Here is a 230,686-nt window from a genome sequence, read left to right as displayed (position 1 = left end):
GGGAATAACCTTTTTTAATCGCCCAAAAGATAGGGTAGATGATGATGGCTGAGATGATAACAGCCCAAAATATCGTGGTTCCCATGCCCATAAAGGCAATGCTCCTTTCAAAAAAACGTTAGCTTATACTATACAGGAAAATGATTATTTTGTATAATAGCTCGATCTGCGATATTACAAGGAATTGATTCTACATAAAGAGGTGTTGAAATGGCAGCAGAAATCATAAATGTATCAACCGAAGAGCAGTTGCAACAGGCGCTGGATATCCGGAAGGATGTTTTCGTGCTTGAACAGAAGGTTCCGATTGACCTGGAGATTGATGATTACGATCGTCTGGACTCCGATGCACATCATGTCCTGATCAAGTCGGAGGGACAGTATGCGGCAACTGGACGTATCACCTATTACAATAAGGACTCCGCCAAAATGCAGCGCATTGCGGTACGTAAGCCATTCCGATCCAAAGGGATAGGGCGTGTGCTGATGATGGCATTGGAAACGCAGGCGCGTGAATTGAAACTGCAGTATTCCGTGCTGGATGCCCAGGTGCAGGCGGAGGCGTTTTATCGCAAGCTGGGGTATGAGACGATTTCGGACGAGCCGTTTGATGATGCTGGCATTCCCCATGTTCGTATGAAAAAGGAACTGTAGGCATCTTCTTAACTATAAGGTGGCTGATGATCCCATCGTCCTAAAAGGAAAGACCTCGAGTATCGACTCGAGGTCTTTTTAGGCATGAATTAAAAGCTTGGCATATTATCCAGGTTGTTGCTGGGATCGCCATCCGCATTGGAACGAAGATGTTCATCTCCGTCACGTCCACGGAATACGTTCACGTTTTTGATTTCTTTATTCTTGGCCATCTGTTGTGCAGTCTTGTAGTCCACGACACTACCGTTATCCAGCTTCAATTCGATGATGTCGCCGTCGCCATTTTTACGGACGCCTACGACTTCTTGTTGTTTATTATCCATATAGATCGCCTCCCGGAATTAGTGTTCCCGGGAACCCTCATAAACTATTCATCTATATTGAACTACAATTCGTATACCCGCTGCTGCTCCACAAATTCCATGATTCCGGTCTTGCCAATGAAAGCTTCGACCTCATCACTGTAATGCATGAGATAGGTGCGTTCCTGAATTTCTTCAGGAAGGCTGAGCAGCTCATCCAGTGTCGTATGAACCTCGCCGGGGCCTTGCAGCTGACATTCATGCAGAATCACTTCACAATCCCGCTCATTCACCAGTTGGTTGAGCAGGATCGGATCGAATACCATGTCAGCACTGTAAAATATCCGATCATTCAGATAAAGCGAATAGCTGTCCTTGCCGGGAATATGCTGCGTATGAATCAGCTCTACCGAGATGCCTGATGAAATATGGGCCTTCACTCCCGGTTTCAGAGGGTGTACGTCAAATACATCATGCAGGGAGGAGATATGTCCCTGTTGATATAATCCGCCTTTGAGTGAATGTTCCCATATCGGTTCCACCAGCGATTCAGCAATGTAAAGCGGGAGTTTGCGGTTGTATTTCATTTTCATCATAAAGGCAAGCTCTTCGAGTCCGCCCACATGGTCGGCATGAATGTGTGTGATAAGCACGGCATCGATATCGTTAAATGTCTTATTCAGCTGATGTAGTGCCATTGGAGCGGTGATGCCGCAGTCGATCATAAGTGTGAAATTCCCGTCATGTACCAGTGCGTTATTGTTATAGTAGTTCTTGGCAAACGCACTGCCGGTGCCAAGCATTTGTAATGTCAGTGTCAATGGATGAAACCTCCTGATGATATGATATGTAGTCCAGTATGCTAATGTATATTTTAACGAATTCCACGTTGATTTACACGGATTATATGATCGAATCGGCCCTGAAATGCAGTATAATTCGCGATAGGCACAGACCTTACTGCATGAGGAAAAAATTTTACCACAAAGTGCAAAATTGTCCGCAACTTGTTTTTTGACATGTAGTATACACATATAACAACAAGATGAGCCAATGGAGGGAAATGAATATATGAAGTGGAAAAAAGTGATGGCATGTATGTTAGTGCTCTCTTTAATGGGTGGCAGCACCCTTTTGTTTGCAGATTCCGTCAATGAGCGAGTCCGTGTCTGGCTAAACGGTCATGAATTGAAGGATGGTGGATATTTAATTGATGGCAAAACCTATGTGCCGGTTCGGGAATTCGACGGGGCTGTGGATTGGAATCCCGCGAATGGACAAGTTCAAGTCATCAAGCCGAACGTGCATATTTTTCTGTTTAAAGGAGATACTGTATTCGGCAACGTGAACAAGGGTAAGCTGAAATTCAATGTTTTTAGCCAGGTGGACAGCTTAAACAACGATATACACTCAGTGAAAGTAGCGATTGAGGATCCTTCGGGCAATATCAAGGATATTCAGTCCCAGGAAGTGAAGGATCGCAAGGATAACTTCTGGTTCCGAACTTATGATTTCACGTACGATTTTAAAACGGCGGGCAAATACTCGGTAGGTTTTTATGTAAAAGTCAAACCGGATGACGGATTTGTGAAAGTTGCAGAGAAAGTGATCACCGCACTTAATTGATGGGCCTTTGGCCGCTTGGCAGAAATTGACCTGGAGAAGCTATCCGTGATACGATACGAAAGTATGATAATTTAACCGAAGTGAGGTTTTTTCAATGAGTGAACACAAACATGAACACGGAGATGCTTGCGGCTGCGGTCATGACCATGACCACGACCACGAACATGAAGAGTTTGTGCTGACATTGACGGATGAAGAAGGAAAAGAAGTAGAGATGGTTCTTGTGGAGACATTTGATGTCGGCGAGAAACTCTACGCGCTTTTGCTTGAACGCGAAAATCCGGAAGCGGACGGCGTCATTCTACGTATGGAAGAAGAGAACGAGGAAATGGTTCTTTACAATATTGAGGACGAAGAAGAATGGAATGAAGTAGAGGCGGTTTACAACGAACTGGTCGCTGCTGCAAACCAGGAATAAGACTCCTAAGCAATAAACCCGGTGCGAACCTCTCGCACCGGGTTTATTGTATTTACAGCTGCCATTTTAGAATATAGGATCCGTTTCCACGATGACTTTAACATTTTGGATACTGCGGTCCTCAGGACCTTTCACCGGAAGGCCTACCTCGACATGATCGATAATGTAATCGATGTTTTCCTGGGAAATCACTTCGCCCGGAAGCAGAATCGGAATGCCTGGCGGGTAGACATAGATGAATTCGGCAATAATGCGTCCTGCCGATTCCTTGAAAGGTACAACCTCTGTATCCCCGTAAAACGCATCGCGAGGGATAAGCGACAACTGCGGAATTTCTGGTGTTTTCACAACCAACTCGTTAATCTCATTCACATGCATGTACTGATTCGAAAGCTCGCGGAGCGCTGTCAGCAAAATATCGATGGCCTCCTGATTGTCTCCCGGTGTAATGAGGCACAGAATATTGTACATATCACTGAGCTCAACTTCAATATTGTAGTGATCCCGCAGCCAGTTCTCGGTTTCATATCCTGTAATGCCGAGATGGCGTACATGGATCGTCAATTTGGTCGGATCATAGGAGTATGTTGCTTCTCCGCCTAATATTTCTTCACCGAAGCTGTACAAACCTTCGATTTTATTGACTTCCTGACGTGCATATTGCGCCAATTCAATCGTCCTTGCTGCCATTTCTCGTCCATGCAGCGCCAGACTGCGGCGTGAAGTATCAAGCGATGCCAGCAGGATGTAGGAGGTGGAGGTTGTGGTCAGCATGCTGATGATCGTCTGTACGCGATAAGGATTGATGTATCCGTTCTTGGTATTCACGTTCAGTACGGAGCTCTGCGTCATCGAGCCGCCGAGTTTGTGCACGCTGGTCGCAGCCATATCGGCCCCGGCTTCCATTGCCGACATCGGAAGATCTTCATGAAAATGGATCAATACGCCGTGCGCCTCATCCACGAGAACGGGTACGTTGTAGCTATGAGCCAAATCCACGATTTCTTTCAGATTGGCGCTTACGCCGAAGTATGTCGGGTTAATGACCAATACGGCTTTGGCGTCAGGGTGACGTTTTAATGCTTTCCGGACCGAGCTGATGGTGATGCCGTGATCGATGCCCACATTGGCATCCTGGGCAGGCGATACGAATACAGGCTTGGCCCCGGTAAAAATGATGGCGGAAAGCACGGATTTATGGACATTGCGCGGTACGATGATTTTATCGCCAGGCGAACATACCGACATGATCATAGTCATGATCGCTCCACTTGTTCCTTGGACACTGAAGTAGGTGTGATCGGCATCGAATGCATCGGCGGCCAGCTTTTGGGCTTCCTCGATGACGCCTGTAGGTTGATGTAAATCATCCAGCGGCGCAATATTGATCAAATCTATAGAAAAGGCGTTATCCCCTATAAATTCCCTGAATTCGGCATCGGTGCCGAGGCCCTTCTTATGTCCCGGAATGTGAAATTGCACGGGGTTTTTGGCCGCATGTTCTTTAAGTGCGGTGAAGAGCGGTGTACGACTGTGGTCCATGGACGTTGTCACAACCTTTCCCTATGTTTATTTTCTTATGATTTGTTGATTTCTGTTTTTATATAAACAAAATTGAGTATAGCAAAATAGGGGGGGAATGCAAGGAGAATGAACGTCTTTTTTTGTTTTGTCCAGCAACGCTTCAAACTTTAGACATATTAAGGAGGAGCAACAAGATCTTCATCGTTCCTTCATTAAAATATCATCCATAAAAAAAACGTCTATCGACGTACTTTCTCAGAAGACAGACCGCGGTTAAAGGAAGTTTTTCTTGCGATTATAGAATTGTTCAGCTTCGCTGAAAATTTATAAATTCTATAATCTTAAAAAAAGAGCTGCACCAGCAGCCCTTTTCATCAACATATCTTGCTCATTAAAACGCCATTTTATAAAGCGGCAGCAGCGACTCAAACGTCTCCTGCACCTTTTGCATCAGCTCGTCCCCTTCAAGCTTGACGGCTTCCTCGCGCGGGATGCGCAGTCCGCACATGACTTCAGCCTTTTTCACCTGCTTCAGCTTCTCAATCAGACGCGTGAAATCCTCCTCGCTCATATCCTGATGAGGGGTGCCGGACGGGTTCATGTGATCCATGGACCAGTAGAAATTTTTGGGCATCGCCTTTGCTGTTTTCTTCAGCTTGGCTTCCAGGTTGCTGGCAAACACGGTCTTATTGGGACTTTCGTAAATAATCGCGAAGATGACAAACAGATGGGTTCCGAACATGCCTACCTCAAAATGAGGCAGTGCTTTGTACCCGCGTTTGCTGGCAGCCCAAGCGACCCAAGTGTCAATGGGAGGATTGACAGTGCGTCTTGCATGCTTGGCGACATGCACAAACATCTCTTCCCCAGCCAAGACGGATACATAGGGGGCGAGCTCAGCCCCTAGCGCCTCCAGCTTGGGTCTTACCCGTTCAATGAGAACCTCCATACGGGCTTCAAGCCCGGGAACGGAGAATACGTCGAAATCTTGATCTGTAAATCCGGTAACCGTCATGGATGTGATGGCCTCCCTGTTGTAGATGATATCGTTACTAAACTCGGTTTTTGGATAACTTATTATACCATAAGGCGAATGGACATCACGCATTACCCAGAAAAGCTTCACCGTATGTTCATGTGGGCTAAAAATAGTCAATAAACCAAGTTACCGTTACATAAGATGGAGTATAAGATATAGATAAGACAACATCAAAAGCAGCCATGGGGGAAAGCTTCACCGCCGTTTAATGATCGGTAGTAAACCGGAGGAGGGAGTGCCGTGAATAAGAGCGAGGAAGTGGAGTATTGCAACCTGGAGCTCCGGTTTGATCGCCGGCATATCCAGGACCTAATCAAGGAATTGATCCAGGAAGGATATTCGCTTTATTGGAGCGAGAATGATACGCAGTTTGTCATTTCAATCCGAACAGGTCGCAAGCTGGTAAAGCTGCGGTTTCAACGAACAGGAAGCGGTTTTAAACTAGTAGGCGATTATATGATCCGTGATCCCAAACTCGCGGAATGGATGGAGAAATTGATCGAAAATACCCGTGGCCATGCTGTCGTGAAACGTTTCAAGGACCGGCAAATATTGATCGAGAATATTTTGTTCGGTGAGGTCATAAGGCTTGTGGAAATATCCGGTTACCGGCAGCGGGTGCTGTTTCAGAAGGGGACGCCGATGACGGAGCAGGAAATGCTGCGGTTGTTTGAATCGGATGTAGGGGAACAGCGATTGCTGCTGTCCAGACTGGAAACCGACGATGAGCTTGAGAAGCTCCATGCGGCGCTGCAAGAGGGAAACGAAGACAAAATTTTGGCCTGCAAGCAAAGACTCCGTGAGCTTTCCTTGGAGCTGATGAGGCTGGAGTGGTAACTACTTCAATCCGGATACAAGTTTAAAGCACGAACAACACTCCGAAACAGAAGGGGTGTTTTCGCGCGTGTTCTGATTTTGTGACAGGGGTTCACTTGTCAAATGAAAAACGTTAATATAAGATTATTGCAAATCATCTCGGATAGGGATGGGTTGTTTAAAAATATATTGGAGCAAAGGATGGAGAACCAGATGTCAAAACAACAAATCGGTGTGATTGGCCTTGCTGTAATGGGAAAAAACCTGGCCCTGAACATCGAAAGCAAAGGCTTCACCGTTTCTGTATATAACCGCTCTCCGCAAAAAACGGAAGACATGCTGAAGGAAACCGAAGGCAAGCAAGTGAAGGGGACATTCTCGATCGAAGAATTCGTGGATTCCCTTGAGACCCCTCGTAAAATCCTGATCATGGTACAAGCGGGACAAGCTACCGATGCTACGATTGAACAGCTGATTCCACATTTGGACAAAGGCGATATCATCATTGATGGCGGTAACGCATATTTCCCTGATACACAGCGCCGCAGCAAAGAACTGGCTGAAAAAGGCTTTAACTTTATCGGTGCTGGGGTTTCCGGCGGCGAAGAAGGCGCATTGAAAGGCCCATCGATCATGCCTGGCGGACAAGAAAGTGCCTACAAGCTGGTTGAGCCTATTTTGACAGCCATTTCCGCTAAAGTTAACGAAGAGCCTTGCTGTACATATATCGGACCAGATGGTGCTGGCCATTATGTAAAAATGGTTCACAACGGTATCGAGTATGGCGATATGCAGCTTATTTGCGAAGCTTACCAATTGCTGAAGGACGTACTTGGCCTTGATGCGAAGGATCTGCACGGAATCTTCACAGAGTGGAACCAAGGTGAACTCGATAGTTACCTGATCGAGATTACGGCTGACATTTTCTCCAAATATGACGAAGAAACCGGCAAGCCGATGGTGGACGTGATTCTGGATACGGCGGGTCAAAAAGGAACAGGTAAATGGACAAGCCAAAGCTCCCTGGATCTGGGTGTGCCGCTGTCCATGATCACCGAATCCGTATTCTCCCGTTTCCTGTCCGCGATGAAAGAAGAGCGTGTGGCAGCAAGCAAAATCCTGAATGGTCCTAAAGCAGCTGCATTTGACGGCGACAAAGCCGAGTTCATTGAAAATGTGCGCAAAGCGCTGTTTGCAAGCAAAATCGTATCCTACGCTCAAGGCTTTGCACAGCTTCGCGTGGCATCCGATGAGTACGGCTGGAACCTGCAATACGGCAACCTCGCTAAAATTTGGCGCGGCGGCTGCATTATCCGTTCCCGTTTCTTGCAGAACATCACGGATGCATATGAGAACAATCCTGAGCTGAAGAACCTGCTGCTGGATCCGTTCTTTACCAATATCATTGAATCCTATCAAGATGCATGGCGTAAGGTTGTTGCTTCCGCAGTATCCTTGGGCATCCCGGTTCCTGGGTTCTCCAGCGCGCTTGCATACTACGATAGCTATCGCACCGCAAACCTGCCAGCGAACCTGCTGCAGGCTCAGCGTGACTACTTTGGAGCTCACACGTTTAAACGTGTGGACAAAGAAGGAACCTTCCACTATAACTGGATGGATTAATTCTGTTTTTATGGCAGCATGAATACCATCCTCCCTGGATGAATTAATCCTGCTCTTTTACGGGAGTGTGAATACCATCCTCGCTGGATGGGTCAATTTCTCTCTCAGAGGTAGGATGAATTCCGTTCGTCGGAGGAGAAGCCGGAGATTCAACCGTGCGGGCTTGAGAAGGGGAGTGCGCCTCCGCCAGCTCAGGGAGTCCGTGCATGGCTTCTAAAAGACAGGTGCGGATGTCGTGGTTCTTCGTATGGATGTGGTTTCCGCTTCCGAGCAAGAGAAGCGCGGCTTCGCAATAACTGTTGTAATTTTGCAGCAAACGTGGCTTTGAAAGATCCAGCAGTGCAGGATCCTTCAGAGCCACTTTTTTTTGGACAAAATGAAGCACCCAGATCACATCTTCGCGGCATAGCGGGTAGGATGGGTCGAGGATCCGGCGGATGCGCTTGGCAGCGGAAGAGAGGCCAGTTGGACGAAAAGACATAATGGATTTCACTCCTTTCTTCTAATCTTGTATTCTTGTAATTAGTATATGACAATAGGGAACCAGATAGACTCGATAAAATTGGAGCATTACTTGGGGTTACTCGCGTAACAGCAACCTAACAGTAATTTAGAGAGTTAGGTCCATTGTCGAAAGATTTGGGGCTGTGGTATGATATGAGCAACCTTTACAGTGAAGCAGCAAATGGGGTGTCAAATTGGATAAGATAGGTAAGAATATTATTCTGATCGGGATGATGGGCACGGGCAAGTCAACCGTAGGGCGTCTTCTGGCAGAAACGCTCGGCTACACCCTGATCGATCTGGATGCGGAAATTGAGAGGATGGAAGGCAGGACGATTTCCGAGATGTTTGAAGCGGATGGAGAGCCGTATTTTCGTGAGGCTGAATCTGTCGAACTGCGCAGGGTATTGCAACGGAAAGGCATTGTTGTAGCGTCCGGCGGAGGGGCTGTGCTTCGTTCCGAGAATTGTGACCAGATGAAACGTGATGGCTGGGTCGTCGCTCTAACAGCGGATGCTGCTAGCATCGTCGAACGGGTACGGGGTGATGCCAATCGGCCGCTGCTTGCGGGTGATGTCGAAGATAGAGTTCGGCGTATCCTGGATGAACGAAAGGACAAATACCTGTTTGCGGATGTCATAGTGGATACGGTTGGCCGATCTGCAGGGGAAGTGGCGACTGACATTTTAACGCATTACCGCGGCTAAGATGGTCAGCGAACGGGTTTGGCGTGATGATTTTGAATCAGTCTCTATGGGTGAATCTGGGGATCGCATTCGGATTGGAATAAGCAAAAAAAGGCGGGGATAACGATCATCCCTCACCTTTCATAGCTGGTTTATTCTTCATCGTCATGCCACTGAAGCATGCCGCCCTTCATATTGATTATATTAGTCAAGCCTTGGTGATTCAAAAATTCGCATACGTGTTGACTGCGTCCGCCGCTGCGGCAGATGAAGACAACCTCTTGATCGCGTGGAATTTCGTCCAGGCGATTCGGGATCTCGCCCATCGGAATATGCTTGGCACCGCTGATCATGCCGGCGGCAACTTCCTCATCCTCGCGGACATCAATCATGTATACATTTTCGCCGTTTTGAAGCCGGCTTCTAAGCTCCGTTGTTTCCATTTGAGGGATCGGTTTCATCATATAGACCTCTTTTCTGATAATAAATGATTAAGATCGCAACGATCTGTATTTCCAGTTCACATGAACTATGATAACCAAGCGGTTCTTTCCCTGTCAATTTATCCTAAGGGAGATTTCAAGGTTGGTTTATCGTAACATAATATATACAAGGAGAGATACATACGATGGATGTAATCGTCAAGCCTACGCCTATACTAAACGGAGAGATTGGAGCGTTATCCTCCAAGAACTATACAACCCGTTACCTGCTGGTGGCTGCACTTGCGGAAGGAACAAGCACGATCTATTACCCAGCTCATAGCGAGGATAGCGATGCGATGAGACGCTGTATCCGGGATCTCGGAGCCGTGATCGAGGAGGACGAGGAGAAGGCGGTTATTACGGGCTTTGGCAAATCGCCCCGGGATGTGAAGGAGCTGAATGTCGGTAATGCCGGTGCTGTATTGCGTTTCCTGATGGGCGTTACGGCATTATCTAAAGAGGTTACTTTCGTCAATACCTATCCGGATTCACTGGGCAAACGTCCTCACGATGATCTCATTGAAACGCTTGGTCAATTGGGTGTGGAAGTGGAGCACAACGAAGGCAAACTGCCGATCACGATTCGTGGCGGTCAGCCTAAGGGCGGAAAGCTCACTGTTTCTGGCGAAGTGAGTTCGCAGTACTTAAGCGCATTGTTGTTCTTAACGCCACTGCTTGCTGAAGACAGCGAAATTACCGTTACCGGAGATTTGAAATCCAAGGTCGTTATCGGTCAGACCCTGGAAGTGCTGGAGCAGGCGGGCATTACCATTCACGCAGCGGACGATTATACATTCTTCCGGGTTCCTGGTGGTCAATCCTATGAAGCCAAGACCTATACGGTTCAAGGTGATTATCCGGGCTCTGCTGCCGTTCTGGCGGCGGCTGCGGTTACGCAGTCGGATGTAACCATACGCAATCTGTCAGAGGACAGCAAGCAGGGAGAGCGGGCCATTATTGACGTCCTCCGGTTGATGGAGGTTCCGCTCACACACGAGAACGGAAATGTCCATGTACAGGGCAATCGTACCCTGATGGCATTGGGATTTGACGGAGATGCAGCGACGGATGCGGTGCTTGCTATGGTAGCGGCAGCTGTGTTTGCGGAAGGGACCTCCCGATTCTACAATGTGGAGAATCTCCGCTATAAGGAATGCGACCGGATTACGGATTATTTGAACGAATTGCGGAAAGCCGGAGCCAACGTTGAGGAACGCCAGGCAGAGATCATCGTTCACGGCCGTCCTGAAGGCGTCGAAGGTGGCGTTGAGATCAATGCCCATTATGATCATAGGGTCATCATGGCCCTGACGGTGGTCGGGCTGCGCGCACATCAGCCGATCCGGATTAAGGATGCGCATCATGTGGCCAAGTCGTACCCGCAATATTTCGATCACATGAAGGCGCTTGGAGCCAACGTGGAATGGGTAAAATAAAGAAATAGCCAAGCAGCTCGTCTATTACGAATGGAGAGGTGGTCATGAATCATGGCATTTGAGAATCCTCCGCGCGAAGAAATCGCGGATATTTTGCGAAACGCAGGCAATATCGCTGTTGTCGGTCTGTCTGATCGGCCGGATCGTACATCCCATATGGTTTCTGCTGCGATGCAAAAGCGCGGGTACCGGATTATCCCGGTTAACCCTGGTGCAACAGAAATACTCGGGGAGAAAAGTTATCCATCCCTGAAGGACATTCCGGAGCCGATCCATATTGTTAATGTATTTAGACGCAGTGAATACTGTGCCGATGTGGCGCGGGAAGCTGCCGAGATTGGCGCCAAGGTGCTCTGGCTGCAGCAGGGAATTATCAGTGAAGAGGCGGCGGCCATCGCGGAGAAGAGCGACATGATCGCCATCATGGACCGCTGCATTAAGGTGGAGGATTCCATCGCTTTGGGCGGGCGTTAAGATTTAAATGGTGAATTGGAAGTATGGGCAAGCCTTATGTTGAAGCAGCCATGGCAGACTGGACACGATCCGTCTTGCCGAGGTATTGCTTGTGAGGCTTGCTTTTCTTTGTGGCATTTGCCCTGATTTCTTTTTGACAAAAACAGGCGCAGCGCTTACCATCAAGGATAGAAAGGAGGGCTCGCCTTGAATTGGTTGGGATCATTACAACAGCTGGGCAGAGCAGTTATGCTCCCTACAATGGCGCTTCCAGCGGCAGCTCTCCTGCTTAGCGTGGGAAGTCTGCCATGGTCGGCGTGGGGCTTCGGAACCTTGGGCGAGATTGCTCAGGCTGCGGGGCACGGCGTGTTTTATTACATGCCGTATTTATTTGCCATTGGTGTCGCGTGGGGACTTTCGAATCAGGGAGGACCCGCAGGGCTTGCCGCTCTGGCTGGCATGTTCATCTATGATCAGGTTATATCCCGTCTGGGAGACGGGAGTGTACAGCCCTCGACTTTGATTGGTATTATTTTTGGGGTAATGTCCGGTTACGTTTACAACCGTTTCAAACATATTAAGCTTCCCGAAGCGATACAGTTTTTTGGAGGCTCCCGATTTGTACTTTTATTCATGGGACTGTTCTCCACGATATTTGCATGGGTCATGCTGGGGATGGCCCCCATTGTACAGCGCGGATTAGATGTTTTTTATGATCTGACCGTACATATGGGGGCGTTCGGATTATTCCTTTACGGAATTTTGTACAGGGTGCTGACGGCATTCGGTCTGCATCACTTGTTAAATAACGTGTATTGGTTTCAGTTGGGATCGTACGAGACGGAAGACGGAACCGTCGTTCAAGGGGATCTGCCCCGATTCTTTGCGGGTGATCCAACAGCAGGCGACTTCATGGCCGGGTTATTCCCGATTATGATGTTTGCTCTGCCGGCGATTGCATTTGCCATTATTCAAGAAGCGCGTGAAGATTTGAAGCCGAAGGTGAAAAAAACGTTTATGCGGTCCGCGCTTGTCTGTTTTTTGACCGGGGTATCGGAGCAGATTGAATTCGCGTTCTTATTTGCGTCTCCTTATCTGTATGTGCTCCACGCCTTGATGGCCGGGTTCGCGATGGTGCTTACCTATGCATTTGATATTCATCACGGGTTCTCGTACTCGGCGGGATTTATCGATTACGTACTCAATTTTCACTTGTCCAAGAATGCCTGGATCATCATACCGATCGGGGCCGTATACGGCATCGTTTACTATTTTCTGTTCCGTTGGGCCATTCGCACCTTCGAAATCCCGACACCGGGACGTGAAGAAGGTTCGGCACTGGAAGGCCGGGCAGGAGACATTCCCTATCAGGCACCGCTTATTTTGGAGGCGCTTGGGGGAAAAGACAACATCGTTCAGGTTCAATCCTGCATGACGCGTCTTCGATTAACCGTATATAATGACCGCCAGATTGATTCGGATGCACTGAAATTGCTCGGTTCAGCTGGTATCATCAAGCTGGGCGGCGGTAACGTTCAGGTGGTGTTCGGGACGTATTCCGAGCTCATCCGCGAAGAGATAAATAAGCTGATGCAGCAGGATTTGCCGCGCGTTCTGTTCAGCGCGCCCGTACAGGGACGCATGCTTCCTATTGACGAAGTGCCGGATGATATTTTTGCCGCCAAGCTTGTCGGTAACGGCGTGGCGTTCATTCCGGAAAAAGGAGAACTTGTATCTCCGGTATACGGCACCGTGATGCATGTCTATCCGACGATGCATGCCATTGGCATTTCAACGCCGGATGGACTCGAGGTATTGATTCATATCGGGATCGATACCTCTCAACTGAAAGGACCGTTTTCAGCTGTGGTAAGCGAAGGGGATACCGTTGAGCCGGGGCAATTGCTGGTCAAGTTCGATCTGGCTTATTTAAAGACACATGCCGCATCACTGGCCACACCTATGGTGATCACGAATCCCGATAAAGTAAGATCTTGGAGCTTTGCTCCATTCAAGTCCGTTAAGAGAGGACAGTCATCTGTCATGTCCGTCGTATTAAATGAGAGTAATGCTGGGGGTAGAGAATCATGATACAAGGCATTGGCGCAGCAACAGGCGTAGCGATTGGTAAGGCTTTCGTACTGCCTCACTGGGAGCTGGACCTTCCAGATTCCGAAATGGATGCTGTCGATTTAGCCAAAGAGTTCGAGCGCTTATATGAAGGCATACGAACCTCCAAGAATGAAATTGAATATATCAAGAACGAATTCAAGGAAATGGTGGGACACGAGGAGTCGCAGATCTTTGATGCGCATCTGGCCATACTGGAGGATCCCGTGTTCATGAACGAAATTCAAGGGATCATCGAGCGCCAGTACAAGGCTGCCGAGGTGGCGGTTAAAGAGGCGATCGATCATTTCGTATCCATGTTCGATTTGCTGGACGACGAGTATATGAAGGAGCGGGCACTGGATATTAAGGATGTTGGCAATCGGCTGCTCAAGCATCTTCTCGGTGCTCCGGAAGTCAAACTTCCGGCTGATACGCAGCCTTATATTTTGGTTGCGAAGGAGCTCTCTCCGTCTCAGCTCGTGCACCTTAACCCTTCCCACGTTCTTGGCATTGTGACGATGACGGGTGGCAAGACCTCTCATTCGGCGATTATGGCCCGCGCTCTTGGCATACCGCTCGTATCCGGGATTGAGAACAAGCTGGATCATCCGATCCAGACCGGACAGCATTTAGTTGTGGATGGAGATGAAGGCTTGCTGTATTTGGAGCCTGACACGCTGATCGTGGAGCGTTATGAAGGGATCCGAGAGCAACAACGGAAAAAGAAAGAGCAGTTGCAGCTCCTGGCAACGGTTGATGCGGTTACGAAGGATGGAACATACTTTAATCTGGCCGCGAATATGAACTCCATAAAAGAAATGGAGATTGCGCTCAAGAACGGCGCGCAGGGAGTTGGATTGTTCCGGACGGAATTCTTATATATGGATCGCCACAACTTTCCTTCGGAAGAAGAGCAGTTTGAAGTGTATAAGCTGGTTGCCGAGAACGCAGGTCAGGCTTCGGTCGTGATCCGTACGCTGGACATTGGCGGCGATAAGCAGCTTGATTATTTCGGGCTGCCGGAAGAAGAGAACCCCTTCTTGGGGTATCGCGCCATTCGTATCAGTCTGGATCGCACAGAGCCGTTCCAGACCCAGCTGTCTGCTATTCTGAGGGCCAGCGCTTTCGGTAACGTCAAAATCATGTATCCGATGATATCCTCGGTAGAGGAAGTCAGGCAGGCTAATGCCGTGCTGCGGCGTGCGATGGCCGATTTGGACCAACGCGGCATAGCGTACGATCCGAACATTAAGGTTGGCATTATGATTGAGGTACCGGCAGCAGTCACCATTTCGGATTTGTTGGCAGAGGAGACCGATTTCTTTAGCATCGGGACCAATGATCTGGTTCAGTATGTGCTGGCGGTGGATCGCATGAATGAGCAGATTGCACACATGTACCATCCGTTTCATCCAGCGGTTTTGCGCATGCTACGGACGACGGTGGAGGCTGCGCATGAGGCAGGCATACCGGTCAGCGTGTGTGGAGAAATGGCAGGGGACGAGCGGGCGATTCCAATATGGCTGGAGCTTGGCGTTAAGGATCTAAGCATGTCTCCGCAATCCTTGCTTCGCGTGAAGCATCGCATCTTGAATACCAATGCGGCAGAAGCGAAGGGGGAGGCAGCGGATTGCTTCAAATTGCGTACCAGCGACGCTGTCGAAGAGCGCCTTAGCGCCTTTGCCGAACGCAGCAGTTATCTGAACGGAAAGAATGGTACGGACAGCACGGCCTCTTAAAAGGCTTCTAGGATAACGTTCCAATTTTTCATGTTTCTTTTTTGAGTGGACAAGCTATATTCATATAAAAAACAGCTGCCTATCTCACCAGGAGCACTTCTTGGTGAAATGAGCGGCTGTTTTTGTGTGGTGCAGGGGAGCTTTAGCCTTGCTGTGCCAGAGCATCGCAAAAGGCTTTGCCGTACGGCGGCAGATCCGGAGGACGGCGGGCGGAAATAATATGGCCATCGGTTACAACCGCTTCATCCTTCCAGATTGCACCGGCATTTTCCATGTCGTCCCGGATTCCCGGTGTGGAAGTCACCGTAATGCCGTCCAGGATTTTGGCAGAGATGAGCACCCATCCGGCGTGGCAGATCTGTCCGATCGGCTTTTTGTCCGCATTCATCTCTTTAACGAGTTGCAGCACTTTATCATAACGGCGCAGCTTGTCCGGCGCCCAGCCGCCCGGAACGAGAATTCCATCATAATCCTCGCTGTTCAGTTCTTCAAAGGAATACTCAGCTTGAGCGGGAACACCATATTTGCCTGTGTAAGTTTTTCCTTTTTCCAATCCGGCGAGATGGACTTCGGCCCCTTCTTCCCGGACTCGGTAAACGGGATACCATAGTTCCAGATCCTCAAATTCTTCGTCTACAAGCGCTATCACTTTTTTTCCAGCCAATCTCATGATCGATTTAGCCCCTTTCTCTGCAGATTTCTTGATATATCCGTAACATGATCGAATAGGTCTCTTAAGACTGTATTCATTGTAACAAATATGGACAGGGGTTTCATAGGAGCGACCAAAGAACAAACATTTGGAAACATATCTGGTAAATAAAGCATTATCACAAAATAGCAGGATTCTCTGGTATGATAGTCGAATAGAACTAGTTCAGGCGACAGATTTGTGACATAGGGCTGTTGGTATTAGATTACGTGATAGGATTTGGGGTGGGCATTTTGTTCAAAACCTGCAACTGCGGACAATGGATGAAGTTGGAATTAAGGAAGCTGATTCATGAAAGAAAGACTCGAATATGTCATGTTCCTGTTTATGCCTGTCAGTCTTGTATGAAGTATGAGCTTCTACCTCTTATTAAACCGGATTTACTTCGCTATCTCGCATCGATTAGCAATGAAACCGGACGAATACGCGTTTCGTTCGCAGATGTTAATGAGTCTGCATACGTACTTCGAGAAGTGTTCCGTACATACGATGATAATTTGTCGGTAGAATGGCAGGCACGCTGCATGGAAGTCTTTGATGAGCGAATTAATATGCTGTTGGATCTATTTCGTTATGCCCAGAGCATGGGCGACGGTGACTGGATGAGACAAATTGAGGGACGTCTTGAGCAATTAAGCACCATCAAATCTCTCATTCCTGAAAATTCGGGCAATTATGCAAGATAATTTTCAGAAAATTTTCGCGGTTGTTGGATTTTTCACGCACTTTTTGTTAGGATAGAGGATAGGAACTTCAATACAATGAAGGGAATGTATATCCTATGGCGACGTTGACGAAAATGACTACTATAGAAGAGTTACGCAACACGCTTGAATCTTCGGAGCAGAGGCCCTTGCTGTTGTTCAAACATAGTACCAGATGCCCAATTAGTGCCGGAGCTTATAAGGAAGTGCAAGCTTACCTTGAGGACCAGCCGAACGAGCGGATTGACTATGTATGGATCGATGTCATTGCCGACCGTCCGGTGTCGAGTCAGGCTGCGGAAACTCTAAGCATACAGCACGAATCGCCACAAGTTATTCTTGTAAAAGAAGGAGCGCCAGTCTGGCATACATCCCATTCCCATATTACGGCTGAAGCGCTGAAAGCTCAATTGGACGGCATCTAATGCCGTGTCGTTGCACAAAGCAGTAATTTGTCGTATCATAAATTCAATTGGTATTGAACGAATGAAAATCTATTGGCAATGGAGAGAAGGAATTTGACGGTAACCATTTACGATGTTGCGCGCGAAGCAGGCGTTTCCATGGCGACGGTATCACGGGTTGTAAACAATAACCCGAACGTTAAGCCTCAGACCCGGAAAAAAGTATACGAAGCGATTGAACGTTTAGGGTATCGTCCGAATGCGGTAGCCAGAGGTCTGGCCAGCAAGAAGACCACAACCGTCGGCGTTGTGATCCCTGATATTTCGAACTCGATCTTTGCGGAGATTGCCCGTGGTATTGAGGATATTGCTAACATGTACCACTATAATATAATTTTGTGTAATGCCGACAAACGTAAGGAAAAAGAAATCCGCGTTATCAACACCTTGCTTGAGAAGCAAGTGGACGGGCTGTTGTTTATGGGTGGAACGGTGACGGACGAGCATATCCAGGCGTTCCAGACATCGGCTGTGCCGATTGTTCTTTGTGCGACAAGTGATGAGAGAGGTTCTTATCCTTCGGTCGACATTGATCATGAACAAGCTGCGTTTGATGCGGTAAGCACACTGATCCGGCACGGGCATCGTGAGATTGCCATGATCAGCGGAACGCTGCAGGATCCGGCGAACGGTTATGCACGCTTCCAAGGCTACAAGAAGGCACTGGAGACAGCTGGCATTGAGTATCAAGAGGATCTGGTGCGGATTGGTAACTATCGCTATGAGTCCGGCGTGGAAGCGATGAAATACTTCCTGGGGCTTAAGAAGAAACCGACGGCTATTTTTGCTGCTACCGATGAGATGGCAATTGGCGCTATTCATAGCATTCAGGATGAAGGCTATAAAGTGCCGGATGATTTCTCTATTATCAGCGTTGATAATATCCGGATGGCATCAATGGTTCGTCCACAGCTGACAACGGTAGCTCAACCGATGTATGATCTGGGAGCTGTAGCTATGCGTTTGCTTACCAAGCTAATGAAGAAGGAGAATGTGGAGAATCCTCGCGTGATTCTGCCGCATGAAACGATTCTTCGGCTTTCGGTTAGTCATGTGAACGAGTAAGAAGTGTGAATAAAAGCTGTTTAGACATCTATTGATTTGAAGAAAGCTCCTGATTTTAAGGGGCTTTTTTCTGGTGGGATTTATATGTGGTCTTGAATTCAGGAGGGATATCGGTATGACAACACAGGTTATCGGCCTAATCGGGGCCATGGACGAAGAAGTGGAGTTGCTGCTCAGTCAACTGGAGAATAAAGAAACAGCAGTCCGTGCAGGGGTTACATATGCTTCAGGAACGATTCATGGCAAGAGAGTCGTTGTATGTAAGAGCGGGGTGGGTAAGGTGAATGCCGCGGTTACCACGCAAATCCTGATTGACACCTATGGCGTTTCCAAAATATTGTTTACCGGCGTAGCGGGTGCGCTGCATCCGGAGCTGAATATTGGCGATATCGTCATCTCTTCCTCCTGCATGCAGCACGATATGGATGTGACTCCGCTCGGCTTTGCGCGCGGTTTGATTCCGTATCAGGAAGTGTCTGATTTTCCTGCGGATCCGTCGTTGATCGAGCTGGCAGAGGAAGCGTGCAAAGAGCAGGCGGTGAATCATTACGTCATCGGGAAGGTTCTGTCCGGCGACCAGTTCATTGCCAGCCGTGAAACGGTACGGACGCTCTACGAGGATCTGAACGGGGCGTGCGCGGAAATGGAAGGTTCTGCTGTTGCCCAGGTGTGTTATATGAACAGCGTGCCATATGTGGTGATCAGATCCATGTCAGATAAGGCTGACGGCTCTGCCCATGTCAACTTCCCTGAGTTTACAGTGAAAGCTTCCAAGCGTTCACACGAAATCGTGAACTACATGCTAGGCAAACTCTAGTAACAAATTTGAGCAAGCAGTCGGTATGCATATTCAGTTATGCGCCCGCAGATAACAAACTCCCCTGTGGCAAATTCTCGGGGAGTTTGTTTTTTGTTTATTTTATTGGGTATCGACTTAATACATAAACCGCTGTCTGAAACGGATACGATCGAATTGTTCTTGTGATGAAAGCGGTACGTGCCGCCCGATTCTGACCATAAGACAGTTGGCAGGATGGGAACAGATTTCCGGATCATCGGTTGCGTACCACTCCATATCCACGATTTTCATTAACCGTTCCATCATTTTGCGGTAATCCCATACGTTAAGGCCGCTTCCTTTAAGATCCCAATGCCAGTAGTACTCGGTCGTAAACACGATGTAACGCTCCATCTGTTCTTCTTCAAATGCAGTCTTGATCATCTGCTGCCCAAGTCCCAGAGAACGGTAGTCTTTTGCTACCTCGATGGCACCAAGTTCAATCAAATCTTCCATATTGCCCTCGGACCAGCGTTCCTGCTCATCCGGGTGATGAAATGTTACATATCCAACGATCATATCTTGGTCTCTCGTGATGATGATTCTGCCTTCGGGCAGGCCTGCAATTTCCACCAATGCCTCATGCTGCTCCGCAGGACGACGAAAAGCCTTGAGATCAGGGTGCATGGTTAGCTCGGATAGTTGCTCGGGAGGTACAGGTCCTTCGATGATCAGGCGGCGGTCTTCAGGGAACAAAACATGAGACAGGTATACCTTGCAGTGTTCCATCCGTTACGCTCCTTTCAATTCCATACCCTACTTATAGCAAAAAAATAAAAAAATGAAAAGCAATGACAGGCAAACAAGAGCTATGATATAATCTTTTCGACATAAAATCTTCACATTTATGTTGTACTTAACGATATGTTTCCTTGCGAATTCTAAGGGTTGATGACTCGATGACTGCGACAACGTGACGACCCACCGCAATGTGTAAAATGTATGTTTCATTCAATCATTTTGTAAGCGCTGTCCACTATGAGGAGACCGATTTGAGAATGAGGAGGATGTTATCATGAATCAAACGCATAGCGAAATATTGCCAAGTGAAGTTTCACATTCCAATATGAAGAGTTACGAGCAGGCACGCTCCGAGTTTTCATGGGACGAAATCGAGAGACATTTTACTTGGTATGAGACGGGCAAAGTAAATATGGCGTATGAAGCTATTGATCGTCATGTAGCAGAGGGGCGAGGAGACAAGGTAGCTCTCCTGTACAGTGACGCCAATCGCGAGGAATCTATTACTTATGCGCAGTTGAAAGAGAAATCCGACAAGTTCGGTAATGTACTCCGCAAATATGGTGTTGGCAAGGGTGATCGGGTATTTATCTTTATGCCGCGCGGACCTGAGCTCTATGCCGGTTTGCTGGGCATTCTGAAGGTAGGCGCCGTGGTCGGCCCATTGTTCGAGGCGTTTATGGAAACGGCGGTAAAGGACCGTCTGGAGGACAGTGGTGCTGTTGCACTGATTACGACACCTGCACTGTTGTCACGTGTGAAGCGAGACGAGTTGCCTGAACTGAAGCATATTTTTGTTGTTGGCGAGATTGAGGAGGAGGACTCGCGGCTAGTAAGCTACCACGAGGAAGTAGAGGCTGCATCAAGTGAGCTGGAGATTGAATGGCTTGAGCGGGAAGATGGATTGATCATGCACTATACATCAGGCTCTACCGGGAAACCGAAGGGCGTGTATCACGTGCAGAATGCCATGATTCAGCATTATTATACGGGCAAGGTTGTTTTGGATTTAAGGGAAGATGATATATATTGGTGCACGGCGGACCCGGGTTGGGTAACCGGTACGTCCTATGGTATTTTTGCACCGTGGTTGAATGGGGTTACCAATGTCATTCGCGGAGGCCGTTTCAGTCCACAGGATTGGTACAGCACGTTGGTGAACAATAAGGTAACGGTATGGTACAGCGCTCCGACCGCTTTCCGCATGTTGATGGGTGCCGGTTCCGACCTTATCGACCAATATGATTTGAGCCATGTACGGCATATTTTATCTGTTGGTGAGCCGCTTAATCCCGAGGTGGTGCGTTGGGGACACAAGGCTTATAAGCAGCGTATCCATGACACATGGTGGATGACAGAGACCGGAGGACAGCTGATCTGTAATTACCCGGGCATGGCGATCAAGCCAGGATCCATGGGGCGTCCGGTGCCGGGCATTACAGCTAAGATTTTGGACGATCAGGGCAGAGAAGTGCCTCCGTACACGATGGGTAATTTGGCCATCAAGACACCTTGGCCGTCCATGATGAGAAAAATTTGGAACAACGAGGCGAAGTATGAAGAATACTTCCGAATTCCGGGCTGGTACATTTCAGGTGATTCGGCATATATGGATGAAGAAGGATACTTCTGGTTCCAGGGCAGAATAGACGATGTGATTAATTCGTCCGGTGAACGAATCGGACCGTTCGAAGTGGAGAGCAAGTTGGTTGAGCATCCCGCTGTCGCTGAAGCAGGCGTGATCGGTAAGCCTGATGTAACCCGTGGCGAGATCATAAAGGCCTTTATCTCCTTACGTGAGGGGTATACACCTACTCAGGAGCTCAAGGATGAAATCTACCGTTTCGTAAAGGAAGGACTTTCCGCTCATGCCGCACCTCGTGAAATTGAGTTTAAGGATAAACTTCCGAAGACGCGCTCTGGTAAGATCATGCGCCGCGTATTGAAAGCGTGGGAACTGGATCTTCCGACAGGCGATTTGTCCACAATTGAAGATTAAACCGTGATCAAGAACAGGGCTGACAATGGAGATGGTGACCACCATTTTCGTTGTCAGTCTTTTTTAGAGAAAGTTTAAACTTCCGAGGTTAACCTTCTTATCTCGCAAGATGCAGTCTGTCCTCATGGAATATACGTAGAAGTACCTGCTTAACCTAAAAAATAAAGCCAGCCCTTCTAACAGATGATCTCTGTAGAGGGGCTGGCTTTTTAGCATACCAATCTATTTTTTCTCAAAATATACGGCCGGTGAAGCTGCAGATTCACCGATTGGATTTACGGCAGTTACTCTAAAGGTACCGCCGATTGGGTTACCCGAGGAGTAGTAGAACTCCGTGCTCTTACTTGAGCCAAGAAGCTGGTAATTGCCATCACTGTTCGGACTGATGTAGATGTTGTAGACCATTACTTCTTCCTCTGGAGCATTGCCGCTCCAGGTGGCCTGGAAGCCCTCAGGGGTAGCCGCAAGGATCGGCTGACCTGGTGCAGACGGTACGGTAGTAGCACCTTCATTCCCAAGTTCCAGGTCGTCATTGGGATCTCCCTCCGTGATGCCGTCACCAGGATTATCGATGTCGTCATCCGGTTTCGTGTCGTTATCGCCTGGAACTTCGAATCCAGGTGCTGTACCGCCCACAATAGCGCTTGGTTCAGATGTTTTGCCGGCTACGTCAACGGCAACAACGTAATAGGAAGTAAACATTCCGTCAGCTCCAAGTCCCGAGAAGACAAGGCTCTCGTCGCCGAGCACCACCTGCCCTTGATGTGTAAACGGACTGCCGTTAACGGATTTAAAGAGCCGGTATCCGACAACATCAGGAGATCCACTGGCATTAAAGCTGATGGAGCCGCTGCCCATCGAATAATGTACGTTTTTCGGTGGGGTAGGGGCTTTGCCGTCATCTGTTCTAGGGTCAACCTTGCTTGGCATCCCTTTCTTCGCGTCCTGCGGAAGATAAGACTCCAGCGATCTCTTTTCACCTTTCATGACCTTCAAGGCGTTCTGCAGTTCTACAATCAGCTCATCAAGGGGCTTCTCACGCTTGATTACGATTTGTTCTCTCAACATATCCAAAGGCGTCGCTTCCTGTGGAATGTAATTTACACCCCGATAGGTGATGTATTTCGCTTTTGCGATACCGTCATCGCTTTCGGTAGGCACAAACTTCACATTAAACAGATCCGTTACGAATCTGTCCGTTAAGGCCGTCGGCAGCTTGCCGCTGTAAGCGGAAACCGTCTTGGACGTTATGCCCTCAGGTTTCTCGAACGTTTTGGTCGGGAACAGCTCCGGTTTCACGTCCGTTACTTCGTTCATGATTCTGGCCCAAATGGCCTGGGCGTGCTTGCGCTGGTCTCCGACGAGCGTATTTTTTTGTTCCTTATATCCGACCCATACGCCAAGCGTAACGTCAGGCGAGTATCCCATGAACCAGACATCCCCGTAGTTCTGGGTGGATCCGGTTTTACCAACAACCGGAACCTCATTAAATTTCTTGTACGTGTCTCGGACCTTGCTGCCTGTTCCGTTCGTGATGACGGTACGAAGCATATCCGTCATGAGATACGCGGTTTGTTCAGAGAATACCTGCTCCGGCTTTACTTCGTGTTTATAGACAATATTGCCTTTGGAATCCACGATTTTCTCAATCATGAAGGCGTCCGTGAATTTGCCTTGGTTGCCGATGGCACTGTATGCATTGGTGAGCTCTTCCACTGTCACCCCGTAATGCAGCCCCCCCAGTACACCGGTGGAAGCATTATAATCGTCTTCCTCCAAGGTAGTGATACCCAGCTTCTTGGAAAACTCCCAAGCCTTTTCGATGCCAACCGTGTTGTTAAACAACTTGAGCGCCACCGTATTGGTTGAATTGTTCAGTGCCTGTCTTGCCGTCATCAATCCCCTATACCCGCTGTACGAGTTTTTAGGAATATGGAACACTTTGCTGTAGTCCTTTAAGATGATCGGTGAATCGTCCACCACGCTGGCAGGCTGAATCGCCCCCGAATCGAGTGCCGGTAAATAGGCGGCAATAGGTTTCATGGCAGATCCAGGTTGTCGTTTCATTTGCGTAGCGTAGTTCATTTGTTCTGTGTTAAAATCCCTGCCCTCAATCATACCGAGAATGGCGCCGGTTTTGTTGTCGATCATCATCGCGGCGGTTTGCTCCATTCCTTTTTCCGCGCTGTCAGGCACGTAGTTGCTGTCATTCTCTGCGATGGAGCGCATGGTCTTGTATAATGTCCGGTCGATGGTGGTGTAAACACGGTAACCGCCGGTGCTGAGCTGAGCTCGGGATGCATCCATCAGATCGGAGTTCGCTTGCGTGCCTTTTGCGTTCTCTTCGGCTTCCTCGCTCAGCTTCATCAGGATATTCGATGCTTGGCGCTCTACTTCCATCATGAGATAAGGATAAGTCACATAGGCCTTCTGCGTGCGAGGAGCAAGCGATTTTTTGATATCGAATGCCTTGGCCTCTTCATACTCAGCTTGCGTTATTTTACCTTCTTCCAGCATGCTTCCCAGTACGCGGTGCTGGCGGTTTATTGCACGGTTGAATGATTTCTCGTCAAATTCCCCCTTGCCGTTAAAGGCAGAGTAGGAGGAAGGTAGCTGCGGAAGACCTGCCAAATATGCAGCTTGAGCCACATTCAGATCATTCAGATTGTTAATGTTAAATATGCCTTTTGCCGCAGCCTTGATCCCGAACAGTTGGTATCCGCTGGAACCGTTACCGTAAGGAACCTTGTTCAAGTAGGCTGTTAAAATTTGGTCTTTACTCAAAAAGCGTTCCATCCGCATGGCCAGCAGCATTTCTTTGACCTTGCGGTTATCGGTTTTGTCGCGACTTAAAAAAGTGAGCCTGGCCAGCTGTTGCGTCAACGTGCTGCCGCCGGTTTGAACCGACTCGTTCAGCACGCGTTCCTTCACGGCGCGAGCGGTACCTTTTATGTCAACACCCTTATGTGTATAAAAACGGTTATCTTCTATGGATACGACGGCATCCTTCACAAGCTGGGGAATATCCTTGAATTCCACAGGTCGTCTGTCTTCTTCGGTTCTAAGCTGCCCGATCGGTGAGCCATCTGCGAAGTAGGCGAAGCCCGTTATAGCATTATCGTTCACCGTATTCTCGATGAGAGCCCTGGATCTTACCGGCTCATTCTCAACAATAGAGGTTACGTAGCCACCTATGGCTCCTCCGGCGAACAAAACGCCCATCAGACCTACCACAAAGAGCCATCCGATGACGGATCCGAGCACCCGCAGAAAGGACCGTTTACGCGGTTTTTTCTGTTTTTCAGGCTCTTGTTTTTTCTCCTCAACCATGAATGTATACTCCTCCTTTTAACGCACCTATTATAGCATAAATCGAAGGTTTTGAATCATGTGTCCCTACATAGCGTGTCCTTTTTTGAGGAAGATTGACTTTTTCGGGAAGCATATGATACAAATAATGCAAAGTTCATATCGTGAAAAGCTTTGAAGGACCCCAGTAGAAGGCGGAGCCTTTCGTTTCCAGAGAGTCGGTGGGTGGTGTAAACCGATAACGAGCCCCTTTGAATTACCGTCCGGAGCTGACCGGGGGAAACAGAGTCGTGCACCTGTACGGCTGTTACAGTAGTCCGGTTCCGGGATGACAACCCGTTATGGCAATGAAGTGAAAATCCGTTCCTGAGGCAACGGATTTTAATTAGGGTGGTAACGCGAGCGCTCCTACTCGTCCCTTGGGATGAGTAGGAGCTTTTTTGCGTTCAAAATTAAAGGGAGGTGTAATGGCGAGGCCAGACGCAGTATCCAGCAGGGGGCCGTAAAATGGAATGGAGAAAAGTGCAGCGACACCCACGGTGAAATCGCTCCTCAAGACGGGGATGTGGTTCAAGTAGGCAAGCGTAAATTTGCCAGATTGAAGTTTTCTTAAGATGATTGAACTTGCGGAGGATTCATTTCGATATTAAAAAAACCTGAAGGCCAAGGCCTTCAGGTTTTTTGGGTTCCGAGTTAATCTTAACGGTTGTAGAATTCGACGATTTGTTTCTCATCGATATCTTGGGAAAGTTCGGAACGTTCTGGAAGACGGATGTATTTCCCTTCCATTGCTGCTTCATCAAACTCAAGGTAAGCTGGAAGATGTACGCGGTTAGCCAAAGCTTCCTTGATGGAAGAGAGGCTGCGGCTTCTTTCACGAAGACCGATTACATCGCCAGTGCTCACAGCGTAAGAAGCGATATCGACTTTCTTGCCGTTCACAGTCACGTGACCGTGAGCTACCAATTGACGAGCACCCGCACGGGAGTTGCTGAAGCCAAGACGGTAAACCAGGTTGTCCAGACGGCTCTCAAGCAGGAACATAAAGTTCTCACCAGCGATACCTTTCATGCCAGTTGCTTTGTTAAACAGGGTCTTAAACTGCTTCTCGCCCAAGCCGTACATGTGACGCAGCTTTTGCTTTTCTTGAAGCTGCATACCGTAGTTGCTAATTTTTCTCCGTTGGTTAGGACCATGCTGACCTGGAGGGAAAGGGCGTTTAGCCAATTCTTTACCTGTACCGCTCAGGGAGATTCCCAGACGACGGCTTAATTTAAATTTAGGACCGGTGTAACGTGCCATGTTATATAGACTCCTTTTTAATTAAAGTTTCATTAGGGCTCTATTTGCGCCGTATTTGTTTGCTCTAGCCGTAATCTTCGGAAGATCTGCCAGGAAAGTTCAGCCGCTGTCCTGTCAGTAACAAATAACGTGAGGGTGACACAACCCGCCCAAATTCATGGAATGCATTGCATTCTTACTCAACAATAAATATTATATGAAGTAATGATATAAAGTCAAGTTCAACCTGCAACTTACTATAACTTGGTTTTTGTCTAATTTTGTCGATAGGACCACAGACCTAAAAATATTGTGAAAAACGCATAAATTTTAATGCAAAAATGGGTAGAAAAGAGTAAGATGATATTGGATTAAGTAGTCTCATTTATCTAGTTACATATCGTAACATCTTTTGGTGTTTATCATGACCCTCCCAATATGTTGAACAGCTGGGTTACCGTTATTAAGTGCGGCAGCCAAATGGATCCTTACATTATGAATCCCGAACGCCAGTCTTGGATAGGCCTTTTATAATGGTGCAAAGGAGCGCCCAATATGTCAGAAGATCAACGGAAAGCGTATGAAAGCTCTCCCGGTTCTGCAGTTATGTTTAATGATGCTGGGCCAATTCCTGGAAATGAGCCTCGTTTTTGGCTTCAGAGCTTGGATATTACACCTCATGATTTCCCTTATATTCAGCCTCTCATATCAGACAGCTATCTGGAGTGGCTAAGAGAAAGCGCAGGCACACAGGCGATGAAGAAATTCAGCTGGGCCCTTCTTTCTCATGAGGGAGCTTGGCTGACAGGGGCGTCCGAAATAACGCAATACCTTAACGCAAGTGAAGATGAGACGTTATCGCTTACTTTAAACTCCAAAGAAGCCGTCCAAGGGATGGGAAAGGGTTCTTTGGAGGGAAGCGTGCTGTGCGCTGTCCCGCTCTTCACTCGCATTCATGGCGATGTATTTGCGGTGATGGTCAGTGTTTCCTCGCTTGAGATGGAGCCGGAACAGTCACTTATGCTGACAGAAACTCATGCGTTATTGTTTCGTTCCTGCTTCTATCGGAAGTTGGAATACGTATTTGCCGATGATCTGGAGAAAGTCCACAACCAAGCTGAGCGTGAGGTGCACAGGCGTTCCATCATGTTTCAGTATGTAAAGCGGATGCATGTGCAGATTAATGTGGACAATGTGCTGGTGGAGGCTATCGACAGTGTTCTGGCACTGTATCCCAAGGCCAAAGTTGAATTGTTTATGTCTCAGGACCATGAGAGCGGACATCCGCTGGTGCGTCCCCTGCTGCTTCATCATTGGCAGAGAGAGGTTTATGTCCGCACATTTATGGAGGGTACCCTCACGATTGATGAACATAAGGAACCCGATTCGATCGTGGAAATCGGGATTCCCATGGGAGGCAAGCAGGGCGTTTATGGCGTGCTCCATGTGGAAGTGGACAAGTCTGAGCTGCCCGATATGGATCTGGAATTGCTCTCTATGATGGCTGATGCTGCAGGCACCGCGTTTGAGAATGCCAAATTGTACGAGCAGTCCAACCTGATGATTCATGAGCTCCGTATGATTAATGAACTGACACAGCGGTTGAACAAAAGCTTGCATTTGGCGGAGATATTTCAATTTGCCAACCATGAGCTGCTAAAGATTCTTGAGGCCGATTACTGCTGCATTTTGATTTATAACGAGGAGCTTGGCGGTCTTGAAGTGGTATCCTGCAACGCCGAATGGCTTGCCAAGGAGGTCTTTGAGAAGGATTATGGTTTGGGCGGCCTAGTCTACCATTCGAAGGAACCGCTCATCCTGTCAGACTATAACGAAGAACGTCCGGCGGAATCCCGGCTAATGGAGAGCACTCATTCCAGCTCGATGATTGCTACTCCGCTTACCGTAAACGGTGAGGTGCGGGGGGGTGTCCTTCTCACCCATGCGAAGCGGCATTATTTTTCGTATGACAGCTATCGGTTGCTTCAAGCTTTGACAAGCCATATTGGTCTGGCTATCGGCAATGCCTTCCTGCATGCGGAAGTGAGAAGAATGGCGAACCGGGATATGCTGACTGAACTGTATGCGAGACATTATCTTGATGAAATGATCCATGAATGTCAGACTCGTGATTTTTGCGGTTCTCTCATTGTTGTGGATATCGATGCATTCAAGCAGGTTAATGATACGTTCGGTCACCAGCGGGGGGACAAAATTCTGAAGCAGGTCAGCAGTATCGTGAAGACAACGATTCGCCATAGCGATATTCCGGCCCGCTGGGGAGGCGAGGAGCTTGCCGTGTATTTGCCGGGACTCGGCATTCAGCAGGCGATGCAGGTCGCCGAACGGATTCGCATAAGGGTATCGGAAGAGACCGACCCGCGCGTAACGGTGTCCTGCGGAATTTCCGAATGGAACTGGACCAATGACAAGATCAGCGTGGAGTCCCTCTTTTATCGAGCGGATATGGCTCTTTACGAAGCGAAGAATGGCGGCCGCAACCGGATTGTCGTGGAGAGGGCCGAGGCTGAAATCGGATTAGATTAAATACCCTGCAGCTATTTAGTGGCTGCAGGGTTTTTTCTGTCTTCTGCATAATGTCATGGACCGCGGATAGCCTAAGAGAAAGATCAATGAGGGGCTGATGATTATGAGAATAAGAAGATCACGGAGCGTCATCGGAATGGTTTTGTTTGTCTTTTGCTTAACCGGATGTGCCTGGCAAGATCAATTGTCTGCCGAAGAGTCGTTCAACCGCGCCCTGTCGGGGCTGTCTGGCGTTGATAATTTCTCTTTTCGGGGAGAAGCGGCGATTCGGAGCGGAGAAAACGGACCGTTTCAGCAAAGTTTGGCATTTGAAGGCAATCTGCAGCATCATACGGATCTGACACTATCCTCAAGGAACAAGGGCACAACCATACGTAATGATAAGGATAAGGTATATGCCGATTCGGTATATCAAGCGGATGGACTTACCGTGTCCCTGAAGCGCAAGGAGGGCAAGTGGAGCACACTCTCATCAGGACATGTCGAGGAAATGTGGATAACCCGCTTGAATCCGTTAGAATTACTGGAATATATCGGGAATTCGGAGAAGACGGTGACCCAGGAGCTGGGGGCGGCAAGAGGAACCAAGGTGCTGCGCATCGAGCTGTCACCCGAGGCGGCAGCCCAAATGGTATATGGATCGCTGGATGAGCAGATGAAGACGCTGGCGGAACGGATCGAACGCAAAGGGGATCCGCTGTACAGTGAAGATCCGAAGGTACGCAAACGACTGAAGGCCGTGTGGGAGCGGGACTATAATGAAATGAAGAGCATGTTGAGCAAGGCGGACACGGTTTCGGTTTCTCATGTAACGATTAACCAAAAAAAACAGCTTCCTACCAAACTGACTATGGAACGAACGTTGTTTTTTGTTGATGAACAAGGCAAAACCCGCACGGAAACGTTGCTGTCCGATGTTACATTTACTGGTTATTGAAGGGATTGCCATGAAATTTTTTTTAACGATGAACGCTGACTTAAGGCTGTTCGCATGCTACAATAATGAATAAATTTACCGCTGTTCAATTCATAACGTAGGGAACAGTCATCATAAGGAGGATATGACATATGCGTGATCCCAGAATTCAAAAATTGGCTCAAAATCTCGTGAACTATTCGGTAGATATGCAGCCGGGCGAAAATGTGCTCATCGAAATGATTGGATCGGAGCGCGATCTGCTGAATGCCATCATTGAGGAGGTTTCGAATCAAGGTGGCCGCCCGTTTGTGCAATTGACAGATCGCACGGTTCAACGTGCCATGCTGAAGAACGCAAATAAGGAGCAGCTTGAGCTGTGGGCTGAGCTGGATCTTGAGCGCATGAAGAAAATGGATTGTTACATCGGTATCCGCGCAGGCGAGAACGTCAACGATATGGCTGACGTGCCTGAGGAAAACATGAAGCTGTATAATGCACTTTATTCGCACCCCGTACATAGCGAAGAGCGCGTCAAGCGTACGAAGTGGGTGGTTCTCCGCTATCCGAACGCCAGCATGGCGCAGCTTGCCAACACCAGCACCGAGGCGTTTGAGGATTTCTACTTCGATGTGTGCAATCTGGATTACTCCAAAATGGACCGCGCCCAGGATCCTTTGGCCGAGCTGATGAGAAAGACCGACAAGGTTCGCATCGTAGGACCGGGAACGGATCTCAGCTTCTCGATCAAAAACATCGGTGCAGAGAAATGCTCCGGTCAGAAGAACATTCCGGATGGCGAGGTATATACAGCGCCTGTTCGTGATTCAGTTAACGGCACAATCTCTTACAATACACCGACTCTCTACAATGGCGTAACCTTCGAGAATATTAAATTCCGCTTTGAAAACGGAAAAATTGTTGAAGCAACCGGCAGCGACACCAAACGTTTGAACGAGATTTTGGATGCGGATGAAGGTGCAAGATATATCGGCGAATTTGCCATCGGCTTCAACCCATACATTTTGACACCGATGAAAGATATTCTGTTTGATGAGAAAATCGCCGGAAGCCTGCATTTTACGCCAGGTCAAGCATATGATGTAACAGACAACGGCAATCGTTCCTCGATTCACTGGGATCTCGTTTTGATCCAGCGTCCGGAGTACGGCGGCGGGGAAATCTACTTTGATGATCGCTTGATTCGCAAGGATGGTATATTTGTTATTCCAGAACTAGCAGCGTTAAATCCGGAAAATCTTAAATAGATTGGAAAAAATGTTGCATAAGAAAACGGATTCAATGTATCATGAAGGTGCAGTGATGAGCTTTATTCAGATCCTAAAGTTACGGAGGGATTCGTATGTCCAATAACAATCAATCTATCGTAGAAATTTCGCAAACCGCTAGCCAGTTCTCATCCTCCATCGTTTTGCAGGCAGAGAACAAGTACATTGATGTTAAGAGCATCTTGGGTCTGTTCACAACGCTTGTCAACAGCCAAAGCTATGAACTGCATGTTCATGGACCTGATGCTGATGCAGCTAAAAAAGCAATGATCGACGTATTCACCAAGCATGGTTTGAATGTATCCGTCGTGGCTGAATAACAGTCGCCCAAAACACCCCTCCATAGAATGGAAGGGTGTTTTTTCGTAGAGAAAGGGTCTATTTTGTTCAGGTCCTTGTATTGAGAAACGATTTCGACTAATATTAAAGATAGTAACTGTGCTGTGATTTTTGACATAGGGGGGAAGATCATGACTTCATCTGATTTACAGGAACAGCTGAATTTAAAAGCGATCAGTCTTCTTCATGAAGATGCAGATAAAATCCTAAAGCTTATTGAAGTACAGATGGAGAATCTGGCGACCCGTTATTGCCCTCTCTATGAGGAAGTGCTGGATACCCAAATGTACGGTTTTTCAAAAGAGGTTGATTTCGCGGTGCGGGCCGGGCTTCTTCCGGAAAGTACGGGAAAGCAGCTGATCAGCAAGCTTGAACGCAATCTGGCGGTCCTGTACGAAGCCATGAATCAATCCAAATAGCCTGTATTCGTACAGGCGCATACATAGAGAAACGCATGTCGCACTCAGGCGGCATGCGTTTTTTTCTTGTGAATTATCGCACACGATGTAGGCAGCTGTGTGGGCTTCCTCTTCCTTACATTACATTTAGACGAGGAAGAACGAGACGCCTAGTATGACGTACACGGCGAGCAGCAGAAGGCCTTCATACCAGTTGGAGGCACCGTCTTGCGTAATGGATCTGGCAATGAATACGGCGACACCGATAGCAACCAGTTCCAGCGTGGTAAACACAATATCCATCGTATCCCCAAGGAAGAAGCTGATGAACACGAGCACGGGAGCAACAAACAAGGCAATCTGCAGGCTGCTGCCAACGGCAATTTCAACGGCTGCGCCGATTTTGTTCTTCATGGCGAGCATAATGGCTGCACTGTGCTCGGCTGCGTTACCGATAATCGCTACAAGGAATGCCCCGATAAACAGTTCGCTAAGGCCATACTCGTGGCTGATAGGCTCAAGCACCCCCACAAGCCATTCACTGACAAACGCAACCATCACCGTAGCGACAACGAGGTACAGTATTGAGCGTTTCTTGGACCAGACGGGACCGTGCTCGTGCGGCAGCGCATCCTGATCGTTATCGTCGCTGACATCCGCCAAATAGTTCTTGTGGGTGATCATCGAAAACCCCAGCCATGCGATGTAGGCTACGATCAGAATTCCCGCCACAATGAGGCTGAGCGTCTTGGTCTCACTCTCCGTAATGGAGTGGGTATTCAGAAAGACAGCAGGGATAAACAGGGCGATAATAGCCAGCGTCATCAGGGATCCGTTCAGACCTGCCAGCGTCACGTTGTATTTTTGGATTTTAAATTTGAGGCCCCCGGCAAACAAGCTGAGTCCGAGGACGAGCAGCAGGTTGCCGATAATGGAGCCGGTGATGCTTGCTTTCACCATATCGTACAAGCCTTCCTTGATCAGCAGGATGGCAATGATCAGCTCCGCCGCGTTACCGAAGGTGGCGTTCAGGAATCCCCCGAGCCGTTGACCGGCGTAATGCGCAACGCTTTCGGTTGCTTTGCCAAGGAAACCGGCGACAAAAATAACTGAGATGGCAGACAGAATGAATTGGAGTGTGAAGTTCCAATTCGCAATATGCCCCAGCGCACTAAGCAAAAAAGTGAAGATGAGCAGCGCGGGGTTCAGCCATTTTTTCATAATCGACACCTACCTTATGATTTATGTATTGATGAGTTCTTGCGAGCGGAAACGACGATTCTCGTATCGCTTTTTACAATATACCCAAATTTTTCGGAAAATTATCCTTCTTTTCAGAAAGGAGCATTTGCTTTTTAGGTCCGTTACCATTTACAATAACGGATAATGAGGTGAAGGAGGAAATGGCATGACGGAACAACTTCAACTGGATAACGGTTTGATTCGAATATCGGATGATGTCGTCTCGAAAATTGCCGGATTAGCTGCCTTGGAAACCCCAGGTATTGCAGCAATGTCCGGTGGATTGTCCGAGGGCTGGGCTAAGCGACTGAGCGGCAAAAATGTGCAAAAGGGTGTTACCGTAGAAGTAGGTCAGCTGGAAGCAGCGATTGACCTGCGGATTATCGTGCTTTATGAGACACCCATACATGAAGTGTGCCGCATGCTTCAACAGAATGTCCGCGAAGCTGTCGAGAGCATGACAGGACTTCGTGTGGTTGAGGTCAATGTGAAGGTCGAAGGCGTAGCTTTTAAAGACGATGAAATCGACGATATTCAGCTTCGAGCTAAATAAGACGTTCTATAGGGGATCCGTTCCCCGCTGATGATGAAAAAAACGAGAAAAAAGACTACCCGATTGCCCGGTAGTCTTTTTTAATTACGGATTTAACCTGCTCCTCTTTCATCGGACGGTTGCTGTCCCTGGATATGCTAAGCACGATTCCCATGCTCAGCATCATAACCAGCAGCGAGGATCCGCCATAACTGATGAATGGGAGGGTAACGCCCGTTATCGGGATGGTATTGGTAACCCCACCGATATTGATGAAGGCCTGTATGGCGATTAGTCCCATGATGCCGACGCCGGTCAAGGTTCCGAACGGATCCGAGCAGCGAAGCGACACAATGATCCCTCGCAGGATAAAGTATAAGTAGAGCAGGAGGAATATCGCAGTTCCGATAAAACCGAATTCTTCGCCGATGACCGAAAAGATAAAGTCATTGTAAGGATTCGGCAGGTAATGCAGCTTCTGCACACTCTCCCCGTAACCTGCTCCAGTGACACCGCCCTGGCCGATGGCGATCAGCGATTGCACCAAATTGTAGCCCGTGTCCGACTCATCGTGGAACGGGTCCATGAAAGCCTCGATCCGGCCCATCTTGTAGTTCTTGGAAGCCTGCTCCTGATCTCCGCTGGAGTTAAAGAGTGCACCGACGCCCAGAGTGAGTACCAGGCCAAGCGCGACAAGCGAGATACATCCCAGGATATGCTTGAGGCTGGCGCCGCCAGCATAGATCAGCAGCCCGCTCGTAGCCACGAGGATGAAGCAGGAACCTAAATCCGGCTGAAGCATGATAAGTCCCGCTACGACCCCTACAATAATGAGTACGGGGAAGAAACCGCCCTTCCATTGACGAATTCGTTCCCCTTTTTTGGTAATCAGCGCTGCCAGATAGACAATGGTCGCAATTTTGGCCAGTTCGGTCGGCTGGATGCCGAATTTCCCCAGGTTAAACCAGCTTGTGGCTCCGTTGGTTGCGGAACCGATGATCACCACAAGAATCAGCAGCATCAAGGTTAGAAAAAACACCGGTATGAATAGCTGCTTGTATTTCTTATAGTTGATGTTCATGGCAACAAACATAACCAACGTGCCGAGGACGGCAAACGCGACTTGCCGCTTCGTAAAATGCAGCGGATCGTTATTGAATTTTTCATTGAAAACGGCCAAGCTGGAGCTGGAACTGAACACCATGATCAGTCCGAATCCCACTAACAGCAAGGTAAGGATCAGCAGTTGAAAATCAGGCGTCCCTCTCTTCGGCTGAGGTTTGGTCGTATTCATAATGTTCGACCTTACGCTTCCAGAAGAGCTTTGAGCTCTTGAAGCTTCTTGGTAGCCACATTCATAACGGGCTGTGGAGCCATGGATTCATACTCAAGTCCGTGCGGGAACGTGGCTCTACCCAGGTATACCGCTTCGATTTTGAGGATGGCGTCCGGTTTTTCGAGCTTGCCTTCAACAGCGCGGGTGTTAATGCGCAGGAAGTATTCAGCCTGATTTTTTTTATCTTCGATTTTCAAGTCATATGTAGCGCGGTAGTATTCCCACTGCCAACGAATGAAGCCTACTTTCTCGGCACATTCATCAAGGTAAGCTAAATCGCTGTGCAATCCGTCCAAGCCTGTATTTTCGAAAATCATGTGGTTGTAACCCCCTTAATAGTCCTTGCAAAGTTCTTTAATATGATAGTATGTTTCAGGAACTTGTGCAAGCCTGTACCGCCCGTCACGCTTCAATTGAGACCTTTTATCCAGATGAGATTTTGATAACGACAGGCATTCTTCTTTTCTGCTAAAATAAATGGAAGTGAAAACGCTGTGAAATGTACGCTTTCCATCCTGGTGGTTATATATTCATAGGACTTCAATTAAACGAAGGGTGGATATGGCCGATGAATCGCGTCGTTTACCGCACGGATTATTATGTAGTGGAAGAGAACGGGCAGCAGGAAATTGTCGTGATCGACCGGATTCCGGAATCGGCAGCGGTTGTGGCCGTTCATCAAGGGTGTCTGCTCCTGGTATGCCAGCACCGGGAAGCGGTTGATAAGATCACCTGGGAGCTTCCCGGCGGAACGGTGAAACCGGGTGAGGAACGGAAGCTTGCCGTGAAGCGGGAGCTTGAGGAAGAGGCAGGCGTGCTGTGCAAGGACCTGTCCTACATGGGCAGTGCTTATCCGATGGCTTCTCTGGCCAACCGGAACGTTCATTTTTATTTCACCGACGATTTGAAGGTGTCCGGCACCCAAGAGTCGAATCAAGATGAGGACGAAGATGTTAGAGCTGTGTGGGTCCCGCTCAGGGATGTATATCGCAAGATCAAGGAAGGCGGCCGAATGGATGCCATGGTTGGGCACGGACTGCTGCTGAGCAAGCTTTACGGATTTCTTGCGATCGATTGAGCCGCATATAGCGGGGGAGGATGATGGAACTTGACGAAGGAAGCATTTTGGGAACAATGGTATCCACGGATGGTGGAGTGGCGTCGTCATTTACATATGCACCCGGAACTTTCGTTCCAGGAGAAAGAAACTTCGACATTTATAGCAACCCGGCTGCAGGAGCTTGGCATGGAGGTCAAGACAGGTGTGGGCGGGCATGGCGTTATAGGAATTATAAAAGGAGATACACCTGGCAAGACCGTTGTGCTGCGTTCTGATATGGATGCGCTGCCGATTGAAGACGGCAAGAGCTGCGAGTACAAATCCCGGGTGCAAGGAGTGATGCACGCTTGCGGGCATGATGGGCATACCTCCATGCTGCTGGGGGCCGCTGCTTATTACAGCACGTATCCGGAAGAAGTCCAGGGCGAAATTCGTTTTATGTTCCAGCCGGCGGAGGAAGTCTGTCCCGGCGGTGCGGTAGAGATGATCAAGGATGGAGCACTTGACGGAGCCGACGTTGTCTATGGTCTCCACTTATGGACGCCGTTTCCGGTAGGGACCGCAGCGAGCGCGCCGGGTCCGCTGATGGCTGCGGCGGATGAGTTTTTCATTGATATTACAGGGCGCGGGGGACATGGCGGTATGCCGCATGTGACAGCCGATGCCCTGGTAGCGGGGGCAGCGCTTGTTATGCAGCTCCAAACCATTGTAAGCCGCACGGTAGATCCACTGCAGCCTGCCGTGGTTACGGTAGGAACGATGCAGGCCGGAACGGCGCAAAACGTAATTGCTTCCTCTTGCCGGATCACGGGAACGGTGCGCACCTTTGACGAACCTACCCGGACATTGATCCGGGAGCGGATCGAACATATGACCCGGACGGTTTCGGAAACCTACGGCACGAAGGCAGCGGTCCGATATCTCGTCGGTTATCCACCCTTGGTGAATGATGAGACCGAAACCGCGCGGTTCTTCCGTACGGCACCGAAAATATTCGAAGCGGATCAGGTCAAGGTCTCGCCCAAACTGATGCCAGCGGAGGATTTTGCCTATTACTTGATGGAAATTCCAGGCTGCTTCATTTTTGTTGGAGCCGGTAACCCGGACAAAGGGGCAATCTATCCGCATCATCACCCGATGTTCGACTTTGATGAAGATGCTATGCGTTATGGGGCGAAGCTGCTGGTCGAGATGGTGTCGAGTTATCAGAACGGGGACTAGACTTTAAGAAAATCGCAATCATCGCGCATGAACGCTCGTCATTTGGAAATCCTATTGATCATAGGGGAAGTTCAGATCCATGGATATGGATGTGGGCTTCTTTTTTTTAACCTCCGCTATATGCGGTCTGTCTTCTGAGAAAGTACGTTGATATACGATTTTCTAACCTGCCATGAAAAATAAAGAGCCAAATGTTACGAGGAGGGATTAGGATGCATAACAAGCCATGCATCGTCCAGCGGGATCGGACCATCTTGCTTGAGACCGCTCATGTGGAGGCTGAGGCCGCACGCGAACAACTGGTCCAGTATGCGGAATTGATCAAAAGTCCTACGTCTTTTCATACATATCGCCTGTCCCCGTTATCCTTATGGAACGCTGCTGCCGGAGGATTGACAGCTGAGGAGATTTGTTCGAGCCTTCAGTCGCTATCACGTTGGGATGTGCCGGCAGCCCTGCTGGAAGAGGTTATCCAGCTCGTTGGGCGTTACGGACAGCTGTCGCTGCTCCCGCATCCCACACAGGATCGTTCATTGCTGCTACACAGCAATAGCGAAGCCCTGATGCAGGAGCTCAGATCCAAGCGTTCCCTGATGGAAATCGGCGTTCGGTTGATTTCGGCAAACGAGGCAGAGGTGCCCTCAGACCGGCGTGGCCTATTAAAGCAGGAGTTGACCCGGCTTGGATATCCTGTGCTGGATCAGGCGGGATATTTGGACGGGCAATATCTGAACATCCTTTGGCGAGGAGAAACAACGGGTACGGAGAGAGGCGGAGGTTTAAGCGGCGGCTCAAACGATCAGCGATTCAAGCTTCGCGACTATCAGCAGAAGGCTGCTGAGTCCTTTTGGGATATCGGCGGAGAAGGGGGGAACGGGGTGCTTGTCCTGCCCTGCGGTGCCGGGAAAACGGTGATTGGCATCGCCGCCATGCGCGATCTGCAGTGCGAGACCCTGATTCTAACCTCCAACACAACGTCTGTAAGGCAGTGGATCGACGAGCTGCTGCAGAAAACCTCACTCTCCGCGGAGGAGATCGGTGAATACTCCGGTCAGCGCAAAGAGGTGAGGCCGGTAACGGTCGCTACCTATCACATCTTGACCCACCGACAGGGCAAGGGCGATGAACAACAGCATATGAAGCTGTTTAATGAACGTCGCTGGGGCTTAATCATCTATGATGAGGTCCATCTCCTCCCCGCCCCGGTATTCCGTGCGACGGCCGATATTCAGGCGACCCGCAGGCTTGGTCTGACCGCCACCTTGGTTCGCGAGGATGGAAGGGAGCATGACGTGTTCTCGCTGATCGGCCCCAAACGATATGAAATGCCGTGGAAAAGGCTGGAGGAGCAGGGCTGGATTGCTTCGGTGGACTGTATGGAGATTAAGGTGCCGCTGCCGGATGAGATAAGAGAAGCCTGCAAGACGGTAGGCAAAAGGGAGCAGTATCGGCTGGCTGCCGAGAACCCCTCCAAGCTTCGTGTGATTCGGCAGCTCGTGGATCTCCACAAGGATGCACAGACGCTGATCATCGGGCAATACCTGGATCAGCTTCACGCCATTGCCGAGGAGCTGCAGGCCCCTCTCATTACGGGGCAAATGACGCAGGATCAGCGCAATGAATGGTATAAGGCTTTCCGGGAAGGATCCGTCCGTGTACTTGTCGTTTCGAAAGTGGCTAACTTCGCGGTTGATCTGCCCGATGCTTCCGTCGCGATCGAGGTTTCGGGCAGTTACGGCTCACGGCAGGAGGAGGCGCAGCGCCTTGGACGCTTGCTGCGGCCGAAGCAGGGGGAGAATCGGGCTTCTTTCTATGCATTGGTGACGGAGGACAGCCGGGAGGAGATGTTTGCGATCCGACGCCAGTTGTTCCTGATTGAGCAGGGGTATGAGTATCACGCGATTCAAGCGAAGCATCCGGCCTCCCTTGACCTCATAGCGATGCGGCATACGCATCGCCTGCCGATTCCTGACGGGAAGGAGGCCTCGTGGAGATGATGGAACAGCAGAACGTGGCGGAAGCCACAAGCTTAGAGCATCTTCTTGCCAAGGAGCGATCGGTCCTTCATCATATTTGGAACCGCTTTGCCGGGCAGAGCTTTGATGACGACAAGCTTCCCTCGCTTCGCGTTCAACGCCTGAGCGGTGTGGAAGTACAGCTCGCCTTCTTATCCTTGAGGCAGCAGCGATGGGTTCAAGCAGTCAAACAGGGCTGGGGCGAGAGGCTGTATTTCATTCCTTTTGATAAACTTCAGATTCTCCAGGAGGCTTTTGGCAATCTCGAGACGGATTCGGTTCCCGCTGCTGCCGTGAAGCTCCAGCAAGAGGGAAGAAGCGGCATAGCAGTTGATATGTTCAATGTGCTTGTCTATATGGCCAAGAACCAGGTGGCTATAACCGCTAAAGGGGTTCTACATAAGAAGTTTATTCAGAAGCTGGGGAGCATCGTGGGATTAACGCCATCCGATGTCGAGGGGCTTACTCTCCAATATGATCACGCTGATGTTTACCCACCGCATGTTGCGATCGTATTGGATCTGCTGTTTTCGTTTGAGCTGGTCGCCTTGGAGCAAAGGGAGCTTAGGCTAAACATGACCGCGTTCCGTCATTGGCTCGCACTCTCACGTGAAGCGATGGACCGATTGGTTCTTTTGCACATGATGGAACGTTATGTTCCGGGTTCGGCCGAGTATCAGCATTTCACATGGCAGATTTGCCACTCATCACGGATCGGCGGGATGTGGTATTATGCTCAGCACATGTTAGCAAAGGGCGAGGAACCACTAAACTGGGATCCTCTTAGGGGAAGGGAGTTGTCCGCGGGGGATGCGGCTTCATGGCTCCGTTTATTGACCGGTTGCGGTTACATCGATCTTGGGATGGATCACGATGGTCAATTCCTGTTCCGGTGGCGTATGGATCCCTGCTCCTTGTTGAGTGGAAGCAGTAAGGATGACACCGGATCTTCGGGGCTGTTTATTCAGCCGGATTTTGATATATTGATTCCGCCTGACGTGCCTTATATGGTCAAGTTTACGGCTGCCCTATGCACGGAGCGCATCTCGGATGACGTAATGACGGTTTATCGACTGACCAGAGATTCGGTAGCTCAGGCGGCGACTGCAGGAATGGGGCCGGAAGCGATCACGGCTTTTTTCACGGAACATGCAGCGGCAGGAATTCCAGAGAACGTGTACACGGCCCTACGTCAGTGGGGCAAGGAGATTGAACGCGCGGGAAGGAATGAGTCTTCTTTATGGTATTCCGTGGCAGCTCCAGAAGATGAAACGGAGATCGGGGCCAGTGATGAAGGAGATAACCGTTCCGCTTTGCCGCGTTATCCAGGCTGCCCTTCTAGCGGATTGATTCGCTCTGCTCGCAGTGAGCTTGTTCTTGAATGGGACGACAGCCTTCCGGATAAAGCGTCAATCGTTCCGGATTTGAACCGGATTCCCATCATGTGGACACGGGATTGGCGTTCTTATCACGGTTCGACGGCCAAGCAAATGATGGAGCAGGCGCTTGAATTGTCAGCCAAATTAGAGATTGCGGTCGATGGAAGCCGGATGGAGTTTATTCCATATCAGCTCGAGCGGCAGCCATGGAAAATTTCGGGAGCATTATATGATCTGGATTCCGATTCCGAAATGACGGGAACCGTGGTGCAGTTAGGCGAAGGGGAATGGAAGGAAATGCGGCTTGTGATTCCGTAAAAGCGTATGAATTCCCCCTTCTTAAGATACGAGCGTTATGCTATGATGAAAGAGTCCACAAAAATAAAGCGTGGGCCAAACTATTAGAAAAGCGGGATGAGTTCATGAGCGTATCGGAAATAAACACGGTCGATATGGCCGAGGTGCTCACCTATGCCTATGAAATAGGCGACATGATTAATGCTTCCGTCGAAGTGGCGGATTATCTATATTGGAAGCAGGCAGTTGAAGGTGATCCTACGATTCAGGCTTTGATCAGAAAGCTTGATTCCAAGAAAGAGCTATTTGAAGAGACTCAGCGGTTCGGTCACTTTCACCCGAATTACCATTCGGCCAAGGATGAAGTAGCCGCAGTGGAGGCGGAGCTTGAGGCTTACGAGCCTGTAGCCCGGTTTAAGCAGGCGGAGAAGAATCTGGACGATCTGCTGCATTCGATGTCGGAGAAGATTGCTTTTTCGGTTTCGGAGAGCATCAAGGTACCTGGCAACGATCCTCTTCCCAAGAAGGGGTGCGGCAGCGGCGGAGCTTGTTCGTGCGGATAATAAGCATAGACTAGAGATAGAGACGAAAGTGAGGCGAGGAGCTTAGGATGTTGGCTGAACGGACCGGTTTTATTATATGGGTCAGCGATGTAAAGGCAGCAAGAAATTTGGAGAAATACGGCAGCGTGCACTATATATCACGCCGCATGCATTATGTTGTCATGTACGTCAATGCTGACCGCGCCGAGGAAACAATGAAGAACATCCGGAGATTGTCCTACGTTCGTAAGATCGAGCGCTCCTTCCGGAATGAGATCAAGACGGAGTACAGCAGCAAAGGGCCGGATAAAGCGAAGTTTTACGGTCCTTAGCATGATGTGCCTGATCAAGACTCTAACGTTAACGCATAAGTTAGCATAAAGAGCGTAAAGCGGCCCCCACGGGGGCCGCTTTTTTTAAGATATTGGAAGGTATAAAATTGAAGCATGGGACTTCCTGATATCGCAAGAGAAATCCACTTTTTTATAAAGTTTTTTTGGATTGATGGCGATAGATTGGCATAAATCGGAATCTTGTTTGATAAAATAGTATAAGTAAGGTACAATTTACATTTTAATCAAGCCATCATTCCAGGCGACGTCAGCGCCTAACGCACAGGATACAACTAGAGATATTTCTAAATTTTCGGTGATTGTTCACAAGAAGCGAGGTTTCAATCTTGTGAATGCCAGTGGAATGATGTAATATGTTGGGTATATATACATAGATACAAAGACCCATTTGGTGGAGAGTGATATTCCATGCGCGACAAAGGGACAGAGCGGTGGAGCACCTATGAGCCGTTTTATATTACGTTAAATGATAAAAAGGTAGCCGACATCATCATTACCAATCATGCGAAGAGCCGTTATACGGACCGGGTTCAGGGTAACGACACCTCCCATGAGGAAATCGGGACTTGGATGTGGGAGTGCCTGAAACAGGACCGGATCGTGCCGTATTACCGCAACGAACAGGATGTCTATCTGATTGACGACGACTTGGTGGTTGTGGCGGAGTTTTCGGAGCTGGAGCATGAACGTGATTTGATTGGCAACCCGCTGCACCGGATGATCATTGTAACTTTTTTGGGACGTATGTCAGAAACCATTGAGCTTCGAGACCTGAAGTCGTATTACTCATGGCTTCGCCATTCACGTCGTATGACACTGATTAAGAATAGCCGGAAACGTAAATAAAGAAATAGAGTCATCATATGGCATGCGAGCGTAAGCGCGGATGTCTTTTTTGTATGCTCCGCTCTGATCCGTTACAATGATAATAACAAAGAGAGGCAGCGAGAGGGGAACCGATGCTATGAACTTTCATCAGCTACATATTTTTTATACGGTAGCAGAGCGTGGGAGTTTTTCCGCTGCTGCCCAGGCGCTTCATATGAGCCAGCCCGCTGTGACGATGCAGGTGCAATCGTTGGAGGAATATTTTGGGACAAAGCTCCTCATTCGTTCCACCAAGCGCATGGAATTGTCCGAGGCCGGGAGGACGCTGCTTCCTTTTGCCCGCAAGAGCCTGGAGCTGTCGCAGGAAACGGACGCAGCGATGGCGGCATTCTCAAATAAGCTCCAGGGAAGACTGCAACTGGGGGCTAGCCTGACTATCGGGGAGTACGTGCTGCCTCGATTGCTGGGGCCCTTCGGCCGGGAGTATCCCGATATATCCATCATGCTTAAAGTGATGAACACCACGCAGATTCTCGAGGAAATCGCTGGCCATCAATTGAATTTTGGGCTGATTGAGGCACCTGTCGAGCATCCGGATATGGTCCTGGATTCGGTTATGGAGGATGAACTGAAACTGATCGTTCCTTCCAGCCATCCTTTAGCGACAAGGGAAGATGCGATATATTTGGAGGAGGTGCTGAAGTATCCGTTTGTCCTTCGTGAGAAGGGGTCTGGCACCCGGAAGGTGATGGAGCATGTGCTGCTTATGCGGGGGTACGATCCCGAGAACATCCGGACGGTAATGGAGCTTGGGAGTACGGGAGCGGTGAAATCGGCGGTAGAGGAAGGACTCGGCATTACGATGCTGTCGACCTCAACGGTCAAGCATGAAACGGCGCTCGGCTTAGTCAAAATGATCGATATTGCGGATGCCTCATTTAAACGGAACTTTTATTCCATTCAGTTGCGGTCAGCGCTTCTGCCGATGTCGGCGATGACGTTTTTGGCCTATTTAAGGGAACGCCAGCGAAACCAGCGATAAAGCACACCCGCACATACAACGAAAGGGGATTGAATATCATGGATACATCGATGGATCGGACAGGCTGCGACCTTCACTCCCACACTCAGGCTTCGGACGGGGTGAACACACCTTCGGAGAACGTGCAGCTTGCCTTCGATCGGGGACTTGGGGCGCTAGCTATAACGGATCATGACACCGTAGCTGGTGTCGAGGAAGCGCTGCAAGCCGGAGAACGGCTGAACATGGTCGTGGTCCCTGGCGTAGAAATCAGCACCATGGCATGCGGGACGGATATTCACGTCCTAGGCTATTACATAGATTACCGGGACCCCGTATTTCTGGAGCGGCTGGCAGAGCTCCGTCGCACGAGGGAGAAGCGTAATGAGAAGATCATGAGCAAGCTAAGAGAGCTTGGCATCGAGCTTACGATGGAGGAAGTGATCGCCAGCTTGGGACGGCCGCTGGAACCCGATGAGAGCATCGGCCGCCCGCATATTGCGGATGCGCTGGTCCTGAAGGGCCTTGCTCTCGATCTCAGGGATGCCTTCGACCGTTATCTCGCACAGGGCGCAGCTGCTTATGTGCCGCAGCCGCGGATTCATCCCAAGGAAGCCTGCGAATGGATACGGGAAGCCGGGGGTGTGCCGGTGCTTGCACACCCTGGACTCTACAGCGATGACGCGTTGGTGAGAACGGTCATTGAAGAGGCTGCATTCAAAGGGATTGAAGTCTATCATTCGGACCATGGGGCAGCGGAGGAGAAACGCTACTTGGCCATGGCCGAAGATTACGGCTTGATCGTGACCGCCGGATCGGATTACCATGGTGAGAGGCAGGGCCAGGTATTCCATGGGGATATCGGCAGCCGCCAGGTATCTATCCAGGTGTTGGACCAACTTCAACAGGCGCAGGCAAGGAGCTGAGAACCCGACAATACTGCCGGTTTCGAGCGGATTAAGTTTGTGCGGCTCCGGCGGATTCGTATAGGAGAATCCTGGCATGAGAATAAGAAAAAACGGGCATCCCGGCTGGTCACACGACCTTTCGGGTTACCCGTTTTTTAGTTAAATTAACGATATATCGATGTCTTAGATTATCTTAGTTACGATTGTTTTTTACCGAACTGGGCATCGCCTTGATCCGCTGCTCGTCTGGCGTGACAAACAGCGTTTTCTGATTGTCATAAATGACAAATCCGGGCTTGGCTCCATTCGGCTTGCGTACATGGCGAATGAGTGTGTAGTCGACGGGAACACTGCTCGATTCTTTCGCCTGACTGTAATAAGCAGCCAGCTGTGCCGCTTCCTGCAGCGTTGCATCCCCGTACTCGCTACTGCGGATAACCACGTGGGAGCCCGGGATATCCTTGGTGTGCAGCCATGTATCGTTAGAGGAAGCGAGACGGTTGGTAACGTACTCGTTTTGTAGGTTGTTTTTGCCTACATAAAGCTCGATGCCTTCGGATGAAGTATAGACATGCAGCGTCGGCTTGTCGTTTTTCTTCTTTTTCTTCGCTTTACGATTGCGGTCTCTTAAGTATCCCTGCTGGATCAGCTCTTCCCGGATTTCATCGATGTCGCTCAAGGAAGCATGCGACAGCTGCTGCAGAAGATTCTCGATATAGTTGATCTCTTCGCGGGTTTTGATTAATTGTTCGTCGATGACCGCGAGGCTGTTCTTGTACTTGTTATATTTTTTGAAATAGCGCTGTGCATTGTCCGACGGAGTCAGGAGCGGATCCAACGGGATGGTGACGGTCGCCTGCTCTTCATCATAGAAGTTAACCAGCTGGGCTTCACGGTCGCCCTTCTTAATCTGATGGAGCGAGGCGAAGAGAAGCTCGCCAAAGATACGATACCGGTCGGCATCCCCGGCTTCTTCCAAGTCCTTATTCAGATTATCCAACTTCTTGATGTTCTTCGTCCGTTCATTCTGCAGGAATCGGAGGAGGTCGCTTACCTTCTGTTTAACTGTATCCCGCTGCGCCTTATCCCCGTAATAATCCTCCATGCATCGGCTGACAGACTCGTAGGTTGTGGTTTCGTCCACCAGCAAGGTCAGCGGAATGACGGAGAACACCGATTTCCCCTTGGCATTGACGCCTGTAACGGGCGTATATTGATGGTTACGAACTTGTTCCATGAGTTCATCAAAAACGCTCCACAGGCTGCCGCAATCTTTTTCCCCCTCAACCCCGCTAGCACTGCTTTCTCCTGCACGGTGGGCAATTTCCTGTGCCGCGAGCGGACTGAGGCCGCTGAACGCGCTGACCAACCATGGAACGGCCTGCTCCTCGTTCATCAGACAAGATTCCCGGAAGGCTTCCTGCAAGGTTTCGAGCGGATTCAGCTTGTGCTGCTCCGGCGGATTCGTATAGGCGAATCCTGGCATGACCACGCGATAGCTGCTGATGGCGGGTGTCACATGGTTGATGCCGTCCAGAATGGTGTCGCTTGCTGGGTCGAGCAGAATGATGTTACTGTGTCTGCCCATCAGTTCGACGATGATTTTCTTGGAGGAGATATCCCCAAGTTCGTCGCGCTGCCGGATCGTAATATGGATAATTCGTTCCATACCGACCTGCTGGATGTCCTCGATGATGCCGCTCTCGCAATGCTTGCGCAGAATCATGCAAAACATAGGGGCTTCGGCCGGATTCAGAAAGGTCTCCTGTGTCAGATGAACCCTGGGATACGTGGGGTTTGCGGATAGCAGCAGCTTGGCGTTTCCCTGCTGGGTGCGTATATGAAACACGATGTCCCGATCGTTCGGTTGATATATTTTATTGATCCGTGCGCCCCGGCATGATTGAAGCTCATGCACGATCGCACGTGTGACAATGCCGTCTAATGCCATCCTTCATTCTCCTATCTGTCTGTTACCCTTCCTATCGTACTTCTCTATGATGCCATATTTCCCTTAAAAACTTAAGGCCCCTTCTGTGATAATTCAGGACCTGTCCGAATACATTTACGTAGAAAGGGTGGAAAAGCTGTCATCCGCCGGAGGAAAACAACCGGGAGGGAAAGGAAGCATGGAACAAAAGCAATGGCATCAGATGGATACGGATGAATTGCAGCAAGCGCTGCATATGCATCCGGAGCAGGGCCTCACGGAAGAGGAAACCGGGGAGAGACGAAAAAAAAGCGGCTATAATGAGCTCTCCGAGGGCGTTAAAATTTCTCCATTTGTTCTGTTTCTGAATCAATTTAAGGATTTCATGACGTTGGTGCTCCTTGGAGCCACCCTGGTATCGGGTCTGCTGGGTGAGTATCTGGATGCCGTAACGATTGTAGCCATCATCCTGATCAACGGGATTCTTGGTTTCGTTCAGGAATTCAAGGCGGAACGCTCGCTTCGGGCCTTAAAGCAGCTGTCCGCACCAATGTCCAGGGTCATTCGGGACGGCAAAGTGGTGCAGGTTGCGGCCAGAGAACTCGTCCCTGGCGATGTCGTGCTCGTCGAGAGCGGAGACCGCATTCCGGCCGATGTTCGCTGGCTTGAGATCAACAGCTGCAGCGTCGAGGAATCGGCCTTGACCGGCGAGTCCCTGCCGGTGAATAAACATGCCGAGCCGATCCGCGATGCGGATGTTCCCCTGGGTGACCGGAAGAACATCGGGTTCATGGGCACGATGGTGGTCCGCGGTACGGCGAAGGGTGTTGTCATCCGAACCGGAATGGATACGGAGATGGGCAAAATCGCCGATTTGATCCAGAACACGGAATCCCAGGAGACGCCGCTGCAGCATCGACTGGAGCAGTTGGGCAAAATCCTGATCGCCGTTTCACTGGGGCTTACGATTCTGGTCGTCGTAGCAGGCATTCTGCATGGACAGCCTGCCGCAGGCATGTTCCTTGCAGGAGTCAGTCTTGCGGTTGCGGCCATCCCGGAAGGGCTTCCGGCCATCGTCACGATTGCGCTCGCCCTCGGCGTGCAGCGCATGATTAAGCGCAAAGCGATTGTACGCAAGCTGCCATCCGTGGAAACGCTGGGCTGTGCATCCGTAATCTGTTCGGACAAAACCGGGACGCTCACGCAAAATAAAATGACCGTAACCCAAGTTTGGCTGGGAGGGCGCTCATTGGAAGTGACCGGGCACGGTTATGACCCGACGGGTCAGATCCTTCATAGAGGCAAACCGGTCGAGCTGCGGTCCGACCAGGGCCTGCGCAGATTATTGCAAATCAGCGGTCTGTGCAACAATGCCGAAATCTATGAGAACGTGCAGGAAGAAACGCGGAACAAGCGGAAGAGCAAGGAAGAGCCGACAGCTGCTGCCTGGGAATTAAAAGGGGACCCGACCGAAGGTGCGCTGTTGACGTTATCGTCCAAAATGGGATTGACAAAGGGAAGCCTGAACTCCATCTACCAGAGAGACAAAGAGTTTCCGTTTGATTCGGAGCGAAAGCTGATGTCCGTCATTGTCAGCCATCAGGGCGGACGCTTGCTCTGCACGAAAGGCGCGCCGGATGTGCTGCTAGATGCATGTGCTTATATTATGTGGGACGGAAATGTTGTTCCGCTTACCGCTACGCTCCGTCAGAAGGTGTTTGCCGCCAATGAAGGTATGGCCTCCGATGCGCTGCGCGTGCTTGGTTTGGCTTATCGGGATTTGCGTTCTTATGACAAGCCGGAAACGGAGCAAGAGGCCGAGAGCCAGCTTATCTTTGTCGGGCTGGCCGGGATGATCGATCCGCCGCGCCGTGAAGTGCGCGATGCGATTGCGACATGCCGCCGCGCGGGCATCAAGACCGTCATGATTACGGGCGACCACCGGACCACGGCGGAAGCGATCGCCGCCCAGCTTGGCATCCTGCCAAGGAACGGCCTGTCGTTATCAGGCCAGGAGTTATCCGGGATGGATGACAAAGAGCTGGATGCGAGGGTGGATCAGACCTTTGTTTACGCCCGCGTATCCCCTGAGCATAAGCTCCGCATTGTAAAGTCGCTTCAACGTAAGGGGCATGTGGTTGCCATGACGGGGGACGGCGTGAATGATGCTCCGGCCATCAAAGCGGCGGATATCGGAATTGCCATGGGGATTACCGGGACAGACGTAACGAAGGAAGCGTCTTCGCTTGTGCTCAGTGATGATAATTTCTCCACAATTGTTTCAGCGATTGAGGAGGGGCGCAGCATCTATGAAAATATTCGCAAATTTATCCGCTATTTGCTGGCTTCTAATGTCGGCGAAATTCTGACGATGTTTTTCGCGATGATGATGGGTCTGCCGCTTCCGCTCGTTCCGATCCAGATTCTGTGGGTCAACCTCGTGACAGACGGACTGCCGGCTATGGCGCTCGGGGTGGATCAGCCGGAGAAGGATCTGATGGAGCACAAGCCGCGCGGAGCCAAGGAAAATATTTTTGCCAGACGTCTTGGTTGGAAAATCATCAGCCGCGGCATATTGATCGGCCTGTGTACACTTGGCGCATTTTGGATTACGCTGCGCATCGCGCCGAATGATCCGGGTCAGTTGGCCAAGGCACAGTCCGTTGCCTTTGCGACACTCGTCATGGCCCAACTGATCCATGTGTTTGACTGCCGCAGCTCGCGTTCGATTTTCCATCGCAATCCGCTTCAGAACAAAGCGCTGGTGCTTGCTGTGCTGTCCTCGGTATTGCTGATGCTTGGCGTCATGTACATCGAGGCGTTTCAGCCGATCTTTAAGACCGTTCCATTGAATTTGAAGGAATGGGCACTGACACTCGTGGCCGCCGGCATTCCTACCTTCCTGATGGGAGCGGGAAGCGTGTGGGGAGGCAGACGAAACCGCAACCGGAACCGCCGCAGCATGATGACGAAGAGTGCAAATATTTCGGCATAAATTGAATGGATAGCCCATCACCTCTGCGATATGCTAAGCACGAGCATAGCAATTGCAGAGGAGATGGGTTTTATGATGGAATTTACGAAAATGCATGGACTTGGCAACGACTTCGTTGTCGTATACGGCGAGCAAGAACTTCCATCCCATGCATCCGAATGGGCCGTGAAGCTGTGCAATCGCTTTTTCGGCATCGGTGCAGACGGACTTGTATATATTTTGCCTTCCACGAAGGCTGACTTCATGATGCGCATAATGAACTCAGATGGTTCCGAAGCGGAACAATGCGGCAACGCCATTCGTTGTGTAGCGAAGTATGTGTATGATCACGGCCATATTGAACGAGAGGAGATTACCATTGAAACCATCGGCGCCGGGGTACAGCAAGTACGCCTTACGGTGCAGGATGGTCAAGTGAGCAGCGTGCGGGTCGATATGGGTGAACCGGTCCTGAATGGACTGAGCGTGCCTACATTGATCGATCTCCATCCGGTGGTGAATCATCCAATTGAAGTGGACGGCCAGGATTTCCGCTTCACCGCGGTGTCCATGGGCAATCCGCACTGCGTCATTTATGTGGACGATGCCATTAACTTCGATCTCGGTGAATGGGGACCTAAGCTTGAGGTACATCCGCTGTTCCCGAGAAAGATTAACGTGGAGTTTGCGACGGTGAATTCACGGGGCCAAGTGGACATGCGGGTATGGGAGCGTGGTGCAGGACCGACCTTGGCCTGCGGCACCGGCGCCTGCGCAACTTTGGTATCCTCGGTACTGAACGGATTGACAGATCGCAGCGCAACGATCTCTCTTAAAGGCGGGGACTTGTTTATCGAGTGGGATGAGTCCGACAATCATGTGTACATGACAGGGCCAGCCGAGGTCGTGTACGCAGGCACGATTGCCTTGTAGAGCATCCGCCAGCCGTTACAATCCCGCCCGCAAAAGTGAAAAAACAGTATGATCTAAAGATTGTCCATTAGGGGTGGACACGTTAGGGAGGCCTTCTGAAGGCTTCCCTTTTGTCTCTTTATCTTTTGAGAGGTTTTATGATACATTAGTTGAAAATAAACGTCGGGTGGAGGAGAAACGCGATGAAACCGAATCTTCGGCAGGCATGGGAGAATCAGGTACTGGTCGGTGACGGCGCGATGGGTACTTATTTATATCAAAAAGGATTTCCTGTAGGCATATCATATGAAGAACTGAATTTAACCTCTCCGGAGGTCATCGGAAACGTTCATCGCCAGTATGCTGAGGCTGGTGCCCAGGTCATTGAGACGAACACGTTCTCTGCCAATTATGACAAGCTGTCCAAATACGGTTTGGAGGCGAAGGTAGGAGAGATTAACCGCGCAGGCGTGAGAATTGCGCGTGAAGCTGCCGGCGATCACGGATATGTAGTGGGTGCGGTAGGCTCCATTCGTGCAGGCAAAAGAAGCAACATTTCCACGAGCGAGCTCAAGCGTTACTTCGAAGAGCAGCTGTCGGTACTCATATCGGAAGGCGTTGACGGCATTCTGCTCGAAACGTTTTATGACGTGGACGAGATTCAATTGGCTTTGGCGCAGGCTCGGATGCTTAGCGATCTGCCGGTGATCTGCCAGTTTGCGGTAGAGGATATTGCCCGTACACTGGACGGCTTCACGATGCCGGATGCTTACCGCATCCTGAGTCAAGAAGGTGCGGACGTGATCGGCTTTAACTGCCGGACGGGTCCAAACGGTATCATGCGCGCACTTGAAACCCTGAACGGCATTATGAATCTTCCGGCTTCGGTCTACCCAAATGCGGGGATCGCTGATTATGTGGATGGGGAATACCTTTATGGTGCGAGTCCCGAGTATTTCGGCAAGACGGCTTTGGAGTTTGCGAAACGTGGTGCCCGGATTGTCGGCGGCTGCTGCGGAACGACACCGGAGCATATCGCCGAAATATCATCGGCGTTGTCCGATTACGTACCCGCTCCGCTTCCTGCCGTCGAAGAGGCTGAAGTCAACCGGATCGTGATTCACGAGACAGCCCAAGAGCAATTTTACGAGCGCATCGGGGAGCCGACGATTGTCGATATCGTGAAGGAACGTCATACCGTTATCGTCGAGCTGGACCCTCCAAGGGATCTGGATATCACCAAGTTCATGAAGGGTGCGGAAGCGTTGAAAAAAGCGGGAGCCGATGCGCTGACCCTTGCAGATAACTCGCTGGCCGTAACCCGTATGAGCAACATGGCGCTCGGCCATCTAGTACAAGCACGCACGGGACTGCGGCCGCTGATCCACATCGCTTGCCGTGACCGAAACCTGATCGGCACGCAGTCGCACATGATGGGCTTTGATGCGCTTGGCATCGACCATGTGCTTGCGGTGACGGGGGATCCGGCACGCTTCGGGGATTTGCCGGATTCCAGCTCGGTGTACGACATGACCTCATTTGAAATCATCCGCATGATCAAACAGCTGAACGACGGCATTGCTTTTTCCGGAAAGCCGCTTAAGCAGAAGGCCAAATTCGTTGTCGGCGCAGCGTTTAATCCCAATGTAAGGCATCTGGACAAAGCGGTTGCCCGCTTGGAGAAGAAGATTGCGTCGGGTGCGGATTATGTGATGACACAGCCTGTGTACGATCCCGAGTTAATGGTTAGGCTGAGGGAAGCGACGGCACATCTGGATATTCCGATCTTTATCGGCATCATGCCGCTGGCAAGCGGACGGAACGCGGAATACCTGCATAATGAGGTACCGGGCATTCAACTGTCGGACGAAGTCCGCAGCCGCATGGCCGGACTTGAAGGTGAAGCGGGCCGGGCGATGGGTGTCAAGATCGGCAAGGAGCTGCTGGATGTTGCAACAGAGCATTTTAACGGCATATACTTAATGACGCCGTTTATGTTCTATGAAATGAGCGTACAATTAATGGAGTATGTCTGGGAGAAATCGGGCCGTCGATTGACCCCCTTGTTTCATTAATAATTATCAATTACAATAGTGTAATGGATGTGATTCCGATGTCATTGAGCATGACCGGATATGGGCAATCCGTTGTCGATTTTCAAGGTTACAGTATCTCTTTCGAAGTGAAGTCAGTCAATCATCGGTATTGTGAAATCGTCTTTCGTATGCCCCGTGAGTGGGCTTGCTTCGAGGATTCACTTCGACGGGCGGTACAGAGCCGAATTGGACGCGGGCGGATTGATGTTTATATTAACAAGGAAAACAACGGCGAGTCCCAGGGTGCTGTGCTGAACCACGCCATGGTTCAGGCGTATTTACAGGCAGCCGAGGATTTGAAGTCATATGGAATCAAGGGAGATCTGGCGGTGCGGGATATTTTGTCGCTGCCAGATGTTCTTGTTAGTCCGAGCGGACTTCCCATGGATGAAGCGCAGCAGAAGTTATGGAATGATGCGCTTCTTCAAGGTCTTAAACAAGCGCTGGAGGGTCTGATTCAGATGCGCAGCAGGGAAGGTTCTTTTCTCGTGAAGGATATCGGGCAGAGGTTAGACCGATTGCAGCTGCTTCACCGAGAGATGACCGAATTTGCTCCTGAAGTTCCGGAAGAGTACCGGAAGCGTCTGCGGCAGCGCATAGAATCTCTTGATGACGGGTCGCTTGCTGTTGATGAACATATATTCGGAATGGAAGTTGCCCTGTTTGCTGAACGTTCTAATGTGGACGAGGAGTTGATTCGACTTCACAGTCATTTGGAACAATGCAGAGAGCTGCTTCATCAGAAAAGCCCTGTAGGCCGTAAACTTGATTTTCTGATTCAAGAAATGAACAGAGAAGTCAATACGATTGGATCGAAAGCCAATCATCTGACTCTGGTAAACCGTGTTGTCGAAATGAAAGCGGAACTGGAGAAGATTCGTGAACAAGCCGCTAATGTGGAATGACCGCAGCTTCATCGGCAAGTAAGAGTCAAATGTATAGGGGGAGCAACCGCACAATGGCAATCAAACTTATTAATATTGGCTTCGGAAACATCGTATCGGCCAATCGGATCATCTCTATCGTGAGTCCTGAATCGGCTCCGATCAAGAGGATCATTCAAGAAGCACGGGACCGTCATATGCTGATTGATGCTACATATGGCCGAAGGACACGAGCTGTTATCATTACGGATAGCGACCACGTGATTTTATCGGCTGTGCAGCCAGAAACGGTGGCTCACCGTCTGTCCAGCAAAGATGACGACAACGACGAATAAGATGAGGAGTACTATGTCTAGAGGATTATTGATTGTATTGTCCGGTCCTTCCGGGGTGGGAAAAGGAACCGTCTGTACGGCACTTCGCAGCCTGGTTCCAGAGCTGGTGTATTCGGTGTCGGCTACGACACGTTCACCGCGGCTCGGCGAGGTACATGGTGTGAACTATTTTTTCAAAAGTCGGGAACAATTCATGGATATGATTGAGAACGACCAGCTTCTCGAATATGCGGAATACGTCGGGAACTATTATGGAACCCCGCGTGATTTTGTGGAAGAAACTTTAGCCTCCGGCAAGGATATTATACTGGAGATCGAAGTGCAGGGTGCGCTGAAGGTCAAGGAGAAGTTTCCAGAAGGTATCTTTGTGTTTCTGATGCCGCCGTCGCTGGATGAACTGAAAGATCGGATCCAGGGACGTGGGACAGAGAGTCAAGCTACCATCGACCACCGCATGTCCGTAGCGGTTGACGAAATCAATTTACTGCAGCATTATGATTATGCGGTAGTGAACGATGAAATCAATCTCGCTTGTGAGAGAATACAATCTATCATTATTGCCGAACATTGTAAGGTGAGAAAGTAACCTGTCTTTTCATAGACGGCGTTAACTTTCAAGTAAAAGAAGAAGAGGTGCTTCGACCGTGTTATATCCATCCATTGATGAAATGATGAATAAAGTAGACAGTAAATATTCTCTTGTGGTTGCGGCTTCCCGCCGTGCACGCCAATTGCGTGAAGGCGGAGTCAGCGAGTTGAAGAATCCGAAATCCCATAAGTTTGTTGGTGTCGCTCTGGAAGAAATCTATGGCGATTACGTGAAAATCGAGCGGGGACAGGACTAAGACCTTTTTTCAATATTTGAATATCATGCGTTAGCGCGCGAAAATGTGACAACCGAAAGGTTGTTATTTTTTTGAGAAGATATGAGAATATAGCCTTTACACTATGGAAAGCGGGGGATTGTCATGTTGAACGGAAAAGTCATTGTGCTTGGCGTTACAGGTGGCATTGCCGCGTATAAAGCAGCGACTTTATGCAGCAGGCTTGTCCAGAGGGGAGCGGATGTGCATGTCATTATGACGGAATCCGCGAAGCAGTTCATTCCGGAATTAACGCTTCAAACGCTGACTAAAAACCCGGTTTATAGCGATACCTTTGATGAACGGGACCCATCGGTCGTCTCGCATATCCATTTGGCTGATTTGGCCGATTTGGTATTGATCGCTCCGGCCACAGCCAATGTCATCGGCAAGATGGCACATGGCCTGGCGGATGACATGCTGACCACAACGCTGCTCGCGACCACGGCTCCTGTCATGATCTCGCCGGCAATGAACGTGCATATGTACACGCACCCGGCCGTCATGGCGAATATGGAGACGCTGGTCTCCCGCGGGGTATCCATGATTGAACCCGGAGAAGGGCTTCTTGCTTGCGGATATGTCGGTAAGGGACGGATGGAAGAGCCCGATACGATTGTTGACGTGGTTGACCGGTTTTTCCGAGATCGTGCCGCACAACCTGTGGCGTTGAATGAGGAAATGGCGAGCAGCTCGACAGGCATATTGCATGGTAAAAAGGTAGTTGTCACGGCCGGCGGCACGATCGAACGCATTGATCCGGTCCGGTATATAACGAATGATTCTTCCGGAAAAATGGGGTTTGCGATTGCGAAAGTGGCCAAGCAGCTGGGAGCGGATGTTCACCTCATTGCCGCTCATACCGATGAAGCTCCGCCAGAGGGAATCAAGACGGAAAAGGTGGAATCGGCTCAAGATATGTACGATGCGGTGCAACGCGTGTTCGATCATAGCGATATCGTGGTCAAGGCAGCAGCGGTTGCCGATTATCGGCCTGCTGAGGTAGCAACATCAAAGATCAAAAAGCGCGGGGAGACGATGACGCTGGATCTTGTCAAGACAACGGACATTCTGGAGAGCCTGGGACGCCAAAAAACCACCCAGTTCTTAATCGGGTTTGCCGCTGAGACCGATACGGTGGAGCAGTTTGCCAGAGAAAAGCTGAAACGCAAAAATTGCGATCTGATCGTTGCTAACGATGTTACACAGGAAGGAGCAGGCTTCCGCACGGATACGAACAGCGTTCATATCTTTGATGCAGAAGGGCTGGTCCTGCAGCTTCCCGTGATGTCCAAGGAGGAAGTGGCCCAGAGGCTGTTAACGCTGGCGGCTGATCGGTTGTCCGGGAGGTCATCCTGATGGAAATGGCACGAGTGATTGTGGACGTGCCGTCCAAGGATACGGACCGGCCTTTTGATTATTTAATCCCTGAGGAGCTCCGCCCATGGGTCGAGGTAGGCAGCCGGGTCGGCGTGCCGTTCGGGCATCGTACGCTTCAGGGGTTTGTGGTCTCTCTGCATCCCCGGCCCGAGATGGATACGGCGAAAATGAAGCCGATTCAGGAAGTGCTCGATGTGATGCCGCCGCTGTCGCCTGAACTGATTGAGCTTGGAGAATGGATGAAGGAGCGGTATGCATGCCGCTATATATCGGTTCTGCAGTCGATGCTGCCAACGGCGCTGAAAGGGAAGGCTGAGCGGTACATTTCCATTGGCGATTCAGACACGTCTCCGACGGATGAAACCGACGGATTATTTGCGCTCCTGCCCGAGAGTGAGTCGGAACAGGAGATCATCCGCTTTGTCAGTCAGAGAGGCGAGGTTTCGCTCCAGCAGTTAACGCGGGCATTTCCGGATGGGGCTGCCACCATCAAAGCACTGATCGGCCGTGGACGGCTGAGTGAATATCAGCAAATCAAGGATAAACTGCAGAAAAAAACGGTGAAAGCGGTAGAGCTTGCCGTATCGAGCGAGGAAGCGCATCTGGCGCTTGCCTCATTTCCGGCCAAGGCCCAGCGCCAGAAGGAAGTGCTCCAGTATATTTTGGAAATGGAAGCATTTCTGCCGATATCGCAGAAGGATCTGCTACAGGCGCTGGGCGTCACCGCAGGCACCGTGAAGGCGCTGGCGGACAAAGGGCTGATTACCCTTGAGGATATCGAAGTGTTCCGTGACCCCTATCGGGGGCGGCATTTTACGCCTAGCACCCCATTAGCGCTCACACCGGAGCAGCAAGCGGTGTACCGCAGCATCGTGCACAAGCTGGATGAACGCAAGCATGGCGTGTTTCTTCTCCACGGGGTAACAGGCAGCGGCAAGACCGAAATCTACCTGCAAACGATTCAGCGATGCCTCGAACAGGAGCGCCAGGCGATTGTGCTGGTGCCTGAAATATCGCTGACACCCCAAATGGTGGAACGATTCAAAGCCCGTTTTGGCGATCGCGTAGCTGTCATGCACAGCCGGCTTTCAGATGGGGAGCGTTACGATGAATGGCGGAAAATAAGGGAAGGCCGGGCGTCCGTTGTCGTGGGCGCACGATCGGCAGTGTTTGCGCCGTTTGACCGTCTGGGCTTGATCATTATGGATGAAGAGCATGAAGGTTCCTATAAGCAGGAAGAGACGCCGAAGTACCATGCCAGGGATGTTGCGATTCACCGTGCCCAGCTGACCGGTGCAGCCGTCATTTTGGGTTCGGCAACGCCTTCGCTGGAGAGTTACCATGCGGCGAGATCGCAAGCTCAGGATGATTTTGCGCCTCATCTGCTGGAGATGCCGAGCCGTGCGCTGGGCAACAAGCTGCCTGAGGTCCAGGTCGTGGATATGCGAGAGGAGCTGCGAGAAGGAAATCGCTCGATGTTTAGCCGCTCCCTGCATGCCGCGATTTCGGCAAGGCTGGAACGCGGGGAACAGACGGTACTGCTGCTGAATCGGCGGGGCTACTCCACGTTTGTCATGTGCCGGAGCTGCGGATATGTGGCAGGCTGTCCGGAATGCGACATATCGCTAACCTATCATCAGAAATCGAATAATTTGCGCTGCCATTATTGCGGTTATGCCGCACAAGCGCCGGAGGTTTGCCCGGATTGCGGAAGTGAACATATACGCTATTTCGGTACGGGAACGCAACGTGTCGAGGAAGAATTGGCCAAGCTGTTTCCCGGCATTCGCGTCATTCGGATGGACGTGGATACCACGACCGAGAAGGGTTCCCATGAGAAGCTGCTGAAGCAGTTTCGGGATAAAAAAGGGGACGTGCTGCTAGGTACCCAGATGGTCGCCAAAGGCCTGGATTTCCCCGATGTCACCTTGGTCGGTGTCATTACAGCCGATTCGGCGCTGAACCTGCCCGATTTCCGGGCGGCAGAGAAGACGTTTCAGTTGCTGACGCAGGTTGCCGGAAGAGCAGGACGCCATCATCTGCCGGGTGAAGTGGTTATCCAATCCTATACACCCGAGCATTATTCGATTATTCATGCAAGCAGCCATGATTATTTATCGTTTGTCAAGGACGAGCTGAAGCACCGCAAAGCGCTCCATTATCCGCCGTATTGCAGGCTGATCCTGGTGACGCTGTCGCATGAACAGCTGCCGCTGCTGGTAAGAATGGCGGAGAATTTTGCCGCGACCATCAAAAGCGAATCCGACCGCCGGGGATGGTTTGGGAGTCTGGACCGATTCGACGCTAGCGCGCTCGATATATTGGGCCCGGTAGCCTCCCCTATTCCGCGGTTGAAAAATAGATACAGATTTCAATGTATGATAAAATGGCGGGGAACGATGGATGCTGTCTCGCTGGTACGTTCGGTTGCCGAGAAGCTTCAGGATTCGGCGCGGGACAGCAAGCTCCAGATCAGTATTGACGTAGATCCGCAAATGTTAATGTAATTCAGCATATAATGATGAAAAGCACAAGGATGGTGTCATAGACATGGCGATTCGTATTATCGTTAAAGAACCGGATGAGGTTCTTCATAAAAAGGCAAAGGAAGTTACCAAAATTACGCCGAATGTTCAGAAGCTCCTGGACGATATGGCCGATACCATGTACGATGCGGAAGGCGTTGGATTAGCTGCGCCGCAGGTCGGCATTCTGAAGCGTCTGATCGTGATCGATGCCGGTGACGAGCACGGTTTGATCAAAATGATCAATCCGGAGATCGTGGAGAGCGAAGGCGAGCAATTCGGACCGGAGGGCTGCCTGAGCATTCCGGGATGGAACGGGGATGTGCGCCGTGCGGAGAAAGTGACGGTTAAGGGGCTTGATCGTGAAGGCAAAGAGCTTATCATTACGGGTACCGGGCTGCTTGCGAGAGCGTTTCAGCATGAAATCGATCATCTGAACGGGGTGCTGTTTACGGAAATCGCTGATCGGGTGTATGAGTATGTTCCGGAACAGCCGAGAAATGAGCTGGAGAATCGATGAATATTGTATTTATGGGCACCCCGGCCTTTGCAGTACCCAGCCTGGAAATGTTGATTGCCAAAGGTTATTCCATAGCTGCCGTTGTTACGCAGCCTGACCGTCCGCAAGGGCGTAAAAAAGTGCTAACCCCAACACCGGTTAAGGAAGCCGCTCTTCGTCACGGCATCCCGGTGCTGCAGCCTCAGCGGCTGCGGAATCCGGAAGCCGTGGCCGAGCTGGCCCGATATAAGCCTGATTTGATCGTCACGGCCGCCTATGGCCAAATCCTGCCGAAATCAGTGCTGGATATGCCGTCACTCGGTTGTCTTAATGTCCACGGCTCGCTGCTCCCCGCTTATCGGGGAGGAGCTCCGATTCAGCGCAGCATCATCAACGGAGAATCCGTAACAGGCATCACCCTGATGTATATGGCTGAGGGGCTCGACACGGGGGACATGATCGCACGGACCGAGGTTCCCATTGAAGATGACGATACGGCCGGAACGATGTTCGAGAAGCTGAGCCAAGCCGGTGCGGAGCTGCTCCTGCGGGAGCTGCCGCGGCTCGTGAAGGGCAAGGTGGAGGCCGAGCCCCAGGATGAAACGAAGGCAACGTATGCTCCGAACCTGACCCGGGATGACGAGAAGATCGACTGGAATCGCACTTCCCGCGAAATTTACAATCAAATTCGCGGTCTGGTTCCTTTCTCCGGTGGATTTACGCTGTGGAACGGGGAAGTGTTCAAAGTATGGGCAGCGGCTAAGCCGGACAGCGCTCAGAAGCCATCTGGCGATGCACAGCCCGGAACCGTGCTGGAGCTGCATGAGAAGGGGATCATCGTGAAAACAGGCGACGGCGCGCTGACGCTGCTTAGGGTTCAGCCCAGCGGCAAGAAGGCAATGGATGCAGCGCAATTCGTGCGCGGGACGAGCTTGACGGCCGGGACGGTGCTGACGTGAGCGGAAACCGCAGCCCGAAGGGGCGTCAGGACTCCCCCAGAGAGCTGGCGATGAATGTATTAACACAGGTTGAGCAGGAGGGGGCGTACAGCAATCTTCTGCTCAACACCGCCTTGCAGAAGTCCTCGCTTGCGAAGAGCGACGCCGGACTTGCTACAGAGCTGATCTATGGCACGATCTCGCGACTGAACACGCTCGATTATTTTTTGGACAAGTTTGTCAATAAAGGGGTACAGAAGCTGCAGCCGTGGGTAAGGGCACTGCTTCGCATCAGTCTGTATCAGGTCGTATATCTGGATCGGATTCCGGATCACGCGGTTGTCAGCGAGGCCGTTAATCTGGCGAAGCGCCGCGGGCATCAAGGGATTTCCGGTATGGTGAACGGGGTGCTTCGGAATATTTTGCGTCAGAAGGAAAGCTTGGCGATCCCTGAGAATATGCCGGCGGCCCAGCGCATTTCTCTGCTGCATTCCCATCCGCAGTGGCTGGTGGAGCGCTGGATATCCCAGTACGGGATCGAGACGACAGAGGCAATCTGTGCCGCGAACAATGAACCGCCGGTTGTCAGCGTTAGGGTGAACACCACGATGATCAGCCGGGAGGACATGCTGGCATTAATGAGCAGCCACGGCCTCGATGCCACCCCTTCGTCGCTTAGCCCCTATGGGATTGTCGTAAAAGGAGCGGGCAATATGGCCTTGACCGATTGGTATCGGGACGGGATGATCTCGATCCAGGATGAAAGCTCCATGCTGGTCGCCGAGGCTGTCAAGCCAGAGGCGGGAATGCGGGTGCTGGATTGCTGTGCAGCCCCGGGCGGGAAAAGTGCCCACATGGGCGAACTGATGAAGGATGAAGGCAGCATTGTTGCCAACGACATCCATGCCCATAAAGGCAAGCTGATATCGGATCAGGCCAGCCGTTTGGGACTGGACAGCATTTCGATCGTGACTGGTGACGCGCTGGATTTGGTTGACCGCTTCGAGCCTGCGTCTTTTGACCGAATTTTGCTGGATGCTCCATGCTCGGGCCTTGGCGTAATCCGTCGCAAGCCTGATCTGAAGTGGGGCAAGTCACAGGAGGACATACATGAAATTGCAGCGCTTCAGCTAAGGCTGCTGGAGTCGGTCTCCACGTTACTTCGTCCCGGAGGACTCTTGGTGTACAGCACGTGTACGATTGAGCCGCTGGAGAATGAAGGCGTTGTATCTGCTTTTCTGGAAGGCCATTCCGAGTTTGACATCCCGAAAGACGGTCTTGGAGCCTTAAGCCGGCTGGGAGAGAAATCGCTTCAGCGTGGAGGCGGGATTCAAATTCTGCCCCAGCACTATCACAGTGACGGCTTTTACATTGCAAGACTCGGCAGACGCCCCTCTTAGGGTGTCCGCCGCCATGACTATAGTCGTATCCCGCCAATGCCGGCGGGTTTTCCTCTTTTACCGTCTCTTTTATTTATGTTAGAATAGGAAGAATGAAAAAAGAGATGCATATGAATGTAATAGGGAGAGTTCGGAAGAATGCTGACTGGACTTCCTCTAAATTAGACAGGTGTGGTGAGAATGAAACCTTTTATATATGATTATTCACTGGAAGAGCTTCAAGCATGGGCTCAAGAGAATGGGGAACCGGCGTTTCGCGGAACCCAGATCTATGACTGGCTGTACGTAAAGCGGGTGAACGACTTTGCGGAAATGACGAATCTGTCCAAGGAGCTTCGGACGAAGCTGGAGCAGGAGTTCAGTTTTGTTACCCTGACGGAAATCACCAAGCTGGAGTCAAAGGACGGAACGGTCAAGTTTCTGTTCGGTCTGCATGATGACCATGCGATCGAGACCGTCATCATGAGGCACAATTACGGCAACAGCATCTGCGTTACAACGCAGGTAGGCTGCCGCATCGGATGTACGTTCTGTGCATCCACACTGGGTGGCTTGAAGCGAAATCTGACCTCTGGCGAGATTGTTGCCCAGGTGGTTCAGGCGCAGAAGATTCTCGATAAAACGGGAGAACGTGTCGGCAGCATCGTGATCATGGGCTCAGGCGAACCGTTTGAGAACTATGAAGCGACCATGAAGTTTCTGCGCACGATGATCCATGAAAAAGGCTTGAATATCGGCCAGCGCCACATTACCGTTTCGACGAGTGGCATTGTGCCTAACATCTATAAATTCACGGAAGAGGATACTCAGATTAATCTGGCCATCTCCATTCATGCACCGAACGATAAGCTGCGCTCCAAGTTAATGCCTGTTAACCGCCGGTTCCCGTTTGATGACGTGATTGAGTCGCTTCGTTATTACCAAGCAAAAACCGGACGGCGCATTACGTTTGAATACGCCTTGATCGGCGGCGTAAACGATCAGGTTGAGCATGCCGAAGAGCTTGCGGATGTCATTAAGGATATGAACTGCTTCGTCAATCTGATTCCGGTTAACCATGTGCCGGAACGGAAATATGTTCGCACATCGCGTAACGATATTTTCAAATTTCAACGTGCGTTAGCAGACAAGGGGGTCAATGTGACCATCCGTCGTGAACAAGGCCATGATATCGCTGCCGCTTGCGGTCAGCTGCGGGCCAAGCATATGGAGTTGGGGTGAGAAGATTTGATCAAGACGGTTCATGTAAGCCATGTGGGACGCGTTCGTCCTGTTAATGAAGATTCGGTATTTGTTAGCACACTGGAGCATGGCTATACCTTGGGTGTGGTTGCTGACGGTATGGGAGGTCACCTTGCGGGTGACACCGCCAGCAGGCTTGCGGTAGATACCGTAGCCGAGGATTTGTCTTCTTTGGAACAGGACATGTCCATGGAAAGTATTCGGGCTGCGCTTGGTGATGCCATATTGCATGCCAATGCCGTTATCTATCGTGAAGCCTCGGCTGATGAGCGGCTTCACAATATGGGCACGACGATTGTAGCGGTGCTGCTGCGAGGTTCCGAAGGTTATATCGGACATATCGGGGATAGCAGGGCTTACAAAGTCGTTCCCGGACAAGTGATTCGACTCACAGATGACCACACATTGGTCAATGAGCTTTTTAAGAGTGGTCAGATTACGGAAGATCAACTGGAAACCCATCCCCGGAAAAATGTATTAAGCCGGGCACTTGGAACGGATGTGGATGTGACGGTTGAGCTAACACCGGTTACGATCGGAGAAGGCGAAGTGCTGCTGCTCTGCAGTGACGGGCTCAGCAACCGGGTCAGCCGCGAGCTGATCGGTCAGATTTCCGGTTCACTTGACCTTCCTCTGGAAGAAAGAGCGGATCGCCTGCTTCAACTGGCACTTCTTGCTGGCGGTGAGGACAACATCACGGTCGCAATGTTTGAACATCAAGAAGAAGTTGTCGGGCAACGTATAAAGGGGTGGGATTCATGATCGGACATGAATTGGCTGGTCGTTATAAAATTATAGAACGCATCGGTGGCGGTGGCATGGCGCTGGTCTACAAGGCTCAGGATATTTTGCTGAACCGGAATGTAGCGATCAAAGTGCTGCGCCAGCAGTTTGTGCACGACGAGGAATTTATTCGCCGTTTCCGGCGTGAGGCACAATCAGCGGCTTCGTTGTCGCATTCCAACGTGGTCAGCATCTATGATGTGGGCCAAGAGGAAGAAGTGCATTACATCGTCATGGAATATATCGAAGGTCAGAATTTGAATGAAATTATAAAAGAACGGGCACCGCTGCAGGTGGAAGAAGCTGTACGGATTGCTATCCAGATCTGCGATGCACTGGGGCACGCCCATCATAACCAGATCATTCACCGGGATATTAAACCGCATAATATTCTGATTGGCCGGAATGGGAGGGTCAAAGTAACCGACTTTGGCATTGCCAGGGCGGTCACGTCGACAACCATTACGCAAACAGGCTCTGTTGTGGGCTCTGTGCATTATTTTTCGCCGGAGCACGCCAAGGGCGTTGTTACTGGCGAGAAATCGGATTTATACTCACTTGGTATTGTGTTATATCAAATGCTCACGGCCCGTCTTCCATTTTTGGGCGAGAGCCCGATTAGTGTAGCTCTGAAACATCTCCAGGAGGAGTTTGATGAGCCTAGAGAAGTGAACCCGCTCATTCCTCAAAGCGTGGAGAACATCATCCTGAAGTCCATGCGCAAAAACCCGGAGGAGCGTTACCAGTCTGCGGAAGAAATGATGGACGATCTCGAGACGTGCTTGATGCCGATGCGACTCAACGAACCGAAGATGGAGTTCGAGGACGATGCCGATTCAACCCTGGTCATGCCGGCGCTCAAAACGATGCAGCGCAGCAGCCAGCATCACCATGACCCGGACGACGACTCGGATGACGAGGAGTTTGAGGAAAAGCCGACCGGTAAACCGAAGAAAAAATGGGTCAAGCCGACCATCATCATCGGTTCGGTGCTCCTGTTCCTCGGCATCATGGTAGGTGTCATCATGTATGTGAACAACATGCTGGAGGTACCTGAGGTTAAAGTGCCCCCAGTTGTAGGCATGACGGAAGAGGAAGCGATCCGCGAGCTTGAGGCTCAAGGTTTGACGGTGGATGAGGAAGTGATCCGGAAATATAAACCGGATGTCGAAGAAGGCATTGTGTTTGCCCAGGACAAGGAACCAGAGACCATGCTGAAGAAGGGTTCACCGGTTCAATTGTCGGTTGGGGATAAGGAGCCGCTTAAAGAAATGCCGGATCTCTCGGGTAAGACGTTTGATCAGGCAGTTGAGATACTGAAAAATATGGGTATTAAGGATAACGCTATTAAGCAGTCCTCTGAAAACAATGATAATGTACCTGTCGGTCAGATCTATGATCAGAGTCCTTCCGCGACCACCCAAATTGATCCTGAACAGGTGGAGGTCCGAGTCACGATCAGTAAAGGTAAGTTAACGGTCAATATGCCGAGCGTGATTGGAATGGATAAAGACAAAGCGGTCGCTACCATCGAATCCTTCGGCCTTACAGTTGGAGCGATAAAGGAGAAATCCAGCTTTGAAGTGAAGAAGGGCGAAGTAATGGAGCAATGGCCTTATGAGCCTAATGCGCAGGTACCGCCTAACTCCAAAATCACGCTGTTCGTCAGCTCCGGCTATCCTTCGGATGCGCTTGAGTATAATTACAGTGTACCGGTCTCACCAAGCATGGAGGGACAAGAAAGCAAAATTCGGGTCGTTTTCACCGATGCGCTGGGAGAAAACCAGGAAGCTGTGAACAAGGTCATTACAACCTCGGAAATGGTACCTGTTAAGCTGCTGCTGGCTCCCGACAAGCATGCAACGGTCATGATCTTCCGTGACGGTCGCCAAGTGGATACGTACAGCGTAAGTTACAGCGATGTCAAGAATGGCACCGTGCCGCAGCCGACCTTTGAACAACCGCCTGTTGAGCCTGATGTGCCGGTGGACACCAATCCGGATGAAGGAACTGGCGAGGACGGTTCGAATGAGGAAGATGATTCTGCTTACAATGGGGACTCCGGCAACCATGAAAAAGGCAAAGGCCCTGGTAAAGGTAAGGATAAAGATTAAAAACGAGTCATGAGAACACTAAATTTCAACAAGAAAGGTGAGGCCTATTATATGCTAGAGGGACTGATCGTGAAGGCACTAAGCGGATATTATTATGTCAAACCAATGCAGGATGGCAACATTATATCCGGGGAGGACCCAGCGGTTCAATGCAGAGCCCGCGGCATTTTCAAAAAGAAAGGTATCTCTCCGCTCGTTGGAGATCACGTGATGTATTCATTGACTGAAAATGGGGAAGGGACCGTGGACGAAATTCTTCCACGGTCTTCCCAATTAATTCGCCCGCCTGTCGCGAACGTCGACCTGGCGGTGCTGTTGTTTTCGGTCAAAGAACCGAATCTGAGCCTGCATCTGCTGGACAAGTTTCTGGTACATATTGAGCATGAGAGCCTTGAGGCATTGATCTGTCTGACGAAGCAGGATCTTGTGGACGCCTCCGACGGTGTACTGGAGCAGGTGAAGCGCCAGTATGAAGAGATTGGTTATGAAGTGCTGATTACCAGCTCTCTGCAAGGGATCGGGACCGAAGAGGTGAAGAAACGCCTGGCCGGTCGAATCAGTGTCTTCTCCGGTCAATCCGGTGTCGGGAAATCGTCCCTGCTGAATGCGTTGATGCCAGGCCTCTCGCTGGAGACGAGTGAAATCAGCCTGCGTCTTGGCCGCGGTCGACATACGACACGCCATGTGGAGCTGATTGAGCTTGATAACGGAGGGTATGTTGCCGATACACCCGGCTTTAGCCAGTTGGATTTTCTGGAGCTGGGTGTCGAGGAGTTATCGACCTGTTTCAGAGAATTTGCTCCTTATGCTGCGGAATGTAAATTCAGAGGCTGCAGTCATCTGCAGGAGCCGGGCTGCCGGGTGATCCAAGCCAAAGAGGATGGAATCATCCTGGCTAGCCGATATGAGCATTATGTGGAGTTTTATACAGAGATGAAAGACAAGAAGCGGAGGTACTGAATGATGATTAAAATTGCGCCATCCATATTGTCAGCGGATTTTGCGAAGCTGGGACAAGAAATTAAGGAAGCCGAGACTGGCGGAGCCGACTGGATTCATGTGGACGTCATGGACGGACACTTTGTACCTAATATTACGCTGGGACCGCCGATCGTCCAAGCCATCAGACCCCATACGAGCCTGCTGCTTGACGTACACTTGATGATTGAACAGCCTGAGCTGTATATTGCGGACTTTGTCAAGGCTGGAGCCGATCTGATCACCGTTCATGCCGAGACCTGCCAACATCTTCATCGAGTCATTCATCTGATCAAAGAGTTTGGCGTGAAGGCCGGCGTCGCGATCAATCCGGCTACGCCAGCCCATGTCCTTCAGGAAGTGCTGCCTGACTTGGATTTGGTGCTGGTGATGACCGTGAACCCGGGGTTTGGCGGACAGGCATTTATCGAGCGGACTGTAAACAAGATCTCACAGCTGCGTGAATGGATTTCAAACTCCGACTACCCGAATATCCATATTGAAGTGGATGGCGGCATTACAGCGGAGACAGCGCCGCTTGTGGTGGAAGCGGGAGCGGATGTCCTGGTTGCGGGCAGCGCCGTATTCGGCAAGCCGGATCGCGCGGCAGCCATTGCAGTAATCCGTGACAGTGTATCATCTTGACCAGAACGTGAGCAACGGGATGCATAGGGCGCGGGGTTCCCGCATAAATATGGTTACATGAGCTGGGTTCTCATGTAGCCTTTTTTGTCTGTGTTCACATCTGTGGGCTTGGTGCATAACATAATCTAGGAAGGCATGAGAATGATGGGGAGGGTGAGACATGAAATTCTATACGTTCAAGCTGCCGAAGTTTTTGGGAGGTTTTGTGAAGGCCATCTTAAATACGTTTCACAAGAGCTGACAGCTTGTCCCGGCGTAACAAAACCTCCGCCTGGGACTGACGCCGCCTAGCCGGTTCTGGGGAAAGAGGCAAGAACACTCCGATAGAGCGCGCATGGAGGACATACCGCATCAGTGTGCGGAGGTTTTTCTTGCGGTATAAGAAAGCCATAATGTGCGGGAGTTCTCCTTCGCTTTCTTATATCAAAAGAAGAGTGTCTAGCGACGTACTTATCGAGGACAGACTGCGTTCGACCGGAAGTTTTTCTTGCGATATAAGAAAGCGGAAGTTTTGCTCTTTCATTTTTCTTATATCTAAATAAAAAAAGCACCTGCTAACTGCTTAGGGTGCTTTTTGTTTAGAAGGAGAATATGTATCTAAACGCAAGAAAAACTTCCTTGTCCCGGATCGCCCACAAATGGTGCCTGGAGATTAAGAAGTTTTTCTTCATATAACACAAGATGATTATACGCGAGTCACTTTACCGGATTTCAAAGCGCGAGTGCTGACGTATACACGTTTTGGCTTGCCATCCACCAAAATGCGAACCTTTTGAACGTTGACACCCCAAGAACGCTTGTTGTGATTGTTAGCGTGAGAAACATGGTTACCACTGCTTGGTTTCTTGCCAGTTACATAACATTTGCGAGCCATTTATTACACCTCCTTGTTCCTAACCCTGCATGAAACAATACTTAAATATAATATCACAGTAAAAATTGCTCCGTCAACTGTCTTAAAAACATTTATTTCTCTTTGCCATTATAGTACAATGTTGATTAGTCCATAATATTTCCGAAGAAATAGTTCGTGGGCTTGTCGGCATGGCTCTCAAAAGGCTTGGGAACCGCCGGAAAGCGTAGAGGACGAGAGGATAGCCCATCATAGATTTATGATCCATTAATCATGGTAAGTCTTTTATTTACTGCTTGGGCATTTCGTCAGCTATAAGCTATGAAATAGATATGAAATTTACAACAAGAAGTGTTATGGGTATCAAGCCAGGAAGGGGAATTCTCATTGAGTAAGCGTTCTTTGAATGGAACAGAATTTACCGCGATGGTCCTAGCCGGAGCGGAGCAGCTGCAGCAGCATGCAGAACACGTCAATTCCCTGAATGTATTCCCGGTGCCGGACGGCGACACGGGGACCAACATGAATTTGACGATGACTGCAGGTGTGGCAGAACTGAAGAGTAAGTACTCGGAGTCCGTCGGGCATAGTGCCGGTGTGCTGTCCAAGGGGCTTCTGATGGGAGCCAGAGGGAACTCGGGGGTTATTCTGTCCCAGCTGTTCCGTGGTTTCAGCCGGTATGCTGCACTTTATACAGAACTAAATTCTCATCAATTCGCCGCAGCACTGCAGACAGGCGTAGAAGCTGCGTATAAAGCTGTCGTGAAGCCTGTTGAAGGTACCATCCTTACCGTAGCTAAAGAAGCAGCCAAGCATGCGGTTTATTTCTCCCGCCGCAACAACGATATCGTGGAATTGATGGAGCAGGTGTTGGCCAAAGCCAAAGAAACACTGTCCCAGACGCCGGATATGCTTCCTGTTCTGAAGCAGGTTGGCGTCGTGGACTCGGGTGGCCAGGGCCTGGTTTACATTTATGAAGGTTTCTTGCAGGCGCTAAGAAAAAACGCTCCGTCCGGTTCGTTTACTGTTGCCGAAGGACAAGCTGAACAGAGCAACACGGCACCGGCCTTTCAAGCAGTCCCTGACTTCTCGGCGGTTCAAGCTCCGGCTTCTGCCCAGTCCAGACTGTCCACAGAGGATATTGAATTTTTATATGACATGGAATTCTTTATTAATCGGCAGCTCGGAGAAGGAACGAACGCAGACTTTGATGAAGATAAGTTCCGGAAAGCGCTTGCAGTGAATGGTGATTCCATCATTGTCATCGCCGATGACGAGACCATCAAAGTTCATGTGCATTCCAAGGCTCCGGGCGAAGTGTTGAATTTGGCGCTAATGTATGGAGAGATCACTCAGATTCATATATTGAATATGCGCGAGCAGCACCGTGATTTGCTGACAACGGGAATGGATATCGCACCGATGCCTGAGTTATTTGCGGATATTCCGGCAGAGACCGTGACACCGGAAGCTCCGGCTGTTCCTCCGGCAGACGAGATCGCACCGTACGGTTTCATTGCGGTATCGTCAGGGGAAGGGATATCCGACATATTCAAAAGCCTGGGCGTTGACGTCGTTCTCTCCGGAGGACAGACGATGAACCCAAGCACCGAGGATTTTGTCAATGCGATTTCTTCGATCTCGGCGCAGCAGATTTACATCCTGCCGAATAACTCCAACATCGTGCTGGCTGCCCAGCAGGCGAGAGAACTTCTCGAGGGCGAGCGCAGCGTAACGGTTATTCCGAGCAAGACGATTCCGCAGGGGATCGCGGCAGCATTTGCTTTCCAGGAAGACGAGAATGCGGATATGAATACCGACAATATGCTGGATGCGATCACTCGTGTGCAATCGGGGCAGGTAACCTATGCCGTTCGGGACACAACGATCGATGATCTCGAGATCAAGGCTGGCCAGTTCATCGGTATTCGCAATTCGAACATCGTTGCAGCAAACGCGGATCTGATTACGACCTCCCAGGATTTGCTGAGTAAAATGCTGGAATCCGGGGATGAAATCGTGACTCTGCTTACCGGCGCGGACGCAACCGAGGAATCGACCAACACACTCACGGAGTGGCTTGGTGAGCAGTATCCTAACGCAGAGGTTGAGGTACACTACGGCGGGCAGCCGATCTATTCCTATCTGTTCTCCGTGGAGTCTTGATATACAACGCTTTGACATTATGCAAGGTACATTTATAGGAGGGGTTCCGGTGAATAAGACCGTTATTGTGACAGACAGCACAGCGGATATTCCGGCAGACCTGGCGAAGCAACACAACATTCATATTGTGCCGCTGAAACTCATGTTCGGGGAAGATTCGTATTTGGACGGAGTCGAAATCACGCCGGGAGAGTTCTACAAAAAGCTGGTTGAGTCGCCACAGCTTCCGACGACCTCTCAGCCTTCACCCGCAGATTTTGCGGCTGCGTATGAGTCCATCTTGGAACAGCACCCAGGCTGCTCCATTGTGTCGATTCACATCTCATCCGGCATGAGCGGGACGTATCAGTCCGCGTTGCTTGCCACCTCTCTCATCGAAGGAGAAGCGAATATAACCGTGTGGGATTCCAAATCGGCCTCCTATGGTTTCGGATTATTCGTGGTCCATGCAGCGAAGCTCGCACAAGAAGGAGCCGCTGTTTCTGATATTATTTCGTCACTCGAAGACCTTCGTTCCAAGCGCCGTCTCTACTTCTTGGTAGACACGCTGGAATATTTGCAGAAGGGCGGACGGATCGGTAAGGCTTCGGCTGTGCTGGGCACGCTGCTTAACATTAAGCCGATCTTGTCCATTGATGGCGAAGGAATCATATTTCCGGTAGACAAGGTCCGTGGTCGCAAGAAAGCGACGGCGAAAATGATTGAACTGTTTCAACAGGATCTAACCGGTGTGAAAAATATTAAAGTGGCTGTGGGTCATACAGCTGACCCTGCTCAGGTTGAGGATTTTTTGCAGCAGCTGTCCGCTGTGTTTACGATTGAGGAAACCGTATATTCCGAGATCGGTCCGGTTGTCGGTACGCACGTTGGACCGGGAACCATTGCAGCATATATATGGCCTGCTTAAGTGAGGTAGATGATATGAGTCTCAAACTCGATCAAATATCCGTCAGACAGATCAACGGCGTGAGCGCCCTGAAAGAGGGGGAGCTTCACGCCTTTGGCGTCTCTACGGTCAAGGATCTTTTGGAGTATTACCCCTTCCGGTATGAGGATTACCGGCTCCGTTCCCTAAGTGAAGTCAAGGACGGGGACAAAATCACCATTCAAGCCAAGATAGCCAGCGTACCGGTACTGCAGCGCTATGGGCGTAAATCCCGTCTCACCTGCAAAATGCTGGCCGAAAACTGGATGTTCACCGCAACCTGGTTTAACCGGCATTTTCTGAAGGACCAGCTTACGGCTGGCCGGGAGATCGTGCTGACAGGCAAGTGGGATCAGCGCAGAATGCAGCTTACGGTGTCCGAATCCGAATTCCCGGATAAGGGAGCCTTCCGCAGCGGGACGCTGCAGCCGGTGTATTCCATCGGCGGTAAGATCACGCAATCGTGGATCCGAAAAACAATGGGACAGGCATTGGAGCAATACGGGGAGATGATCCCTGAGATTTTACCGCAATCCCTGCTTAGGAAATATGATCTGATGCCCCGTAAAGCGGCAATCATGACGATCCATCAGCCTGTCGACTCCCGGGAAGGTCAGGAAGGGCGGCGCCGGATGGTGTATGAAGAGCTCTTCTTGTTTCAGTTGAAAATGCAGGCGTTCCGGGCGCTGAACCGGAGTCGAATGGACGGCGTAGTACATACGGCTGACAATGCAACGATCCGGGAGTTCGTGCGCAGCTTCCCTTTTGAGCTCACGGATGCGCAGAAGAAGGTGGAGCTGGAGATTTTGCATGATATGCGCTCCCCTTACTGCATGAACCGTTTGCTTCAAGGGGATGTCGGCTCGGGAAAAACGATTGTTGCCGCCGTCGCTCTGTTTACAACAGTGCGATCAGGCTTTCAAGGGGCCTTGATGGTGCCGACAGAGATTCTCGCCGAACAGCATATGCGTTCGCTGCAGAAGCTGTTTGAGCCATTTGGCATTACCGTTGGCCTGTTGACAGGCAGTGTCACGGGTAAGAAGCGCAAAGACCTGCTGGCTTCCTTACAGATGGGGTTGACGGACGTTGTCGTGGGCACCCATGCTCTCATTCAGGATGATGTATACTTCCGGGAGCTTGGACTCGTCGTGACGGATGAACAGCACCGTTTTGGCGTGAATCAGCGAAGCGTACTCCGTCGTAAAGGCTATAACCCGGATGTGCTAACGATGACGGCGACGCCGATTCCACGGACGCTGGCCATTACCGCCTTCGGGGATATGGATGTATCCACGCTGTCGGAGCGTCCGAAAGGCCGTATTCCCATTACGACCTATTGGGTCAAACATGAACTCATGGACCGTGTGCTCGGATTTATTTCCCGGGAAGTAAATCAAGGACGTCAGGCATATCTGATTGCTCCTCTGATTGAAGAATCGGACAAGCTGGACGTTCAGAATGCGATTGATCTGCATGTTCAGATGCAGCAGGCCTTTCCTACGTATGCTGTGGGTCTGCTGCATGGCCGTATGACGCCTGCCGAGAAGGATGAGGTTATGCGCCAATTCTACAGCAATGAGGTCCAGCTGCTGATTTCCACGACGGTCGTTGAGGTCGGCGTCGATGTGCCGAATGCCACGTTGATGATCATTATGGACGCCGATCGCTTCGGTCTGTCCCAGCTGCACCAGCTTCGGGGCCGTGTAGGCCGTGGGCAGCATGCATCCTACTGTGTTCTTGTGGCCGATCCGAAATCGGAAGTGGGCCAGGAACGGATGCAGGTGATGACCGAAACCGAGGACGGCTTCGAGGTATCCCGGAGGGATTTGGAGCTTCGGGGCCCGGGCGACTTCTTCGGTACGAAGCAGAGCGGACTGCCGGAGTTCCGGCTGGCCGATATGGTCGCCGACTTCAAAGTAGTGGAAGAGGCCAGGGGCGATGCAGCGGCCCTTGTCAGCGACAGTTCCTTCTGGACGTCTCCTGAATATGAGCCATTGCGCGACTTTCTTCAGCAGGAGAAGATCTTCCAGGGCGATATCATGGACTAATAACATCAATCTGTTAGCACAATGGACAGACCTTCGTCATATACTCAAAAAAGGTAGCAGCATTTATGACTGGAGGTGCTTCAACATTGAGTTATCAGCAGTACGGGATTAGTCCGCAGCTGGTAGAACGAATCAAGCAAAAAATGAAAAACCCGGCAGTCAAGGAAAGAATCAAAGGGCTGACTCAGGGTTTAACCAAGGCAGATCTTCAAAATAGCGCAAAAGTGCATCAAATGATCCGGACGGCCAGCGGCATCTTGAATGAAAAGCTGAGCTCCACGCAGGAGCAGCAAATGGTTCAGTTTGTGCTTGCCCAGCGCATCGATCCGAACAACACCTTCCATTTGATCAAGCTGTGGGGGATGTTTCGATAACAATTGGATGACATCAAGGAATTACTTTGCATAGAAGAAGCCCCTCTCGGGAGTGTTTTCTCCTTATGAGCAGGGGCTTTTGATTTCGCGTATGCAGGGATGAAACGTTCCTGACGGACTTCCGCAAAAGGATTCCCTTGATTTGTGGTCAACGGATTTAGCTGCCTGTAATAGAACGGATGCAATCTTCCGTGTCATTTTTAACGGAATTTACGGTTGTGCTAACCGGAATGGCTTGCATGTCCTCCGCGGGGTAAGGCCTCAGAAGCTCTTTGAGGGATTGCAGGATGGAGGGGCTACCTTCATGGGTATGGGTAGACGTCTGCCGTTCAAGCCATAGCGCTTCGTCTGCGGGCCTCAGAATGACCGGCATCCGGTTATGGATCGGCGCCATGAGTTGATTGGGTTCGGTTGTAATGACGGTGCAGGTGCTAAGCTTATCTCCGCTTGGGGTAATCCAGGTATCATACAGACCTGCCATGCTGAATACTTCGCCGTTCTTCAAACTGATGCGAAAGGGCTGCTTGCCATTGCCGTTTTTTTGCCATTCGTAAAAACCGTCTGCAGGAATTAGGCATCTTTTCCGATAAAAGGGCATCCTATAGGCAGGCTTGTCTTCCAGCGTTTCACTACGCGCATTGATCATTTTGGCTCCGGCCGAGGCATCCTTGGCCCAGGATGGGACAAGCCCCCATTGCAGCTGACCGATCCGATTGGTGCTGCCGTCGTTGATAATAGCCGTGACCATCTGCGTAGGCGCGATGTTGTACCGGGGAATATGAAAGGGAGAGACCGATTCGGGATCGATGAGATACCTGGTCATCAGTTCTTCCCAAGTGACCGTGAGTGTAAAGCGTCCGCACATCGTTTCAAGCCTCCTGTCATTTGCTGTCGCTAAGATTTGAATATAGCGTCTAATTAAGACTTTTATCGAGTTCAGAAATAAATTGCTAGTACATTTGTGTTTGAGTATATCAAATATAACGTAACTAACCAAAAGGGCCTAGCGCATAGCCAGGCCAAGCATCATGAATGGAGGATTTTTTGTGTTTGATTTAAAAGCTAACGGGACCTCGGTTAAGACAGAAGTTGTTGCCGGGGCCACGACGTTTTTCACGATGGCGTATGTGACTGTTGTGAATCCGCTGATTTTGTCGCAAGCGGGTGTGCCTTTTGAGCAGAGCTTCACGGCTACTATTATTGCCGCTGTGATTGGTACACTGCTGATGGGGCTCGTAGCCCGTTATCCGATCGCTGTTGCACCGGGGATGGGCTTGAATGCCTACTTCACCTATTCCGTCGTTCAGGGACATGCCGGACTTGGGTATATTGAAGCTTTCTCAGCCGTTTTTATAGCCGGTATTCTGTTTCTGGTATTATCGATGACTTCCCTGCGGCGCAGGCTGATTGAGATGATCCCGGCCAATTTGAAACATGCGATCACGGTAGGAATCGGCTTGTTTATTGCTTTTATCGGATTGCGGATGAGCGGCATCATTACAGCGCATCCGGACAATCTGGTAGCGCTCGGTGATCTGCACCAGCCATCGGTTGTGCTCGCCTTGGTAGGACTTGCGGTTACGCTTGTGCTGCTGTCGCGCGATGTGAAGGGTGCCTTGTTTATCGGAATGATTATTACCGGAATTATCGCTTATTTTGCCGATATGCTGTCTTTTACGAACGGGATTATGTCGCTTCCCACGCTGCCGGAAGGCATTCTGGTATGGAACCCGATTACCGCTGCCTCGGATGTGATCAGTCATGGACTCTATGCCGTTGTGTTTTCGTTCCTCCTGGTGACACTGTTTGATACCACAGGTACGGTAGTTGGTGTGGCAGAACAGGCAGGGCTTATGAAGGATAACAAGCTGCCTCGTGCGGATCGTGCCATGTTCTCCGATTCGGTGGCAACTGTGGCCGGATCTATGGTCGGTACAAGCCCGACCACCGCTTATGTTGAATCTGCAGCCGGTGTTGGCGCAGGCGGTCGGACAGGATTAACGGCGGTCGTCGTTGCCGCATTGTTTGTGGTTGCTGCCTTCTTCAGCCCGCTGATCGGCGCGGTTTCCGGATTATCCGCCATCACTGCACCTTCGCTCATCGTAGTGGGTTGCCTGATGCTAAGCAACGTTCAGCACATCCGGTGGAATGATTTTGATGAAGCGTTCCCCGCGTTTCTCGTGATCTTGACCATGCCGCTTACGTCCAGCATCGCGACTGGGATCGCGCTCGGTTTTATCTCATATCCGCTGATGAAAATCGTGAAGGGCAAGTGGAAGGCGGTTCACCCGCTGATGTATATTTTTGCTGTGCTGTTCGTACTGCAGCTTGTCTTTGTCCCGCATTGATTCAGGAGCATTAGAAGCATGACAATCCCCTGCCAAGGTCTAAGCAGACCCGGCAGGGGATTTTTCATGCCGATAAACCCTCGTATGAGCTTGAACATTGTTTGTGACGAATCGAGAAAATGCTGCAACGGTTCCTGGTTGTTAATTCTCGACCGGTTAAAGGGCCATGCCTTCTTATGGCCGTGCAGATGCACAGAGCTTAGCGAGTTCGGCTCCATACGTCCGCGTACCTCGTGACGAGGCCGTGCTCGTCAACCTCCAGATCCGCTTGATAGGCCCCATGGTTACTCTCATAACGGTAGGTGTACTCGCCCGTACGCGTGTATTGTTGGGGAAGCGGGGCGATGGTTAGACTCGGGAACTGAATCCAGACTGCCGTCATGGACGCACTCTCCCCAGGCTCCAGCTTCAAGCGCCGGATCGGCAGCGTGTTGGTGGATGGGGTAATCCCGAGATCAATGTCGTTCATTCCGGCAAATGCCGTGAGCTCGGTATCGCCGCTCCACCAGCAGCCGTCGTCATCCCGCTCCAGGTGAAGGGACCGTTCCTCCGTGCCGCTTGTGAGCTTAATCTTTACCATCCGGGTCTGCCAGCTGCTGGTGGTTTCAACCTCATAGGAGCAGTGGAGCTGCCGGCCGTCCAGGCTGGCTACGACCGTTCCGGTGAGCGTAAATCCTTCATGATGCTGATAGAGCCGTCCATGCTCCAGGGAAGGAAGATCGTGCCTGTTCCATAGCAGCGATTGCAGAAGCTGACCAGCGCTTGTGGTCTTTTGTCCGAGGGGCTGCATGTCTGCTTCAGCATGGATATGGTCGTTCAAAGTGAGATCACGTCCTTTGTCAAACAAGAGTATGAATAGATGCTACACCTCTATATTATATAACGAACATATGTTTGTTAACACTTACCGTATCGATCGGCGTATCCTTATATCCTGAACATGGCAAAAGCCGCGAAGGTGTATTCCTGGCAGCGGATATGGCGTTATACCAGGCGAAGGCCGAAGGCCGTAACCGGACGATTGCGGCAGAGATATCGGCGTAATAGTATAAGGCATTGGTATGGCAAAGTTCCCTGTTGGATGAAGCTGCCGATGAGATGACTCCTGAATTCATCCAGGGGTCATCATGTGAATAAGGGTTGAAGGAAGCCCAGCCGACCAATGGGCCGCATCATTGATGCTTGACGTGTCAATGATGGCTTGCTACAATCAACACATCAAAATAATTTGATGGAAAGTTGTGGTGACAACATGAGGGTCTCTATTATACAAGATGACGTATTAAGCCTGTATGAACAGAAATTTAAAGCGTTATCCGATAAGAATCGCTTAAGAATCATCTATGAATTGAACCAGCGAGGGAAAGTGTGTGTATGTGACCTCACCGCCTTGCTGGATCTTCCTCAATCGAAACTGTCTTACCATCTAAAAATGTTGCTGGATGCAAATATTATATTGATGGAACGCATCGGAAAATGGAACTATTATGAGCTTAACGATGAAGAGGTTAAGGGACTGTTATCCGAGAAGCTGTGCTGCGTTTTTTATCCGAATTCAAAAACATAATTTTTTAACTAATGCATCAAGAAAAGTTGATGAATATAAATGTTTCTATTAGGAGGGCTTATGTATGAAAAACATTGAATTTAAGGTGGCTTCAACTTCCTGCTGTACACCCCAAGTGCCGACAATTGCTGAGGATAAAGTGAAGGAAGAGTATGTTCGGTATAACGGCACCCATCCAGTCGCGATTATCGGTGGCGGACCCATTGGCTTGGCAGCAGCAGCTCATTTGGCCGAAAGAGGGCAACAATTCATTCTATTTGAAGCCGGACCTAGTATAGGTCAAAACATCCTGCAATGGGGACATGTACGACTTTTTTCACCATGGCAATATAACATTGACAAAGCAGCTGAGCGTCTTTTACTTAAGCATGGATGGCAGCTACCCGTCCTAAAGGAATTACCTTTTGGTCAAGAGATTGTTCATCAATATTTAGAGCCTTTAGCGAAATTGCCTGAACTGAATCCCTATATTATGTTGAATGCTAGAGTGGTTTCCGTATCGAAAAAGAATGCTGATAAAATGAAATCTCCTAATCGTGCAGCTGCCCCGTTTGTACTTTATGTTGAAAGAAACGGCAATACCGAACGTTTTCAAGCCCGGGCAGTGATTGATGCCTCCGGAACGTGGGCACATTCGAATCCGCTGCATGCTGATGGGATATGGACTCGTGAAGAGCGTGATCTGAAGGATCGTATCTATTACGGCATTCCAGATTTATCTGCAGCAGAACAAAGGCAGAAGTACGCAGGGAAGCGTATCGCAGTAGTAGGAGGCGGTCACTCTGCAATAAACACATTACTGGATTTAGTGAACCTTAAAAAAAGCGATGCAAACACAGAGATTCTCTGGTTGATGAGAAAGGAAAACGTGGAGGAAGCGTACGGCGGGGAAGAGAACGATCAACTCGAGGCTCGTGGAGCCTTGGGAAGCCAGATTCATCAATGGATTGATGCTGAACAAATCCAAGTGGTTACTCCATATATGATCGAGGGGCTCTACCATAAGGATGGGAAAATAAACATCATAGGGACAATTCATGGTGAGGACAAGGAAATGCAAGGAATCGATGAAATAATCGTTAATACTGGAAGCCGGCCTGATTTTTCATTTCTAAGTGAGATCAGACTTAGCATTGATCCTGCAACCGAGAGTGTCGAGGCGCTAGCTCCACTAATTGATCCCAATGTTCACAGTTGCGGTACCGTGAGACCTCATGGCGAGAAAGAACTTCGTCATGTAGAGAAGAACTTTTATCTTGTTGGGATGAAGAGTTATGGCCGGGCTCCTACTTTCCTCATGGCAACAGGGTATGAGCAGGTGAGATCCATTGCCGCATATTTGGATGGCGATATGGAAGCTGCTATAAAAGTTGAATTAGAGCTGCCGGAGACGGGTGTATGTGGTATTAGCAGTGCCCCGAATGCCAACGATTGCTGCATGCCCACTGACTCATCTACTTCGAGATGCAACTAATATATATGAAGGGGGAATGAAAAACGGGTTCTCCCTGATATATCAATGAGTTGAGCTCTATCCACTTGTAATCAGGATCATTTCCCATTAACATATAAGCATTAGGTTTATGGGGATGATATCGCAAGATGTATTTTTTAGTAAAGGGATGAATCTGAATGGAGCATATGAACGAAATGGCCGAGAAACTCAAATTGCTTGGGGATAAAACAAGGCTTACCATGTTAACGCTCCTTAAGGAAAGAGAATGGTGCGTTTGCGAGTTCGTGGAAATTTTCGACATGTCACAGCCCGCAATCAGCCAGCACTTAAGAAAGCTTAAGTCTCAAGGCATCGTAAATGAGGCCAGACGAGGTCAATGGGTTTATTATTCATTGCATGTTGAGGATAAACCGTATCTTCAAGCAGTGTTGAATGAGATGCCAAGCGCTCAAGAAGTATTGTCATCGTTAAATAAGAAAATAAACTGTTCCTGCGATTAACCGGTAACCTGCCAGAAATATGCATAAGGTTCAAGGAGCTGAGAAAATCAATGTTCATTATATAAGAATATAATTATATCTTGATTACGAAGGAAGTTTGACTGTATTCAAGTTCAACACGTCATTGGAGGGTTTGTACATTGGTTTCTGTTGTTTTAGCTAGCATCATTTTTTTAATTACATTGGTCTTTGTCATTTGGCAGCCTAAAAATCTGTCCATTGGATGGTCCGCTTGCGGAGGTGCTGTGCTGGCACTACTCGTTGGCGTCGTCGACTTTCAGGAAGTGTGGGATGTCACCCAAATCGTATGGAATGCTACGCTTGCCTTTGTCGCGATTATTATTATTTCGCTGATCTTGGATAAAATCGGTTTATTCGAATGGGCTGCATTACATATGGCGAATGCCGCTCAAGGCAACGGTATCCGGATGTTTGTATATGTATCCGTACTTGGAGCTGTTGTCTCCGCATTTTTTGCAAATGACGGTGCCGCTCTGATCTTAACGCCGATTGTGCTTGCCATGGTGCGGGCGCTCCATTTCGACGAGAAGAAGGTATTCCCGTTTATCATCGCAAGCGGCTTTATTGCGGACACGACTTCACTCCCGCTTGTGGTCAGCAATCTGGTGAATATCGTCTCGGCCGATTTCTTTGGAATTTCGTTTACCGAATACGCAAGTCGTATGATTGTTCCCAATTTGTTCGCGTTAGTATCCAGTATCCTTGTGTTGTATTTGTTTTTTCGCAAAAGCATCCCGCGTAAGTTTGATGGGACCGAGCTTAAGAAACCGTCAACGGCAATACAAGACCCTGCCATGTTCCGTTTATCCTGGATCGTATTGAGTATGCTGCTGATCGGATACTTTGTGTGTGAATTTGTGGGGATTCCGGTTTCGATCGTGGCGGGAGTTATCGCGATTCTCTTTCTGCTGATGGCGAGAAAAAGTCCGGCAGTGCAAACCAAGGAAGTGCTCAAGGGTGCACCATGGGCGATCGTATTTTTCTCGATTGGCATGTATGTCGTGGTCTATGGCTTGCGTAATGCAGGTCTTACTGATCTTCTGGCTAGCGTCATACAGAGCATAGCGGATCAAGGTCTGTTTGCCGCAACCATGGGTATGGGCTTCATTGCTGCGATCATTTCTTCCATCATGAACAATATGCCGACGGTGATGATTGATGCGTTAGCGATCGATGCGACAAACACTACAGCTGCCATCCGAGAGGCGTTAATCTATGCGAATGTCATTGGTTCAGACTTAGGTCCCAAAATCACACCGATTGGTTCGCTGGCAACCCTGCTATGGCTGCATGTCCTTTCGACCAAAGGGGTGAAGATCAGCTGGGGGACTTACTTTAAGACAGGGATTATATTGACTATCCCGACATTGTTTATAACCCTCTTAGGTTTATATATTTGGTTAACCGTACTGTAATTCAAGCAATAAGGGAGAAAGGGAGAGGACCAATATGACGAAAAAGACGATGTACTTCTTGTGCACAGGCAACTCCTGTCGCAGCCAAATGGCCGAGGGATGGGCCAAAAAACATTTAGGTGATGATTGGCACGTCTACAGTGCCGGCATTGAAGCTCATGGCCTAAACCCGAATGCCGTCAAAGCGATGAATGAGGTTGGTATTGATATATCGAAACAAACTTCCGATATCATTGATCCGGAATTGTTAAATCAATCCGACCTGGTGGTTACCTTGTGCGGCGATGCAGCCGATCGTTGCCCGATGACGCCTCCGCATGTTCGCCGAGCGCATTCAACAATTCGCTGAAACCGGCGAATAATATGATAACATTATGCCGGGGTCCGAACCATAAAAGAATCCTTAAGAAGATATCGAAAACCTGCATCCCAATATACCAAGAACGCCCTTAACCGGGGCGTTCTTTTTTTGTCAACAACGTGAAGCGGATGGTCGGAAACTGAGCTCTAATGGAGGGTCACGGATCATGTGTAATTCTTTATCCTGTGCAATGGGATAGGTCTTGAACCTTGAACCTGTTCCAACATTAAATTCAGACACAAGAGGTGGATGATATTGTTCGTAGTATCCTTAAAGCACCGTTTGCTGGTATGGTCCTCATTTATCGGTATGTTCTTAGTATTGCTGGCTGGGGCGCTTGTAACTAAGACCGGTTCCGGCCTTGGGTGTGGCGATGATTGGCCGCTTTGCAACGGGAAATTCATCCCGGCTTATACACTGGAATCCATGATTGAATATTCGCACCGGATGATAACCGGCGTGGTCGGAATTCTGGTGCTTGCTACTTATATCGTGATCCGGAGACATTACCGGGGCCATAGGGAGGCGAGTTATTATGCTGGCGGTACCTTATTGTTCACTGTGATACAAGCTCTAATGGGGGCCGCGGCTGTCATGTGGCCTCAGCAGCCGGCGGTCATGGCGCTTCATTTTGGAATCTCCTTGTTTGCGGTGGCCAGCAGTATGCTGCTCGTGGTATGGATGCGTGGACTCCATGGAGCACAGGATTATCGTACTAACGTTACGATTCCGCCATCTATCCGCTTCTTGGGCTGGGGAATCTGGCTGTATAGCTGCGGAGTGGTATACCTCGGTGCCTATATCCGGCATACGGAGTCGGAGGCCGGCTGTATGGGCTGGCCGCTATGCAATGGCCAGGTCATACCGTATCTGGGCGGGGCTTCTGGCATTGTCTTTCTTCATCGGGTCGCCGCTGCGGTTTTACTCATATTGCTGATTCTTCTGCTCTTAGCTGTAAAAAATTATGAGACAAGGGTGCGTTCAACAGGTCTGACAACGCTGGTAATCGGTCTTAATCTCGTAGTGCTAGCACAAATTTTAAGCGGGGCGTGGCTGACGCTTGCTATGAACAATCATCATATTTTTATTTTTGCAAGTCTTGTTCACAATGTGTTAGCGACCTTGCTCTTTAGCATGCTCGCGGTTTTTGGGATTCGTACATGGAAGAGTAGATGAGACGTAAAGACGAAAATTCTGAATTTGTATGTGAAATTTGTTACAGAATCTTGAACTTGGCCTGCATATTTAGTGAACGAACGGCTGGTGACACCAACTGCCTTGTCAACTAAAGTAAGTCAGGACAAGTGAGCAGATTGGAGCTGAATGTAATGAAACGACCCAAAACACTTCGAATCATGGGGTTAGCGGTTCTGCTGACCATCATGCTGCTGGCCATGACCGGATGCAGCGAGAACATCATTATTTTGAATCCGAAAGGACCCATTGCCGAGCAGCAGCGTGATTTAATGATCATCTCGACCTTGCTGTGCAGCATTGTCATCGTTCCGGTGTTGATACTGACGGCTATCATCGTGTGGCGGTATCGGGACAAAAAAGGAAGAAAAGCAGCGTATACCCCGGAGTGGGAGCATAGCACGAAGCTGGAACTGATTTGGTGGGGAATTCCCATCTTGATCATATTGACGCTGGCAATTATCACGGTCAAAGCAACGTATGCACTGGAACCGTCGAAGCCCATTGCCTCCAGTGAGAAAGCGCTGACCGTACAGGTAACCTCCTTGAACTGGAAATGGCTGTTTCAGTATCCCGAACAGGGCATAGCCTCGGTCAATGAATTGAAGATTCCGGAGGATGTGCCTGTCCGCTTCGAAATTACGGCCGATTCGCCAATGAACTCGTTCTGGATTCCGCAGCTTGGCGGCCAGATGTACGCTATGTCGGGGATGGCGATGACACTGTATTTGCAAGCCGATGAGGCTGGGGAATATTGGGGGTCCGGCGCGAACTTTACGGGTACGGATTTTGCAAAAATGTATTTTGACGTGGAAGCGACGTCCAAGGAGGAGTTTGACGCATGGGTGGAGGAAGTGAAGGCAGAGTCGCCCAAGCTGACATTGGAGGGATATAAACAGCTGAGGGAGCCGTCCGCATCCGAGGTTCATACGTATTCCGCTTTTCCGGAAGGGTTGTTCGAGATGACGGTGACAAAATATGCCGCTTCCCACAACCATGGTTTGTCATGGAAAAACACGCAAAACTTCAATTTCGAGGACCAGGTGACTAGGTAAGGAGAGAGAACTTCTAATGTGGGAAAAGATAAAAGAATTTTCTTCCGGATTTTTCGTGACGGGCGATCCGTTAATTTATGGCGCGGATGTCACCATCGTTCTAACGTTGATTGCCATTGTAAGCGGCTTGACGTACTTCAAAAAGTGGAAGTGGTTATGGCGGGATTGGCTGACCACCGTCGATCATAAAAAAATCGGCATTATGTACATTTTGTCCGCGTTCCTGATGCTGTTTCGGGGCGGAGTAGACGCGCTTCTCATGAGGGCGCAACTGGCTATGCCGGAGCTTGATTTGTTGCCGCCGGATCATTATAACCAGATCTTCACCACGCATGGGGTGATCATGATTCTGTTCATGGCCATGCCGTTCATGTTCGGTTTGTTTAACATCATGGTGCCGCTGCAGCTCGGAGCTCGAGACGTAGCCTATCCGTTTCTGAATTCGCTCAGCTTCTGGCTGTTCTTCTCAGGGGCGATGCTGTTTAACCTGTCCTTTGTCATTGGTGGCTCGCCCGACGCTGGGTGGCTGGCGTATCCGCCCTATTCGGGTTCCATGTACAATCCCGGTGTAGGGCAGGACTTTTATATATGGGGAATTCAAATCTCGGGGCTCGGCAGCTTGATGACCGGGGTTAACTTCCTGGTGACGATTCTGAAAATGCGGGCGCCGGGCATGAAACTTATGAAAATGCCGATGTTCTCCTGGTCGGTGCTATCCAGTTGCATCGCCATTATATTCTCGTTTCCGATTTTGACGGCAACGCTGGCACTGCTATTCCTGGATCGTTATGCCGGGGCGCATTTCTTCACGCTTGACGGCGGGGGGAACCCGATGATGTATATCAACCTGATCTGGATGTGGGGACATCCTGAGGTGTATATCATTGTCCTGCCGGCCTTCGGCATATTTTCAGAGATCGTCTCTACGTTCTCGAAGAAAAAGCTGTTCGGCTACAAGTCCATGGTGTGGGCGATGATGATCATCAGCGTCCTGTCCTTTCTGGTATGGGCCCACCATTTCTTTACGATGGGGTCGGGGGCGGACGTCAATGCTTTCTTTGCTTTAACAACCATGCTGATCGCAATCCCAACTGGCGTGAAAGTGTTCAACTGGCTGTTCACGATGTTCCGTGGAAAAATTACATTCGAAACGCCGATGTTATGGACGATTGGATTCATTCCATGTTTTATCATAGGGGGGTTGACGGGGGTTCTGTTATCCGTCGCTCCGGCGGATTTTCAGTTCCATAACAGTTACTTCCTGGTCGCGCATTTCCATCAGGTGATCATAGGGGGCGTCGTATTCGGTTACTTTGCCGGGCTGTACTATTGGTGGCCGAAAATGTTTGGCTTCAAGCTGAACGAACGCATCGGGAAGTGGGCATTCTGGTTCTGGAACATCGGTTTCTATTGCTGCTTCATGCCGCAATATGTGCTCGGTCTGATGGGAATGACCCGCCGGGTCGTTTCGTATAGCTGGGACAAAGGCTGGTGGGAGCTGAATCTGGTGTCCACGATCGGTGCTGTGCTCATGGCGATTGCCTTTCTGTTTCAGGTTTGGCAGATCGTGGATGGGTTTAAGCACCAGGCAAAGAACCGGGATGTCACGGGGGATCCGTGGAATGGCCGTACGCTCGAGTGGTCCATTCCTTCGCCGGCACCGGTCTACAACTTTGCCGTATTGCCGAACGTCTCCCGTCAAGACGAATGGTGGGAGCAGAAACAAGCGTCAGGAACACATCGGACCAAGAAGCAGCACCTGGAACCGATTCATATGCCTAGAAATTCCGGTGTTCCGATTGTCATGTCGGCTTTCTGGTTTATAGCAGGGTTTGGCTTCATATTCGATTGGACCGGATTTATCTATACCGGATTGGCCGGCGTGGTAGGCTGTTTACTATATCATTCCTTTAATTATGACACGGATTATTATATTCCGGTTGACGAAATCGAGCGAACTGAAGCTGCCATAAGGAAGGTGAATATCTAATGGCTGAGTCCCAAATATCAGAACCCATAACTCAAACACACTTGCAGGAAGCGCATCAGGGTCATCCGGATATGGAGGAAGTACGAACGTTCGGCTTCTGGATTTATCTCATGACTGACGTTATTATATTCGGCACGTTGTTTGCCACCTACATTGTTCTGCAACGCAACACGGACGGAGGTCCGGGACCTGCAGACCTGTTTCAGATGGGCGGAATTATAGCCAGTACGTTCATATTGCTTGCGAGCAGTTATACTTGCGGCCTTGCGCTGCTGTCGATGCACAAGCATAACGTTAAAGGCCTCATATCCTGGCTGGCGATTACAGCTGGGCTGGGTGCCATATTTATCGGGATGGAGATTGCTGAATTCAATCATCTGGTACATGAAGGTGCGACGATAGGAACCAGCGCATTTTTATCCGCCTTCTTCACGTTGGTGGGAACGCATGGATTGCACGTATTGTTCGGACTGGTCTGGATGATCGCCCTGATCCTTCAGATCGCCAAGCGGGGAATTACCCCCGTGACCAAACGGAAGGTCAATGTGATCAGCTTGTTCTGGCATTTTCTCGATGTGGTATGGATCTTTGTATTTACAGTTGTGTACTTAATGGGGGTGAGTTAATATGGTGCCGTCCAATACGCATCAAGCCCCGGAAGGGCACGGTTCTTTCAAATCGTATACCATCGGGTTCATCTGCTCGATCATTCTGACACTTATTCCTATCATAATTGTCATGAATGACTGGTTGGATGGAACCTGGAACACCGTTGTGTTGATGATTGCGGCCGTGCTGCAGCTCATGGTTCAGCTCTTATTCTTCATGCACTTACGTGAAGAGAATAAGCCGAGGTACAACCTGATCTCGCTGGTTCTGGGCCTGGTCATTTTGCTGGTCATCGTAGCAGGGTCCATGTGGATCATGCTGTACAACATGGTGGCTGTATGAGGAAGCGCACCGTACTGGGAGATTGGATACAGCTCGTCAAACCGCGCATTATCCAGCTAAATCTGGTTGCAGCATTCGGAGGCTACTGGCTGGCTTCTAAATGGGTCATAGACTGGGGCTTGTTATGCTGGATGCTGCTTGGTACAACGCTAACGATGGCATCTTCCTGTATCTTCAATAATATTTGGGATCATAAATTGGACCGCAAAATGGTTCGAACGAACGGCAGGCCTCTTGCCACGGGGCGGATTCAGTTAACCCATGCCTTATGGTGTGCTCTGGTCCTTGGTATCTTAGGAGAATGGATCCTGTTCTTAAACGTGAACCGGATTGCAGGTTGGCTCGGTTTGCTGGGGATGTTCTTTTATATTGTCATATACACGATGTGGCTTAAACGGAAGTCAACCTGGAGTACCGCTGTCGGCGGCGTGTCGGGAGCGGTTCCGCCGGTTATCGGATACTGTGCCAGCACGGGAACGATAGATACCGGAGCTGTTTTGTTATTCTGCTTGCTGTTTTTGTGGCAGCCCGCGCATTTTTGGTCGTTGGCCATTCGGCGGGTGGAGGAGTACAGAGCGGCTGGTTTTCCCTTACTTCCTGTACGAAAAGGGGTCAGGCGCACCAAGCTGCAGATGATTCCTTATGTAACGCTGCTGCTCCCAACCGTCATTTTGCTGTACGTTACCGGTTTTTCCGGTCCCGTATTCCTGATAGTGTCTGTGATCGGTGGCGTTATATGGCTATGGCATACGCTGCGCGGAATGATCGTTTCACTGGATGAACGCTGGGCCAGGACCAATTTTCTGATTTCCGTGAATTATTTGATGATTGTGTTCATTGTTATGATTCTGGACACACCTGCGACTTAATAAAAAGCATTGCAAAAACGAGGTGAGGCTTATGAGGAGATTAGGGTTATTTGTCCTTTTGGCGTGTGTACTTCTATTAGTGTCGTGTTCTCCGGCTCCTGCGTCTGAACCAGAGGTTGAAGCATTGATACAGGTTGATCTGATTTTACCGACCGGCCCGGTGGAGACCTTGCAATCGGTTCCCTTTGAGGCGCGAGTTACGCAAGGTGAGGAACCGGTAGCAGACGCACAAGAGGTGAGTTTTGAATTCCGGCTGGTCGGTCAGGACGAACATGATTTGATTGACGCTAACCATGCTGAAAACGGCAGTTACCGGATCGATAAGACATTTGAAGCGGAAGGGACCTATGAAGTGACTGCGCATGTTACGGCAAGAGGCATGCATGTGATGCCGAAGAAAGAGATCGTTGTAGGAAATCCGGGGAAAAAGTGAACTTAAGGTTGCCATGATCCGGTAGGAAGGGTGGCAGATGGAATTGATCCGAGAATATATATGGATTGTTGTTATGCTGGCTATGCTGACGTTGTCTGCATGCAGCGAACGGACCGAGGATGATTCGGTGCTTCGTGCCAGCATCACCACAACGGAGGATGAAGAGGCGGTTGCGCTGTACAAGAGCCAGTGCCTGTCATGCCATGCCGTCGACTTAAGCGGAAGGGTTGGCCCAAGTCTGAAGGATGTCGGGACGAGGCTATCTGAGGATCAAATCGCGGACATCGTAATGGAGGGTTATCAAGGCATGCCATCATATAAAAAAATTCTGGAGGAGAGCGAGATCAAGTCCATTGCGATGTGGCTTTCGAACATGAAGGAGGAACAGGAGGGAGATACATGAAAAAGATTGTGTTTATAGGCGTAATCATGGTGTTCACGTTGGTGGCAGCCGCATGCGGCAACTCTAAACCAAGTCAGCTGAGCATTCCGATCCAGCCTTTTGAATATATCAACCAGGATGAAGAGCCGATTTCTTTAGCCGATCTGGAAGGCAAGGTATGGATCGCAGACTTTGTGTTCACGCGGTGCATTACGGTATGTCCGACCATGACCGCTAATATGGCCGAGCTGCAGCAGCGGCTGGATAACGCGGGGCTTGAAGCCACGCTGGTATCTTTTTCGGTGGATCCCGAGCGGGATGACCCTGCAGCACTGAAGAGCTATCTGAGTAAATTCGATGCGAATTTCACGAACTGGCATGCGTTAACAGGCTATTCGTTTGAAGAAATTAAAACGTTTGTGCTGCAATCCTTCAAAGCGCCTATCGCCATGGATACTGCAGCGGATCAGGTCATCCATGGGACGTCCTTCTACTTGGTTGATCCATCAGGTACGGTCGTTGCGAAGTATGATGGTAACACAGATCCTCCATATGACAAGATCCTGAAGGACGTCAAATCGCTGCTGAAGTAGCGGCGAATATCGTGAGGTGGAGTGAGATGAACCTTATCGCTCGTTCAACATGGGTCCGAGGGCTGATTCTGGCAATTCTTCTGGCAGCCGCTGCATATGCACTCTTTCAATCCATGAAGAAGGATGGCCAGATTGCAGAGATTGGGCATGCCGCGCCTGGCTTTGAAGCGGTGAATCTTCAGGGTGAGCCGGTCCGGTTCTCCGATTATAAAGGGCAGGCCGTGCTGCTGAACTTCTGGGCGTCCTGGTGCGGTCCCTGCGTGAACGAAATGCCGATTCTGAACGAAGCGTATGCACAGGAGCCAGGTGTTGAAATAATTGCCGTTAATATAGGCGAAAGCCGCGAGAAAGCAGAGGCGTTCGTTCGGAAGCATCAACTGGATATACCGATCGTGTTGGACCAACAGAATAAAATCAAAGGGAAATACGGCATAAGCGGCCTGCCGGTAACTGTGCTGATCGATGACCAAGGCAATATCGTGGATCGCGTAACTGGTGAGCTGCCAAGCCTTGAATTTATCAAGGAGTTGATGGACAAAATTCGGTAGGATGGGATTTGTCGGGTTATGAAAAAAGGTTAGCTTCCGGTAAGCTAACCTTTTTCGTGATTCCAGGGGAGAGGGGCCGTTCCTGTTGTATTGCCCTATTGAATCGTGGTGTGCAGAGCTTCAGCGAACTTGGATATTCCGGATGGGATATCCTCAGCCCTGGCACGAGCATAAGTGAATCTCACATAACCTGAAGCTGAACCGTATACGCTGCCCGGTGCAAAAATCACGCCTTTTTGAATGGAGCTTTCCAGCAGCTTGCTGTCATTCACGTCCGGGACGATTTTGCACCAGAGATGCAGGCCGCCCTCGGGCACATGGAAATGCACCAGGCCTTGCAGTTCCTTCTGAAGGGCCTCGATCAGTAAATCCCGCTTGTATAGCAGGCTTGCTCTCAGCCTGTCCAGGTGCGGAGCAAAATGGGAAGAATTGAGGAACTGTCCGGCCAAGCTTTGGGGCACTACGCTTAATCCGAAATCCATCTGCTGCCTGGCGTCCGCAAGCCGCTCCACCACCGAATTAGGGGCGACCATCCAGCCTACCCGGAGACCGGATGCGGCTATTTTCGAGAAAGACCCGATGTACACCACCGACCCGACAGAATCCACGGATTTCAAAGGGGCAGGCGGAGAACATTGATAGGCCGTTAAACTGAAGGGGTCATCCTCCACGATCGGAAGCCCGAGCTCACTTGCCGTATCCAGCAGTTGGGCCCTTCTCTCATGATCCATAACGGTGCCTGTCGGGTTCTGAAAATTCGGATTAATGAAAATCATCTTGATCCGGTGTTTCTTGTACAGGGAGCGGATGTCTTCCGGTTGTACCCCTCGTTCATCGACCGGGAGCCTGAACAATCGCAGACCTGCGGATTGAAACATCGGCAGTGAATAACAATAGGATGGATCTTCGATGGCAACCGCGTCACCAGGTGACAGCAAGCACTGTGTAATGAGATACAGCGATTGCTGGGATCCCGACGTGATCAGGATGGACGATTCGGTGGTATGAATCCCGCGATATTTTTTGAGATACGTAACCAATGCTTGTCTAAGTGGGCCATATCCTTGTGGATTGTCATAACCGAAATAGGACATATTGGGTTTCTGACTCATCAACGTATTCATTTCTTGGATCGGCGCCAAATCCCCGGCGAGCTCCCCGCTGGCAAAATCAATCAAAGAAGGATCATGCGCCAACGCCTCCCGAATCCGGCGGAGAAAAGGGGGATTAGGCAGGAAATTTCCTCCCTCAGCGTAACGGCGCCAGTTCGGCGTATGTTTTGGCGTGGCGCCCCACTTGGAACTGCTGACCCGCGTACCGCTCCCGGAACGGCTCTCTATGATTCCAAGCGCCCGAAGCTCCGAGTAAGCCAGAACCACGGTGCTTCGATTAACTCCGATTTGCTCCGCCAGTTTTCGCTCGGAGGGGAGTAAGCTGCCTGGTGGAAATTCTCCATACGATATTCTTTGCTCCAGATCATCAGCAATTTGCTGATATAGAGGTTGTGTGCTGTTGCGATCCGGCTTCCACACCTTCCTCATCCTTTCATGAACATATTCAGGCTGTTTCTGTCTGTAATGTTAATCATATCATTATGTATAAATGAAGGGTTTTCATAATTTCATCATTACGATGACAAATATCCTGCAATCCGTTGAACATGGATGGTGTATCTGATTGTAAATTGGATGGGTCAACGTAATCCCTCTTACTGGGATGTGGCTGTAATTCGCTTGCGCTTTCGGTTTCTTGACAAAATTTAAAAAGAGGAATAAAGTATGATTTGACTAATCGTAATTGTTACGATTAAACAAACACAAGAATAGGAGGTGCTGACTATGCGAGTGACGGTAACATTGGCATGCACGGAAACCGGCGACCGTAACTATACAACGACCAAAAATAAAAGGAATCACCCGGAGCGAATGGAATTGCGCAAATATTGTCCACGGTTGAAGCGGGTAACGCTTCATCGGGAAACCCGATAGTGAATGCGGACCGTAAGCCGGATCTATCATCCGGCTTATTTGACTTCAGGTGAAATGGGATTACACTAAAAGTAGCAGAAGTGCAGCCATGTAAATGAGGGGGATGGATGGGATGAACCAGGAACGACATGATTCCAGCGGTGAGCTGCTCCTAAGCACACATACCCCGGAACAGTGGAGACGAAGAAGGCAGGAGCTAAATGAATGGATCAACAGACATAAGGTGCGCAAACAGCCCAAACGGACGCGGGTATTCGGCAATGCCCCTGTCGATGAGCAGTTATACCCGATATTGATTCGGCTGCAGCAGGCGGGATTGAAGACCGAGTTTTCCTGCGCGGGTGTAAGCCCGCTTGATGAACCCGTTGATCATTCCCTGTACGCCTACCTAACTTTTTTCTCGAGCGGTCCTGCGGAGCAGTTCGCTAACATTTTGAAGGGTAACATGAAGCATCGAGCGCTGATTACCTATGAGCCTGCCCGTCACCGCTATGACGTTTCATCGTTCTTTATCGGACATAACCGTTCCTTTTGTATACTTCTCCAGCACAGTGCGGATCAGTTACTGAGAGATTTAGTCCATTAGAAAATGGGGCTTTTACATAAAATAACATTGCTTTGCTGGCTCAGAGTCCCTTGAGCAGCTTAGCTTCGAACAACCCTATTAGGGGAAATAAGGAGTTGTGATCGAATGACGAAACGGAGAATTGCTTGGAATTCAGGTCAATGGACAACCGAACCGGTATCGGTGGCAGAGGAAGGGTTGCATCTGAAGGTTGAGTCCAGAGAAGGCAGTGATTATTGGGAGAAAACCCTGTATGAGTTTCAACGTGACAGCGGTCATTCACTGCTTGCGGCGTGGGATAAGGATACGGCCATAGAGGTCACCTTTGAATTGGATGCCTTTACGGAGCTATATGATCAGGCCGGGCTTATGCTAATGAACGCTCCGGGACAGTGGATCAAAGCTGGGATTGAAATCAATGACGGAATCCCCCAGCTGGCCACGGTGGTCACCCATGAATATTCGGATTGGTCACTCGCCCCCGTGCCGGAGTGGGTTGGCGAGCGTGTCACGATCCGTGCCTCCAGGCTGAATGATGCGGTCATCATTAGGGCGAGAACCGGGAAGCATCCTTGGCGCACCGTTCGCGTGGCGCCCTTTCCCGCCCGAACAGCAAGTCAGGCCGGGCCTTTTGTCTGTTCGCCTACCCGCTCCGGTCTCATCGTGACCTTCACGCGTTGGGTGAGCACGCTGCCGGACAGCGACATTCATGTTGATCCGCAGGTGGAAGAGTAGAGGTAGGGCCAGGACTCCTGAGTTTAACCAACAGCTATAGAGGTAAAGAGACTTCACCCATCATTTCGTGATCGGTGAGGTCTCTTTTTATATGCAGACCGTTCTGTATCAATTGCCACAGCGGCCATGCGGATTGTGGTGGTATATTGAGGCTGGATACACAATAATCTGCCATATATTGATATTGATCACGTCCAGCAAAGGGGATAAAACCATATGCCGAGCAAAGAAAGTTTTGCTATAAAGGAACTGCTGACTGCAGAGGGATTCAATCATAAATGGGAAAATGCCGGAACGATTCGGCAATATATCGAAACGCTGCCTCCATATCCTGCACTTCCAGAGGAACAGGAGGGATTTGAAACCCGCTGTTTTGAAAGTGGATCCGGCTTGAGTATGAATTATTATATATCGCATGGTGCAATGGAACAGGGGGCAGTCGTTTATTTACACGGTGGAGCTTATATCGAAGAGATTCTACCGCCCCATTTCGCTTTTGCCAAACAGTGGACGAAGCGAACCGGATTCACCGTAATTATACCCAATTACCCTACCGTCCCGGCTATTGATGCGAAGAAGCTGACAGGGCTGATGCGCGAATTTTACAAGTACATCTGCGCCGAGGCGGGGAGTGCGGTATTTCTAATGGGCGATTCGGCCGGTAGTGCGCTGGCTCTCGATATGGCCCAATCAGTAAAAGAAACGCCGCTTGCACCAAAAGGGTTAATCCTGCTCTCGCCATGGGTGGATGCAGCTACGGACAATCCCCAGATTGCTGCGCTCGGTATACCGGAGCGTGACGTCTTTCTGCAGCCGGCCGGGCTCGGTGAGGTTGGAAGGATGTATGCAGGAAGTCTTCCTATGGACGACCCGGCGGTCAGTCCGTTGTTTGGCGAGATGGGAAGCCTTTCCCGCACGGTCATTCTCGTCGGAACCGATGATTCTCTGCTGCCGGACGCTCGTCTGCTGCGCGATAAATTGGTCCGAGAAGGTGTTGATTCCGAGTACTGGGAATACGAGAACATGATGCATGTGTGGCCTCTGTTTCCGATGCCTGAAGCCGTAGAGGCACTGGAGCGGCTGCATCAATGGGTGGCGTGCGGTGGTGGAAAGCCATAATGGAGGGTGACAGACCAGCCAATTGGATGGTTACAACTGTCGCGCAATTGGATGGTGTGCATTAGCCGATTGTTCATTATAATAATGAGGCAGAAATGACAAATGAATGATGATTACTGTTGATCCTGATGCCTCAGGTTCTATAATAGAGTGTATATAATGAATAATCGAATGGGGTTGTTTGTGGTTGGTTATGTATATTATTGTCATCGCGCTGGCATTAATTGGTGGAGTTTCCACGCTTCTTGTCGGATTATCTCAGGAGAATAAGAAGGCAAACCCGAACTATGAGCGGAAAACAAAAACCAATCTCACGAAGCTGCTCATCATTTATTTTGTTTCGTTAATTGCGTTTATTGTGATATGGATGATTTTGAGATAACTATACAGGCTGTTTCCTGAACGATCGGGGAGCGGCCTTTTGTTATTCATGATTATCATTGGAACCCAGGTCCATTTGATGTATTCTGGAGACATCAGCTCCACGGAGATCGTCATCATCGCTTACGTCCTGCTGCTGGTTGTGTTCGCTGCAGGATTTGTATATCAATGGCTGAGAAGAAAACCACAGCGTCTCTAATCGAAGGGGAGGTCTTAGGATTACATGGCATTGCGAATTGGAATCATAGGCACAGGCTGGTTTAGCAAAGTACATGCAGATATATTATCCAACATGGACGGAGTACAAGTTGCTGCTTTTGTCGGGACAAGTCAGGAGAAGGCGGCACGAGCGGTGCAGGGCTATGCCTCGGCCAAGGCGTATAGCAACACTGAGCAGATGCTGGATGAAACCAAGCCCGATGCGGTTTATATCTGCGTTCCGCCGTTTGCGCATGGAGAGATCGAATCCCAGCTCGTGCAGAGGGGCATTCCTTTTCTGGTTGAGAAGCCGCTAAGCACTAACCTCGATACGCCAAGGCAGATTCTGCATGGCGTGAAGAAGGCCGGCTTGATTACGTCCGCAGGGTACCATTTCCGTTATACGGATGCAGCCATGAAGGCTGCCGAGATGCTGGAAAGCCGGAAGATCGGGATGGCGCTTGGCTACTGGATGGGAGACATGCCGCAGGTGTACTGGTGGAGACAACAGGAAGGCTCCGGGGGGCAATTTATCGAGCAAACCACTCATATGGTAGACCTGCTTCGCTGCCTGCTTGGTGAAGTGGATGAAGTGTATGCGGCGTTCGCCCATAGAGCCATGAAGGACATTCATGAGGGGGTCACGGTACACGACGTGGGTACCGTGACGCTGAAATTAAAGAGCGGGGCCGTGGCAACGATCTCCAATACCTGCATGCTGCCGGAATCGGATAAGGTAGGCTTGGCCATCTATACGGAGCAGGGAGTCATTGACATTCAACCCGATAAACTCATCGTCAAGGAAAAAGGAAGAATGACGGAAATCCGCAATGCAGCTAATCCTTATCTTCGGGAGAATGAAGCTTTCATCCATGGGCTGCGCACGGGCGATGCTTCCGGAATCTTATCGACCTATGAGGATGCCGTCAAAACCATGGAAGTTACCTATGCGGCTTTGCGGTCAGCCGAATCGGGAGTACCGGTGAAGGTCGGGGAAGGATCGACTAACCGTTCAGATTCATAATGATTGCCTTAGGGATGTCCCATAAGATCTTCAGGTCTTATGGGACATCCCTTTTTTCGTTCAAAAAGCGCTCCGTGCACGGCTCGCTCCTTCGATGGGGCAGTCCGGGCGACAATCCATCAACAAGGGAATTCTCGGAGGAATATAGGTGTTTCCCTAATAGGAACCAAGGAAGAGGCCACTCATAATTAAGTTATACGAAGGACGGCACATTGATTCCCCAATCATTGTCATTCAAGCAGAAGGAGTTGAACTGTCCTATGAAACGAAAGTCGGGGCTGAAGTTCTTCAAGAGGATGGAAAGCTATTCTGACAATTGGTCCGTTCTGGAGGAGAAAAGCAGGGAATGGGAAGATATGTACCGCAAGCGCTGGTCGCATGACAAAGTGGTACGGACGACGCATGGCGTGAACTGCACAGGCTCCTGCAGCTGGAAGGTTTTCGTGAAGAACGGGATCATCACTTGGGAAAACCAACAGATTGATTATCCTTCCTCGGCAAGATCAGCAGTGAATTTCCAGACACGAAAATTCTGATCCTAACCATGTATGATGATGATGATTACCTGTTTCATGTTTTAAAAAACGGTGCCTCAGGTTACGTACTGAAAAATGCGCCGGATGATGAATTAATCTCCGCCATCCGCATGGTGCATAAGGGAGGGACCTATATCCATCCCCAGATGGCTACTTCCCTGGTTCGGGAGTTTATTAAGAAAGATAGCGAGAGCGCGGAGCAGGATCCGTTTAACAGTCTGTCCAAACGGGAGATTGAGATCCTGCCCCTGATCGCCAAGGGTTATGGCAATAAGGAGATTGCGGAAAAACTTTTTGTATCGGTCAAGACGGTGGAAGCGCACAAGGCCAAAATTATGGACAAGCTGAATTTGAAAAGCCGCCCGAAGTTAGTGGAATATGCATTGAAGAAAAAATTGCTGGATTTTTAGTCCTTACGTATATAAAAGGGCGCAATAAAGGGTTGTTGCTTTAAGGAATAGGGAAGTTCCCCGGAGAGATTCAGGGAACTTCCCTATTAGCATTGTGAATAGGTGCACGTACAATAGGAGCTGGGGATCAATTGCCATTCATTACGCTTTAGAAAAGGTGATGGAAATGATCAAAAAGCTGCAGCTTCCGCTGCAAACAATGAATCTGGTGCTTGGCTTTATGGTATGGGTCATCATCTCCGCGCTCTTGCCGTTTATTCGAGAAGATATCTCCATTCCGGCAGACCGGCTCGCTATTCTGACGGCTATTCCGGTGGTGCTGGGTTCGGTCCTCTGGATTCCGCTTGGCTATTACGCCAATGTCGTGGGAGCACGAATTGTTTTTATCGTCAGCTTTATCCTGCTGCTGTTTCCGGTTTATTTTATCAGCTCGGCTTCATCCTTTACGCATTTGGTCATCGGTGGCTTGTTTCTGGGGATCGGAGGGGCCGTGTTCTCGGTCGGTGTGACCTCATTGCCTAAATACTATGCGAAAGAAAAGCTGGGACTCGTAAATGGGATTTACGGGATGGGCAACATTGGCACTGCCATTACCACGTTTGCTGCACCGGTCATCGCGACTCAGATCGGATGGTCCAAAACCGTCCAGCTGTATTTAGTACTGCTGCTGATATTTGCCGTGCTAAATGCACTCTTAGGTGACCGTAAAGATGTGGGTACCTTCAGCGATATTACTTATTATCCGCCTGGCCGTTGTTCGAATGGCTGAAGATATGAATCAGGATGGGTATGAGCTGATGGATTGGAGAGGGAGAGACGCATGAAAAAGACGAGGATTGTCATCCCACGGGAGCATGGTGGCTGGGCTATGGTCAGTGTACCCTATATCATAGGAATGGCGGCAGCCAAGCCGGTTCTGCTGCACCTTCCGCTATTTTTGGCCTGGTTATGTTTATACATGGCGTCCTATCCGTTTCTGCAATCCTTATAGAAGACGTCTCAACGTAAAACTTGGATATCCTGGGGGATCGTTTATGCCCTTATCGCCGTTGTTTTTCTGATTCCGGTGCTTGTCTTCAAGCCGTCGATGCTCTGGTTTGCACCTGTGCTGCTCATCCTGATCATGGTGAATGTTTGGCATGTTCTTCAGAAAGTGGAGCGTGCGCTGTTAAATGATATTTGCGCGATTCTGTTGTTCTGTACCGGAGGTGCCGCTGCTTATATGTTGGAGGGCGGTGGTTTCGATCCGATGCTTGCTGCCGTCATTGTGTATAATTTCCTATATTTCACGGGCACCGTGTTCTTTGTCAAATCGGTATTCCGTGAGCGGAAAAACAGGCGCTGGACGATATACGCAAGAATATATCATGCCGTCATGTTGGTTCTGCCGATCATCTTCGGGAAACCGTGGATGTGTCTGCCATTCGTATTTCCGTTCATTAAGACGTTACTGTATTCCGGAAAAGCAATGAAACCGATGAAGGTCGGAATAATCGAGATTGTGGGTTCCGCCCAGTTTTTATTGCTGTCCATGATCTTGATGTAGTCTGCCGTTTTCATAAAAATCGATTCCATCGTCCATTCTGTTATAATAAGTGAAGGTATACAGAAGGGAACGATGTTCATATGACATATACAGCGCAGCAGGTGGCCGAATGGATGGTGGAGGAAATCCGGTTTACGGGTAATTTGTATCAGACAGAGGCCATCCGCTATGTACGCGAGAACTTCGGGGAAGAGTTTGTTTTCGTTAACGAAAACGGTAATGCCTCACTGTCCAAGGAAGTGAAGAAGGCATTCCGCAAACTGCATGGCGGTCGGATCGCTTGGGATCGTGACGGCTTCATGTGGGCATGGACGTAGGTTTTGCTGTGGAAAAAATAATAAGGGGAAAGGGGGCGGCTTGACGGCCCCCCTGCCTATCATAATGAGAACAGCTGCCTTGAAACCAGGGCAGCTGTTTTCCATCTTGACTTATTTGATTCGGTGAATCGTAAATTGTCCGGTTGAAGCGTGCAGGGCTTTCACAGCCTGCTCCGGGTCCAACTGGCGATGCCGCTCTAGCGCATAACGGAACTCGTAGAAGCCGCCGAGCGTCGCCTTGAAGTTGGTTTCCCAGTAGTTGGTCAATATCCAGGCATACGTGGAAGGACGGCTGTCCGCAGACTGCATGGTGTGGAGCAGCCGGGGGGCGTGCTCCAGCGTTCCCAGCTGTACGAGCGGCGTGTCTGTCATAGACAGGATGAGCGCTTCCCGTTCTTTGGCCGAGTGCCAGAATATTCCCTCTTGGACACTGGTGTAATCCAGGCAGGTTCCGGGAATCTGATCCTTCCATGGCCGGACATGACAGCCGGCTTTTTCTACATATAGCTCGGCTTCAGTGCCCATAGTGAATGGCAAAGCCACGTAAACATTCTCCGGCAGCCAGACGCTGTCCTTGTGGAAGCGGATGGACACCTCGACACGAGGCTGGTTCGCATACATCTTGATGTGTAGGGCATAGTAGCTGAGCCCTTTCACGTCAAAGACCAGCTCCACCAGGGCAAACAGCGGTCCGTTGTCCAGCACGGTGACTCGGGTCAAGCGTCCGGTATCCCGCTGGACGTTCGTGCCCTTCCGGTTGCGTCCCATGCGGCGGCGGGTTGAGCATATTTCGGACGGATTATGCTCATCCTGTGCCGGAGTTACCTCGTACACGGGGGTGAATGGCGCGTGCTCGCGTGCATCGTCCAGCAGGTCTGCCGAGCGTGTCTTATCGATCCATGCCGTAATGCCTTCGTTCATCTCCCATTCGATCCGGAAGGATTCGGATTCGATCGAACGCTTGCCCACAACGATTGGATATGGAGTTATGGGCTGAGTTTGGATGTCGGCAATTCCTTCGCATGCAATCGGTTCGGTGTTGCGCGCAGTCACCATGTTCCCGGAAGCGGAGAGTGCATCCGGTGTTTCGTGCGGATGGATGTACAAGATCCGGGACTCATCCGGTTTAAGTGAGAGCTGCGTGACAAGCGCCCCCGTATGTGCCAATTGGTATGGTAATGGCTGTCCGGTCGACTCGTCGATGAGCTCGAACTTTTCCTTCAGGATCACGTGTTCCCAACCATCCAGCGGGATGGCGACCTGCAGCGTCGCCGCGGCCGGCTCCGTGTTGATCACCTCGTAGCGCAAGGGACGATGAGGGGCAAGCAGTGCGCCCTGACGGGCAACAAGCGTTTTATCCAGCGCCCGGTAAGCCAGCTTGCTGGCTTCGGCCGCATAGGCTTGCTTCCGCACCTCCAGCATTTGCACCTGCGGGTGCCATGGCTCATACACGGAGGAATGATAGCCCCATGTATGCTCCGCGTACATGGTCAGTGCTTGTGAGGCATCCTCGATCTCGGTCAGGCTTGCCGCACCATGGACCGGATCGAGCCGCTTGACCTTGCGAAGGGTGCGCTGGGCATCCCGGTAAATCTGGGTATGCATCGCTGTTGAAGCCACCCCATCGGTCCACCAGTCCGGCCAATCCCCCCGGTGTACCGGAAGAGCGGACAGGTCCTCCTGTTTCAATGCTGCAAAAAATTCGGACAGCGTAGCCATCTTAATGGTGATTTGGTCGCCGTATTGTTCATTCCAATTCGTAATCCACTCCGCGATATCCGCATTCGGGGATGCATTGTCCGTGCCTAAGCCGGAGACCATGACCGGAACGAAGGAATAGGGGTAGGATTCCTGCTCGAGATTCCATAAATACCGGTTAATCCGTAAAGCAGCGATGTCGTTATGACGTTGTTCAGGCTCCATCAGGTTATGCTGAAGCTCGTCTTTGATGATGTATTTACCCAGTGCATCCGGACAGAACCCGAGCTCGTTGCCGAACATATAATGTTCGCCGTTCCAAACAAGCAGCTTGCCGCCACTTGGACTTTCCCACCAGAACGGCGTTTGTTTGCGGCCCAGCGGATACATGCCGTGATGCGTATGGATGCAGGAAAACAGGTGCTCGATGTTATGTTGCAGCAGGCTTTCGGCATACCCCCAGCTGTACCCGTTAATGTCGGCGGTCATGGCGCTGTCGATCCGATGTCCGAAGGTCTCCGCGAACCTTTGCGCCTTGCCGTGATTCCGCAGAAGGAGGTCGAAATCCGGGAGCTCGGTCATATTGAGATAGGTTCCGGACAGTTCGATATCGCCACGTTTCACCGCTTGTTGAAAAGCTTCTTTCTCTGCCGGAGTTGCTGCTTCGAGAAATTTCTCCACGGCCCAGAAGGTCTCGCAGGTCCAGCGGAATGTTTTCCATTCCGGGCGCTCCCCGCGGTGTGCGGCTTCCGTGATGTCTAGTGCCTGGCGGATAAAATCCACATGGTACTGCTCAATTCTTTCTTGGCGCTCGGTGTAGCCGATATCTGTGTGGGAATGATGGATGACATAGATCGTCCAGGGGCGGGCGGGTCGATGACCGCCTTGCGTGGATAGGTTCATAATATTGGTGACCTCCTATAAATTAATTGGGAGCGGAAACATGATGATCCGAATCCCCGAATAACTTCTCAATGCCGTTAAACACAGCCGCCGTTCCATCTGCGAGACTGTGAACCGGAACGGCATGCCTGCCTAAAGCTAGCTGGATTTCCCTTTCCCATAAGGGCAAGCTGTACGAGATTTGTCCGCCTAGCACTAGGCGGCTAGGTTTGAACTCGGATAGATAAGGGAGAAGCATCTCTCCTAGCTTGGTGCCGTATTCCCGGAATACATCCTGAGCTTGCGTGTTACCGCCCTTGGCTGCTTCAGCGAGGTCGGCTACATCGATCCCGTCGGTCAGGAGACCCCGCTTCGAAGCCATGTTCAGAATGCCCCTTCTGCCGAAATAGCTGTCCACGATGTGATCCCGGTAAGGCTCCGCAAACAGCATTCCGCTGCTTGGGATACCGTGTCTACCGGCTACGATTTGACCATTCTCCACAAAGGCAGAGCCAAGGCCTGTACCGAGCGTAAGGCATAGGAGACGCTCCGATGGGAACCGGATGGAGGCCCCAAGCCCGAACATGAAGGCGTCATTCCCGAACCGGATATCGGCCGCAGTCAGACGATTCATTGTGACACCCGGGAAGGATGGCTTGAGTCTCTGAAATTCGAAACGGAGCAGATCCCGAACCGACAGCTTGAACAGGGCTTCATATTTGCCGATGCCTTGAAGAAGCGCGATGCCCTTTGCATAATCGAAGGGCCCCGGAAAAGCAAAGCCGATCCGGATCGAATCGTAATAATCCAATGGCCGGAAGGCCGAAGCGTAATAGGTGATCAAATCATGACAGGCTTGAGCAAAGCTGACGATTGTATCCGCCGCGGCTCCTTGGGATTCTGAAGGCCGGGTTAGGAACGAGCCGGGGATTAGCTGCCCGTTCACGATGAGAGCTCCCTTCAACGCAGTGCCGCCAGCATCGAGCGCGATCGTGATAGGGGCAGGAGAAGGCACGCTTTCTGGATCGGCGCTATCATTGCGGCTCATTGAAACTCCCCGCTTTCGGTTGCCCAGTGAGGCGGAAGAAGCGGAAGATTCCACTCCGGATTGACTCTGGCGGCGATCAAGGTGCACGGGGAGCCGGACAGGTTCTCCAGACGGTATTCTCCCACACATGCCGGGACGATGTAGGATTCCGCATAACCCCATTCAACGGCCGCACCCTCGTCCGCTACTGGTACAAGGCGGACACGTTCACCTTCCACAAGGTTGTACATGACGAATTCTCCTTGTGTGTCTGCATTCCATGTTTCATGCAGGGTCAGCCTGCTAACCTGGAATAGCAGATCATCCCGTTGACCGAGCAGTTCCTCCGCACTACGGCCTTGACGGCTTATGACGGTTGGCTGGGCGATAAGTTCGCTTTCTACCGCTGACGTATTCATGGCGTCATTGATATTGTGGCGTGCATGCTCAGGGTTCATCGGGCGCGGCTTGCCATCTGCGTCCATCCGTAAGTAATCGTAGATCTTGAACGTGAACCACCAGGTGGTTGAGGAGATTTCCAGCACCAGATTATCCCTGCCAGAGCAGTGGACCGTGCCTGGTGGAATGAGGTAAAGATCCCCTGTTTGCGAATCGTACTCGTTAACGTAGTCGGAGAGCTGAAGCGGCTTTTCCTGAAGCTGGGCGTCTTCCACTGCTTCAAGCAGACGTCCGCCGCTAATTCCTTCCTTCAGCCCGAGATACACCTTGGCTCCCGGGGCATTCCGCATGATGTAGTACGACTCTTGCTGCGTCATATGTTCATTGAACCGTGACTCGGCATATTCTTGCAGCGGATGCACCTGCAGTGATAGCTCGCCGCCCTGCATCGTATCCAGATAATCAAACCGGATCGGGAAATAATCGCCGAATAGCCTGACATTACGCGTTCCCATGATCTCTTGAGGCGCTGCCTCCATCAGCAATGTGAACGGAATCTCGAAGGTGATATCCTGCACGCACAGCAGAAGCGTATTCTCGGGAGCGATGGGCTCAAAGCTCCAGGCGCAGTTCGGCCATTCGTCGGGAAGGCCGCATAATTCCTTAAGGTATTGACCACCCCATATTCCCGGGGCAAAAAACGGCTTGACCCGAAACGGCTGCTGACTCGCTTTATGCAGTACGTTTGCCAAGGTTGCTGTCGGCAGCCACACCGGCTCTTCCGGACGATTGAAGTCCATGTAGAACGCTTTATTGTCCGAGCGTTCGGCATGGGTATAATGGGCTAACCAGTCACGACGGTAAGTCTCCCAGACGGGCCATTCGAGAAATAAACAATTCTTGTAAGTCTCAACCTTGTCGTGGGAGATGCCCAAGCCGAAGCTGCCCATATGCCGGGCATGACGCCGCTGCTGGTTTTCGCGGGAGTAATCGGCGTAGAAACGAAGGTCGGGGGTCCGGCCTTCAAGCAGCGAAGCGCCGGGTCCGTGCAGTACGTATATGCCGCGCATCGCGTCAGATTCAAGCGCACTTTTTTTCAAGGCAGACCGTGCGTCCTGTTGAAAATATTGAATGGGACGTACATCGGTTGCTTTATAGCCGAATGCCCGGTTGTCAGTCAGATAAGGAGCCATCTCGGCCCGGAGCTCGGCTTCGGGTTTGACATAATCGGACGTGGAATCGCATGAGAAGGTGATCCCTTCTTGCTCACAGGTTTGCTGAAGCTTTGCCAGAAGTTTATCGAAATCCGCGCCGTGTGTTCCGTCAAGCGTAATGAAGATACTGCTCTTTTCTTGCACTTCATGCTGGGATTTTTGTTTGTAGGTCGATAGGATCAACGAACACCATGAGTCGATCCCGCTCTTCATGAATTGGGGTCCGTTTCGAAAGTCCAAGTGGTTGATCGGGTGTGATTGAAAGGCTGTTGCAGGTTTCATGGATAGATGGATCCTCCCTTCCGGAATGTCTGTTACGACTTCATTGTAGAAGGCAAGGGAGGATCCGTCTTTATAAAAAGAGGAAGTGTTTTTGTACGATCAGGACATCGACGTCTCTAGCCGCTAAAGCTCGGAGTCGTAACGACCTTCCGAAAACTGCGACCGCCGGAAGCGGGCCGGGGTTACACCAAGCTTAGATGTAAACACCCGGGTGAAGTAGTGCACGGACTCGAATCCGCAAGAGATGGCAATCTCTTTGATCTGCCGGTCTGTATTCAGAAGCAGGTGTTTAGCCTGCTGCACACGCTGCTCCTGCACATAATGAACAAAGGATTGATGTCCGTATTTCCGGAACAGTCTTGTCAAATGACGGGTCGTAACGTGAAGATGGCCAGCCACCCGCTCCAGCGAGAGCGGCTCGCCCAGATTATCCTTGATAAACAATTCGGCCTGATGAAACATCGACGCTCCTTCTTCGTTTGCTCCACCATCGGAAGGTTCTTGGTAGAAACCGGGGCCGTGGGCTGCCAGAATCGATAATATGAGTGAAATAGCCATGCTGTTCAGCATATGCGGCGGGTGCTGCTTACCGCCAGAGCCCGACTGAAACACGGATAACAGCGAAAGCCACAAGAGTCCGGGCGCTTGCCCGGCACCTTCCTGAAGCACCGGAATGCCTTGGCTGGCTAACCTTCGGAAAGCAGCCGTATGGAAATCGTTGTTTGCCGATTCATCCAGCTCAAAGGCAACATAACATAAGGCCAAGCCTTCTCTGCTCTTAATTTGGTGCTGGACCCCCGGCCTTGAGAGAAACAGGGTGCCTGGATGAAGATGGAACTCTGTCTCGTTTTCGATATACGATCCACGGCCTGTCAACACGTAACAGGCTTCAAAAAAAGAATGCCTATGCTCCGTATTATCGTAGTGGCGCGGCATAAATCCCCAGTAGTGAATCCGGATGCTTAGTTCCTGCTGATCGATACGGTTCAGGGTTCGGTTTAATATGGAATTGGCCCGTTTAAATAACGGGATGAAAGTTTCGTCATTGATTTGCATGGGAGATGGTGCTCCTTCTGGGAATTGGCAAATATGTCTACCAAGAGTATAGGACTAAATAGTAGTTATGATCACTCTCTATTTTATATCACAGATAAGTTTTATTGAAAAAATGGGTATAGTGATGTAATGCATAGACAGCTACACATGTTCTTCATAAGTAGCTGCTATGCTATGAACATTCAATATAAGAGAGGAGTTCATCATATGTCAGCTAAGAAACGATGGAAGCCGCTTATTCTGGTTGCGTTAGCATCCCTCATCCTCATACTGGGTGCCTGCGGTAATACGAAAAGCGCAAACCCCGATAACAAGGAAAACACGGAGGCCACCGGGAACATGGATAACATGGATCATGGCAGCATGAACCATTCCGGCTCGGGGGAGGTTCCGGAAGGGTTGAAGTCGGCAGAGAATCCAACCTATGCGGTGGGCACCGAAGCGATCATTGAATCCGACCACATGCCCGGAATGAAGGGGGCAAAAGCAACGATTGTCGGGGCGTACGATACGACGGTGTACACGATATCGTATACGCCGACGAGCGGCGGACCCGAAGTAAAGGATCATAAATGGGTGATTCATGAGGAGATGAAGGATGCCGGGAAGGAGCCCCTAAAGCCTGGAACGGAAGCCGTCGTGAATGCGGATCATATGGAGGGAATGAAGGGAGCCACTGCCGTTATCGATTCCGCCGAACAAACGACGGTCTATATGGTGGATTTCACGACGACAACCGGCGAAGAAGTTAAGAACCATAAGTGGGTGACGGAAAGCGAGCTGGCCCCCGTACAATAGAAGTTTTATGAAAAAAAGAAAACAATCGTTCTCTATACATGAGAGCGATTGTTTTTCTATGCATATGGCCGTACGGTTCAGCTTTCTTTGATCTGCTTCAGTGCGTCCGTCACTTCCGGATAGCGAAACTGGAAGCCGTGACGTTGGGCCTTAGCCGGCAGGATACGCTGGCCCTTTAAAAGAATGAGCGACATTTCGCCCAGGATGGCTTGGAGCATGAAAGCAGGCAGGGGGAGCCAGTGCGGACGGTGATAGACCTTGGCGATGCTCCTGCCGAATTCATCGTTCGTGACCGCATGCGGGGAAGCCGCATTCACGACTCCGGATATGTCCTCGTGCAGGATGCAATAATCGATGAGTTCCACGATATCGTCGATATGTATCCAGGAGAGCCATTGCTTGCCGCTGCCGATCTTGCCGCCTACGCCTAGTTTATAGGGCAGCAGCATTTTGGGAAGGGCTCCGCTTTTACCTCCCAGAACAACGCTGATGCGCAGCTTAATTAACCGGTCAACCGGGATGCGGTCGGCCGCTTGCTCCCATTGCAACACAACCTCCGACGGGAAATCCATTACCGTGGCAGGACTTTCCTCATCAAATGTTTCAAACTCGGATGTGCCGTAAATGGCCATCGCCGAAGCTTGAACTACGACCGGAGGTTTATGCTCCAGGCGGTCCATCAGTTCGGCTACGGAGGAGACGGTTCGTTGTCTTAACTGAAGGATTCTCTGCTTGCCTGCTTGCGTCCAGCGCTGACTAAGGGAAGAGCCAGCTAGGTTAACGATGGCATCCAAATCCTCAAACCGCTCGGGATGGGACTTCATCTCATCCCAGGTCAGATAGGATATAGGCCCGTCTTGTTGGCGATGGGGAGGAACTTCCGGCTTCGATCTTGTGACGATGATAACGTCATGTCCATCGCGCTGCCAACGCGAACACAATGCCTGCCCAATGAAACCGGTGCCTCCGCAAATGGCTATTCTCATATGAACCTCCTTATACTTTTAATTTGTCCTGAACATTATACAATCCATTATACAAAAAATGCGGTATGATTCCGTTATATGATTTTTCGGTCATTACTTCATTTTGTTCATGATTTAAATGGTAAGGGGTGCGGGATGGGACTTATAGAAAAACTTCAAACTTTGATCATCATGGGCGCGGTGGCAATCGGGCTGTTATTGGGGCAGTTTCCGGTTGTTTCGGAATATGCAGACTACGGGATCGTTCCTTTTTTGCTGTTGATGTTGTATGGATTGTTCTTGACGATACCGCTGCAGCAGTTAAGAGAGGCGTTCAAGAACATCAAGTTTCTGGGGGCGAGCACCGCCATTAATTTTATCTGGACGCCGCTGCTTGCTTGGGGACTCGGCGCTGTTTTTCTGTCGGATCACCCGGCGCTTTGGATCGGATTCATTATGTTGATGGTGACCCCATGTACCGACTGGTATTTGGTGTTTACCTCGATTGCCAAGGGGAACGTGCCCTTGTCAACATCGGTGCTGCCCATTAATCTGATCCTCCAGGTGCTGCTGCTTCCGCTATATTTGCTCTTGTTCTCCGGTACGATCGAAACGATATCGCTGGAAACATTGATCGAAAGCGTGCTGCTTGTGCTTGTAGTTCCGTTCACTCTTGCACATCTCACCCGTTTCTTGCTGAGAGCGAAGAAAGAGGCGCTGGAGCACAAGGTGCTGCCATTTTTTGGCCGGGCACAGATTGTCTTTCTATGTCTTGCCATTGTCGCGATGTTTGCGTCACAAGGGTCATACTTATTGAATCATATGGACATGATTTATATTCTCATTGTTCCGATCTTGATTTATTTTATAATGAATTACACGCTGGGCAGCGTAGTGGGCAGAATGCTGCGTTTCTCTTACGAGGATTCGGTCAGCCTCCATTTAACAATCATTGCCCGGAACTCCCCGGTAGCTCTCGCGATCGCCGTGACGGCCTTTCCGGAACAGCCCGTGATTGCTCTAGCCTTGGTCATCGGCCCGTTGATCGAACTGCCCGTGCTTGCTGTTGTCTCTCAGCTGCTGCTTCTATCAAGAAGAATGAAAGTGAAGTCGATTAAATAACTGTGCTCAGACCCTATCAGGAAAGTGGCTCGGTGAATCGCAGTATCAGGATAAGCTGCAAAGCTTGAGTGAGAGAGGAACCAGAAAAACAGTTTGCCGCACCCATTGTTATTTGAGCCAGGGGGTGAACAAACTGTTTTTTTATGCAATTGCAAGTCTGTTTCGGATCGTCACGCAAACGCTTGCCTTACGATCCCAACGGCCTGGTCCAGTTCCGCTTTGGTGATGATGAGCGGAGGGGCGAAGCGGATAATGGATTCATGGGTTTCTTTGCAGAGCAAACCGAGATCCTTTAGTGTCTCGCAGTAGGTTCTGGCTGGAACCTTCAGTTCCATGCCGATGAATAGGCCCCTGCCGCGCACCTCCTGAATATCGCGATGCCGGATGGATCGAAGCTGCTGAAGAAAATATTCGCCGAGCTCTTTGGAGCTGCCTTCCAGCCCTTCCTCCAGGAATACATCCATGGAAGCGATGGCCACCGCGCAGCCGAGGGGATTCCCGCCGAAGGTGGAGCCGTGGGACCCCGGCTCGAATACACCGAGAATATCGGCGTCCGCCGCCACGGCAGAGACTGGGAAAACACCGCCGCCCAGCGCTTTTCCGAGGATGTACATATCCGGCATGACATCCTCCCAGTCGCAGGCAAAACGTTTTCCTGTCCTGCCGAAGCCGGTCTGGATTTCGTCCGCAAGCAGAAGAACGCGATGCTGCTTGCACAGCTCCATTGCGCCGCTAAGGTATCCGTCAGGAGGGATAATGATGCCGGATTCTCCCTGGATCGGCTCTACAAGAAAGGCGGCCGTATTCGGTGAGATGGCCTGCTTCAGCGCTTCCAGGTCGCCATAGGGGATGACTTTGAAGCCCGGCGTGAAAGGGCCGAAGTCTTCCCGATATTCGCTGGATGAGGAGAAGGAAGTGACGGTGATGGTGCGGCCGTGGAAATTCCCTTCGCAGACGATGATTTCGGCCTGATTGGCCGGTATGCCTTTCTTCCGGTAAGCATAGCGGCGTGCTGCCTTGAGTGCCGTCTCAACAGCCTCGGCCCCCGTATTCATGGGAAGAATCATGTCTTTGTGGGTGAAAGCAGACAGCTTCTCGTAAAACTCGCCCAGTTGATCATGATGGAATGCGCGCGAAGTCAGTGTCACCTTATCTGCTTGTTCCTTTAAAGCGCCGATTATTCGGGGATGACAATGACCTGCATTCAGCGCCGAGTAGGCACTTAACATATCGATGTACCGCTTGCCGTCCGAATCCGTCACATGGATGCCTGCAGCTTTGGCAATGACAATGGGTAGCGGGTGGTAGTTTCTCGCACCGTACCTGTCGGCTTTCTCGATATGTGGGTTTGAAGGGTCCATAGTGTAACCTCCTTGGGAGTCTTAAGAAACCTAGCCGGCGACTGGCACCGGATACCGCGCCAAAAAAGCCTCTCATAATCAAGTATGAGGACGCGTCACAAGATGCTTTCGCCCAGCATGGAGCCGATTAAGCCGACTAGCAGCCGGGACGTTGTCTGTCCGCGGTCCAGCAGCGGGTTGTTCTCCACGAATTCAGCCGAGGTCAGAATAGCGGATTCCGACAGCATCTCCATGGCCAGATGCGCTTCCCGGTAACTGAGTCCGCCCTGAACCGGCGTTCCCGTTCCAGGTGCGATTTTCGGATCGACACTATCGATATCGAAGGAGAGGTGAACGCCATCCGTGCCCGTTGACGCTATTCGGATAGCCTCCTTCATGACTCGGAACATGCCGATGCGGTCGATGTCCTGCATCGTGAAGCAGGTAATGCCTTCCCGACGGATGAAATCCCGTTCGCCCTGATCGAGGGAACGAGCGCCAATGAGCACTACATGCTCCGGCTTGATCGTTGATTTTACGCCGCCGATCGATGTTAGCCGCGCATCGCCTCTTCCCAAGCTGACAGCCAGCGACATGCCGTGGATATTGCCGCTTGGAGTTGTATCCGGCGTATTGAGATCGGAGTGAGCATCAATCCAGATGACGCCCAGGCTTTGATAGTGCCGGGTAAGCCCGGCTAGAGTGCCGATTGCAATGCTATGGTCACCGCCAAGGACAAGCGGGAAGACGCCCGATTGTGCCAGGGCAGACACATGAGCTGCAAGCTGCTCGTTAATCGTTATGACTTCTTTCAGATGTTTTAATTGAGGATCGTGCGTTTCATCCTTGTGTTCGGGGAGTCCAGCAAGGTCATCGACCTGGTAGGATACACCGAGCATGTCAAGCTTGCGTTTCAAGCCGGCTCCGAAAATCGCATTCGGTCCCTGGCTTGCGCCGCGGCGGGTAGCACCCCGGTCAAACGGCACCGGGACGATGGTTACGGTGGACGGAAGATTTCTCATCATAGGCTCACCTCCACTTTGTATCAGTGTATTCAGGAGCCCGGCTAAGTGATTTGGGCAAACCCCTATACAAGCTGATCCAATATGGAAAGTTGAGGTGAAGCTGCCATCAGAAAAATACCCCTGATGCATGATTCATAGGGCACCGCGGGGGGCCTTATGATCCTGTATCAAGGGTTGCAATTCGTTCATATATGACAGTATATGAGGTCTGTCTTCCGAGAAAGTACGTCGATCGACGTTTATTTCACCGTTTTATTATAGGTTTCGATCTTGGAGCTGATCTCCTGAGCGGCTTTGTCCAGTGCTTCCTGCGCCGTTTTTTGACCGTTCAGCACTTCCTCGATGGCCGTTTCCGTCAGCTGGCGGGCTTCAGGGAACACGCCCATGACAGCGCCTTGCGTTGCCAGGTTGGCCGTCGTTTGATGCAATTGATCCACGGCCGTCTGGAATTGCGGATATTTCTCCAGGTTTTCCTTTACCAGGGTCTCTTCGTAAGCTTTAGTTGTTACCGGGAAGTAACCTGTGTTGACATGCCAGTAGGCTTGCGTTTGCGGCTCGGCCAAATATTTCATGAATTCCCAGGCTGCCTGCTGCTCTTCTTCCGATTTGTTGTTCATCAGCCACAGGCTTGCACCGCCGATAATAACGCCGCCTTCGCCGCCGTCAGCCGGTTTGGGCAGGAACGCCGTACCGACTTCGAATTTGCCTTCCGCTGCGCTGACGATTCCGCGGAGGGAAGCCGTCGAGTCCAGCGTCATGGCAATTTGACCTGCTGCAAATGCTTTTTTGGTGTCGTCCGTTTTACGTCCCAGGTTCAAGAGCACCTTATCGTCCAGCATTTGCTTCCACCATTCCAGCGTCTTCACGGCAGCGCCGCTGTTGACCTGCGAAGCGGTTGCCGGAGAAGTGCGGCCATTGCCGTTGTTCAGCAGCTCAACGCCTTGATTCGCAAGGAATTGTTCCATGAGCCAGCCATAGATGGCGAAGGATGCGCCGGTTTGGCTGCCTTTTGTCAGCGCTTTTGCCGCTTCCGCTACCTCTTCGTAGGTTTTGGGAGGGTTTTCCGGGTCGAGACCCGCCGCTTTAAAAGCGTCCTTGTTGTAATACAGAATCGGGTTGGAGGAGTTAAACGGCATGGAGTACAATTTGTTGTCGAATGTATAGTAATTTTTGATATTCGGTTCCAAGGAGGAAATGTCGTATGCTTCAGCATCCATGAAGTCCTGAACCGGACGGATGGCCTTGGTATCCATCATGAAACGACTGCCGATTTCGTACACCTGGATCATGCTTGGACCGCTCTTTGATCCCAAGGAGGCCTTCAGCTTGTTCAAGCTTTCATCATACGTTCCTTGAAACACGCCCTCAACCTGAATATCCTTGTGGGCCGCATTAAAATCGGAGATCAGCTTGTCCGCGACAGTCCCGAGCTCCCCGCTCATGGAATGCCACCACACAACCTTAACAGGATCTTTGGCTGGCTCGCTGCCGGCAGCAACGGTCGTTTCTCCAGCGGCTGGCGTATTGCTGCAAGCGGCGCTGATCAGCATGAAGCAGGAAAGCAGGAGCAGCGCGAAGGACCTTTTACCAAAACGTTTCATGATCGGTTAATCTCTCCCTTTTTGAAAATAAAGTATGGTTTGATCTATCAGAAATTGCGCGGCCCGTTTCTTATCGATAACCGGCACGCAAGGCTGATTCATTATAGTCCGAATTAATATAGCGATTAGCCCTTCAACGCACCTGCCGTGATGCCGCGGACAAGCGGCTTCAAACCGAGCGCAAGCAGCAGCAGGGAAGGAAGCAGCAGAAGGAGTACGCCGGACAGAATCAAATTCCACGAATTCATTTCTTCGAACTGCAGCATGCCAATCCCGATCTGAACGGTACGCATTTCAACGCGGTTGGTGGTCAAGAGCGGCCATAGGTACATGTTCCAATTGTTCAGGAACGAGTACACGCCCAGCGTGGCAATTCCAGGTACGGATAACGGTACCACCATGCTCAGAAAAATCCGGACATGGCCGCAGCCGTCCACGCGAGCCGCTTCAAACAGCTCCTTCGGCAGCTGCAAAAAGGCTTGTCTGAGCAGGAAGGTTCCGAAGGCGGTTGCCAGGAATGGAACGATAAGCCCCTGGTAGGTATCGAGCCAATTCAAGCTTTTGACCGTCAGATAGTTCGGGATCATGATCACTTCCCACGGGATCATCATGGTGGCGAGAAAGAGGCTGAACAGCAGCGTTTTACCCGGGAACTGGAGGAAGGCAAAGGCGTATGCCGCCAGGCTTGCGGTCACGATCTGACCGACCATGATGGCAATGGAGACGACCAGGCTGTTCCCGATAAAGGTAAGGACAGGGATCGTATCGATCACCTTGGCGAAATTGGACAGATTGATGGCTTCCGGAAGCAGAGGCGGCGGATAAACGGCCGATTCAGCCTCGCTCATAAGCGATGTCGACAAGGTGTATAGAAGCGGAAAGGCAACGACCAGCGAACAGAGAAGCAGCGCGAAGTAGATGAAGCTTTTGGGCATGAGACGCATGTTCATTGGTAATGCACCTTCTTCTCCACGAATTTAAATTGAAAGACGGTCAGCAGCAGAATGATCGCAAACAGGATGAGCGCTTGCGCACTGCCGATGCCGAAGCGGAAGTTGACGAATGCATCCTGATAGATATTGAACACGATGACGTTGGTGCTGTTCATCGGACCGCCCTTGGTCAGGATGTTGATTTGTCCAAACGCTTGGAAGGCGCCAATCACTGACACGACGGATGTGAAGAATAACGTAGGGGAGATCAGCGGCATCGTAATCCGGAAGAAGGTTCTTAACGGACCGGCGCCGTCAATCTTGGTACTGTCATAGATATCCTCGGATACTCCCTGCATGCCGCTCAGCATCAGGATGTAATTAAACCCAAGATTCATCCAGACCGTCATGATGGCAACGGAGATCATGGCCCATTTCGGATCGGTCAGCCATTGGATGGGCTGCGTGCCGAGTTGCGACAGGAAATAATTCAGCATGCCCATAGTCGGATGGTAGAGGATCATCCAGATCATCGAGCCGGTACCGACGGACACGGCCATGGGCAGCGAGAATATAAAACGGAATATTTTCATGCCTTTCAGTTTATTATGCGTCAGGGCTGCGAGCAGTATGGCGGCTGCCATGCCGGTCGGGACCGTCAGTACGATAAACAGCAGTGTGTTGCCGAAACTGGTATAAAACATCTCGGAGGCCAGTATCTCCTTGAAATTATCGAACCCTACGAATTCGGCTACCCGGCCTTGAGGATCGGTCAGGAACAAGCTCAGATAGACGGATTTGAGCAGCGGATAGAACAGAAATAGACCGAAAATGAGCAGCGATGGTGTTAGACATGCATAAGCGAGCATGATTTCCCTGCGTCTTGTTTTCTTGATAGAGATCGGTTTTGCGGCTGTCGAAGGCTCAGCTTCGCTAACCGGCGGCGTCAGAGAATGACCCGGAGAAGGAAGCATAAATTCTTTTTCCATAATCATGTTTACCTCACTTTCCTGCTTGGCCTTACAGGTATTGAGTATAGGAACCGGATGTAAACTCCAGTAAAGGTTTTTGTAAGAATACCGTAATTTATTGCTGGCCATGTTATTGCTGAAGGTGGGTTTGCCAATACCCGGTACAAAAATATTCCAATCCTCAAAAGCTTGCAGGTTAAAAAAAGATGTGATATGTTATATCTGTAACCGGTTACACATGAATGAGGTGATGACGGTAATGGCAACGATCAAGGATGTGGCAAACCGGGCTGGCGTGTCCGTGGCCACGGTTTCACGGGTTTTAAATGGAAACGGTTACGTGCATGAGGACACCAGGTCCAAGGTAGAACAAAGCATTCGCGAGCTGAATTATACGCCGAATGAAGTAGCACGTTCTTTATATAAAAGAAAATCCAAATTGATAGGACTTTTGCTTCCGGATATTATGAACCCTTATTTCCCGCAGCTTGCCCGCGGAGTTGAGGATGAGATGCAGGAAAATGATTATCGGTTGATATTCGGGAACAGCGACGAGAGCAAGAAGAAGGAAATGGAGTACATCCAAACCTTTGTCCAAAATAATGTGGTTGGTGTCATATCATCGACCAATGATCCGGATGCCGACATATATGCAGGGCTCAAGATCCCGGTTGTATTTCTGGATCGAACCTCATCGGATCGACCTTCCGTATTTGCGGATGGTCGGCAGGGAGGTAGGATTGCGGCACAGGAGATGGTTAAGCGAGGCAGTAAAGCTATAACCGTGATTCAAGGCCCGGCGGATGTCCGTCCTGCCCAGGAGCGTTTTGAAGGAGCTGTTGAGGTTCTGGAAAAACAGGCGGCTGCGTATCAAGTGCTGAAGACGACATCGTTTTCTTTAACCGTCGCGGAAGAATTCGCCCAGCAAGTGTTCATTGAGCATCCGGACACGGACGGCGTCATCGCCAGTAACGATATTATGGCATCCGCCGTAGTCAAGGAAGCGCATCGGCTGGGGAAAAGGGTGCCGGAAGACGTACAGATTATAGGATTTGACGATATTCTGCTCAGCCGACTGCTGGCCCCGCCCCTGTCCACGATTCATCAGCCGGCATATGAAATGGGCCGGGAAGCGGCCAGATTGCTTATCGGACTTATTGAAGGGCAGCACATCGAGAGAAGCAGTATCGAATTCTCGGTAGAATTTATTGAGCGGCAGACAACAAGAAAGGTGGAATCATAATGGCGAAGATCGTGGTAATCGGAAGCGCGTCGATGGACTTGGTGGTCACCTCCACCAAGCGCCCCGGCGCTGGAGAGACGGTGCTAGGCGACAGCTTTAAGACGGTACCCGGAGGGAAGGGAGCCAACCAGGCCGTCGCGGCGGCGAGACTGGGTGCAGAGGTAACGATGATTGGCTGTGTAGGTGAAGATTCCTTCGGCGAAACGATTTTGAGCAATTTGCAGGAGAACGGTGTTATTACGGAGTATGTGGAACCGGTTACAGGTATTGAAAGCGGAACCGCACACATCATATTGGCAGAGGGAGACAACAGCATCGTGGTAGTTAAGGCTGCCAACGATCGGATCACCCCGGATTATGTTGATCAGGCAGCGGAGGTTATCCAGGCTGCGGATATCGTGTTGATTCAGCAGGAGATTCCGGAGGAAACGGTGGTGCATGTCAGTGAATTATGCGCAAGATATCAGGTGCCGTTGATGCTGAATCCGGCTCCGGCCCGCCCGGTGCCGAGCGTTGTTATTGAACGGGCGGCTTACATGACGCCGAACGAACATGAAGCGGCTATCCTGTTCGGAGATGAGCCATTAGGCGACGTGCTGCGCCGTTATCCGAACAAACTGATCGTGACGGAAGGCAAGCGGGGAGTTCGTTATTTTGACGGCAATGAAGAGGTTGTGGTTCCCGGCTACAAGGTTGAAGCCGTGGATACAACGGGAGCGGGCGATACATTCAACGGTGCCTTTGCCGTGGCTCTGTCCGAAGGCATGAGCATGGCCGACAGCTTGAGATTTGCGAACCGCGCAGCTTCCTTATCGGTCATGAAGTTCGGAGCGCAGGGAGGAATGCCGTCGCGCCTCGAAGTGGAAGGGAGTCTTTGAATATGAAGAAGAACGGAATGCTGAACAGTCACATCGCGAAAGTGCTGGCAGATCTGGGACACACCGATACCATCGTTGTTGGCGACGTGGGCCTTCCGATTCCTCCCGGAGTTCCCAAGATTGATTTGGCGCTAACGCTGGGGACACCAAGCTTTACCGAGGTGGTAGAGGCGATCGCTGACGATATGGTAATCGAAAAGATCGTCATCGCTGAAGAAATGAAGCTTGATAATAAGGAAACACTGCATTATATACAGGAAAATTTTCAGGATTGCGAGATCGAGGCTTGCTCACACGAGCAGTTCAAGGCACGGACTCGAAACGCTAAGGCGGTTATCCGTACAGGCGAAGCCAAGCCCTATGCGAACTGCATTTTGCAGGCCGGTGTTCATTTCGGTTAAAAAGGAGGAAGCAGCATGAACATTGAGATGACGAATATCCAAAAATCTTTTGGCACGAACCGGGTGCTGGCAGGCGTGGACTTTGATCTCCGGGAAGGAGAGGTCCATGCCCTGATGGGAGAGAACGGCGCAGGTAAATCGACGCTGATGAATATATTAACCGGTCTTCACAGCCGGGATGAAGGCAAGATTGTCATCGACGGTAAGGAAACCTATTTTGCTAATCCGAAGGAAGCGGAAGAGAGAGGCGTTGCCTTCATCCATCAGGAGCTTAACATCTGGCCGGAGATGACGGTTCTGGATAACTTGTTTATCGGCAAGGAGATGACGTCCGGCCTCGGCTTCCTCAATATGAAACAAATGAAGGCGCTTGCGAAGGAACAGTTCAGCAAATTAGCGGTGACGATACCATTATCGCAGGAGGCAGGAGAATGCTCCGTCGGCCAGCAGCAGATGATTGAGATCGCCAAAGCGCTTATGACAAAAGCGAAAGTCATCATTATGGATGAACCGACGGCGGCATTGACCGAAAGGGAAATTGAGAAGCTGTTTGATGTCATCCGTTCATTGAAAAAACAAGGCGTATCCGTCGTTTACATTTCCCACCGGATGGAGGAGATCTTTACGATCTGCGACCGGATTACGGTTATGCGAGATGGTAAATCCGTCGATACCAAATCCATTCCGGACACGGATTTTGATGAAGTCGTCAAAAAGATGGTCGGCCGGGAGTTGACCGAGCGATATCCGGCACGTCATCCATCTCCGGGTAAGCCCGTGCTGGAAGTGAAGAATATTAGCAGTAAAGGCCGGTTCGAGAATGTAAGCTTCACGGTTCGTGCCGGCGAGATTGTTGGCGTATCCGGCCTGATGGGGGCAGGGCGCACCGAGATGATGAGAGCGATCTTCGGATTGGACCCGCTGGATAGCGGCGAAATCTGGGTACGCGAAAAGAAAGTTTCGATCAAGAAGCCGGATGACGCCGTGAAACACGGCATTGGATTCATAACAGAGGACCGCAAGGATGAAGGTTTGGTCCTGGATTTCTCGGTCCGTGAAAATATGGCACTGCCCAATCTGTTCAGCTTCTCTTCCAAAGGGTTCATTTCCGGGAAGAAGGAGCAGGATTTCGTGGACACCTTGACGAAGCGGCTGCAGATCAAGACGCATACAACCGAGACGCTGGCACGCAATCTGTCGGGTGGTAACCAGCAGAAGGTCGTTATTGCCAAGTGGATCGGAATTGGGCCGAGCGTGCTCATCCTGGATGAGCCGACACGCGGCGTGGACGTTGGTGCGAAGCGGGAAATTTATCAGCTGATGAATGAACTGACCGAACGCGGCGTGGCGATTCTGATGGTGTCGTCGGAGCTGCCGGAGGTGCTCGGAATGAGCGATCGGATTCTCGTTGTTCACGAAGGCAGGATTTCCGGTGAATTGGACCGTGAACAAGCCACGCAGGAACATATCATGACTCTAGCTACAGGAGGTCAGTAATATGACAACTATTAACGATGCCAAGGCGGAAAAAGGGTTTAAGGTATCAGGTTTGACGCAAAAGCTCGGTCCGCTGCTCGGACTGATCATTCTAATCGTTATCGTATCCGTCCTGAATCCAAGTTTCTTGGAACCGCTTAACATTCTGAACCTGCTGCGTCAGGTATCGATTAATGCATTGATTGCATTCGGTATGACGTTTGTTATTCTGACAGGCGGTATTGACCTGTCGGTCGGTTCGATTCTCGCGCTCTCCAGCGCATTTGTCGCCAATATGATGGTGGCCGGGTTTGACCCGATCCTATCGATCATCATCGGCGTTGCGCTTGGCGGTGTCATGGGGATGATCAATGGTCTCATGATTACCAAGGGGAAAATGGCGCCGTTTATTGCCACCTTGGCCACCATGACGATATTCCGAGGACTTACGCTCGTCTATACGAACGGTAACCCGATTACGGGTCTTGGCGACAGCCTTGCATTCCAATTGTTCGGTCGCGGATACCTGCTTGGTATTCCGGTGCCTGCTATTACGATGATCATCACGTTTGCCGTGCTGTGGGTCATCCTGCATAAAACGTCATTTGGCCGCAAGACATATGCCATCGGCGGTAACGAAAAAGCATCGCTTGTATCCGGTATTAAAGTACCACGAGTCAAGATCATGATCTATTCCCTGGCAGGGATGCTGTCCGCGCTTGCAGGCGCGATTCTGACCTCCCGTTTGAATTCCGCACAGCCGACTGCAGGGACGTCCTATGAATTGGATGCCATCGCAGCCGTTGTTCTTGGCGGTACAAGTCTGACCGGTGGTCGCGGCCGGATCGTCGGTACGTTAATCGGTGTGCTGATCATTGGCATACTGAATAACGGGCTCAACCTGCTCGGTGTGAACTCTTTCTATCAGATGGTTGTCAAAGGCGTCGTGATTGCGATTGCCGTACTGCTCGACCGTAGAAAATCGGCTTAAGGGGGAGAATGAACGATGAAAAAAACAACTTTGCTGCTCGTATCACTTATGTTGATCTTCATAACAGGCTGTTCTCTGGAGCCTCCGGAATGGGCGAAGCCCAAGGCCGGCGGGGATGTCAAAGACATCAAAATCGGTCTTTCCATCTCGACCTTGAATAACCCGTTCTTTGTATCCCTGAAGGATGGCGTCGTCGCCGAAGCGACCAAACAAGGGATGGAGGTCGTTGTCGTAGACGCACAGAACGACTCGGCCAAGCAGAGCAACGACGTTGATGATCTGATTCAGCAGGGCGTCAATGCACTGCTGATTAACCCAACGGATTCGTCCGCGATTTCCACTGTGGTGCAAACGGCAAATAGCTTGGGTATTCCGGTCATTACACTTGACCGTTCGGCGGATCAGGGCGAAGTCGCTGCGCTGGTTGCCTCCGATAACATCAAAGGCGGTCAGATGGCAGCCGAGTATATCGTGGATCAACTGGGCAAAGATACAAAGGTCATTGAGCTCGAAGGGGTTCCGGGTGCTTCCGCGACCCGCGAACGCGGCAAGGGATTCCATGATATCGCAGATAAGCAGCTGAACGTGGTGGCGAAGCAGGCAGCGGATTTTGACCGGACGAAGGGTCTGACCGTGACGGAAAATCTGCTGCAGGGCAACCCGGACGCCAAAGCGATTTTTGCCCACAATGACGAAATGGCCTTGGGCGCAATCGAAGCGATCCAAAGCTCGGGCAAAGACATTATGGTCATCGGCTTTGACGGTAACGACGATGCGCTGAAGTCCATCGAAGCCGGCAACCTGACGGCTACCGTAGCCCAGCAGCCGGAGCTGATCGGTCAGCTTGCCGTCGGCGCAGCCAAGGACGTGCTCCAGGGCAAAGAGGTGGAAGAGAATATCGCTGCACCTCTGAAACTGGTGGTGAAGGAGTAATCTAGTATGATTTAGAAGCGTTACTTTTTGCGATAGAAGCAGGGTAACGCTTTTTTTGGGGGAAATATATTGATCATTTCTTACAGGATGCGAAGTAACTCACAGCCTTGCGATAATAGCGGGAATACAATATCGTTAAAAGAGGACAGTTATTTCGCATATTATATTATAATGGATGTGTATGCGTTTACTTCTTAGATGTAATAAAGGAGCTATGTAATTATGACGATGGAGAAAAGAAAACATGCGATCGTGATCGTAGGTTATGGCGGAATGGGCAGCTACCATGCCAAGCTGATTAAGGACAATGCATTTCTTGAGGTTACGGGAACCTACGATATTTTGGAAGAACGCCGGGAAGTATCCCAGCAAGACGGGTATCCTGCCTACGAAAGCTATGAGCAGGTACTAAACGATACTGCGGTTGACGTGGTGCTCATTGCTACGCCTAATGACGTGCACAAGGAACTGGCACTTCAGGCGTTTAAAGCCGGCAAACATGTCATCTGCGAGAAGCCGGTAACATTGTCCGTCAGTGACTTCAAAGAGATGGTGGCTGCGGCCGATGCTGCTGGCCGGGTGCTGATGGTTCACCAGAACCGCCGCTGGGATGAGGATTTCCTGACCATTAAACAAATGTACAATGAGAAAACGATAGGTGACCTGTTCCGAATTGAATCCAGGGTGCACGGGGCGAATGGCATACCGGGCGACTGGCGTCATCTGGAAGCCCACGGCGGCGGCATGCTGCTGGACTGGGGCGTGCATCTTCTTGACCAGGTCCTGTTCATGGTGGACAGCCGAATAACCAGCCTGAGCAGCCGCTTGAGCTTTATTCTCGGCGATGAGGTCGATGACGGCTTTGAATCGGTCATCGAATTCGAGAACGGCGTATCCGTACTGATTGAAGTGGGAACGACGAATTTCATTACGCTGCCACGCTGGTACGTCAAAGGAACCGAGGGAACCGGTATTATTGAGGACTGGTCGTTAAACGGCAGAGTCGTTACCCGGAACCAGGATGCGGTGAAAGTGGAGCCTAAACCTATTCAAGCCGGGGTAGGATTGACCAAAACGATGGCCCCTCCTTCCGAAGAAGCTACCATTACGGGAGCTCTGCCGGAGCCATATCGTCAATCCAGCAGCTTCTTCGATAACTTTGCGGCCGTGATCCAAGGCGAAGCAGAACCGATTGTGAAGAACGAGGAAGTGCTGCGTGTCCTGAATCTGATCGAGGCAGTATTTGAATCGGCCAGAACAGGAGAAACGCTGAAGGATTTCGATATCTACCCTGTTTAACACGTAGGCGGGATCAATCCGAGCAGATCGGCTTTTTAACTATTTTATTACCATTAATGTTGACAATTCTTTTAGTGATTGACCATAATCACAGATAAAAAAGAGTGGGATGTTTCTCACTCTTTTTTATGCTTATATAAGCAGATTTCCGTATTCCCCATACATTTCCTTTGCAAGCGCTTACAATTCCGAGTAGGATAGTCATTGAGGTGAATGGGGATGGACAAGAAATGGTTGGCCGCCGCAGCGGTCTTGATGGGCATACTTATATATTTGTTTGTCGGGTTTGCGTACCATTCTGGTAAAATGAGCAGTATCGTGAAGGAGTTGCAAGGGCATCAGGGAAATGGAACGAAGCGTTATCACATCGTGTTGATCGAGCAGGAACGCTATCATCCATATTGGGAGATGGTAGAGAAGGGGGCGGAAGAGGCGGCGGAAGAGTATGGGATCGACATCGAATTTGCCGGAGCCGTCCGCAATAACATGGACGAGCAGCTCAATTTGCTGGAGAAAGCGATCGCCGCCCGTGTGGATGCGATTATTGTGCAAGGGCTGAACGAGGAGAAATTCACGCCGCTTATTAATAAAGCGGTGGGACGCGGCATTCCGGTTGTCACGATTGATACGGATGCGCCAAACAGCCAGCGGCTGGCCTACGTTGGCACGGATAATGTAGCCGCCGGGGAGAGTTTGGGGCATCTTGTTGTGGAAACGACGGGCGGTTCGGGCAAGATTGGTGTCATTATTGGCAGCGACCTTGCTGCGAGCCAATTGCAGCGCCTGGATGGGCTGATGCAAGTGGTGGGGCAGTACAGCGGAATGGAAATCGTTGCGGTGCGCAGCTCCAATATTTCGCATATGGAGGCCATTCAGCAGGCCGCTCAAATGCTGCGCGAGCATCCGGAGATCAATGTTATGGTGGGCACCAGCGCAACGGATGCGCTAGGGATGCTGCAAGCCGCCAAGAGCTTGAGACGTGATGAGCTGACGATTATTGGCTTTGACAATCAGAAGGAGACGCTGAACGCGATTCGCAGCGGGGAGATTAAAGGTACGGTGGCGCAGCAGCCCTATTTAATGGGCGGCACAGCGGTAAAGCTGCTCTATGATCATTTTCAGGGGAAACAACTGCTTCCTGAATACTATACAGAGGTCAAGGTGCTGGACAGGAGCAATGTGCAGGAGGAGGAGAGCCTGTGACTATACGGAAGAAGCTGTTTATTTTTATACCGCTGCTTGTGCTTCTGATGAGCTCGGTTTCTTTCTTCCTGTTCGAGAGCGGCAAAACGGTGCAGGAAAACTATCATCTGATGATGAACCGCATTTTATTATACAAAGAGGTTTCGTATGAGGTTGGCGAGAATATGCGTTCGATGAACCGGTATATTATGCAAATGGATGCAGAGAGCATGCCTGAAGTGATCCAGCATTTGAACGCCGTAAGAGAGCTGCGAACGGAGCTGGACAGTCTCGCCACGATTGGGCCTAGCGATCTGCCGCTGATCAACTACCGCAATATTATCGATACGTTTATCGAGCAGGCCGAGGGGATGATCGCGCAAATCGATGCTCATGATTCGGGCGTGATGGCTGGGGAGTACATCGAAGCGGAGAAAACGGAGCGTTTCATTCGCGAAGAGGCTCAGACGCTCGTTGATCTTGAACTCGAGCAATATAAGCCGATCTACCAGGAGATGATGTTTACGTCGGAGCGATTGAATACGCTCGGAATTTTGCTCGTTACTACCGTGGCGGCGCTTAGTATCCTGGTCGCGATTTGGCTCTCGAAGAGCATTACGGGGCCGATTCGCCGTCTCGTTGCCACCGCCAAGCAAATTTCGAAGGGGCGGATGGATACGAAGGCGCCGGAGAGTGATAGCAATGATGAAATCAGCATTCTGTGCCGGGTTTTTAACGGGATGATTGATAACATTCAGCGGCTGATGGCGGAAAATATGGACAGCTTGGAGAAAGACCGCCTTGTTAAGGAACTGGAGCTGAAGATGCTGCAGAGCCAGATTAATCCGCATTTTTTGTTCAACACGTTAAACTCGATCTCCAAGCTCGCTTATATCGAAGGGGCTGCGAGAACGAGTGATCTCGCCGTATCCGTCTCGCGCCTGCTCCGGTACAATTTGCAGAAGCTTGACCAGGCGGTACATCTGCGTGAAGAGGTGGAGCATGTAACCGAATATATCCATATCCAAAAGGCGAGATTCCGCGATCGGATCGAATTCGTGATGGATGTTGATGAACGGGCGCTGGATTGCATGATTCCGTGTCTGACCTTGCAGCCGATTTTGGAGAATGCATTCGTTCACGGGATTGAGCAGATGGAAGCTGGCGCCATACTGAAGCTGGGGATCAGCTATAAGGATGCCGGGGTGGAGATCGAGATCAGAGACAACGGCGTTGGGATGAGCAAGGAGACGGCGCATATGCTGCTCCAATCGATCCGTGAGGAATCGCCGCGTTATGGCAGCGGAAACGGGAAATCCACCGGACTAGGTACGCATAATGTGTTTAAAAGGCTGCATTTGTTCTTTGATGGTCAAGAGCGAATTGAGATTGACAGTGTGGAGGGAGCGGGAACCGCTGTCGTGTTCACCCTGCCGTTTCATACGGCGGCCTAATGGTGGCTGATCTGTTTAGCAATGCGTTGGCGCACGCTTAATCAACCTGGTTTAGTTGGTTGTTTTATCAAACAAATTGGATTAATGTGGGGGAATACGGATGTACACCTTGCTTATAGCAGACGATGAAGCCCTTGAGCGTGAGGGATTGGAGCTTATGATCCGGCATATGCTGCCGGACACCTTTACGTTTCTTCATGCGGAGAACGGGAGACAGGCCATTCAACTCGCCGAGCAAGCGAGGCCGGATTTTATTTTCATGGATATCAAGATGCCGGGCATTCAAGGGCTGGATGCGGTGCGTGAGATTTTGGCGAAGTACCCGATGACCAGAATCGTGATGATCACGGCTCATGATTATTTCACTTATGCCAAAGAAAGTCTGGCCTTAGGGGTTCGCGATTATTTGCTCAAGCCAGCCAAGCGGGAAGAGGTTCTGGACGTGATCAAGGCGTTGATCGATGAGACGGAGGAAGCCAGGCGGCAGAGGAACGAACGGCTAGACATGCAGGAGAAGCTGTCTCAGCTCATGCCGCTCGCGGAGAATGAGCTGTCCCTCATGCTGATGCTGGAATGCGTGCAGGAGGTAGAAGTATCGCAGCTTGCCAAGCTGCTGCATTTGGAATGGCAGAAGGGATATGCGATGGTGGTATCATTTGCCCGGCATGCAGCTAAAGAGTGGGAAGGATTTCAGCTTGTTAAAAAAGATGTCTTTGAGACCGTCAAACAGTTCGCAAAGCCAAACTTATCCTGTCTCGTCAGTCCTATGGTCGGCCATCAGATGGCGTTGTTCATTCCTTTGCCGCCCGGCCAGCCAGGGTACTCCCAGCGCGTTAACTCCTTGGACTGGGGTGCGCGCATCAAAGATTTGGTAGAGGAACGTTTCGACCTGGCGCTCTCTGTCGGGATCGGTTCGATCCGGGAAGGCTGGGACGGGATGAGCCGGTCATACCGGGAAGCTGTCCGCGTATGCGCGGATGATCATGATATCGTTAGTGTACGGCATTATGACGATATTACTCAGAGCTCGGGGCAGGCGATTATTTCGCTTAATGAAGAGAAGAAGCTGCTGGATGCGCTTTTGCGGCAGGATAAGCTGGAGGCATCGGAACGATTTGCTCTGTTCTGGGAACGGCTGGTGCATAGCGAGCTTCATTATTTTCCGCGTCTGCGGGGAGAGGTTATTGGATTGCTGCTATACTTAAGCCGGGGGGCACAGTCAGGGGAAGGAGCAGAACTGATCGCCTCGCTAGGTGCGCTTGAGGATCGGGAATCTTTGCGGCTAGGCGCGCAAATATGGCTGGATAAGCTCATTGACGGATTGAAGGAAGAAAAAGAGCGCAGCCGTTCTCATGTGCTGCAGCGGGCACTGCTCTATATCGGCCAGAAGTATAAAGAGGATATCTCGATGGAGCAGAGTGCAGAATACGTGAATCTCAGCCCTTATTATTTCAGTAAACTGTTCAAGCTGCACACGGGGGAGAACTTCATTGACTACGTGACCCGACTGCGCATCGAGGAGGCCAAGAGACTTATTGGAGAACACCGCCTCAGCTTGAAGGAGATTTGTTTTGAGGTCGGATATAACGATCCGAATTATTTCAGCCGCGTCTTCAAGAAGACGACGGGCATTACGCCCAGCGAATATCGGCAGCAAATCGAGAAGTCAAGTCCTTGTTAATCGACAAGGACTTTTTTGTTATTTAGAACTATATTGTGCTATGAAAATGCTAACGATGAAATTCATTACATTTGGCCGCATTTCATTGAAGGTGGAGAGCAAAGAAGTGCAGGTAATCACCCGCCCGCTGTTATGGTTCAGATGCTAAGATTTCAATGTAAGCGCAATCAAATATTTATCAAGTGAAGAGGGGCGAAGGAAGAGTGAGAAAATACGGTCATATGTTACGGTTGAGCTTAGCGGCAATTTTGTTGGCATCTTCCCTAGTAGGATGCGGCGTAGTCTCGGACGGCAGCGCCAATAATAACGAGGGAGCAGGGAATACAACCGCAGGCAAAGACGATGGCAATATCGTCATCGGGTTGTCCATGGATACGTTGAAGGAGGAACGCTGGCAGAAGGACCGGGATATATTCTCGGCCAAAGTCAAAGAGCTCGGAGGTGATGTGAAGGTGCTGGCGGCGAACGGGGATGACGCAACGCAGCTCAGCCAGGCGGAGCAGCTTATCTCCCAGGGAGTCGATGTGCTCGTCGTCATCGCGCACAATGCGGAAGCAACCGCGCCGATTGTGGAGAAAGCACATAAAGAAGGCATCAAGGTCATTGCGTATGATCGACTGATCAACAATGCCGAAGTGGACTACTACATTTCTTTTGACAACGTTCGTGTTGGTGAGCTTCAGGCTCAGGCCGTCATCGACCAAGCGCCGAAAGGAAATATCGTCTATATCGGCGGAGCTGATACGGACAACAATGCACATATGTTTAAGACAGGTGCGATGAACATTTTGAATCCACTTGAAGAGAAAGGTGATATTAAAATCGTGTATGACCAGTTCTCTAAAGACTGGAAGCCGGAAGAGGCTTTGAAGAACATGGAAAATGCGCTGACGGCCGTAAAGAACGACGTGCAAGGCGTTGTAGCTGCAAATGACGGCACGGCTGGCGGTGCGATTCAGGCATTGACTGCACAAGGCATGGCTGGCAAAATTCCGGTGTCCGGTCAGGATGCGGATTTGGCCGCTGTCCAGCGGATTGCGGAGGGCACGCAGCAGATGACTGTGTATAAGCCGATAAAATCGATTGCCACGAAGGCGGCCGAAATGGCCGTGGCGGCGGCGAAAGGTGAAGATATTGCTACGGATACTTCCGTAAATAACGGCAAATTCGATGTTCCATCCGTACTGCTTGATCCGATACCGGTCAGCAAGGATCAGCTCTCCATTTTGATCGAGGATGGCTTCCATAAGCTGGAGGATGTCTACAAGAACGTTCCAAAAGATCAATGGCCGCAGCAGTAAGCTAAGTGCATCTGGCAAGGGATGAGATGAGCGATAGACGAAGCTGATGATCGATTTTATGCAGTTTCAGGACTCTCATCCTTGCCAATGAGTCGGCGTTAGAAGGAGATAGAAGCCTATGCACGTGTTAGAAATGGTTAATATCAGCAAGGAATTTCCGGGCGTCAAGGCGTTAGATCAGGTGAACTTCAAGGTGCGAAAAGGTGAGATTCATGCTCTGTGCGGGGAGAACGGTGCCGGTAAATCGACGTTGATGAAGGTGCTGAGCGGTTTGTATCCAGCGGGAACCTATAGTGGCAACATTGTAATCGGCGGAGATAATAAGGAATTTCATAGCATTACGGATGCGGAGAAGGCTGGAATTACGATCATCCATCAGGAGCTGGCGCTCGTGAAGGATATGACGGTAGGCGAGAATATTTTTCTCGGTGCGGAGCCGCAAAAGCATGGGGTAATCAGATGGGATGAGCTGTATCATAACGCCGCCCTTTGGTTGAAAAGGGTAGGACTGCACATCTCTCCTAATACCAAAATCGGCAGTCTTGGCATCGGCCAGCAGCAGCTCGTGGAAATCGCCAAAGCGTTGTCCAAGCATACGCAAATTTTGATATTGGATGAACCGACGGCGGCATTGACCGAAAGTGAAGTAGCTATCCTGATGAATATTTTGAATCAGCTGCGCAGCGAAGGGGTGTCCTGCGTGTACATTTCGCATAAAATGCCGGAAGTGTTCGAGCTTGCCGATTCGATTACGGTACTGCGCGACGGGCAGACGGTAGCGACGCTGGATCGTCACGAAACGGATGATGACCATGTCGTATCGCTGATGGTGGGTCGTGAACTGACGGAACGCTATCCAAGGGCAGAGCACACGCCGGGGGAGACCGTGCTGGAGGTAAGGAATTACAATGTATGGCATCCCGAAAAGCGCAATCAGAAAGTGATCGAGGATGTGAATTTCACACTGCGCAAAGGCGAGATTTTAGGGATTGCCGGGTTAATGGGCGCAGGGCGTACCGAGCTGGTCAGCAGTCTTTTTGGAGCGTATGACGGACGCTCGACGGGCGACGTGTTGATCGAAGGCAAGCCCGTGTTTATTCGCTCGGTCGCCGATGCAATTGAAGCAGGCATCGCTTTGGTCAGCGAGGATCGCAAGCGTCAAGGTCTTGTGATGAACATGGACGTGAAGACAAACACAACGATGGCGACGATGAGCAAAGTGTCGAGCTTTGGAGTCATTAATAAGAATGAAGAGATTAAATGGGGAATGCGTTATGTGCAGGATTTGAAGACGAAAACAGCCTCGCTCGAGACAGCCGTAGGCACCCTATCTGGCGGAAATCAGCAAAAGGTCGTTATCGGCAAGTGGCTGATGTCCGATCCGAAGATTCTGATTATGGATGAGCCGACCCGGGGGATTGACGTTGGAGCGAAGTACGAAATATATCATTTGATGAATCAGCTTGTTGAGCAAGGCGTGGCCATTATTATGATTTCCTCGGAGCTGCCGGAGGTGCTTGGCATGAGTGACCGGATTCTGGTCATGAGCGAAGGGGAATTCGTGCGTGAGTTCGATTGGCGCGAAGCGACGCAAGAAAATATTATGCAAGCCGCAACGGGAGGGAAATAACGATGCAGCTACAAAATGAACTTCAAAAGCAAGAAGCTCCCGCAGCGAAATCGTCACTTTGGGGCAGCCTTTTCGGTAAAATGGACGTACGTGCTTATACGATGGTTGGGGCGCTGGTCCTCATCTGGGCATTATTCGGCATTCTGGATCCTACATTTCTGACCGCACGGAATCTATCTAACTTGTTTACACAAATGTCAGTGACCTCGATTCTGGCCATCGGCATGGTGCTCGTTATTGTCGCGGGTCATATCGACCTTTCGGTCGGTTCGATTGTAGGATTGACGGGCGGCATTGCTGCCATTCTGAGCAACTGGCTGGGAATGCCGCCGATTATCGTCATTGTCGGTACGTTGGCAGCCGGGGCCGTGCTGGGACTGGTGCAGGGCTGGCTTGTCGCTTATAAAATGATTCCCGCTTTTATTGTTACATTGGGCGGGATGATGGTGTTCCGGGGCGTGCTGATGGGGGTTACCGAATCGATGACGATTCCGGTATCCGATCCGGTGCTGGCGATGCTGGGCAACGCTTATTTTGCCAAAGGCTTCGGTATGGTTATCGCTGCTATTGCTATTGGTCTATATGTATGGAGTGCCATAAGAAAACGCCGCTCCCGGCAAAAATATGGCTTTGAAGTATCTCCGCTCGGCGTGGATATCATTAAAGCAGCCGTCATCGCTTTGCTTGTGATCTCATTCGTGCTCATCATGAACAATTATAAGGGTATCCCTTTTCCGATTATTTTTGTAATCGGGCTTGCCGTCATCTTTTACTTTTTATCTACGAAGACGACATTTGGACGTCATATTTACGCGATTGGCGGCAACAAGGAAGCGGCCCGTCTGTCGGGGATTAACATCCATCGGAAGACGATGCTGATTTTTCTGCTCAGCGGCTTGCTCAGCTCGATTGCTGCCATAGTATTAACATCTCGTTTGGCTTCGGCTACGACCACCGCAGGCACGATGACCGAGATGGACGCTATTGCCGCTTGCGTCATTGGCGGCACCTCGCTGATGGGTGGAGCGGGCACCGTCATCGGCGCGCTGATTGGCGCCCTCGTCATGACCTCGCTGGATAACGGCATGTCGTTGATGGGGCTGGAATCATTCTGGCAGTATGTCGTTAAAGGCTCTATCCTGGTCTTCGCTGTCTGGCTGGACATTTCCAACCGCCGCAAGGGCGTGAAGTAAGCTGTACAGAAGCTAATGAACACACGGATCGATCAAGACCTTAGGTACCTCCTTATGAGGCGGTATCTGGGGTCTTTCTACTGTATTCTCTACACGATTATCAAGCTGGGTTTGCGAACGAGGGATCATGGTCGTTAATTTGGCTTTAGTCTGGCAGAATGCACTGCCTGATTGCAGCGATCTCCCTGTTATTTTGCATGATTCATCTGAACGCTCTGTCCCGTCTGCAGAGCCTTCCGGTAGTCACTGGGTGCCCAGCCCGTATCCTGCTTGAACAGCTTCGAGAAGTGGGAATAGTTGGCGTACCCCACCTTAGCCGCAATTTGATACACGGACAATGGAGTCGACTCCAGCAGATGCTTGGCGGCCCTGATGCGGGCCTGAATGATATAAGTACCCAAAGAGATGCCCGTCTCTTTCTTGAACACGCGGGCCAAATAATCCGGGCTCAGATAGACGATTTCCGCCAGGCTCGTTCGCGTCAGCTCATCCCCGTAATGGCAATGAATATATTGCTTGATCACCTCCACCACGGTATGCGAATGGTCCGCGTAGGCATGATATTCTGCTGCCGTGCTGACGAGATATTTCGTATATTTCTCCATGTCCTCGATCGAGTTTAACGATTGCAGGAATAATTGATCGTTGGTTTTGCCGGTATACAGCTTATGAGCCTGGATCTCTTTGCCCTTCAGATAGGAATATACCAGCTGTACGATATCCAAGCGGAATAAACGCAGCACCGAGGTGTTGTAGACGCCATTCTTGGCCAGGTTGTGCAAGTATTTGCGGGTTTCTTCCAGAAACCCAGCCGGATTGTTCCCGCTGAGAAGGACTTCCCAGTCTTGCAGCGGGGGAGGGGTGTACGTGGCTTCTTGCAGGGAATGGTGTTCCAGAAAAACAATCTGATTCCGCTTTTTGATCATATCCTCATTCATTTGCAGCAGCATCCGAATGGACTTGTTGATCTCCTCCAACGCCACCGAAATCGATACGCTGCAGGAAGCATCACTTCGGAGAAATTGATTGGCTTTTTCAATAAATGACGTGCAGATGTTTTCCATGACGCTGGAATCCGGAGGAAGATTCCATTTCAGCATGACCATCCAATTGTAATCCTTATATTCCATAGCGGCTTCAACCGTGAAGAGCGGGTCCTGGAACAATTCGGACAGCACGTTGAGAAATGCATAGTCAAACAGGTCTTTGTCTTCTTTACCCAAACTTTGATCATGCGGAAAAATGGTGATGAGCACAGGAAGAAATAGATCCGACATCTCATAGGAGAGTTTCTGTTCCGTGATATATCCTGCGATGGCGCCCCGGTCTGAAGAAGCTTTCCGTTCCTTTATCAGCTTGCTCCAAAAATGCTCCTGGAGCTTTTTTTGATTTTTTTTCCACAGCTGCCCGTCCTGGATCGCTTCCTGATCGCTTTGCTGTTCCTTTGCTTTATAGACGGCCTTGGAGATGATAAGGCTAAGCTTATCGAATTCAATCGGCTTCAGGAAATAGTCAAAGCTTTGCAGCTCAATGGCTTTCTGCGCATAGTTGAAATCAGCGTAATTCGTCAGAAATATCGTCTGAATGCCGTATTGTTCCTCGCGTATCCAGGCGAGAAGCTCGAGTCCGCTGCCCTGCGGCATTTCGATATCGCAGATGAGGATCTGGACCGAATGCTGCTGCAGTATGTCCCTTGCCTGCGCAACGCTGTAAGCGGTATAGACCTGTTCGATCGAGAGTGTCTTCCAATCAATCTTCTTCTCCAGTGCGGCCACGACAAAATAATCATCATCAACCAGCAGTACGTTCATTGAATTTCTCCTCTCCGTTCCTGCACGGGTTGTGGAAGCGTTAATGTGACGCTAGCGCCGCCCTCTTCCGGGTTCGAAAATTCCACATGCGCCCGGCGATGATAGAGCAGCTCGAGCCGTTGAAGGGTGTTCATAATCCCGATGTGCTTCCCTTCGCTTTGATCGAGCGCTTTGCCGGTTGTCAGCTTATCCAATACTTCTGCGGGAAACCCGGGCCCGGTATCGGATATCCGGATGACCATAGAAGGTTTATCACCCTCCATCCGTAGACTAACGGACAATCGGATTTGCAGCTCATGATCTCGGGATACGGCGTATTTTACCGCGTTTTCGATAAAGGTCTGGAGCACGAGGGGCGGAATGGTGAGACCGGTAAGCTCCTTTTCAACATCGATACGATAAGAAAAGGCATCGCGATAGCGGTGCTTCTGAATCTCCAGGTAAATCCGGACATGCTCGATTTCGTCCTCAAGCCGCACGAGGTTATCGCCGCTTTGAAAGATGTAGCGAAAGTATTTGGACGTGGACAGCGACATATATTCGATTTCCTTAAACATCTGCATTTGCGCCATGCTGTAGATGTTCGTCAAGCAGTTCAGGAAAAAATGGGGGTTGATCTGCAGCTTCATATAATCCAGCTGGATTCTCTGTTTATCCAGCTGCTGCTCATAAATATCGATTTTAAACTTCTTGATCTGTTCGATCAGATGTTTGAATTGGGAGTTGACCTGCTCAAGCTCGATGATCTCGCTGCTCATGAAATCCAGATTTTCGCTATCCTCATGTATGCGCCTTACGTTTTCCGAGAAATTCTGAATCGGCTTTAACACTTTCTTCTTGAAATACAGCATCACCAGGCTGAGCGTACACGTGAGTATAACAAACAGCAGCATAATGAGGAGCTGGGCGATCATGATCGTCTCAAATACGCCGAATTGGATGACCAGTTGCACGTTGAAGGAAGCGTTCGAAAATCCCTCCGTGACCGTAGTCCGCGGCTGTGACAGGCTAAAAGGGGAAGCTTTGGCAGCTTCGACCATGGCTCCCAGCTCGCCGACACTGGCGCTCGAAAGAGCTGCCCCTTGATCATCCACCAGAGACACGTAACCATCCTCACCCAAATCCAGTTGTTGGAGTGGTCGGATCAGATCGTCTGCGGAGATGAGACAGATCAGATACCGGTTGTGGTAAGGAACGATGTTGATGATGTAATTCGTGTCTTGAACAAGGATTGGATTCCAGTTGGAGTAGAACGTTTCGTATACGTTTTTGGAATCCGTGAGGGAGACGATTTGCTCCTTGAGTTCCAGGAACTCTGTATACGACAGGGACATGGGTGCATAGTTCTGAAAAAAATCCTGTTCTTTTAAATAGAAAAAGAAGTTGTATTCTTGGCCGTAGTTTTTTTGAAGCTCATTAAATCGTTTATGCACTCTTTCGCTCGACTCGATGTAGTCCACGTAATCGGTGCCGGGGGTATCCATGATCTTAACGCTCTCATCATTCGCCAGCGTCCAGCCCATATAGTGGTTGATGTAGGAGAAGTCATGATTGATCTGCCTGATATACAGATTCGCTGTATCCTGCAAATATCGGGTCGACTGCTGCTTCACGATGAAGATGGAAGCGAAACTGATCACGAGATCCACCACGAGGGCAAAGATTGAGATAAAGAGCATGATTTTTACATAGTGACGGATGGGATATGGTTTGTTATTCAGTGCTTTAACCATGGGGCTGCCGTGATTCCTTTCAATTCGCCAAATAATGAAAGCGTTTTAATAGTGGTACTGTCATTATAAATGGAAAAGACGAAAAAATCAGGAGCGAACGCTCGGGCATCTTCCATAAAGTCCGGATACCACATCGTAAAGTCCGGATAATAGCATGCTTGTATATGGAAATCGAGGATTTCTTGAAGGGGGACAAGGCGAAGATCCGAATAACGCATGATGAGGTCCAAAAAACGATTCCGGGTGGAAGTATACTTGAGTTGCTTACGCGACATGCTGGATCCACGACGACGCGAACAGAAAGGGGAATCGATTTGAAAGCAGGCCAACTGAATAGAACAACACACCCAACCCTCGGGCGCATCAAAAAGAATTGGGGCCTGTATCTGCTGCTGCTGCCTGCGGTTGTGCTGGTTTTGTTGTTTTCTTACGTACCGATGTACGGGATCTTGATCGCATTCAAGGACTATAGTCCCGCTCTCGGGATTATGGAGAGTCCATGGGCGGGTCTAAAGTATTTTGAGAAGTTTTTTAACTCCTATCAATTCTCGACAACGATCACCAACACGCTTGTGATCAGCTTATACAGCGTTGCGACGTTCCCTATTCCGATCATGCTTGCCTTGATGGTCAATCAAATGCGCCAGAATTGGTTCAAGCGCTTCTTCCAGACCGTAACCTATATGCCGCATTTTATCTCCACGGTCGTGATGGTTGGACTCATGCTGATTCTGTTCTCCCCGGGGTCGGGGCTGATCGGGAATATATTTCGTCTATTCGGTGCGGAAGCGCCGAACCTGATGGGATCGGCCGGCTTGTTCAGCAGCGTGTACGTATGGTCGGACGTGTGGCAGCATACGGGATGGGACAGCATCATCTATATCGCGGCGTTATCTGCGGTGAGCCCCAGCTTGTACGAAGCGGCCACGATGGACGGGGCAAGCCGATGGCAGAAAATCCGGTTTATCGATATCCCGATGCTGATGCCAACGGTTGTGACCCTGCTCATTTTGCGGATCGGCAGCTTGCTTGGTGTCGGCTTCGAGAAGGTTTATCTCATGCAAAACAGTCTCAATATTACCTCCAGCGAGGTCATCTCCACGTATGTGTACAAAATCGGCATGCTGAGCAGCCAATACAGCTTCTCGTCGGCGATCAATCTGTTTAATACGGTCATTAATTTTGTTCTGTTGATTCTGGTTAACCAGATTTCGAAAAAATACAGCGAAAACAGTTTGTGGTAACGCAAGAGAGGAAGGGTTCTATGGGCGTTGTGGAAATAAGAGAGAAGTCGGCGCCAAGACAGAGGAATACCCGATCTTCAGACAGGGTGCTGGAGATCGGCCTGTATGTATTCGCTGTCTTGATGCTGATTGTGTTGATCTACCCGCTATATTTCATCATCATTGCTTCGTTCAGTGAGCCGGCGGCGGTTGCGAATGGACAGGTATGGCTTTGGCCCAAGGATTTTACGCTGGCAGGCTATCAAGAATTGCTGAAGCACTCTAATATATGGATTGGGTACCGAAATACGATTGTGTATACGATTGTAGGTACCGCCATCGGCTTGGTGGTTAACATTTCTGCAGCTTACGCGCTCTCGCGAAAAGACCTCGTGGGCCGCAAATATATATCGCTGCTCTTTATTTTTACGATGTTCTTTAATGGCGGTTTGATTCCGACCTTTATGACGATCCGCGATTTCCATCTGTACGATACGTTTCTTGTCATGGTGCTGCCGTTTTCGGTTGCAGCCTTTAACATCATCGTGGCACGGACTTTTTTCCAGAGCAGTATTCCGGAGGATTTATGGGAGGCGGCCCAGCTGGATGGCTGCGGAAATCTGAGATATTTCGTGACCATCGTGATTCCGCTATCGAAAGCAGTCATCTCGGTCATTGCCTTGTGGACGGCCGTGGGTCATTGGAACTCCTATTTCAATGCCCTGATCTATCTAAAAGATACGAACCTGTACCCACTGCAGCTCATTTTGCGAAATATTCTGGTTACCAACCAGATGCAATCCGCTATGGGTACCGGAGAGGCCGCGGCCATAGCCCTGCGACTCGCCAATATTATGCGTTATGCGGTCATTATCGTCGCAACGGTACCGATTATGTGCATCTACCCGTTCGTGCAGAAGTATTTCAATCAGGGGGTGATGATCGGAGCCGTGAAGTCGTAAAGCCGGATAGATCTATTAAAAATATTAATTGGGGGAATGGTTGAATGGGAACAAATAAGGCAATGAGGAGACATCGTCTGAAGCTGGCTGCCGTCATCATGTTGGCCGGAGTACTGCTGTTAAACCTGGCGGGCTGCAGCGGCGGCAAGAGCAATGATACTAAAACGGATACCGAAGCGGCTTTTAACAAAGAAGGTCTGCCGATTGTCAATGAGCCAATAACGCTGGATGTGCTGACCGTTCGCTGGGGCAACATGGGAGATACGTTCCTCCAGAACCAGTGGCTCAAGGATTTAGAGAAGGAGACCAATGTCAAAATCAATTGGCAAATCATGTCCTCGAATGATTGGGGCGAGCAAAAATCGATCATGCTGGCGAGCGGTACGCTGCCGGATATTATTTTCGGCGATATCGTATTCAGCGATTCCGATATCGTGAACAACCTGTCGTATTTCCGCCCGCTGGATGACTACATCGATCAATACATGCCGAACCTGAAAGCGGCGCTGGAAGAAACGCCCGAGATGAAAAAGATGAGCACATTCCCGGACGGGAAAATCTACTCCTTGCCGGCGCGGCTGCCGTCAAGGCCGAAAGCATCGATCCAGCCGATCATTAACAAAACATGGCTCGACCAGCTCGGACTGGATATTCCGGACAACACAGACGAGCTGTACGAGGTGTTCAAAGCGTTTAAAGAACAGGATCCAAACGGCAATGGCAAGGCCGATGAGATTCCGGTCAGCGGATCGGGGAACATCAGCATCGACCTGCTGAATCCCTTCGGCATCACGGACATTAACGGCAACAGCATGATGGTCATCGATGACGAGCCCGTGTTCTACCCGGTGACGGGGAACTACAAGGAAGCGATCAAGTGGGCGCATAAGCTGTATTCGGAAGGCCTGATCGACCAGGAGATCTTTACGCAGGACAGCACCATGTCCACGGCGAAGCATCAGAATCCAGATGCGGCGCTGATCGGTTTCTCCAACCAATGGGTGCCGGATGCGGTGTTCGGGAAGTGGAAGGATCAATATATTGCGATTCCGTCCATCGCCGGACCTGACGGAAAAAGGTATCAGGGCGGCGAGCCTCAAGGCATGAGCCAGCGGAGAAACGAGTTCCTTATCACCACGTCGAACAAGTATCCGGAAATTTCGGCTCGTTGGGCGGACCAGTTCTACACCAATGAAGCGAGCATCCAGAATTTCTGGGGCGCCATCGGCACGGTGATTCAGAAGAACGACGATGGGACGTTTACGCTCATGAATCCGCCGGAAGGCACGAGTGCGGATGCGTGGTACTGGGAGCAATCCGTAAGGGATTTCGGTCCAAAGTACGTAAGCCCGAGCTTCGAGAAAAACATCATACTGGATGAGACCACGGGCGATGGCTTGAAGCTGGTTATCGACAAGTTGGGCAGCGAATACGTAACGACGCCGTTCCCGAACGTGATGTACAGCGCCGAAGAATTCCAGGAGCTGCCTACGCTGACAACGGATATCGACGGTTATGTCGGCACGACCCGGGCGAAGTGGATATCCGAAGGCAATATCGATGCGGAATGGGACGCTTACGTCAAGCAGCTGAACGATATGGGCCTTGAGCGGCTGGTACAAATCCGCAAGGAAGCCTATCAGCGGTATATCAGCGTCAAATAAGGATTGCCTGCATCCGTCCGGGCTGCCCCGCAGATCAAAATGCTGCGGGGCATTGTGGTTCCGGCGTGGGACGGAAACGATTTTTTGATCTGTATTCATGTGTCTGCTTCAACGGAGAAGGCGGAATTGTTTTGGAGAAGCGAAGCGGTCCCCTGAAAGCTTTCCATCGGAAAGCTCGCAACGAAAGCATATGCTATCCCCGGATTTCAACATCATTAAATTTAATTCCGAAAAAATCCGGGGGTAACAGGGATCGGAAAAACAATCCGGATTCGTAGTGATGAATGGGCAACTATCAAACTACAGGAGGCAACCATGAGGAAACATCAAAGTCACGGTGTGGAATGGAATACCGGCATGAGAAACATAATGAACAGGTAGCCAGCCTATATCCGAACAGCATATTCAATCCTAGTGATAGGTAGATTTATAAACAAGGAGTGTTTCGATGATGAATAAATTTCGAATCGGCTTAATCGGTTTGGGCGGGATGGCGCAGGAGCACATCCGCTGGATGAATGAAGAGAACATCTATCAGTTCGTGGCCGTGAGCGACGTCAATGGGGAAGCCGTGGCCAGAGTAGGCGATCAGCTGGGGATTGAGGACGGCAAGCGCTATGCGGATTTCAAGGATTTAATTGAAGATCCTGACGTCGATGCCGTCATTTCGGTTACGCCCAACAACGTGCACGCCGATATCATCAGCGCATGCTTGCAAGCGGGTAAGCCTTTCTTGGCGGAAAAACCATTTACGCGAGTCTTCGAAGAGGCCATCTCCTTGCTGGAGTTATATGAGAAGTTGCCCGTCCCCGCCATGATCGGGTTTACGTACCGTTATACGCCCGCTTTTCGTTATGCCAGGGAACTGATCCGTACGGGCAAGCTGGGTACGGTCCGTCACTTCTCCATTCAGTACTTGCAGGGGTTTGGCGTGCCGAACCAGCAGGTTCCCTACATGTGGAGATACAACAAAGGCATCACAGGGACGGGGACCCTGGGAGATTTAGGTTCGCATATGATCGATATGGCCCGATTTCTGTTTGGAGAATTTGAAGAAATTACGGCCCAGCTACATACCATCATTCCAGAACGTAGGGACCCGGTAACGGGAGCGATGGCCAAGATCGAAGTTGATGATTTTGCCAGCTTTCAGGCACGGATGACCGATGGCATGATGGGCGTGTTCCAGACATCACGCAATGCGTTCGGTTCAGGCAACCAGCATGAGGTGTCCATTTACGGCGATCATGGCACGGTCCACGCCAGCACATTGGATCCGGAACGGGTGGTATGGATTCGGGAAGAAGAGCCCGGGCAGCTCGCTAGAACGACCATGGAAGTGCCGCAGCATTGCAAGGTCAAGCAGTATGCCGATTTTGCCGCGATATTGCGGGGGACGCCTGCCGATGGAGTCCCCGGGTTTATGGACGGATATCGGAATCAAGAGGTGCTGGATGCGGTCGTTAGAGCAAGCGAGACCAAGGCCGTGGTAGAGCTTCGAAATACGGGCCAACGAATCCAGAGTTTGTCATAACGTCTTGCCCATCCAGATATACAGCGCCATCAAAGTGAACAGAAAAAGACAAAAGTTAACGCTTACAAATAAACCGCGAAGTACAGCGGAGCGGTGGAATTGAAATGGAGTTTTAAGCTCACCCGTACCTTCGATTAGGAATAAGATCAGTACCGTGTGAATGATCGTATGGCCAATGACTTCTTTGTAACCGAATACAAGGCTTGTCATAATAAAAATGCCAGATACCAGCAGAGCGGTGAATCGGCTCATGATGCCTACGATAAATGCCCACGCTAGCCCTATTTCGACAAAAGCGCTGATCATGACGAAATGCTCAATGGTAAATCCGAAGGTAGGAAGTCCGTAGCTGCCCATTACGGTGCAAGCAAGCTCGGGGATGGTCAGCTTTTCCATAGCAAGCCAAGCAAGGGACATGCCCGTGCATATATACATGACGGGAGGAGCCGTTCTTTTTATTGGAGTGCCGCACACAAACAGATAATATACAATACCGAGATAGATTAAATAATCGATGGAATGAAAAATGCCGTAGGTTAATGAAGCTTGTAGATAGAGCAAGAATAGGATGGCACCGCTCACCGGCAATGTGCGTTTATAGAGCAGGCAGGCTGCGGCGGCGGAGAGACCGAGGATAATCCACATGGAATTGGTTTTGAACTCGGGTGCCAGGTATGAGCCGCTCAGAAGCTGCAGCACCAGGCCGATGGCCAGCCCTATGCGCAGAATGACTTCGGAATGGGGCCTTAGTCTGTGCAGCCATTGGTGAATTTTCATGATGGGCCTCATCTTACCCAGGGGATCGTGAAAGGCACAGGTGAGTAATAGGATCAACAATGTAAACGCTAACCAAAACAGGAACGTCAGCGTAACGATACGCGGAAAGGGCAGGGGGACCCATTCAAAGTTGTCCGTAAACCATTTGACATGAATATAGATGTTGCTAATATTGGAGAAATGCATTACCATTCAATCAGTTCCTCCCTTAACCAACTCTAGTCACCTATCCAAGATAATACAATATTAGATAAAAAAGTATATTATTGGATGAATATATCCCCCATTTTGAAAATATTATCCCTTAAGAGCATTCATAGACAGCATTTGACTTTACAGTCATAGCGTCACTAAACAAGAGGGTGTCCCAAAGATCTTAGATCTTGCGGGAGGCCCCCTTCTTGCTGTTAGAAGACGCTCCGTGTACGAATCGTTCCTACCATCGCTGTTGCCCCCACATTTCTTGGAATGGTTCTGAGCAAGGACGAAATGGGGGGCAAAGGCGAGCGCTGACGCTTGTCCGGAATCGATTCGTCCTCTCCGCTACGCCGTGCGGATTGCTTACTTTTTTAGACGCAAAGAAACCGTTCTTTGGTAAAATGGAGGTGCGACCCAAACCATTTACGAAAGGAACGGTTTCTTTTGTACATTCAATTTACCTTGGACCAACTCGATCTGCCAATGGATTTGGATTTCCTTTTACCGCTGAATGCGACTTAATGACAGGCTCAACCCGGCTAGGGAAGCTGTGTTCCGGCAGCATAACGTTCAACGGTTTCATAAGGCAGATGATCGGTAATAAGACGACCGTAATGCGCAATCCGTATGATGCCGTCCTCATCCAACACAAACTCTGCCGGAATCCGATTGAAATTTGAACCTTCTTCCGTTGTCAGCTTGAAACCTGCCGCTTCTGCTTCATCCGTGAATTGATGCACATTCGGTTGTGCTAAGGTGGCTTGTGTCTTGGCTACCGAAGTCTCGACTCCATAGCGAGTGTAGAGCTCCGCATTCGGATCGGCAATAAGAGGAAATGGAGCATTCTGCTGACCGACATGCTGATGAAGTGCCGCTTCCGGTGATTCGAAAACGCAAATGACATCGAGATGATACTGCTGCTGCCACTGAGGATATCGCTGAATAAACTGGTGCACCCTCAGATTGCATAGTGCACAGGCTGCGTTACGGAAAAAAGCGAGAAGTAATTTACGTCCGCGATGGTTTTCTAGTGAAATGATATTTCCATTTTGATCTACGCTTTGGAATAATGGAGCATAATCTCCGGGTTGGAGCACATTGTTCATTTTGGATTTCCTCCTGGGTTAACGTTATATAGGCGTGAGGCCTATTACCAATGTAGCAGGGAGGACTACATTGCTCTGTGACTAGGTCACATAGCAGTTTCTGTTAGACAGCCCCGGTTTATAATTTTCACCCAGCCTCTTCCTGTTTCCAGCCATCCTTTCTTTTGGAAATGGCCCAGCGTACGGGAGACGACCTCTCTTACGGAGCCAATTTCATCAGCAAGCTCTTGGTGGGTTGTGTGCACTAACGGATGTTCTTCCGAGGTGATGCGCAGCAGAGTCCTGGCAAGGCGCTGCTCCAGCGGTAATGACTGTCTCTCCTGCAGCATATTTGCCATCCGCAGTGTTCCATCAAGCAGCCCACCAAATATAGCGCTACGGATGGGTTCATATACCTGCAGCCAACGGAGAAAGCTGCTTTTCAACACATACAATACCTCTACCTCGGACTCGGCAATGAGAGTCCCCGGATAATCCTGCCCGCTAAGCCCGCTAAGCACGAGGAGCGAACAGACTTCACCGGCTGATAGTATGTTTAACACCGATTCGTTGCCATCTTCGTTGATGATTGTGATACGGGCCGATCCGCTGATCAGGAACATTCCATACATCGTGGCATCCTCTCGATGAAAGATTCTCGATTTGGCATCAAAATGTTTTGTGAAAGCTTTAGCATGGATCCATTCTTCTGGCGGTACGACTCTCAAATAAGGAAAGATGTCGGTTATCTGCTTCTCATTCAGTTCAGGTTTCATGGTTGGTTTCCGCCTTTCGGTAATCATGCACGGACATGCGAAACTGCTATTCTATATTGTTAACATTTCGGGCTGACAAAGTTCAAGAGAATTTTCTGGATTTCATGCGGGAAGAACTCCTTTAGCGATGCGATGGTTTTGCTATAATGATGTGAGCAAGCGATTTAAGTCAGGGAAAAGGATGAAGAAGATGAATGAAACGCAATACATAAGGGATACGCCCACGAAGATCAGGAAAAGACAGGGAGCGGTGTTCATGCTGCAGGGCACCGCTTCGGATGTAGGCAAGAGCATCGTAACGACGGCGCTATGCCGCATATTTCTACAGGATGGTTATCGTACGGCTCCATACAAATCGCAAAATATGGCTCTTAATTCCTACGTGACGCTGGATGGCAAAGAGATCGGCAGAGCACAAGGCGTGCAGGCCGAAGCCTGCGGCATTGCCGCAACAACGGACATGAATCCGATCCTGATCAAGCCGATAAAGGACATGTTTTCGCAAATCGTGATCCACGGCGTTCCCCACATGCAGATGAGTGCGATGGATTACAGGACGCAGTTCCTGCCGAAGGCCAAAGAGATTGTGCTGGATGCACTGGATCGTCTACGGGAGAGTTACGATATCGTTGTCATGGAGGGCGCGGGAAGTCCTGCAGAGATCAATCTTAAGGATCGGGACATTGTTAACATGAATTTGGCAGGATGGGCGGATTCACCGGTTATTCTGGTTGCGGATATCGATCGCGGCGGCGTGTTCGCTTCCATTGTAGGTACGCTTGAACTGCTCGAGCCCCATGAGATGGCCAGGGTCAAAGGGTTTATCATTAACAAGTTCCGTGGGGATTTAGCACTGCTTCAGCCGGGACTGGACTGGCTTGAAGAGCGGACAGGCCTTCCCGTGCTGGGCGTGCTCCCCTATATTCAGGACATGCGAATCGAGGCCGAGGATTCGGTTGTACTGGATGAGCTTCAATATCAAAGACAGGAAAAACGCGACCTCGATATTGTCGTTATCCGGTATCCGCGTATTTCGAATTTTACGGATGTTGAAACGCTGCGCTGGGAGCCGGATGTTGTTGTTCGCTTTGTCCAATCGGTGGATGAACTTGGCACGCCGGACGTCATTATTTTGCCTGGCACCAAGGATACGATCAGTGACCTCGGGTTCCTTCAGGATCGGGGCCTGGCCGATGCGATCTTGAGGCAGACGCAACAGCGGGATGTGCAGTTGGTTGGCATCTGCGGAGGATATCAAATGCTGGGCGAGCAGCTGTCGGATCCGCATGCGGTCGAAGGAAGCGTTCGGGAAGCGAAGGGGCTTGGCCTGCTGCCGATTCGGACTTCCTTTTTGAAGAATAAAAGGACGGTTCGGGTGAAAGGGGAATTGTTACCGGAACATCCGCTGAGGTTCGTTACTTCGGATACAGAGGTCGATTTTACGATTTCAGCCTATGAAATCCATATGGGTGTGACTGAATGGAGCGCCGTGTCTGACGGCTCAGGACACCGCCCACTTTTTTCGATTGAAGCAGATGGCACAGATTCTTTAAAGGCAATAGAAGATATTCAGCCGCACATTGAAGGGATTGCTACTTCTGATGGCCGTATATGGGGAAGCTATTTGCATGGCTTGTTTGACAACGATGTCTTCCGCAGGTCTTGGCTGAACGGCATTCGGATAAAGAGGGGTCTGATTCCAATTCCGGAAACGTTTAAAGCAGAAGAACGCAAATTCGCGGAATTTGACCGTGTAGCGGACATCGTTCGTAAACATGTGGATATGAAAAAAATATATGAAATCATCGGTTACACACATTGAATGATAAGGAATGCATCCGATCATTCGGGTAATAATGATGAATAGGAAGATAACACCATGCACACGGCATGGTGTTATTTGCGTGGAGCGAAAAGAAAAAAGTTGATAAATTATAGGATAGGGGGGTATACTAAATATAGAGGCGGATGAAAAAATTCATCTTGCAGTATATCCCATGATTGGAGTGATAGCCCATGTTGAATAGGAAGGGCACCATACTAACCTTAACGGGCATACTTGCTTTTGGATTGTTGACAGCATGCGATAACGCGAAGCAGGCCCCTGATACGGGCGGTCATGGCGGAAACCATGAAAAGGAAAGCGGAAGCCAGGAAACGAACGGGCACAGTGAACACGCTGGCGGTCATGAAACGGCCTCAGATCATTACAACGCTGCATTTACATGGAATGAACCGGCAAGAGCAGGTGCTGAATCTGAGTTGACGATCCAAATTACGGATAAAGACGGTGGACCTGTCCAGGATTTTGATGTCAATCATGAGAAACTCCTGCATCTGATCATAGTGAATCGCGATTTGTCCTTCTTCAACCATATACATCCGGATTACAAGGAGAATGGCGTATTTACCGTGAACACGACATTCCCGGCTGGCGGCGAATATAAATTGTTCGCAGATTTTGTGCCTAAGGGTGCTGGAGGGACCACGCTTAGCGAATGGGTTCAGATTGAGGGAGAAGCAGGGAAACCTTCGGCGATTCAACCGGATTCCAGCCTGATCAAACAAGTAAACGGCAAGGAAATTGAGCTGAGTTTAAGCAATACTTTATCGAATGAAGAGGTTGTGCTCACCTATCATATTCAGGATGCGCAGACGAAGCAAGGCATCAACAACCTCGAGCCTTATCTGGGCGCAGTCGGGCACGTTGTCATTCTGTCCGCAGACGCTGAGCAGTACATCCATGTGCATCCTCTAGACGAGCAGAGTACAGGACCCCAAGCGGAATTTGCTACTACCTTCCCCCACAGCGGTATCTACAAGATCTGGGGACAATTTCAGCATCAGGGTGAAGTAATAACCGTGCCTTTTGTCGTTGAGATACAATAATTTCAGTTGAAGGAGTGATCGATATGACTGAACCATTGAAAATCTACACCATCCCCACTTGCAGCGATTGCCATCATGCCAAGCGTTACTTCAATGAGCAGGAGGTTCCGTATACGGAGTATGATTGCACACAGAACCCGGAATATCCGGAAGAAGTGCGACGGTTGACGGGAAAACAGATTGTGCCTACGATCGTTATTGGTGACAACGTATTTATCGGATTTGCCGATAACTTTCAGGAAATCAGGGAATTGATTAAATAAATAAGGGTTGATGAAAGTGAAGAAGAAGCATGGATCGTTCCCCGCGGGAGGATCTATGCTTCTTTTAACGTGCGTCTATTTTCACACCGCGCCAATGGCCATAATTGCAACTCGGAGAAGATGTTCATGAAATTTGATGCTACACCATATAAAACGTAAATAATGAGGTATTGTACGGCCAGAATGTTCGTTTTCATCAGTTTTTTAATGGTAATTCGCAGGTGTAAATAATCAGTAGCGGTGTTATTATATGGGTTGCGTCTTTTGGAAAAGATCGCTGCGGTAAGCGTTGATAGCCCATTGAAATTTCTTGAAACGATTCGGAATATAACACGTATCAATACTCACTGCTTAGATGGAAGGGGTAGACACACAGTGGATAATGGAATGAACGTTATTTTGTTTGAAAAGAAGCCGGACGGTGAGCTGTTGCAGATCGAAGAACGGTCATGGACGATGAACATGGTTGCTGCACTGGAGCATGTAAATTATATCGTTGTTGGTGACCGGGAATACGAAACGATTGAAGGCAGATTAAATGTAGACACGGGCAAACTTGAGCTTCTGCTCGTTCCGATGCGGAACGATTAATCTTGTCCGAAAGGAGAAACCATCTTGAGTAATGAAAAAGACAAAAAAGATCAGCCAACATCCAAATGGCTGACGCCGGAAGGCAAACCGATTCGGGTCCTGTCGAGCTCGCTGGGCATTGCCTTGTTAGCGAACGCATTTCTGGTATCGGGCGCGGCAGCGAAAGACCTTGCTTCGGAAGCGGTTACTTCATCCGAAGAGCCGCAGCTGGTGTCCTGGTCGACAGAAGAAGTGAAGAAGTATTTTGACAAGAATGTGGATTGGAACATTCCGTTTCCTAGTGAGGAAAAATTCCAGGAAGAGCCGGTAGAAGGAGCCGCTGCAGGATCGGGTTCGGGCGGCGGAACAACGATCGTCAACAACTATGGCGGGTACAATTCCGGTTTCGGCTGGGATGACTTGCTGCTCTATCACATGTTGTTTAACAATGGTTCCTATTATTCATCCAGCGGATGGTACAACAATCATCGCGGTTATTATGCGAGTAACGGTAAACCTTATAAACCCCGCACGTATTCGAGTGGTACGTTCCAGAATAAACCGGTGGTGAACTCCAATGTTCGCCCGAAAACCTCCACTTCATCGTCAGGAACGATTACACGCCGCTCCACGTCGTCCAAGTCTGGTGGCATCGGCGGCAATTCAAGCGGGTTCAGTTCCTCGGGTTCGAAATCCAGCTCCAGATCTGGTGGTTTTGGAGGATGAGTCACGACAGCGTATTCACCGTATCGGGACAGCCTAGCCCCAATCGGGATGGGCGGGTATCTGAGCTCGCGGAGCTCGGCTTTACCTGGGCGGATCTGGAAGGGGAAGCCTACTGGATAGACCAGATCGTCACCATACGTCAAGAGACCTATCGTGAGCTGGAAGAAGCAGCCGCGATATTATGGGCCATGTTGGACAAAACCGTTCGTTATATTCATCGCAATCATCATATATACAGCTTGATTGGCATTCCGCCTATCCTGTGGCAGATGCTGGACGAATGTCCGCTGCCGGAAGAGGGATTGATCAGTAGGTATGCCAGGTTTGATTTTGCTATTGCCCATGACGGCAGCATCAAGCTGCTGGAGCTGAATGCGGACACGCCTACAGGTTATGTTGAGGCTTCCATTGCAACGCCGTGGATGTGCCGTCAGGCCGGCATCTTCTCTCCCAACGAACGGATGCAGGAGCTGGTCGCACAAGCGTGGGGAGCAGAGCGTCCGGATACGGCTGCCTGCATCGCTTATGGCGAACATAAAGAGGACTCCGGTACGATCGAAGCGTTGGTTCGGCACAGCGGGCTGGATATCCGACTGGTGGATTGTCTTGATCTGTGGGTGGATGAAGGTATGCTGAAGGACGGCGATGGCCGGGAGATTCACCGGATGTTCGCCCTATATCCGAAGGAGTGGATGTCCGTCGATGATGGCGGAGATGCGCTTGCCTTTGCCATCGAGACGGGACGCCTGCAGCTGTTCAACTCGCCGCACAGCATTTTACTGCAATCCAAAGGACTGCTTGCCGCCATGTGGGGGATGTATGAGCTGGGCCTTTTGTTCGATGAGACAGAACGGGAAGCCATCGTCAATTATATGCTGCCCACTTACAACAAACCGGTATTCTCCGGTGATTTTGTGTCCAAGTCGATGTTCGGCCGCGAGGGTGGTTCTGTCAAGCTGTACGACCAGGCCGGACAACTCGAGGTAGAGGATCAGGACGGATATGATACAAGTGTCATGTTTCCGACGGTCTATCAGCGGAGGGCAGACCTGGCTCGCATCGAGACGGCGGAAGGCCATTTTCATTTACTGACAGGATTGTTCGTCCTGAATGGCACCCCTTGCGGTTTGCTGGGACGTGCGGGCGGTTTGATTACGGGTAATTCCAGCCATTTTATCGCAATGGGAGTGAAATAAATGCAGTTGAAACAAGATAGAAGGCAGCATAGCGGTGCTCCTAAGGGAAAGAGGAAACCTCCGGTCGTTCTGGCGGTACTATTATTATCCCTCATGGTCTTGGCGCTGAGTGCATGCTCCAATGGGTCCACGGTATTTCATACCGGATCGGAGGAAGTATCTTCAACCTCTGCTCGCGTGCCTTGGGACTACCGGATCATTGAAGGAACCGTCGGTGATTTGATTGGCGGCGATATGACCGTGCTGCCGGATAACGAGCTCCTGCCGAACGATAACAACTATGCTACCGGGGACAAAATTTGGACGCTTCAATTCATGGATGCGGAGCTTATCACGGATGCGAATCAACGTAATGATATTCAGTTATCGTCTTGGCAGACCCTTAAGTCGTTCAAGGACAAAAAGACGGCAGAATCGGATTTGACCAACCTGAAAGTCACGGTCAAAACTGACGTGAAGCTGGTTGGGGTTTATAAAACAACGTATAAAAAAGACACCAGGCATTTTGCTGTCATCGAACTGCCGACCGGCAATCGGATCAAGCAGCCGATCGATGAGAAGCGTTATGCCGCAATGGAAAAGAAGGACAAGGTTGATGTTGTATTGGAGGAAGTGCATGATTTCGCCGATTACGACTTGGCCTATGCAAAATTTCGGGGGTGGGCGGATTGACGGTCGTCATTAATATTGTAGTAAGTGTAATCTGCATTATCGTGCTTCAATTACTGGGTATGTTGATTTTCAGCTGGATGACCCGGTTTAACGACATGGAAGAGCTGAAGAAAGGCAATGTCGCGGTTGGTCTTGCCTTTGGCGGCAAGTTTATGGCAACAGCCATTATTCTGGGCATATCGGCGTATACGAATTCATCTATCTGGCACATGATACTGTGGTTTGTCGTCGGGTATGTATGCTTGATCGTTGCCTATTGGGTATTCGAGCTGGCTACGCCGGGTCTTAAACTCTCCGAGCACCTGCAAAAGGGGAATGTAGCGATCGGCATTCTGCTTGCGATGGTGTTTATCGGGACGGCCTTTGCAATCAGCAGCCTGATTATTTAGGTCAAATCGCACCATTTTCTTGGAGAGGAGCAGGAACGTGCACTTTTTTCTAAGATTATCTTTGAAAATGATGCGTCTGCGCAAAACAACGATCAGCGTTCTTGTGGTACTGTTTGTGGTGCTGTGCTCGACCCTGGCATTTCTGCTGGAGCCCGAAACCTTTCACCATTGGTTTAACGCCCTTTATTGGGTGCTTACCACGATGGCAACCGTAGGTTATGGCGATTACTATGCAGCTACCGTGCCAGGCAAGATATTAACGATATTCATCTATATCTTTGGCATCGGGCTGTTGAGTTTGGTCATCGGTAAGGTGATCGAATCGTTTGGAAGCATGCAGCGGCAGAGAGGAGCGGGCAGGTTGAATTTTAAGGGTAGTGGTCATGTCATCATAATCAATTGGAGCAAAAAAGCAATGTCCGCGATCGATGAGATTTTGTCGTATTCGCCGAAGTCCGAGATTGTGGTCATTGATGATACCAGTCAGCATCCTGTCGAACATCTCGAACAGGTTCATTTTGTAAGCGGCGATCCTGCAGCGGATGACGTGCTGATAAGAGCCAACATCCTGGAGGCCAAATCGGCCATAGTCTTTGCGGATGCTCGGATTGACGAATCGGCTCTCGTGGACGGCAAGTCGCTGCTGATTGTTTCCAGCATTGAACGGATTGCGCCAAATGTACATACCACGGTGGAGATCGTGCAGGAGAAGCATGTTCAGAATTTCCGCTACAATCATGTGAACGAGTTTGTGCTCTCGCACGATGCCGTGTCCCGATTAGCCGTACGCGCGGCCCTGCAGGAAGGAAACTCGGATGTGCTGATGCAGCTGTTGAGCCGCCAGCATGGCGATGATATTTACGAAGTGGCTTTAAATCCTGCATGGAATACTTACGGCGATGCCTTTCAGGATCTGCTGCGGCAAGGAGCGACGCTTATATCCGATCGCAACGACCTCAGCATCAACCGCAAGCTCGATGTGCCGATTCCGCGGGATGCGAGATTGTATGTGGTTTCGGACGAGGCGACCTATAAGCGGATTACCGGCAAGCTTGCTTGATAGGTGGATAAGTAAAATTTTGAACAATGGGGCTGTCCCAAAAGCAGGTCTACATACTTGACGAGATAGCTCGCCTTATGAAAAAAACGTTACAAATAAAGAAATGGCAGTACAGAGGAGAACATCCCTGAACCGTCATTTCTTTGTTTTGGTCTATTGCCGCCTTCTTCAGCAGGTTATGGGTGAGCGAAAGCCACCCGACCTCTGGGCGCACTTTGGACAAGCGCCAGGTCATTGACGTCAAGTGCGGTGCGTCTTTCTGTAAAAATCACTGCTATCCAGCGTGATTGCCTTTATACTGGAAACTGAAAGAGTACCATACTTGGTACCGGCGTCGGAGCGGGTGCCGTGGTGGACGGCAAGCTGATCCATGGCCTGTCCCAATGGGACATATTATTGTTCGCCTCCGGAGGACACCTACGAAGGCACGTGTCCGTACCATAAGGATTGCCTTGAGGGCTTGGCAGCCGGCCCGTCGCTCGGTAGACGCTGGGGCATGGCCGGCGCGGCATGCCTAACCCTTGGTCGCTTGATGGATAAAGGATTTTTCCCTTTATATAAACGCCTATAAAATTTGGATTGTTCTACAGTTGACTTAGGCAGAAGTTCGGGTATACCATACTATGGTAGATTGCCCGATGATGTTGTATCCACTTCATAGTTTCACAAGGAGTAATCATTATGACAATAAAGGCTATATTGATCGGCGCCGGTGTCCGCGGTGCGAACGTTTACGCACCTTATGCCAGGAATCACCCGGATCAATTGCAGTTTGTCGCAGTAGCAGAACCGGATCCGATACGAAGATCTTCGTTTGCGATGCAGTACCATATACCGGATGACCAGATCTACGAGGATTGGCGCGATGTGCTTCAGAAGCCTAGGTTTGCCGATGCTGTCTGGATCTGTACCCAAGATCGTATGCATTATGATGTTGCCATGCTTGCTCTTCGGCAAGGGTATCACGTCCTGCTCGAGAAGCCTATTTCCCCTTCCCCGCTGGAATGCCTGGAGCTGGAGGAGACGGCCCGAAAGAGCAACCGTTTACTGACTATCTGCCATGTTCTTCGCTATACCCCATTTTGGTCCGGCATTCACCGGATTATTGAACGGGGCGATATCGGCAGGGTGGTGGATATTCAACTCAGAGAAAATATTGGATACGCGCATATGGCCCACAGCTATGTTCGCGGCAATTGGAATAATACAGCTTCGGCGAGTCCGATGATTTTGGCCAAGTCCTGCCATGACCTGGATTTGATCTCTTGGCTGATGGGGCAGGACTGCGTACGCCTTACTTCTTTCGGATCGCTGTTTCACTTTACCAAAGACCAGGCGCCGGAGGGGGCGACGGAGCGTTGCTCTAGCGGCTGCCCGCATCTGAAGGATTGTTGTTATGTGGATCTCCGCTACTATATGGGAGAAGGCCGGCGGAGAGCCAAGCATTTTTCGGACGATCTGTCCGATGCAATGATTCGGAGACAGCTGCCGAATACGCCGTACGGGCGCTGCGTCTATCACTGTGACAATGACGTCGTCGATCATCAAAACGTCAACATGCAGTTCCAGAACGGCGCAACGGCATCATTCTCGTTGTCCGCGTTTACGCATGACAGCTCCCGCACGGTTCAGATTTCAGGGACGCGCGGCGAGATCCGGGGGAATATGGCAAGACAGGAGTTTACGGTATATTCCTTCGTGGATGGCGGGAGCACAGAGATCCGGGTTGAAGACGAGGGTCGCGAAGGAACCGATTCGATGCTGAACGAGTTTTGCGAGCAGGTCAACTGCTTTACGGGCAGTTCCTTAACCTCGGCTTCCGCTTCGATTCAGAGTCACATGATGGCATTTGCGGCAGAGGAATCCCGCTTGAATGAAGGGCAGTGCATTGAGCTAGGAAAGTTGATTGCCAATTACAGAGAGGAAGCCAGCATTTTCCGAAACTCGAATGAAAACGGCGTCAATCGTTACTGCACCGTATGAAGACGAGGGATGCTACAGAGTCAAACCATGACTTTTGGACATCCCTCTTTTTGGTCTGGCTGCCTATTAAGGGATTGACATTCGGATTTGCTTGGATTAATATGGCTTAAATATTACGAACACTTAGAAAAGCGATGAAGAGAAGAGTAGTTAAGATACGTTGTTTGCAGAGAGCTCCTGCCTGGTGAGAATGGAGCAGCAATATTCTTAATGAACAAAGACTCGGAGCTGCGTATGGAATTGGGCGGTTTGCTCAAGGATGTTACGCCGGGACTCTCCCGTTACAGAGATAGGGTATAAGCATCGTGATGCCGTACATGAAGAGGTGAAGATGGCGACAAATTCACAAACCGGGGTGGTACCACGAAGCGTTTATAAAGCTCTCGTCCTCAAGATGACAATCTTGCGGATGGGGGCTTTTTTTGGTTGATACTAAAAGTAAAGGCAGGGGATCAGAATGCATTGGTCAGAACAATGGGCAGATCAGTTAATCGAGAGGTTTCCTGACAAACCGACTCTGGTATGCGCAGCCGGCATCAGCCCTTCCGGGGCTGTGCATATCGGCAATTTCCGGGAGATCGTAACGGTCCATTTTGTGGCAAGAGCGCTGGAAAAGAGGGGCAGGGACGTTCGTTTTATTTTTTCATGGGATGACTTCGATCGGTTCAGGAAGGTTCCCGCGGGGCTGGATCCGGCGTTTGAAAAGTTTATTGGCATGCCGTACGTCGAGGTTCCTTGTCCGTTCGGATGCCATTCTTCCTATGCGGCGCATTATGAGCAGGAGTTTGAGGCTTCCCTGGCGGCATTCGGGATCCAGCCCGAATTTATATATCAAAACCGGGAATATCAGTCTGGACGATATCATCCGTTCATTCTGCATGCGATCAAGCACAGGGCCGAGATTTATAATATACTGCATGCCTTCAAAACGGGCGGAGCCCATGAGTATGAGCGAAATAGTTACTATCCTGTAAACGTGTATTGTCAGGTATGTAGAAGGGATACCACCGTCATACAACACTTCGACGAACCCGGAGAGAGCCTGACCTATGCCTGCCGATGCGGGCATCAAGCCACCTTGCCGATCCTTCGGGCAAACAATATCAAGTTGCAGTGGAAAATCGATTGGCCTATGCGCTGGAAGATGGAATGCGTGTCGTTTGAACCCGGGGGCAGAGACCACTCATCTGAAACGGGCAGTTATAACGTAGCCAAGGTCATTTCGGAGAGAATTTTCGGGAATCCGCCACCGTCGTATGCAGCCTATGAGTTTATTCGGATCAAGGGGAATCAGGCCAAAATGTCCAGCTCGACCGGAACCAATTACACCCCAGGCGATCTGCTGAAAATATACCCGCCTGAAATCATCCTGTATATGTTCGCGAAATATCAGCCGGATGCTTCCTTCCATATTGGACTTGATGAAGACGTGATCCGCAATTACACCGAATATGAACGATATCGGAATCAAGATGGTTCCAAGCACATGAGCGGCGATATTCAAGCAACGCTGGAACTTTCCGGGACAGACGGAAAACCGGGGCCGACTCCGAAATTCGGCCAGATCTCCGGCATACTGCCGCTCGTGGATTTTGACCGGCAGCTTCTGCAGGAGGTTTTGCACCGAGTGGGCGAAAAGGTTGAGCCGGAGCTGCTTGAACCCATTGCACGGCGAGCTGAGCATTGGATCAAATACCATTATCCGCAAAAGCAAATCTCCGTGAACGAAGAACAGGACCATGAGCTGTACGGGACGCTGGATTCAGTGGAGAAGCAATGGCTTCATCACTTTTGCGATCTGTTGAAGGATGACAAGCTCGATGATGCCAGCCGACTGGAGAAGATTTATGCGATCTGCCATCATGATGACAGCAAGACGATGAGGAAAAATCAGAAGAGGTTGTTCGGTCTCATCTACCAGTTTGTCCTTCACCGCCATGAAGGTCCCCGTCTCCCGATCTTGATCCAAGTTGTCGGTGTACATCGACTGCTCGCGCTGCTGGATTTTCGGGAATGACACTTGGGTCAGCGGTCGGATGGATATATTCCAAAGTTAAAAACGCCCCTGTTTAACATTGGGCGTTTTTTCCTATAGAATTCAGACCATCTCTCTTAGCATGCTTTGGCTGCTTTTCTCCAGCGTCATAGGAAACATTTTCACTTTCCCGGGCGATAAGGCTAGAACCTCTTCATATGCGGCGGCAGATGCATAGACCAGATCAGATTCCTCGATCCGTTGCAGTAGGTCCTCCCGATTATCCAGTCCAGCCAAGCTGGCGTAGACCCCTTCAATACCGGCTTCTTCCATGCGGCTGGCCATCCACTGTGCACCTGCCTTACCCAAGCAGACAAAGCTGATATTACTTCCTGGTGTAAGCCGGGCAATATCAAGTAGGACCGACGTTTCCGCATTCGCGCCAATGACGGATACTTTTTTGTCGTATTTGCTGCATAGGGCCTTTACTTCGTTATCGTGGTTTAATGTAGTGATTATGAGGTTTGAGTACTCCAGTGCCTCGAATAAGGCTTCCTTCCCCGTCAACAGATCCTCCAGAAATACCGTTTTCACTTCGGTACCCGTCATTTGCTCAATGGCTTTCTGATAAAAAGGATAATCATGTTCCTTACATTCGATGAACAAAATCCGCTGTTTCGTGTTCAGGACAGGCTCCTGCAGCAGCGTATAGGCGAGGGATGCGGCAAAAAATTCGCTCGCCGGGATGTTAACAGAGCTAAGCTCCTCCGTCGTTCGCTTTACCAGCTCATGCATTAGCTTTCTGCGAGTTCTGAGCTCTTCTACCTGTGCATTGTTCAATACCTGCGTGCCTTTTCCCTTATGCATCGAGACGATCCCCTCATCCTTCAACTGGTTGTAGACCAGATTTACGGTATTGCGGTTCAGCCCCAGCAGATCCGCCAGCGCACCGGCCGGAGGCAGCATATCGAAGGGTTCGATCTGTCCAATCCCAATCAACCACTTTAATTGCTCTTTGACCTGTGTGCTGACATTAAGGGTGGCGTGTGGGTCGACTCGAAGCATGAGTTTATGCGGCATAACAAAACCTCATTTCCTAGTCAAATAGTAATTTAACTATACATAATTATTCGTTAATTATCAAGAAAAGTATTGACATATATGGCTGTAAGTCATTATCTTATATATAACTAAATAACTAGTTAATTATGAATATTGGAGGGTTACGATGAAGTATCAGGTAGCAGCATATGTACAAAAAATGAAAGGTGGGGCTAGAAGTCCGTTGACCGTCCGTCCCATGAATATTGCCATTGGTTTTATCGGCGGCGCTATTTCCATCGGGTTATTAGCTCTTCTGACGTCGCTTGCAGAGAGTATTTGGATCATGGCACCTTTTGGTGCGAGCTGTGTGCTTGCGTTTGCGGTTTGGGATGCGCCGCTATCACAGCCAAGGAACCTCATTGGAGGGCATCTGATTTCCACTTTCACGGGACTTGTAACGCTTGAGGTTCTGGGGGACGGAATCTGGGCTATGGCCATTGGTGTGGGAGCGGCGATCAGCTTGATGGGCATAACCAAGACGACCCACCCTCCGGCTGGTGCAGATCCCTTGGTTGTCATTATGGCTGGCAGCGGCTGGTCATTCTTATTTACGCCGGTGCTTGCCGGCTCGGTCATGATCGTGGTTGTGGCTCTGCTCGTCAATAATGCGGTAAAGGAGCGAAGATATCCGACATTTTGGTGGTGAAGGCAGTTTTTTCTTTGATGAATAAACGGTAATCATGGTAATATCTTCAATCTTATATCGTCAACAACAGACTCGGATCTACAAGGGACCGGGTCTAATTTATGTTGTTTGGCCGCGGATCTGAGATTTCCCAAACTAATTTATGTACCACGATGCGAGGAAATCCAAACCGAAATCATAAAAAATAGGAGATACTTACCACTTGATCCCGGGTGTCAAATCTATAGAATATTACACAATCCCGGTACAGGACTCTATTCTTATTTTGTATAAAAGGTTAATATTGCCAAACCTTTACAGAATGCGGTTCTCAGCCGTTTTTTTATACGACTTTGGTATCAAATTTGTAATAACTATGGATAATGATGTAAAAATGACCGGAACTTTAGCAATTTTTCTGCGTTTAACCTTATGATTCACGAAAATTTTCTGAAAATCTTCGTCATCTCGCTGCGTTCCTCTGATGGACTGAAGTCGTGCGGTTCCAGCCTTATCGGGCTGCGATGCTTTCACTGCACACAACTAACATCAGGCTGTGAAGTTGTCAAATGACAGGGACGAGGAGGCAGCGGAACGCTTTATCGGGGGAAAAATGTGGAAGAGGTTTGTTTTACTTCTTTTTGACTACTATCGATATTGGAAAAGTTGGTAAAGAAGGAATATGGTATCGGGAACGCATCGGCTATACAATGACGAGTATGGCTCAGTCGTCATATGTCGGTGCAGCAACAAGCATGTCATAGAAAGGGCAGGTGAGCAACGAAGACGATGAGCAGGCGAAAATGGTGGGTGATCGCAGCACTTTGCACAATAGTGCTTCTCTGCGGTGCTGCTGTAATTCAAGGATATCTACGGCCGTCATTAAAAACGTATGCGGATGCGGACGGCGTGAAAATGAAATTCAAAACAGAGGGAACCTCCTTTCTGGAATATGAGGATGACGAAGTTTGGAAAGAGGTTTTTGCCAAAGGCGTGAATCTTGGGGCAACCGTACCTGGACATTATCCCGGTGAGCTTCCGGCAACGGAGGAGGATTACCTTCGCTGGTTTAAACAGATTGATGACATGGGAGCGAATGTAATCAGGGTCTACACCGTGCATAATCCGGTCTTTTATTCTGCATTGGTGAAATATAACCGGGATAAAGGCGATGACCCCTTGTACTTCATGCAGGGCATTTGGTCACCGGAGGAGCAGCTAATCGAGCGTAAGGATGCGTATGACGAAGAAATCATCCAGACGTTCAAAGCGGAGATATCGAAGGCTGTTGCTGCTGTCTACGGTGATATCAACGTTGAGCCGAAGCATGGACAGTCGAGTGGCAAATATAAGGTCAATGCAGGCAAGTACCTAATGGCCTGGCATGTGGGAACCGAATGGGACCCTGCCATGGTCGATAACACCAACACGGTACATAAGGATGTTCCTCAGTATGAGGGGTCCTATTTCTCGGGGACGAAGGACGCAAGTCCCTTCGAGAATTGGCTGGCATCTTTATTGGACTATACAGCTGCCGAGGAGCAGAAGTATGGGTGGCAGCATCCGATGACATTTACCAATTGGGTCACAACCGATGTGCTTGAGCATCCGGGGGAACCGCTGTTTGAGGAAGACCTGGTGTCTGTCGATGCGAGGCATGTAGAACCGGTGAACTGGGATGCAGGATATTTTGCCGCATACCATGTGTATCCGTACTATCCGGATTTTTTCCGTACGGACAAAACATTACAGACCATTCCCGATGGGGATGGGGGATACAACACGTACAAAGCCTACTTGCGAAAATTGAAGGCGGCGTTCGAGGATATGCCGATTATGGTCACCGAATACGGCGTACCGTCATCCATCGGTATTTCACACCATGGTCCTGGAGGTAAGGATCAAGGGGGACACGACGAAGCTGAGCAAGGCTCGGTCAACATCTCGCTGACCCAGGATATCTACGACGAAGGTTATTCCGGGGCCATCTTGTTCATGTGGCAGGACGAATGGTTCAAGAAGACATGGAATACGATGCCTTTTGAAATACCGGCAGACCGCCGGGCATTCTGGTTGAATGTGCTGACGAATGAGAAGATGTTCGGCGTTCTTGCCATGCAGCCGGGCAAGGCAGAGCAGATCACGATCGACGGAGATCTCAGCGATTGGGATAAGGTCCCCGAAGGGGAAGTCAAGACCTGGTCCGGAACAGCTCCGGGCGTCAAGAGCATGAAGCTGACGCATGATGAGGCCTATCTGTATATCGGAATGGAACTGGAAGAAGCATTTGATCCCGAACGTTCCAAGCTCTTTATCGGTGCAGACACGATCCCTGGCGGCGACATTCCCAAGAAAGAGCTAGCTGGACGAACGCTCAAAGGCGGGGCTTTGGAAACTTTAATTCAGTTAGGCCAAGAGGATGAGTCCCAGGTCACCATAGCACCATCATACGATTTCCACAGCCGGTTGTACGGTAAGGAGGGATATTGGATGCTGCCAGGTGAGGAAGCCAAGGGGACCAAGGATGATCCTGTAGTGCCTGGAGGTTCGTTTCATTCCTGGAAGCTGGCCATCAGCCTGCTGATGAATCCGCCGGATACCCGCTTCTCCCATCCGTTTGTGGATGAGAGAGTGGGGATGCTGAAACGGGGGACCAGTGATCCGCAATCTCCGGATTTTAATTCTCTTACAGCCTGGCAGTATCAAGACAGATTCGTTGAGATGAGAATCCCTTGGATGCTGCTCGGATTCGGGGATCCGAGTTCGCTGCAGGTGCTGGATTACAGTCCGCTTCAAGACAAGCGTACATTCAGCACGATCACAGCGGAAGGTATCCGGCTGGCTCCGTGGATCGCACAGCGATCTAAGAACAACGGGGATTCAGCGTCAGGATCGGCGGAATCCATCAACCTGGAGGAGATCGAACCCTATACTTGGGAGCTGTGGGAAGCAACCAAGTACAGTGAACGATTAAAACAAAGCTATTATGATATGCAGGACATATTCACCCGTCTGCCTGAAACGGAGCGGGAACCAGATGCTAAATAAAAGGAGGAGCCATCGGATATGTTTTCAAATTTAGAAATGGCATACGTCTTCGCCTATGTATGTCTCGGCCTTATTGCAGCCGGCATTATCCTGTTGTTCCAAATGAAGATCAAGCACAATGCCATACAAAGAGAAACGGAACGCTTAACAGAAAAACATCATGATTATTTTGTGTATGTGCAGAGTCATCTGCATGACGATACGACGCTGGAGCTTCCTCCGGGCAAATTGACATCGGCAGAGCGCCGAGTCATTCAAGCCAAGTTCATCGAGTGGATCGAGCAATTCAAAGGGGACGCCAGAGAGAAGCTCCTGCGCTTATGCCGGGAAGCCGGATTTGTGGAAGAGGAGATTCGGGCATTATCCAGCCTGCGGAAAGACCGCCGTATTGAAGCGGTCTACCGCCTTGGGGGGATGCGTGCGGAAGAGGCTGTGCCGCAGCTTCAGCATCTGATGAACCGTACGAAATATGGTCCGATGACCATCATCATTGCACGGGCGATTGCCAAAAGCGCAGTTCAGTCACAGCAGATTCGGGAAATGTTGTCCAAGCTGCTGTCCTACGATAAAGCCATTCATCATATGGCTGCCGATATTTTGCTTGAAACCCGGCTGGATTCGGCCAGCCTTATGCGCAAGCTCTTGGATGATCCCGATCCTGGACTGGTCAAGGTTTCGCTTGTAGCCATGTGGGGGCAGGCCATTCCGGCTGTCGTGCCGGCACTCGATCGATTGGTTGGATCCGAGGAAAAGGACGTGCGTGCGGAGGCGGTCAAGCTGTATCTTGGCTCCTACCCGGCCCTGAAGGATGATACCATTGCGGAGCTCATGAATGATCATGAGTGGGAAGTACGCGCAGCAGCGGCAAAAGCGTTGGGACGGCTTCATGCCGCAGGCAGCATTCCGATTCTGGCTTCCGCCTTGAAGGACGAGAATTGGCATGTGCGCAACAACAGCGCGGAGAGCCTGGCCATGTTGGGAGAACAAGGCTTCGAGACTTTGTGCCAAGCCGCATTGACAGGAGAAGGTCCGGCCAGGGAAACGGCCTTGTACCGGATCGAACGGATCATGTCAAACGAAGGCGAATACGAGCAAGTTGAGCAAATGGTGGCCTTTAATAAAAAGAAACTGGTGTACGATCGTTATTTCGGTGTTCAAACGAACAAACGGATCGGCACAGTTGCAGGAGTAGGAGGAGATTACACTGCTTAGAGATATCCTGCTCACTTACGGTATGGTGGCGATATATTACGTCATGATCGTTAGCGCGCTTTATTTTGTAATTCTGATGTTTTCTTTCAGAAATATTAAAGATATTTTCAGACGCGCGACGTATTCCAAATACAATACGCTCTCGGGTTCGGAACTGGTTCCATCGGTATCTTTGCTGGTTCCGGCCTATAACGAAGAGCTGACCATTGCGGAGAATGTCCGCTGTCTGATGACGCTGAACTATCCAACCTACGAGGTCATCGTCATTAATGACGGGTCCTCCGACGAGACGCTGAAGGTGCTGATTGAGGAGTACGGTTTGACACTGCTGCCCAATCCGGAGGTCCGCGGCAATATCAATACGAACAAGGTTCGCGGCATTTATTATAATCCGCAGTACCCGCAGCTTTACCTCATTGACAAAGAGAACGGCGGTAAGGCGGATTCATTGAACGCGGGCATTAACCTGTCCCGTTATCCGCTGATTTCTTCCATCGATGCCGATTCATTGCTGGAGAAGGATGCGCTGATTCGGATGGCCCGCATGTATATGGAGAATCCCGAGGAAACGGTGGCCATCGGCGGAGATGTTCGAATCGCCAATGGCTGCGTGATTGAGAATGGAGAGGTTAAGGACGTATCCTTGCCTCGCCGGATATGGCCGATGTTCCAATCAATCGAATATATGAAAGCTTTCCTGGGAGGACGAATCGGGTGGAGTCATTTCAACGGACTTATCATCGTGTCGGGAGCCTTCGGCTTGTTCCGCAAAGATTATGTCATTGCGGTGGGCGGCTATCGGGGAGGTTACCCCGGGGAAGATATGAACATCATTATCAAGCTGCACCGCTATATGCTGGAAAATAAAATCAAATATCGAGTTTCCTTTTGCCCGGAAGCGGTGTGCTGGACGCAAGCGCCGGACAGCTACAATATTTTGTCCAATCAGCGCAAGCGCTGGGGACGGGGAAACTTGAAGAACATGATCGAGAACCGCGATATGGTGTTCAATCCGAAATATAAAGTCATGGGCTTGTTGACGATGCCCTACAACGTTATTTTTGAAGCGCTAAACCCTTATTTCAGAATTACGGGCCTTCTGGCTCTGCTTGGATATGTTTTGCTGGATATGACAAATTGGCATGTGCTGGTCGTGTTTGGACTCGTCAATTTTTTAAGTGGGTACCTGCTCAGCGTGGGCGCTCTCATCCTGGAGGAGATGGCCTTCCGCCGGTATACCAAATTGTCCGATCTGGTGAAGATGCTCCTCTTCTCGGCACTCAAATTCGTGGGTTACCACCAGTTAGGTGTGCTGTGGAGAGTGCAGGGGCATATTCAATATCTGCAAAACAACAATTCATGGGGTACCATGACCCGGCAGAGCTGGAAAGATAAGAACAAGGCTGCCTGACTTCAAGGCCCGGTTCATATGTAACAGCATCAAAATATAAAGAGAGGTGGGACCTACAGTTATGTCTCAATCCGCAACATTGCAACGCGTGCAGGCCTTTGATTTTTACGGCCGCCTGGAGGAGGAAGTGAGAAACCATAGCCATGGGACAGCATTGCTGTTTCTGTACTGTGCAGGCAATCCGTCCGAGACGGAGGCTGGGCTGGCGGAGGTTCAAAACTTTGTGGACCAGTTGTCCGGCGTGAATGGTGAGGTACTGCAAGACACCAATACCGGTGTATTGGCTGTCACCTTGCCTGGATATTCGCTGGATGCCGCCCATTATCAGGCGCTGCTCCTGAAGCAGCATCTGCAAGGCCGTTTGGAGCAAGCAGATCCGCGTATTACGCTTGCAGCGCTTACCGAAGCGCCGTCAGCGTTGACGCTGAAGCAGATGGCGGAAGCGGCCAAGCTCAGCACCTCTTCGGATATTCATATATTTACGCAGGAGGAAGTAGACAGCGGTCAAAACCGCATTCTCATCGTGGATCAAGATGCCACGGTGAGGGAGTTCTTACAGATCCGCTTGACCATGCAAGGTTATGAAACACTTGAAGCGGTAGATGGTCTGGAGGCACTGGATCTTATCCCGAAATGGGAGCCGGATCTTGTGCTGACCGAGCTCAATCTGCATGGCATCGATGGACTGCCTTTCATTCATCATATCCAGCAGCTGGATGTGAAGGAACCGCCGAAAATTGTGGTATTAACCGAAAAACGTGTGGAGCAAACGATCAGCCAATGCTTCCAAAACGGGGTGGATGATTATGTAACCAAACCGTTCTCGCCGGTGGAGCTGGATGCCCGCATCCGCCGCTGCCTTCATTAAACACATCGTTATTAACGCTTTTAGTTTGATCAGAATTGATGAATGATACGTGATTACTTGAGCTGAGAGGTTCTTTAATCGCAAGGAGAGAGTTCAACAAAACGAGGTCTGTCTTTTGGCGAATGGGCAAAAGAAATAGACAAATAGACTATACATCCGATGGAGGTTGAATACTTGTGAATGAGGAATATGAAACTTTATTGAGTGCCATTGAGAATAAGAAAGCCGTTCTGGGTGTTGTGGGACTGGGATATGTAGGATTGCCGCTGGCTGTAGAAATGGTAAAACAGGGATTCACGGTCATCGGTATCGATCTGGATTCTGACAAAATTGACCGAATTTACCGCGGCGAGTCCTATATTACGGACATCTCGTCCGAAGAGCTTGCGGCATGCATGGAAACCGGACGCTTTAAGCCGACAACGGATTACAGCATGATTGCTGTGATTGACGCGGTCAGCATCTGCGTGCCAACGCCGCTCAGTGAGAATCAGGACCCGGATACTTCCTACATTACAATGGTAGTCGATCAGCTCAAGCGCTTTATGAAGCCTAATCTGTTAATTACGCTGGAAAGCACGACTTATCCGGGAACCACGGAGGAACTGATTCAACAGCCGATTGAGAAGCTCGGTTATAAGGTTGGCCAAAACTTTTATCTGTGCTTCTCGCCGGAACGGGTCGATCCCTCCAACAGCCGGTTCAATACACGGAATACGCCGAAGGTCATCGGCGGAACGACGGAAGCCTGCCTAAAGCTGGGCGAAGCGTTGTACAAGCAATACGTGGAGACGGTGGTACCCGTCAGCAACCCGAAGGTGGCGGAAATGTCCAAGCTGCTGGAGAATACGTTCCGCAGCGTGAATATTGCCTTTGTCAACGAGATGGCCATGATGTGTGACCGCATGGGCATTGATGTATGGGAAGTGATCAATGCAGCGGCAACCAAGCCGTTCGGATTCATGCCGTTCTATCCGGGACCGGGCATCGGCGGCCATTGCATCCCGCTGGATCCCATGTATCTGTCCTGGAAGGCCAAGGGCTTTCGCTTCTATAGCAAATTCATTGAGCTGGCACAGTCCACCAACGATAATATGCCTTACTACGTGATCAACAAGGCGGCTACGATTCTGAATGAATATGCCAAATCGATCAAGCGCTCCAATATCCTGCTGTTAGGCATGGCTTACAAACCGGATATCAGCGATTTGCGTGAATCTCCGGGTCTTGAAGTATATGAACAGTTCAAGGAAAATGGTGCCTATGTGGATTATTACGATCCGTATGCCCACAGTTTTGTGGATAAGCAAGGTGGAACGATTCACAGCGTGGAGTATGATCTTGCGAAATTCAGCGGTTACGATTGCATCGTCCTCATCACAAACCACAGCAATCTGGATTATCATTCAATCGCTTCGACCGGTGTGCCGATCTTAGATACGCGAAATGCATTTAAAGCGTTCGCCGAACCTCATATTTACAAGATCGGCCATTCTGTTCAGCATGTAGCTGAGCCGGGTGAGGCTGTCTTGATCTAATGAAATGGACGAGAAGAATGAGGCCTATACATGCAAAAGCGAAGTGGATCATCCTGGTTGCCGGCATCTGTCTTTTGCTGCTGATCCTTTTTCTTCTCCCGTCAGGCAAGGTGAATCAGAACAAGGCTACATGGCTGTGGGATGCAAGTCTGATCCGAAGTGAAACGGAGGAGATTGTAGCCTTTAGCGGCAGGGAAGGCATTACAACGATCTTTTTGCAGATTCAACAAGAGGTGACGGACGAGGAGTACCGCCATTTTGTGGCCGCAGCACATCAGCAGGGCATCAGTGTTCACGCCTTGAACGGTCAGCCGGATTGGGCTTATGAAGAAGGCCGGCGAAAAGGGATGGAGCTGCTGACCTGGCTGGAAGCGTACAATCGTACGGCTGCGCCTGAGGAGAAATTCGAGGGCGTGCAGTTCGATGTCGAGCCTTATGTGCTCCGGAGATGGGGCCGCGAACAGGCACAGGTGGTGGAAGAATGGAGCGCGAACATGGAGGTTTGGGTGCAGGAGGCGAAGCGTCAGGGGCTCTCTTTCAGTGCGGCCGTTCCATTCTGGCTGGACAAGGTACCTGGACCGCGCAGCGCGGGTGCCGACTCCTTCAGCCGCTGGATGATCCAGAACACGGACGCGATTGCCGTTATGGCGTACCGGGACAGCGGGGAGCAGATGTATGAGTTGTCCAAGGAAGAGCTGGAGCAGGCGGATGAACTCGGCAAGTCCGTCTGGATCGGCATGGAGCTCGGGGATACGGAGGAAGGCGAGCATCTGACCTTCTTTGCCAAGAGCGAACAGGAGATGGAGGACGAAGCCCTGCGTGCCGCCAAACTTGGCAGCGACCATTCCTCCTTTGCGGGAATGGCCGTCCATCACTACCAAGCTTGGGTTCATAAACGAACCGCGATGGCTGGGGAAGAGCCTTGATTTGCATGAGATTCCATTACGATTTCCAGGTTAAATGGTAACAGCATGAACAACATGAATCATTCACTATTCAACATACCTTCGAAGGTCTTTATAGACTTTCGAAGGTATTTTTTTTGTCTGACAGGGGGGGAGGCCCAAGTTTGAAACGGAAATTGTTTAGAAATTGTATAGAACTGAATTCTATAATGTGAATCATCAAGCGGCAAGGGGTAGGAGTCGGTTTTGAAAAAACATGGGACAACGGATTACATAAGCTGGACAACCGGGGTTCGTTATTGTAATTCAAAGATATGAAAATGATGAAAATTCATGAATTTTTCAAAAAAGTTATAGCAATTATGATACGTTGGTGATATATTCTATTGGTTTATTCAGGAAGGGCTTTAAGAAAAACCCTGTTTGAAATTTAAAAGGAGTATCCAGATGAAAAGAGATTCTAGTAAAACCCGAAAGTTATACATACTTACGAGAATGACCGGACTGTTGTTAACCCTGGCGTTATTGGGTGGTTGCGGTCTTTTTGGAGGTAAGCAAGCTCCCGGCGATGAAGCGGGCGGTTCGACAGCGGCTGTTCAAAAAGTGGAACGGTATACGGGAGAGAAGAGTAGGGAAATCCCGTTTGTTTATACGGCCAAGAAAGAATTAGCGCTTACCTTTAACGGCATGGGCGATAAAGCGACCATGATGGCCCTGATCGATGAGCTGGATGCGTACGGAATCAAGGCGACCTTCTTTCTTCCGGGCATCCGAGTGGCGGAGGAACCGGACATCGCGGATGCCATTTTGTCCAGAGGTCATGAAATTGAGAACAATACGCTCAATCAGCTCGATATGAATCAGCTTGATTACGATCAGATCTATAAGGAGATCAAGCTTGCGAACGATGTCATTGAGCGGGAAACGGGCGCCCAGCCCCGCTATGTTCGGACACGCTCCGGCGATTATCCGGAAGAAGTGCCACTGGCAGCCGCGCATCTCGGGATGAAGGCTGTTGTAAGTTATAACATCAATCCTAAGGACCGCAACATGCAGAGTGCTGAAGAGATTGGAGAGTATGTGACCAGGTTCATCTCCAGAGGCGGCATTATTTCCATGAATACCGACGTCAATCCCGAAGTGATATCTTCTATTAAATACATCGCCCAGGCAGTGGACGATATCGGATATCGATTGGTCACGCTGGATGAGCTGGTGCGAAATGGCGGCGAGCGAAAACCGCTCGAGTTAATTCCGGGATACGACGCTGCGAGAATGAACCCGGATTATGAACAGGCGAAATATGAACTGGTTTATAAAGTCAATACCAACAAAAAAGAAATTGCCCTGACGTTTGATGATTTCGGTAGTGATAAAACGGTTACCCGCATCCTTGATATTTTGGCGGAGCATGACGTGAAAGCCACCTTCTTCCTGCGGGCCAAAGGAGTGGAAAGCAACCCGAATTTGGCGCGGGCGATGGTGGAAGGCGGACATGATGTGGCTAATCATTCCTACAGTCATCCCGTCGTGACATCGCTAACGCCCGAAGAGCTGCAGAAGGATGTCGTCAAGGCCCACCAGGTCATTACGGAGGCCATACAGCAGCAGCCTGTCATGCTGTTTCGTCCGCCGACCGGTGTGGTTGATGATGAACGGGCCAAAGCGCTGGCGGCTACCGGTTACCCGGTCATTGCGATGTATGATGTGACGACGCTGGATTGGGATGTTTCCAATAGTGCCGACGATATTGTGAACGGGGTAATGACAAAGACACAACGGGGAAGCGTCATTTTGCTGCATATGCTGGATGACATTCATACCATTGAAGCTCTGCCAAGTGTACTGGAAGGGCTGAAGAATAAAGGATATACGTTTGTAAAAATGGCGGACATGATGCAGCTGCAGGACAAAGCCGCAATGGAGATGGAATAAGATGGATTTATATGTAAATATGTTGGATCGCGTGGACAAATTGGCGGTCGTCGGTCTTGGATATGTGGGCCTGCCGCTGGCGGTCGCATTCTCAAGAAAGCTGGATGTCATCGGTTTCGATCTGAGCGAGGCCAAGGTGCAGCAGTATCGCAGCGGATTCGATACTACCGGTGAGATCGGGGATACTTCGCTTGCGAACTGCACGGCTGCCTTCACCTCGGATCCGGACAAGCTCAAAGAAGCTCGCTGCTTTATTGTCGCCGTTCCGACGCCCGTAAAAAGCGGAAATGTCCCGGACCTGAAATTCGTGCGCAATGCCAGCCGTTTGGTCGGCCGCGCCTTGACCCGGGGAGCGGTTGTAGTGTATGAGTCAACGGTTTATCCGGGCGTTACGGAGGAAGTGTGCATTCCGATTCTTGAAGAGGAGTCCGGCCTGCGCCTGGGCGAGGATTTCAAGGTGGGGTATTCCCCGGAACGAATCAATCCCGGAGACCAGGTGCACAGGCTCGAGACCATCGTGAAAATTGTGTCCGGCAATGACCCGAAGGCGCTGGAGACGGTTGCCAGCCTATATGAGCTGATCATTGATGCGGGCGTCCACCGGGCGGAAAGCATCCGGGTGGCGGAAGCGGCCAAGGTTATCGAGAATGCCCAGCGCGATATCAATATCGCCTTCATGAACGAGCTCTCCATGCTGTTCAATCAGATGGATATCGATACGAATGCCGTGCTGCGGGCGGCGGAGACGAAGTGGAATTTCCTCCCGTTCCGGCCGGGGCTCGTTGGCGGGCATTGCATCGGAATTGATCCTTATTATCTGACGTATAAGGCCGAGGATACGGGATATCATTCCAAGATTATTTTGGCCGGTCGGCATATCAATGACGGAATGGGGAAATACATCGCCCAGCATGTCATTAAACTCGCGGTTCGCCAAGGTATTGATCTGATGCGGGCGAAGGTGGCGGTAATGGGTCTGGCCTTTAAGGAAGACTGCCGGGATATCCGCAACTCCAAAGTAATCGATATTATCACGGAGCTGCAGGACTACGGAATCCAGCCGATGGTGGCGGACCCGCACGTGGACCGACATCAGGCATATGAGGAATATGGTATTGAGCTGTCGGACATGAGTGAACTGAGAGACATCCAGATTGCGGTGGTCGCTGTTGCTCACCGGGAGTTCAAGCAGCTTGGGGTTGCCGAATTCAAGGACATGTTTAGCTCTGCAGAGGCGAAGCTTCTGATCGACGTGAAGGGAGCTTATCCAAAAACCGAATATGAAGCGAATGGCTTTCATTATTGGAGTTTGTAGATAACGATGGGAGAAAGCAATGAGGATTATAAAAAGAAAGCAACCGAAGATTACCAAGGAAGTTCTTGCGGTTCCGCGTACAGATAGACGTACTCTTTCCTATGTACCCGATCCGGAGCAGATCCGTTTGAACGCGGACCGAAGAGGCAACCGAGCACAGCAGCCTGGGGATGATGTGTCCTCTGAATATTTAAATAAGCTGCGTATGCTCAGCTTGCGTTATGAAGCGGAATTCGAAGTATGGATCGTTCCCAAGGGGAAAAAGAAAAAAGCAGGAATTAAGGGACAGGCTGCCGATATTTCGGCCACCGGCCTGCTGCTCAGGCTGCCGGACGACGCTTCTGACCTTGAAGTGGGTGACACAGTGAAGGTCCGATTCCGTATCCCGCCGGGCTCCATGCCCGAGGGTTTCGAATCGGCCGTAAGGATGGATGCAAGCGTCGTTCGTCGGGCCACGAATTCGGCAGAATCCGGTGAAGAGCATATGCTGGCCTTAGAATTTGAGAAGCCGTTGACGGAATATTTTCAGCGCAAACGGTGGGGCTATTCCGTGTATTCTGCCAGCGCCTTGATGTTCATGGCGGTGCTCTTCATCATACTGATGCGGGCCGAGAGCATTATTTATTTCAAATACAACATGGTGCTGTATTTGTACAGCTTAATCGCAGCTCTGTTTCTGCTGACACGCTACCTGTTCGGGGCGTTATATCGCGATGTGCCGATCAATCCGGATTATACACCGGGGGTTTCGATTATCATCCCCTGCTTCAATGAAGCGGATTGGATCAAACGTACGATTCTCAGCTGTATTAATCAGGACTATCCGGTAGATAAGCTGGAGGTCATTGTCGTTGATGACCGATCGACAGACCAATCGGTACAGCAGATCAAGGATATGATTGAAGTGATTCACTCCGAGGCGGAGCGTTACGCTACCCGCGAACGCTTGTCCTATACGGTGCTGCCGGAGAATGCGGGCAAGCGGGTCGCGCTTGTCAAAGGTGTGGAGATGGCGAAGCATGATTTGGTGGTCTTCGTGGATTCCGACAGCTTTCTGGACCCGATGGCGATTCGCCACCTCGTTCAGCCTTTTCAGGACCCTAAGATGGGCGGCGTTGCCGGCCGAACGGACGTCGAGAATAAATATACCAATAACATGACGAAGCTGCAGACGGTCCGTTATTATATTGCATTCCGGATCATGAAAGCGGCAGAGTCTTGGTTTGACAGCGTGACCTGCCTGTCGGGCCCGTTATCCTGCTATCGGAAAGAGCTCATCATGCAGCATGCGGACGCCTGGCTGAACCAGAAGTTTTTGGGCAGACCCGCCACCTTCGGGGATGACCGAAGCATGACAAACTTTATTTTGAAAACACATCGTACCGGTTACCAGGATTCCGCCATATGCTCGACAATTGTCCCTTCACAGATGAAGGTGTTCCTGAAGCAGCAGATGCGCTGGAAGCGCTCCTGGCTGCGCGAGTCGCTCCGGGCCGGAAGTTTTATTTGGCGCAAAGAGCCGTTTATGGCATTGTTTTTCTACATAGGCCTGATCGTGCCGATTGCCGCGCCTGTCGTGGTTGCCTATAATTTGATGTACGTGCCGATCGTTCATGGCATTTTCCCAGGGACTTTCCTGATGGGCTTGCTGCTGATGGCGCTGCTGATGAGTCTTGCCCACCTGCTGTTTCGCAAGAGCAGGCTCTGGGTGTTCGGCTTCGTGTTCTGTCTGTTCTATGAATTTGTCCTGTTATGGCAGATGCCGGTGGCCTGGTTTACCTTCTGGAAGTCGACATGGGGGACCCGGGAAACGCCGCAAGATATTGAAGCGAGAGAGAAAAAGGAAGCTCGCAAGCGCAAAGGCAAAAAATTCGGATTACCGTTCTGATCGTGTCAAAGCGGTTGAAGTGAGGATGACAAATGGGTAAAAAACGAAATGCAGCCCTCAATGTTCAGCGAAAAAATCGCCGCAAAATCATCAAAGTTACGGCACAGGTTGTTGTATTGGCCGTAGTTGTCGTCCTGCTGGCGAATGCAATTTTCGATTTTCGCACCTATAAGGAGCCGGACAAATCAGCTTGGCGTCAGGATCAGGGCTTTATTGCGCTATCCTATTTTGGAGTCGGTCGCACCGGGACATCCAAGCTCGTATCCAAGAGCCAGCTGGACGCCCAACTGAGGGCTTTATATGAACAGGGCTACACTACGATTTCGCAGCAAGATATTATGGATTATTATCGTAATGGCAAGAAGCTGCCGGATAAAGCGCTGTACCTGTCCTTTGAAGACGGACGGAATGACTCCGCACTGTTTGCGCAGCCGCTGCTAGAGAAATACAATTATAAGGCCACTTTCCTGTCCTATGCTAACAAAATGGGCAACAGTGAACGGAAATTTCTGCAGCCGAAGGATATGCTGAAGATGACCCGCACCGGTTATTGGGAGCTTGGGACCAACGGCAACCGGCTGACTTATATTAATATTTTTGATCATGAAGGCCGTTATATCGGCGTTAAGGACGAAAGTGAACTGACCAGCAAATCCAACGTGGAGTATTACAACCACTATTTGATGGATTTCATTCGCGACGAGAATATGATTCCGCTCGAGAACCGCGCGGAAATGGAAGAACGGATCCAAGCCGACTATGAGGCGATGAATAAAGTCTACACGGAATCGCTTGGTTACGTTCCAGGCACGTATATGATCATGCACGCCAATGCCCTTGGTGGTGGCATGAATCAGCTTGTAGCCGATGCCAACACCAAGCAGATTACGCAGTTGTTCGGGATGAATTTCAACCGGGAAGGAATGGCCTTCAATGCGAAGGATAGCGATCTTTATAATCTGACTCGGGTCCAGCCTGCTCCTTACTGGTCCACCAATCACCTGTTGATGAAGCTGCACAAAGACCAAGGACAACCTATGCAGTTTGTGCGAGGGGACAAGCAGCAGGCTGACAAGTGGGAGCTGCTTGGCGGAGCGGCTGAATTTGCGGATAACCGTTTCGTAGTCACATCGCCCCCGTCCCAGGCAGGGACCGTTTATTTGAAGGGCAGCGAGGAGACCGACGTAATCGTCTCGGCTAAAGCGCTTGGTAACGTGGTAGGACGGCAGTCCATTTATGTTCGTTACGACCGGACGAAGGGCTCTTACTTAAGGCTCCTTCTGGAGAACAATCATGTGGTGGTAGAACAGAAGAGGGCGGGTCAAGCGCCCGAGGAGTTGTTCACTTACTCCTTGCCGGAGGTCGAGTGGGGGGAAGAGGATCTGCAATTCGACAAGGCATCGGTATATACCAAGGAGCAGACGCAGTCCGGAGATCGGGATGATGAGAATGAGTATCCGGTCAACATACTTGGCAACCGTGGGTTGGAGATATCAGTGAAAGGCCATTCCGTGTCCGTGAGTGTCGATCAACAGTTGATTCTGGATCAGCAGTCTGTGGATGTTTCGATTGGTGCAGGGGGCGTGGCGTTTGAATCGCAATATCATGAGCAGAATGAGAAAGATGATATTTATGACGCTGTTTTTGAAGATGTCACCATTAAATCCGAGCCTGCGAGCGGTGATATGAAGCTGCTGTTTACGAACAAGCCGTCCGGACTGACCGGTGTCCTGACAGGCGTGCAGAGAAGTTTGAGCCGGGCGGTTGACTGGGCTGTGGAGACTTTTTAAACTCGGATAGCGTAGGACGTGAACAAGAATGAAGAATCGCAGGAGGAAATGGGCAGGAGCTCTGGTACTGATGGCTTTGTGTGCTGCTGTCTCTTTCTGGTGGCTGCGCACCGAAGAGCAGGAGAAAGCGCTGCAGGTTCAGTTACCGCAAACGGGAGTGAAGCTGTCTGCCTGGATTACGGATTGGCAGTGGAGGACGGGCATTACGGATCTGAAGCAGCTTGGTAGTGAGCTTGAAGAAATTCATTTTTTTGCAGCTTACTTCAATCATAAAGATGAACTCCATTTTACTTCGGATTTTCGGGAGGGGCTGCCTGAGTTTCTGGAGATTTCCCGGAAAGGGAAACAGCTTCGCCGGGTACTGACCATCGTAAACGATCGCTTTGATACCGATGGGACGGCGGACCAGAAGGATCCGGAGCTCATCTCCCGGATCGTGGCTACTCCGGAAAGCCGCAGCCTGCATATCGGGCATATTCTGGCTGTGGTATCCCAGCATGGCTTTAGCGGTGTGGAACTGGATTACGAGAAGGTACGCAAGGAAGATTGGGCGAATCTTTCCACTCTGTACAAGGAGCTGTATGAACGTTTACAAGCGGAGGGTTTCTCTCTTCGAATCGTGCTGGAGCCGGGGATATCCCAGTCATCCTTTGAGCTGTTGCCGGCAGGTCCGGATTATGTCCTGATGGCATATAACTTGTACGGAGGGCATAGCGGACCGGGGCCAAAGGCGGATCACGCCATGATAAGGAAGCTGGCAGATAAACTGCAGGGGATTCCGGGAGACCATGCCATCGCATTGTCGGTTGGCGGGTTTGACTGGGCTAATAACGGCAAGGTTGTCTCTTTAACGGAAAAGCGTGCGGTGGAACTGGCGCATTCCATCTCGGACAATCCGAAGCGGGATCCGTCAAGCGGTGCCCTGTATTTTGAATATACGGACGACCAAGGTTTCGACCATACCGTATGGTATGCGGATGGAATGACCATTGCCGGCTGGATGGATACGGCGAAAGACGCGGGTATATCGAAGATTGCGATCTGGCGGCTCGGGGATATGGAAGAGGATACGTTGCAACAGTTGAAAGCTTATCATCAGCAATCCCAACATAAGTGAATGTATACGAAAAGAAAGGACATCCCATGGCTTCAAGAACCGCTCGGGGTGTCCTTTTGCGTAAAATGACTCATGTTGTAGTCAAACAGTCTTTCTGTGTGAGTATACGGACCGAAAGGAGGCTAAGATGGCCGACCAGCCATCCAAGCATGCCCCGAACAACGCATCGTGTGCACAAGGAGCAGTGCGCACGATGTACAAATTAATGGATGAGCTTCGAGGCTTTCGCTTTGCGGACGAGACCGCCGCTGGCCCGGTTGATCGGCTTCTTGAGTGCAATCCCGATCATCAGCGCAATTGCCGCGAAGATCAGCATGAACAGGACATCTCGGACGACAATATCCCATAGAATGCCACCAACGGCTTCCCTCATCATGCTGATGGCGTAGGTGAATGGCAGATACGGATGCAATGCTTGGAAGAACGGCGGTGTCATCTGGATCGGAAACGTTCCGCCTGCGCCTGCAAGCTGCAGCACGAGCAGCACGATGGCCATCGCTTTTCCGACATTACCGAATACGGACACCAGCGTATATACAATCAGCATGAAGATGGTGCTAATCAGCAGCGCAAACAAGATGAACCAGCCCGGATTCACCACATAGGTTCCCAGCAGATAGATATCACCCAGGGTAACGAATAGCGCTTGGAACAGGGCAATGGTCAAAAAGGTTAAATAGCGTCCGAAGTAAACCTCGATGCTGCGGAAGCTTCTCTCTTCATCATGAACCTCAACGGAGAGCAGGGAAACAAGCAGCAGGGCACCTACCCACAAGGATAACGTCGTGAAGAAGGGAGACATGGCGGACCCGTAGTTCGGGATAGGGTAGAGTCGATTCTCTTCCAGCGTAACAGGCTCGGCAAAAAACTGGCTTTCGAGCTCGAAATTATTTTGAAGCAAATCGATAACCTCTTGGATATCCCCTGCAGCTTCCATCTCACGCAGCCGATTCGCCAGCTGTGTAATTCGAAGCTCGGCCTCCGGCAGACGGCTTTGGGCCAGCTGTACTTCTTCGCCGCCTACCTTGAGCCCTTTCTGGGCATCTTTGAGCAAATGCTGAATGTCGGGGACGCTGGCAAGCGCCTGGGTCAGCTCCTGCTGAACACGCTTGGCCGTGCCTGCGCCCTTGGTGAAGGATTTGCTTATCGCTGGACCGATCTCCGTATCGTATCGGCTTAACACCGTGTTGGTTAGTCCCGTAATGTCATCGTTTAGCTTCTTCAGCTTATCGATGGCATCTGCAGGTGTTTCTTCTCCCCGTTCCACGGCTTGCGCTATGGTTTGGAGCACGGTTTGGGCTGAGGTCCATCGTGCGGCAATATCCTCAAGCTTAGCCGCCCCGGAAGCTGCCGCCGGGGAGATCGAGCCCAGTCGCTTGAACAATTGACCCAGCCGGGTCGCGGCTTGCGCTGCTATCTTGGCGCGTTCCTGCGCAGCGTTCAGGCGGCTGGCAAGCTCCTTCGGGTCGATGTCGGCTTGTCCTAGAGCGTCCAGCACTTGCGAGAGTGCTCCGGTGGTTGCAGCCAGTACCTCCAAGTCCTGACGCAGAGCAGGCTCCAGCGATTTCGAGGCACCAGCGGCCTCATTCGCGAACTCCGCCAGCGCACCGGCCATAGCCTTGCCGTCCGTGGCGATTTCTTCAAGGCGAGGCAGAGCGGTGCCAGCTTGCTGAACCAATCGGTTGGCCAGCTTAATATCCTTTGCGGCTGTGCCCACCGCTTCATTGAGCTCCGGGAAGCTTTTTTCAAGCCGGAACAGAAGATTTCGTACTTTATTGATGGCCGGGAGCTGGTTCTCGATCTCAATACCGAGTGTGTTGAAAATCTCGAAGATGGTGCCGTTGGCGGTTTTGATGAAGTTTTTGCTGATTTCCTCTACAACACCGGATGCGCCCTTGGCCGTCACTTTGGGAGAAATGGCGTTGATTTTCTCGTTTGTATAATAGAGGATCTGAGCTTTGACAGGCTCATTGCTCAGCACGGTGCCGATCCGGGCAGAGAAGTTCTCCGGAATAATGATGGCGGCATAATCATCACCGTGCCGTACACCCTGAATGGCGTTCTCACTATCCTCCGTAAACCGCCACCCCAGCTTCTCATTTTGATGGAGGGACTCCACGATTTCTTTACCCAGGTTAATGGGCTGGTCGTGAAGAATGGTGCCTTTATCCAGGTTAGCAACGGCAATAGATATACCGGAGGTCTGGCCGTAGGGATCCCATGAGGCCTCAATGTTAAACCAGGCATACAGAGAAGGAAGAATAGCAAGCCCAGTAATGATGACGCCTGCAGCCCAATTACGGATGATTCTATGGATATCGGCAGAATATATGTGAAAGATATTCTTCATGCGCGCTCCTATCTTGTACGTAGTTGGTGCTAGTATGCCGCAAAATCCGTGCCAAGATACGAAACGAGCCGATCCTTTATCTCTTCCTTCAGGGAGTGCCATTCGCAGAGAAGACTGCATTCATATCCGCGACACAAATACTGAACCTGCAGCCCTTCCGCGGCTGTACGGCTCTGGCTATGAATCCGAATTCCGCGCCGTCTCATCTGCTGCTGCTTGATCCAGGCATGATCCGAATCTTCTTTTTTAATTAGCTGCAGATTTAAGATATAGAGGTCAGCCATTTTGAGTGTAAGGGTCTTGAGAATTTGAATATCCCGCTCGAGAACAGACTGAATTAAGTGATGCAGCAGATAATCTCGGATCAGGGCTTCGTCTTCTAGTGAAGGCGGAGGAGGCGTGGAAGGCTTCATCATAAGAGACACATCCTAAGACATGAAATACATAAGAACGTATGTTCTATCATACACATGGTATGCCAACAATATACGGCGTGCAACCATTAAATATTGGCAATTGTTTATTGATCCCAGTGGATTCATGGTGGCATATCGTTTACACTCCTCATAACTGCATTCATCAGGAGGCGATTCATTAATGATTCTTCATAAAGGCGAAATATTGTTCAGGCAAGGGGATAGCGGGAACCATCTATATCACATCCGGAGCGGATTGTTCAAGGTGACCCGTCTCCATCCGAACGGCAATATGGTGCTTTTCAATATTTTATATCCTGGTGAAACGGTGCCGCATCATTCGTTGATCAGCCCGAAGGAGACACATGGAACGGCGATCGCTCTGATCCAGAGCGAAGTGGAGCTCATATCGGCTGAAGCTTGGTACCGCCAGCTCGAGGAGGATCCGCAGAAACCGCTCGAGGTCGCCAGATTGCTGCAGGAAAAGGTGCGGTTCATGCAGATGAGGCTGGATCACTTGACGGTAGGAGGGCCTGCGGAGCGGCTTGAACTGCTGATCCAGTGGCTGGATGAGTATTCACAGGGAATACACTTGACCGAGTATCTTACTCAGGAAGAGATCGGACAGCTGATCGGCGTGAGAAGAGAAACGGTAAACCGGCTGCTGCGGGAACAGGGCAAGCACATCTAGCCCGAATTGCGAACGATATAAACGGGGCAGGATACATAGGAACTTCTTCGCTGAATAATCATTGACAGCAAGCTTGTTCAACCCAAAAGGGTGCCTGTCTTTATGCAAGATAGGCACCCTTTGATTAGGCTTGACTCCGTATGGTTAATTAATCTTCCAATGTACCTGCCGGGCCAAAGAATTCATAATGAATCCGGTCGGAAGGTACCTCCATGGATTTCAGTTGACTGTTAACGGCACGCATGAACGGAACCGGACCGCAGAAGTAGAAGTCGGCTTTCGCATCGACGGTTTTGCGAAGGAGATCAAGATCAATATAGCCTGCTTGGTGGCACTGATCCTCGGATTCCGGCTGTTCATAAATGACGTAAGAGGTTAGCTGCGGATGCTTGGAGGCGAGTGCATCGATATGAGACTTCATCGCATGCTGACTACCGCACTTGGCCGCATGAATAAAGGTTACTTTCCGGCCGGGTTGATTCAGCAGCACGGTTTCCAGCATAGCCACCATCGGGGTCAAACCGACACCGCCGCTGATCAAGGCAAGCGGAAGGTCACTGTTCGTATCCAGGGTAAATGTACCGGCCGGAGCCGTGACCTCGAGAACGGTCCCAACCTCAGCCTGACGGTGCAGCCAAGTGGAGACGATGCCGGCAGGTTTTCCTTCTAACTCATCCTCACGCTTGACCGTTATTCTGTAGTAAGGCTGACCCGGTGCGGACGAGAGACTGTAATGACGATTATGATAATAGGTTTCACCTTCAGGTTTTACCCGGAGCGTAATGTATTGACCGGGTTCATAAGCGGAAATCTCACCGCCATCTTGTGGGACCAGATAAAAGGAAGTGATGACAGAGCTTTCTTCCACTTTCCGGTCAATAACGAAATTACGGTATCCGCTCCAACCGCCGGTCTCGTTCGCGGCTTGTTGGTACATATCTGCTTCAATGCCGATGAAGACATCGGCAATGGCGCCGTAAGCTTCGCCCCAGGCCTCGATAATTTCGGGTGTTGCGGCATCTCCCAGCACTTCTTTCATGGCGGCGAGCAGTGTTTCGCCGACGATTGGATAATGCTCGGGCAAAATGTTTAATGCCCGGTGCTTGTGTCCGATCTGCTTAACAACCGGCACGATCGCTTCAAGACGGTCGATATGGGCTGCGGCGGCGTACACGGCATTGGCAAGGGCAAAGGGCTGTTTTCCTTCTCGTTGATTCGCATGGTTGAATATGTTAAGAAGCTCCGGATGATGATGGAATAATTTTTGGTAAAATGCAGTCGTGATTGCCGTTCCATGAGTTTCAAGAACAGGAACGGTCGATTTAACGACTTCAATCGTATGCTGGCTTAACATGTGGACTCCCCCTGATTCATAAGTCGAATTCGTGTTCGATTTAAGTATAGACAAGGGAAGAAAGGCTCCTTGTGATTTTGGTCACATCGGATTTAGCGAATATGTGAACAGAACAGCGATATTTTTATGGAGGAGAGTTCTGAAAGCGGGTTTTTTTACATATTTCATATATATATTCCAGTTCATTCTAGCCAGCTGTTTAGCTTGTATGCCAACTGTGTTATAATAATATTAGCAGTCTAATTAAAACGAGAAAGGATCAGGATACCATGTGTCCCCGAAGGACGAATCCCCAAAGGACGATTTGGAAACGTTATGATCTCTCATACACATAGCTTCCTTCGTAGAGCGAAGTCGGACGTCTGAAGACAAGGACGGTCTCTCACGAAAGGATGGGAACTATGGTTCGAAGGATGAACTCCTCCAGGTTGCCTCTATGTAGAGATTGGCCTATGTCTGACCAATCTACTACGACAAGAGGGATCCTGTATGAGGAAAAGACAAAACACCATTATCACGATGTCGGCGATGTTGTTCGGAACGTTTTTAATGGCTTTTACGTATTATCACATTAATTTTCACAATCATTTAACTGAAGGCGGCTTTGTCGGCCTTGCACTGCTTGGCAAATATGCGCTTGATATTCCGCCTGCATTAAGTATGGTCCTCATGGACATACCGGTTCTGCTGATTGCCTTGTTTATCAAAGGTCGGAAGTTCATTATCAATACCGTTGTTGCGGCGAGCATGTTCACGTTGTTCTACGCATTGATCGAGCGGTATTCCACGCTCGTGATCGATCTGAATCATAACTTGCTGGCAGCCGCGCTGCTGTCCGGTTTATTGACGGGCTTTGGCGCTGGTATCGTGCTCCGCTATGGCGGGGCGACAGGCGGTGACGACGTGATCTCCGTGCTGTTCAGCGAGTGGAGCGGGCTTAAGGTAGGGACGGTGTTTTTCCTAATGGATGCCGTAGTTCTGCTATTATCGCTATTCTACATGCCATTGGTTGAAACCTTATATACTATATTAGCCGTATCGATTGCCGGACAAGTGATCACCATCACAGTGACGTACGGTACCGAGAAAACGGAAAAGAAACCGATTCGGAAGGCGGTCCGTGCCCCAAGCACTCCGGTTACTCCGAAGACAGCGCAGCCAACTGTTAGCGGCCGTTCATAATACGGTCCAACTAAGAGAAGCTCACCCGCATGCAGGGTGAGCTTCTTTCGTATATTTATGATGTTGTTGGGTTACTCCTCGTCTTTGGGATGATTCTCATCCCATTCCTGTGCCTTGGCGGTGGCGATAGCGATGGCACGTCCTTCGTCGTAGTCTTCCTCCAGCAGGGCATTGGCAATTTCCACGGCTTTATTCCTCACCCGCGGCTCTAGATTTTTCATGGATGGCGGATAATCATGTTTGTTCCAAGGCATATTGCGATCCCTCCAGTTCAACTGTTATTCGTATGTAGTGTATATTACCCCGTGTAACCAAATTGAATAAGCGTGTTCAATGGCACAAAAAAAGTGCATTGCCCCCTGAAGGACAATGCACTTGGGATACTTCGATTTATTCAAACAGCTGCAAATACTCGCCATAACCTTCCTTTTGCATCTCTTCCTTCGGTACAAACCGCAGTGCCGCGGAATTGATGCAGTAACGAAGTCCGTTCGGTCCAGGACCGTCGTCAAATAAATGACCGAGGTGCGAGTCTCCTTTTTTGCTCCTTACCTCGGTACGGACCATCATATGGGTGAGATCCATTTTTTCCTTGATGTTGTATTCGCGAATCGGACGGGTGAAGCTCGGCCATCCGCAGCCGGCATCATATTTGTCCGTAGAGCTGAAGAGCGGCTCGCCGGATACGATGTCCACGTAAATGCCTTCTCCGTGATGGTCCCAGAACTCATTGTGGAACGGAGGTTCGGTTGCGTTATTCTGGGTTACTTCATATTGGATCGGTGTCAGGCGCTGTTTAAGCTCGGCGGGGTCTACCGAATCCGACCAATGCTGCTCAATGAAATCCTCGCGTCCCGAGCCTTTGCGATAGCGTTTGTAATGGCTCGGATTTTTCTTGTGATAATCCTGATGGTATTCTTCAGCTTCATAGAAAGTGCTGGCTGGTATGATGGGCGTTACGATCGGCCCGTCGAATCGTCCGCTGGCTGCTACCTCTTCTTTGGATTGTTCGGCAAGCTTGCGCTGCTCCTCCGTATGGTAAAAAATAGCGGTCCGGTAAGATGTCCCCCGATCATGGAATTGTCCGCCCTCATCCGTAGGATCGATTTGCTGCCAGAAGAGCTCAAGCAGCTTTTCATAAGGGAACACTTCCGGGTTATATGTGATTTGAACGGCCTCGTAATGACCCGTTGTATCAGAGCATACCTCTTCATAGGTCGGATTTTCCTTATGGCCGCCCGTATAGCCGGAAACGACCTTCAGAATGCCCGGCAGCTCATCAAAAGGAGAGACCATACACCAGAAGCAGCCTCCCGCAAAGGTAGCCAATTCACTTGGGGTTGAACGATTATTCATCTATTATCCCTCCATCGTTATAACATTTTAAATGTAAGTCTTACTCTATATTATAATCATTTTGGTCAGGGAAACCAAAACAATGCTCCATTTAATTCTGTCTCCCTTTATACCACCGGATAGCGGCCAGACATAATGCGGTAACTAGCATGAGTCCGCCCGCGATACTCGCAAAGAGGAGCGGATGATCGGCAAACCCGCTGCCTAGCCAAGCATACAGGAGAATCGCAGGGATTTTACCGATGGCTGAAGCGGTTGTGTACGTCCAGAATGGTATGGATGCGACACCGGCATAAATATTGACGGCCATTTGCGGTATGATGGGCAGTAGGCGCGCGAGCAGGATCGACTGAAAGGGGCGCCGTTCGACCACGACTGTAAACCTATTGACAGCCGCATATTTACTGAGCAGTCGCCTGCCGGGCTCCTGGTACAAGGACCGTACAGCCACATACAGGATGACGGCCGCTATCGTGGTTCCGAACCACGAAATGGCAGCAGCCCAGACGGTTCCATATGCATAGCCAAGAATAGCGATGATGACTTTGTAGGGTGCAATGGGAAATAAGGCAAGCAGGGTTGCCAGTAGGATCATCAGGTAGAGTGGGGGATTTCCTCCTAACCAGTCCATGATTTCCTGTCGGTATGCAAAAGCCAGCGTCAGTGCTGTTGTATAAATTGCGGGTATGATCCATCTCTTCATGAAGAATCCTCACTTTGCGAAATTCAACCAGAATAGCACCATGATAGCAAAAAAACAGGAATACTGCCCACATTTGAGACAGCTAAGCATCGTATCAGGGTGGAAAAAATTGAATATACAAGCGATTTTTCATATGTTATAATATGTCCAACCGAATAGTTCCCAAAGGGGAGTAGCTTCATAAGAAAACCTTCTATCGTGGCCTTTTCAAGGATGAGCGACCGCGATTCAAAGGTAGGTTTTCTTGCGATATAGAATTTTATGGGGCTCACTGATAACTTATAAATTCTATATCGTAAGTAAAGTCGTCATTACGGGATTAACCATCCCCGGCTTTATTGGCAACGATTATGTTGTTTAGCGAGACCTTTGCCTGATTTATTTATGAATGAGGTGGAGGTCTATTTTTGCGCCCAAAAAACGCTGTAGACCTTATTAACTAAGGCAACAGCGTTTTTTTTGGATGGAGGACATCGGTAGGTAAATCTAAAGAGAATGAAGAAAGGATGGGAGAAACATGGATTTGATGTCGATGGAATTTTGGACGGCGCTGCTATCAATTGTCCTCATTGACCTTGTGTTGGCAGGCGATAACGCGATTGTTATCGGGCTTGCCGCTCGTAATGTCCAGAAAGCGGACCAGAAGAAGGTCATCCTGTGGGGTACCGTCGGAGCGATTATCATTCGTATCGTGGCCACCCTCCTCGTTGTACAGCTCTTAATGATCCCTGGCTTACGCTTGATAGGTGGGTTTGCTCTGTTGTGGATTGCCTACAAGCTGATAGTGGATGAGAAGCAGCATGAAATTTCCGCTGGCAACCAGATGTGGGCGGCAATCCGTACGATTATTATTGCGGATGCGATGATGGGACTGGATAACGTGCTTGCTGTAGCTGGCGCTGCTGGGGAAAGCTTCATGCTGGTTATTATCGGACTTGCGATTTCGGTTCCAATTATGGTGTGGGGCAGTACCATTATCCTGAAGTTGACGGATCGCTTTCCAATTATCATTACGATCGGCGCTGCGGTGTTAGCCTGGACCGCATCAAAGATGATTGTGGAAGAGCCGATGATTCACAGCTGGTTTGCCAATGGCGTTCTGAAGTATGGTTTTGAAATTCTCGTTATCGCCATAATCATCAGTCTTGGAACTTGGATGAAGAAGAAGAATGACCAAAAAGCGAAGAGCAACCCGATACAGGTCAAGATGGTTGACTAGTTTAGACTTTGTCTGAGCTCAAAGTAAACGGTATAATGTCTTCATGAACGAAGAGAGCGCCGAAGCCCTTTTCGCATGAGGAGGGGTAATACATGGAATTCACGGAAAAATCCGTAGAAGAACGGATTGCGGAGTCGTACCGTCAGGACGAGGATATGATGATCCTCGTGTTTGCCCAGTGGTGTGTGAATCACGGACTGGACCCAGCGGAACTGTACCGTAAGGCATATCCGAATCAGCCGGATAATGAGCGGCTGGCGCGGGTGCTGGAATTAACGGTGCCCAAGGAAGAAGCTGGTGAAATACCGGATCAGACCCTACTTGGTGTCCTGTCGTTATTTGGTAATGAAGACTTGGCTATCGTTGTAGCCGAGGCAGCGGCCACGCTAGGCCCTGATAAGAAGTAAATGTGGAATCATGGCATATCTTACATGTGATTCAAGAGAGAAGCGGGTCGACCAAGGAAAAACCTTGGTCGACCCGCTTTTTATCCCACAGATAGGACGGCTCAATTTGACGTTCGACTGGCCATGCGGAATTGTTTAGGCGAAACGCCGAATCGGGAGCGAAAAACGCGGTGAAAATAAGTATAGTTGGCAAAGCCGGAAGTTTCGGCGACATCCTCCAGCGAGAGAGGGCTGAACACAATTCGTTCCTTGGCCATGCTCAGGCGAACGTCCATGGTGTATTGCATGATGGTAGTGCCAAACGCTTCTTTGAACAGATGAACTGCCCGGGAGACACTGATGCCGACATGGGCAGCGACATCCTCCAGCTTGAACATCGAGGAGGCATTCTCTTCAATGTAATTTTTCATGCGGTAAGCTAAATACGTCTTGGGCGTGGTCGATGGCTGCTCCGATAACAGGCGATCCACTTCGAGGCACAGAATCCGTACCGTGTAATCCGAAATCTCCGGATAAGGATCCGATACACGACGCTGCTCCAGCAGAATTTGCCGAAACAGACTCAGGTAACGCTCTTCCAGTGGAACCCGAATTTTGGTTGGGCGTTTCTTGGAATTCCACCACGCGTCAGCCCATGCCCCCTTAAAGAAAATATGGTAATCTCCGCTTTCGATGGTTAATTCACCTAAAGCGTTATATTCGTCATCTATTCGTAGTTCATAGGGTTGTCCTGGCGTGAAGATTAACAGATCCCCTGCCTCAACGAGTGACAGCTTGTCATCAATTTTGGCACGGCATTTGCCGTCGGTCTGCCATCGCATCAAGTAGGTATCGAAACCGTCAGCCAGGGACATCTTGAAAGGTTTACGATGAAATGAGAAATCCGCTGCTACGACTTGGTTGGAAAGATTTGAATCCATTGCTAAAGTCCCCTTTGAAGAATAAGAAAATAATGACCAGATTGTTCATGTTTTAATCATATTCTTCATTTTAAACGAAAGCATAAAAGAATACCATGGTACTAGTCCGAGCACATCTAAACACTCAAGGAGTGACAGCGATGAAAAAAATGAAAGCAGGTATAATTGGCTGCGGAACCATCAGCGGCGTATACTTCACGAACTTAAAGAACAGCCCTTGGGTTGAAGTCGTGGCATGTGCTGACCTTATTCCGGACAACGCAAAGAAAAAGGCCGAAGAGTTCAACATCCCGAACGTGTATACCGTCCAGGAGATGCTTGCACAGACTGACATTGAGTTTATTATTAATCTGACCATTCCGGCCAGCCACGCCAATGTGGATATCGCTTCCCTGGAAGCAGGAAAGCATGTGTACAGTGAAAAGCCGCTGGCGATTACCCTTGAGGAAGCTCGCCGTGTGCTAAATATGGCGGATCAAAAAGGACTTCGCGTAGGCTGCGCACCCGATACGTTTTTGGGCTCCGGCGTACAGACGGCTAAAGCCGCTATCGAATCCGGGCTGATCGGCAGACCTGTTGCCGCAACGGCGTTTATGATGGGTTCAGGACCGGAAGCTTGGCATCCTAATCCTGAATTTTTTTACGCGTCGGGTGGAGGTCCAATGATGGATATGGGTCCTTATTATGTATCGGCCCTGGTAGAGCTGCTTGGTCCTGCAAGCCGGATCAGCGCATCCACAGGCATCCAGATTCCAGACCGCGCCATCGGCTCTGGCCCGCGCCAAGGACAACCGATCACGGTTCAGACTCCAACGCATTTGGCAGGGACGCTGGATTTTGAGAACGGTGCCATTGCAACCATGATTACCAGTTTTGATATCTTTGGCGGATCGAATCTGCCTTGGATCGAAATCTATGGCACGCAGGGAAGCCTGAGTCTCGGGGATCCGAACTTCTTTAACAGCGAAGTGAAGCTCCGGAAGCACGGCTCCGATGAATGGGAGCTGCTTGACCCTGCATTTGAATGCGGGAAGAACGAACGGGGGCTCGGTATCAACGATATGATCCAATCGATTCATGAGCAGAAGGACCATCGCGTCAGTGCCCGTCTGGCATACCACGTGCTGGAGATTATGCAGTCGTTCCAGCAGTCTTCGCTGGAGGGCAGACATATCGTTCTGCAAAGCACATACCGCTACGGCAAACTTCCGGCGCCGCAGCAGATAAACAAGGTGGAGTAGCGAACTGGCAGCCCGGTTCATATTCTTGTACACTGGTTATGAACGACATGCAAACCAGCTTCTGACGGATCTGACAGGATGATGAGTCCTTGGCTAGGATCCGCATGAAAGCGTTGCACTAATATTTGGAGAGTTTTCAAAATGATCAAATGCCTATGGGGAGGAAATGGACATGTCGAAAACATTGAAGATTGGAATTATCGGTTGCGGGGGAATCGCCAATGGCAAGCATATGCCGAGCTTGAAGAAGCAGGCGCAGGCCGAATTGGTAGCTTTTTGCGACATCGCCCTAGAACGCGCGCAGAAGGCGGCTGCCGAATACGGGGTTGAAGGCGCAAAAGTATACACGGATTTCAGAGAACTGCTGCAAGACGGCAGCATCGATGTCATTCATGTGTGTACGCCGAACGATTCGCACTCCGAGATTACGGTTGCATCTTTGGAAGCAGGCAAGCATGTCATGTGCGAGAAACCAATGGCGAAAACCGTTTCCGAAGCCAAAGCCATGCTGGACGCCGCAAAGCGTACAGGAAAAAAACTTACCATCGGTTACAATAACCGTTTCCGGGATGATAGCATGTATCTGAAAGAGGTCTGCGAGGAAGGCGAGCTGGGCGAGATCTACTACGGTAAAGCACTAGCTGTTCGCCGCCGTGCCGTTCCTACCTGGGGCGTATTCCTTGACGAAGAGAAGCAAGGCGGAGGTCCGTTGATCGATATCGGCACCCATGCACTGGATTTAACCTTGTGGTTGATGGACAACTACAAGCCGAAGAGCGTGCTTGGATCCACGTTCCATAAACTGGGTCAACGCGAGAATGCGGCGAATGCGTTCGGTCCTTGGGATCCGAAGGAGTTCAAGGTAGAGGATTCGGCATTCGGGTTCATCACGATGGAGAACGGCGCAACGATTATTCTGGAATCCAGCTGGGCTCTTAACGTCGTTGAGACGGGCGAAGCCAAAGCCGTCCTTGCGGGTACGGAAGGCGGAGCTGACATGAAGGACGGTTTGCGTATTAATGGCGAGAAAATGAGCAGATTGTATGAAACCAAAGTGGATTTGAATGCTGGCGGCGTCGCGTTCTATTCCGGTTCCAAGGAAAATGATGCGGACCGTGAAGCCAGAATGTGGCTGGAAGCCATTATTGAGGACAAGGATCCTGTGGTTAAACCGGAGCAAGCGTTTGTTGTAACGCAAATTCTGGAAGCGATCTATGAATCGGCGAAGACAGGAAAAGCGGTTTATTTCGATAACTAAATATTACATCATTACTAATACTCATTACTAATACTAAGGTAAACCAGGAGGTATACAATGAAATTAGGCGTATTTATGGTATTGCTGAGCGGACGTAAATTGGAGGATGCTTTGGACTATGTGGCATCCAAGGGGCTTAAAGCAGTTGAGATCGGAACAGGCGGTTATCCGGGTAACGCGCATTGCAACCCGGTCGAGCTGCTGGAGAATGAAACCGCGCTGAAGAACTTCAAAAATGCGGTGGAATCCCGTGGGTTGATTATTAGCGCACTGAGCTGCCACGGCAATCCGCTTCATCCGCAAAAAGCAATCGCGAAAGAGTTTCATGACACATACGTAAAAACGGTAGAACTTGCCGAGAAGCTTGAAGTACCTGTTGTTAACACATTCTCCGGCTGCCCAGGCGACCATGAGGATGCCAAATACCCGAACTGGCCCGTTGCGCCTTGGCCTAACGACTACCAAGAGATTCTGACTTGGCAATGGGATAACAAGGTCATTCCTTACTGGACCGAATGGGGTAAATTTGCCGCAGACCGCAATGTGAAGATTGGCTTGGAATTGCACGGCGGCTTCTCCGTCCATACGCCAGGCACGCTGCTCCGCTTGCGTGAAGCTGCAGGCGAAGTGATTGGGGCCAACCTGGATCCGAGTCATATGTGGTGGCAAGGGATTGATCCTGTTCAAGCGATTCAAATTTTGGGCCGCGAAGGGGCAATCCACCACTTCCACGCGAAGGATACAAGCATTGACCCGATCAACGTCAACAAGCACGGTCTGACCGATATGCAGTCTTATGCCAACATGCTGGATCGCGCATGGCAGTTCCGCAGCGTAGGCTATGGACATGATGTGAAGGAATGGGCGGATATGATGAGTGCCCTTCGTCTGGTTGGATATGATTATGTCGTAAGTATTGAACATGAAGATGGATTGATGTCCATCGAAGAAGGCTTCTCCAAAGCAGTGCAAAACCTTCAGCAAGTGCTGATCGAAGAGCCGCTTGGGGACATGTGGTGGGTCTAACAGCGTAGAGTAAGCCGAATAAGCAATTAGGGGGAACAGCAACATGCTTAACGTAACCATTTGGAATGAATTCGTGCACGAGAAAATCCATGACGAGGTTCGCAGCGTTTACCCGACAGGGATTCATACAGCATTGGCGGAGGGTCTGCAAAATCCGGATTTTGTCATCAGAACGGCAACGCTCGACCAGCCGGAGCATGGATTGACAGACGATGTACTGGATTCAACCGATGTGCTGTTGTGGTGGGGGCATATGGCTCATGACCAGGTTAGTGATGAAATCGTAAACAAGGTCGTTAAACGCGTGCAGGATGGGATGGGGCTGATCGTTCTTCATTCCGGACATTTTTCCAAGCCGTTCAAAGCGTTAATGGGTACGAGTTGTGATTTGAAATGGCGCGAAGCAGGGGAACAGGAAATTATTTGGAGCGTGAATCCAACGCATCCGATCGCGGCGGGAATTACAGGTCCGATCATCATCGAGCACGAGGAAATGTACGGGGAATTCTTTGATATTCCAGCCCCAGATGAGCTGGTATTTGTCAGCAATTTCGAAGGCGGCGAAGTATTCCGGAGCGGTTGCACGTTCAAGCGCGGTCATGGGAACATTTTCTACTTCCGTCCGGGGCATGAGACCTATCCAACCTACTACAACCCCGAAGTGCTGAAAGTGATCACCAATGCGATTAACTGGGCTTATTCCACGGCAGGCAAGCAAACCTTCGGCAACAGTCAGCCGGTTCGTGCGCTTCCCGTTTTAGTCTAAGCTATGAGCAGCATTTTTAAAAAGAAATGAGTTCACGAGTCGTTCAGGGTGTAGTCCTTGAGCGGCTCGTTTTATCGTTAACGATGAATGTTCACGGAAATGTTTTTGCCGGCTAGGGATAGAATATACCTAAGTATGGGGTATTGTATGATATACAAGAAGGGGGGCTGTACACATGAGTGAAGTACAAAGCGCACCTGTAGATCCCGCAACCATCGCCATATGCCAGGCCAAGCTGGCCCATCAACCCGTTGAGGGCTTCCTGCTCGGAAGAGGAGTCCGCTTCGCCAAAATTATGTTTATTGGAGAAGCACCCGGGGCCCATGAGGTTCTGGAAGGCGTACCTTTTGTAGGGCAGGCCGGACAAGAGATGAACGCCTACCTGGAACGCCTGAACCTGACCCGGGAGCAAGTGTATATTACCAGTGCCATGAGAAGCAGGCCTTATAAGGAAAAGGTAATCGTGAGGTCCACGGGCGAGAGTGTCATCAGCCGTTCCAATCGCACACCGACGAAGGCGGAAATATTGGCCCATGCACCTTTGCTTGATGAAGAGATTCGATGGGTTCGCCCGCACATTATTGCACCCATGGGAAATACGGCGCTGCACCGGTTAATCGGAAGCCATGAAACGGTGACATCGCTGCACGGCAAACTGATGGAGGGGCCGGTCCAGCAAGCAACCGATCCGGAGAATCCAGATAGGGGTTATATGTTCTCGGCGGAAACCTATAAGATATTCCCTCTATTCCATCCAGCGGCGGTACTGTATAATAGGAAATTATCCACTTGGATCGAGAAAGATTTGGATATTCTGGCTCGTATATTATGGGATAAGCGCTGATTTTATGGGAAAAAGGGGCTAGGTGGTTTTCAGTTTCTCGGAAATGTGCTAAAATGAAACATACTTACAATTCGTAAGTTTTCTAGATTTTTAATTAAGCTTATGAGTTTCTATAAACAAGGTGACTTCGTAAAGAGGTGAAGGGATATGGAAGTTACAAATGTTACGATGTGTCCCCGTTTTGAATCTGCATTTTCTTTTCTGGGCAAACGGTGGAACGGTTTGATTATTCAAACGTTGATGAGCGGGCCTAAGCGCTTTAAGGATATTTCGAATTTGATTCCGTCCATGAGCGATAAGATGCTCTCTGAGCGGATGAAGGATTTGGAATGCGAAGGCATTTTGATTCGTCATGTTTATCCTGAAACACCGGTACGTATTGAATATGAACTGACTGAAAAAGGCAAGGCACTTCGTCCGGTGATGGAGCAAATTTCATTCTGGGCGGAACAATGGGTCGAAAGATGAGTCATCTTAAGACTCCCCTTGATGATTAAACCCTGGCATGAGACATCCTCATTTCAGGGTTTTTTTCTAAATGGAAGTATGATTCCTGTTTCTTTACGGCAAAAATAGGTGGACATGCACCAAGCGGACGCAGCTGCTATATGATGTAAATACCGAGAGCGGCATATCAAGGAGGCGAGCCCATGACCAAGCGAACGTATATCTCCCGTTTCCATTATGGACAAGAGGACATCTCAGAACTTGAAAACGCTTCATTAAAAGTGCTTCATATTTTTGAGAAGACCAAACGGATGCTGAGCCAGTATGTGCCGGATTCCTTGTGGTTAGCTGCGTCTGGAACAAGCCCGGAATCTGCAGAATCCGTTAGCTATAGCGGTGCCGATGCTGTTGATATGTTTCAGAAATGGGTCAAAGCCCCCGGCGGATGGAAGTTCATTGGTTATGAAACCGATCGATTTCATGCGTCCACCGGGCAGAATATAGGACGTACGGGAAGATTTCTGCAGATGATCATCTGGTCACTCTATGAGAAAATCGTAATGCTGCATCCTTTCCTTGGCAGCGAGCCGTTTTTTGACGGGGAAGAGCTGGATGTGATCGCAAATTATTTTGTGCCTACGTATATCAGCGCCGTACCGTTGGTGGAACAAGGAAAAGCCTTTAAGACTATTCAGGCGGGCATCGTTCTATATCAGGAGCATATCCAGGCACCTGCCGTCATTATGCAATCGGATCGTGGCTTATTGGAGGGGAACTGGATGACCGGGGTGAACCTGGACGCGAAGGGATTTGCCGGGATTCGCCCTTATTTGAAAGTTCCTAGCGGCGAACGAGCCTATATGGAAGCCGATATTATATAGAGAGCATGCCTCTTCATAACCTTGTTCGATGTGGACAGGGTTATTTGGCATTTTTATTTTAAATTTTAATGATTTATGTGAAAAATATCACAAAAATTAATGCGATCAGACGATATAATTTATGTGAAAGCAACGGAATACCACGATCTAGATAAATGTGTTGGGGAGGAATCAATCGATGTCCAATATAAAGAGAGAAAAGTTAGTTGTCATCGGCAACGGTATTGCCGGGATTAGTACGGTCGAGCAAATCATTAAATTGGGTGGGAATTTTGACATCACCGTCATTGGACAGGAGCCTCATCCGAATTATAACCGCATTATGTTGTCGTATGTGTTGGAAGGCAGCAAAACCTTGGATGATATTGTATTGAATGATTGGAAATGGTACGAGGATAACCACATCACTCTGCACACGGATGCCACTGTAACTGCCATCGATGGGGAACGCAAGGTCGTGATCGCCGACAACGGATTGACTGTGCCTTATGACAAAGTCATGATAGCAACGGGCTCGAAGCCCTTTATTTTACCCGTGCCGGGCAGTGACAAAGAAGGCGTTATCGGTTTCCGAAACATTGCCGATTGCACGCAGATGCTTCAAGCCGCTAAGGCGTACAAGAAAGCGGCTGTCATTGGCGGGGGACTTCTGGGTCTGGAAGCTGCCAAAGGATTGGTCAGCCTGGGCATGGAGGTGACGGTGGTTCATCTCATGCAGGATTTGATGGAGAGCCAGTTGGATTCGATGGCATCCGGCATGCTGAAAAGGGAGCTTGAACAGCAGGGCATCAATTTCTTATTAGGCAAACAAACAACCGAAATATTGGGAGATACCAGAGTTACGGGACTCCGCTTCAAGGATGGGGATGAGCTTGATGCCGACCTGGTGGTCATGGCAGTGGGCATCAGAGCGAACACCGAGATCGCTAAAGCTAGCGGGATCGAAGTGAACCGGGGAATCGTCGTTAATGATTATCTTCAGACTTCCTGGCCGGATGTGTATGCGGTCGGCGAATGCTGCGAGCATCGGGGCGCATGCTACGGCCTGGTTGCACCGTTGTTCGAGCAGGGACAGGTATTGGCGAAGCATCTATGCGGTGTGGAAGGCAAGCCTTACGAGGGAAGCAGTGTATCGACTAAGTTGAAAATCAGCGGTGTGGATGTATTCTCTGCCGGAGAATTCATGGAGCAAGCCGAGCACTCGGTGATCACCGCAAAAGATGATTGGCGCAAGACCTATAAGAAAATATTAATTCGCGACAATATCATCGTTGGGGCGATATTGTTCGGAGATGTGAGCGATTCGGTAAGCCTTCAATCCATGATTCGGAAAAAGACAGCCATGACGGATGAGATTTACGATTCGATCATGGGTACTGACAGCGCAGGAACAGGAAATGGCAAGGCATTTTCACTGGAGAAGATGCCCGATGATGAAATCGTGTGCGGCTGCAACGGCGTAACCAAAAAAGCCATTGTGGATGCCATTACTCTACAGGGTTTTACGACAGTGGATGAGATTAAAGCTTGCACAGGAGCTACCCGCTCGTGTGGCGGCTGTAAACCTGTCGTGGAGCAAATACTCCAGAGCGTATTGGGCGATGGCTTTAAGGCGGCAGGCAAACAAGGCATATGCTCGTGCACAACGCTTGATCGGGACGAGATTGTCGCCGAAATCCGTGCCAAAGGACTCAAGACAACGAAAGAAGTCATGCATGTTCTAAACTTCAGCAATCCGGAAGGCTGCTCGAAATGCCGCCCGGCCATTCATTATTATCTGGCGATGCTGAACCCGGTAACCCATCAAGAAGAGAGGGAATCCCGTTTTGTCAACGAACGGATGAACGCCAACATTCAGAAAGACGGCACGTACACGGTCGTCCCAAGAATGTACGGCGGCGTTACCACACCGGAGGATTTGAAGAAAATCGCGGATGTATCGCTTAAATATAATGTGAAGGTTGTAAAGGTAACCGGCGGACAGCGTCTGGACCTCATCGGTGTTAAGAAAGAAGATTTACCGAGCGTTTGGGAAGAGCTCGATATGCCGTCGGGTTATGCTTATGCCAAATCGCTGCGGACCGTGAAGACCTGTGTAGGTTCCCAATTTTGCCGTTTCGGTACGCAGGATTCGATGGGCATGGGAGCATTCCTCGAGGAGAAATTCGAGAGACTGGATTTCCCGGCGAAATTTAAATTGGCAGTCAACGGGTGTCCGCGAAACTGTGCCGAGTCGTGCACGAAAGATATCGGGATCGTAGGCAATGACGGTGGATGGGAAATATTCGTTGGAGGCAACGGCGGAACGAAGGCACGTCTGGCTGATTCGTTTTGCAAAGTGAAAACGGATGAAGAGCTGGTCGAAATCTGCGGAGCCTTGATGCAGTATTACCGTGAAACCGGCAAGTACCTGGAGAGAACATCGGAGTGGGTAGAGCGCTTGGGATTGGAACAAATCCGAGCGGTTATCCTGGACGATACCAAGCAGCGTAAGGAACTGGTGGAGAGAATCGAGCTTGCCTTGCAGCAAGTCGAGGATCCGTGGAAGAAAGTGCTGAACGACGAGAAGCTGCGCAATACGTTATTTGAGGATGCAAAACCGGTCAGCAGCAAATAAAAGAGGGAGGAATCTACTTCCCTCTTGCCGCCTGAACATAGAGAGCTTTTCGCAGTATGGATGGGGATAGAAAAGAGAAGTGGAGGTCGAATGTTATGGAAACTGGAAAATTTATTACGGTAGGGAATGAACATGATTTTCTATCACAGATCGGAAGGGTGGTCCAACTCGGAGATCGGGAGATTGCCGTCTTCCGGACTTCGGATCATCAATGGTTTGCGCTGGACAATCAAAGCCCTCATCCCAAAGGTGGGCCACTCTCGGAAGCCATCGTATCCGGGCACTACATCTACGATCCGTTATATGACTGGAAAATTGAGCTTTCAACCGGGCTCGTACAGGCTCCGGATAAGGGTCAGGTTCGTGTATACCCGATTCGCGTCGTGGACGGAAAGGTTGAGGTGGGTGTTTAAGGCCAGCAATCGCATAATAAACAGACGAAATCAAGGGGTGGTATCCCATGTTTAAAACAGATGTGGAAGCCGTTGTCAATGCCGCCGTCGGTAAAAAAGAGCAGATGAATCATAATCTGCTGCGCTATATGGTATCGGCTATGCTGGCCGGCGCGTATGTCGGCATAGGGATTGTATTAATCTTTAAGCTGGGGGCGCCGCTCGCAGCTGCCGGTTCACCCTTCCAATCCCTCGTCATGGGAGCTGCATTCGGGATCGCGCTCACGTTGGTGGTGTTCGCCGGGTCAGAGCTGTTTACCGGAAATCACATGTTTTTTACGATAAGCACATTATCCGGACGAACGACGATGGGGGATACGCTGAAAAACTGGGTACTCGTGTTTATCGGCAATCTGGCTGGAGCGATTCTGCTCAGCTATCTGGTGTATGCTTCCGGCCTGTTCAAAGGCCTGCCGCCGGACCATCTCATCTTCACGGCTGCTGCCAAGAAAATGAATGATCCGTTTATGGAGCTGTTCTTCAGAGGCATCTTGTGTAATTGGCTTGTCTGTCTGGCCTTGTGGATGGGAATTCGGGCCAAGGGAGAAACGACAAAGCTGATCTTAATATGGTGGTGTCTGTTTGCCTTCATTGCAACAGGGTACGAGCATAGCGTAGCTAATATGACACTTCTGACACTCGCGACGATTTTACCGGGGCATCCCGAAACCATTTCCATTAGTGGATGGATCAGCAACATGGTGCCGGTCACGCTGGGGAACATCCTTGGCGGCGGATTGTTTGTAGGGATGGCTTATTGGTTTATCTCGTCGGGAAAAGGGAGCAAGCAAAAGTAGGTTTTGTAAGGCGACATCGATGAGAAGGAGCAGTTCCGTAAGCAGGTTTGCTCACTTGATAGACAGCCGAAAAGAAGCGGTCAACCAAACGGTTGACCGCTTCTTTAACGATACGAACGAGATGATTTGGAGGTTTCATACCCTCCAAGCCAATGGCAGATGAAGTTGAACCTAATGAGTAAACAAAGAAACCGTTCCATTGGTAAATGGTGAGTTGTCCTTCCATTTACCAAGAAACGGTTTCTTTTTGTGTACCTTGTCTTCCAAATCCTTTACCGATGTTCCACCAGGTCAATCGCACCAAGCACAATATGAGCCAGTCCGAAGCCGAGAATACCGGTTGCGGCAAGTTTATACTTGCTGCCAAGCAGAGCGGCACCCGAAGCAGAAACCACAGTTCCAAGAACAGCAGGAATCAATCCTTCACGCATGCTGAGCACTCCCTTTGATTTGGTTTGGAAAGACAAGGTTTATTGTAAGCAGATGACTGTATATTATGCACAGAAGGGAGCAGGCCGATTAAATCCGGCAGATTTCGTTCGGACACAGCTCGCAATGGCAGATTTCCTGCAGCATCGGAAGATCTTTAATGACAATCATTCCGCCAGCATATTCGATGGCATCTTTTTTGCGTAAGTCACTCAGCATCCGGTTCACGCTTTCGCGGGTTGCCCCAATCATGTTCGACAGATCGGTGTGGGTAATCTTCTTGTTGATGAGAATGGTATCATCCGCTTGATGCTGTCCGTAGGTGTTGCTCAGACGGATCAGTGTCGATGTTAAAGCACCGGGCTTACCGTACATCATGAGATCCCGGAATTTGGTCTGGGTGATGCGGTGGTGTATGCCCATCCACTTCATAAAATCAATGGCGAAGTCGCAGTGCTGACAGATCAGCAGCTCCAGATCCTTGTGCTCGATGACACCGACAACGCTATCCTCCAGCACCTCTGCCGAGAAACTGTGATTGTTGCTGAAGAATGGATCGGCTTGCCCGACCATGTCTCCTGGATGGTACATATATAGAATGAGCTCTTTGCCTTCATCAGTCGATTTGGTTAATTTAATTCTTCCTTGTTTAACGTAGTACAGCTTGTCGGCAAAGTCGCCTTCCCAGAACAAATGGGATCCTTCAGGGAGTACCCTTTCCTTCATGCTGACCAGCAGACGGTTGCGGTTTTGTTCCGAGAAGCACTGCGTGTTCCCTAAGTTTTCGATTTCCATTACATGGTCTACAGTAGTATTCATGTTGGTATCCCCTAACATCCTAAAATTTGATCTGTTTAATCTTTAAATACATTATAACGTGAAAACATTCACTTTTGGGGGAGAATAAGAGGGAAATCGTGGCGAATTTTCAAACTTTGTGATCTCTTTCACTTAAAAGGAGGGAAAGACAGGCATAAATTACACAGAAAAGAAAAATATTTATATTGTGAAATATTTCACATGAATTTAGAGAAGGCTGTGTTACGATCAAAGCGTAGACGAGAAAGAAACATGAACCATGGGAGGATGAGAGATATGGCTGTGAGCAAAGGAACGGTTGAAGTTAAAGGACAAACAGCATCGGAGTACATTCAAGGGCTGATTGACAAGGCGAATCGAGCCAAAGAAAAGTTTATGGAATTGAATCAGGAGCAGGTCGACGGGATTGTACAGGCGATGGCCATGGCAGGCCTTGAGAAGCATATGCAACTGGCGAAGATGGCGGTTGAGGAAACGGGACGCGGCGTGTACGAAGACAAGATTATCAAGAACCTGTTCGCCACAGAGTATATCCACAACAGCATCAAGTACGACAAAACGGTGGGTATTATTGAAGACAACGCCTATGACAGCTTTCAAAAAATAGCAGAGCCGATTGGGATTATCATGGGGATAACACCGGTAACCAATCCGACCTCAACAACCATATTCAAGGCGCTGATCTCCATTAAAACAAGAAACCCGATCATCTTCGGATTCCATCCATCCGCGCAGGCATGCAGCCGGGAAGCCGCGCTGATACTGCGGGATGCCGCCGTGAAACAAGGTGCTCCTGCCGATTGCATCCAGTGGATCGAAGCTCCTTCCATGGATAAAACCAATGCACTCATGAATCATCCTGACGTCGCCTGCATTCTGGCCACGGGCGGTTCGGCAATGGTCAAGGCGGCATACAGCTGCGGCAAGCCTGCCCTAGGCGTAGGACCAGGTAACGTGCCTTGCTTTATAGAGAAGAGCGCGGATCTGGATCAAGCAGTGAACGATTTGATTTTATCGAAGACCTTTGATAACGGCATGATCTGCGCTTCCGAGCAGGCTGTCATTATCGAAGAGCCTATCTATCATACAGTGAAGAAAAAAATGATTGCCAGCGGCTGTTATTTCGTCAACAAGGAAGAGCTGGTGAAACTGACTGCGCATGCGATGGTATCGGAGAAATGTGCGGTTAATCCGTCCATCGTCGGAAAGCCGGCAGCTAAGATTGCCGAGGCTTGCGGTTTCGAGGTACCGGAAAGCACCAAGATCCTGATTGCCGAGCTTGAAGGAGTCGGTCCGGCGTACCCGCTGTCTGCCGAGAAACTGAGTCCGGTTCTGGCCTGTTATAAGGTGAAGGATGCCGAGGAAGGCATAACACGCGCTGAAGAGATGGTTGCTTTTGGCGGCATGGGCCACTCGTCGGTGATCCACTCGCACAATGAGGACATTATTATGAAATTCTCGGATCGGATGAAAACCTGCCGCATCCTGGTGAACCAGCCTTCTTCGCAAGGCGGTATCGGGGATATCTACAACACGAACCTGCCATCGCTGACGCTGGGTTGCGGCTCGTATGGACGTAATTCCACTTCGTCGAACGTGACGGCTGTCAATCTAATCAACGTGAAAAGGGTGAACCGCAGAACCGTGAATATGCAGTGGTTTAAAGTACCGGACAAAATATACTTTGAAAAAGGCTCCACGCAGTATCTTGCGAAAATGCCGGAAATCACCCGTGTTGCGATCGTTACCGACCCCATGATGGTGAAGCTGGGTTATGTGGAGCGGGTAGAGCATTATCTGCGTCAGCGCAGAGTGCCAGTGGCCATCGAGGTCTTCTCGGAGGTCGAGCCGGATCCTTCAACAACGACAGTAGAACGCGGAACGGAGATGCTTACCCGATTCCAGCCGGACTGCATTATCGCCCTCGGTGGCGGATCGCCAATGGATGCAGCGAAAGCGATGTGGCTGTTCTATGAATACCCGGATACGGACTTTAACAATCTGAAGCAAAAATTTATGGATATCCGCAAGCGGGTCTATAAATATCCGAAGCTTGGACGGAAGGCGAAATTCGTTGCCATTCCAACAACGTCGGGAACCGGCTCGGAAGTGACTTCGTTTGCCGTCATCACGGACAAAGGGCTGGGGAATACCAAGTACCCGCTGGCTGATTATGAGCTGACACCGGATGTGGCGATTATCGATCCGGAATTTGTATACACGCTGCCTAAAACAGCGGTAGCCGATACCGGTATGGACGTTCTGACACATGCTATTGAAGCCTACGTATCGGTGATGGCCAGCGATTATACGGATGGGCTTGCCATCAAAGCCATACAGCTCGTGTTCCAATACCTTGAGCAGTCGGCGCTTACCGGTGACAAACTCGCCCGCGAGAAAATGCATAATGCTTCGACGCTTGCCGGCATGGCTTTTGCGAATGCGTTCCTTGGCATCAACCACAGTCTTGCGCATAAGTGGGGCGGCCAGTATCATACGGCACACGGACGCACCAATGCGATCCTGATGCCTCACGTCATTCGTTACAACGCCAAGAAGCCAACAAAATTCGCGGCATGGCCTAAATATACCCACTTTGTGGCTGATGAGAGATATGCTGAAATCGCACGGATTCTCGGGCTGCCGGCAAGAACAACGGAAGAGGGCGTAAACAGTCTGATTGGCGCGATCCGGGAGCTGAACAGCAAGCTCGGTATCGAGGAGTCGTTCCAGCAGCTTGGCATCGATCCTAAAGATTTCGAGAAAAATGTTGAGCATTTGGCGGACCGGGCTTTTGAAGACCAGTGCACAACGAGCAATCCGAAGCTGCCGCTGGTGACAGAGCTCGCAGAAGTTTACCGCAACGCATTCTACGGTCGGTTCTAAATAGGATAGGCTCTGAATGCCGATCATGAAGATCCGGGAATATGTTGAGGTAAGTGATGCAAGACAGACTTGGAGTGATAAAAATCACGGGAAAAGATAACTTTGTGATTAATATCACAGATGCGAGGGATCAACAGGACTACAATAAAGGTGTAGCAAGAAGCTGAATCTCAGGTCTTTGATAAAGAAGCTTGAAGGTACAAGGCGGGGTAGTGGCATCATTGATCGTGAAAATAATCACATTTAAAGATCTGAGATAGATCAAGGTGTGGCCTCGCCTGTCCTTGCAAGCCCCAGCAAATCTAGGAGGGATTCAATATGTCGGTGATTGAAAAAGAAACAGGCTGGAAAGGTTTTAAATCAGGTAAATGGACCAAGCAAATTGACGTTAATAATTTTATTGCAGAGAACATTACTCCCTATTATGGCTCTGATGAATTTTTGGCAGGACCCACGGATAACACCAAAGCATTGTGGGATATCGTATCGGATTTAACCAAGAGAGAACGGGACAACGGTGGGGTACTGGACGTGGATGTCCATACACCTTCAACCATCACCTCCCATCAACCTGGCTATTTGGATAAGGATAAAGAACAGATTGTCGGCGTTCAGACTGATGAGCCGTTCAAGCGTTCGATCCAGCCTTTTGGCGGGATCCGGATGATGATTGATGCGTGTAATGCATACGGTTTTGAAATGCCGCAGGCCGTTGTGGATATCTTTAACGGCATACGCAAAACGCATAACCAAGGCGTGTTTGATGCCTATACTCCAGAGATGAGAGCAGCGCGCAAGGCCGGGATTATTACGGGACTTCCCGATGCGTACGGTCGCGGACGTATCATTGGTGACTATCGCAGAATATCGCTATACGGTGTAGATGCTCTTATTCAGGACAAATTGAGAGAACTCGGTGAGCTTGAAGTGGATGCTATGGATGAGCCGGTTATCCGTTTGCGGGAAGAATTGTCTGAGCAAATGCGGGCCCTCAAGGAACTGAAGGAAATGGCGGGTATGCACGGTTTTGACATTTCCAAACCTGCAAATACGGCGAAGGAAGCATTCCAATGGTTGTATTTCGGTTATTTGGCCGCGATCAAGGAGCAGAACGGTGCTGCGATGTCGCTTGGCCGGGTATCTTCTTTCCTTGATATTTATATTCAACGAGATCTGGCTGAAGGCAAGCTAACGGAAGAAACAGCTCAGGAACTGGTCGACCATTTCGTTATGAAACTTCGGATCGTGAAATTCCTGCGTACGCCGGATTATAACGAGCTGTTCAGCGGGGATCCAACGTGGGTAACGGAATCCATCGGCGGCATGTCGATAAACGGTGAGACGAGAGTGACCAAGAACAGCTTCCGTTTCCTGCATACCTTGTATAATTTGGGACCTGCTCCAGAACCGAACTTGACGGTGTTATGGTCGGAGAAGCTGCCGGAAGCCTTCAAAAAATATTGTTCGAAAGTTTCCATCGAAACCAGCTCGATTCAATACGAGAATGATGATCTCATGCGTCCGATTTACGGAGACGATTACGGCATCGCCTGCTGCGTATCCGCCATGCGCATCGGGAAACAGATGCAGTTCTTCGGAGCCAGAGCAAACCTTGCCAAAGCGTTGCTCTATGCGATCAACGGTGGTAAGGATGAGAAATCAGGCGCCCAAGTTGGACCGGAATATCCGGCTATCGCTGCCGAGGTCCTGAGTTATGATGAAGTCATGAAGCGATTCAAGCCGATGATGGAATGGCTCGCGAAGCTCTATATGAATACACTTAACGTTATCCATTACATGCATGACAAATACAGCTATGAACGGATTGAGATGGCGCTTCACGACCGGGATATCCTGCGCACGATGGCATGCGGCATCGCAGGCCTGTCCGTAGCAGCGGATTCACTGAGTGCAATTAAATATGCAAAGGTGAAGCCGGTACGCAATGAGCAAGGAATTGCAGTGGATTTTGAAATCGAAGGCGAGTTCCCTTGCTATGGCAACAACGATGATCGCGTGGATAGCATCGCCGTTGAATTGGTCGAGACCTTCATGAGCATGATTCGCAAGAACAAGGCTTACCGTGACGCAATGCCGACCCAATCGGTGCTCACGATTACGTCGAACGTCGTATACGGCAAGAAAACAGGAACCACGCCGGATGGACGTAAGGCAGGCGAGCCGTTTGCGCCGGGCGCAAATCCGATGCACGGACGCGATAAGAAGGGAGCTCTCGCTTCGCTGACTTCCGTGGCCAAGCTGCCTTATGAGGATAGTCTTGACGGCATCTCGAACACGTTCTCGATCGTGCCGAAAGCCCTTGGTAAAGAAAGTGATATCCGTGTGAACAATCTGGTTGCGATGTTGGACGGTTATTTTGGCAGCAAGGCACACCATCTGAACGTCAACGTATTTGACCGGGAGCAATTGATCGATGCGATGGAGCATCCGGAGAATTATCCGCAGTTAACGATTCGGGTATCCGGTTATGCAGTTAACTTCGTCAAACTGACGCGTGAGCAGCAGCTCGATGTCATCAACCGTACGTTCCACGGATCGATGTAAGGATGGAAGACAACCCTAGCGGATACAGAAAGGATGACGCACCATGCTAAAAGGTCATGTACACTCCATAGAAACGTTCGGAACGGTGGACGGTCCGGGTATCCGCTTTGTGCTCTTCATGCAGGGCTGTCTCTTGAAGTGTCAATACTGCCATAATCCGGATACCTGGGGACTGCATGAAGGACGCGAGATGACGGTGGAGGACGTGCTGGCTGAGATTGAACCTTATCTGAGCTACTACCGTTCATCGGGCGGCGGGTTAACCGTCTCCGGTGGTGAGCCGACATTGCAGTATCCCTTTGTCACGGAGCTGTTCAAGGAAGTGAAGCGCCGCTGGAATTTGCATACGACGCTGGACAGCAACGGTTATAATGAACCGGAGAAAATCTCGGAATTGCTGGAGTTTACCGACTTGGTGCTGCTTGATCTGAAGCATATCAACGACGAGAAGCATATCAAGCTCACCGGGAAGTCGAACGAAAGGACGTTAAAGACGGCCCGCTGGCTGTCTGACCATGATCGGAACATGTGGGTTCGCCACGTCTATGTGCCGGGCATCCATGACAGCGAAGAAGACTTGATTGCGCTCGGTCAATTTATTCGGACGCTGCACGGCGTCGAGAAATTCGAAATCTTGCCTTACCATCAGATGGGCGTTTACAAATGGAAGGAGCTCGGCATGGCTTATCCATTGGAGGGCGTACCTTCACCTTCCGAGGAAGAAGTGGCACGCGCTTACCGATTGATTGGTGAGATACCCAAGAAAATAGAGACAGTCCAGAGCTAATAGATTTCTAATTAATTTCATATATGCGTTACGATTACTGACAACAACCTTTCCCCATGTGGAAAGGTTGTTGTTTTTTTGTAGAAGATTTTATCCCTTGGCAAGAAAAATATCGGCCTATCGAAAAATGGAATCGCTTTCTATAATGAAGATGTGAGGAAAACGCCTATCAAATAAACAAGCACTTCGGGAGGGTCAAAGACAATGAAGAAAAAGGGTCTGGCATTATTAATGTCGCTTCTGTTCGTCTCATCCACGCTTTTGTCTGCATGCGGCGGCGGTGACAAGGCAGCAGAAAAACCGTCAGGTGGTTCTGAAGGAACGGCCAGCAATGAGCCGTTTGAAATCACCATTCGCCATACGCAAGTAGGTGAATCCAAGAAATTCCGTCTCGCATTGCTGAACGATGTTGTCAGTAAAACCGAAGAGGCGGTGCCCGGGCTGAAAATCAAGCTGGACGCTGTGGACTCTGAAGTGAACCGGAAAGAGAAACTGAGAGGCGAGATGGCAGCCGGTAAGCCGCCGGAAGTATTCGATGTGTTCGGCAGCCCGGATGCAGGCGTATATTCCAAAGAAGGCTTAATGCTTGATTTGACCCCAATTTTGGATGAACTAGGCATTAAAGACAAATTTACGACACTGGATCCATTTACACATGACGGCAAGATCTACGGATTGCCGATTGGGGGTTCCATTGAGGGTATTTTCTATAACAAGGATTACTTCACCCAAAAAGGTTTGAACGTTCCTAAAACATTGGCTGAATTGGAGCAAATTGCTGAAACGATAAAGGCCGACGGGAAGATTCCTTTTGCCCAATCCTCCAAGGATGCTTGGATTCCGCTCATGACCACGAACAACCTGTGGAGCTATTACGCAGGGCCAGAGGTTACTTACGGCTTCAAAACCGGGGAAACCAAATGGACCGATCCGAAAGTCGTGGAAGGTGTGAAGAAGCACCAGGAATGGGTTGAGAAGGGATACTTCAAAAAAGGCGAGCTTGGCTTCGAATATGCGGACATGAGAAACCAAATGATCACCGGCGAAGCCGTCATGATGATGGACGGATCGTGGGCGAACTCCGTATTTAGAGATCCGACTCAAGCGGGTGATTTGGTAGGTAAGGTCGGATACTTCAACCTGCCTCCGGTTAATGAGGGCGACCCTGTCATCGTCATGCAGGACGCAAACAACGGATATGGATTCTCGGCAGCGGTAGCAGAAGATCCTCGTAAACTTCAAGCGGTTAAAGAATTCATTAAAAATATGTGGACAGATGAAATGCAGCTGCGCGGTCTGAAAGAAGACGGTGTACTGCCGGCAATGAAGATGGATCTGGCAACAATGAACTCCACTTCGGATGATCCGCTTATGCAGGACATTTTCAAAGGCGTCAGTGAGATCAAAAAATCCTTCCCTGCCTTTGATGCACTTGTTCAAGCCGACGTAAACACTGCACTGAGCATGGGCATTCAGCAGGTCATCGGCGGCGAGCTTGATGCCGAGAAGATGCTGGAGAATGTGCAAGCAGCGCAAGAAGCGGCCAATGCTTCAGAGGAATAACTAAAATTCTAGACGAAAGGGCACCACCCGCTGCGGTACATGGGGGTGCCCTTTCGCCTAAACAACATCAGACATAAATACGGAGGTTACCATGAACAAAGCGCTGAGAAATCCTCTGATTTACATCGTTTTTGTGCTGCCGGCATTCTTATTGTTTCTGGCTTTTTTCATATACCCGATCTTTACTGCGTTTGACAACAGCTTTACGAGCTGGAATGGCATCTCCAAAGATGTGAAGTACATTGGGCTCGATAACTATGTGACAGCCTTGAATGATGATGCTTTTTGGAAGGCTGTCAGGAACAATGTTTATTTCATTCTCTTTTCCTGTTTGATCCAGGTTCCGACGATCGTATTTTTCTCCCTGTTAATCGCAAACGTGAAGCGTTTGAAGGGGCTTTATAAAACCGCGGTTTTTGCACCATCCATCATGTCGACGGCTGTGATCGGCATTTTATGGGGATTCATTTACAACCCGGACTTTGGTCTGATGAATGAGATTTTAGGGCTGGTTGGAATTGAACCCATCTACTGGTTATCGGATAGCAAATGGGCCATGATTGCCATCCTGATCACGAATGCATGGCAATGGACTGGCTTTTACATCGTGATGGTTCTTGCCGCAATTCTATCCATACCCAAAGAGCTGGATGAGGCTGCGGCAATTGATGGCGCGACAGGGGTCCAAAGAGCAACCAAAATCACGCTTCCATTAATTATGCCAATTATCTCTGTTGTGATCATGCTTTCGATCGCGGGAGCCATGAAAGCGGCGGACATTATTTTGGTTATGACCAAGGGCGGGCCGGCCGGCTCAACCGACGTTATGGCGACATATATGATTCGATATGCGATCACGAGCTTCAAGCATGGCTTTGGCAACTCGATCGCCGTGCTGATCTTCCTCTTCACGATTATCGTAACGGTGCTTTACCAGGTGCTGGTCGCAAGACGCAACGAAAGGATTGAATACTGATGAGAGCAATAAAGAAACTGATCCCGCACATTTTTCTGATGGCTTACTTGCTCGTCATACTATATCCTTTCCTGTTCGTCCTGTTCTCTTCGGTGAAGGTGGATAACCAGTCTATTGCAACGAACCCTTTTGGTTTGCCAAGCACGCTGGTATTTGATAACTATGTGAACGCATGGGTGAACGCCAAGATTAGCACGTATTTCTGGAACAGCTTATACATCGGCGTGCTGTCAGCCTGCTTGTCGATTCTGTTTGGAGCAATGCTGGCCTTTGCCGTGACGCGGATGAGATATAACCGGATTAGCGCCATCGTCTTTCAATGTATTTTGATAGGCATGCTGATTCCGAATAACTCTCTCATGCTGCCGATATATGGCATCATGAGGCAGTTGGATATTTTGAACACGCATATGGCCCTGATTCTACCGTATGTTGCCAATGCCATCCCGTTCTCGGTTATTATACTGGCTGCCTTCATGCGGTCGCTGCCCGGTGAAATCGAGGAGGCTGCGGTTATTGATGGATTGAGGTCCGGAGGGTTGTTTGCTAGAATTATCTTACCTCTGACTGTTCCGGCTATCGTTACCGTATTTATTATCAATTTCCTGGGTAACTGGAACGAATTCTTGCTTGCTAACTACTTCCTATCGAATGATGAACTGAGAACGCTGCCTGTCGGCATGGTCGGTTTCAGGGACGCCTACAATATGAACTACGCACAAATGTCTGCGGGTATCATATTCAGCGTGCTGCCGGTCCTTATCATTTATGCCGTTCTGCAAGAGAAGATCATTGAAGGCGTCACCGCAGGAAGCGTCAAGGGGTAATACTAGGAGCAGGAGCATGCGTATGAATTTGCGGAACAAACTATTCACGGCCTTTTTGGGGCTCATTATTATTCCGTTATTTGTGCTGGGCCTATTTACATTCTTTATTACCTACAATTCGATTGAGAAAAAGTACAGCCAGCAAGCCGAATATTCGCTTAAAGCAATCAGCTACAGCATTCTGAGCGTGTTTAAGGAGATGGAGTACGTCACGGATAACGGGATTGCCACCTCCGTCTTCGCCATGGCGCTGAACGCCAAGGATCCCGATGCGCAGAACCTGATTAAGGAATCCAATGCGGACCAGCTGAAATTGAACGACAGACAGCGGAGCTTTCGGAATCTTCTATATAATCATCCTGCGATCAGCTATGCGTTTTTATATCATTTTAATAAAGAATCATCACCGATTCCTATATTCAGTAAAGAAGATTTCAGGACGCTGCCTTATGAAAAGTTTAAGAATAGTCCTTTATATGAAGAGGTGGTTCAGCTTAACGGAATTCCAAAATGGCTGGCTCCGCACGAATTTCCGGAGTTGACGGGAGCGGATCCGGTATTCACCCAGATCCGGCTGATTAAGGATGTCACGACACTCCGCAAGCTGGGCATTCTAGTCGTCCAGATCAAGAGGTGGGAGTTTGAAGAAATTTTCCGCAATTTGACACTCCCTAACAATCTGCAGAACACATCTTTTATGTTGGTCAACAATGAAGGCTTCATTCTATTTGACCCCAATAACGATATGGATGGTCAAAATATCAGTCAATATATGAAGCATGACGTTGAGTTTAAGCAAGGCTACCAAAGTTTTAAAGCCAAGTTTAATGGCAAAGAGAATATTGTTTCCATCTATCATCTGAATGATTACGGCTGGAATCTCGTTTCGGTGACCGACTGGAACTCGCTATCGCAAGAGGTTACTTCCTTTGCCAAGTGGTTCTTCGTCATTATGGGCCTCTGTCTGGTTACCGCGATTGTGTTCAATCGTCTGTTCATGAATCGGATTACCGGGACGATCGCTGTTATCGTGCGGTTTATGCGCCGTGTGGAAGATGGGGATTTGAACGCGAGAGTTGAAGAGAAGGGAGAGGATGAACTACTGCTGCTGTCGAAAGGGTTCAACAACTTGATGAACCGGATCAACAATCTGTTTGCGCAGATCAAGAAGGAGCAGAGGCAGAAGACCGACGCGGAGATGCGTGTGCTGCAAGCGCAGATCAAGCCGCACTTCCTCTTTAACACCTTGGAATCAATCAATGTTCTCGCTGTCCAGAATGAAGGACGCAAGGTCAGTGAGATGGTTTACCGGCTTGCCAGCATCTTGCGGATCAGTATTCAGGAGAAGGAAGAAATTACGCTGGATGAAGAAATCAAGCACTTGCAGAGTTATCTTGAAATCCAGAAGTTTCGGTTTGAGGACCTGTTCGAATACGAGATTGACGTGCCGAAAGAGCTTATGCACAGCCGTATCCTGAAGCTGACGCTGCAGCCCCTGGTTGAGAACAGCATACAGCATGGCTTTGAAGGCATTTCTTATACGGGATGGATACGCATCTCTGCATGGAAGGAACTCGGTAATGTCATTATTCGGGTCGAGGATAACGGACTCGGCATGACCGCTGAGCAGTTGTCCATGTTTGAATATATGGTGTCCGAGGATAACGGATCCGAACAGGTGACGTTGCAGAATCTCAAAGTGAACCAGGAACGACGGGGACTTGGGCTGCGGAGCGTGGCTGACCGACTTAGAATTCAGTACGGGGATTATTACGGTCTGTTCATATGCTCAAGCCGCCCCGGCGGCACCGTTATACAATGCGTCATACCCAATTATGACAGGGGGGAAGGGCAGCATGTTGAAGGCATTATTAGTTGATGATGAGGCTCCCATCCTGAACAATCTCAGCAAGGTTCTGCCTTGGGAAGAGATGGGCATGAAGGTTGTCGGACTTGCCCGAAGCGGGATGGAAGCACTTGAAGTAGCGGATCAGTACAACCCGGATCTGATCCTGTGTGATATCCGGATGCCCGTCATGGACGGACTGACCTTTATAACGAAGATTCGGGAGAAAGGAAGCCGGGCGGAGATCTTTTTGCTGACGGGATATCAGGAGTTTGAATATGCCCGGGAAGCAATTAAGCTGGGCGTCAAGGATTACATCAGCAAGCCAATTCATTACGGGGAACTCGAGATGAAGATTCGTGATATCGGGGAGGAAATCCGCAAGAAGAGGGCGAAAGAGAAGTATTACAGCACCGTTTCGCTTATTGATGAGGCTCCGAATCCCGAAGCCGTAAAGAAAACGCCGGAACAATTGGTAACGTCTGCTCTGGAGTATATCAATACCCATATGGGGCAGGATTTGGGGATTGAGGAACTTTCGGAGCATCTGGGCATCAGCTCCAGCTACTTCTGTTTATTGTTTAAGAACCATGTCGGACTCACCTTTGTGGAGTACTTGACGAGACAGCGGATGGAGGCAGCCAAGTTCCTGCTGGTGAACAGCGATAAGAATATCGCTCAGATCGGCTCCTTTGTCGGTTATCATGAGCGGCGGTATTTTACCAAGGTATTTCAGAAGGCTACCGGCATGACGCCATCCGAATTCCGGGAAATGTCCGGAGAGGCAACGGTATAGGTTTTGATAGGACCCATGCAGGCTGCTAAAGTCATCACTAGATCAATCCCGCCTGGCTTGCAAAGTCCTTTAAATTGATAGAAGGTAGGTATGAAATCAATGAAATGGACGGCAGCAGATTTATCGTTAGAACAAAAGGTAGGACAAATGTTTATATGCGGCTTCAACGCGCTGACGCCGAATGAGCATGCCAAAATACTGATTGAACAATATCAGGTCGGGGGCATCTGCTATTTTCGCCGGAATGTGAAAACGCTGCCTCAGCTTGCCGAACTGTCGGAGTCCTTACAGCAGCTCGCATCGGACAGCCAGAAGTTCCCGCTTCTGATCTCGATTGATCAAGAGGGCGGTATGGTTGCACGAATTGATCATGAAGGCATCAGCCGCATTCCGGGGAATATGGCGCTTGGAGCAGCGGGCAGCGCGGAGGATTCGTACAGGGTAGCACAAATCGGGGCACGCGAATTGCGTTCACTTGGTGTAAATATGAACTTCGCTCCTTGTCTCGACGTGAACAACAATCCTCGTAATCCGGTCATCGGCGTGCGTTCCCTCGGCGAAGATCCTCAAGCTGTTGCCGCTCTTGGGACTGCGGCGATAAAGGGATACCAGGAAGAAGGTGTATCCGCTACGGCCAAACACTTCCCGGGCCATGGCGACACCAGCGTCGATTCTCATCTCGGGCGGGCTTCTGTACCGCATGATTTGGAACGGCTCCGCAGCGTGGAATTGTATCCGTTTGCGCAAGCGATCCAGAACGGCGTGGACGCCATCATGACGGCTCACGTCAGTTTCCCGGCGATAGAGCCGAGCGATCTGCCGGCGACGCTCTCTCATGCCGTGTTAACGGGTTTGCTGAGGGAGGAGATGGGGTTTGAAGGTCTGATCATAACGGACTGCCTTGAGATGCACGCAATCTCCAAAGAGTACGGAATTCCGGAGGGCGCGATACGCGCGATCGAAGCGGGTGCGGACTGCGTCCTGGTCAGCCATAATCTATCGGAGCAGACGGCGGCGATTACGGCCGTCATTGAGGCTGTCCGCAGCGGGAGACTCCCGGTAGAGCTGATCGACAAGGCTGTAGATCGGATATTGGCGCTTAAGCAGCGTAATGCAAAGCTCGCTGAGGAGCTTCCGGTCTACCCGATTGGCGAGGTTGCGGAAGAGACCAAACAATTGCTGGCTCAAATTGCAGGCAGAGGAATCACGCTGGTGAAAGACGAAGGGCAGCTGCCTCTTAAGCCGGAGCAGGCCGTTGCGGTGATCTGGCCTGAGCTGCTTCAGGCAACCCAGGTGGATGAAGCATGGAGCAAGAGCTACACCTTAGGGGATGCCTTGAGAAGTTACGGGGTTCAGGCAGACGATCTGCGTGTCGGAACGGATATGTCCGACGAAGAGGTAGAGCAAGCCGTTAAGGCAGCTGGAGGATATAAACAGATTGTAGTAGCTACGTACACCTCCGAGAGCCGTCTTCCCGCCGGCCAGCAGAAGCTGGTGAACAAGCTGGTTGAACTTGAGGATGTGGCACTTGTTATCGTCGCTACCCGTAATCCCTATGATATCAATGATCTTCCGCCGGTTCCGACATATTTGTGCAGCTACGAGAACACACCTTATTATATGAATGCAGCCGCGGGTGTCTTAATAGGACGGGTTACGCCTGAGGGCAAGCTCCCGGTAGGAATCTGCGAGACTTATCCGCTTGGCTGGAGCGGTAATCAGGACTATGTCAATAATTAAATAAGGGTTGCTCAAACCGGAGTCTTCCTACCCAGGAATGCTCCGGTTTTCCTATTTTCCAGCCTTTTCTGAGCAACTTTTCGGGAAAGTCCGCGTCTAATAGTATGTCCAATAGAGGCAGACAGACTATACTGAGAGTTTTAAAGGAGTAGAGAATGAATTTCAAGAGAATCTCGATGATTACAGTCCTTGCCGCGGCCCAGGTATCCATGGCATTTCCCGCGGCAGCTGAATCACCGGATATTACAGCTCCGGCGCTAAATAGCCAATCAGCGCTGCAGTCCCCGGTGGAAGGACAAAGCCAGCAGAGTGGAGAACAACAGACGGACTTGCAGCAAGCGGAGGAAACATCAGCAACGCCAAAGGAAACATCTTCTGATTCAGTCGAAGGTACGATTAGCGATCCGAATGCCGAACCTTCTGCACCCAATGAACAGCAGGAGGATACGGAAAACGATCCTTCCGATAATGAGGTTTCAGAGAACGAAGAGGGCAGCCCATCCGGAGAGCCCGAAGTCAGTACTTCCAAGTTTTCTGCGAATGAACTTGTACTGATGATGAACAGCAATGTGATGTACCATAACGGCAAGAAATACAAAGCGGGTCAGCCGATGGCTGTGAAGCAAGGGGTATCCTATGTCGCCATTCGCGCCATGGTTGAACGTGCAGGACTGAAGCTGTCTTACGATAATAAAACGAAGGAAACCATCATCCTTAAGGATGGTAATGAACTTCGGTTTACGACAGGAAGCAGCAACTATAAAGTCAATGGACAGGTACGTTCGATGAAAGGCCCTGCCTACCAGAGCAACAATGTGTTTATGGTTCCGTTAACCGCGATCACGCAAGCGCTTGAAATTCCATACCAGGTGAACCAGCCCGAGAAGAAGGTTATTCTCGATCTATCCGGTATGGGCAGCGGCAACGGTAATGGTGAACAGCCAGGCGGAAATAACGGCGGGGGATCTGGCAGCGAGGTTCCGAATATACCGAATCTCGGGCCCAATGACCTCATCTTGATGATGAACAGCAACAAGATGTATCAGAACGGGAAAGCGTATACGGCAGGTCAGCCGATGGCAGTTAAGAACGGCGTATCCTATGTTGCCATTCGCTCCCTCGTTGATCGTGTCGGCCTGAAGCTGACCTATGACGGAAAGACTAAGGAAACGATTATTATCCGCGGTAACGATGAGCTTCGTTTTAAGACGAACAGCAGCGTTTACACCGTGAACGGGGTCAGAAAATCGATGAAGGGACCGGCTTACCAGTCCAACAATACGTTCATGGTGCCGCTGACCAGCATTACGCAGGCGCTGGACATCACCTATCGGGTGGACCAGCCGAATAAGCGGGTTATCCTTAGCTTGAGCGCAAAGCCCGTAGCTTCCTTCACGGTGCAGCCTGGTGAGATCCTCGCCGGACAAACAACGGTTACGTATAAGACGAATACCTATTCGCCGACGGGCCTGGCTATTGTTGACGAGCATTGGGAAGGCCGGGAAGAGATTTTTGACGAACCCGGCGTGCATACGGTTTCCTACTCGGTACAGGATTCCAGCGGGGAGTGGAGCGACCCGTATATATTGAGCATTCAAGTATCCGCTCCGAATACGCCGCCTGTTGCCATGTTCGAAACGGATAAACAGGAATATAAGATCGGTGAGAAAATAACGTACATGAATATGAGTTATGACAACGATCCTGGCGATGAGCTTACGTATAAGTGGGAAAACAACGATCAGGCCTTTTTTACGGCAGGACCGCATAAAGTGCTGTTGATTGTTACTGATAAACATGGAGCGACCAGCTCATACGAGAAGATTATCAACGTAACGAGCGAAGTATTGTATACGCGTGATCAATTCAATCAATTGTTTACGGGCATCGGCGACAAATACACCTTTGACGGATCCGCTGTGCCGACATGGAATCTGATGCCGATTACAAGAAGCTCCGAACCTTATCTGTTGATTCGCAGCAACTCTCCGGAAACCGTCTATCAAGAGGGTATCGTCTACCGCGAGGTCGGCAATGCCAGCACGCGATTCATGATCCACCACTTGAACGCAACCGGGAAGAACATGAAGATGTACGTCGTCGCCACTAACATCAACACCATGACGGCGCGTCTGACAACCGAGTATACGGGAATAGGCGGTCCGATTAATATACCGACTGCCACGGGAAAAGCAGCTGTTCAGCGCTACCTCGAGTCTATGCAATCAGCTGATTCATTCAAGACGATCTCGCTCGCGCCTGGGGAAAGCCGGGTCATTCTGCAAGACTTGAGCGCGCAAACCTTGAAGAATCAGCAGGTGCTGTCCATGTTTGCTGATCTCTATTCGGATTCACCGATCCGGTATGATGTCATCATGATTGATGAAGCCAAGGATCCGATTCAAAAGCTTCCTTACCTGAAGCTCCATCCGAGCGATGGCGTTCATAACCGGGGAACGTACCCGGACTCGACACGGATCATTGAATCCCATGATCTGGTTGGCAACACGCCTACCCGTCTAGCGCTCGGTGACAAGACAAACGATCCGAATCTGGAAGGGTATGACGGCATTAACGGTTCATATCAATCCAATGCCGGGAACTTCGGTGTGCTTTACAAAATCAAGCTGCACCGCGTAGCGCCCAATACGCTGATCACGCTGAATCCGCGTGGAGGCAAGTACATGGGTGCGCTGATGGTGAACGGAACTATCATTCAGACGCCGAATACAAGCGGAGGCGCTATATCTGCACCGAATGAAGCTGCCGTTCTCTATCGTACAGGGAATTACGAGCAGACCGTGGAAATCCTGTTTACGGCGGCGCCGGGAAGCAGCTTGCCAATCAACTTCCTGTTCCAGCCGCTTCCGCAAGTGAAGAACTAATCCATTATTTATTCATAACAAAGGGACAGCCTTACAGCCAGCACATGGTTAGGGTTGTCCTTTTTGTTGGCTGATATAAAGGGAGCTCGTCAAATGCCAAGCGTTTCGCGTCCCAGCGGCGCAGTACCTTGCAGGGGTTTAGTCTATCCACAACCGCTTCATTGACGCTGTCTTATTTTTCAGGCATTATAAGGAGAGAGTATCTTCAAGTAGAGGAGGTTACCTCCGTATGCTTACGACGGAACAGATCATCGACGCCATGTCGGAACATGGGCTGCGCATTACCGATCAGCGCAAGACGCTTGCCAAATTGTTTGGGGAACATCCTGGATATTTGACGGCCAAGGATGTGTACGAATATATGGGCCGTAAGTACAGCGGTTTGAGCTTTGATACAGTGTACCGGAATCTTCGGGTATTGTACGAGCTCGGTGTATTGGAGCAGGTAGTGTTCGAGGAAGGCATCAAGTTCCGAGGACGATGCAGCGAAGAGCATCATCATCATCACATGATTTGCCTGCAGTGCCAGAAGACGTACCCGATTACGTTTTGCCCGATGCAGCAGACCGATGCACCGGATGATTTCCAGGTGGTTCAGCATAAATTCGAAGTGTTCGGCTACTGCCGGGACTGCGGCAAGGACAATACCGATAAGGAAACTTCACCAGCCAGTGGAGGAAAGCGGGACAGCCGGGTATGAGCACGGCACGTAGGGTAGTGAAGGTGCCGATACACTTCTATCGGAAATTCATTTCTCCGTTGAAACCGGCGACTTGCCGATTCTACCCGACCTGCTCGGCCTATGCACTGGAAGCGATTGAGGTACACGGCGCGCTGAAGGGCTCCTGGCTAGCGGCCAAGCGAATAGCAAGATGCCATCCGTTTCATCCAGGCGGCATTGACATGGTTCCACCGCGCAAGGATAAGGTGTCGTCTTCATTGACAGAGAAATAGCGTTTTTGGGGTATCCTTATCGATACGAAGCGGAATGGCATGCTGTCTTTGGACATAGCAATCCCACGGAACGCGACTCACCTTGACACACCGCAGCCCGTTTGATTAAAATGTAAGAAATTATAGGTACATCCGAGGAAGAGATAAGTACGAAAAGCTTGCCTTGAACAGAGAGCCGGAACAGCTGGAAACCGGTCTTGGCGAATTTCGGAAAATGGTCTTGGAGGATCCGCTTTTGAGCGCTGCAGTCCGGGTAATAAGGCTGCCGTAAAGAAGCGGCGTGAGCCAGCGTTAATGGACGCCGTATGACGGCAGATGAGCCTGTTGCCCGTAAGGGGACAGGGAATTTGGGTGGTAACACGTGAGAACAACTCTCGTCCCATGGGGACGGGGGTTTTTTGCTGTTTACTGCTGTTTTTCAATAAGAGATTACTTGGTACAAACAATCAATTTCACGGTAAAGGAAGGTTACTATGGCAGACAAAAAGACGTTTTATATTACAACGCCAATCTATTACCCAAGCGACAAGCTGCATATCGGCCATGCTTATACTACGGTGGCCGGCGACGCCATGGCTCGTTACAAACGGCTTCGTGGATACGATGTCCGTTATTTGACGGGGACCGATGAGCACGGACAGAAGATTGAACGCAAAGCGGCGGAGGCTGGGAAAACCCCGCAGCAGTTTGTTGACGACATCGTGGCAGGCATCAAAGACCTGTGGAAGAAGCTGGACATATCCAACGAAGATTTCATTCGCACAACGGAGCAGCGCCACACCAAGGTTGTGCAGGAGGTATTTGAACGTCTGCTGAAGCAAGATGACATCTACAAGGGTGAATACGAAGGCTGGTACTGCACGCCTTGTGAGTCGTTCTTCCTGGAACGTCAGCTTGTCAACGGCAACTGTCCGGACTGTGGCCGACCAGTAGAGCTTGTGAAGGAAGAGAGTTACTTCTTCCGCATGAGTAAATATGTGGACCGCCTGCTCCAGTATTACGAGGAGAATCCGGATTTCATTCAGCCGGTATCCCGCAAGAATGAAATGATCAACAACTTCATTAAACCGGGTCTTGAGGATCTGGCTGTGTCCCGTACGACCTATGAGTGGGGCGTGAAGGTGAAGAGCGATCCAAAACACGTGATCTATGTGTGGATTGACGCACTCCTGAACTATATAACGGCACTCGGATACGGTACGGAGGACACCAGCCTGTATGACAAATACTGGCCGGCCGATGTTCACCTGATGAGTAAGGAGATCGTCCGTTTCCATACGATCTATTGGCCGATCATTCTGATGGCGCTCGATGTTCCGCTTCCGAAAAAGGTGTTTGCTCATGGCTGGCTGCTGATGAAGGACGGGAAAATGTCCAAGTCCAAGGGGAATGTGGTCGATCCGGTTACGATGATTGACCGGTATGGTCTCGATGCGCTTCGTTATTACCTGCTGCGTGAAGTTCCATTCGGAGCGGACGGCACCTTTACGCCGGAAAGCTTCGTGGAACGGGTGAACTCAGACCTGGCCAATGACTTGGGTAACCTGTTGAACCGTACCGTGGCCATGGTCGATAAATATTTTGACGGAGTCGTTCCGGCTTTCTCCGCTGGCGTAACGCCGTTTGATGCAGCGATCGAGGAAGCAGCTAAGTCGGTTTATGAGAAAGTCGAAACCGCTATGGAAAATATGGAATTCTCGGTTGCGCTGACGGCGATCAGCCAGTTTGTCAGTCGCAGCAACAAATACATTGATGAGACACAGCCATGGACGCTGGCCAAAGACGAGAGCAAACGAAATGAACTGGCATCTGTCATGAGTCATTTGGTGGAGACGCTCCGCGTGGCATCGATCCTGCTGCAGCCGTTCCTGACCCGTACGCCGAAGAAAATGTGGGATCAGCTCGGTCTGGCGGAAGGCGAATGGACGACTTGGGAAAGCGGACGCCAGTTCGGAGCCATACCGGCTGGAACGAAGCTTCAAAAGGGCGAGCCGATATTCCCACGCCTGGATACAGAGCAGGAAGTGGCCTACATCGCAGAGGCGATGACAGGCGGTACGAAGGCCGCCCAGGAGGAACCTACGACCTCGGCAGCAGCTTCGTCCGCCGAAAGCACGGAGGAGCCTGTAGAGCTTAAAGAGGAAATCGGCATTGAGGATTTTGCCAAGGTCGAGCTGCGCGTAGCGCAGGTAATCGCTGCTGAGCCGGTTAAGAAAGCAGATAAGCTGCTCAAACTGCAGCTTGATCTCGGATTTGAGCAGCGGCAAGTGGTATCCGGCATTGCGAAGTTCTACAAGCCGGAGGAATTAGTCGGACGCAAAGTGATTTGCGTAACGAACTTGAAGCCGGTGAAACTTAGAGGTGAAATGTCGCAAGGTATGATTCTGGCCGCCTCCCACGGCGACCAGCTGACGCTTGCAACGGTACCGGATGGCATGCCTAACGGTGCCGTTGTCAAATAAAAAGCTCTCTCATTGAATTAAGTCGCGATAGACGGTGTACCCTGTTAAAGGGTACGCCGTTATTTTTTCCTTTAATACGGGGGATATAACATCTCTATTGAAAATTAATAGTAATTTTTACGATTTGGTTGACAATGATGTTTGCCTGCTCTTATAATCTTGTTAGTAAAGATTACGATTAATTGAACGGAGCGGATATGGGAGATGAACATGAACAAGAGAAAGAGAGAAAGCAAACTTAACAGTTGGACCTGGAGTGTGACCTCTATATTGTTGGCGGTACTCATCCTGTCGGGGTGCGGAAGTAAATCTGGCGGCAGCATTGTCGAAGGCAAGGTAAACGTCATTACGACCTTTTATCCAATCTATGAGTTTACGAAGGAAATTGGCGGGGACGACGTCAATGTTGTAAATCTTCTGCCAACGGGCGTGGAACCGCATGATTGGACGCCGCGCAGCCAGGATATCGTGAATACTTCCAAGGCCCAGCTGTTTCTCTATAACGGTGCTGGATTGGAAGGCTGGGTACCTGGGTTTCTGAAGGGACTTGATAAAGATACGCAAGTTAAGCCGGTTGAAGTCAGTCACGGGATCAAGCTGATTGATGCCGTGGGAGACGATGGTCATGGACACGGGGCAGCAGCTCATGAAGAAGAGCACGATCACAGCCATGAGGAAGGCACGGAAGAAGACCATGCGGGCCATGAACACGAGGAAGCGGCCGCTGGGACTAGCGCCGACACACATCATACGGATCCGCATACATGGGTAAGCCCGAAATCGGCACTGGTCATGGCAGAGAATATCAAGAATAGTCTTGTCGAGGTGGATTCCGAGCATAGGGACGGCTACGAACTGCGCTTTGAAGCCCTGAAAGAGAAGCTGGTCAAACTGGATAATGATTTCACAAGCGAGTTGTCCAAAATGCCGAAAAAAGACATTGTCGTTTCCCACCAGGCATTTGGCTATCTGTGCCGGGATTATGGCTTGACGCAGCATGCGATTATGGGACTTTCGCCGGACGCGGAGCCCAGAGCGCAGGATATAGTAAACCTGACCAAAACGGTGAAAGAGAAGGAAGTCAAATATATTTTCTTCGAAGAACTCATATCGGATAAACTTGCCAAAACGCTGGCGAATGAAGCGGGCGTGGAAACCTTGGTATTGAATCCCGTGGAGGGACTGACGAAGGAGCAGGCAAGCGGCGGTGACAATTATTTCACGCTAATGGAGAAAAATTTGCAAAATCTAACGAAGGCTTTACAATAAGGAAGATGGGGGAGCATATCCCCCTCTTCTTTCGTGTTATGAACGTTTATGATGTTCATATATTTAGATAGAAAGACTACAGAGAGAAAGGCGGCCTGGTTATGGAGCCGGCAGCACAGGATTGCCACCAACCTATTGTACAAATCAAGGATGTATCCTTTCATTACCGCGAGCAACAGGTGATCAAGGATCTCAATTTCACCATAAAAGAGCGGGACTTTGTAGGTATTGTCGGGTCTAATGGGGCAGGCAAAACCACTTTACTCCGCATGATTGTTGGATTGCTGCCTGCCGCGGAAGGGTCTATCGAACTCTTCGGTCAGCCGATCCGTAAGTTTCAGGACTGGGAGCGAATCGGGTACGTTCCGCAGAAAAATTCGTTTAATCCGCTGTTCCCCGCCACTGTGCGCGAAGTCGTCATGTCCGGGCTATATAATCGGAAGAAAATGTTTCGCCGTTTGAACCGTCTGGACCACCAGAAATGTGAGGATGCTCTGGAAGTGATGCGCATTCAGGATATTGCTGATAAGCGGATCGGCGCTCTGTCCGGTGGACAGCAGCAGCGCGTTTTTCTCGCCCGGGCGCTCATTAATCGTCCGGATCTGCTCATACTTGACGAGCCTACGATCGGCATTGATGCCGATACCCAAGCCGGATTCTTTGAATTGATTACCCATATGCATGCCCATCATCGCATGACGTTTTTGATGGTTACCCATGATTTGGACATGGTTAAAGATTACTTGGGAGAATCGCCGGTATCGCAGAACGGGAAAATTCAGTTTTTTGTAAGGCATTCTCATGATATCGAAAACTGCGCAGAAGTGGATCTGCAGCATTCGCTCGTATAATGTATAGAAACAAACTTTTTGAAGCAGGAGAAGGGGACGTTATCATTGCTTGATATTTTGTTTAGCGATTTTTTTCAGCGGGCGCTGATCGGAGGAGTTCTGATCGGTATCACAGCCCCGCTAATCGGGATATTCCTCGTGCTGCGCAGGCTGTCCATGATCGGCGATACGTTGTCACACGTCACGATTGCGGGTGTGGCACTCGGATTTCTGATCGAAGTATATCCGCTTGCCGCAGGGCTTGTGTTTGCGGTGCTGGCCTCGTTTGCGATTGAGAAGCTGCGAAAGGCGTATAAAAGTTATGCCGAGCTGTCAATCGCCATTATTATGTCTGGCGGCGTTGCGCTTGCTTCGCTGTTTTTCACCTTGGGAATGGGCTATAATACGGATGTTATGAGTTATTTGTTCGGCAGCATTTATACGCTGGATTCCACGGATATTTATATGGTGGGCGGTGTAACCGTCGTTGTCATTGCGGTTGTGGTTATGTTCTTCAAGGAGTTCTTCCTGCTCAGCTTCGAGGAGGATGCAGCCAGTGTCAGCGGCCTGCCTGTCAAAATGATGAACATGATCATTACGGTACTGACCGCGCTTGTCGTAAGCACCGCCATCAAAATTGTGGGTGCGCTTCTGGTCTCCGCATTGTTGGTGATTCCGGTAGCGATCAGTTTATTGCTGGCGAGAAGCTTCCGAAGCTCCATCGTATTATCGGTTATCATCTCCGAAATTGCCGTTATCGGGGGACTGATGCTTGCGGGCATATTTAATTTGGCACCTGGCGCGACTATCGTGCTGCTGCTAATCAGCTTGCTTATCATTACGCTTGTCGGCAAAAAGGGCTTTACGACATAAGGGGGTTCTGAAATAAAATGGCTGATATTAATATCGGCATCGCGTTTGCTGCCGGTTTTGCTTCTTTTATATCTCCATGCTGTTTACCGCTGTACCCGTCCTACTTATCTATTATTACAGGCATGTCGGTCAATGACCTGAAGAGCGAACAGAACCGCAAGGAGGTCCGATTCCGGACCATGACGCATACACTCGCGTTCATCCTTGGATTTTCTGCCGTTTATTATACCCTCGGTTGGGGTGCTGGCCTATTTGGGGAGTTCTTCACGGAATATCAGGACCTGATCCGTCAGCTGTCCGCGCTGCTTATCATCGTAATGGGACTTATGCTGATTGGTATTTTCCAGCCCAAGTTTTTAATGAAGGACCGGAAATTCAATTTTAAATCCAAACCGACCGGATACATAGGAACATTTCTGTTTGGCATCGGGTTTGCTGCAGGCTGGTCGCCATGTGTCGGACCGATTTTAACGGCCATCATCGCGCTGGCAGCTTCCGATCCGGGAACCTGGTTCCCGCTGATTACCTCTTACTCTTTGGGGTTTGCAGTACCATTTTTTATCCTGGCCTTTTTCATTGGCTCCACCCGTTGGATTCTGAAGTATTCAAACATCTTGATGAAGGTCGGCGGTATATTGATGATTCTGATGGGGGTTCTGCTCTTCACGGATCAAATGTACAAAATTACGATTTGGCTGCAAGGCATTACGCCGGAGTGGCTTAAATTCTAAAGCTGGGGGGGGGGAAGGCTGGTCCAATTTATAAGTCATTATTGGCATAGGATTGGACCAGGACTTGCCAACCGGTCTCAAAAACATGTATCATTACTAGTGCAGGTAAAACAGTTTTTTGCACGGGTTATGTAATTATAGAAAAGAGGGAATAAGATGCCGACACCTAGCATGGAGGATTATTTGGAGCGCATCTACAAGTTGATCGACGAAAAAGGATATGCGCGCGTTTCGGATATTGCCGAAGGCTTGGAGGTTCACCCCTCATCCGTCACGAAAATGATTCAAAAGCTGGACAAAGACGAATATTTGATCTATGAAAAATATCGTGGTTTGGTTTTGACCAGCAAAGGCAAAAAAATGGGCAAACGGCTCATGGAACGTCATCATTTGCTTGAGGAATTCCTTGAGATGATAGGTGTACAGGATGAAAATATTTATAGGGATGTTGAGGGAATCGAGCATCATTTAAGCTGGGATTCCATTATGAGAATTGAGACGCTTGTGGAGTATTTCAAGCGCGATGAGAATCGACTTCAGGATTTGCGTGACGTTCATAATGAATTAGTCAACGAATCGTAATGTGGCATCTGTCCGCTTGTGACAGATGCTTTTTTAAACTGAATCGTCATATTTCTAATGTTATACTAATAAGTTAGATTACCTGCAAATTTCATATTTTCGGAGGATTAATAGAAATGAAGCTTCGTAGATGGTTGTTGGTGCTCATTATGTTACTATTGTGTCTCCCGTCGGTGGTCCCAACTGCGCAAGCGAAGGCAGCTCCAATCAGTATTCAGTTGGACGGCGTAACCTTAAACAGTGACGTATCTCCTTACATATTGCCGAAGGTTAACGTAACCATGGTTCCTACGCGGATTATCAGTGAAGGCCTGGGCGCTTCGGTAGCCTGGAATCAGAAGTTAAAGACAGTAACAATCGGGATGGACGGTTCGAGCCTCCAATTGACATCCGGCAGCAAAACCGCGCTTGTGAACGGCTCATCCATACCGCTGGATGCATCGGTTGAAGTTAAGACCGGCCGGGTTATGGTGCCGCTGCGGTTTATCAGCGAGAACCTGGGTGTGCAAGTTGAATGGAACCAAGCGGCACAGCGCATCTCGCTAACGACAGGCACGGACGTCGTTCTTCCACCACCGGTATCCACGGGGGATGAAGTCAGAGGGGCTTGGATATCCACGGTGTTCAATCTGGATTGGCCGAAAACAAAGACCAGCGCAGAACAGCAAAAGGCATCTTACATCGCCTTGCTGGATTCGCTCCAGGAAGTGGGCATTAATACCGTGTACGTGCAGGTACGTCCGGCTGGCGATGCATTGTATCCTTCAACTATAGTGCCATGGTCTAAGGTGCTGACAGGCATTCAAGGCCTTGATCCGGGGTATGATCCGGTAGCTTTCATGGTCGAGGAAACGCATAAACGGAATATGGAGTTCCACGCATGGTTCAATCCTTTCCGAGCAAACACCGATATTTTGACAGCATCACTTGATCCATCCCATGTTGCGCTCAGCCACCCGGATTGGATCGTGAACATAGGTAAGCAGCTGTACATTAATCCAGGGATCCCGGAAGCTCGGCAGCATATCATCGATACCATTATGGAGGTCGTGAACGGATACGATATTGACGGTATTCACCTGGATGATTATTTCTACCCATCCAATACGGTCTTCAACGATGATGCGGCATACCGCCAATATAACCAAGGTGCTTATTCCAGCCTTGCGGATTGGCGCCGGGGAAATATCAATGCATTTGTGCAAACGCTCGGAGAGAGCATACACCGTGTGAAACCTAATGTGGAATACGGAATCAGTCCTTTCGGCGTATGGCGTAACCAATCCGTGGATAAGACGGGATCGGATACAAAAGCGGGTGTGACGGCTTATGACAGCATGTATGCCGATGTGAGGGCCTGGATTCAGAACGGCTGGATCGATTACGTAGCTCCGCAGATCTACTGGAGCATGAGTAACCCTGCCGCCGATTATGATAAGCTGGTTGACTGGTGGGTTAGTGAAGTGCAAGGAACCGGCGTTGACCTTTTGATCGGTCATGCGCCCTACAAACTGGGAACCAGTGAGATTGGTTGGCAGAGCGCATCGGAAATCATCAATCAACTGAAGTATAATCAGAATTATGCCGAGGTTAAAGGCAGCATTTTCTTTAGAGCAGAGAATATTTTAAACAATCCGTTAGGCATTAAAGATCAATTGCAATCATATTATAGATAAATCGGCACGTCCTATAGGTATGAAACATCCCCCGCGCTCATACATAGTCATTAGACCATGTGAGGCGGGGGATTTTATATGCAAATCAATGCGGTATTTGAAGGTGGGGGAGTCAAGGGAATCTCGCTTGCCGGGGCTGTCAAGGCGGCGGAGAATGCCGGCATGGAATTCAGCCGCGTTGCAGGAACGTCCTCCGGATCCATCGTGGCATCCGTGCTGGCAGCAGGTTACCGAGCAGATGAGATCAAGCGCATCATTGAGGAGACGCCTTTTCATTCGTTTCTCCAGCGAGCACCTATCTTTAACACGAAGTTGATCGGTCCTGCCTTGCGGGTGTTGATTAAGAAGGGGCTGTATTCCGGAGAAGCCCTGGAGAACTGGATTCGGGAAATCCTGCTTGCCAAAGGGATATTTACTTTTTCGGACATCCCGGCAGGCAAACTATATATTGTGGCTTCCGACATTACGAATGGAAGGCTGCTGGTGCTTCCGGACGATCTTCGCCAATATGGCATAAACCCTGCATCATTTCCCGTGGCAAAGGCTGTGCGCATGAGCTGCAGCATTCCGTATTTTTTCGATCCCGTCATTCTTCGTTTATTGGGCAGGGCTGCCAAGGGCAAATCGTTTGGAGAACAGTTTGTTTATATCGTGGATGGGGGGCTGCTGAGCAACTTTCCGTTATGGCTTTTTGACCGTGAGTCGAAGGGAGGGCCTAAGCCGCTGCCAGTGCTTGGCTTTCAGATGGTCGGAAAGAATAGTAACTTACCCCATCTGATCGATGGCCCGATCGGCATGTTAACCGCCATGTTCGAGACGATGCTTTCCGCTCACGATGAACGCTATATTGAACAGGAAAATCGCAATCGAACGATCAAAATTCCGACGCTTGGCATTGGCACCACTCATTTTAATCTGACCAAGGAAGAGAGCGAAAATTTGTACAATTCGGGATTAACGGCAGGTACGATGTTTTTCACCCGCTGGAAATCCGAACATTAAAAAAATCGTCCAGCCGGCATGAGTTTGCGCGGTTGGACGGTTTTCTTGTTAGTGATATTTAGGAACATCATCGGATGGGTCGGATTTTCCTTTTTGCCCATCGATCACTTGAAACGGGTACTGTTTACGTTTTGCAGTTGGACTGCTCTTCCGTACGGTGCTGTTTTTTGCCGCCAACTTTGCTGCCGTTCGCTTAGAAGGCTTCACCTTGGGCCGCTTGTTCAAACGGCGAGGCGGAAACTTGTAGAGCACATACACGACAGCAACAATAATGAGTGGAATCAAAATATTCAGTCTTGAACCAGGGTCTAACAGGAGTACCAGTAGCCCTATGGCGGCTAACGTGATCGCCGTCCAAAAAATGATCGCATGCCTTCTCATGGATTATCACCCTTTCGCGGGATCCAGCACACTTCCTGTCACAGATTGGTGAACTGTAACATTCTCGTATTGAGCATCTAACTCACGCATTCTGTTAAAGGATGCGATGGATACTTCAACTTGATCATCATTAGGTTCCTTCGTCGTTAGAAGCTGCAGCCACAGACCGGGATAACCGAGGAAACGGAGTACCGGCATGTCTCGCATGGCATTGGTAAGTTTCAGGAACTCAAAGGAAACGCCAAGCACGACCGGAAGAAGCGCGATTCTTTGAATGACCCGTTGCGTCATGGTATCCCATGGCACCACCGAGTAGACGACAACGCCGAGAACAATGGTCAGCATCATGAAGCTGCTGCCGCAGCGATAATGCAGTCGTGTATATTTCTGAACATTCTTCACCGTCAACTCTTCGCCAGCTTCAAATGCGCTGATGACTTTGTGTTCAGCACCGTGGTACTGGAACAGTCTTTTAATGACAGGTGTCTGGGAGATCGCCCATAAATATACAAGGAGCAGTATTAATTTAATTACGCCTTCAATCAGGTTATGCACAATATAGTGATCAAATGTATTGCCAAAAAAGAAATCCTCTACAAAAACAGGAACGAGTGTAAACAGCAGCTTGCCGAATACAAAGGAAAGCACACTGACGGCGGCCACACCGATAATCATGCTTAAACTCCAGCCTGAGTCTTCTTTCTCCTTCTGTTTCTCACGTTCTTCCGGCTCCAGGGTATCGTCAGCATATGCATCCGCAGAGTAATTCAAATGTTTGGAACCCTTAATTGTAGAATCTATGAGACTGACGATGCCGCGAAGAAGCGGAATCTTCCGCAGCTTCCGAACCCATGTCTTGTCTTCGCGAGGCACCTCGAGAAACTTGATTTCGTTATTTTTACGCCGTACGGCCGTCACATTCACATGCTTTCCGCCGAACATAACGCCTTCGATTACAGCTTGGCCTCCATAGCTGATCGGGGTTGACTTATCGGACAACCAGTTCACCCTCCCTGACATGTTTTTCGTTCTATGAACTATTGTATCGAATTTTGAAAGTAATTTCTAGTTGGATTAGCCGTAAGGGAAGCGGAGCATACTACTTTCAGAGAAGAACGGGGTAAGAGCAATAGTTCGATGACTTAGAGAGGAGAATCATTAGATGCATGAACATCAATTTCGACAGCAGAACCAAGTCACCAATCCATTTGTGTTTGCCCTGGAGCTGGGCTATTACGCAGGTCTGATTTGGGGGGGCGTGGTCTGGATATTTTACTGGTTAAAATTCACGAAGGTGCTGCCGGGCTTTTTGCTGGAGCCATTCTTCAAGCATGAGTTCCTAAAGACGACTGCCGGACAAATCGCCGGTTGGCTGTCCTTTATCGCGTTTTCCGTCATCGCTTCCCTCATCTATGTCACCTTGTTCAGGAAGCTGAAGGGCCCGTGGCCCGGTATTGCTTACGGAATCATATGGTGGGCGGTGCTGTTCGTCGCGCTCAATCCATGGCTTCGGCTGACGGACCCGGTGAAGAAGCTGCCGTGGGATACAAACATCTCAGAGGTTTGTATTTTTATATTATGGGGACTATTTATCGGTTATACGATTGCGCAGGAATTCACCGATGAGAAACTGCGCGAACCGAAGAAGGTGACAGGCTAAGCAATAAAAACTTCTCAACCCTATGCCGCCTATGGTAAAATAGCTTTTGGTTATTTGACGAAAAGGTGGGAAGCCCTATGAAATCCATATGGGTGATAAACGGACCGAACTTAAACCTGCTCGGCTTCCGTGAACCGGGCATTTATGGTTCACTCAGCTTGCAGGCGATCGAAGATAATTTGCGTAAACAGGCGGATCTCGCCGGTATCGGTATTACCTTCTATCAGTCTAATCATGAGGGTGCTATCATCGACCGTATTCATGAAGCTATTGGACAGGCGGACGGCATACTACTTAACCCGGGAGCACTGACCCACTACAGCTACGCTGTACGTGATGCCATCAGTTCTGCCCGTATTCCGACAGTGGAAGTTCATCTATCGAACATTCATGCCAGGGAGGAATTTCGTCATACCTCCGTCATCGCACCTGTTGCTGTCGGACAAATCGCGGGTTTTGGCGCAGCGAGTTACACACTGGGCTTGTCGGCCCTTTTGCAAGTCCTGAACGACCCAGAAGGATAGCTTGGGAAATGGGTGAGAGGAGAGGTTAGAATGAGTAACAAACGAGTGGTTAAACTGCGCGAGAAACTTCAAGGCAAAGGCGTAACGGCTATGCTGGTTGCAAGCCCGATCAACCGCAGATATTTGACAGGCTTTACCGGGTCTGCCGGCTATGTGCTGATCACACGGGATAATGCCTATCTCTTGACGGATTTCCGCTATATGACTCAAGCTCCACAGCAAGCCGTCGGGTTTCAAGTGGTTGAGCATGGACCGAAAGTTATGGAGACGGTCAAGGATTTGCTATCTTCCGAGGGGATTACATCGCTTGGATTTGAACAGGACCATGTTACATACGGCGTATTTTCCACCTATTCGGAACAGCTCGCGCCAATTAGCCTGGTACCGGTTTCGGGTCTTGTAGAGGATCTGCGGATATTCAAGGATCAGGAAGAATTGAGCATTATGCAGCGGGCTGCCGATTTGGCTGATCAAACGTTCAGCCATGTGCTGACCATTCTGGCTGCCGGTAAAACGGAGCGGGAAATCGATCTGGAGATGGAAATGTTCATGCGCAAGCATGGCGCCACAGCGTCTTCCTTTGATACGATTGTCGCTTCCGGTGAGCGTTCAGCTCTTCCGCACGGCGTTGCCAGCGAGCGTGTCATTCAAGGGAACGAATTCGTTACGTTTGATTTCGGTGCGCTGCTTGACGGTTACTGCTCTGATCTCACAAGAACCGTTGCGCTCGGAAGTCCTGATCCTAAACTGAAGGAGATTTATGATATCGTGCTGGAAGCACAGCTTCATGCACTGGATCATATTAAACCTGGTATGACAGGACGCGAGGCAGACGCCTTAACTCGTGATATTATAACCCGTTATGGATACGGGGAATATTTTGGCCACAGCACGGGGCATGGATTGGGTATGGAGGTTCATGAATCTCCGAGACTGTCCAAGCTGAGTGATGATGTACTGAAGCCGGGTATGGTGGTAACGGTGGAGCCGGGCATTTACTTGCCTGGGCTTGGCGGTGTCCGAATTGAAGATGATATCGTCATTACGGAATCGGGTATTCATATACTAACAAGCTCGTCCAAAGACTACACTGTGCTATAAAAGGCTGTTCAAAAAGATAGCTTTTTGAATTTGTACTTTAGGAAAATGATGTACTATATTAATTAGACCGCATCCTTAGGAGGGAATCTTAGTGATTTCAGTTAACGATTTTAAAACAGGTTTGACCGTAGAAGTAGATGGCGATATATTCACCGTTTTGGATTTTCAGCACGTAAAGCCCGGTAAAGGTGCAGCTTTCGTACGTTCCAAATTGAAAAACCTTCGCAACGGCAACACCGTAGAGAAGACGTTCCGTGCAGGTGAAACGATTGGCCGCGCGATCATCGACAATCGTGGTGTACAGTATCTTTACGCCAGCGGTCAAGAGCATGTATTCATGGATAACGAAACTTACGATCAGTTCAGCTTGACTAGCGAGCAGCTGGAATGGGAACTGAACTTTCTGAGAGAGAACATGAATGTAAACATCATCAGCTACCAAGGGGAAATCCTCGGGATCAACCTGCCTAACAGCGTGGAGCTGAAAGTTGTTGAAACCGAGCCGGGAATCAAAGGCAACACGGCTACGGGCGCAACGAAGAGTGCGAAAGTGGAAACAGGCCTGAATGTACAAGTTCCGCTGTTCATTAATGAAGACGATGTGCTTCTGATCGATACACGCGAAGGTAAATACATCTCCCGTGCATAGCAGGCTTTAAACGGGACCCTTCAACGATTGACGGGGTGCCAATATCTTCTAAACAACGAGACTCCTGTACGTATGTACGGGAGTCTTTTTTGTGATGGGCGAAAGCCGATGCGGTAAGCCCGAGTTCTTTTTGCCTTGAAAAGCCTTGACGGGATGACTTACTTTCGTATTATACTGTTTTAAAGTGAGAAACCACCTGAATGCTGTTACATACTGATATTAGTGGGGAGTGAAAGAAGCATTGTCACTGTACGTCATGAAATTCGGAGGCAGCTCTGTAGGGGATACAGAACGTATGAAGCGTGTTGCCAGAAGAATTGTTGAGAAACAAGATGAAGGTCATCAATGTGTAGTCGTGGTGTCAGCTATGGGGGATACGACAGACGATTTGATTGACCAGGCAAAGCTGTTGAACGAGAATCCGCCCGCGCGGGAAATGGATATGCTGATGACCACGGGAGAGCAAATATCCATATCGCTGCTATCCATGGCCATTCACGGTCTCGGACGCAAGGCAAAGTCTTTTACCGGCTGGCAGGCGGGGTTCCGAACGGAAGCGGTCCATGGCAAAGCCCGCATTACGGATATTATGCCAGAGCGCGTGTTTAAAGCGCTTGACGAAGGGAATGTCGTCATTGTAGCGGGATTCCAGGGAATGTCTGAGGATGGAGAGATTACAACGTTTGGACGCGGGGGATCAGATACCACGGCGGTTGCTCTAGCGGCTGCCATCCAAGCGGATGTATGCGAAATATATACAGATGTGGACGGAATTTACTCCACGGATCCGCGGGTAGTTAAATGTGCGCGGAAGTTGAAGGAGATTTCCTATGACGAGATGCTGGAGTTAGCCAATCTTGGAGCAGCTGTTCTTCACCCGCGTGCGGTTGAGTATGCGAAGCATAATCAAGTCAAGCTTGTCGTCAGATCCAGCTTTAATCATAACGAGGGTACGGTTGTTAAGGAGGAAACAAGCATGGAACAAGGTGTGGTTGTCAGCGGAATTGCATTTGACAAGAATGTGGTAAGAATTAGTATTCTGGGCGTTTCCGATACGCCAGGCGTTTTGGCTCAAGTGTTCGGAGAACTTGCAAAAGAAGCGATTGATGTTGATATTATCGTACAGAGCGGTGTGCAAAACGGCGAAGCAGACTTTTCCTTTACCGTTTCCTTGGCCGATCGGGAGCGTGCGTTGTCAGTTATTGAACAAATCCGGAGCAAAACTCCGTATCGTGACGTTACCTCGGAAGACCATCTGGTGAAAGTATCGATTGTTGGCGCTGGCATGGTCAGTTACCCGGGTGTGGCCGCGCAAATGTTTGATGTAATCTCCCGGCAGGGGGTCAGCATCAAAATGGTCAGCACGTCCGAAATCAAAGTATCCTGCGTCATTGAAGGAACCAATCTGGAAGGTGTCGTACAGGCGCTTCATACCGCGTACGGATTGGATACGGATCAGCAGGCTTCCGTTGGCGGACCGCAGGTTCGTCGATAACCTGTTTTTATGTAATCATTTTCTGCAATCATATCGATATTAAATAGAGTAATCCCGGTCCATAGCGGCCGGGGTTTTTTGCGTTGTCCGAAAGATTCAAAGTTCGCTTCTATGAAATTGAAAAAATAGAGATAAAACGAGAGTACCTCGCATATTTTTAAACATCACACATGTGAACAAGGAATAAGGAGGATATATAGCATGCTGGACAAGTTTGTCGCTAGTATGGCCACGCTTCGTTTTTTCTCTGGCAGTCTCGAGATTGTGGCGGCCATCATCATGCTGCGTCTGAACCAAGTTGATAAAGCGCTGGCTGTGAATTCGGCCCTGGCTTTCATGGGCCCGCTGGTACTGATTCTGACAACAACGATTGGCCTTGTGGGAATGGCAGATAAATTGTCGTGGGGGAAGATCGGCTGGATTTTGTGCGGCGTCTCCTGTCTCTTATACGGCGTTCTAAAAAAATGATAGATTCGCTGCATATTTTTCAGGTACAAGCATACACATGGGATATGAAGTTCTCTTATTAGAAGATGATCAAAAAGGACAACCTGGGGGAAATTGATATGACATTGAATTGGTTAGACCTGTTTCCCGAAACCGTAAAACGAATGCTGCTGAGCCTGTCGAATGAGCTTCTCAATCATGTAGAGGAGGTACGTATCCGGGAGGAACGTCCGCTGGAAATTAATTCGGCGGGCAAGCATCATTTTCTGGACTGGCGGGGCGGGCTTACACTGCGGCCTGATGAAGCGTATAAGCCGACGCGTGAAGATACCCATCGGTTGCTGGATCTAATCAGTAACCATTCCCTCTACACCATGGAAGAGGAATTGCGAAAAGGGTTTATCACGATACCTGGGGGGCATCGGGTCGGGCTCACCGGCCGGACGGTGCTCAGCGGGGGTAAGGTTGAACACATTCGGGATATTAGTGGATTTAATGTCCGGATTGCCAAGGAGGTTCAGGGAGCGGCGGATGACATCATCCCGCATTTACTTGACCGGAAACGGAAAAGGGTGATGCACTCGCTGATCTTATCCCCGCCTCAGCAGGGCAAAACAACGCTGCTCAGGGATCTAGCGAGGCAGATCAGTTACGGCAAATGGGGGAATTCGGCCGTGCATTGGCCGGGAATGAAGGTAGGCATCATCGACGAACGTTCTGAAATCGCCGGTTGTTTGCGCGGAGTCCCTGGATTCGACGTAGGTCCGCGTACGGATGTGCTGGATGGTTGTCCGAAAGCTGAAGGGATGATGATGATGATCCGTTCAATGTCCCCGGATGTGCTGATTGTGGACGAGATCGGACGGCCTGAGGATGCGGAAGCTGTCATTGAAGCCTTGCATGCTGGAATTAGCGTGATTGCAACGGCACATGGCTCATCCATACAAGATATGCGGGGACGACCGGCACTCGCCGGTCTTTTGGAGAACCGAATGTTTGAAATGTATGCCGTTCTCAGTAGAACAAGCGACCAAAGATCATACAAGCTGTATGACGGAGGTCAGCGAACGCTTCAGACGGCTGCAGTCGGTCCGCCGGGCGGTGATGCCTATGCTTAAATTGGTCGGGGCTGTGCTTGTGCTGGGAGCCGGAACTTTAGCCGGATTTTTTCAGGCCCAGCAATTCGCAGCAAGACCCAGGCAGCTGCGAGAACTTATTCTCGCGCTTCAACGGTTGGAAACGGAGATCAGCTACGGTTTGACGCCGCTACCCGATGCGCTGGAGCGAATTGGCGATTCCCTTCGTGAACCGCTCAGATCCTTATTTGCCTCAGCCGCGCTTTACATGAGACCCGATTATGGGTTATCCGCACAGGACAGCATCCGCAAGGCACTGGGCGAATACTGGAAGCGAACATCAATGAAAAGTGCCGAGCGTGAGGTGTTGGAGCAGCTAAGCGGCGTTCTTGGCACCAGTGACAGGCAGGACCAGATCAAACATATCGCTCTGGCCGTGGGACAGCTCAAGCATGAAGAAGCAGCGGCAAGGGATGACCAGGTCAAATATGAAAAGATGAGCAAAAGTCTGGGACTGCTCATTGGAGCATTGATCGTCATTTTGATCTTTTAGCGAGGTGCCAAGGGAAATGAACATTGAAGTGAACGCCATCTTCCAGATTGCCGGTATCGGGATCATCATTGCCATGATTCATACCGTCCTGAAACAGATGGGGAAAGAGGATATGGCACATTGGGTAACCCTGATCGGGTTTGTGGTTGTGCTGTTTATGGTAGTCAGATTGCTCGACGATTTGCTTAAGGAAATCAAAAGTATTTTTCTATTCCAGTAGGTGGACTTATATGGAAATTATCCAGGTGGTAGGACTGGGCATCATCGCTACCGTACTGATCTTGGTTGTCAAGGAACAGAAGCCGCTCTTTGCCTTTCTTCTGGCAGTGGCAACCTCACTTCTCATCTTCCTGTTCCTGATCGGGAAGATTGGAAATGTCTTATCCATGCTGGAAGATTTGGCGGAGAACTCCGGTGTCCAGATCATTTATCTGAAGACCGTTCTGAAAATCATCGGTATTGCCTATATTGCGGAGATGGGGGCCCAGATCGTACGAGATGCCGGACAGGAATCGATCGCATCCAAAATAGAACTGGCGGGAAAAGTGCTCATATTGGTGCTCGCTGTACCGATTATCGGGATCATCATCGAGACGGTCCTGAAGCTCCTCCCGGCTTGAAAAAGGTGGGGGGACATGGTTACAGGAGTTATACTTCGAAATGGCTTGGCTGTGTTTCGTCTACTGATCCTGATGTTGTTTATGTCCGGATTGTTCTGCGGAACAATAAGTGCGACCGCCGCGGCAAATCCGGCCGATGAGTGGGTAGAGCAGCAGACGCAGCAGCTGCCGACAGACCAGGTCGAGAAATACTGGGACCGGCTCATGAAGGATTACGGCGGTTTCTTCCCGGATGGAAAGACGCCGTCCCTGATGGATATGCTGCTGCCGGGCGGCGATGGTCTTAGCTTCAAAGGGGTTATGTCCGGAATCGGAAAGTATTTGTGGCACGAGGTGCTTTATAACGGCAAGCTGCTGGCGACCATTGTGATGCTGAGCATCATGAGTCTGATCCTTGAGAATCTGCAGACGGCCTTCGAAAAAAGCACCGTGAGTCGGGTTGCCTATACCATCTGTTACATGGTTGTCCTGGTCATTGCCGTTAACAGCTTCAGCATCGCGATTGGATATGCCCGGGACGCCATTACCCAAATGATCGATTTCATGATGGCGATGCTTCCCTTGCTCTTTGCACTGATGGCTTCGATGGGCAATGTCGTGACTGTCTCGGTGGCTCATCCGCTAGTCATCTTCATGGTACATACGGTAGGTACGCTGATCAGCACGATTGTGTTCCCGCTTCTGTTCTTCTCGGCTCTGCTGCATCTGGTGAGTTCGCTATCCGAAAAGTACAAGCTGACCCAGCTGGGCAACCTGCTGCGAGGAGTTTCAATGGGCGTTCTGGGCGTGCTGCTTACCGTGTTTCTGGGGGTTATCTCCGTCCAAGGACTTACCAGCTCGGTTACGGACGGTGTGACGATCCGGGCAGCCAAATATGTAACCGGCAATTTCGTTCCGGTAGTCGGCAAGATGTTCGCAGATGCAACGGATACCGTGATCTCGGCCTCATTACTCGTCAAGAATTCCATCGGGCTGGCAGGGGTCATCATTATTTTGTTCCTTTGCGCATTCCCTGCGATCAAGATCTTGACGCTTGCCTTGATATATAACGTCGCAGCGGCCGTCATGCAGCCGCTCGGAGACACCCCGATCGGCACCTGCCTGCAGACGATCGGAAAGACGATGCTGTATGTTTTTACAGCTTTGGCCGCAGTCAGTATGATGTTCTTCCTGGCCATCACGATTCTGCTCACGGCAGGCAACATTACCGTCATGATGAGGTGAGGCAGAATATAGCGGCGGCTAATCTTTAGGAGGAATGACGAATGGACTGGCTTGGAGGTTGGTTGAAAAGCGTCATCATGGTAGTTCTCTTTGCAGCCTTCGTTGATTTGATACTTCCCGGCAAAGCGCTTGAACGATACGCCAGATTAGTCCTGAGCCTGTTGATTCTGCTTACGCTGCTTAGCCCGATTATCAC

At 50.0% G+C, this 230,686-nt stretch carries 209 protein-coding genes, 8 pseudogenes and 2 other annotated features (1 of these 219 cut by a window edge); of the genes and pseudogenes, 171 read left to right on the top strand and 46 right to left on the bottom strand.

The window, feature by feature from the left end:
• The first annotated feature begins 210 nt into the window (after nucleotides 1–210).
• Nucleotides 211–654, top strand: a complete 444-nt coding sequence (locus AB4124_RS11225) for a GNAT family N-acetyltransferase (RefSeq protein ID WP_076320690.1) — start codon at nucleotides 211–213, stop codon at nucleotides 652–654.
• Nucleotides 655–743: 89 nt separating this feature from the next.
• Here the strand turns inward: AB4124_RS11225 and AB4124_RS11220 are convergent, their stop codons facing one another.
• Nucleotides 744–977: a DUF3892 domain-containing protein gene (locus AB4124_RS11220; RefSeq protein WP_379406502.1), complete on the bottom strand. Its 234-nt coding sequence runs from the start codon at nucleotides 975–977 to the stop codon at nucleotides 744–746.
• Nucleotides 978–1,039: 62 nt separating this feature from the next.
• The gene (locus AB4124_RS11215; protein ID WP_339271986.1) at nucleotides 1,040–1,777 is read right to left on the bottom strand and encodes an MBL fold metallo-hydrolase; all 738 of its coding nucleotides are present in this window, start codon (nucleotides 1,775–1,777) and stop codon (nucleotides 1,040–1,042) included.
• A 250-nt stretch (nucleotides 1,778–2,027) separates the two neighbouring features.
• Between AB4124_RS11215 and AB4124_RS11210 the strand changes: the two genes are divergently transcribed.
• Entirely contained in the window at nucleotides 2,028–2,582 is a 555-nt protein-coding gene (locus AB4124_RS11210; RefSeq protein ID WP_076320693.1) for a copper amine oxidase, read from the top strand.
• A gap of 94 nt (nucleotides 2,583–2,676) precedes the next feature.
• On the top strand, nucleotides 2,677–3,000 hold the full coding sequence (locus tag AB4124_RS11205) for a DUF1292 domain-containing protein (RefSeq protein WP_071223049.1): 324 nt from the start codon (nucleotides 2,677–2,679) through the stop codon (nucleotides 2,998–3,000).
• 66 nt (nucleotides 3,001–3,066) lie between these two features.
• On the opposite strand, the gene AB4124_RS11200 is transcribed toward AB4124_RS11205, so the two are convergent.
• Both AB4124_RS11200 and AB4124_RS11195 read right to left on the bottom strand, forming a co-directional pair.
• On the bottom strand, nucleotides 3,067–4,542 hold the full coding sequence (locus tag AB4124_RS11200; RefSeq protein WP_441973036.1) for an aminotransferase class I/II-fold pyridoxal phosphate-dependent enzyme: 1,476 nt from the start codon (nucleotides 4,540–4,542) through the stop codon (nucleotides 3,067–3,069).
• Nucleotides 4,543–4,915: 373 nt separating this feature from the next.
• The gene (locus tag AB4124_RS11195; RefSeq protein ID WP_441972873.1) at nucleotides 4,916–5,539 is read right to left on the bottom strand and encodes a DUF1054 domain-containing protein; all 624 of its coding nucleotides are present in this window, start codon (nucleotides 5,537–5,539) and stop codon (nucleotides 4,916–4,918) included.
• A 264-nt stretch (nucleotides 5,540–5,803) separates the two neighbouring features.
• Between AB4124_RS11195 and AB4124_RS11190 the strand changes: the two genes are divergently transcribed.
• Together AB4124_RS11190 and gndA are read left to right on the top strand one after the other, a co-directional pair.
• Nucleotides 5,804–6,400, top strand: a complete 597-nt coding sequence (locus AB4124_RS11190) for a hypothetical protein (protein ID WP_076320696.1) — start codon at nucleotides 5,804–5,806, stop codon at nucleotides 6,398–6,400.
• Nucleotides 6,401–6,592: 192 nt separating this feature from the next.
• Nucleotides 6,593–8,002, top strand: coding sequence for an NADP-dependent phosphogluconate dehydrogenase (gene gndA, locus AB4124_RS11185; protein WP_202618894.1), 1,410 nt, complete (start codon nucleotides 6,593–6,595; stop codon nucleotides 8,000–8,002).
• Between the two features lie 43 nt (nucleotides 8,003–8,045).
• On the opposite strand, the gene AB4124_RS11180 is transcribed toward gndA, so the two are convergent.
• Complete coding sequence (locus AB4124_RS11180) at nucleotides 8,046–8,483, bottom strand: hypothetical protein (RefSeq protein ID WP_441972871.1); 438 nt, start codon at nucleotides 8,481–8,483, stop codon at nucleotides 8,046–8,048.
• Nucleotides 8,484–8,700: 217 nt separating this feature from the next.
• On the opposite strand from AB4124_RS11180, the gene AB4124_RS11175 reads away from it, so the two are divergent.
• Nucleotides 8,701–9,213 (top strand): shikimate kinase, encoded by a 513-nt coding sequence (locus tag AB4124_RS11175; RefSeq protein ID WP_441972869.1) that lies wholly within the window; start codon nucleotides 8,701–8,703, stop codon nucleotides 9,211–9,213.
• A gap of 131 nt (nucleotides 9,214–9,344) precedes the next feature.
• Here AB4124_RS11175 and AB4124_RS11170 read toward each other — a convergent pair whose 3' ends face one another.
• Nucleotides 9,345–9,653: a rhodanese-like domain-containing protein gene (locus AB4124_RS11170; RefSeq protein WP_179090581.1), complete on the bottom strand. Its 309-nt coding sequence runs from the start codon at nucleotides 9,651–9,653 to the stop codon at nucleotides 9,345–9,347.
• A gap of 167 nt (nucleotides 9,654–9,820) precedes the next feature.
• On the opposite strand from AB4124_RS11170, the gene aroA reads away from it, so the two are divergent.
• From aroA to ptsP, 4 genes are all read left to right on the top strand, one after another.
• Entirely contained in the window at nucleotides 9,821–11,113 is a 1,293-nt protein-coding gene (gene aroA / locus AB4124_RS11165) for a 3-phosphoshikimate 1-carboxyvinyltransferase (RefSeq protein WP_441972867.1), read from the top strand.
• Between the two features lie 51 nt (nucleotides 11,114–11,164).
• Nucleotides 11,165–11,587, top strand: a complete 423-nt coding sequence (locus tag AB4124_RS11160) for a CoA-binding protein (RefSeq protein ID WP_213645304.1) — start codon at nucleotides 11,165–11,167, stop codon at nucleotides 11,585–11,587.
• A gap of 186 nt (nucleotides 11,588–11,773) precedes the next feature.
• Nucleotides 11,774–13,657, top strand: a complete 1,884-nt coding sequence (locus AB4124_RS11155) for a glucose PTS transporter subunit IIA (protein ID WP_076320700.1) — start codon at nucleotides 11,774–11,776, stop codon at nucleotides 13,655–13,657.
• Nucleotides 13,654–15,417 (top strand): phosphoenolpyruvate--protein phosphotransferase, encoded by a 1,764-nt coding sequence (gene ptsP, locus AB4124_RS11150; RefSeq protein ID WP_076320701.1) that lies wholly within the window; start codon nucleotides 13,654–13,656, stop codon nucleotides 15,415–15,417. Before AB4124_RS11155 ends, ptsP begins: the two co-directional genes overlap by 4 nt.
• A gap of 142 nt (nucleotides 15,418–15,559) precedes the next feature.
• Here the strand turns inward: ptsP and AB4124_RS11145 are convergent, their stop codons facing one another.
• Nucleotides 15,560–16,087: a type 1 glutamine amidotransferase domain-containing protein gene (locus AB4124_RS11145; RefSeq protein WP_179090569.1), complete on the bottom strand. Its 528-nt coding sequence runs from the start codon at nucleotides 16,085–16,087 to the stop codon at nucleotides 15,560–15,562.
• 305 nt (nucleotides 16,088–16,392) lie between these two features.
• Between AB4124_RS11145 and AB4124_RS11140 the strand changes: the two genes are divergently transcribed.
• The 4 genes from AB4124_RS11140 to AB4124_RS11125 all read left to right on the top strand — a co-directional run bounded on the left by AB4124_RS11140 (nucleotide 16,393) and on the right by AB4124_RS11125 (nucleotide 19,179).
• Nucleotides 16,393–16,815: a hypothetical protein gene (locus AB4124_RS11140; protein WP_422759553.1), complete on the top strand. Its 423-nt coding sequence runs from the start codon at nucleotides 16,393–16,395 to the stop codon at nucleotides 16,813–16,815.
• A gap of 95 nt (nucleotides 16,816–16,910) precedes the next feature.
• On the top strand, nucleotides 16,911–17,258 hold the full coding sequence (gene ytxJ / locus AB4124_RS11135; protein WP_213645301.1) for a bacillithiol system redox-active protein YtxJ: 348 nt from the start codon (nucleotides 16,911–16,913) through the stop codon (nucleotides 17,256–17,258).
• 93 nt (nucleotides 17,259–17,351) lie between these two features.
• Nucleotides 17,352–18,362 (top strand): catabolite control protein A, encoded by a 1,011-nt coding sequence (gene ccpA, locus AB4124_RS11130; RefSeq protein ID WP_098742808.1) that lies wholly within the window; start codon nucleotides 17,352–17,354, stop codon nucleotides 18,360–18,362.
• A 115-nt stretch (nucleotides 18,363–18,477) separates the two neighbouring features.
• Complete coding sequence (locus AB4124_RS11125; protein WP_430138974.1) at nucleotides 18,478–19,179, top strand: 5'-methylthioadenosine/adenosylhomocysteine nucleosidase; 702 nt, start codon at nucleotides 18,478–18,480, stop codon at nucleotides 19,177–19,179.
• Between the two features lie 117 nt (nucleotides 19,180–19,296).
• Here the strand turns inward: AB4124_RS11125 and AB4124_RS11120 are convergent, their stop codons facing one another.
• Nucleotides 19,297–19,929, bottom strand: a complete 633-nt coding sequence (locus AB4124_RS11120; protein WP_076320706.1) for a GNAT family N-acetyltransferase — start codon at nucleotides 19,927–19,929, stop codon at nucleotides 19,297–19,299.
• A 286-nt stretch (nucleotides 19,930–20,215) separates the two neighbouring features.
• Between AB4124_RS11120 and acsA the strand changes: the two genes are divergently transcribed.
• Complete coding sequence (acsA, locus tag AB4124_RS11115; protein WP_076320707.1) at nucleotides 20,216–21,940, top strand: acetate--CoA ligase; 1,725 nt, start codon at nucleotides 20,216–20,218, stop codon at nucleotides 21,938–21,940.
• A gap of 222 nt (nucleotides 21,941–22,162) precedes the next feature.
• Here acsA and AB4124_RS11110 read toward each other — a convergent pair whose 3' ends face one another.
• On the bottom strand, nucleotides 22,163–25,270 hold the full coding sequence (locus AB4124_RS11110; protein ID WP_441972862.1) for a transglycosylase domain-containing protein: 3,108 nt from the start codon (nucleotides 25,268–25,270) through the stop codon (nucleotides 22,163–22,165).
• A gap of 144 nt (nucleotides 25,271–25,414) precedes the next feature.
• Nucleotides 25,415–25,672, top strand: a binding site (T-box leader).
• Nucleotides 25,673–25,715: 43 nt separating this feature from the next.
• Between AB4124_RS11110 and AB4124_RS11105 the strand changes: the two are divergent.
• Nucleotides 25,716–25,862, top strand: a pseudogene (locus AB4124_RS11105) (tyrosine--tRNA ligase); the annotation flags it as partial.
• An 86-nt stretch (nucleotides 25,863–25,948) separates the two neighbouring features.
• Here the strand turns inward: AB4124_RS11105 and rpsD are convergent.
• Complete coding sequence (gene rpsD, locus AB4124_RS11100) at nucleotides 25,949–26,551, bottom strand: 30S ribosomal protein S4 (RefSeq protein WP_076320710.1); 603 nt, start codon at nucleotides 26,549–26,551, stop codon at nucleotides 25,949–25,951.
• A gap of 534 nt (nucleotides 26,552–27,085) precedes the next feature.
• Between rpsD and AB4124_RS11095 the strand changes: the two genes are divergently transcribed.
• The 5 genes from AB4124_RS11095 (at nucleotide 27,086) to AB4124_RS11075 (ending at nucleotide 32,040) form a co-directional block, all read left to right on the top strand.
• A complete protein-coding gene (locus tag AB4124_RS11095; RefSeq protein ID WP_441972859.1) occupies nucleotides 27,086–29,077 on the top strand; it encodes a sensor domain-containing diguanylate cyclase in 1,992 nt (663 codons plus the stop codon).
• A gap of 103 nt (nucleotides 29,078–29,180) precedes the next feature.
• Entirely contained in the window at nucleotides 29,181–30,014 is an 834-nt protein-coding gene (locus tag AB4124_RS11090; protein WP_083659562.1) for a hypothetical protein, read from the top strand.
• A 131-nt stretch (nucleotides 30,015–30,145) separates the two neighbouring features.
• Nucleotides 30,146–31,261: an aminopeptidase gene (locus tag AB4124_RS11085; RefSeq protein ID WP_339271997.1), complete on the top strand. Its 1,116-nt coding sequence runs from the start codon at nucleotides 30,146–30,148 to the stop codon at nucleotides 31,259–31,261.
• 95 nt (nucleotides 31,262–31,356) lie between these two features.
• Nucleotides 31,357–31,602, top strand: a complete 246-nt coding sequence (locus AB4124_RS11080) for an HPr family phosphocarrier protein (RefSeq protein ID WP_071223684.1) — start codon at nucleotides 31,357–31,359, stop codon at nucleotides 31,600–31,602.
• Between the two features lie 150 nt (nucleotides 31,603–31,752).
• Nucleotides 31,753–32,040 (top strand): YlaN family protein, encoded by a 288-nt coding sequence (locus tag AB4124_RS11075; protein WP_009589686.1) that lies wholly within the window; start codon nucleotides 31,753–31,755, stop codon nucleotides 32,038–32,040.
• Nucleotides 32,041–32,166: 126 nt separating this feature from the next.
• Here AB4124_RS11075 and cax read toward each other — a convergent pair whose 3' ends face one another.
• Entirely contained in the window at nucleotides 32,167–33,240 is a 1,074-nt protein-coding gene (cax, locus tag AB4124_RS11070; RefSeq protein ID WP_430112816.1) for a calcium/proton exchanger, read from the bottom strand.
• 187 nt (nucleotides 33,241–33,427) lie between these two features.
• On the opposite strand from cax, the gene AB4124_RS11065 reads away from it, so the two are divergent.
• On the top strand, nucleotides 33,428–33,814 hold the full coding sequence (locus AB4124_RS11065) for an Asp23/Gls24 family envelope stress response protein (protein WP_009589611.1): 387 nt from the start codon (nucleotides 33,428–33,430) through the stop codon (nucleotides 33,812–33,814).
• A 55-nt stretch (nucleotides 33,815–33,869) separates the two neighbouring features.
• Here the strand turns inward: AB4124_RS11065 and ftsW are convergent, their stop codons facing one another.
• Nucleotides 33,870–35,087, bottom strand: a complete 1,218-nt coding sequence (gene ftsW, locus AB4124_RS11060; RefSeq protein WP_098742818.1) for a putative lipid II flippase FtsW — start codon at nucleotides 35,085–35,087, stop codon at nucleotides 33,870–33,872.
• Nucleotides 35,088–35,098: 11 nt separating this feature from the next.
• Nucleotides 35,099–35,446: a YugN family protein gene (locus AB4124_RS11055; RefSeq protein ID WP_076320716.1), complete on the bottom strand. Its 348-nt coding sequence runs from the start codon at nucleotides 35,444–35,446 to the stop codon at nucleotides 35,099–35,101.
• 251 nt (nucleotides 35,447–35,697) lie between these two features.
• Between AB4124_RS11055 and AB4124_RS11050 the strand changes: the two genes are divergently transcribed.
• The 9 genes from AB4124_RS11050 (at nucleotide 35,698) to AB4124_RS11010 (ending at nucleotide 44,771) form a co-directional block, all read left to right on the top strand.
• Nucleotides 35,698–36,207, top strand: a complete 510-nt coding sequence (locus tag AB4124_RS11050; RefSeq protein WP_441972853.1) for an NUDIX hydrolase — start codon at nucleotides 35,698–35,700, stop codon at nucleotides 36,205–36,207.
• Between the two features lie 30 nt (nucleotides 36,208–36,237).
• A complete protein-coding gene (locus AB4124_RS11045; RefSeq protein WP_441972852.1) occupies nucleotides 36,238–37,410 on the top strand; it encodes a M20 family metallopeptidase in 1,173 nt (390 codons plus the stop codon).
• Nucleotides 37,411–37,622: 212 nt separating this feature from the next.
• Nucleotides 37,623–39,407: a DNA repair helicase XPB gene (locus AB4124_RS11040; RefSeq protein ID WP_441972850.1), complete on the top strand. Its 1,785-nt coding sequence runs from the start codon at nucleotides 37,623–37,625 to the stop codon at nucleotides 39,405–39,407.
• Nucleotides 39,404–41,122, top strand: coding sequence for a helicase-associated domain-containing protein (locus tag AB4124_RS11035; RefSeq protein WP_441972848.1), 1,719 nt, complete (start codon nucleotides 39,404–39,406; stop codon nucleotides 41,120–41,122). The genes AB4124_RS11040 and AB4124_RS11035 overlap by 4 nt, the downstream gene beginning before the upstream one ends.
• 104 nt (nucleotides 41,123–41,226) lie before the next feature.
• Nucleotides 41,227–41,664, top strand: coding sequence for a YlbF family regulator (locus AB4124_RS11030; RefSeq protein ID WP_098743096.1), 438 nt, complete (start codon nucleotides 41,227–41,229; stop codon nucleotides 41,662–41,664).
• Between the two features lie 47 nt (nucleotides 41,665–41,711).
• Nucleotides 41,712–41,975: a YlbG family protein gene (locus AB4124_RS11025; protein ID WP_076320721.1), complete on the top strand. Its 264-nt coding sequence runs from the start codon at nucleotides 41,712–41,714 to the stop codon at nucleotides 41,973–41,975.
• A gap of 429 nt (nucleotides 41,976–42,404) precedes the next feature.
• A complete protein-coding gene (locus AB4124_RS11020; RefSeq protein WP_076320722.1) occupies nucleotides 42,405–42,842 on the top strand; it encodes a hypothetical protein in 438 nt (145 codons plus the stop codon).
• A 118-nt stretch (nucleotides 42,843–42,960) separates the two neighbouring features.
• Nucleotides 42,961–43,866 (top strand): selenium metabolism-associated LysR family transcriptional regulator, encoded by a 906-nt coding sequence (locus AB4124_RS11015; protein WP_441972845.1) that lies wholly within the window; start codon nucleotides 42,961–42,963, stop codon nucleotides 43,864–43,866.
• A 38-nt stretch (nucleotides 43,867–43,904) separates the two neighbouring features.
• On the top strand, nucleotides 43,905–44,771 hold the full coding sequence (locus tag AB4124_RS11010) for a PHP domain-containing protein (protein ID WP_441972843.1): 867 nt from the start codon (nucleotides 43,905–43,907) through the stop codon (nucleotides 44,769–44,771).
• A gap of 175 nt (nucleotides 44,772–44,946) precedes the next feature.
• Here AB4124_RS11010 and AB4124_RS11005 read toward each other — a convergent pair whose 3' ends face one another.
• Entirely contained in the window at nucleotides 44,947–46,704 is a 1,758-nt protein-coding gene (locus tag AB4124_RS11005) for an Rqc2 family fibronectin-binding protein (protein ID WP_430112828.1), read from the bottom strand.
• 178 nt (nucleotides 46,705–46,882) lie between these two features.
• Here AB4124_RS11005 and AB4124_RS11000 point away from each other — a divergent pair, with 178 nt between their 5' ends.
• The 18 genes from AB4124_RS11000 (at nucleotide 46,883) to spoVM (ending at nucleotide 67,492) form a co-directional block, all read left to right on the top strand.
• On the top strand, nucleotides 46,883–49,678 hold the full coding sequence (locus tag AB4124_RS11000; RefSeq protein WP_430112829.1) for a calcium-translocating P-type ATPase, SERCA-type: 2,796 nt from the start codon (nucleotides 46,883–46,885) through the stop codon (nucleotides 49,676–49,678).
• A 75-nt stretch (nucleotides 49,679–49,753) separates the two neighbouring features.
• On the top strand, nucleotides 49,754–50,590 hold the full coding sequence (dapF, locus tag AB4124_RS10995; protein ID WP_430113150.1) for a diaminopimelate epimerase: 837 nt from the start codon (nucleotides 49,754–49,756) through the stop codon (nucleotides 50,588–50,590).
• 182 nt (nucleotides 50,591–50,772) lie between these two features.
• On the top strand, nucleotides 50,773–52,644 hold the full coding sequence (locus AB4124_RS10990; protein ID WP_430112830.1) for a bifunctional homocysteine S-methyltransferase/methylenetetrahydrofolate reductase: 1,872 nt from the start codon (nucleotides 50,773–50,775) through the stop codon (nucleotides 52,642–52,644).
• A gap of 38 nt (nucleotides 52,645–52,682) precedes the next feature.
• A complete protein-coding gene (locus tag AB4124_RS10985; protein WP_430112833.1) occupies nucleotides 52,683–53,570 on the top strand; it encodes a YicC/YloC family endoribonuclease in 888 nt (295 codons plus the stop codon).
• 53 nt (nucleotides 53,571–53,623) lie between these two features.
• Entirely contained in the window at nucleotides 53,624–53,884 is a 261-nt protein-coding gene (remA, locus tag AB4124_RS10980) for an extracellular matrix/biofilm regulator RemA (protein WP_006209218.1), read from the top strand.
• 13 nt (nucleotides 53,885–53,897) lie between these two features.
• Nucleotides 53,898–54,470 (top strand): guanylate kinase, encoded by a 573-nt coding sequence (gene gmk / locus AB4124_RS10975; protein WP_076320728.1) that lies wholly within the window; start codon nucleotides 53,898–53,900, stop codon nucleotides 54,468–54,470.
• A 58-nt stretch (nucleotides 54,471–54,528) separates the two neighbouring features.
• Nucleotides 54,529–54,729, top strand: a complete 201-nt coding sequence (gene rpoZ / locus AB4124_RS10970) for a DNA-directed RNA polymerase subunit omega (RefSeq protein ID WP_076320729.1) — start codon at nucleotides 54,529–54,531, stop codon at nucleotides 54,727–54,729.
• A 123-nt stretch (nucleotides 54,730–54,852) separates the two neighbouring features.
• Nucleotides 54,853–56,106, top strand: coding sequence for a bifunctional phosphopantothenoylcysteine decarboxylase/phosphopantothenate--cysteine ligase CoaBC (gene coaBC / locus AB4124_RS10965; protein WP_213645286.1), 1,254 nt, complete (start codon nucleotides 54,853–54,855; stop codon nucleotides 56,104–56,106).
• Complete coding sequence (gene priA / locus AB4124_RS10960) at nucleotides 56,106–58,634, top strand: primosomal protein N' (protein ID WP_076320730.1); 2,529 nt, start codon at nucleotides 56,106–56,108, stop codon at nucleotides 58,632–58,634. The genes coaBC and priA overlap by 1 nt, the downstream gene beginning before the upstream one ends.
• Before the next feature lie 43 nt (nucleotides 58,635–58,677).
• A complete protein-coding gene (gene def / locus AB4124_RS10955) occupies nucleotides 58,678–59,172 on the top strand; it encodes a peptide deformylase (RefSeq protein ID WP_430112839.1) in 495 nt (164 codons plus the stop codon).
• Nucleotides 59,169–60,110, top strand: a complete 942-nt coding sequence (fmt, locus tag AB4124_RS10950; RefSeq protein ID WP_441972838.1) for a methionyl-tRNA formyltransferase — start codon at nucleotides 59,169–59,171, stop codon at nucleotides 60,108–60,110. Before def ends, fmt begins: the two co-directional genes overlap by 4 nt.
• Complete coding sequence (gene rsmB / locus AB4124_RS10945) at nucleotides 60,107–61,489, top strand: 16S rRNA (cytosine(967)-C(5))-methyltransferase RsmB (protein WP_441972836.1); 1,383 nt, start codon at nucleotides 60,107–60,109, stop codon at nucleotides 61,487–61,489. Before fmt ends, rsmB begins: the two co-directional genes overlap by 4 nt.
• Before the next feature lie 180 nt (nucleotides 61,490–61,669).
• Complete coding sequence (gene rlmN / locus AB4124_RS10940) at nucleotides 61,670–62,710, top strand: 23S rRNA (adenine(2503)-C(2))-methyltransferase RlmN (RefSeq protein ID WP_076320734.1); 1,041 nt, start codon at nucleotides 61,670–61,672, stop codon at nucleotides 62,708–62,710.
• A 6-nt stretch (nucleotides 62,711–62,716) separates the two neighbouring features.
• Entirely contained in the window at nucleotides 62,717–63,493 is a 777-nt protein-coding gene (locus AB4124_RS10935; protein WP_076320735.1) for a Stp1/IreP family PP2C-type Ser/Thr phosphatase, read from the top strand.
• Nucleotides 63,490–65,628 carry a Stk1 family PASTA domain-containing Ser/Thr kinase gene (pknB, locus tag AB4124_RS10930; RefSeq protein ID WP_441972834.1) on the top strand — a complete coding sequence of 713 codons (2,139 nt, stop codon included), beginning with the start codon at nucleotides 63,490–63,492 and terminating at the stop codon, nucleotides 65,626–65,628. Before AB4124_RS10935 ends, pknB begins: the two co-directional genes overlap by 4 nt.
• Nucleotides 65,629–65,679: 51 nt before the next feature.
• Nucleotides 65,680–66,588: a ribosome small subunit-dependent GTPase A gene (gene rsgA / locus AB4124_RS10925; RefSeq protein ID WP_076320737.1), complete on the top strand. Its 909-nt coding sequence runs from the start codon at nucleotides 65,680–65,682 to the stop codon at nucleotides 66,586–66,588.
• A 3-nt stretch (nucleotides 66,589–66,591) separates the two neighbouring features.
• Nucleotides 66,592–67,251, top strand: coding sequence for a ribulose-phosphate 3-epimerase (rpe, locus tag AB4124_RS10920; RefSeq protein ID WP_379406584.1), 660 nt, complete (start codon nucleotides 66,592–66,594; stop codon nucleotides 67,249–67,251).
• 160 nt (nucleotides 67,252–67,411) lie between these two features.
• Nucleotides 67,412–67,492, top strand: a complete 81-nt coding sequence (spoVM, locus tag AB4124_RS10915; protein ID WP_034273235.1) for a stage V sporulation protein SpoVM — start codon at nucleotides 67,412–67,414, stop codon at nucleotides 67,490–67,492.
• A 444-nt stretch (nucleotides 67,493–67,936) separates the two neighbouring features.
• Here the strand turns inward: spoVM and rpmB are convergent, their stop codons facing one another.
• On the bottom strand, nucleotides 67,937–68,125 hold the full coding sequence (rpmB, locus tag AB4124_RS10910; RefSeq protein WP_006209230.1) for a 50S ribosomal protein L28: 189 nt from the start codon (nucleotides 68,123–68,125) through the stop codon (nucleotides 67,937–67,939).
• 366 nt (nucleotides 68,126–68,491) lie between these two features.
• Between rpmB and AB4124_RS10905 the strand changes: the two genes are divergently transcribed.
• The 4 genes from AB4124_RS10905 to AB4124_RS10890 all read left to right on the top strand — a co-directional run bounded on the left by AB4124_RS10905 (nucleotide 68,492) and on the right by AB4124_RS10890 (nucleotide 73,617).
• Nucleotides 68,492–70,270 (top strand): DAK2 domain-containing protein, encoded by a 1,779-nt coding sequence (locus AB4124_RS10905; protein WP_441972831.1) that lies wholly within the window; start codon nucleotides 68,492–68,494, stop codon nucleotides 70,268–70,270.
• A 49-nt stretch (nucleotides 70,271–70,319) separates the two neighbouring features.
• Entirely contained in the window at nucleotides 70,320–71,177 is an 858-nt protein-coding gene (locus tag AB4124_RS10900) for a DegV family protein (protein ID WP_430112852.1), read from the top strand.
• 14 nt (nucleotides 71,178–71,191) lie between these two features.
• Nucleotides 71,192–73,243, top strand: a complete 2,052-nt coding sequence (gene recG / locus AB4124_RS10895) for an ATP-dependent DNA helicase RecG (protein ID WP_076320740.1) — start codon at nucleotides 71,192–71,194, stop codon at nucleotides 73,241–73,243.
• Between the two features lie 86 nt (nucleotides 73,244–73,329).
• On the top strand, nucleotides 73,330–73,617 hold the full coding sequence (locus AB4124_RS10890) for a stage VI sporulation protein F (protein ID WP_215164004.1): 288 nt from the start codon (nucleotides 73,330–73,332) through the stop codon (nucleotides 73,615–73,617).
• A gap of 157 nt (nucleotides 73,618–73,774) precedes the next feature.
• On the opposite strand, the gene AB4124_RS10885 is transcribed toward AB4124_RS10890, so the two are convergent.
• Nucleotides 73,775–74,482, bottom strand: coding sequence for an SOS response-associated peptidase (locus AB4124_RS10885; RefSeq protein WP_430112854.1), 708 nt, complete (start codon nucleotides 74,480–74,482; stop codon nucleotides 73,775–73,777).
• Between the two features lie 181 nt (nucleotides 74,483–74,663).
• Here AB4124_RS10885 and AB4124_RS10880 point away from each other — a divergent pair, with 181 nt between their 5' ends.
• Nucleotides 74,664–75,965, top strand: coding sequence for an NCS2 family permease (locus tag AB4124_RS10880; protein WP_076320743.1), 1,302 nt, complete (start codon nucleotides 74,664–74,666; stop codon nucleotides 75,963–75,965).
• Nucleotides 75,966–76,164: 199 nt separating this feature from the next.
• Here the strand turns inward: AB4124_RS10880 and AB4124_RS10875 are convergent, their stop codons facing one another.
• Nucleotides 76,165–76,785 (bottom strand): putative glycolipid-binding domain-containing protein, encoded by a 621-nt coding sequence (locus AB4124_RS10875; RefSeq protein ID WP_441972827.1) that lies wholly within the window; start codon nucleotides 76,783–76,785, stop codon nucleotides 76,165–76,167.
• A 74-nt stretch (nucleotides 76,786–76,859) separates the two neighbouring features.
• Here AB4124_RS10875 and AB4124_RS10870 point away from each other — a divergent pair, with 74 nt between their 5' ends.
• The 16 genes and pseudogenes from AB4124_RS10870 (at nucleotide 76,860) to AB4124_RS10795 (ending at nucleotide 89,300) form a co-directional block, all read left to right on the top strand.
• Nucleotides 76,860–77,009 (top strand): diguanylate cyclase, encoded by a 150-nt coding sequence (locus tag AB4124_RS10870; RefSeq protein ID WP_430112859.1) that lies wholly within the window; start codon nucleotides 76,860–76,862, stop codon nucleotides 77,007–77,009.
• A gap of 208 nt (nucleotides 77,010–77,217) precedes the next feature.
• Nucleotides 77,218–77,532 carry an ArsR/SmtB family transcription factor gene (locus tag AB4124_RS10865; RefSeq protein WP_076320745.1) on the top strand — a complete coding sequence of 105 codons (315 nt, stop codon included), beginning with the start codon at nucleotides 77,218–77,220 and terminating at the stop codon, nucleotides 77,530–77,532.
• A 64-nt stretch (nucleotides 77,533–77,596) separates the two neighbouring features.
• Entirely contained in the window at nucleotides 77,597–79,006 is a 1,410-nt protein-coding gene (locus AB4124_RS10860; RefSeq protein WP_441972824.1) for an FAD-dependent oxidoreductase, read from the top strand.
• Between the two features lie 158 nt (nucleotides 79,007–79,164).
• Nucleotides 79,165–79,488 (top strand): ArsR/SmtB family transcription factor, encoded by a 324-nt coding sequence (locus AB4124_RS10855; protein WP_076320747.1) that lies wholly within the window; start codon nucleotides 79,165–79,167, stop codon nucleotides 79,486–79,488.
• A gap of 140 nt (nucleotides 79,489–79,628) precedes the next feature.
• Nucleotides 79,629–80,924, top strand: coding sequence for an arsenic transporter (locus AB4124_RS10850; RefSeq protein ID WP_441972822.1), 1,296 nt, complete (start codon nucleotides 79,629–79,631; stop codon nucleotides 80,922–80,924).
• A gap of 34 nt (nucleotides 80,925–80,958) precedes the next feature.
• Nucleotides 80,959–81,258, top strand: a pseudogene (gene arsC, locus AB4124_RS10845) (arsenate reductase (thioredoxin)); the annotation flags it as partial.
• Nucleotides 81,259–81,534: 276 nt separating this feature from the next.
• Nucleotides 81,535–82,461, top strand: coding sequence for a COX15/CtaA family protein (locus AB4124_RS10840; protein ID WP_430112864.1), 927 nt, complete (start codon nucleotides 81,535–81,537; stop codon nucleotides 82,459–82,461).
• Nucleotides 82,462–82,613: 152 nt separating this feature from the next.
• Nucleotides 82,614–83,534 (top strand): ubiquinol oxidase subunit II, encoded by a 921-nt coding sequence (gene cyoA / locus AB4124_RS10835; RefSeq protein WP_430112866.1) that lies wholly within the window; start codon nucleotides 82,614–82,616, stop codon nucleotides 83,532–83,534.
• A gap of 16 nt (nucleotides 83,535–83,550) precedes the next feature.
• A complete protein-coding gene (locus tag AB4124_RS10830) occupies nucleotides 83,551–85,524 on the top strand; it encodes a cbb3-type cytochrome c oxidase subunit I (RefSeq protein WP_430112867.1) in 1,974 nt (657 codons plus the stop codon).
• Nucleotides 85,524–86,150, top strand: a complete 627-nt coding sequence (cyoC, locus tag AB4124_RS10825) for a cytochrome o ubiquinol oxidase subunit III (RefSeq protein ID WP_430112869.1) — start codon at nucleotides 85,524–85,526, stop codon at nucleotides 86,148–86,150. Before AB4124_RS10830 ends, cyoC begins: the two co-directional genes overlap by 1 nt.
• A gap of 1 nt (nucleotide 86,151) precedes the next feature.
• Nucleotides 86,152–86,475: a cytochrome o ubiquinol oxidase subunit IV gene (gene cyoD, locus AB4124_RS10820; RefSeq protein WP_098742852.1), complete on the top strand. Its 324-nt coding sequence runs from the start codon at nucleotides 86,152–86,154 to the stop codon at nucleotides 86,473–86,475.
• A complete protein-coding gene (cyoE, locus tag AB4124_RS10815; protein WP_430112870.1) occupies nucleotides 86,472–87,344 on the top strand; it encodes a heme o synthase in 873 nt (290 codons plus the stop codon). Before cyoD ends, cyoE begins: the two co-directional genes overlap by 4 nt.
• A 124-nt stretch (nucleotides 87,345–87,468) precedes the next feature.
• The gene (locus tag AB4124_RS10810) at nucleotides 87,469–87,777 is read left to right on the top strand and encodes a FixH family protein (RefSeq protein ID WP_179090570.1); all 309 of its coding nucleotides are present in this window, start codon (nucleotides 87,469–87,471) and stop codon (nucleotides 87,775–87,777) included.
• A 37-nt stretch (nucleotides 87,778–87,814) separates the two neighbouring features.
• The gene (locus AB4124_RS10805; RefSeq protein WP_076320757.1) at nucleotides 87,815–88,180 is read left to right on the top strand and encodes a c-type cytochrome; all 366 of its coding nucleotides are present in this window, start codon (nucleotides 87,815–87,817) and stop codon (nucleotides 88,178–88,180) included.
• Entirely contained in the window at nucleotides 88,177–88,752 is a 576-nt protein-coding gene (locus tag AB4124_RS10800) for an SCO family protein (RefSeq protein ID WP_339272025.1), read from the top strand. The genes AB4124_RS10805 and AB4124_RS10800 overlap by 4 nt, the downstream gene beginning before the upstream one ends.
• A 26-nt stretch (nucleotides 88,753–88,778) precedes the next feature.
• Complete coding sequence (locus AB4124_RS10795) at nucleotides 88,779–89,300, top strand: TlpA family protein disulfide reductase (RefSeq protein WP_430112873.1); 522 nt, start codon at nucleotides 88,779–88,781, stop codon at nucleotides 89,298–89,300.
• Between the two features lie 95 nt (nucleotides 89,301–89,395).
• Here the strand turns inward: AB4124_RS10795 and pdxR are convergent, their stop codons facing one another.
• Nucleotides 89,396–90,832, bottom strand: a complete 1,437-nt coding sequence (gene pdxR / locus AB4124_RS10790; RefSeq protein WP_430113154.1) for a MocR-like pyridoxine biosynthesis transcription factor PdxR — start codon at nucleotides 90,830–90,832, stop codon at nucleotides 89,396–89,398.
• Nucleotides 90,833–91,138: 306 nt separating this feature from the next.
• On the opposite strand from pdxR, the gene rpmG reads away from it, so the two are divergent.
• From rpmG to AB4124_RS10730, 12 genes and pseudogenes are all read left to right on the top strand, one after another.
• Nucleotides 91,139–91,288, top strand: a complete 150-nt coding sequence (gene rpmG, locus AB4124_RS10785; RefSeq protein WP_098742858.1) for a 50S ribosomal protein L33 — start codon at nucleotides 91,139–91,141, stop codon at nucleotides 91,286–91,288.
• Nucleotides 91,289–91,400: 112 nt separating this feature from the next.
• Entirely contained in the window at nucleotides 91,401–91,874 is a 474-nt protein-coding gene (locus AB4124_RS10780; RefSeq protein ID WP_430112874.1) for a hypothetical protein, read from the top strand.
• A gap of 105 nt (nucleotides 91,875–91,979) precedes the next feature.
• Nucleotides 91,980–92,588, top strand: a complete 609-nt coding sequence (locus tag AB4124_RS10775) for a DUF1349 domain-containing protein (RefSeq protein WP_339272027.1) — start codon at nucleotides 91,980–91,982, stop codon at nucleotides 92,586–92,588.
• Between the two features lie 216 nt (nucleotides 92,589–92,804).
• Nucleotides 92,805–93,707, top strand: coding sequence for an alpha/beta hydrolase fold domain-containing protein (locus tag AB4124_RS10770; protein WP_441972816.1), 903 nt, complete (start codon nucleotides 92,805–92,807; stop codon nucleotides 93,705–93,707).
• 193 nt (nucleotides 93,708–93,900) lie between these two features.
• The gene (locus AB4124_RS10765) at nucleotides 93,901–94,089 is read left to right on the top strand and encodes a hypothetical protein (protein ID WP_076321309.1); all 189 of its coding nucleotides are present in this window, start codon (nucleotides 93,901–93,903) and stop codon (nucleotides 94,087–94,089) included.
• Nucleotides 94,090–94,128: 39 nt separating this feature from the next.
• A complete protein-coding gene (locus AB4124_RS10760) occupies nucleotides 94,129–94,287 on the top strand; it encodes a hypothetical protein (RefSeq protein WP_430201482.1) in 159 nt (52 codons plus the stop codon).
• A gap of 24 nt (nucleotides 94,288–94,311) precedes the next feature.
• Complete coding sequence (locus tag AB4124_RS10755) at nucleotides 94,312–95,310, top strand: Gfo/Idh/MocA family protein (protein WP_441972813.1); 999 nt, start codon at nucleotides 94,312–94,314, stop codon at nucleotides 95,308–95,310.
• Between the two features lie 260 nt (nucleotides 95,311–95,570).
• Nucleotides 95,571–95,837 (top strand): annotated as a pseudogene (locus tag AB4124_RS10750) (nitrate reductase Z subunit alpha); the annotation flags it as partial.
• A pseudogene (locus AB4124_RS10745) lies at nucleotides 95,810–96,256 on the top strand (LuxR C-terminal-related transcriptional regulator); the annotation flags it as partial. The pseudogenes AB4124_RS10750 and AB4124_RS10745, both read left to right, overlap by 28 nt.
• 166 nt (nucleotides 96,257–96,422) lie before the next feature.
• Nucleotides 96,423–96,968 (top strand): annotated as a pseudogene (locus tag AB4124_RS10740) (MFS transporter); the annotation flags it as partial.
• 108 nt (nucleotides 96,969–97,076) lie between these two features.
• Nucleotides 97,077–97,802: pseudogene (locus tag AB4124_RS10735) on the top strand (YwiC-like family protein).
• Nucleotides 97,803–97,882: 80 nt separating this feature from the next.
• Nucleotides 97,883–98,119, top strand: coding sequence for a DUF6953 family protein (locus AB4124_RS10730; RefSeq protein ID WP_076320777.1), 237 nt, complete (start codon nucleotides 97,883–97,885; stop codon nucleotides 98,117–98,119).
• A 111-nt stretch (nucleotides 98,120–98,230) separates the two neighbouring features.
• Here the strand turns inward: AB4124_RS10730 and AB4124_RS10725 are convergent, their stop codons facing one another.
• From AB4124_RS10725 to AB4124_RS10710, 4 genes are all read right to left on the bottom strand, one after another.
• Nucleotides 98,231–100,720 (bottom strand): glycoside hydrolase, encoded by a 2,490-nt coding sequence (locus AB4124_RS10725; RefSeq protein ID WP_441972811.1) that lies wholly within the window; start codon nucleotides 100,718–100,720, stop codon nucleotides 98,231–98,233.
• A 22-nt stretch (nucleotides 100,721–100,742) separates the two neighbouring features.
• Entirely contained in the window at nucleotides 100,743–101,747 is a 1,005-nt protein-coding gene (locus tag AB4124_RS10720; protein WP_430112881.1) for an ROK family protein, read from the bottom strand.
• Nucleotides 101,744–103,621: a class I mannose-6-phosphate isomerase gene (locus AB4124_RS10715; RefSeq protein ID WP_441972809.1), complete on the bottom strand. Its 1,878-nt coding sequence runs from the start codon at nucleotides 103,619–103,621 to the stop codon at nucleotides 101,744–101,746. The genes AB4124_RS10720 and AB4124_RS10715 overlap by 4 nt, the downstream gene beginning before the upstream one ends.
• Before the next feature lie 123 nt (nucleotides 103,622–103,744).
• Nucleotides 103,745–104,677, bottom strand: coding sequence for an AraC family transcriptional regulator (locus AB4124_RS10710; RefSeq protein WP_076320781.1), 933 nt, complete (start codon nucleotides 104,675–104,677; stop codon nucleotides 103,745–103,747).
• Nucleotides 104,678–104,884: 207 nt separating this feature from the next.
• Here AB4124_RS10710 and AB4124_RS10705 point away from each other — a divergent pair, with 207 nt between their 5' ends.
• Nucleotides 104,885–105,475 carry a YdhK family protein gene (locus tag AB4124_RS10705; protein ID WP_441972807.1) on the top strand — a complete coding sequence of 197 codons (591 nt, stop codon included), beginning with the start codon at nucleotides 104,885–104,887 and terminating at the stop codon, nucleotides 105,473–105,475.
• Between the two features lie 77 nt (nucleotides 105,476–105,552).
• Here AB4124_RS10705 and AB4124_RS10700 read toward each other — a convergent pair whose 3' ends face one another.
• Nucleotides 105,553–106,461, bottom strand: coding sequence for a TIGR01777 family oxidoreductase (locus AB4124_RS10700; RefSeq protein WP_441972805.1), 909 nt, complete (start codon nucleotides 106,459–106,461; stop codon nucleotides 105,553–105,555).
• Between the two features lie 135 nt (nucleotides 106,462–106,596).
• On the opposite strand from AB4124_RS10700, the gene AB4124_RS10695 reads away from it, so the two are divergent.
• Entirely contained in the window at nucleotides 106,597–107,562 is a 966-nt protein-coding gene (locus tag AB4124_RS10695) for an arsenic resistance protein (RefSeq protein WP_441972803.1), read from the top strand.
• 170 nt (nucleotides 107,563–107,732) lie between these two features.
• On the opposite strand, the gene AB4124_RS10690 is transcribed toward AB4124_RS10695, so the two are convergent.
• The 5 genes from AB4124_RS10690 to AB4124_RS10670 form a co-directional block, all read right to left on the bottom strand.
• On the bottom strand, nucleotides 107,733–108,923 hold the full coding sequence (locus AB4124_RS10690; protein ID WP_441972801.1) for an ornithine--oxo-acid transaminase: 1,191 nt from the start codon (nucleotides 108,921–108,923) through the stop codon (nucleotides 107,733–107,735).
• 95 nt (nucleotides 108,924–109,018) lie between these two features.
• Nucleotides 109,019–109,924: an arginase gene (gene rocF, locus AB4124_RS10685; protein WP_430113158.1), complete on the bottom strand. Its 906-nt coding sequence runs from the start codon at nucleotides 109,922–109,924 to the stop codon at nucleotides 109,019–109,021.
• 242 nt (nucleotides 109,925–110,166) lie between these two features.
• Nucleotides 110,167–111,528 carry an extracellular solute-binding protein gene (locus tag AB4124_RS10680; protein WP_441972799.1) on the bottom strand — a complete coding sequence of 454 codons (1,362 nt, stop codon included), beginning with the start codon at nucleotides 111,526–111,528 and terminating at the stop codon, nucleotides 110,167–110,169.
• A 125-nt stretch (nucleotides 111,529–111,653) separates the two neighbouring features.
• Nucleotides 111,654–112,478, bottom strand: a complete 825-nt coding sequence (locus tag AB4124_RS10675) for a carbohydrate ABC transporter permease (protein ID WP_441972797.1) — start codon at nucleotides 112,476–112,478, stop codon at nucleotides 111,654–111,656.
• Nucleotides 112,475–113,455: a carbohydrate ABC transporter permease gene (locus AB4124_RS10670; protein ID WP_441972795.1), complete on the bottom strand. Its 981-nt coding sequence runs from the start codon at nucleotides 113,453–113,455 to the stop codon at nucleotides 112,475–112,477. The genes AB4124_RS10675 and AB4124_RS10670 overlap by 4 nt, the downstream gene beginning before the upstream one ends.
• Before the next feature lie 235 nt (nucleotides 113,456–113,690).
• On the opposite strand from AB4124_RS10670, the gene AB4124_RS10665 reads away from it, so the two are divergent.
• The 13 genes from AB4124_RS10665 (at nucleotide 113,691) to AB4124_RS10605 (ending at nucleotide 129,093) form a co-directional block, all read left to right on the top strand.
• Entirely contained in the window at nucleotides 113,691–114,674 is a 984-nt protein-coding gene (locus AB4124_RS10665; RefSeq protein WP_441972793.1) for a LacI family DNA-binding transcriptional regulator, read from the top strand.
• On the top strand, nucleotides 114,674–115,552 hold the full coding sequence (gene rbsK / locus AB4124_RS10660) for a ribokinase (protein WP_379406439.1): 879 nt from the start codon (nucleotides 114,674–114,676) through the stop codon (nucleotides 115,550–115,552). The genes AB4124_RS10665 and rbsK overlap by 1 nt, the downstream gene beginning before the upstream one ends.
• A 2-nt stretch (nucleotides 115,553–115,554) precedes the next feature.
• Nucleotides 115,555–115,953 (top strand): D-ribose pyranase, encoded by a 399-nt coding sequence (gene rbsD, locus AB4124_RS10655; protein ID WP_339292899.1) that lies wholly within the window; start codon nucleotides 115,555–115,557, stop codon nucleotides 115,951–115,953.
• 15 nt (nucleotides 115,954–115,968) lie between these two features.
• Nucleotides 115,969–117,450 (top strand): sugar ABC transporter ATP-binding protein, encoded by a 1,482-nt coding sequence (locus AB4124_RS10650; RefSeq protein WP_441972791.1) that lies wholly within the window; start codon nucleotides 115,969–115,971, stop codon nucleotides 117,448–117,450.
• A 1-nt stretch (nucleotide 117,451) separates the two neighbouring features.
• A complete protein-coding gene (gene rbsC / locus AB4124_RS10645; RefSeq protein WP_076320794.1) occupies nucleotides 117,452–118,420 on the top strand; it encodes a ribose ABC transporter permease RbsC in 969 nt (322 codons plus the stop codon).
• Nucleotides 118,421–118,435: 15 nt separating this feature from the next.
• A complete protein-coding gene (rbsB, locus tag AB4124_RS10640; protein ID WP_076320795.1) occupies nucleotides 118,436–119,353 on the top strand; it encodes a ribose ABC transporter substrate-binding protein RbsB in 918 nt (305 codons plus the stop codon).
• A 222-nt stretch (nucleotides 119,354–119,575) separates the two neighbouring features.
• Complete coding sequence (locus AB4124_RS10635; protein ID WP_441972788.1) at nucleotides 119,576–120,652, top strand: Gfo/Idh/MocA family protein; 1,077 nt, start codon at nucleotides 119,576–119,578, stop codon at nucleotides 120,650–120,652.
• Between the two features lie 219 nt (nucleotides 120,653–120,871).
• A complete protein-coding gene (locus tag AB4124_RS10630) occupies nucleotides 120,872–121,855 on the top strand; it encodes a sugar-binding protein (protein WP_441972787.1) in 984 nt (327 codons plus the stop codon).
• Complete coding sequence (locus AB4124_RS10625) at nucleotides 121,852–123,288, top strand: sensor histidine kinase (RefSeq protein WP_430112896.1); 1,437 nt, start codon at nucleotides 121,852–121,854, stop codon at nucleotides 123,286–123,288. The genes AB4124_RS10630 and AB4124_RS10625 overlap by 4 nt, the downstream gene beginning before the upstream one ends.
• Nucleotides 123,289–123,388: 100 nt before the next feature.
• Nucleotides 123,389–124,969 carry a helix-turn-helix domain-containing protein gene (locus AB4124_RS10620; RefSeq protein WP_430112898.1) on the top strand — a complete coding sequence of 527 codons (1,581 nt, stop codon included), beginning with the start codon at nucleotides 123,389–123,391 and terminating at the stop codon, nucleotides 124,967–124,969.
• 221 nt (nucleotides 124,970–125,190) lie between these two features.
• Nucleotides 125,191–126,270, top strand: coding sequence for a D-xylose ABC transporter substrate-binding protein (gene xylF / locus AB4124_RS10615; protein ID WP_430112900.1), 1,080 nt, complete (start codon nucleotides 125,191–125,193; stop codon nucleotides 126,268–126,270).
• Between the two features lie 118 nt (nucleotides 126,271–126,388).
• Nucleotides 126,389–127,900 carry a xylose ABC transporter ATP-binding protein gene (locus AB4124_RS10610; protein WP_430112901.1) on the top strand — a complete coding sequence of 504 codons (1,512 nt, stop codon included), beginning with the start codon at nucleotides 126,389–126,391 and terminating at the stop codon, nucleotides 127,898–127,900.
• A 2-nt stretch (nucleotides 127,901–127,902) separates the two neighbouring features.
• Entirely contained in the window at nucleotides 127,903–129,093 is a 1,191-nt protein-coding gene (locus AB4124_RS10605; RefSeq protein WP_441972784.1) for a sugar ABC transporter permease, read from the top strand.
• 188 nt (nucleotides 129,094–129,281) lie between these two features.
• On the opposite strand, the gene AB4124_RS10600 is transcribed toward AB4124_RS10605, so the two are convergent.
• Both AB4124_RS10600 and AB4124_RS10595 read right to left on the bottom strand, forming a co-directional pair.
• Nucleotides 129,282–130,904 (bottom strand): helix-turn-helix domain-containing protein, encoded by a 1,623-nt coding sequence (locus tag AB4124_RS10600; RefSeq protein ID WP_441972782.1) that lies wholly within the window; start codon nucleotides 130,902–130,904, stop codon nucleotides 129,282–129,284.
• Entirely contained in the window at nucleotides 130,901–132,637 is a 1,737-nt protein-coding gene (locus AB4124_RS10595; protein ID WP_441972780.1) for a sensor histidine kinase, read from the bottom strand. Before AB4124_RS10595 ends, AB4124_RS10600 begins: the two co-directional genes overlap by 4 nt.
• Before the next feature lie 314 nt (nucleotides 132,638–132,951).
• Between AB4124_RS10595 and AB4124_RS10590 the strand changes: the two genes are divergently transcribed.
• The 4 genes from AB4124_RS10590 to AB4124_RS10575 all read left to right on the top strand — a co-directional run bounded on the left by AB4124_RS10590 (nucleotide 132,952) and on the right by AB4124_RS10575 (nucleotide 138,020).
• Nucleotides 132,952–133,881, top strand: a complete 930-nt coding sequence (locus AB4124_RS10590) for an ABC transporter permease (protein ID WP_076321312.1) — start codon at nucleotides 132,952–132,954, stop codon at nucleotides 133,879–133,881.
• 20 nt (nucleotides 133,882–133,901) lie between these two features.
• Complete coding sequence (locus AB4124_RS10585; RefSeq protein ID WP_441972777.1) at nucleotides 133,902–134,822, top strand: carbohydrate ABC transporter permease; 921 nt, start codon at nucleotides 133,902–133,904, stop codon at nucleotides 134,820–134,822.
• 44 nt (nucleotides 134,823–134,866) lie between these two features.
• On the top strand, nucleotides 134,867–136,486 hold the full coding sequence (locus tag AB4124_RS10580) for an extracellular solute-binding protein (RefSeq protein ID WP_430112911.1): 1,620 nt from the start codon (nucleotides 134,867–134,869) through the stop codon (nucleotides 136,484–136,486).
• 448 nt (nucleotides 136,487–136,934) lie between these two features.
• The gene (locus AB4124_RS10575) at nucleotides 136,935–138,020 is read left to right on the top strand and encodes a Gfo/Idh/MocA family protein (RefSeq protein ID WP_441972775.1); all 1,086 of its coding nucleotides are present in this window, start codon (nucleotides 136,935–136,937) and stop codon (nucleotides 138,018–138,020) included.
• On the opposite strand, the gene AB4124_RS10570 is transcribed toward AB4124_RS10575, so the two are convergent.
• The 3 genes from AB4124_RS10570 to AB4124_RS10560 all read right to left on the bottom strand — a co-directional run bounded on the left by AB4124_RS10570 (nucleotide 138,015) and on the right by AB4124_RS10560 (nucleotide 140,856).
• Nucleotides 138,015–138,989, bottom strand: a complete 975-nt coding sequence (locus AB4124_RS10570) for a hypothetical protein (protein WP_083659543.1) — start codon at nucleotides 138,987–138,989, stop codon at nucleotides 138,015–138,017. The two genes, AB4124_RS10575 and AB4124_RS10570, sit on opposite strands and share 6 nt — an antisense overlap.
• 545 nt (nucleotides 138,990–139,534) lie before the next feature.
• A complete protein-coding gene (locus tag AB4124_RS10565; protein ID WP_430112918.1) occupies nucleotides 139,535–140,101 on the bottom strand; it encodes a redoxin domain-containing protein in 567 nt (188 codons plus the stop codon).
• An 86-nt stretch (nucleotides 140,102–140,187) separates the two neighbouring features.
• Entirely contained in the window at nucleotides 140,188–140,856 is a 669-nt protein-coding gene (locus AB4124_RS10560; RefSeq protein ID WP_379406430.1) for a Crp/Fnr family transcriptional regulator, read from the bottom strand.
• A 190-nt stretch (nucleotides 140,857–141,046) separates the two neighbouring features.
• On the opposite strand from AB4124_RS10560, the gene AB4124_RS10555 reads away from it, so the two are divergent.
• The 9 genes from AB4124_RS10555 (at nucleotide 141,047) to AB4124_RS10515 (ending at nucleotide 148,621) form a co-directional block, all read left to right on the top strand.
• Nucleotides 141,047–142,678, top strand: coding sequence for a cobyric acid synthase (locus AB4124_RS10555; protein ID WP_441972772.1), 1,632 nt, complete (start codon nucleotides 141,047–141,049; stop codon nucleotides 142,676–142,678).
• A 194-nt stretch (nucleotides 142,679–142,872) separates the two neighbouring features.
• Complete coding sequence (locus tag AB4124_RS10550; RefSeq protein WP_441972770.1) at nucleotides 142,873–143,745, top strand: hypothetical protein; 873 nt, start codon at nucleotides 142,873–142,875, stop codon at nucleotides 143,743–143,745.
• Nucleotides 143,746–143,768: 23 nt separating this feature from the next.
• A complete protein-coding gene (locus AB4124_RS10545) occupies nucleotides 143,769–144,008 on the top strand; it encodes a glutaredoxin family protein (protein WP_441972768.1) in 240 nt (79 codons plus the stop codon).
• A gap of 375 nt (nucleotides 144,009–144,383) precedes the next feature.
• Nucleotides 144,384–144,599 carry a hypothetical protein gene (locus tag AB4124_RS10540; protein WP_441972766.1) on the top strand — a complete coding sequence of 72 codons (216 nt, stop codon included), beginning with the start codon at nucleotides 144,384–144,386 and terminating at the stop codon, nucleotides 144,597–144,599.
• Nucleotides 144,600–144,623: 24 nt separating this feature from the next.
• Nucleotides 144,624–145,304 carry a hypothetical protein gene (locus AB4124_RS10535; RefSeq protein WP_430112927.1) on the top strand — a complete coding sequence of 227 codons (681 nt, stop codon included), beginning with the start codon at nucleotides 144,624–144,626 and terminating at the stop codon, nucleotides 145,302–145,304.
• Nucleotides 145,301–146,500, top strand: coding sequence for a glutathionylspermidine synthase family protein (locus tag AB4124_RS10530; RefSeq protein ID WP_441972764.1), 1,200 nt, complete (start codon nucleotides 145,301–145,303; stop codon nucleotides 146,498–146,500). The genes AB4124_RS10535 and AB4124_RS10530 overlap by 4 nt, the downstream gene beginning before the upstream one ends.
• A complete protein-coding gene (locus tag AB4124_RS10525) occupies nucleotides 146,501–147,172 on the top strand; it encodes a signal peptide protein (protein WP_441972763.1) in 672 nt (223 codons plus the stop codon).
• The gene (locus tag AB4124_RS10520; protein WP_076320807.1) at nucleotides 147,169–147,561 is read left to right on the top strand and encodes a DUF350 domain-containing protein; all 393 of its coding nucleotides are present in this window, start codon (nucleotides 147,169–147,171) and stop codon (nucleotides 147,559–147,561) included. Before AB4124_RS10525 ends, AB4124_RS10520 begins: the two co-directional genes overlap by 4 nt.
• 37 nt (nucleotides 147,562–147,598) lie before the next feature.
• Entirely contained in the window at nucleotides 147,599–148,621 is a 1,023-nt protein-coding gene (locus tag AB4124_RS10515; protein WP_441972761.1) for an ion channel, read from the top strand.
• A gap of 124 nt (nucleotides 148,622–148,745) precedes the next feature.
• Here AB4124_RS10515 and AB4124_RS10510 read toward each other — a convergent pair.
• Nucleotides 148,746–148,844: pseudogene (locus AB4124_RS10510) on the bottom strand (transposase); the annotation flags it as partial.
• A 98-nt stretch (nucleotides 148,845–148,942) separates the two neighbouring features.
• Here AB4124_RS10510 and AB4124_RS10505 point away from each other — a divergent pair.
• From AB4124_RS10505 to lysS, 3 genes and pseudogenes are all read left to right on the top strand, one after another.
• Nucleotides 148,943–149,126 (top strand): annotated as a pseudogene (locus tag AB4124_RS10505) (ROK family protein); the annotation flags it as partial.
• Nucleotides 149,127–149,299: 173 nt separating this feature from the next.
• Nucleotides 149,300–150,604, top strand: a complete 1,305-nt coding sequence (locus AB4124_RS10500) for a Gfo/Idh/MocA family protein (RefSeq protein WP_339293496.1) — start codon at nucleotides 149,300–149,302, stop codon at nucleotides 150,602–150,604.
• A gap of 125 nt (nucleotides 150,605–150,729) precedes the next feature.
• Nucleotides 150,730–150,998: a binding site (T-box leader), on the top strand.
• A gap of 63 nt (nucleotides 150,999–151,061) precedes the next feature.
• Nucleotides 151,062–152,621 (top strand): lysine--tRNA ligase, encoded by a 1,560-nt coding sequence (lysS, locus tag AB4124_RS10495; RefSeq protein WP_441972759.1) that lies wholly within the window; start codon nucleotides 151,062–151,064, stop codon nucleotides 152,619–152,621.
• 81 nt (nucleotides 152,622–152,702) lie between these two features.
• Here the strand turns inward: lysS and AB4124_RS10490 are convergent, their stop codons facing one another.
• The gene (locus tag AB4124_RS10490; protein ID WP_441972758.1) at nucleotides 152,703–153,659 is read right to left on the bottom strand and encodes a GntR family transcriptional regulator; all 957 of its coding nucleotides are present in this window, start codon (nucleotides 153,657–153,659) and stop codon (nucleotides 152,703–152,705) included.
• A 148-nt stretch (nucleotides 153,660–153,807) separates the two neighbouring features.
• On the opposite strand from AB4124_RS10490, the gene AB4124_RS10485 reads away from it, so the two are divergent.
• The 12 genes from AB4124_RS10485 (at nucleotide 153,808) to AB4124_RS10430 (ending at nucleotide 171,335) form a co-directional block, all read left to right on the top strand.
• Entirely contained in the window at nucleotides 153,808–154,329 is a 522-nt protein-coding gene (locus AB4124_RS10485) for an HPP family protein (protein WP_441972756.1), read from the top strand.
• 768 nt (nucleotides 154,330–155,097) lie between these two features.
• Nucleotides 155,098–157,356, top strand: coding sequence for a hypothetical protein (locus AB4124_RS10480; RefSeq protein WP_441972754.1), 2,259 nt, complete (start codon nucleotides 155,098–155,100; stop codon nucleotides 157,354–157,356).
• An 18-nt stretch (nucleotides 157,357–157,374) separates the two neighbouring features.
• A complete protein-coding gene (locus AB4124_RS10475; protein ID WP_441972752.1) occupies nucleotides 157,375–158,568 on the top strand; it encodes a HEAT repeat domain-containing protein in 1,194 nt (397 codons plus the stop codon).
• A 43-nt stretch (nucleotides 158,569–158,611) separates the two neighbouring features.
• Nucleotides 158,612–159,979, top strand: coding sequence for a glycosyltransferase family 2 protein (locus AB4124_RS10470; RefSeq protein WP_244878917.1), 1,368 nt, complete (start codon nucleotides 158,612–158,614; stop codon nucleotides 159,977–159,979).
• A 61-nt stretch (nucleotides 159,980–160,040) separates the two neighbouring features.
• Nucleotides 160,041–160,847 carry a response regulator transcription factor gene (locus AB4124_RS10465; RefSeq protein WP_441972750.1) on the top strand — a complete coding sequence of 269 codons (807 nt, stop codon included), beginning with the start codon at nucleotides 160,041–160,043 and terminating at the stop codon, nucleotides 160,845–160,847.
• Nucleotides 160,848–161,023: 176 nt separating this feature from the next.
• The gene (locus tag AB4124_RS10460; RefSeq protein ID WP_441972748.1) at nucleotides 161,024–162,385 is read left to right on the top strand and encodes a nucleotide sugar dehydrogenase; all 1,362 of its coding nucleotides are present in this window, start codon (nucleotides 161,024–161,026) and stop codon (nucleotides 162,383–162,385) included.
• 17 nt (nucleotides 162,386–162,402) lie between these two features.
• Nucleotides 162,403–163,311, top strand: a complete 909-nt coding sequence (locus AB4124_RS10455) for a hypothetical protein (RefSeq protein ID WP_441972746.1) — start codon at nucleotides 162,403–162,405, stop codon at nucleotides 163,309–163,311.
• A 426-nt stretch (nucleotides 163,312–163,737) separates the two neighbouring features.
• Nucleotides 163,738–165,225 carry a polysaccharide deacetylase family protein gene (locus tag AB4124_RS10450; protein WP_441972744.1) on the top strand — a complete coding sequence of 496 codons (1,488 nt, stop codon included), beginning with the start codon at nucleotides 163,738–163,740 and terminating at the stop codon, nucleotides 165,223–165,225.
• Nucleotide 165,226: 1 nt separating this feature from the next.
• A complete protein-coding gene (locus tag AB4124_RS10445; RefSeq protein WP_441972742.1) occupies nucleotides 165,227–166,540 on the top strand; it encodes a nucleotide sugar dehydrogenase in 1,314 nt (437 codons plus the stop codon).
• Between the two features lie 19 nt (nucleotides 166,541–166,559).
• Complete coding sequence (locus tag AB4124_RS10440) at nucleotides 166,560–168,428, top strand: glycosyltransferase (RefSeq protein WP_441972741.1); 1,869 nt, start codon at nucleotides 166,560–166,562, stop codon at nucleotides 168,426–168,428.
• A 32-nt stretch (nucleotides 168,429–168,460) separates the two neighbouring features.
• On the top strand, nucleotides 168,461–170,218 hold the full coding sequence (locus tag AB4124_RS10435) for a polysaccharide deacetylase family protein (RefSeq protein WP_441972739.1): 1,758 nt from the start codon (nucleotides 168,461–168,463) through the stop codon (nucleotides 170,216–170,218).
• Between the two features lie 28 nt (nucleotides 170,219–170,246).
• Nucleotides 170,247–171,335: a glycosyl hydrolase family 18 protein gene (locus AB4124_RS10430; protein ID WP_441972737.1), complete on the top strand. Its 1,089-nt coding sequence runs from the start codon at nucleotides 170,247–170,249 to the stop codon at nucleotides 171,333–171,335.
• Between the two features lie 202 nt (nucleotides 171,336–171,537).
• Here AB4124_RS10430 and AB4124_RS10425 read toward each other — a convergent pair whose 3' ends face one another.
• Both AB4124_RS10425 and AB4124_RS10420 read right to left on the bottom strand, forming a co-directional pair.
• Nucleotides 171,538–173,685, bottom strand: coding sequence for a YhgE/Pip family protein (locus AB4124_RS10425; protein WP_441972735.1), 2,148 nt, complete (start codon nucleotides 173,683–173,685; stop codon nucleotides 171,538–171,540).
• 29 nt (nucleotides 173,686–173,714) lie between these two features.
• Nucleotides 173,715–174,101 (bottom strand): hypothetical protein, encoded by a 387-nt coding sequence (locus AB4124_RS10420; protein ID WP_441972733.1) that lies wholly within the window; start codon nucleotides 174,099–174,101, stop codon nucleotides 173,715–173,717.
• A gap of 181 nt (nucleotides 174,102–174,282) precedes the next feature.
• Between AB4124_RS10420 and AB4124_RS10415 the strand changes: the two genes are divergently transcribed.
• Entirely contained in the window at nucleotides 174,283–174,792 is a 510-nt protein-coding gene (locus AB4124_RS10415; protein WP_441972731.1) for a Crp/Fnr family transcriptional regulator, read from the top strand.
• A 148-nt stretch (nucleotides 174,793–174,940) separates the two neighbouring features.
• On the opposite strand, the gene hmpA is transcribed toward AB4124_RS10415, so the two are convergent.
• Complete coding sequence (gene hmpA / locus AB4124_RS10410) at nucleotides 174,941–176,146, bottom strand: NO-inducible flavohemoprotein (protein ID WP_441972729.1); 1,206 nt, start codon at nucleotides 176,144–176,146, stop codon at nucleotides 174,941–174,943.
• 489 nt (nucleotides 176,147–176,635) lie between these two features.
• Between hmpA and AB4124_RS10405 the strand changes: the two genes are divergently transcribed.
• On the top strand, nucleotides 176,636–177,328 hold the full coding sequence (locus AB4124_RS10405; protein WP_076320829.1) for a YitT family protein: 693 nt from the start codon (nucleotides 176,636–176,638) through the stop codon (nucleotides 177,326–177,328).
• A 71-nt stretch (nucleotides 177,329–177,399) separates the two neighbouring features.
• On the opposite strand, the gene AB4124_RS10400 is transcribed toward AB4124_RS10405, so the two are convergent.
• From AB4124_RS10400 to AB4124_RS10390, 3 genes are all read right to left on the bottom strand, one after another.
• Nucleotides 177,400–177,582, bottom strand: a complete 183-nt coding sequence (locus tag AB4124_RS10400) for a hypothetical protein (protein ID WP_076320830.1) — start codon at nucleotides 177,580–177,582, stop codon at nucleotides 177,400–177,402.
• 136 nt (nucleotides 177,583–177,718) lie between these two features.
• A complete protein-coding gene (msrA, locus tag AB4124_RS10395) occupies nucleotides 177,719–178,684 on the bottom strand; it encodes a peptide-methionine (S)-S-oxide reductase MsrA (RefSeq protein WP_441972726.1) in 966 nt (321 codons plus the stop codon).
• Between the two features lie 91 nt (nucleotides 178,685–178,775).
• Entirely contained in the window at nucleotides 178,776–179,387 is a 612-nt protein-coding gene (locus AB4124_RS10390; protein WP_441972724.1) for a TVP38/TMEM64 family protein, read from the bottom strand.
• A 517-nt stretch (nucleotides 179,388–179,904) separates the two neighbouring features.
• On the opposite strand from AB4124_RS10390, the gene AB4124_RS10385 reads away from it, so the two are divergent.
• Both AB4124_RS10385 and AB4124_RS10380 read left to right on the top strand, forming a co-directional pair.
• Nucleotides 179,905–180,606: a TerC family protein gene (locus AB4124_RS10385; RefSeq protein WP_076320833.1), complete on the top strand. Its 702-nt coding sequence runs from the start codon at nucleotides 179,905–179,907 to the stop codon at nucleotides 180,604–180,606.
• A 92-nt stretch (nucleotides 180,607–180,698) separates the two neighbouring features.
• Nucleotides 180,699–181,013: a hypothetical protein gene (locus AB4124_RS10380; RefSeq protein WP_076320834.1), complete on the top strand. Its 315-nt coding sequence runs from the start codon at nucleotides 180,699–180,701 to the stop codon at nucleotides 181,011–181,013.
• 101 nt (nucleotides 181,014–181,114) lie between these two features.
• Here AB4124_RS10380 and AB4124_RS10375 read toward each other — a convergent pair whose 3' ends face one another.
• On the bottom strand, nucleotides 181,115–181,933 hold the full coding sequence (locus AB4124_RS10375) for an AraC family transcriptional regulator (protein WP_076320835.1): 819 nt from the start codon (nucleotides 181,931–181,933) through the stop codon (nucleotides 181,115–181,117).
• A gap of 140 nt (nucleotides 181,934–182,073) precedes the next feature.
• Here AB4124_RS10375 and AB4124_RS10370 point away from each other — a divergent pair, with 140 nt between their 5' ends.
• From AB4124_RS10370 to AB4124_RS10325, 10 genes are all read left to right on the top strand, one after another.
• Nucleotides 182,074–183,174 carry a Gfo/Idh/MocA family protein gene (locus tag AB4124_RS10370; protein ID WP_339272082.1) on the top strand — a complete coding sequence of 367 codons (1,101 nt, stop codon included), beginning with the start codon at nucleotides 182,074–182,076 and terminating at the stop codon, nucleotides 183,172–183,174.
• Nucleotides 183,175–183,346: 172 nt separating this feature from the next.
• Nucleotides 183,347–184,432: a Gfo/Idh/MocA family protein gene (locus AB4124_RS10365; protein ID WP_339292931.1), complete on the top strand. Its 1,086-nt coding sequence runs from the start codon at nucleotides 183,347–183,349 to the stop codon at nucleotides 184,430–184,432.
• Between the two features lie 57 nt (nucleotides 184,433–184,489).
• Nucleotides 184,490–185,458 carry a sugar phosphate isomerase/epimerase family protein gene (locus AB4124_RS10360; protein WP_076320838.1) on the top strand — a complete coding sequence of 323 codons (969 nt, stop codon included), beginning with the start codon at nucleotides 184,490–184,492 and terminating at the stop codon, nucleotides 185,456–185,458.
• Between the two features lie 43 nt (nucleotides 185,459–185,501).
• Nucleotides 185,502–186,224 carry a ThuA domain-containing protein gene (locus tag AB4124_RS10355; protein ID WP_339272084.1) on the top strand — a complete coding sequence of 241 codons (723 nt, stop codon included), beginning with the start codon at nucleotides 185,502–185,504 and terminating at the stop codon, nucleotides 186,222–186,224.
• 175 nt (nucleotides 186,225–186,399) lie between these two features.
• Nucleotides 186,400–187,068, top strand: a complete 669-nt coding sequence (locus AB4124_RS10350) for a uracil-DNA glycosylase (protein WP_441972719.1) — start codon at nucleotides 186,400–186,402, stop codon at nucleotides 187,066–187,068.
• A gap of 147 nt (nucleotides 187,069–187,215) precedes the next feature.
• Nucleotides 187,216–187,536, top strand: coding sequence for a winged helix-turn-helix transcriptional regulator (locus tag AB4124_RS10345; protein ID WP_076320841.1), 321 nt, complete (start codon nucleotides 187,216–187,218; stop codon nucleotides 187,534–187,536).
• 182 nt (nucleotides 187,537–187,718) lie between these two features.
• Nucleotides 187,719–188,396 (top strand): hypothetical protein, encoded by a 678-nt coding sequence (locus AB4124_RS10340; RefSeq protein WP_430138724.1) that lies wholly within the window; start codon nucleotides 187,719–187,721, stop codon nucleotides 188,394–188,396.
• 178 nt (nucleotides 188,397–188,574) lie between these two features.
• The gene (nirB, locus tag AB4124_RS10335; RefSeq protein ID WP_441972717.1) at nucleotides 188,575–191,013 is read left to right on the top strand and encodes a nitrite reductase large subunit NirB; all 2,439 of its coding nucleotides are present in this window, start codon (nucleotides 188,575–188,577) and stop codon (nucleotides 191,011–191,013) included.
• A 95-nt stretch (nucleotides 191,014–191,108) separates the two neighbouring features.
• Nucleotides 191,109–191,426, top strand: coding sequence for a nitrite reductase small subunit NirD (gene nirD / locus AB4124_RS10330; protein WP_430112965.1), 318 nt, complete (start codon nucleotides 191,109–191,111; stop codon nucleotides 191,424–191,426).
• 47 nt (nucleotides 191,427–191,473) lie between these two features.
• The gene (locus tag AB4124_RS10325) at nucleotides 191,474–192,262 is read left to right on the top strand and encodes a formate/nitrite transporter family protein (protein ID WP_076320845.1); all 789 of its coding nucleotides are present in this window, start codon (nucleotides 191,474–191,476) and stop codon (nucleotides 192,260–192,262) included.
• 272 nt (nucleotides 192,263–192,534) lie between these two features.
• Here the strand turns inward: AB4124_RS10325 and AB4124_RS10320 are convergent, their stop codons facing one another.
• Both AB4124_RS10320 and AB4124_RS10315 read right to left on the bottom strand, forming a co-directional pair.
• The gene (locus AB4124_RS10320; protein ID WP_071223816.1) at nucleotides 192,535–192,693 is read right to left on the bottom strand and encodes an asparagine synthase; all 159 of its coding nucleotides are present in this window, start codon (nucleotides 192,691–192,693) and stop codon (nucleotides 192,535–192,537) included.
• An 88-nt stretch (nucleotides 192,694–192,781) separates the two neighbouring features.
• Nucleotides 192,782–193,510 (bottom strand): Crp/Fnr family transcriptional regulator, encoded by a 729-nt coding sequence (locus AB4124_RS10315; protein ID WP_098742928.1) that lies wholly within the window; start codon nucleotides 193,508–193,510, stop codon nucleotides 192,782–192,784.
• Nucleotides 193,511–193,786: 276 nt separating this feature from the next.
• Here AB4124_RS10315 and adhE point away from each other — a divergent pair, with 276 nt between their 5' ends.
• The 20 genes from adhE (at nucleotide 193,787) to AB4124_RS10215 (ending at nucleotide 220,760) form a co-directional block, all read left to right on the top strand.
• Nucleotides 193,787–196,396, top strand: coding sequence for a bifunctional acetaldehyde-CoA/alcohol dehydrogenase (gene adhE / locus AB4124_RS10310; RefSeq protein ID WP_441972713.1), 2,610 nt, complete (start codon nucleotides 193,787–193,789; stop codon nucleotides 196,394–196,396).
• Nucleotides 196,397–196,714: 318 nt separating this feature from the next.
• Nucleotides 196,715–198,961: a formate C-acetyltransferase gene (gene pflB / locus AB4124_RS10305; protein ID WP_441972711.1), complete on the top strand. Its 2,247-nt coding sequence runs from the start codon at nucleotides 196,715–196,717 to the stop codon at nucleotides 198,959–198,961.
• 43 nt (nucleotides 198,962–199,004) lie between these two features.
• Nucleotides 199,005–199,748: a pyruvate formate-lyase-activating protein gene (gene pflA, locus AB4124_RS10300; protein ID WP_213645194.1), complete on the top strand. Its 744-nt coding sequence runs from the start codon at nucleotides 199,005–199,007 to the stop codon at nucleotides 199,746–199,748.
• Nucleotides 199,749–199,952: 204 nt separating this feature from the next.
• A complete protein-coding gene (locus AB4124_RS10295; protein ID WP_379415005.1) occupies nucleotides 199,953–201,311 on the top strand; it encodes an ABC transporter substrate-binding protein in 1,359 nt (452 codons plus the stop codon).
• A 91-nt stretch (nucleotides 201,312–201,402) separates the two neighbouring features.
• Nucleotides 201,403–202,287: a carbohydrate ABC transporter permease gene (locus tag AB4124_RS10290; RefSeq protein ID WP_076320851.1), complete on the top strand. Its 885-nt coding sequence runs from the start codon at nucleotides 201,403–201,405 to the stop codon at nucleotides 202,285–202,287.
• Nucleotides 202,287–203,114, top strand: a complete 828-nt coding sequence (locus AB4124_RS10285; protein ID WP_441972710.1) for a carbohydrate ABC transporter permease — start codon at nucleotides 202,287–202,289, stop codon at nucleotides 203,112–203,114. The genes AB4124_RS10290 and AB4124_RS10285 overlap by 1 nt, the downstream gene beginning before the upstream one ends.
• A gap of 22 nt (nucleotides 203,115–203,136) precedes the next feature.
• Nucleotides 203,137–204,993 (top strand): cache domain-containing sensor histidine kinase, encoded by a 1,857-nt coding sequence (locus AB4124_RS10280; RefSeq protein ID WP_441973035.1) that lies wholly within the window; start codon nucleotides 203,137–203,139, stop codon nucleotides 204,991–204,993.
• Complete coding sequence (locus tag AB4124_RS10275) at nucleotides 204,971–205,756, top strand: response regulator transcription factor (protein ID WP_076320853.1); 786 nt, start codon at nucleotides 204,971–204,973, stop codon at nucleotides 205,754–205,756. Before AB4124_RS10280 ends, AB4124_RS10275 begins: the two co-directional genes overlap by 23 nt.
• Nucleotides 205,757–205,855: 99 nt before the next feature.
• Nucleotides 205,856–207,496: a glycoside hydrolase family 3 protein gene (locus AB4124_RS10270; protein ID WP_441973034.1), complete on the top strand. Its 1,641-nt coding sequence runs from the start codon at nucleotides 205,856–205,858 to the stop codon at nucleotides 207,494–207,496.
• Between the two features lie 155 nt (nucleotides 207,497–207,651).
• A complete protein-coding gene (locus AB4124_RS10265; protein ID WP_441972707.1) occupies nucleotides 207,652–210,381 on the top strand; it encodes a copper amine oxidase N-terminal domain-containing protein in 2,730 nt (909 codons plus the stop codon).
• 229 nt (nucleotides 210,382–210,610) lie between these two features.
• A complete protein-coding gene (locus AB4124_RS10260) occupies nucleotides 210,611–211,081 on the top strand; it encodes a Fur family transcriptional regulator (RefSeq protein ID WP_430112971.1) in 471 nt (156 codons plus the stop codon).
• Complete coding sequence (yidD, locus tag AB4124_RS10255; RefSeq protein WP_076320856.1) at nucleotides 211,078–211,335, top strand: membrane protein insertion efficiency factor YidD; 258 nt, start codon at nucleotides 211,078–211,080, stop codon at nucleotides 211,333–211,335. Before AB4124_RS10260 ends, yidD begins: the two co-directional genes overlap by 4 nt.
• A 473-nt stretch (nucleotides 211,336–211,808) precedes the next feature.
• Complete coding sequence (gene metG, locus AB4124_RS10250) at nucleotides 211,809–213,797, top strand: methionine--tRNA ligase (protein WP_430112973.1); 1,989 nt, start codon at nucleotides 211,809–211,811, stop codon at nucleotides 213,795–213,797.
• Nucleotides 213,798–214,007: 210 nt separating this feature from the next.
• On the top strand, nucleotides 214,008–215,066 hold the full coding sequence (locus tag AB4124_RS10245; RefSeq protein WP_430112977.1) for a metal ABC transporter solute-binding protein, Zn/Mn family: 1,059 nt from the start codon (nucleotides 214,008–214,010) through the stop codon (nucleotides 215,064–215,066).
• A gap of 101 nt (nucleotides 215,067–215,167) precedes the next feature.
• Nucleotides 215,168–215,917, top strand: a complete 750-nt coding sequence (locus AB4124_RS10240) for a metal ABC transporter ATP-binding protein (protein WP_076320859.1) — start codon at nucleotides 215,168–215,170, stop codon at nucleotides 215,915–215,917.
• 45 nt (nucleotides 215,918–215,962) lie between these two features.
• On the top strand, nucleotides 215,963–216,769 hold the full coding sequence (locus AB4124_RS10235; protein ID WP_076320860.1) for a metal ABC transporter permease: 807 nt from the start codon (nucleotides 215,963–215,965) through the stop codon (nucleotides 216,767–216,769).
• Nucleotides 216,770–216,786: 17 nt separating this feature from the next.
• Nucleotides 216,787–217,500, top strand: coding sequence for a cytochrome c biogenesis CcdA family protein (locus AB4124_RS10230; RefSeq protein ID WP_076320861.1), 714 nt, complete (start codon nucleotides 216,787–216,789; stop codon nucleotides 217,498–217,500).
• A gap of 156 nt (nucleotides 217,501–217,656) precedes the next feature.
• Nucleotides 217,657–218,082, top strand: a complete 426-nt coding sequence (mntR, locus tag AB4124_RS10225; protein WP_076320862.1) for a transcriptional regulator MntR — start codon at nucleotides 217,657–217,659, stop codon at nucleotides 218,080–218,082.
• A 116-nt stretch (nucleotides 218,083–218,198) separates the two neighbouring features.
• On the top strand, nucleotides 218,199–219,758 hold the full coding sequence (locus AB4124_RS10220; protein ID WP_430112981.1) for a family 10 glycosylhydrolase: 1,560 nt from the start codon (nucleotides 218,199–218,201) through the stop codon (nucleotides 219,756–219,758).
• Nucleotides 219,759–219,836: 78 nt separating this feature from the next.
• The gene (locus AB4124_RS10215; protein ID WP_441972702.1) at nucleotides 219,837–220,760 is read left to right on the top strand and encodes a patatin-like phospholipase family protein; all 924 of its coding nucleotides are present in this window, start codon (nucleotides 219,837–219,839) and stop codon (nucleotides 220,758–220,760) included.
• 48 nt (nucleotides 220,761–220,808) lie between these two features.
• Here AB4124_RS10215 and AB4124_RS10210 read toward each other — a convergent pair whose 3' ends face one another.
• Both AB4124_RS10210 and AB4124_RS10205 read right to left on the bottom strand, forming a co-directional pair.
• Nucleotides 220,809–221,141, bottom strand: coding sequence for a hypothetical protein (locus AB4124_RS10210; RefSeq protein WP_339272100.1), 333 nt, complete (start codon nucleotides 221,139–221,141; stop codon nucleotides 220,809–220,811).
• 6 nt (nucleotides 221,142–221,147) lie between these two features.
• Nucleotides 221,148–222,140 carry a DUF1385 domain-containing protein gene (locus AB4124_RS10205; RefSeq protein WP_076320866.1) on the bottom strand — a complete coding sequence of 331 codons (993 nt, stop codon included), beginning with the start codon at nucleotides 222,138–222,140 and terminating at the stop codon, nucleotides 221,148–221,150.
• A gap of 163 nt (nucleotides 222,141–222,303) precedes the next feature.
• Between AB4124_RS10205 and AB4124_RS10200 the strand changes: the two genes are divergently transcribed.
• From AB4124_RS10200 to spoIIIAF, 12 genes are all read left to right on the top strand, one after another.
• Entirely contained in the window at nucleotides 222,304–222,801 is a 498-nt protein-coding gene (locus AB4124_RS10200; protein WP_441972700.1) for a YqhR family membrane protein, read from the top strand.
• 77 nt (nucleotides 222,802–222,878) lie between these two features.
• A complete protein-coding gene (gene aroQ, locus AB4124_RS10195) occupies nucleotides 222,879–223,325 on the top strand; it encodes a type II 3-dehydroquinate dehydratase (protein WP_076320868.1) in 447 nt (148 codons plus the stop codon).
• A 30-nt stretch (nucleotides 223,326–223,355) separates the two neighbouring features.
• Nucleotides 223,356–224,426, top strand: a complete 1,071-nt coding sequence (locus AB4124_RS10190; protein WP_441972697.1) for a M24 family metallopeptidase — start codon at nucleotides 223,356–223,358, stop codon at nucleotides 224,424–224,426.
• 91 nt (nucleotides 224,427–224,517) lie between these two features.
• Nucleotides 224,518–225,075, top strand: a complete 558-nt coding sequence (gene efp, locus AB4124_RS10185; RefSeq protein WP_076320870.1) for an elongation factor P — start codon at nucleotides 224,518–224,520, stop codon at nucleotides 225,073–225,075.
• Nucleotides 225,076–225,316: 241 nt separating this feature from the next.
• Nucleotides 225,317–226,570 carry an aspartate kinase gene (locus tag AB4124_RS10180; protein ID WP_441972695.1) on the top strand — a complete coding sequence of 418 codons (1,254 nt, stop codon included), beginning with the start codon at nucleotides 225,317–225,319 and terminating at the stop codon, nucleotides 226,568–226,570.
• Between the two features lie 201 nt (nucleotides 226,571–226,771).
• The gene (locus AB4124_RS10175) at nucleotides 226,772–227,038 is read left to right on the top strand and encodes a YqhV family protein (protein ID WP_076320872.1); all 267 of its coding nucleotides are present in this window, start codon (nucleotides 226,772–226,774) and stop codon (nucleotides 227,036–227,038) included.
• Between the two features lie 98 nt (nucleotides 227,039–227,136).
• Nucleotides 227,137–228,135 carry a stage III sporulation protein AA gene (spoIIIAA, locus tag AB4124_RS10170; RefSeq protein ID WP_441972692.1) on the top strand — a complete coding sequence of 333 codons (999 nt, stop codon included), beginning with the start codon at nucleotides 227,137–227,139 and terminating at the stop codon, nucleotides 228,133–228,135.
• On the top strand, nucleotides 228,128–228,646 hold the full coding sequence (spoIIIAB, locus tag AB4124_RS10165; RefSeq protein WP_076320874.1) for a stage III sporulation protein SpoIIIAB: 519 nt from the start codon (nucleotides 228,128–228,130) through the stop codon (nucleotides 228,644–228,646). Before spoIIIAA ends, spoIIIAB begins: the two co-directional genes overlap by 8 nt.
• A gap of 16 nt (nucleotides 228,647–228,662) precedes the next feature.
• A complete protein-coding gene (spoIIIAC, locus tag AB4124_RS10160) occupies nucleotides 228,663–228,866 on the top strand; it encodes a stage III sporulation protein AC (protein WP_007129715.1) in 204 nt (67 codons plus the stop codon).
• 10 nt (nucleotides 228,867–228,876) lie between these two features.
• Nucleotides 228,877–229,266: a stage III sporulation protein AD gene (gene spoIIIAD, locus AB4124_RS10155; protein WP_071223846.1), complete on the top strand. Its 390-nt coding sequence runs from the start codon at nucleotides 228,877–228,879 to the stop codon at nucleotides 229,264–229,266.
• 72 nt (nucleotides 229,267–229,338) lie between these two features.
• Nucleotides 229,339–230,490 carry a stage III sporulation protein AE gene (gene spoIIIAE, locus AB4124_RS10150; RefSeq protein ID WP_372238780.1) on the top strand — a complete coding sequence of 384 codons (1,152 nt, stop codon included), beginning with the start codon at nucleotides 229,339–229,341 and terminating at the stop codon, nucleotides 230,488–230,490.
• A gap of 41 nt (nucleotides 230,491–230,531) precedes the next feature.
• Nucleotides 230,532–230,686, top strand: partial view of a stage III sporulation protein AF gene (spoIIIAF, locus tag AB4124_RS10145; RefSeq protein ID WP_379415044.1) — the start only. 568 nt of this gene lie beyond the right edge of the window; only the first 155 of its 723 coding nucleotides appear in the window; it begins with the start codon at nucleotides 230,532–230,534; its stop codon lies beyond the right edge, outside the window.

It is taken from the genome of Paenibacillus sp. 2KB_20, assembly GCF_052115765.1.
Classification (GTDB): Bacteria; Bacillota; Bacilli; order Paenibacillales; family Paenibacillaceae; genus Paenibacillus_AQ.
This window is presented reverse-complemented; position numbering and strand designations above follow the sequence as displayed.

Coding starts and splice junctions, on each gene's coding strand:
- AB4124_RS11225 (WP_076320690.1), top strand. CDS start 211: ATGGCAGCAGAAATCATAAATGTATCAACCGAAGAGCAGTTGCAACAG.
- AB4124_RS11220 (WP_379406502.1), bottom strand. CDS start 977: ATGGATAATAAACAACAAGAAGTCGTAGGCGTCCGTAAAAATGGCGAC.
- AB4124_RS11210 (WP_076320693.1), top strand. CDS start 2,028: ATGAAGTGGAAAAAAGTGATGGCATGTATGTTAGTGCTCTCTTTAATG.
- AB4124_RS11205 (WP_071223049.1), top strand. CDS start 2,677: ATGAGTGAACACAAACATGAACACGGAGATGCTTGCGGCTGCGGTCAT.
- AB4124_RS11200 (WP_441973036.1), bottom strand. CDS start 4,542: ATGGACCACAGTCGTACACCGCTCTTCACCGCACTTAAAGAACATGCG.
- AB4124_RS11195 (WP_441972873.1), bottom strand. CDS start 5,539: ATGACGGTTACCGGATTTACAGATCAAGATTTCGACGTATTCTCCGTT.
- gndA (WP_202618894.1), top strand. CDS start 6,593: ATGTCAAAACAACAAATCGGTGTGATTGGCCTTGCTGTAATGGGAAAA.
- AB4124_RS11180 (WP_441972871.1), bottom strand. CDS start 8,483: ATGTCTTTTCGTCCAACTGGCCTCTCTTCCGCTGCCAAGCGCATCCGC.
- AB4124_RS11170 (WP_179090581.1), bottom strand. CDS start 9,653: ATGAAACCGATCCCTCAAATGGAAACAACGGAGCTTAGAAGCCGGCTT.
- aroA (WP_441972867.1), top strand. CDS start 9,821: ATGGATGTAATCGTCAAGCCTACGCCTATACTAAACGGAGAGATTGGA.
- AB4124_RS11160 (WP_213645304.1), top strand. CDS start 11,165: ATGGCATTTGAGAATCCTCCGCGCGAAGAAATCGCGGATATTTTGCGA.
- ptsP (WP_076320701.1), top strand. CDS start 13,654: ATGATACAAGGCATTGGCGCAGCAACAGGCGTAGCGATTGGTAAGGCT.
- AB4124_RS11145 (WP_179090569.1), bottom strand. CDS start 16,087: ATGAGATTGGCTGGAAAAAAAGTGATAGCGCTTGTAGACGAAGAATTT.
- AB4124_RS11140 (WP_422759553.1), top strand. CDS start 16,393: ATGAAGTTGGAATTAAGGAAGCTGATTCATGAAAGAAAGACTCGAATA.
- ytxJ (WP_213645301.1), top strand. CDS start 16,911: ATGGCGACGTTGACGAAAATGACTACTATAGAAGAGTTACGCAACACG.
- AB4124_RS11125 (WP_430138974.1), top strand. CDS start 18,478: ATGACAACACAGGTTATCGGCCTAATCGGGGCCATGGACGAAGAAGTG.
- AB4124_RS11120 (WP_076320706.1), bottom strand. CDS start 19,929: ATGGAACACTGCAAGGTATACCTGTCTCATGTTTTGTTCCCTGAAGAC.
- acsA (WP_076320707.1), top strand. CDS start 20,216: ATGAATCAAACGCATAGCGAAATATTGCCAAGTGAAGTTTCACATTCC.
- AB4124_RS11110 (WP_441972862.1), bottom strand. CDS start 25,270: ATGGTTGAGGAGAAAAAACAAGAGCCTGAAAAACAGAAAAAACCGCGT.
- rpsD (WP_076320710.1), bottom strand. CDS start 26,551: ATGGCACGTTACACCGGTCCTAAATTTAAATTAAGCCGTCGTCTGGGA.
- AB4124_RS11095 (WP_441972859.1), top strand. CDS start 27,086: ATGTCAGAAGATCAACGGAAAGCGTATGAAAGCTCTCCCGGTTCTGCA.
- AB4124_RS11090 (WP_083659562.1), top strand. CDS start 29,181: ATGAGAATAAGAAGATCACGGAGCGTCATCGGAATGGTTTTGTTTGTC.
- AB4124_RS11085 (WP_339271997.1), top strand. CDS start 30,146: ATGCGTGATCCCAGAATTCAAAAATTGGCTCAAAATCTCGTGAACTAT.
- AB4124_RS11080 (WP_071223684.1), top strand. CDS start 31,357: ATGTCCAATAACAATCAATCTATCGTAGAAATTTCGCAAACCGCTAGC.
- AB4124_RS11075 (WP_009589686.1), top strand. CDS start 31,753: ATGACTTCATCTGATTTACAGGAACAGCTGAATTTAAAAGCGATCAGT.
- cax (WP_430112816.1), bottom strand. CDS start 33,240: ATGAAAAAATGGCTGAACCCCGCGCTGCTCATCTTCACTTTTTTGCTT.
- AB4124_RS11065 (WP_009589611.1), top strand. CDS start 33,428: ATGACGGAACAACTTCAACTGGATAACGGTTTGATTCGAATATCGGAT.
- ftsW (WP_098742818.1), bottom strand. CDS start 35,087: ATGAATACGACCAAACCTCAGCCGAAGAGAGGGACGCCTGATTTTCAA.
- AB4124_RS11055 (WP_076320716.1), bottom strand. CDS start 35,446: ATGATTTTCGAAAATACAGGCTTGGACGGATTGCACAGCGATTTAGCT.
- AB4124_RS11050 (WP_441972853.1), top strand. CDS start 35,698: ATGAATCGCGTCGTTTACCGCACGGATTATTATGTAGTGGAAGAGAAC.
- AB4124_RS11040 (WP_441972850.1), top strand. CDS start 37,623: ATGCATAACAAGCCATGCATCGTCCAGCGGGATCGGACCATCTTGCTT.
- AB4124_RS11035 (WP_441972848.1), top strand. CDS start 39,404: ATGATGGAACAGCAGAACGTGGCGGAAGCCACAAGCTTAGAGCATCTT.
- AB4124_RS11030 (WP_098743096.1), top strand. CDS start 41,227: ATGAGCGTATCGGAAATAAACACGGTCGATATGGCCGAGGTGCTCACC.
- AB4124_RS11025 (WP_076320721.1), top strand. CDS start 41,712: ATGTTGGCTGAACGGACCGGTTTTATTATATGGGTCAGCGATGTAAAG.
- AB4124_RS11020 (WP_076320722.1), top strand. CDS start 42,405: ATGCGCGACAAAGGGACAGAGCGGTGGAGCACCTATGAGCCGTTTTAT.
- AB4124_RS11015 (WP_441972845.1), top strand. CDS start 42,961: ATGAACTTTCATCAGCTACATATTTTTTATACGGTAGCAGAGCGTGGG.
- AB4124_RS11010 (WP_441972843.1), top strand. CDS start 43,905: ATGGATACATCGATGGATCGGACAGGCTGCGACCTTCACTCCCACACT.
- AB4124_RS11005 (WP_430112828.1), bottom strand. CDS start 46,704: ATGGCATTAGACGGCATTGTCACACGTGCGATCGTGCATGAGCTTCAA.
- AB4124_RS11000 (WP_430112829.1), top strand. CDS start 46,883: ATGGAACAAAAGCAATGGCATCAGATGGATACGGATGAATTGCAGCAA.
- dapF (WP_430113150.1), top strand. CDS start 49,754: ATGGAATTTACGAAAATGCATGGACTTGGCAACGACTTCGTTGTCGTA.
- AB4124_RS10990 (WP_430112830.1), top strand. CDS start 50,773: ATGAAACCGAATCTTCGGCAGGCATGGGAGAATCAGGTACTGGTCGGT.
- AB4124_RS10985 (WP_430112833.1), top strand. CDS start 52,683: ATGTCATTGAGCATGACCGGATATGGGCAATCCGTTGTCGATTTTCAA.
- remA (WP_006209218.1), top strand. CDS start 53,624: ATGGCAATCAAACTTATTAATATTGGCTTCGGAAACATCGTATCGGCC.
- gmk (WP_076320728.1), top strand. CDS start 53,898: ATGTCTAGAGGATTATTGATTGTATTGTCCGGTCCTTCCGGGGTGGGA.
- coaBC (WP_213645286.1), top strand. CDS start 54,853: ATGTTGAACGGAAAAGTCATTGTGCTTGGCGTTACAGGTGGCATTGCC.
- priA (WP_076320730.1), top strand. CDS start 56,106: ATGGAAATGGCACGAGTGATTGTGGACGTGCCGTCCAAGGATACGGAC.
- def (WP_430112839.1), top strand. CDS start 58,678: ATGGCGATTCGTATTATCGTTAAAGAACCGGATGAGGTTCTTCATAAA.
- fmt (WP_441972838.1), top strand. CDS start 59,169: ATGAATATTGTATTTATGGGCACCCCGGCCTTTGCAGTACCCAGCCTG.
- rlmN (WP_076320734.1), top strand. CDS start 61,670: ATGAAACCTTTTATATATGATTATTCACTGGAAGAGCTTCAAGCATGG.
- pknB (WP_441972834.1), top strand. CDS start 63,490: ATGATCGGACATGAATTGGCTGGTCGTTATAAAATTATAGAACGCATC.
- rsgA (WP_076320737.1), top strand. CDS start 65,680: ATGCTAGAGGGACTGATCGTGAAGGCACTAAGCGGATATTATTATGTC.
- rpe (WP_379406584.1), top strand. CDS start 66,592: ATGATTAAAATTGCGCCATCCATATTGTCAGCGGATTTTGCGAAGCTG.
- spoVM (WP_034273235.1), top strand. CDS start 67,412: ATGAAATTCTATACGTTCAAGCTGCCGAAGTTTTTGGGAGGTTTTGTG.
- rpmB (WP_006209230.1), bottom strand. CDS start 68,125: ATGGCTCGCAAATGTTATGTAACTGGCAAGAAACCAAGCAGTGGTAAC.
- recG (WP_076320740.1), top strand. CDS start 71,192: ATGAGTCTCAAACTCGATCAAATATCCGTCAGACAGATCAACGGCGTG.
- AB4124_RS10885 (WP_430112854.1), bottom strand. CDS start 74,482: ATGTGCGGACGCTTTACACTCACGGTCACTTGGGAAGAACTGATGACC.
- AB4124_RS10865 (WP_076320745.1), top strand. CDS start 77,218: ATGAGGGTCTCTATTATACAAGATGACGTATTAAGCCTGTATGAACAG.
- AB4124_RS10860 (WP_441972824.1), top strand. CDS start 77,597: ATGAAAAACATTGAATTTAAGGTGGCTTCAACTTCCTGCTGTACACCC.
- AB4124_RS10855 (WP_076320747.1), top strand. CDS start 79,165: ATGGAGCATATGAACGAAATGGCCGAGAAACTCAAATTGCTTGGGGAT.
- AB4124_RS10840 (WP_430112864.1), top strand. CDS start 81,535: ATGATATTGTTCGTAGTATCCTTAAAGCACCGTTTGCTGGTATGGTCC.
- cyoA (WP_430112866.1), top strand. CDS start 82,614: ATGAAACGACCCAAAACACTTCGAATCATGGGGTTAGCGGTTCTGCTG.
- AB4124_RS10830 (WP_430112867.1), top strand. CDS start 83,551: ATGTGGGAAAAGATAAAAGAATTTTCTTCCGGATTTTTCGTGACGGGC.
- cyoC (WP_430112869.1), top strand. CDS start 85,524: ATGGCTGAGTCCCAAATATCAGAACCCATAACTCAAACACACTTGCAG.
- cyoD (WP_098742852.1), top strand. CDS start 86,152: ATGGTGCCGTCCAATACGCATCAAGCCCCGGAAGGGCACGGTTCTTTC.
- cyoE (WP_430112870.1), top strand. CDS start 86,472: ATGAGGAAGCGCACCGTACTGGGAGATTGGATACAGCTCGTCAAACCG.
- AB4124_RS10805 (WP_076320757.1), top strand. CDS start 87,815: ATGGAATTGATCCGAGAATATATATGGATTGTTGTTATGCTGGCTATG.
- AB4124_RS10800 (WP_339272025.1), top strand. CDS start 88,177: ATGAAAAAGATTGTGTTTATAGGCGTAATCATGGTGTTCACGTTGGTG.
- AB4124_RS10795 (WP_430112873.1), top strand. CDS start 88,779: ATGAACCTTATCGCTCGTTCAACATGGGTCCGAGGGCTGATTCTGGCA.
- rpmG (WP_098742858.1), top strand. CDS start 91,139: ATGCGAGTGACGGTAACATTGGCATGCACGGAAACCGGCGACCGTAAC.
- AB4124_RS10780 (WP_430112874.1), top strand. CDS start 91,401: ATGAACCAGGAACGACATGATTCCAGCGGTGAGCTGCTCCTAAGCACA.
- AB4124_RS10775 (WP_339272027.1), top strand. CDS start 91,980: ATGACGAAACGGAGAATTGCTTGGAATTCAGGTCAATGGACAACCGAA.
- AB4124_RS10770 (WP_441972816.1), top strand. CDS start 92,805: ATGCCGAGCAAAGAAAGTTTTGCTATAAAGGAACTGCTGACTGCAGAG.
- AB4124_RS10765 (WP_076321309.1), top strand. CDS start 93,901: ATGTATATTATTGTCATCGCGCTGGCATTAATTGGTGGAGTTTCCACG.
- AB4124_RS10755 (WP_441972813.1), top strand. CDS start 94,312: ATGGCATTGCGAATTGGAATCATAGGCACAGGCTGGTTTAGCAAAGTA.
- AB4124_RS10730 (WP_076320777.1), top strand. CDS start 97,883: ATGACATATACAGCGCAGCAGGTGGCCGAATGGATGGTGGAGGAAATC.
- AB4124_RS10725 (WP_441972811.1), bottom strand. CDS start 100,720: ATGAACCTATCCACGCAAGGCGGTCATCGACCCGCCCGCCCCTGGACG.
- AB4124_RS10720 (WP_430112881.1), bottom strand. CDS start 101,747: ATGAGCCGCAATGATAGCGCCGATCCAGAAAGCGTGCCTTCTCCTGCC.
- AB4124_RS10715 (WP_441972809.1), bottom strand. CDS start 103,621: ATGAAACCTGCAACAGCCTTTCAATCACACCCGATCAACCACTTGGAC.
- AB4124_RS10710 (WP_076320781.1), bottom strand. CDS start 104,677: ATGCAAATCAATGACGAAACTTTCATCCCGTTATTTAAACGGGCCAAT.
- AB4124_RS10705 (WP_441972807.1), top strand. CDS start 104,885: ATGTCAGCTAAGAAACGATGGAAGCCGCTTATTCTGGTTGCGTTAGCA.
- AB4124_RS10700 (WP_441972805.1), bottom strand. CDS start 106,461: ATGAGAATAGCCATTTGCGGAGGCACCGGTTTCATTGGGCAGGCATTG.
- AB4124_RS10695 (WP_441972803.1), top strand. CDS start 106,597: ATGGGACTTATAGAAAAACTTCAAACTTTGATCATCATGGGCGCGGTG.
- AB4124_RS10690 (WP_441972801.1), bottom strand. CDS start 108,923: ATGGACCCTTCAAACCCACATATCGAGAAAGCCGACAGGTACGGTGCG.
- rocF (WP_430113158.1), bottom strand. CDS start 109,924: ATGAGAAATCTTCCGTCCACCGTAACCATCGTCCCGGTGCCGTTTGAC.
- AB4124_RS10680 (WP_441972799.1), bottom strand. CDS start 111,528: ATGAAACGTTTTGGTAAAAGGTCCTTCGCGCTGCTCCTGCTTTCCTGC.
- AB4124_RS10675 (WP_441972797.1), bottom strand. CDS start 112,478: ATGAACATGCGTCTCATGCCCAAAAGCTTCATCTACTTCGCGCTGCTT.
- AB4124_RS10670 (WP_441972795.1), bottom strand. CDS start 113,455: ATGATTATGGAAAAAGAATTTATGCTTCCTTCTCCGGGTCATTCTCTG.
- AB4124_RS10665 (WP_441972793.1), top strand. CDS start 113,691: ATGGCAACGATCAAGGATGTGGCAAACCGGGCTGGCGTGTCCGTGGCC.
- rbsK (WP_379406439.1), top strand. CDS start 114,674: ATGGCGAAGATCGTGGTAATCGGAAGCGCGTCGATGGACTTGGTGGTC.
- rbsD (WP_339292899.1), top strand. CDS start 115,555: ATGAAGAAGAACGGAATGCTGAACAGTCACATCGCGAAAGTGCTGGCA.
- AB4124_RS10650 (WP_441972791.1), top strand. CDS start 115,969: ATGAACATTGAGATGACGAATATCCAAAAATCTTTTGGCACGAACCGG.
- rbsC (WP_076320794.1), top strand. CDS start 117,452: ATGACAACTATTAACGATGCCAAGGCGGAAAAAGGGTTTAAGGTATCA.
- rbsB (WP_076320795.1), top strand. CDS start 118,436: ATGAAAAAAACAACTTTGCTGCTCGTATCACTTATGTTGATCTTCATA.
- AB4124_RS10635 (WP_441972788.1), top strand. CDS start 119,576: ATGACGATGGAGAAAAGAAAACATGCGATCGTGATCGTAGGTTATGGC.
- AB4124_RS10630 (WP_441972787.1), top strand. CDS start 120,872: ATGGACAAGAAATGGTTGGCCGCCGCAGCGGTCTTGATGGGCATACTT.
- AB4124_RS10620 (WP_430112898.1), top strand. CDS start 123,389: ATGTACACCTTGCTTATAGCAGACGATGAAGCCCTTGAGCGTGAGGGA.
- xylF (WP_430112900.1), top strand. CDS start 125,191: ATGTTACGGTTGAGCTTAGCGGCAATTTTGTTGGCATCTTCCCTAGTA.
- AB4124_RS10610 (WP_430112901.1), top strand. CDS start 126,389: ATGCACGTGTTAGAAATGGTTAATATCAGCAAGGAATTTCCGGGCGTC.
- AB4124_RS10605 (WP_441972784.1), top strand. CDS start 127,903: ATGCAGCTACAAAATGAACTTCAAAAGCAAGAAGCTCCCGCAGCGAAA.
- AB4124_RS10600 (WP_441972782.1), bottom strand. CDS start 130,904: ATGAACGTACTGCTGGTTGATGATGATTATTTTGTCGTGGCCGCACTG.
- AB4124_RS10595 (WP_441972780.1), bottom strand. CDS start 132,637: ATGGTTAAAGCACTGAATAACAAACCATATCCCATCCGTCACTATGTA.
- AB4124_RS10585 (WP_441972777.1), top strand. CDS start 133,902: ATGGGCGTTGTGGAAATAAGAGAGAAGTCGGCGCCAAGACAGAGGAAT.
- AB4124_RS10580 (WP_430112911.1), top strand. CDS start 134,867: ATGGGAACAAATAAGGCAATGAGGAGACATCGTCTGAAGCTGGCTGCC.
- AB4124_RS10575 (WP_441972775.1), top strand. CDS start 136,935: ATGATGAATAAATTTCGAATCGGCTTAATCGGTTTGGGCGGGATGGCG.
- AB4124_RS10570 (WP_083659543.1), bottom strand. CDS start 138,989: ATGGTAATGCATTTCTCCAATATTAGCAACATCTATATTCATGTCAAA.
- AB4124_RS10565 (WP_430112918.1), bottom strand. CDS start 140,101: ATGAACAATGTGCTCCAACCCGGAGATTATGCTCCATTATTCCAAAGC.
- AB4124_RS10560 (WP_379406430.1), bottom strand. CDS start 140,856: ATGAAACCTGAACTGAATGAGAAGCAGATAACCGACATCTTTCCTTAT.
- AB4124_RS10555 (WP_441972772.1), top strand. CDS start 141,047: ATGAATGAAACGCAATACATAAGGGATACGCCCACGAAGATCAGGAAA.
- AB4124_RS10550 (WP_441972770.1), top strand. CDS start 142,873: ATGTTGAATAGGAAGGGCACCATACTAACCTTAACGGGCATACTTGCT.
- AB4124_RS10545 (WP_441972768.1), top strand. CDS start 143,769: ATGACTGAACCATTGAAAATCTACACCATCCCCACTTGCAGCGATTGC.
- AB4124_RS10530 (WP_441972764.1), top strand. CDS start 145,301: ATGAGTCACGACAGCGTATTCACCGTATCGGGACAGCCTAGCCCCAAT.
- AB4124_RS10525 (WP_441972763.1), top strand. CDS start 146,501: ATGCAGTTGAAACAAGATAGAAGGCAGCATAGCGGTGCTCCTAAGGGA.
- lysS (WP_441972759.1), top strand. CDS start 151,062: ATGCATTGGTCAGAACAATGGGCAGATCAGTTAATCGAGAGGTTTCCT.
- AB4124_RS10490 (WP_441972758.1), bottom strand. CDS start 153,659: ATGCCGCATAAACTCATGCTTCGAGTCGACCCACACGCCACCCTTAAT.
- AB4124_RS10485 (WP_441972756.1), top strand. CDS start 153,808: ATGAAGTATCAGGTAGCAGCATATGTACAAAAAATGAAAGGTGGGGCT.
- AB4124_RS10480 (WP_441972754.1), top strand. CDS start 155,098: ATGAGCAGGCGAAAATGGTGGGTGATCGCAGCACTTTGCACAATAGTG.
- AB4124_RS10475 (WP_441972752.1), top strand. CDS start 157,375: ATGTTTTCAAATTTAGAAATGGCATACGTCTTCGCCTATGTATGTCTC.
- AB4124_RS10470 (WP_244878917.1), top strand. CDS start 158,612: ATGATCGTTAGCGCGCTTTATTTTGTAATTCTGATGTTTTCTTTCAGA.
- AB4124_RS10465 (WP_441972750.1), top strand. CDS start 160,041: ATGTCTCAATCCGCAACATTGCAACGCGTGCAGGCCTTTGATTTTTAC.
- AB4124_RS10455 (WP_441972746.1), top strand. CDS start 162,403: ATGAGGCCTATACATGCAAAAGCGAAGTGGATCATCCTGGTTGCCGGC.
- AB4124_RS10450 (WP_441972744.1), top strand. CDS start 163,738: ATGAAAAGAGATTCTAGTAAAACCCGAAAGTTATACATACTTACGAGA.
- AB4124_RS10445 (WP_441972742.1), top strand. CDS start 165,227: ATGGATTTATATGTAAATATGTTGGATCGCGTGGACAAATTGGCGGTC.
- AB4124_RS10440 (WP_441972741.1), top strand. CDS start 166,560: ATGAGGATTATAAAAAGAAAGCAACCGAAGATTACCAAGGAAGTTCTT.
- AB4124_RS10435 (WP_441972739.1), top strand. CDS start 168,461: ATGGGTAAAAAACGAAATGCAGCCCTCAATGTTCAGCGAAAAAATCGC.
- AB4124_RS10430 (WP_441972737.1), top strand. CDS start 170,247: ATGAAGAATCGCAGGAGGAAATGGGCAGGAGCTCTGGTACTGATGGCT.
- AB4124_RS10425 (WP_441972735.1), bottom strand. CDS start 173,685: ATGAAGAATATCTTTCACATATATTCTGCCGATATCCATAGAATCATC.
- AB4124_RS10420 (WP_441972733.1), bottom strand. CDS start 174,101: ATGATGAAGCCTTCCACGCCTCCTCCGCCTTCACTAGAAGACGAAGCC.
- AB4124_RS10415 (WP_441972731.1), top strand. CDS start 174,283: ATGATTCTTCATAAAGGCGAAATATTGTTCAGGCAAGGGGATAGCGGG.
- hmpA (WP_441972729.1), bottom strand. CDS start 176,146: ATGTTAAGCCAGCATACGATTGAAGTCGTTAAATCGACCGTTCCTGTT.
- AB4124_RS10405 (WP_076320829.1), top strand. CDS start 176,636: ATGAGGAAAAGACAAAACACCATTATCACGATGTCGGCGATGTTGTTC.
- AB4124_RS10400 (WP_076320830.1), bottom strand. CDS start 177,582: ATGCCTTGGAACAAACATGATTATCCGCCATCCATGAAAAATCTAGAG.
- msrA (WP_441972726.1), bottom strand. CDS start 178,684: ATGAATAATCGTTCAACCCCAAGTGAATTGGCTACCTTTGCGGGAGGC.
- AB4124_RS10390 (WP_441972724.1), bottom strand. CDS start 179,387: ATGAAGAGATGGATCATACCCGCAATTTATACAACAGCACTGACGCTG.
- AB4124_RS10385 (WP_076320833.1), top strand. CDS start 179,905: ATGGATTTGATGTCGATGGAATTTTGGACGGCGCTGCTATCAATTGTC.
- AB4124_RS10380 (WP_076320834.1), top strand. CDS start 180,699: ATGGAATTCACGGAAAAATCCGTAGAAGAACGGATTGCGGAGTCGTAC.
- AB4124_RS10375 (WP_076320835.1), bottom strand. CDS start 181,933: ATGGATTCAAATCTTTCCAACCAAGTCGTAGCAGCGGATTTCTCATTT.
- AB4124_RS10370 (WP_339272082.1), top strand. CDS start 182,074: ATGAAAAAAATGAAAGCAGGTATAATTGGCTGCGGAACCATCAGCGGC.
- AB4124_RS10365 (WP_339292931.1), top strand. CDS start 183,347: ATGTCGAAAACATTGAAGATTGGAATTATCGGTTGCGGGGGAATCGCC.
- AB4124_RS10360 (WP_076320838.1), top strand. CDS start 184,490: ATGAAATTAGGCGTATTTATGGTATTGCTGAGCGGACGTAAATTGGAG.
- AB4124_RS10355 (WP_339272084.1), top strand. CDS start 185,502: ATGCTTAACGTAACCATTTGGAATGAATTCGTGCACGAGAAAATCCAT.
- AB4124_RS10350 (WP_441972719.1), top strand. CDS start 186,400: ATGAGTGAAGTACAAAGCGCACCTGTAGATCCCGCAACCATCGCCATA.
- AB4124_RS10345 (WP_076320841.1), top strand. CDS start 187,216: ATGGAAGTTACAAATGTTACGATGTGTCCCCGTTTTGAATCTGCATTT.
- AB4124_RS10340 (WP_430138724.1), top strand. CDS start 187,719: ATGACCAAGCGAACGTATATCTCCCGTTTCCATTATGGACAAGAGGAC.
- nirB (WP_441972717.1), top strand. CDS start 188,575: ATGTCCAATATAAAGAGAGAAAAGTTAGTTGTCATCGGCAACGGTATT.
- nirD (WP_430112965.1), top strand. CDS start 191,109: ATGGAAACTGGAAAATTTATTACGGTAGGGAATGAACATGATTTTCTA.
- AB4124_RS10325 (WP_076320845.1), top strand. CDS start 191,474: ATGTTTAAAACAGATGTGGAAGCCGTTGTCAATGCCGCCGTCGGTAAA.
- AB4124_RS10320 (WP_071223816.1), bottom strand. CDS start 192,693: ATGCGTGAAGGATTGATTCCTGCTGTTCTTGGAACTGTGGTTTCTGCT.
- AB4124_RS10315 (WP_098742928.1), bottom strand. CDS start 193,510: ATGAATACTACTGTAGACCATGTAATGGAAATCGAAAACTTAGGGAAC.
- adhE (WP_441972713.1), top strand. CDS start 193,787: ATGGCTGTGAGCAAAGGAACGGTTGAAGTTAAAGGACAAACAGCATCG.
- pflB (WP_441972711.1), top strand. CDS start 196,715: ATGTCGGTGATTGAAAAAGAAACAGGCTGGAAAGGTTTTAAATCAGGT.
- pflA (WP_213645194.1), top strand. CDS start 199,005: ATGCTAAAAGGTCATGTACACTCCATAGAAACGTTCGGAACGGTGGAC.
- AB4124_RS10295 (WP_379415005.1), top strand. CDS start 199,953: ATGAAGAAAAAGGGTCTGGCATTATTAATGTCGCTTCTGTTCGTCTCA.
- AB4124_RS10290 (WP_076320851.1), top strand. CDS start 201,403: ATGAACAAAGCGCTGAGAAATCCTCTGATTTACATCGTTTTTGTGCTG.
- AB4124_RS10285 (WP_441972710.1), top strand. CDS start 202,287: ATGAGAGCAATAAAGAAACTGATCCCGCACATTTTTCTGATGGCTTAC.
- AB4124_RS10280 (WP_441973035.1), top strand. CDS start 203,137: ATGAATTTGCGGAACAAACTATTCACGGCCTTTTTGGGGCTCATTATT.
- AB4124_RS10275 (WP_076320853.1), top strand. CDS start 204,971: ATGTTGAAGGCATTATTAGTTGATGATGAGGCTCCCATCCTGAACAAT.
- AB4124_RS10270 (WP_441973034.1), top strand. CDS start 205,856: ATGAAATGGACGGCAGCAGATTTATCGTTAGAACAAAAGGTAGGACAA.
- AB4124_RS10265 (WP_441972707.1), top strand. CDS start 207,652: ATGAATTTCAAGAGAATCTCGATGATTACAGTCCTTGCCGCGGCCCAG.
- AB4124_RS10260 (WP_430112971.1), top strand. CDS start 210,611: ATGCTTACGACGGAACAGATCATCGACGCCATGTCGGAACATGGGCTG.
- yidD (WP_076320856.1), top strand. CDS start 211,078: ATGAGCACGGCACGTAGGGTAGTGAAGGTGCCGATACACTTCTATCGG.
- metG (WP_430112973.1), top strand. CDS start 211,809: ATGGCAGACAAAAAGACGTTTTATATTACAACGCCAATCTATTACCCA.
- AB4124_RS10245 (WP_430112977.1), top strand. CDS start 214,008: ATGAACAAGAGAAAGAGAGAAAGCAAACTTAACAGTTGGACCTGGAGT.
- AB4124_RS10240 (WP_076320859.1), top strand. CDS start 215,168: ATGGAGCCGGCAGCACAGGATTGCCACCAACCTATTGTACAAATCAAG.
- AB4124_RS10230 (WP_076320861.1), top strand. CDS start 216,787: ATGGCTGATATTAATATCGGCATCGCGTTTGCTGCCGGTTTTGCTTCT.
- mntR (WP_076320862.1), top strand. CDS start 217,657: ATGCCGACACCTAGCATGGAGGATTATTTGGAGCGCATCTACAAGTTG.
- AB4124_RS10220 (WP_430112981.1), top strand. CDS start 218,199: ATGAAGCTTCGTAGATGGTTGTTGGTGCTCATTATGTTACTATTGTGT.
- AB4124_RS10215 (WP_441972702.1), top strand. CDS start 219,837: ATGCAAATCAATGCGGTATTTGAAGGTGGGGGAGTCAAGGGAATCTCG.
- AB4124_RS10210 (WP_339272100.1), bottom strand. CDS start 221,141: ATGAGAAGGCATGCGATCATTTTTTGGACGGCGATCACGTTAGCCGCC.
- AB4124_RS10200 (WP_441972700.1), top strand. CDS start 222,304: ATGCATGAACATCAATTTCGACAGCAGAACCAAGTCACCAATCCATTT.
- aroQ (WP_076320868.1), top strand. CDS start 222,879: ATGAAATCCATATGGGTGATAAACGGACCGAACTTAAACCTGCTCGGC.
- AB4124_RS10190 (WP_441972697.1), top strand. CDS start 223,356: ATGAGTAACAAACGAGTGGTTAAACTGCGCGAGAAACTTCAAGGCAAA.
- AB4124_RS10175 (WP_076320872.1), top strand. CDS start 226,772: ATGCTGGACAAGTTTGTCGCTAGTATGGCCACGCTTCGTTTTTTCTCT.
- spoIIIAA (WP_441972692.1), top strand. CDS start 227,137: ATGACATTGAATTGGTTAGACCTGTTTCCCGAAACCGTAAAACGAATG.
- spoIIIAB (WP_076320874.1), top strand. CDS start 228,128: ATGCTTAAATTGGTCGGGGCTGTGCTTGTGCTGGGAGCCGGAACTTTA.
- spoIIIAC (WP_007129715.1), top strand. CDS start 228,663: ATGAACATTGAAGTGAACGCCATCTTCCAGATTGCCGGTATCGGGATC.
- spoIIIAD (WP_071223846.1), top strand. CDS start 228,877: ATGGAAATTATCCAGGTGGTAGGACTGGGCATCATCGCTACCGTACTG.
- spoIIIAE (WP_372238780.1), top strand. CDS start 229,339: ATGTTGTTTATGTCCGGATTGTTCTGCGGAACAATAAGTGCGACCGCC.